The sequence below is a fragment of the Treponema sp. OMZ 788 genome, assembly GCF_024181245.1.
Lineage (GTDB): Bacteria > Spirochaetota > Spirochaetia > Treponematales > Treponemataceae > Treponema_B.
Genome location: NZ_CP051199.1, coordinates 1845485 through 2076170, shown reverse-complemented (window position 1 = coordinate 2076170; position 230686 = coordinate 1845485). Strand labels below are relative to the sequence as shown.

At 38.5% G+C, this 230686-nt stretch carries 210 protein-coding genes, 3 tRNA genes and 16 pseudogenes (1 of these 229 only partly in view); 121 read left to right on the top strand and 108 right to left on the bottom strand.

The window, feature by feature from the left end; translation table 11 throughout:
- The 18 genes from E4O00_RS10235 to E4O00_RS10150 form a co-directional block, all read right to left on the bottom strand.
- Positions 1 to 3, bottom strand: partial view of a class I SAM-dependent methyltransferase gene (locus E4O00_RS10235; RefSeq protein ID WP_253677269.1) — the 5' end (the start) only. 621 nt of this gene lie to the left of the window's left edge; 3 of the gene's 624 nt are visible here — the first part of the coding sequence; the start codon lies at positions 1 to 3; its stop codon lies off the left edge, out of view.
- A gap of 5 nt (positions 4 to 8) precedes the next feature.
- The gene (locus E4O00_RS10230) at positions 9 to 1154 is read right to left on the bottom strand and encodes an immunity 26/phosphotriesterase HocA family protein (protein ID WP_253677268.1); all 1146 of its coding nucleotides are present in this window, start codon (positions 1152 to 1154) and stop codon (positions 9 to 11) included.
- A 67-nt stretch (positions 1155 to 1221) separates the two neighbouring features.
- The gene (locus E4O00_RS10225) at positions 1222 to 2490 is read right to left on the bottom strand and encodes a hypothetical protein (RefSeq protein WP_253677267.1); all 1269 of its coding nucleotides are present in this window, start codon (positions 2488 to 2490) and stop codon (positions 1222 to 1224) included.
- A 241-nt stretch (positions 2491 to 2731) separates the two neighbouring features.
- Complete coding sequence (locus tag E4O00_RS10220) at positions 2732 to 3463, bottom strand: ABC transporter ATP-binding protein (protein WP_253677266.1); 732 nt, start codon at positions 3461 to 3463, stop codon at positions 2732 to 2734.
- Between the two features lie 19 nt (positions 3464 to 3482).
- Positions 3483 to 3794 (bottom strand): DUF1648 domain-containing protein, encoded by a 312-nt coding sequence (locus E4O00_RS10215; RefSeq protein WP_253677265.1) that lies wholly within the window; start codon positions 3792 to 3794, stop codon positions 3483 to 3485.
- Between the two features lie 120 nt (positions 3795 to 3914).
- Positions 3915 to 4490 carry an SdpI family protein gene (locus tag E4O00_RS10210; RefSeq protein ID WP_253677264.1) on the bottom strand — a complete coding sequence of 192 codons (576 nt, stop codon included), beginning with the start codon at positions 4488 to 4490 and terminating at the stop codon, positions 3915 to 3917.
- On the bottom strand, positions 4483 to 4758 hold the full coding sequence (locus E4O00_RS10205) for an autorepressor SdpR family transcription factor (protein ID WP_253677263.1): 276 nt from the start codon (positions 4756 to 4758) through the stop codon (positions 4483 to 4485). Before E4O00_RS10205 ends, E4O00_RS10210 begins: the two co-directional genes overlap by 8 nt.
- A gap of 154 nt (positions 4759 to 4912) precedes the next feature.
- Positions 4913 to 6427: a DUF3375 family protein gene (locus E4O00_RS10200; protein WP_253677262.1), complete on the bottom strand. Its 1515-nt coding sequence runs from the start codon at positions 6425 to 6427 to the stop codon at positions 4913 to 4915.
- A complete protein-coding gene (locus E4O00_RS10195) occupies positions 6424 to 7557 on the bottom strand; it encodes a Wadjet anti-phage system protein JetD domain-containing protein (RefSeq protein WP_253677261.1) in 1134 nt (377 codons plus the stop codon). The genes E4O00_RS10200 and E4O00_RS10195 overlap by 4 nt, the downstream gene beginning before the upstream one ends.
- Positions 7499 to 9514, bottom strand: a complete 2016-nt coding sequence (locus E4O00_RS10190) for a hypothetical protein (protein WP_253677260.1) — start codon at positions 9512 to 9514, stop codon at positions 7499 to 7501. Before E4O00_RS10190 ends, E4O00_RS10195 begins: the two co-directional genes overlap by 59 nt.
- On the bottom strand, positions 9492 to 10271 hold the full coding sequence (locus E4O00_RS10185; RefSeq protein ID WP_253677259.1) for a hypothetical protein: 780 nt from the start codon (positions 10269 to 10271) through the stop codon (positions 9492 to 9494). The genes E4O00_RS10190 and E4O00_RS10185 overlap by 23 nt, the downstream gene beginning before the upstream one ends.
- Positions 10235 to 10594: an ATP-binding protein gene (locus E4O00_RS10180; protein ID WP_253677258.1), complete on the bottom strand. Its 360-nt coding sequence runs from the start codon at positions 10592 to 10594 to the stop codon at positions 10235 to 10237. Before E4O00_RS10180 ends, E4O00_RS10185 begins: the two co-directional genes overlap by 37 nt.
- A complete protein-coding gene (locus E4O00_RS10175) occupies positions 10591 to 10977 on the bottom strand; it encodes a DUF4194 domain-containing protein (protein WP_253677257.1) in 387 nt (128 codons plus the stop codon). Before E4O00_RS10175 ends, E4O00_RS10180 begins: the two co-directional genes overlap by 4 nt.
- Before the next feature lie 35 nt (positions 10978 to 11012).
- Positions 11013 to 11159, bottom strand: a complete 147-nt coding sequence (locus E4O00_RS10170) for a hypothetical protein (RefSeq protein WP_253677256.1) — start codon at positions 11157 to 11159, stop codon at positions 11013 to 11015.
- A gap of 85 nt (positions 11160 to 11244) precedes the next feature.
- The gene (locus E4O00_RS10165) at positions 11245 to 13083 is read right to left on the bottom strand and encodes a methyl-accepting chemotaxis protein (protein ID WP_253677255.1); all 1839 of its coding nucleotides are present in this window, start codon (positions 13081 to 13083) and stop codon (positions 11245 to 11247) included.
- A gap of 134 nt (positions 13084 to 13217) precedes the next feature.
- A complete protein-coding gene (locus tag E4O00_RS10160) occupies positions 13218 to 13622 on the bottom strand; it encodes an MATE family efflux transporter (RefSeq protein WP_253677254.1) in 405 nt (134 codons plus the stop codon).
- Between the two features lie 33 nt (positions 13623 to 13655).
- Positions 13656 to 14231, bottom strand: a complete 576-nt coding sequence (locus E4O00_RS10155) for an MATE family efflux transporter (RefSeq protein ID WP_253677253.1) — start codon at positions 14229 to 14231, stop codon at positions 13656 to 13658.
- On the bottom strand, positions 14137 to 14607 hold the full coding sequence (locus E4O00_RS10150) for an MATE family efflux transporter (RefSeq protein ID WP_253677252.1): 471 nt from the start codon (positions 14605 to 14607) through the stop codon (positions 14137 to 14139). Before E4O00_RS10150 ends, E4O00_RS10155 begins: the two co-directional genes overlap by 95 nt.
- Before the next feature lie 168 nt (positions 14608 to 14775).
- On the opposite strand from E4O00_RS10150, the gene E4O00_RS10145 reads away from it, so the two are divergent.
- The 4 genes from E4O00_RS10145 to E4O00_RS10130 all read left to right on the top strand — a co-directional run bounded on the left by E4O00_RS10145 (position 14776) and on the right by E4O00_RS10130 (position 19028).
- Complete coding sequence (locus tag E4O00_RS10145) at positions 14776 to 15741, top strand: helix-turn-helix transcriptional regulator (protein ID WP_253677251.1); 966 nt, start codon at positions 14776 to 14778, stop codon at positions 15739 to 15741.
- Positions 15742 to 15843: 102 nt separating this feature from the next.
- Positions 15844 to 17457 carry an ATP-binding cassette domain-containing protein gene (locus E4O00_RS10140; protein ID WP_371922692.1) on the top strand — a complete coding sequence of 538 codons (1614 nt, stop codon included), beginning with the start codon at positions 15844 to 15846 and terminating at the stop codon, positions 17455 to 17457.
- The gene (locus tag E4O00_RS10135) at positions 17441 to 18802 is read left to right on the top strand and encodes an ABC transporter transmembrane domain-containing protein (protein ID WP_253677249.1); all 1362 of its coding nucleotides are present in this window, start codon (positions 17441 to 17443) and stop codon (positions 18800 to 18802) included. Before E4O00_RS10140 ends, E4O00_RS10135 begins: the two co-directional genes overlap by 17 nt.
- Positions 18777 to 19028 (top strand): hypothetical protein, encoded by a 252-nt coding sequence (locus tag E4O00_RS10130; protein ID WP_253677248.1) that lies wholly within the window; start codon positions 18777 to 18779, stop codon positions 19026 to 19028. Before E4O00_RS10135 ends, E4O00_RS10130 begins: the two co-directional genes overlap by 26 nt.
- Positions 19029 to 19058: 30 nt before the next feature.
- On the opposite strand, the gene E4O00_RS10125 is transcribed toward E4O00_RS10130, so the two are convergent.
- From E4O00_RS10125 to E4O00_RS10110, 4 genes are all read right to left on the bottom strand, one after another.
- On the bottom strand, positions 19059 to 19427 hold the full coding sequence (locus tag E4O00_RS10125; protein WP_253677247.1) for a TIGR02328 family protein: 369 nt from the start codon (positions 19425 to 19427) through the stop codon (positions 19059 to 19061).
- Between the two features lie 14 nt (positions 19428 to 19441).
- Positions 19442 to 19930: a YbgA family protein gene (locus E4O00_RS10120; RefSeq protein ID WP_253677246.1), complete on the bottom strand. Its 489-nt coding sequence runs from the start codon at positions 19928 to 19930 to the stop codon at positions 19442 to 19444.
- 267 nt (positions 19931 to 20197) lie between these two features.
- Positions 20198 to 20770, bottom strand: coding sequence for a nitroreductase family protein (locus E4O00_RS10115; protein ID WP_253677245.1), 573 nt, complete (start codon positions 20768 to 20770; stop codon positions 20198 to 20200).
- A gap of 9 nt (positions 20771 to 20779) precedes the next feature.
- Complete coding sequence (locus tag E4O00_RS10110) at positions 20780 to 21607, bottom strand: pirin family protein (RefSeq protein WP_253677244.1); 828 nt, start codon at positions 21605 to 21607, stop codon at positions 20780 to 20782.
- Positions 21608 to 21864: 257 nt separating this feature from the next.
- Here E4O00_RS10110 and E4O00_RS10105 point away from each other — a divergent pair, with 257 nt between their 5' ends.
- Positions 21865 to 22179, top strand: coding sequence for a hypothetical protein (locus E4O00_RS10105; protein ID WP_253677243.1), 315 nt, complete (start codon positions 21865 to 21867; stop codon positions 22177 to 22179).
- 66 nt (positions 22180 to 22245) lie between these two features.
- Here E4O00_RS10105 and E4O00_RS10100 read toward each other — a convergent pair whose 3' ends face one another.
- Together E4O00_RS10100 and E4O00_RS10095 are read right to left on the bottom strand one after the other, a co-directional pair.
- On the bottom strand, positions 22246 to 22815 hold the full coding sequence (locus E4O00_RS10100) for a flavin reductase family protein (protein WP_253677242.1): 570 nt from the start codon (positions 22813 to 22815) through the stop codon (positions 22246 to 22248).
- A gap of 142 nt (positions 22816 to 22957) precedes the next feature.
- Positions 22958 to 23305 (bottom strand): winged helix-turn-helix transcriptional regulator, encoded by a 348-nt coding sequence (locus E4O00_RS10095; RefSeq protein WP_253677241.1) that lies wholly within the window; start codon positions 23303 to 23305, stop codon positions 22958 to 22960.
- A gap of 142 nt (positions 23306 to 23447) precedes the next feature.
- Here E4O00_RS10095 and E4O00_RS10090 point away from each other — a divergent pair, with 142 nt between their 5' ends.
- Positions 23448 to 24332, top strand: coding sequence for a radical SAM protein (locus E4O00_RS10090; protein ID WP_253677240.1), 885 nt, complete (start codon positions 23448 to 23450; stop codon positions 24330 to 24332).
- A 73-nt stretch (positions 24333 to 24405) separates the two neighbouring features.
- On the opposite strand, the gene E4O00_RS10085 is transcribed toward E4O00_RS10090, so the two are convergent.
- From E4O00_RS10085 to E4O00_RS10045, 9 genes are all read right to left on the bottom strand, one after another.
- Entirely contained in the window at positions 24406 to 26127 is a 1722-nt protein-coding gene (locus tag E4O00_RS10085) for an ABC transporter ATP-binding protein (RefSeq protein WP_253677239.1), read from the bottom strand.
- 328 nt (positions 26128 to 26455) lie between these two features.
- A complete protein-coding gene (locus E4O00_RS10080) occupies positions 26456 to 28192 on the bottom strand; it encodes an ABC transporter ATP-binding protein (protein WP_253677238.1) in 1737 nt (578 codons plus the stop codon).
- Between the two features lie 118 nt (positions 28193 to 28310).
- The gene (locus E4O00_RS10075) at positions 28311 to 30200 is read right to left on the bottom strand and encodes an ABC transporter ATP-binding protein (RefSeq protein ID WP_253677237.1); all 1890 of its coding nucleotides are present in this window, start codon (positions 30198 to 30200) and stop codon (positions 28311 to 28313) included.
- A gap of 39 nt (positions 30201 to 30239) precedes the next feature.
- Complete coding sequence (locus E4O00_RS10070; RefSeq protein WP_253677236.1) at positions 30240 to 30821, bottom strand: MptD family putative ECF transporter S component; 582 nt, start codon at positions 30819 to 30821, stop codon at positions 30240 to 30242.
- Positions 30822 to 30838: 17 nt separating this feature from the next.
- A complete protein-coding gene (locus E4O00_RS10065; protein WP_253677235.1) occupies positions 30839 to 32578 on the bottom strand; it encodes an ABC transporter ATP-binding protein in 1740 nt (579 codons plus the stop codon).
- Positions 32579 to 32636: 58 nt separating this feature from the next.
- The gene (locus E4O00_RS10060; RefSeq protein WP_253677234.1) at positions 32637 to 34202 is read right to left on the bottom strand and encodes an ABC transporter ATP-binding protein; all 1566 of its coding nucleotides are present in this window, start codon (positions 34200 to 34202) and stop codon (positions 32637 to 32639) included.
- A 90-nt stretch (positions 34203 to 34292) separates the two neighbouring features.
- Entirely contained in the window at positions 34293 to 34907 is a 615-nt protein-coding gene (locus E4O00_RS10055; RefSeq protein ID WP_253677233.1) for an energy-coupling factor transporter transmembrane component T family protein, read from the bottom strand.
- An 89-nt stretch (positions 34908 to 34996) separates the two neighbouring features.
- A complete protein-coding gene (locus tag E4O00_RS10050) occupies positions 34997 to 35578 on the bottom strand; it encodes an MptD family putative ECF transporter S component (RefSeq protein ID WP_253677232.1) in 582 nt (193 codons plus the stop codon).
- An 18-nt stretch (positions 35579 to 35596) separates the two neighbouring features.
- The gene (locus E4O00_RS10045; RefSeq protein WP_253677231.1) at positions 35597 to 36241 is read right to left on the bottom strand and encodes a TetR/AcrR family transcriptional regulator; all 645 of its coding nucleotides are present in this window, start codon (positions 36239 to 36241) and stop codon (positions 35597 to 35599) included.
- A gap of 254 nt (positions 36242 to 36495) precedes the next feature.
- Here E4O00_RS10045 and fabZ point away from each other — a divergent pair, with 254 nt between their 5' ends.
- Positions 36496 to 36927: a 3-hydroxyacyl-ACP dehydratase FabZ gene (gene fabZ, locus E4O00_RS10040; RefSeq protein ID WP_253677230.1), complete on the top strand. Its 432-nt coding sequence runs from the start codon at positions 36496 to 36498 to the stop codon at positions 36925 to 36927.
- A gap of 3 nt (positions 36928 to 36930) precedes the next feature.
- Here fabZ and E4O00_RS10035 read toward each other — a convergent pair whose 3' ends face one another.
- Complete coding sequence (locus E4O00_RS10035) at positions 36931 to 37632, bottom strand: CAP domain-containing protein (protein ID WP_253677229.1); 702 nt, start codon at positions 37630 to 37632, stop codon at positions 36931 to 36933.
- Between the two features lie 107 nt (positions 37633 to 37739).
- Between E4O00_RS10035 and E4O00_RS10030 the strand changes: the two genes are divergently transcribed.
- The 6 genes from E4O00_RS10030 (at position 37740) to E4O00_RS10005 (ending at position 44637) form a co-directional block, all read left to right on the top strand.
- Entirely contained in the window at positions 37740 to 39368 is a 1629-nt protein-coding gene (locus E4O00_RS10030; protein ID WP_253677228.1) for a UDP-N-acetylmuramoyl-L-alanyl-D-glutamate--2,6-diaminopimelate ligase, read from the top strand.
- A gap of 91 nt (positions 39369 to 39459) precedes the next feature.
- On the top strand, positions 39460 to 41046 hold the full coding sequence (gene lysS / locus E4O00_RS10025) for a lysine--tRNA ligase (RefSeq protein ID WP_253677227.1): 1587 nt from the start codon (positions 39460 to 39462) through the stop codon (positions 41044 to 41046).
- A 47-nt stretch (positions 41047 to 41093) separates the two neighbouring features.
- Entirely contained in the window at positions 41094 to 42164 is a 1071-nt protein-coding gene (locus E4O00_RS10020) for a DUF2804 domain-containing protein (RefSeq protein WP_253677226.1), read from the top strand.
- Positions 42161 to 42856 carry a YgjP family zinc-dependent metalloprotease gene (locus E4O00_RS10015; RefSeq protein WP_253677225.1) on the top strand — a complete coding sequence of 232 codons (696 nt, stop codon included), beginning with the start codon at positions 42161 to 42163 and terminating at the stop codon, positions 42854 to 42856. The genes E4O00_RS10020 and E4O00_RS10015 overlap by 4 nt, the downstream gene beginning before the upstream one ends.
- Positions 42857 to 43079: 223 nt before the next feature.
- Complete coding sequence (locus E4O00_RS10010; protein WP_253677224.1) at positions 43080 to 43976, top strand: YitT family protein; 897 nt, start codon at positions 43080 to 43082, stop codon at positions 43974 to 43976.
- 16 nt (positions 43977 to 43992) lie between these two features.
- Complete coding sequence (locus tag E4O00_RS10005; protein ID WP_253677223.1) at positions 43993 to 44637, top strand: hypothetical protein; 645 nt, start codon at positions 43993 to 43995, stop codon at positions 44635 to 44637.
- Positions 44638 to 44641: 4 nt separating this feature from the next.
- On the opposite strand, the pseudogene E4O00_RS10000 reads toward E4O00_RS10005, so the two are convergent.
- Positions 44642 to 45737: pseudogene (locus E4O00_RS10000) on the bottom strand (SAM-dependent methyltransferase).
- A 115-nt stretch (positions 45738 to 45852) separates the two neighbouring features.
- On the opposite strand from E4O00_RS10000, the gene E4O00_RS09995 reads away from it, so the two are divergent.
- Complete coding sequence (locus E4O00_RS09995; protein ID WP_253677222.1) at positions 45853 to 48666, top strand: DUF3160 domain-containing protein; 2814 nt, start codon at positions 45853 to 45855, stop codon at positions 48664 to 48666.
- A gap of 36 nt (positions 48667 to 48702) precedes the next feature.
- Positions 48703 to 49575 carry an AmmeMemoRadiSam system protein B gene (gene amrB, locus E4O00_RS09990; protein WP_253677221.1) on the top strand — a complete coding sequence of 291 codons (873 nt, stop codon included), beginning with the start codon at positions 48703 to 48705 and terminating at the stop codon, positions 49573 to 49575.
- Between the two features lie 13 nt (positions 49576 to 49588).
- On the opposite strand, the gene E4O00_RS09985 is transcribed toward amrB, so the two are convergent.
- The 13 genes and pseudogenes from E4O00_RS09985 to E4O00_RS09920 form a co-directional block, all read right to left on the bottom strand.
- Positions 49589 to 50101, bottom strand: a complete 513-nt coding sequence (locus tag E4O00_RS09985) for a hypothetical protein (RefSeq protein WP_253677220.1) — start codon at positions 50099 to 50101, stop codon at positions 49589 to 49591.
- A gap of 4 nt (positions 50102 to 50105) precedes the next feature.
- Entirely contained in the window at positions 50106 to 51047 is a 942-nt protein-coding gene (locus tag E4O00_RS09980; RefSeq protein ID WP_253677219.1) for an NYN domain-containing protein, read from the bottom strand.
- Positions 51048 to 51059: 12 nt separating this feature from the next.
- Positions 51060 to 52475, bottom strand: a complete 1416-nt coding sequence (pyk, locus tag E4O00_RS09975; RefSeq protein WP_253677218.1) for a pyruvate kinase — start codon at positions 52473 to 52475, stop codon at positions 51060 to 51062.
- Between the two features lie 80 nt (positions 52476 to 52555).
- Entirely contained in the window at positions 52556 to 53188 is a 633-nt protein-coding gene (gene nth, locus E4O00_RS09970; protein ID WP_253677217.1) for an endonuclease III, read from the bottom strand.
- A gap of 23 nt (positions 53189 to 53211) precedes the next feature.
- Positions 53212 to 53880: an alpha/beta hydrolase gene (locus E4O00_RS09965; RefSeq protein WP_253677216.1), complete on the bottom strand. Its 669-nt coding sequence runs from the start codon at positions 53878 to 53880 to the stop codon at positions 53212 to 53214.
- Positions 53861 to 54364, bottom strand: coding sequence for a hypothetical protein (locus E4O00_RS09960; RefSeq protein WP_253677215.1), 504 nt, complete (start codon positions 54362 to 54364; stop codon positions 53861 to 53863). Before E4O00_RS09960 ends, E4O00_RS09965 begins: the two co-directional genes overlap by 20 nt.
- Before the next feature lie 19 nt (positions 54365 to 54383).
- Complete coding sequence (locus tag E4O00_RS09955; protein WP_253677214.1) at positions 54384 to 55424, bottom strand: MFS transporter; 1041 nt, start codon at positions 55422 to 55424, stop codon at positions 54384 to 54386.
- Positions 55425 to 55618: 194 nt separating this feature from the next.
- Entirely contained in the window at positions 55619 to 56038 is a 420-nt protein-coding gene (locus tag E4O00_RS09950) for a PIN domain-containing protein (protein WP_253677213.1), read from the bottom strand.
- Entirely contained in the window at positions 56031 to 56255 is a 225-nt protein-coding gene (locus E4O00_RS09945) for a DUF6364 family protein (RefSeq protein ID WP_253677212.1), read from the bottom strand. The genes E4O00_RS09950 and E4O00_RS09945 overlap by 8 nt, the downstream gene beginning before the upstream one ends.
- Before the next feature lie 79 nt (positions 56256 to 56334).
- Entirely contained in the window at positions 56335 to 57201 is an 867-nt protein-coding gene (locus tag E4O00_RS09940) for an SPL family radical SAM protein (RefSeq protein WP_253677211.1), read from the bottom strand.
- Between the two features lie 6 nt (positions 57202 to 57207).
- Complete coding sequence (locus E4O00_RS09935) at positions 57208 to 58809, bottom strand: ATP-binding protein (RefSeq protein ID WP_253679719.1); 1602 nt, start codon at positions 58807 to 58809, stop codon at positions 57208 to 57210.
- Positions 58810 to 58980: 171 nt separating this feature from the next.
- A pseudogene (locus tag E4O00_RS09925) lies at positions 58981 to 61452 on the bottom strand (polynucleotide kinase-phosphatase); the annotation flags it as partial.
- Positions 61442 to 62845, bottom strand: a complete 1404-nt coding sequence (locus E4O00_RS09920) for a 3' terminal RNA ribose 2'-O-methyltransferase Hen1 (protein WP_253677210.1) — start codon at positions 62843 to 62845, stop codon at positions 61442 to 61444. The pseudogene E4O00_RS09925 and the gene E4O00_RS09920, both read right to left, overlap by 11 nt.
- Positions 62846 to 62990: 145 nt before the next feature.
- On the opposite strand from E4O00_RS09920, the gene E4O00_RS09915 reads away from it, so the two are divergent.
- The 4 genes and pseudogenes from E4O00_RS09915 (at position 62991) to E4O00_RS09895 (ending at position 67218) form a co-directional block, all read left to right on the top strand.
- Positions 62991 to 63683, top strand: coding sequence for a TPM domain-containing protein (locus E4O00_RS09915; RefSeq protein WP_253677209.1), 693 nt, complete (start codon positions 62991 to 62993; stop codon positions 63681 to 63683).
- Positions 63684 to 63800: 117 nt separating this feature from the next.
- Positions 63801 to 63873: transfer RNA gene (locus tag E4O00_RS09910), tRNA-Lys, on the top strand.
- 120 nt (positions 63874 to 63993) lie between these two features.
- Positions 63994 to 65527, top strand: a pseudogene (locus E4O00_RS09905) (peptidyl-prolyl cis-trans isomerase).
- Between the two features lie 2 nt (positions 65528 to 65529).
- Entirely contained in the window at positions 65530 to 67218 is a 1689-nt protein-coding gene (locus E4O00_RS09895) for a motility associated factor glycosyltransferase family protein (protein WP_253677206.1), read from the top strand.
- A gap of 27 nt (positions 67219 to 67245) precedes the next feature.
- Here E4O00_RS09895 and E4O00_RS09890 read toward each other — a convergent pair whose 3' ends face one another.
- Positions 67246 to 69069, bottom strand: coding sequence for an ABC transporter ATP-binding protein (locus tag E4O00_RS09890; protein WP_253677205.1), 1824 nt, complete (start codon positions 69067 to 69069; stop codon positions 67246 to 67248).
- Positions 69056 to 70879: an ABC transporter ATP-binding protein gene (locus E4O00_RS09885; protein WP_253677204.1), complete on the bottom strand. Its 1824-nt coding sequence runs from the start codon at positions 70877 to 70879 to the stop codon at positions 69056 to 69058. The genes E4O00_RS09890 and E4O00_RS09885 overlap by 14 nt, the downstream gene beginning before the upstream one ends.
- 125 nt (positions 70880 to 71004) lie before the next feature.
- On the opposite strand from E4O00_RS09885, the pseudogene E4O00_RS09880 reads away from it, so the two are divergent.
- Together E4O00_RS09880 and radA are read left to right on the top strand one after the other, a co-directional pair.
- Positions 71005 to 72607, top strand: a pseudogene (locus tag E4O00_RS09880) (ATP-binding protein).
- A 54-nt stretch (positions 72608 to 72661) separates the two neighbouring features.
- Positions 72662 to 74047: a DNA repair protein RadA gene (gene radA / locus E4O00_RS09875; RefSeq protein WP_253677203.1), complete on the top strand. Its 1386-nt coding sequence runs from the start codon at positions 72662 to 72664 to the stop codon at positions 74045 to 74047.
- 19 nt (positions 74048 to 74066) lie between these two features.
- Here the strand turns inward: radA and E4O00_RS09870 are convergent, their stop codons facing one another.
- The gene (locus E4O00_RS09870; RefSeq protein ID WP_253677202.1) at positions 74067 to 74432 is read right to left on the bottom strand and encodes a type II toxin-antitoxin system HicB family antitoxin; all 366 of its coding nucleotides are present in this window, start codon (positions 74430 to 74432) and stop codon (positions 74067 to 74069) included.
- 360 nt (positions 74433 to 74792) lie between these two features.
- Between E4O00_RS09870 and E4O00_RS09865 the strand changes: the two genes are divergently transcribed.
- From E4O00_RS09865 to E4O00_RS09825, 9 genes and pseudogenes are all read left to right on the top strand, one after another.
- On the top strand, positions 74793 to 75053 hold the full coding sequence (locus E4O00_RS09865) for a type II toxin-antitoxin system RelB/DinJ family antitoxin (protein WP_044901942.1): 261 nt from the start codon (positions 74793 to 74795) through the stop codon (positions 75051 to 75053).
- The gene (locus E4O00_RS09860) at positions 75050 to 75310 is read left to right on the top strand and encodes a Txe/YoeB family addiction module toxin (protein WP_253677201.1); all 261 of its coding nucleotides are present in this window, start codon (positions 75050 to 75052) and stop codon (positions 75308 to 75310) included. Before E4O00_RS09865 ends, E4O00_RS09860 begins: the two co-directional genes overlap by 4 nt.
- Before the next feature lie 577 nt (positions 75311 to 75887).
- The gene (locus tag E4O00_RS09855) at positions 75888 to 76754 is read left to right on the top strand and encodes an Rpn family recombination-promoting nuclease/putative transposase (protein WP_253677200.1); all 867 of its coding nucleotides are present in this window, start codon (positions 75888 to 75890) and stop codon (positions 76752 to 76754) included.
- A 373-nt stretch (positions 76755 to 77127) separates the two neighbouring features.
- Complete coding sequence (locus E4O00_RS09850) at positions 77128 to 78828, top strand: leucine-rich repeat domain-containing protein (RefSeq protein WP_253677199.1); 1701 nt, start codon at positions 77128 to 77130, stop codon at positions 78826 to 78828.
- Positions 78829 to 79084: 256 nt separating this feature from the next.
- Positions 79085 to 79795, top strand: coding sequence for a DUF4469 domain-containing protein (locus E4O00_RS09845; protein WP_371922730.1), 711 nt, complete (start codon positions 79085 to 79087; stop codon positions 79793 to 79795).
- A gap of 81 nt (positions 79796 to 79876) precedes the next feature.
- Positions 79877 to 80944 (top strand): formylglycine-generating enzyme family protein, encoded by a 1068-nt coding sequence (locus tag E4O00_RS09840; RefSeq protein ID WP_253677197.1) that lies wholly within the window; start codon positions 79877 to 79879, stop codon positions 80942 to 80944.
- A gap of 208 nt (positions 80945 to 81152) precedes the next feature.
- Positions 81153 to 82314: pseudogene (locus E4O00_RS09835) on the top strand (formylglycine-generating enzyme family protein).
- A gap of 43 nt (positions 82315 to 82357) precedes the next feature.
- The gene (locus E4O00_RS09830; RefSeq protein ID WP_253677196.1) at positions 82358 to 83542 is read left to right on the top strand and encodes a formylglycine-generating enzyme family protein; all 1185 of its coding nucleotides are present in this window, start codon (positions 82358 to 82360) and stop codon (positions 83540 to 83542) included.
- Between the two features lie 378 nt (positions 83543 to 83920).
- Entirely contained in the window at positions 83921 to 84598 is a 678-nt protein-coding gene (locus E4O00_RS09825) for a metallophosphoesterase family protein (protein ID WP_253677195.1), read from the top strand.
- A gap of 40 nt (positions 84599 to 84638) precedes the next feature.
- Here E4O00_RS09825 and rsmG read toward each other — a convergent pair.
- The 17 genes and pseudogenes from rsmG to E4O00_RS09740 form a co-directional block, all read right to left on the bottom strand.
- Positions 84639 to 85353, bottom strand: a pseudogene (gene rsmG / locus E4O00_RS09820) (16S rRNA (guanine(527)-N(7))-methyltransferase RsmG).
- A gap of 18 nt (positions 85354 to 85371) precedes the next feature.
- A complete protein-coding gene (locus E4O00_RS09815) occupies positions 85372 to 86745 on the bottom strand; it encodes an aldehyde dehydrogenase (RefSeq protein ID WP_253677193.1) in 1374 nt (457 codons plus the stop codon).
- A gap of 128 nt (positions 86746 to 86873) precedes the next feature.
- Positions 86874 to 87632, bottom strand: a complete 759-nt coding sequence (locus E4O00_RS09810) for a hypothetical protein (RefSeq protein WP_253677192.1) — start codon at positions 87630 to 87632, stop codon at positions 86874 to 86876.
- Positions 87622 to 90177, bottom strand: coding sequence for a DEAD/DEAH box helicase family protein (locus E4O00_RS09805; RefSeq protein ID WP_253677191.1), 2556 nt, complete (start codon positions 90175 to 90177; stop codon positions 87622 to 87624). Before E4O00_RS09805 ends, E4O00_RS09810 begins: the two co-directional genes overlap by 11 nt.
- A 4-nt stretch (positions 90178 to 90181) precedes the next feature.
- Complete coding sequence (locus tag E4O00_RS09800) at positions 90182 to 92101, bottom strand: site-specific DNA-methyltransferase (RefSeq protein ID WP_253677190.1); 1920 nt, start codon at positions 92099 to 92101, stop codon at positions 90182 to 90184.
- 100 nt (positions 92102 to 92201) lie between these two features.
- A complete protein-coding gene (locus E4O00_RS09795; RefSeq protein ID WP_253677189.1) occupies positions 92202 to 92657 on the bottom strand; it encodes a leucine-rich repeat domain-containing protein in 456 nt (151 codons plus the stop codon).
- 8 nt (positions 92658 to 92665) lie between these two features.
- The gene (locus E4O00_RS09790) at positions 92666 to 93241 is read right to left on the bottom strand and encodes a leucine-rich repeat domain-containing protein (protein ID WP_253677188.1); all 576 of its coding nucleotides are present in this window, start codon (positions 93239 to 93241) and stop codon (positions 92666 to 92668) included.
- 18 nt (positions 93242 to 93259) lie between these two features.
- Positions 93260 to 94399: a hypothetical protein gene (locus E4O00_RS09785; protein ID WP_253677187.1), complete on the bottom strand. Its 1140-nt coding sequence runs from the start codon at positions 94397 to 94399 to the stop codon at positions 93260 to 93262.
- A gap of 202 nt (positions 94400 to 94601) precedes the next feature.
- Positions 94602 to 95594, bottom strand: coding sequence for a radical SAM protein (locus E4O00_RS09780; RefSeq protein ID WP_253677186.1), 993 nt, complete (start codon positions 95592 to 95594; stop codon positions 94602 to 94604).
- Positions 95595 to 95628: 34 nt separating this feature from the next.
- The gene (locus tag E4O00_RS09775) at positions 95629 to 96078 is read right to left on the bottom strand and encodes a hypothetical protein (protein WP_253677185.1); all 450 of its coding nucleotides are present in this window, start codon (positions 96076 to 96078) and stop codon (positions 95629 to 95631) included.
- A 25-nt stretch (positions 96079 to 96103) separates the two neighbouring features.
- The gene (tsaD, locus tag E4O00_RS09770) at positions 96104 to 97120 is read right to left on the bottom strand and encodes a tRNA (adenosine(37)-N6)-threonylcarbamoyltransferase complex transferase subunit TsaD (protein ID WP_253677184.1); all 1017 of its coding nucleotides are present in this window, start codon (positions 97118 to 97120) and stop codon (positions 96104 to 96106) included.
- 30 nt (positions 97121 to 97150) lie between these two features.
- On the bottom strand, positions 97151 to 98377 hold the full coding sequence (locus E4O00_RS09765; protein ID WP_253677183.1) for a divergent polysaccharide deacetylase family protein: 1227 nt from the start codon (positions 98375 to 98377) through the stop codon (positions 97151 to 97153).
- Positions 98378 to 98466: 89 nt separating this feature from the next.
- Positions 98467 to 99381 carry an Rpn family recombination-promoting nuclease/putative transposase gene (locus E4O00_RS09760; protein ID WP_253677182.1) on the bottom strand — a complete coding sequence of 305 codons (915 nt, stop codon included), beginning with the start codon at positions 99379 to 99381 and terminating at the stop codon, positions 98467 to 98469.
- Between the two features lie 116 nt (positions 99382 to 99497).
- Positions 99498 to 100598, bottom strand: coding sequence for an ISAs1 family transposase (locus E4O00_RS09755; protein WP_253677181.1), 1101 nt, complete (start codon positions 100596 to 100598; stop codon positions 99498 to 99500).
- An 82-nt stretch (positions 100599 to 100680) separates the two neighbouring features.
- Positions 100681 to 102306 carry a response regulator gene (locus E4O00_RS09750; RefSeq protein ID WP_253677180.1) on the bottom strand — a complete coding sequence of 542 codons (1626 nt, stop codon included), beginning with the start codon at positions 102304 to 102306 and terminating at the stop codon, positions 100681 to 100683.
- Positions 102251 to 102712, bottom strand: coding sequence for a hypothetical protein (locus E4O00_RS09745; RefSeq protein ID WP_253677179.1), 462 nt, complete (start codon positions 102710 to 102712; stop codon positions 102251 to 102253). Before E4O00_RS09745 ends, E4O00_RS09750 begins: the two co-directional genes overlap by 56 nt.
- Positions 102699 to 103913 (bottom strand): response regulator, encoded by a 1215-nt coding sequence (locus E4O00_RS09740; RefSeq protein ID WP_253677178.1) that lies wholly within the window; start codon positions 103911 to 103913, stop codon positions 102699 to 102701. The genes E4O00_RS09745 and E4O00_RS09740 overlap by 14 nt, the downstream gene beginning before the upstream one ends.
- 75 nt (positions 103914 to 103988) lie before the next feature.
- Between E4O00_RS09740 and E4O00_RS09735 the strand changes: the two genes are divergently transcribed.
- From E4O00_RS09735 to priA, 9 genes are all read left to right on the top strand, one after another.
- Entirely contained in the window at positions 103989 to 104408 is a 420-nt protein-coding gene (locus E4O00_RS09735) for a DJ-1/PfpI family protein (RefSeq protein WP_253677177.1), read from the top strand.
- Positions 104296 to 104544, top strand: a complete 249-nt coding sequence (locus E4O00_RS09730; protein WP_253679717.1) for a DJ-1/PfpI family protein — start codon at positions 104296 to 104298, stop codon at positions 104542 to 104544. Before E4O00_RS09735 ends, E4O00_RS09730 begins: the two co-directional genes overlap by 113 nt.
- Positions 104544 to 105305 (top strand): class I SAM-dependent methyltransferase, encoded by a 762-nt coding sequence (locus E4O00_RS09725; protein ID WP_253677176.1) that lies wholly within the window; start codon positions 104544 to 104546, stop codon positions 105303 to 105305. The genes E4O00_RS09730 and E4O00_RS09725 overlap by 1 nt, the downstream gene beginning before the upstream one ends.
- Before the next feature lie 92 nt (positions 105306 to 105397).
- A complete protein-coding gene (locus E4O00_RS09720) occupies positions 105398 to 106168 on the top strand; it encodes an oxygen-binding di-iron domain-containing protein (protein WP_253677175.1) in 771 nt (256 codons plus the stop codon).
- Positions 106169 to 106182: 14 nt separating this feature from the next.
- The gene (locus tag E4O00_RS09715) at positions 106183 to 107046 is read left to right on the top strand and encodes a methyl-accepting chemotaxis protein (protein WP_253677174.1); all 864 of its coding nucleotides are present in this window, start codon (positions 106183 to 106185) and stop codon (positions 107044 to 107046) included.
- A 3-nt stretch (positions 107047 to 107049) separates the two neighbouring features.
- Positions 107050 to 107628 (top strand): hypothetical protein, encoded by a 579-nt coding sequence (locus E4O00_RS09710; protein WP_253677173.1) that lies wholly within the window; start codon positions 107050 to 107052, stop codon positions 107626 to 107628.
- A complete protein-coding gene (locus tag E4O00_RS09705) occupies positions 107570 to 107971 on the top strand; it encodes a hypothetical protein (RefSeq protein WP_253677172.1) in 402 nt (133 codons plus the stop codon). Before E4O00_RS09710 ends, E4O00_RS09705 begins: the two co-directional genes overlap by 59 nt.
- Positions 107972 to 107980: 9 nt before the next feature.
- The gene (locus tag E4O00_RS09700) at positions 107981 to 108796 is read left to right on the top strand and encodes a uracil-DNA glycosylase (RefSeq protein ID WP_253677171.1); all 816 of its coding nucleotides are present in this window, start codon (positions 107981 to 107983) and stop codon (positions 108794 to 108796) included.
- Between the two features lie 9 nt (positions 108797 to 108805).
- On the top strand, positions 108806 to 110809 hold the full coding sequence (priA, locus tag E4O00_RS09695) for a replication restart helicase PriA (RefSeq protein ID WP_253677170.1): 2004 nt from the start codon (positions 108806 to 108808) through the stop codon (positions 110807 to 110809).
- 129 nt (positions 110810 to 110938) lie between these two features.
- On the opposite strand, the gene E4O00_RS09690 is transcribed toward priA, so the two are convergent.
- The 3 genes from E4O00_RS09690 to E4O00_RS09680 all read right to left on the bottom strand — a co-directional run bounded on the left by E4O00_RS09690 (position 110939) and on the right by E4O00_RS09680 (position 114755).
- Complete coding sequence (locus E4O00_RS09690) at positions 110939 to 111292, bottom strand: hypothetical protein (protein WP_253677169.1); 354 nt, start codon at positions 111290 to 111292, stop codon at positions 110939 to 110941.
- A gap of 123 nt (positions 111293 to 111415) precedes the next feature.
- The gene (locus E4O00_RS09685; protein WP_253677168.1) at positions 111416 to 113740 is read right to left on the bottom strand and encodes a leucine-rich repeat domain-containing protein; all 2325 of its coding nucleotides are present in this window, start codon (positions 113738 to 113740) and stop codon (positions 111416 to 111418) included.
- A 307-nt stretch (positions 113741 to 114047) separates the two neighbouring features.
- A complete protein-coding gene (locus E4O00_RS09680) occupies positions 114048 to 114755 on the bottom strand; it encodes a DNA-binding domain-containing protein (protein ID WP_253677167.1) in 708 nt (235 codons plus the stop codon).
- A 426-nt stretch (positions 114756 to 115181) separates the two neighbouring features.
- Between E4O00_RS09680 and E4O00_RS09675 the strand changes: the two genes are divergently transcribed.
- The 4 genes and pseudogenes from E4O00_RS09675 (at position 115182) to prmC (ending at position 119228) form a co-directional block, all read left to right on the top strand.
- The gene (locus tag E4O00_RS09675; protein WP_253677166.1) at positions 115182 to 115388 is read left to right on the top strand and encodes a hypothetical protein; all 207 of its coding nucleotides are present in this window, start codon (positions 115182 to 115184) and stop codon (positions 115386 to 115388) included.
- Between the two features lie 51 nt (positions 115389 to 115439).
- Positions 115440 to 117080 (top strand): ATP-binding protein, encoded by a 1641-nt coding sequence (locus E4O00_RS09670; RefSeq protein ID WP_253677165.1) that lies wholly within the window; start codon positions 115440 to 115442, stop codon positions 117078 to 117080.
- A 50-nt stretch (positions 117081 to 117130) separates the two neighbouring features.
- Positions 117131 to 118217: pseudogene (gene prfA, locus E4O00_RS09665) on the top strand (peptide chain release factor 1).
- A gap of 6 nt (positions 118218 to 118223) precedes the next feature.
- Positions 118224 to 119228, top strand: coding sequence for a peptide chain release factor N(5)-glutamine methyltransferase (prmC, locus tag E4O00_RS09660; RefSeq protein ID WP_253677164.1), 1005 nt, complete (start codon positions 118224 to 118226; stop codon positions 119226 to 119228).
- 54 nt (positions 119229 to 119282) lie between these two features.
- Here the strand turns inward: prmC and E4O00_RS09655 are convergent, their stop codons facing one another.
- Positions 119283 to 121400: a methyl-accepting chemotaxis protein gene (locus E4O00_RS09655; protein WP_253677163.1), complete on the bottom strand. Its 2118-nt coding sequence runs from the start codon at positions 121398 to 121400 to the stop codon at positions 119283 to 119285.
- 318 nt (positions 121401 to 121718) lie between these two features.
- Here E4O00_RS09655 and htpG point away from each other — a divergent pair.
- Together htpG and E4O00_RS09645 are read left to right on the top strand one after the other, a co-directional pair.
- Positions 121719 to 123642, top strand: a pseudogene (htpG, locus tag E4O00_RS09650) (molecular chaperone HtpG).
- 92 nt (positions 123643 to 123734) lie between these two features.
- Positions 123735 to 124124: an Hpt domain-containing protein gene (locus E4O00_RS09645; RefSeq protein ID WP_253677162.1), complete on the top strand. Its 390-nt coding sequence runs from the start codon at positions 123735 to 123737 to the stop codon at positions 124122 to 124124.
- Between the two features lie 48 nt (positions 124125 to 124172).
- On the opposite strand, the gene E4O00_RS09640 is transcribed toward E4O00_RS09645, so the two are convergent.
- The 7 genes and pseudogenes from E4O00_RS09640 to E4O00_RS09610 all read right to left on the bottom strand — a co-directional run.
- Complete coding sequence (locus E4O00_RS09640; RefSeq protein WP_253677161.1) at positions 124173 to 124562, bottom strand: hypothetical protein; 390 nt, start codon at positions 124560 to 124562, stop codon at positions 124173 to 124175.
- 192 nt (positions 124563 to 124754) lie between these two features.
- Positions 124755 to 126641, bottom strand: a complete 1887-nt coding sequence (uvrC, locus tag E4O00_RS09635; protein WP_253677160.1) for an excinuclease ABC subunit UvrC — start codon at positions 126639 to 126641, stop codon at positions 124755 to 124757.
- A 3-nt stretch (positions 126642 to 126644) separates the two neighbouring features.
- Entirely contained in the window at positions 126645 to 127991 is a 1347-nt protein-coding gene (gene selA, locus E4O00_RS09630; protein ID WP_253677159.1) for an L-seryl-tRNA(Sec) selenium transferase, read from the bottom strand.
- 67 nt (positions 127992 to 128058) lie between these two features.
- Positions 128059 to 128484 (bottom strand): annotated as a pseudogene (locus E4O00_RS09625) (Rpn family recombination-promoting nuclease/putative transposase); the annotation flags it as partial.
- Between the two features lie 49 nt (positions 128485 to 128533).
- Entirely contained in the window at positions 128534 to 129409 is an 876-nt protein-coding gene (locus tag E4O00_RS09620; RefSeq protein WP_253677158.1) for an IS3 family transposase, read from the bottom strand.
- A 26-nt stretch (positions 129410 to 129435) separates the two neighbouring features.
- Complete coding sequence (locus E4O00_RS09615) at positions 129436 to 129714, bottom strand: transposase (RefSeq protein ID WP_210121237.1); 279 nt, start codon at positions 129712 to 129714, stop codon at positions 129436 to 129438.
- 276 nt (positions 129715 to 129990) lie between these two features.
- Positions 129991 to 130137, bottom strand: a pseudogene (locus tag E4O00_RS09610) (PD-(D/E)XK nuclease family transposase); the annotation flags it as partial.
- A gap of 233 nt (positions 130138 to 130370) precedes the next feature.
- Here E4O00_RS09610 and arcC point away from each other — a divergent pair.
- Both arcC and E4O00_RS09600 read left to right on the top strand, forming a co-directional pair.
- Positions 130371 to 131300, top strand: a complete 930-nt coding sequence (arcC, locus tag E4O00_RS09605; RefSeq protein WP_253677157.1) for a carbamate kinase — start codon at positions 130371 to 130373, stop codon at positions 131298 to 131300.
- Positions 131300 to 132692 (top strand): annotated as a pseudogene (locus tag E4O00_RS09600) (MATE family efflux transporter). Before arcC ends, E4O00_RS09600 begins: the two are co-directional and overlap by 1 nt.
- Before the next feature lie 72 nt (positions 132693 to 132764).
- On the opposite strand, the gene rpsU reads toward E4O00_RS09600, so the two are convergent.
- Positions 132765 to 132974 (bottom strand): 30S ribosomal protein S21, encoded by a 210-nt coding sequence (rpsU, locus tag E4O00_RS09595; RefSeq protein WP_002673965.1) that lies wholly within the window; start codon positions 132972 to 132974, stop codon positions 132765 to 132767.
- A 316-nt stretch (positions 132975 to 133290) separates the two neighbouring features.
- On the opposite strand from rpsU, the gene E4O00_RS09590 reads away from it, so the two are divergent.
- The 7 genes and pseudogenes from E4O00_RS09590 to E4O00_RS09560 all read left to right on the top strand — a co-directional run bounded on the left by E4O00_RS09590 (position 133291) and on the right by E4O00_RS09560 (position 138581).
- The gene (locus E4O00_RS09590; protein WP_253677155.1) at positions 133291 to 134367 is read left to right on the top strand and encodes a DMT family transporter; all 1077 of its coding nucleotides are present in this window, start codon (positions 133291 to 133293) and stop codon (positions 134365 to 134367) included.
- 64 nt (positions 134368 to 134431) lie between these two features.
- Positions 134432 to 135602 (top strand): annotated as a pseudogene (gene metK, locus E4O00_RS09585) (methionine adenosyltransferase).
- Positions 135599 to 136036, top strand: a complete 438-nt coding sequence (locus E4O00_RS09580; protein ID WP_253677154.1) for a hexokinase family protein — start codon at positions 135599 to 135601, stop codon at positions 136034 to 136036. Before metK ends, E4O00_RS09580 begins: the two are co-directional and overlap by 4 nt.
- 107 nt (positions 136037 to 136143) lie before the next feature.
- Positions 136144 to 136914 (top strand): hexokinase family protein, encoded by a 771-nt coding sequence (locus tag E4O00_RS09575; RefSeq protein ID WP_253677153.1) that lies wholly within the window; start codon positions 136144 to 136146, stop codon positions 136912 to 136914.
- Between the two features lie 124 nt (positions 136915 to 137038).
- Positions 137039 to 138088: a YedE family putative selenium transporter gene (yedE, locus tag E4O00_RS09570; protein WP_253677152.1), complete on the top strand. Its 1050-nt coding sequence runs from the start codon at positions 137039 to 137041 to the stop codon at positions 138086 to 138088.
- Positions 138089 to 138111: 23 nt separating this feature from the next.
- Positions 138112 to 138321 carry a sulfurtransferase TusA family protein gene (locus E4O00_RS09565; RefSeq protein WP_253677151.1) on the top strand — a complete coding sequence of 70 codons (210 nt, stop codon included), beginning with the start codon at positions 138112 to 138114 and terminating at the stop codon, positions 138319 to 138321.
- Complete coding sequence (locus tag E4O00_RS09560; protein WP_253677150.1) at positions 138321 to 138581, top strand: putative Se/S carrier protein; 261 nt, start codon at positions 138321 to 138323, stop codon at positions 138579 to 138581. The genes E4O00_RS09565 and E4O00_RS09560 overlap by 1 nt, the downstream gene beginning before the upstream one ends.
- 82 nt (positions 138582 to 138663) lie before the next feature.
- Here the strand turns inward: E4O00_RS09560 and E4O00_RS09555 are convergent, their stop codons facing one another.
- Complete coding sequence (locus E4O00_RS09555; protein WP_253677149.1) at positions 138664 to 139296, bottom strand: FMN-binding protein; 633 nt, start codon at positions 139294 to 139296, stop codon at positions 138664 to 138666.
- Positions 139297 to 139420: 124 nt separating this feature from the next.
- On the opposite strand from E4O00_RS09555, the gene selD reads away from it, so the two are divergent.
- Positions 139421 to 140485 carry a selenide, water dikinase SelD gene (selD, locus tag E4O00_RS09550; protein ID WP_253677148.1) on the top strand — a complete coding sequence of 355 codons (1065 nt, stop codon included), beginning with the start codon at positions 139421 to 139423 and terminating at the stop codon, positions 140483 to 140485.
- Here the strand turns inward: selD and E4O00_RS09545 are convergent.
- The 8 genes and pseudogenes from E4O00_RS09545 to E4O00_RS09500 form a co-directional block, all read right to left on the bottom strand.
- A complete protein-coding gene (locus tag E4O00_RS09545; protein ID WP_253677147.1) occupies positions 140482 to 141651 on the bottom strand; it encodes an aminotransferase class V-fold PLP-dependent enzyme in 1170 nt (389 codons plus the stop codon). The genes selD and E4O00_RS09545 overlap by 4 nt on opposite strands.
- 136 nt (positions 141652 to 141787) lie before the next feature.
- A pseudogene (locus E4O00_RS14310) lies at positions 141788 to 143546 on the bottom strand (ABC transporter ATP-binding protein).
- Positions 143546 to 145258, bottom strand: coding sequence for an ABC transporter ATP-binding protein (locus tag E4O00_RS09525; protein WP_253677145.1), 1713 nt, complete (start codon positions 145256 to 145258; stop codon positions 143546 to 143548). Before E4O00_RS09525 ends, E4O00_RS14310 begins: the two are co-directional and overlap by 1 nt.
- Entirely contained in the window at positions 145230 to 145853 is a 624-nt protein-coding gene (locus E4O00_RS09520) for a TetR/AcrR family transcriptional regulator (RefSeq protein ID WP_253677144.1), read from the bottom strand. Before E4O00_RS09520 ends, E4O00_RS09525 begins: the two co-directional genes overlap by 29 nt.
- Positions 145854 to 146103: 250 nt before the next feature.
- The gene (locus E4O00_RS09515) at positions 146104 to 146328 is read right to left on the bottom strand and encodes a DUF1648 domain-containing protein (RefSeq protein ID WP_253677143.1); all 225 of its coding nucleotides are present in this window, start codon (positions 146326 to 146328) and stop codon (positions 146104 to 146106) included.
- An 18-nt stretch (positions 146329 to 146346) separates the two neighbouring features.
- Positions 146347 to 147906, bottom strand: coding sequence for a hypothetical protein (locus tag E4O00_RS09510; protein ID WP_253677142.1), 1560 nt, complete (start codon positions 147904 to 147906; stop codon positions 146347 to 146349).
- Positions 147906 to 148463, bottom strand: coding sequence for an ABC transporter ATP-binding protein (locus E4O00_RS09505; protein WP_253679713.1), 558 nt, complete (start codon positions 148461 to 148463; stop codon positions 147906 to 147908). The genes E4O00_RS09510 and E4O00_RS09505 overlap by 1 nt, the downstream gene beginning before the upstream one ends.
- A gap of 137 nt (positions 148464 to 148600) precedes the next feature.
- The gene (locus tag E4O00_RS09500) at positions 148601 to 149218 is read right to left on the bottom strand and encodes a TetR/AcrR family transcriptional regulator (RefSeq protein ID WP_253677141.1); all 618 of its coding nucleotides are present in this window, start codon (positions 149216 to 149218) and stop codon (positions 148601 to 148603) included.
- Between the two features lie 366 nt (positions 149219 to 149584).
- On the opposite strand from E4O00_RS09500, the gene E4O00_RS09495 reads away from it, so the two are divergent.
- The 12 genes from E4O00_RS09495 to E4O00_RS09440 all read left to right on the top strand — a co-directional run bounded on the left by E4O00_RS09495 (position 149585) and on the right by E4O00_RS09440 (position 159786).
- Entirely contained in the window at positions 149585 to 150346 is a 762-nt protein-coding gene (locus tag E4O00_RS09495; protein ID WP_253677140.1) for a type I restriction endonuclease, read from the top strand.
- 321 nt (positions 150347 to 150667) lie between these two features.
- A complete protein-coding gene (locus E4O00_RS09490) occupies positions 150668 to 152617 on the top strand; it encodes an Eco57I restriction-modification methylase domain-containing protein (protein WP_253677139.1) in 1950 nt (649 codons plus the stop codon).
- Positions 152618 to 152624: 7 nt separating this feature from the next.
- Entirely contained in the window at positions 152625 to 153452 is an 828-nt protein-coding gene (locus E4O00_RS09485) for an ABC-three component system protein (RefSeq protein WP_253677138.1), read from the top strand.
- Positions 153436 to 153663 (top strand): ABC-three component system middle component 7, encoded by a 228-nt coding sequence (locus E4O00_RS09480; RefSeq protein WP_253677137.1) that lies wholly within the window; start codon positions 153436 to 153438, stop codon positions 153661 to 153663. The genes E4O00_RS09485 and E4O00_RS09480 overlap by 17 nt, the downstream gene beginning before the upstream one ends.
- The gene (locus E4O00_RS09475; protein WP_253677136.1) at positions 153653 to 153934 is read left to right on the top strand and encodes a hypothetical protein; all 282 of its coding nucleotides are present in this window, start codon (positions 153653 to 153655) and stop codon (positions 153932 to 153934) included. The genes E4O00_RS09480 and E4O00_RS09475 overlap by 11 nt, the downstream gene beginning before the upstream one ends.
- Before the next feature lie 34 nt (positions 153935 to 153968).
- Entirely contained in the window at positions 153969 to 155291 is a 1323-nt protein-coding gene (locus E4O00_RS09470; RefSeq protein WP_253677135.1) for a DUF2326 domain-containing protein, read from the top strand.
- Positions 155292 to 155485: 194 nt separating this feature from the next.
- On the top strand, positions 155486 to 156736 hold the full coding sequence (locus tag E4O00_RS09465; protein WP_253677134.1) for a DUF4917 family protein: 1251 nt from the start codon (positions 155486 to 155488) through the stop codon (positions 156734 to 156736).
- An 86-nt stretch (positions 156737 to 156822) separates the two neighbouring features.
- Complete coding sequence (locus E4O00_RS09460) at positions 156823 to 157182, top strand: winged helix-turn-helix transcriptional regulator (RefSeq protein WP_253677133.1); 360 nt, start codon at positions 156823 to 156825, stop codon at positions 157180 to 157182.
- 98 nt (positions 157183 to 157280) lie between these two features.
- Complete coding sequence (locus tag E4O00_RS09455; protein ID WP_253677132.1) at positions 157281 to 157961, top strand: C39 family peptidase; 681 nt, start codon at positions 157281 to 157283, stop codon at positions 157959 to 157961.
- A 388-nt stretch (positions 157962 to 158349) separates the two neighbouring features.
- Positions 158350 to 158754, top strand: coding sequence for a GNAT family N-acetyltransferase (locus tag E4O00_RS09450; RefSeq protein WP_253677131.1), 405 nt, complete (start codon positions 158350 to 158352; stop codon positions 158752 to 158754).
- Positions 158755 to 158803: 49 nt separating this feature from the next.
- Positions 158804 to 159124 (top strand): TfoX/Sxy family protein, encoded by a 321-nt coding sequence (locus E4O00_RS09445; protein ID WP_253677130.1) that lies wholly within the window; start codon positions 158804 to 158806, stop codon positions 159122 to 159124.
- A 29-nt stretch (positions 159125 to 159153) separates the two neighbouring features.
- Positions 159154 to 159786 (top strand): flavodoxin family protein, encoded by a 633-nt coding sequence (locus E4O00_RS09440; protein ID WP_253677129.1) that lies wholly within the window; start codon positions 159154 to 159156, stop codon positions 159784 to 159786.
- Between the two features lie 124 nt (positions 159787 to 159910).
- Here the strand turns inward: E4O00_RS09440 and E4O00_RS09435 are convergent, their stop codons facing one another.
- The 5 genes from E4O00_RS09435 to E4O00_RS09415 are packed head-to-tail and all read right to left on the bottom strand — an operon-like array spanning position 159911 to position 164983.
- Complete coding sequence (locus E4O00_RS09435; protein ID WP_253677128.1) at positions 159911 to 160834, bottom strand: ABC transporter permease; 924 nt, start codon at positions 160832 to 160834, stop codon at positions 159911 to 159913.
- Positions 160818 to 161585 (bottom strand): ABC transporter permease, encoded by a 768-nt coding sequence (locus tag E4O00_RS09430; protein WP_253677127.1) that lies wholly within the window; start codon positions 161583 to 161585, stop codon positions 160818 to 160820. The genes E4O00_RS09435 and E4O00_RS09430 overlap by 17 nt, the downstream gene beginning before the upstream one ends.
- Positions 161578 to 162294, bottom strand: coding sequence for an ABC transporter ATP-binding protein (locus E4O00_RS09425; protein WP_253677126.1), 717 nt, complete (start codon positions 162292 to 162294; stop codon positions 161578 to 161580). The genes E4O00_RS09430 and E4O00_RS09425 overlap by 8 nt, the downstream gene beginning before the upstream one ends.
- A gap of 19 nt (positions 162295 to 162313) precedes the next feature.
- Positions 162314 to 162802, bottom strand: coding sequence for an MptD family putative ECF transporter S component (locus E4O00_RS09420; protein WP_253677125.1), 489 nt, complete (start codon positions 162800 to 162802; stop codon positions 162314 to 162316).
- A gap of 54 nt (positions 162803 to 162856) precedes the next feature.
- Positions 162857 to 164983 carry an ATP-binding cassette domain-containing protein gene (locus E4O00_RS09415; RefSeq protein ID WP_253677124.1) on the bottom strand — a complete coding sequence of 709 codons (2127 nt, stop codon included), beginning with the start codon at positions 164981 to 164983 and terminating at the stop codon, positions 162857 to 162859.
- A 173-nt stretch (positions 164984 to 165156) separates the two neighbouring features.
- On the opposite strand from E4O00_RS09415, the gene E4O00_RS09410 reads away from it, so the two are divergent.
- Together E4O00_RS09410 and E4O00_RS09405 are read left to right on the top strand one after the other, a co-directional pair.
- Positions 165157 to 165528 (top strand): TetR/AcrR family transcriptional regulator, encoded by a 372-nt coding sequence (locus E4O00_RS09410; protein WP_253677123.1) that lies wholly within the window; start codon positions 165157 to 165159, stop codon positions 165526 to 165528.
- Between the two features lie 37 nt (positions 165529 to 165565).
- Entirely contained in the window at positions 165566 to 165733 is a 168-nt protein-coding gene (locus E4O00_RS09405) for a hypothetical protein (RefSeq protein ID WP_253677122.1), read from the top strand.
- A gap of 13 nt (positions 165734 to 165746) precedes the next feature.
- On the opposite strand, the gene queA is transcribed toward E4O00_RS09405, so the two are convergent.
- Complete coding sequence (queA, locus tag E4O00_RS09400; protein ID WP_253677121.1) at positions 165747 to 166790, bottom strand: tRNA preQ1(34) S-adenosylmethionine ribosyltransferase-isomerase QueA; 1044 nt, start codon at positions 166788 to 166790, stop codon at positions 165747 to 165749.
- A 36-nt stretch (positions 166791 to 166826) separates the two neighbouring features.
- Positions 166827 to 167729, bottom strand: coding sequence for an ankyrin repeat domain-containing protein (locus E4O00_RS09395; protein ID WP_253677120.1), 903 nt, complete (start codon positions 167727 to 167729; stop codon positions 166827 to 166829).
- Between the two features lie 88 nt (positions 167730 to 167817).
- On the opposite strand from E4O00_RS09395, the gene amrA reads away from it, so the two are divergent.
- Positions 167818 to 169224 (top strand): AmmeMemoRadiSam system protein A, encoded by a 1407-nt coding sequence (gene amrA, locus E4O00_RS09390; RefSeq protein ID WP_253677119.1) that lies wholly within the window; start codon positions 167818 to 167820, stop codon positions 169222 to 169224.
- A gap of 9 nt (positions 169225 to 169233) precedes the next feature.
- Here the strand turns inward: amrA and E4O00_RS09385 are convergent, their stop codons facing one another.
- Positions 169234 to 170844 (bottom strand): ATP-binding protein, encoded by a 1611-nt coding sequence (locus E4O00_RS09385; RefSeq protein WP_253679711.1) that lies wholly within the window; start codon positions 170842 to 170844, stop codon positions 169234 to 169236.
- Positions 170845 to 171014: 170 nt separating this feature from the next.
- Between E4O00_RS09385 and E4O00_RS09380 the strand changes: the two genes are divergently transcribed.
- From E4O00_RS09380 to E4O00_RS09355, 6 genes are all read left to right on the top strand, one after another.
- Complete coding sequence (locus tag E4O00_RS09380) at positions 171015 to 171437, top strand: hypothetical protein (RefSeq protein WP_371922729.1); 423 nt, start codon at positions 171015 to 171017, stop codon at positions 171435 to 171437.
- Between the two features lie 33 nt (positions 171438 to 171470).
- Complete coding sequence (locus E4O00_RS09375) at positions 171471 to 172019, top strand: shikimate kinase (RefSeq protein ID WP_253677117.1); 549 nt, start codon at positions 171471 to 171473, stop codon at positions 172017 to 172019.
- Positions 172020 to 172069: 50 nt separating this feature from the next.
- Positions 172070 to 173566 carry an NAD(P)-dependent malic enzyme gene (locus tag E4O00_RS09370; RefSeq protein ID WP_253677116.1) on the top strand — a complete coding sequence of 499 codons (1497 nt, stop codon included), beginning with the start codon at positions 172070 to 172072 and terminating at the stop codon, positions 173564 to 173566.
- A 156-nt stretch (positions 173567 to 173722) separates the two neighbouring features.
- A complete protein-coding gene (locus E4O00_RS09365; RefSeq protein WP_253677115.1) occupies positions 173723 to 174814 on the top strand; it encodes a M42 family metallopeptidase in 1092 nt (363 codons plus the stop codon).
- 8 nt (positions 174815 to 174822) lie between these two features.
- Positions 174823 to 176118, top strand: a complete 1296-nt coding sequence (locus tag E4O00_RS09360; RefSeq protein WP_253677114.1) for a potassium channel family protein — start codon at positions 174823 to 174825, stop codon at positions 176116 to 176118.
- Positions 176108 to 176632, top strand: a complete 525-nt coding sequence (locus E4O00_RS09355) for a cyclic nucleotide-binding domain-containing protein (RefSeq protein WP_253677113.1) — start codon at positions 176108 to 176110, stop codon at positions 176630 to 176632. The genes E4O00_RS09360 and E4O00_RS09355 overlap by 11 nt, the downstream gene beginning before the upstream one ends.
- Before the next feature lie 2 nt (positions 176633 to 176634).
- Here the strand turns inward: E4O00_RS09355 and E4O00_RS09350 are convergent, their stop codons facing one another.
- Positions 176635 to 177399 carry an Rpn family recombination-promoting nuclease/putative transposase gene (locus E4O00_RS09350; RefSeq protein WP_253677112.1) on the bottom strand — a complete coding sequence of 255 codons (765 nt, stop codon included), beginning with the start codon at positions 177397 to 177399 and terminating at the stop codon, positions 176635 to 176637.
- A gap of 306 nt (positions 177400 to 177705) precedes the next feature.
- On the opposite strand from E4O00_RS09350, the gene E4O00_RS09345 reads away from it, so the two are divergent.
- Genes E4O00_RS09345 through E4O00_RS09330 form a run of 4 tightly spaced genes read left to right on the top strand, consistent with a single transcriptional unit; the run spans position 177706 to position 180853 of the window.
- The gene (locus tag E4O00_RS09345; protein ID WP_253677111.1) at positions 177706 to 178314 is read left to right on the top strand and encodes a hypothetical protein; all 609 of its coding nucleotides are present in this window, start codon (positions 177706 to 177708) and stop codon (positions 178312 to 178314) included.
- Positions 178315 to 178329: 15 nt separating this feature from the next.
- The gene (locus tag E4O00_RS09340) at positions 178330 to 178512 is read left to right on the top strand and encodes a hypothetical protein (RefSeq protein WP_253677110.1); all 183 of its coding nucleotides are present in this window, start codon (positions 178330 to 178332) and stop codon (positions 178510 to 178512) included.
- Between the two features lie 12 nt (positions 178513 to 178524).
- Positions 178525 to 180018 (top strand): hypothetical protein, encoded by a 1494-nt coding sequence (locus E4O00_RS09335; protein WP_253677109.1) that lies wholly within the window; start codon positions 178525 to 178527, stop codon positions 180016 to 180018.
- Positions 180011 to 180853 (top strand): polysaccharide deacetylase family protein, encoded by an 843-nt coding sequence (locus E4O00_RS09330; protein WP_253677108.1) that lies wholly within the window; start codon positions 180011 to 180013, stop codon positions 180851 to 180853. Before E4O00_RS09335 ends, E4O00_RS09330 begins: the two co-directional genes overlap by 8 nt.
- Before the next feature lie 79 nt (positions 180854 to 180932).
- On the opposite strand, the gene E4O00_RS09325 is transcribed toward E4O00_RS09330, so the two are convergent.
- The gene (locus E4O00_RS09325) at positions 180933 to 181634 is read right to left on the bottom strand and encodes a LysM peptidoglycan-binding domain-containing protein (RefSeq protein ID WP_253677107.1); all 702 of its coding nucleotides are present in this window, start codon (positions 181632 to 181634) and stop codon (positions 180933 to 180935) included.
- Complete coding sequence (locus E4O00_RS09320; RefSeq protein WP_253677106.1) at positions 181634 to 182707, bottom strand: hypothetical protein; 1074 nt, start codon at positions 182705 to 182707, stop codon at positions 181634 to 181636. Before E4O00_RS09320 ends, E4O00_RS09325 begins: the two co-directional genes overlap by 1 nt.
- Positions 182708 to 182843: 136 nt before the next feature.
- Between E4O00_RS09320 and E4O00_RS09315 the strand changes: the two genes are divergently transcribed.
- The 16 genes and pseudogenes from E4O00_RS09315 to rpoC all read left to right on the top strand — a co-directional run bounded on the left by E4O00_RS09315 (position 182844) and on the right by rpoC (position 200030).
- Positions 182844 to 185003, top strand: coding sequence for a peptidase domain-containing ABC transporter (locus E4O00_RS09315; protein WP_253677102.1), 2160 nt, complete (start codon positions 182844 to 182846; stop codon positions 185001 to 185003).
- Positions 185000 to 186139, top strand: coding sequence for an HlyD family secretion protein (locus tag E4O00_RS09310; protein ID WP_253677101.1), 1140 nt, complete (start codon positions 185000 to 185002; stop codon positions 186137 to 186139). Before E4O00_RS09315 ends, E4O00_RS09310 begins: the two co-directional genes overlap by 4 nt.
- Positions 186136 to 186270 (top strand): hypothetical protein, encoded by a 135-nt coding sequence (locus E4O00_RS14000; protein ID WP_256483886.1) that lies wholly within the window; start codon positions 186136 to 186138, stop codon positions 186268 to 186270. Before E4O00_RS09310 ends, E4O00_RS14000 begins: the two co-directional genes overlap by 4 nt.
- Before the next feature lie 4 nt (positions 186271 to 186274).
- Complete coding sequence (locus E4O00_RS09305) at positions 186275 to 187546, top strand: TolC family protein (RefSeq protein ID WP_253677100.1); 1272 nt, start codon at positions 186275 to 186277, stop codon at positions 187544 to 187546.
- A gap of 116 nt (positions 187547 to 187662) precedes the next feature.
- Entirely contained in the window at positions 187663 to 188517 is an 855-nt protein-coding gene (locus E4O00_RS09300) for an Rpn family recombination-promoting nuclease/putative transposase (protein WP_253677098.1), read from the top strand.
- Between the two features lie 129 nt (positions 188518 to 188646).
- Positions 188647 to 188719 (top strand) — tRNA-Thr (locus tag E4O00_RS09295).
- A 41-nt stretch (positions 188720 to 188760) separates the two neighbouring features.
- Positions 188761 to 188931 (top strand): 50S ribosomal protein L33, encoded by a 171-nt coding sequence (gene rpmG / locus E4O00_RS09290; RefSeq protein ID WP_253677097.1) that lies wholly within the window; start codon positions 188761 to 188763, stop codon positions 188929 to 188931.
- Positions 188932 to 188974: 43 nt separating this feature from the next.
- Positions 188975 to 189047: transfer RNA gene (locus tag E4O00_RS09285), tRNA-Trp, on the top strand.
- 23 nt (positions 189048 to 189070) lie between these two features.
- Positions 189071 to 189250, top strand: a complete 180-nt coding sequence (secE, locus tag E4O00_RS09280) for a preprotein translocase subunit SecE (protein WP_002667596.1) — start codon at positions 189071 to 189073, stop codon at positions 189248 to 189250.
- Positions 189251 to 189253: 3 nt separating this feature from the next.
- Positions 189254 to 189811, top strand: a complete 558-nt coding sequence (gene nusG, locus E4O00_RS09275; RefSeq protein WP_253677096.1) for a transcription termination/antitermination protein NusG — start codon at positions 189254 to 189256, stop codon at positions 189809 to 189811.
- Positions 189812 to 189900: 89 nt separating this feature from the next.
- Positions 189901 to 190332 (top strand): 50S ribosomal protein L11, encoded by a 432-nt coding sequence (rplK, locus tag E4O00_RS09270; RefSeq protein WP_253677095.1) that lies wholly within the window; start codon positions 189901 to 189903, stop codon positions 190330 to 190332.
- Position 190333: 1 nt separating this feature from the next.
- Positions 190334 to 191014: a 50S ribosomal protein L1 gene (gene rplA, locus E4O00_RS09265; protein ID WP_253677094.1), complete on the top strand. Its 681-nt coding sequence runs from the start codon at positions 190334 to 190336 to the stop codon at positions 191012 to 191014.
- Between the two features lie 2 nt (positions 191015 to 191016).
- Positions 191017 to 191575, top strand: a pseudogene (rplJ, locus tag E4O00_RS09260) (50S ribosomal protein L10).
- Between the two features lie 113 nt (positions 191576 to 191688).
- The gene (gene rplL, locus E4O00_RS09255; RefSeq protein WP_253677093.1) at positions 191689 to 192078 is read left to right on the top strand and encodes a 50S ribosomal protein L7/L12; all 390 of its coding nucleotides are present in this window, start codon (positions 191689 to 191691) and stop codon (positions 192076 to 192078) included.
- 148 nt (positions 192079 to 192226) lie between these two features.
- The gene (rpoB, locus tag E4O00_RS09250; RefSeq protein WP_253677092.1) at positions 192227 to 195730 is read left to right on the top strand and encodes a DNA-directed RNA polymerase subunit beta; all 3504 of its coding nucleotides are present in this window, start codon (positions 192227 to 192229) and stop codon (positions 195728 to 195730) included.
- A gap of 25 nt (positions 195731 to 195755) precedes the next feature.
- On the top strand, positions 195756 to 200030 hold the full coding sequence (gene rpoC, locus E4O00_RS09245; RefSeq protein WP_253677089.1) for a DNA-directed RNA polymerase subunit beta': 4275 nt from the start codon (positions 195756 to 195758) through the stop codon (positions 200028 to 200030).
- 304 nt (positions 200031 to 200334) lie between these two features.
- Here the strand turns inward: rpoC and E4O00_RS09240 are convergent, their stop codons facing one another.
- Positions 200335 to 201111 carry an Rpn family recombination-promoting nuclease/putative transposase gene (locus tag E4O00_RS09240; protein ID WP_253677088.1) on the bottom strand — a complete coding sequence of 259 codons (777 nt, stop codon included), beginning with the start codon at positions 201109 to 201111 and terminating at the stop codon, positions 200335 to 200337.
- 158 nt (positions 201112 to 201269) lie between these two features.
- Between E4O00_RS09240 and E4O00_RS09235 the strand changes: the two are divergent.
- From E4O00_RS09235 to E4O00_RS09225, 3 genes and pseudogenes are all read left to right on the top strand, one after another.
- Positions 201270 to 201481: pseudogene (locus tag E4O00_RS09235) on the top strand (PD-(D/E)XK nuclease family transposase); the annotation flags it as partial.
- Positions 201482 to 201502: 21 nt separating this feature from the next.
- Entirely contained in the window at positions 201503 to 201970 is a 468-nt protein-coding gene (locus E4O00_RS09230; RefSeq protein ID WP_253677087.1) for a GNAT family N-acetyltransferase, read from the top strand.
- Between the two features lie 82 nt (positions 201971 to 202052).
- Positions 202053 to 204500: a glycogen/starch/alpha-glucan phosphorylase gene (locus tag E4O00_RS09225; RefSeq protein WP_253677086.1), complete on the top strand. Its 2448-nt coding sequence runs from the start codon at positions 202053 to 202055 to the stop codon at positions 204498 to 204500.
- An 84-nt stretch (positions 204501 to 204584) separates the two neighbouring features.
- Here the strand turns inward: E4O00_RS09225 and E4O00_RS09220 are convergent, their stop codons facing one another.
- Positions 204585 to 204872, bottom strand: a complete 288-nt coding sequence (locus E4O00_RS09220) for a membrane dipeptidase (protein WP_253677085.1) — start codon at positions 204870 to 204872, stop codon at positions 204585 to 204587.
- Entirely contained in the window at positions 204838 to 205371 is a 534-nt protein-coding gene (locus tag E4O00_RS09215) for a DUF5058 family protein (RefSeq protein WP_253677084.1), read from the bottom strand. The genes E4O00_RS09220 and E4O00_RS09215 overlap by 35 nt, the downstream gene beginning before the upstream one ends.
- A 125-nt stretch (positions 205372 to 205496) precedes the next feature.
- Between E4O00_RS09215 and E4O00_RS09210 the strand changes: the two genes are divergently transcribed.
- From E4O00_RS09210 to E4O00_RS09175, 8 genes are all read left to right on the top strand, one after another.
- Entirely contained in the window at positions 205497 to 206684 is a 1188-nt protein-coding gene (locus E4O00_RS09210) for a MalY/PatB family protein (protein WP_253677083.1), read from the top strand.
- Positions 206685 to 206691: 7 nt separating this feature from the next.
- Positions 206692 to 207900 (top strand): DUF401 family protein, encoded by a 1209-nt coding sequence (locus E4O00_RS09205; protein ID WP_253677081.1) that lies wholly within the window; start codon positions 206692 to 206694, stop codon positions 207898 to 207900.
- 86 nt (positions 207901 to 207986) lie between these two features.
- A complete protein-coding gene (locus E4O00_RS09200; protein WP_253677080.1) occupies positions 207987 to 208562 on the top strand; it encodes a DUF308 domain-containing protein in 576 nt (191 codons plus the stop codon).
- A complete protein-coding gene (locus E4O00_RS09195; protein WP_253679709.1) occupies positions 208535 to 210145 on the top strand; it encodes an ATP-binding protein in 1611 nt (536 codons plus the stop codon). The genes E4O00_RS09200 and E4O00_RS09195 overlap by 28 nt, the downstream gene beginning before the upstream one ends.
- A gap of 122 nt (positions 210146 to 210267) precedes the next feature.
- Positions 210268 to 210438 carry a hypothetical protein gene (locus E4O00_RS09190; RefSeq protein WP_253677078.1) on the top strand — a complete coding sequence of 57 codons (171 nt, stop codon included), beginning with the start codon at positions 210268 to 210270 and terminating at the stop codon, positions 210436 to 210438.
- 110 nt (positions 210439 to 210548) lie between these two features.
- Positions 210549 to 212000, top strand: coding sequence for an amidophosphoribosyltransferase (gene purF / locus E4O00_RS09185; RefSeq protein ID WP_253677077.1), 1452 nt, complete (start codon positions 210549 to 210551; stop codon positions 211998 to 212000).
- A gap of 110 nt (positions 212001 to 212110) precedes the next feature.
- Entirely contained in the window at positions 212111 to 212359 is a 249-nt protein-coding gene (locus E4O00_RS09180; protein ID WP_253677076.1) for a hypothetical protein, read from the top strand.
- Between the two features lie 7 nt (positions 212360 to 212366).
- A complete protein-coding gene (locus E4O00_RS09175) occupies positions 212367 to 212918 on the top strand; it encodes a hypothetical protein (RefSeq protein ID WP_253677074.1) in 552 nt (183 codons plus the stop codon).
- A 228-nt stretch (positions 212919 to 213146) separates the two neighbouring features.
- On the opposite strand, the gene E4O00_RS09170 is transcribed toward E4O00_RS09175, so the two are convergent.
- Positions 213147 to 213335, bottom strand: coding sequence for a hypothetical protein (locus E4O00_RS09170; RefSeq protein WP_253677073.1), 189 nt, complete (start codon positions 213333 to 213335; stop codon positions 213147 to 213149).
- Between the two features lie 57 nt (positions 213336 to 213392).
- On the opposite strand from E4O00_RS09170, the gene E4O00_RS09165 reads away from it, so the two are divergent.
- The 4 genes and pseudogenes from E4O00_RS09165 to E4O00_RS09145 all read left to right on the top strand — a co-directional run bounded on the left by E4O00_RS09165 (position 213393) and on the right by E4O00_RS09145 (position 218283).
- Positions 213393 to 214859, top strand: a complete 1467-nt coding sequence (locus tag E4O00_RS09165; RefSeq protein ID WP_253677072.1) for a TldD/PmbA family protein — start codon at positions 213393 to 213395, stop codon at positions 214857 to 214859.
- Positions 214856 to 216190: a TldD/PmbA family protein gene (locus tag E4O00_RS09160; RefSeq protein WP_253677071.1), complete on the top strand. Its 1335-nt coding sequence runs from the start codon at positions 214856 to 214858 to the stop codon at positions 216188 to 216190. The genes E4O00_RS09165 and E4O00_RS09160 overlap by 4 nt, the downstream gene beginning before the upstream one ends.
- A 9-nt stretch (positions 216191 to 216199) precedes the next feature.
- Positions 216200 to 217592 (top strand): annotated as a pseudogene (gene rpoN / locus E4O00_RS14305) (RNA polymerase factor sigma-54).
- A 49-nt stretch (positions 217593 to 217641) separates the two neighbouring features.
- The gene (locus tag E4O00_RS09145) at positions 217642 to 218283 is read left to right on the top strand and encodes an MBL fold metallo-hydrolase (RefSeq protein ID WP_253677068.1); all 642 of its coding nucleotides are present in this window, start codon (positions 217642 to 217644) and stop codon (positions 218281 to 218283) included.
- Between the two features lie 36 nt (positions 218284 to 218319).
- Here E4O00_RS09145 and amrS read toward each other — a convergent pair whose 3' ends face one another.
- The 3 genes from amrS to E4O00_RS09130 all read right to left on the bottom strand — a co-directional run bounded on the left by amrS (position 218320) and on the right by E4O00_RS09130 (position 222163).
- Positions 218320 to 219207, bottom strand: a complete 888-nt coding sequence (gene amrS, locus E4O00_RS09140; RefSeq protein ID WP_253677067.1) for an AmmeMemoRadiSam system radical SAM enzyme — start codon at positions 219205 to 219207, stop codon at positions 218320 to 218322.
- A gap of 15 nt (positions 219208 to 219222) precedes the next feature.
- Positions 219223 to 220278: an L-threonine 3-dehydrogenase gene (locus tag E4O00_RS09135; RefSeq protein WP_253677066.1), complete on the bottom strand. Its 1056-nt coding sequence runs from the start codon at positions 220276 to 220278 to the stop codon at positions 219223 to 219225.
- Between the two features lie 151 nt (positions 220279 to 220429).
- On the bottom strand, positions 220430 to 222163 hold the full coding sequence (locus E4O00_RS09130; protein WP_253677065.1) for a hypothetical protein: 1734 nt from the start codon (positions 222161 to 222163) through the stop codon (positions 220430 to 220432).
- Between the two features lie 221 nt (positions 222164 to 222384).
- Here E4O00_RS09130 and rpmH point away from each other — a divergent pair, with 221 nt between their 5' ends.
- The 10 genes from rpmH (at position 222385) to cbiB (ending at position 229830) form a co-directional block, all read left to right on the top strand.
- Positions 222385 to 222540, top strand: a complete 156-nt coding sequence (gene rpmH, locus E4O00_RS09125; RefSeq protein WP_044979600.1) for a 50S ribosomal protein L34 — start codon at positions 222385 to 222387, stop codon at positions 222538 to 222540.
- A gap of 11 nt (positions 222541 to 222551) precedes the next feature.
- Complete coding sequence (gene rnpA / locus E4O00_RS09120) at positions 222552 to 222908, top strand: ribonuclease P protein component (protein ID WP_253677064.1); 357 nt, start codon at positions 222552 to 222554, stop codon at positions 222906 to 222908.
- Positions 222905 to 223126, top strand: coding sequence for a membrane protein insertion efficiency factor YidD (gene yidD, locus E4O00_RS09115; RefSeq protein WP_253677063.1), 222 nt, complete (start codon positions 222905 to 222907; stop codon positions 223124 to 223126). The genes rnpA and yidD overlap by 4 nt, the downstream gene beginning before the upstream one ends.
- Positions 223127 to 223166: 40 nt before the next feature.
- On the top strand, positions 223167 to 224918 hold the full coding sequence (yidC, locus tag E4O00_RS09110) for a membrane protein insertase YidC (protein WP_253677062.1): 1752 nt from the start codon (positions 223167 to 223169) through the stop codon (positions 224916 to 224918).
- A 24-nt stretch (positions 224919 to 224942) separates the two neighbouring features.
- Positions 224943 to 225653, top strand: a complete 711-nt coding sequence (jag, locus tag E4O00_RS09105; protein WP_253677061.1) for an RNA-binding cell elongation regulator Jag/EloR — start codon at positions 224943 to 224945, stop codon at positions 225651 to 225653.
- 56 nt (positions 225654 to 225709) lie between these two features.
- Positions 225710 to 226558 (top strand): DUF6675 family protein, encoded by an 849-nt coding sequence (locus E4O00_RS09100; RefSeq protein ID WP_253677060.1) that lies wholly within the window; start codon positions 225710 to 225712, stop codon positions 226556 to 226558.
- 5 nt (positions 226559 to 226563) lie between these two features.
- Entirely contained in the window at positions 226564 to 227649 is a 1086-nt protein-coding gene (locus E4O00_RS09095; RefSeq protein ID WP_253677059.1) for a peptidylprolyl isomerase, read from the top strand.
- A gap of 10 nt (positions 227650 to 227659) precedes the next feature.
- Positions 227660 to 228460, top strand: coding sequence for a hypothetical protein (locus tag E4O00_RS09090; protein ID WP_253677058.1), 801 nt, complete (start codon positions 227660 to 227662; stop codon positions 228458 to 228460).
- A complete protein-coding gene (locus E4O00_RS09085) occupies positions 228441 to 228677 on the top strand; it encodes an SH3 domain-containing protein (protein WP_253677057.1) in 237 nt (78 codons plus the stop codon). Before E4O00_RS09090 ends, E4O00_RS09085 begins: the two co-directional genes overlap by 20 nt.
- A 79-nt stretch (positions 228678 to 228756) precedes the next feature.
- Positions 228757 to 229830 (top strand): adenosylcobinamide-phosphate synthase CbiB, encoded by a 1074-nt coding sequence (gene cbiB / locus E4O00_RS09080; protein WP_253677056.1) that lies wholly within the window; start codon positions 228757 to 228759, stop codon positions 229828 to 229830.
- Here cbiB and E4O00_RS09075 read toward each other — a convergent pair.
- Positions 229789 to 230391 (bottom strand): ATP-dependent Clp protease proteolytic subunit, encoded by a 603-nt coding sequence (locus E4O00_RS09075; protein ID WP_253677055.1) that lies wholly within the window; start codon positions 230389 to 230391, stop codon positions 229789 to 229791. The genes cbiB and E4O00_RS09075 overlap by 42 nt on opposite strands.
- Positions 230392 to 230686 lie beyond the last annotated feature (295 nt).

Here is a 230686-nt window from a genome sequence, read left to right as displayed (position 1 = left end):
CATAGCTTTTACTTTTCCTTTGCGAGCTTTAAGTTTCCCTCATAGTCCAGATCGCCGTCCATACCGAAAGCTTTGAAAATTGAATTCTTATCTTTTTTGTTGGCGGGATTATTTAGGCCGCCGCCGGTTGCAGGATAAAGGGGGGCGTTTGATTTTGCTTTTATACATTCTTCCAATTTTTCTATGTTTAAAGAAAAGCCTATTGATTCTGCCCGGTAATTTTTATGATACCATTCTTCGTCTTTGTATAGAGCGTATTCTTTTAAAGACATTTCTTTATATATCAAGCCGTATTGGAGATAGGCAATATCCTTGTCTTGATGATTTATACTCTTGCTTGTCGATATTGGAGCGTCATTTAAGTCTTGGTAAGTAACTTTTTTGTTTCCGATAATTTTGTATTCGCCGTAATAGATATTGTTATCCATGATGGGCTGTGCGGGGAGGGAAGGGCATTGTTCCAATTCGTCAAGATTGATGTTTATGCCGGTGCTGATTTTATGGTAGACCTTTACAATTAAAGCGGTTCCCATGAGGTTGTTAAGACCGTAGTTTTTATTCTTTTTAAATTCCGGATTTTTTCTTAACTTAACAATATCGATTAAAATTTTTCCGAAACCGTATTGCCGTCTTCCTATTTTAAAAGCAAAGATATCTCCTTCTTTATATTTTTGGTTAGCTCTTTTTTCGTTTTTAAAATTTTCCAAATCGGTTAAATCTTCTTTTGATGTTTCCTTTATCCATTTTTCAATCCAAGAATTGAGAGCCGAAGCCTTGCTTTCTTTTAAGTTTTCCGAATAGTAGGTTTTTTGTGTGGTGTAGTTTCCGATAAGCACATGTCCGCTTCCGAATGAAAAATACACTCCGATTCCTTTAAATGATTGAGTTGCCGTAAAGTTTAATTTTTTCGGTTTTCCTTTTGCCGTCTTGGGAAGCACAATGGTTCTGTTTTCTCCCGTTTCAACATCAAGCTCGTTTTCTTTATAGTAAAAAGCTTCTCCCTCATAGTCCGATGCGGAAATTTCTTTTTTGATAGTATCTCCGTCAAAATAATATAGGCTGCCTTTTATATCCATTACTTCCCAGTGAGCCTCAATCGGATTTAGACCCAGATACTTTCTTTGTTCGTTGGTTAAGATAAATTTTTTAGACATGCTTAATTCCTTTTAATAATTGTACCTTTTTTTATACTATTAGGCAAGGGTGAGGTTAATCTAATTTTCAGTATTTTTGAATAAGATATATTGTTTTTATGCTTTTTTTATATAAATAAATTCCGACAATGGCGAAACTTAGACATATTGGAATTATTATATAAATAAAATTTAAATTTATAATAAAAAATAATGAAGTTGATATTATAATAGTGATTATAGCAATTATATGCGTGATAATAGATGCCGTACTATGCTTTATAACGCTTATCTCATCATTCCAATTTAGATTTAAATATTTGATGTTAAAAAAAATTCCTACAGTCGAAATAAAAAAGGAATAAAAAACAGGTACAAAGACTGTTAATAAAATTTGTAAAAAACCGCTCCGTATATTCGGTAAAATGGCAATCATTGCAAAAAGATATCCTATTAAATGAATACTCATATTGACTGCTATTTTACTATTTAAAATTTGGGATATGCCGATTGGAGCTGTTTGTAGTATCCATAAATTTTTTCCTTCCAAAGATATTGATGAAGATGTGGTACAGCTCATAAGAAAAAATGCCCCTATCACCGATGAACCGTAGTGTGTAAGAATATGTTCAAGACCTCTAATACCGAGTAATATTTCAATCTTGTTAAATCCCAATATCATGCAACCGACAGATAAGACACATAAAGATATAATACCTAATCCGCAATTTAATACACGAATAGGCGAAGTAATAAAACGGTTAAACTCTTTTAAATATAAACTAAAAAATGGTGTTCTTAAAATAGATTTTGTTTTTTTATTTTTAAAGCTTTGAGTGTTTAGTTTTTGATGAATTTTATTATAGTTTTTACCTATAAAAAATATATATACAATGGTTACAATAATTGTAAGACTTATAAATTGTAAAATCTTTAGGTAAATATTTTGATCTATATAAAATAATTTGGATAACGGAAATATTTTATATAATTGTGTTTGAAGTAAATTGTCTAATAAAATGGAATCTAAATCGCGATTAAATGATACGGTTATAAAATATCCTGTCATCAATAAATAAAAAAACAAAATCGATATTTGATTTTTTCTTTTAAAAAATACACTGCAATATTCTATAATAATACTTAATATGGAAGCTATACACATAGGTATCATCGGGAGGGCGAAGCCTGACAGTAAAAATATTATTCCGGCAGAGACACTGATAATTTTTTTTAAAATTAAAAGAATGACTGCCGGAAATATACAGCTGCAACTGATAATAAGATTTAAAAAATATAGTATTAAAAATTTACTTAGAACTACTTCTTTTTCTCTAATCGGTAAAGATGCTAACATATTAAAATCTTTATTATAAAAAAACATTGAGTTACTTTTTAGCACAGTCATCATAAAAATAAAAAAACTTGATATTGCTGCCGAATAGGATAGGGTAAAAGAATGCAGCCCTAATTTCATTATTGAATTTATCGAAATAATATTATATAGGCATAACAAAAAAAATATTACGATAAATCCTAATAAATGATAGTTGTTTTTTTCCGAATTTGTAAAAATTGAGTACCGAAATACGGAATTTTTAAAAAGTATTATTATATTTTTCATTTTTAATAATATCCATAAAATATTCTTCTAATGAATCGGTCTTGCTCAAAACAGTGTTTATATTTCCTTGCACAATTAACCTGCCCTTATTTATTATTCCTATCTTGCTACATAGTTTTTCTGCAACTTCTAAAACATGTGTAGAGAAGAATATTGCATTCCCGTTTTCTACTAATATTTTCATTTCTTTTTTTAAAAGATAACAAGCTTTTGGATCCAAGCCTACAAAGGGTTCATCCATTATTAATAATTTTGGTGAATGGATAAGGGCTGCAATAATTACAATTTTTTGTTTCATTCCGTGAGAATATGAAGATATTGTATTATCTAAAAATGAGCTCATTTCAAATATTTCACTGAATGATTTTGTTTTTTGTATCCGCTCATTTATAGATACTCTATACAAATCTGCTATAAAATTGATATATTGCCGCCCTGTAAGATATTCATATATATCGGGATTATCGGGTATATATGCGATATTTTTTTTAAATTCTACAGGATTATCTTTTATGGAAATTCCATTAACATATATTTCTCCTGTAAAATCATGAATTCCTACAATGGATTTAATTGTTGATGTTTTCCCGGAGCCGTTTGTCCCTATAAAACCATAAATATCGCCTTGAGAAACTTTTAAGTTTATATTATTTACTGCAATGCGGTTTTTATGATAGATTTTTGTTAAATTCTTAATTTCCAACATAGTTATTCTTTTAATTTAATTATAAAATTGCCAAGAAAATAACTAGGAAACTGATTATAATAGCAGATACCGGTATGATATAGTACTTCCATACATTTCCCTTTTGATTTTGAAATTTTATAAACCCGATAAGATTGATAAGAAGATATGCAAACGGTGCTCCGAATGTCAGATATACCTTTTCGATGGTGCCGTTTACATTTCCTGCTGAATCCCAGTGTACGGGAACCGTTTCCGGGAGTTTGTTTCCAAAGGCCATAAAAATAGCCGTTGCAGCTAAACATAATAAGCTTCCGATAATCAAATGCTTTTTGTTGGATAAATTACTCATACAATCTCCTTTCTTTATTCGTGCGGAGGGTTTAATACCCCCGACGCTCTGCGTCGTAACAAAGGGTATTAAAGCCGACTGCAACCACCTTATGAGAACAACATACCCCGATGCTCTGCATCAGGGTTGTTGATTTAAAAGTACTAGTGAATATATTAATGGAATAACATACAATAGGGAAAAGTACATTATTAGATATTCCCATCTTGCAGATACTCCAAAACTCAACAAAAGAATTCCTGTGACTATCCATAAAAATCCGGCAAGGCGATGGGTTTTATACCATAACACGGGTTTATCCAATAACCAAAAAAATTTTAAACCGACAAATCTGCTTGGTTTTGTTTTAGGCAAATAGTTTCCGATTATGATGATAATCATTGAGGCTAAGATATGAATATATTTTTCAATGCCGGAAGTGTTTGAATCTTTAAATATATATTTGCCGCTTTGAGCGATTGCAAATAATAGAGGAGTGCTTAAAACAATTGGAAGATAGAGCTTTTTAGGCAGTTTATTATTATTCGATAATTTATTTACTGCAATTTCCATTACAATGCTGAAAATAATTACTAATATAGGCAGTATATATAAATCATAATTTTTTATATTTTCATTTCCAATATTTATTATATAATAAATACTTGGAGAAAAACTTAGTAATGTAATAATCATATATAATATTTTTTTAGGCATTTTTCTTATCTCCTTTAAATTGTGACAGCCACATAATTGCTTCTTCAAAAATCGATATATTGATGTCGTAGTAAATAAAATTTTTATATTTTCTTTCAGTTACCAAATCAGCTTTTTTTAACAAGGATAGATGATATGAGATGGTGGAATTTGATAATTCATATTTATCGGCAATTTCACCTGCCGTAAGCGATTTTTCTTTTAAAGAAATCAAAATGTCTCTTCTTACAGGGTCTGCCAATGCTTTGAATGTACTTTCAAAACTCATCCTTGTTATACCTCTCAATCTATTTCGATTTTTATCTAAATAGATTATAATATGTGCAGGATGAAAAGTCAATAGCTATTTTGATTTTTTTCAAAATAGTTTTTAGAAATTTCCTTTAGTTAATGAGGTTTTTGCAGCATCAATGATATTAGTATTACCCAAACACAATCTTGGGCAGGGTTAGCAAAACCGTCTTATCGTTAAAGGTGTAGGATATTTGTTCGGATGTGTTTTCCAATATAAGCGCTTCCGGTTTGAGTTTGGAGGTAAGGGCAAAGTAGGCGGCAACTTCGGATAAACCTTTTTGAATGGGGAATTTTTCGGTCAGCTCTGCAAGAGAAAATTGAGTTCTTCCGTGTAAAAATTCGTTACGGAAGTTTGAGATATTTTTTTTAAGAAGATTTTCATCAACATAAAACTGATTGAATATTCCGCTTTGCCTCAAAAGTTCTGCCGATTCTTGTTCGGTAAAACTTGTAATAGGCTCAAAACTTTGCACTTGTTCGGGAAATTTTAAAGTGCGAGCTTGAGGAAAATATAAAAAGGGTTTTGTCTCAATTTGAAGAGGTTCGCTTAATTCAAAATCGCTGTCTGCCAACTCAAAGGCCTTTGTCTTTATAAATGAAATTAATTCTGTGAGAAGTTTGTGTTCTTGTCTTCCTTGAGAAAGAAGAACCCGATTTAACCGGTGCGTAAGGGAGCGGTTTGTATCTATTATTTTTCCGCCTGCTTCGTGAAGATATTGCTTTAAGTGAAAAAGAAAACCGTCTTCCCATTCTATGCCTTGATTTCTCACCTGTTCGATTATGTTTTCTGTCAAGCTGTTGATTTCATTTTTACCTGCATCGGCTGCGAGGAAGTCCCAAAAAGAATCAAAGCTTTGTCCCTGAGGTGTTTCTTTCATTTCCAAATATGCATCTAAGGCATAGCCGAGAACAGCTCCCTTTGTTTCACTTACAGATTGTTTTTTGTAAACATCCGAAAGAATTGATTTAAAATTTTCTTCGACTTGGCGGAAGTCCGATAAAAGTTCTCTTGAAGCTCTTGAAATTTCATGGAGGCGTTCAACCATTTGAACAGGCGTGTATATTTCGGCCTTACCGGTTTTTTTAATTCGGTTTATGCGGTCTTGTAATTCTTTTTTCTTTTTTTCCAAGTCGGCAATTTGAGAGGCCGGGTCATGGGTTGTGTTTTCAGAAAGCTCACGCAATTTAGATAAGATATCTTTAAAGCGTGATTCCGTTCCGATAAAGGTTCTTGAATCCATATTATCAAGCCATGTAAAAAGACGCTCGACTCCTGCACTTAATTCTATAATCAATTCTTGATTTTCGTTATAATATTTTCTGATAAATCCTATTTTTTCGGAGCACCATTTATTGGCTAAAAAATGAGAGCGGCTTTCGATGGTTTGCATTGCAAGCCGAAATTCTCCGATATCGGATTCTTCCGAATCAAAGTCATAATTAGTATTTGAGAATTCTTGGTCCCTCAAAAAATCTGCGAGCAGGGTTTCAAAGCGGTCAGCTGAAATTGTTTGAATATGCTTTTCTCTAAAAATCTTATATAAGAAGGAAATAGTAAGAGCTGCATTTTTTGTTCTTAAAAGTCTTAAGCCTGAATCTTCCGAAAGCATGGCCGATATATAAGCACTATCCGAACTTTTCATTTTTCCTCCTCATTTGCCTTGTTAAAAATTTCTTCCATACGGCTTTTGATAAAGGCATGAGATATTTTTTCTTGTTCAAGCCTTCCGGTTCTTTCTCGCAAAAACTTAAAAAGTATTAATTCCTCTTCATTAAGATTAAGGTCTTCAATTTTTGAGTGAGAATTTTCTCCCCTTACTGCAAAGATCGAAAAAGTTTCATAAGTTTTTTTATCCATGCAAAATGATTTTACATTTGGAAAAATGCCGCGTACATTTGAAAGTATTTCAAAGCCGTGTTCATCCATATCTCCGAAATAGTATAATTTTTTTTCGTTTAATGCTTTATTTTCTTTTAAGTTTACGGCAGCAAAACCTGAACCGAAAATGCAAAGAGCTTTGCTAAAAGGCGGAAGTGTAAGATAGACCATTAAATTTTCAACAATAAAAATATATTCTACGGAATTAAAATTTATTTTTGCAAAGGCACCTAAAGGAATTTGAGCTTCATAGCTTGTAATTTCTTCGTTTAGAATTTTTAAATTTATGTCTTTATCGAGGCAGCGGAATCTTATGAAGGGTTCGGGTGTGCAAACTCCCCACCTTTTATATATATCTGCATTTGAGTTTATCTTATCCTTATTTTTATTTAGGACTGTATAAACCGAAAAAATCAATGAAGTGTTTTGTTCTATAAATTTTGTGTGTACCGATAGAGGAATTTCTCTTAGATACAAATTACAATTAGGATTATTTAAAAACCAGATTGCACAACGAAAAATGTTTTGCCAATAATCGGCTTCAACCTCGGTAATAAGATTACGCAGATGTTTATTTAGCCAATCGTTTTGAATATCCTCGGCATTTAAATTTGAAAATTGTTTTTTAACAATGGAAAGATGCTTTTTAAAATTTTCAGTTTCTTTTTCTTTTCCTATAAAACTTATAAAATCAATTTCAGTTTCAAAATATATTTTTTCTATAATTGTCTGCATTCCTTGTTTATGAGTTTTAAGGGTTTTTGTTTCTACGGTATAGCCTATTCCCTTAGCATTCTTTGAGCCCTTATAAAGCTTTTCCGCTTCAAGTTTTCTCTCATCGAAGGCATCTTTTACGGAGCCCTTTGCAGACGGAATGAGCAGAGGAATCTTCATAGTATTGTTTTTGAGTATTATCGTTTTGGTAATATTCTATTGCCGCAAATATAAACCATTGGCGGACATCAAGAATTTTTTTCCGCCTTTGATCGTTCTCTTTTAAATATGAAATCAATGTTTTTATTTTTTTAAAATTCTCGAATTCGGAATCAGCTTCTTTATTAAATACGGAAGCGGAGTCGGGGATGGCGGCTAATAAGAGGCCTTGAAATTCTTTTATTTGAATATCATTTGTAAAACGGTGTTCCAGTTTTATATAGGTCGGAGGATTTTTACTGTAAGGGATTATCTTTAAACTTTTGTTAAGTTCTCCGATACCTTCAATAATTTGTTGTGTTCCTCCGTCTAAACGTGCTTTAAAGTCTGTAATATCTTGTTTTACGCTATCGTTAAATTTTCGTTTGAATTTTTTTAAGCAGGCAGGTAAATCATCATGGTTTAACCTTTCATAAAAGGCCTTAAAGTCGGGAAGGGCTGTCACTTCCGCTTGCAAATCCCGTACATCCGCACTCCATGAAGGAAACTTTATTTTTATTTCATCCTTAGCATTTGTAAGGGCCGACATCTTTTCGCGCAATCTTCTTTCCGTATTTTTTAAACTTTGTTCCGATTTTTCCGTTTCTTTTTCAAGGGTAGATGAAAAATTTTCTTTTGCCGTGTCGAGGATATCTAAGTTTTCAAACCCCTTGTTGATTTTAAAATATTTTTCAAAATTTAAAACCAAGGTTTCTATTTCTTCATTGTCTTTATTCGAATAGTGTTCGTTAAATTGAATTTGCATCCTTTCTTGTTTTAAGTTTATATCTGCAAGCTGCTGTTCCAGTCTTCCCTTTTCCTGTGTAAACGTGGAAAGTTCAGTCTCCTTTGACTGCCTTTCCTCTTTTAAAAGTTTGAGCCTTTCTTCAAGCTGATTGAGTTCCTTATCATCTTTTAATAGTTTAGCTTTTTCTTCATGGCTTGCATTAAGGGCTGCAGCATATTTTTGAACATCGATCTCATCCCAAATAGTAAGCTTAAATAAATTTTCCAAGATGATAAGCTTGTTCTTTATTTCGTCTTGTTTTATTTTATATTTATTTAATTTTTCGGTATTTTTTTCAATTTCGGTTTTAAGTTTATCCAATCTAAAGGAAAGTTCTCTTCGTTTTTGGATATTGTCCCAGCTTAAGACAAATGATTGAGTCCCGGAACGCTGAGGCCTGTCGTCTTTTTCATGCCTTATCTTTGCCTTAATTAAACCAGCTGAAGTGACAGCCTTAGCCGCATGATTAAATTCTTGCATATCATCGGTGCATATATAATCAAAGTTATCGGTTACATAGCTTTCGATCCAATCGGAAAGTTCATGCTTTCTGTTTATTTCAAGTTTGGAAATAAGGGAATTGCTTTGCAGTCTAAAATTTTTAAGCTGAGGTTTTTTATCCGTCTTTAAATAAACCAGTCTTCCTTTTAAATTATTTTTTGCGGCATAGGTATTTACCTTTGAATAAAGATTTTCCGGCACTAAAAGGCAGAGAGCAAAATGATGGAGGAGTTTTTCTATTGCCCCTTCCCAATGGGATTCGCTTTTTAATACTTGTAAAAGTTCTCCTGCAAAGGTAAGTTCCCGTTGGGAACAATTAATGCCTTCACAAATTTCATCCCGTATTCTGATATTTTGAGAGGGAATATTTGTATTCCGCTTGCTCAAAGATTCAAGTTCTTCGGTAAGTTCCGTAAGTTCATTTTTCGTGTCTTTGTTTAAAACATTAAGCTCAAGAATAGAATTAAATAAGATATTTTCTTTTTTTGTAAGTTCTTTTTTTAATTCCGGTAAAAGTTTTAAGTTTTCATTAAACTTTTTTTCCGTTTGGGGAGTTTCCAAAGAAAGAACTTCGGCGCAAAGCTCATAGTCCCATATTTTTTCTCTGCGTATTTTTAATTCACGTTCGTTAATATCTATTTTGTGTTCCACTGATGTAAGGCGTATCGAAGTAGAATTTTTTTGAATTGCCGATTTTACGGAGTCGAGATCGAAGTCTATCTTTTTTATTTCTTCTCCTATTAAAGTTGTCTTGTTTTCGATTATCAGTCTTTCTTGGTTTAAATCTATAATTTTTTTTTTCGATTAAGGCAAGAGCTGTTTTTAAGTACCAAAGTTGTAAGCTGTTTTTAATTTCTTTTAATTCTAAATCCTTCTTTTCGCAAAGTTCAAAGGTTTTGCCCGCTTCCAAAACTTCTTTTAAAAGCCGTATCTGTTCTTGTGCTTTTTCAATCTCGTTATAAATTTGTGAAAGCTCTTCATAATGTTTTACCAATCCTTCAAATTCGGCTTCGGTGTTTTTTCCCTCGAACATATGTGTCCGTATAAACTCGTTTAAGTTTCCTACTCCTTTTAAACCGACCGTTTGCGAAAAAAGATAGAGTGCCCTGTCGGAGCGTAAACCTGCAAGCTGCGAGAAAGCTTCGGAATAAGAAGAAAAATTATCACCGTAAAAAGCCGTATTGAATTTTTCGGCCATGATTTTTTTCCATTTACTGTGGGGTGTAAGGTCTACAACTTCTTTTTGAATATCTTCAATAGAAAGCCTTTTTCTTGTTATAGAATAAACCCTTTGCAAGGTACCTGCCTGAGAAAAAAATCTCATCTGCATGAGGGTTACAGGTCCCTGATCGTCTCCCAGAACAAAGCAGCCTAAAAGAATGGAAAAACACTTATCCTTTGAACGCAAGTTTTTGCCGTACTCGAAATAAATTCTTCATCCCTCTTGCTTCCGTAAGTACCGAGCACGTAGCTTGCCTCATCTCTTTCTTTTTTGCTTTCGGCTCCGGCAGATTGATTATAAAATCTCCGGCGGGGCGGAACAATGAGCGACAAAAAAGCATCGACTAAGGTGGTTTTTCCTGAGCCGTTTAAACCTGTAAGAAGGGAAGATTTTTTTCTGCATCTCATTGTGTAGATATTTGAATCTAAGATGCCCCAGTTATACACTTGAAAAAAATCCAAATAAAAGCCGCTTTTATTCTCTTCACTCATCAATTCAAATTGCATCATTTTTCTTCCCTATTATAATTTTCAAGCCGCTTTTTAAATTCGGATAAGAATTCGGTTGTGATTTTTGCCCTAAGAATTCTGCGTACTTCAAATTTTCTATCGATTAAATCGTCGCCGATTCTTCCGTTTTGGTCTTGATGCAGTTCTTTTAAAAAGCCTAAGTCTACTGCCTGATTCAAATATTTGGTAAATTCGTTATAGAGTTTTGTTTGATCGGTTTTTTCTTTAAAATAAACCGAGAGCATACTGCGGATTTCGCTTTCAGGTAAAACCAAAATAGAAGAATCGTTTTGAGAAATATCGAATTGTTCTAGGGCTTCCCGCAATAAAACACAGAGGAGGGACATTTCAAAGCTAAGTGGATAGCGGCGTATCAGCCTCACCGATTCTGGTGCACCTTCTTCGTCTTCTTTTTGTTCTAAAAAGGCATAGCCTTCGGCGGGTTAAAAGATGCAATTTTCCCTTGGTATTGAATCAAGAGTCTCCAAGAATCGGAGTCTCCTTCATTTTCATACAAGGGGCCTTGTAGAAGCTTTATACAGGGTGCCGCCCAAACCGCCGTCATTCCTACCTCCATAAAAAGTTTTTATATTATAGAAGATTTTTAAGAGATAGTTAAGTAGGCTGTTGGGCAGCAATTAACTTAAGTTTTATAAAGCCAGCTTTTCCAGATATGAAAATATTTTTGAAACGGCTTGTTTATTTTCCTCGGTCATGTTCATGGCTCTTTCTATTTCGCTTGAGATTAGGTCAGATTTTTGATTTATTTCGTTCATATTGCTGCTTATGCTTTTTGAAATGTCTACAAGTCTGCTCATTTCTTTTCCGGCTTCAGTATTTCCTATGACCATTTCTTCGGAGCCGCTTCTTACCTCAGAAGTGATTTGCATAATATTTTTTATAGCCTCAAGTATTTGCGAGCTTCCAAGATCTTGTTCATTCATGGCGTTCATGATTTCGTTGTTTCTATTGTTTACGAGATTTAGGATACGCATGACTTCAGTAAACTGTGTTTCACCCATCAAAGAGGATTTAGTAACCTCTTCTATTTGATTTTTTAATTCCATCAAAACTGTTGTTATAACCTTACCCTGAGTTCCGGACTCTTCTGCCAGTTTTCGTATTTCATCGGCAACAACGGCAAAGCCCTTTCCTGCTTCTCCCGCATGAGCGGCTTCAATGGCGGCATTCATCGCGAGCAGGTTTGTTTGACTTGCTATGTTTTGTATAACTGAAGTAGTTTCTAAAAGACCTTCCGATTTTTCACTTAAAGATTTTACAAATTCATTTGTTTCGGAAATTGATTTTCTTCCCTTTTCGGCTGCGATATTTAATTCTTCCATAGAGCCTAAATTGTTTTTTAGAACAGATGTGATGGACTTGATGTTTGCCGTCATTTCTTCGATGGCGGAAACAGATTCAGTTACAGCCGAAGATTGGCTTATGATATTTCTGTCAAGCTGTTCAAGATTTCTTGCAATTTGCTCCAATGTTGATTGTGTTTGCAAAACTCCCGATGATTGATTTTGGATACTGTCATTTATCGAAGAAATATTTCCCGTAATTTGATCTACAACATTTGAGGTTGTCATCATGTTTGACAAGAGTGTATGTGCTATGTCTTGAGATTTTTGGCCTGAGCTTTTTACATCATTAAAAAATTTTTTGTTAAAGTCCAAAAGTATATTAAAATCTTTTATTAAAAATGCCGCCTCATCTCTTGAGTCTGCTATAAGAAAATCTTGATTATATTTTCCTAAAGATAAATTCTTTATGGCATCTTGAAGACGTGAAATTTTATTTTTTGTAGAGATAGTAACCGTAACTATGTTAATTACTGAAAGCACCAATCCATAAGTAAAAATCGGCAGAACCTTTGTTAAAAGCTGGCTATAAATATTGCTTTCGCTTGTCCTCACTAACGGTGCTATTGTTAAACACGCTATCGATAAAATCGTTAAAATACTGACAATGGCAATTCTTCTCGTCATTGACATTTCCACATGCTGTTCATCTAAGGGTAAAAATGATGCCCATTTTTCCAGCTCTCTGGTCATAAAAGTGCTGAAAAATGTACTCATCAGAAACATGTTGCCCATCGTGATGCTCATATACGAAAGAAAAATTCTGGGTTGAGCTATTAGACCCGATTCTAATGATGTAAAAAAAGGCCCTAAAAGAACTATAGTAAGAGGAATGATAAAGGCTATCTTTGTGTAGAGAGAAAGGCTTTTTTGTGCTTTCTTTGTATCCTCTTTCCAGTTGATTATATTAGGCATTAAAAACTTCCATTTGATAATGGGATTAAAAGTTGAAGTTATCATTATAACTGCAAAAGCCTTTGTGCTTAGGATGTTCATTATGTTTCCTGAACTGCCTACAATACGGTTTGTTAAAATAGCGGATAAGATCCATCCCAAATTGGTTAATAAGTCAAATACCAGTATTTTTTTGGGCGGATTATAAATATCCATATCCATGTTTTTCATTGCATACTCCTTCTATATTTAAGACATTGATTATTACTGTATGGGTGCAAAAGGCAAAATTTGATTAGTTAAGAACAAACTCGATACAGTAAACATACCGGATTTAAGATATAAATAAATTTAAGTGAAATAGGTTACTTGTTAATAGGTTTTTCTTCATTTTTTTGCCATTTAGTTACTCCGGCTCTTAAAAGGCGGAATTCTCTTAGCAGCAATATAAAAATGGGAATTACGCTCACTATTTCGATTAGAAGTGTGCCGTAATAAATGCCCGAAACGCCTGCAAATATAGGAAGAATCAGCATGACGGGAAGATAAAATATGATCTGCTGCAAAATTCCCAATATTGCACTGATCTTTCCTTTGTTTACTGCAGGAAAAAAGGCGAGGGCAAAAAACACTAAGGGTATGACCGGCAGGAGGGCCATATAAATTCTAAAATATGAAATATTTTGAGTGCTTATACCGGTTGTTTTCATCATCAATGAAATTGCGGCTTGCGGAAAAGTCAGCATTAAAATCCAGAATGGAGCTATCAAAACAAGAGCTGCAAATACAAATTTTTTAAAGGCTTAAATAAGACGCTCTATCTTATCTGCTCCGAAGTTTATTCCTATTATGGGGGAGAGAGCAAACATAAAGCCTCCTAGCGGTTGCAATAGGAAAGAAAAAATACGTGTAACAATTCCATAGAATGCAATGTCTTCTTGTGATCCGTAGTGGTTTAATACATTTAAAACTAAAAGCATCTGAACTGTTCCCATAAACTGCATTATAAAACCTGCCAGCCCCATCGAAATAATCTTAGATATAATTTCTCCTTCAATTCTGATTGTAAATGCTGAAGCAGGATAATCAGTATTTTTCTTTGCAAAATAAACGGCTCCGATAACGGCCTGAACTGCCATGCCTATATTTGTTCCGGCGGCTGCTCCCTTTACGCCGAAATTAAATACAACCATTAATATGTAGTTTGCACATCCGTTTACAATTAAACTTATTCCCATAATTGCGGCAGCCGTTTTCATCTTGCCTTCCGATCGGATAAGGTTATTAAGAGCAATGGCGTATATCCAAATCGGTGTGCCCCATAAAAGTGTGCGGTAATATTCTCCGCCGTATATTAAGGCCTTGTCTCTTCCTCCCATTAAAAAAAAGAGTTTGTTCCGAAAATAGAAAACCTAAGGACATTACAATCACGCTGAGTATAAGCACTAAAAAATTGACATTACCTAAAATCTTTTTTTGAACCTTTATATCTTCCGCACCTATTGCAATACTTAAAAGAGTTCCGGCTCCTGATCCTACGAGAATTCCTAAACCTATTATTGTTATAATTGGAGGCATTGCGACCGAGATGCCTGCAAGACTTCCATCTTCGGCAAAATGACCTACGAAGATTCCGTCAAGCACATTGTTTGCTCCCAGTAAAATCATTGCAATAATTGCAGGCCATGCAAGATCGAAGATAACCTTCCACAAGTTTTCGTTCAATATAAATTCTTTTTGTTTTTCGTTTTCCATCAGTGTAAAATCCTTGCCTCGTATAATGCGTAATTTATCGCTATGTGTCAATAGGTTTTTGTTTATATTGGAATTATTGTTTGAATATTTTTTGTATTTTCAATGTAATTTTCTTTATTTTGGAATGTTTATAATAGTAAATGGAATGTTTTTATTTTGAGGAAAGATATGCGCAGTTTGGAAGAACATTGGAATGATTTGGAAAGGTTAGGCTTTACCCGTGCGGAGGATAGGGGAACTATAAGATATGAGGTGCCGCCTAAGTTGGGGAAGGGGGCGGTTACAATCTTAGGAGATTTTGATCGAGCCTTGGTATCGATTGCAGATTTGGAATTTTTTGAATCCATAACCTTATTAGAGAATGTAAACGAAAAAACCGTTTCTATCGGTCAGTTTTATGAAGGTGAGCTGGACATATATGAAAAAGATAGCTCCGAACTGTTGCCCTGCGAACACGGTCTTAATGCCTTTGTGAATAATGCTTATTTTTCGGGCTTTAAGCGTTTTAGTGCAGGTGTCCGCTTGGTAAATGTCGGCTTTGTTTTTAGGCAGTTATTTTTTGATGAGATGGAAGATAAAATCGGCTGCAAGCTGCCTGAAGATTTTTGGGAAACTTCCGCAAAGATTTTAAACCCCGGAGTGCTTTATGTTCCTCAAATTACCGAGATTTGTAATCAGGTAAAAGATTGCCGATTAGAAGGCATTGCTCTTAATATGTTTATTCGGGCAAAATGTCTTGAAGTCTTTTCAATTTTATTTGATTATGTTTATGCGAATAAAAAAAGTTCTGCCATTTATCTTTCCGATTCAGATATTAAGGTCCTAGACGAAGTTCGACGCGTTTTGGCTCTTGAAATAATTTCTCCGCCTTCGATAAAAGAGTTATCAAAACGCTTCGGTATAAATCAGCAAAAGCTGATGTTGGGCTTTAAAGAGCGTTACAATATGACGGTGTATTCTTATGTAAAAAGGCTCAAAATGGAAAAAGCCTTGCAGCTTTTGCAGGATAAAAATCTTTTGATTGGAGATATTGCCCGTCTTTCCGGCTATAAGGGAGAGGGGCATTTTCAACAAGTTTTTCGAGAAATTTACGGTCTTACACCTCATAAGATGCGAAAAGAATTATTTAAATAAAATCATTTTATTTTTTCTATTCATAATTCATTCTTGACAATAATTATCCAAAGTACTATAATCTTAAATGTTAGCTAATGTTTACAGTGAAAGGGGGAGTAATTGTTCAGGTTTATATTCAAACAAAAAAAATATTTTGTGCTTTTTTTTGCCTTAGGCGGAATTAATTTGTTATGTACAATGAAGCTTCAAATATGGAATGGCCGGCTTCTTGATACGGCCTTAGGAAAAACTTCCTACTCTATGTCTACCCTAATGCTATTGTCATTATGGGCAATGATTTTTGCAGCTTTGTTTGCCTATTTTTATGATCTTGTAAAATCAAAACTTGTAATTGTTGCTGAGGCTGATTTACGAAAAACTTATTTTGATGCCCTTCTTAAAAAAAATATGGGAGAGTATATCAACATACCTGAAGGAAAAATAAGTGCAGATTATACCGATAAGATAGATGCCGTAAGCAGAGAGTATTTTTATGTGTGGACTGCTTTAACCGATAATGTTTTGATTTTTTCTGTAACGATAATAACACTTTTAACAATAAATATACAGACTGCTTTTGTTACTGTTGTCTTATTAATGATTCCTCTTATGGTTCCGACGGTTTTAAAAAATATTTTGGCCAAAGTTTCAAAGGAAAGGATGGAAGCGGTTGAAAAACATTTTTCGGCTGTAAGGACATGGTTAAAAGGAATTGATATTATAAAAGTTTTTTCTTGCGAGCAGTATATAATTTTCAGATATGATAAAGTAAACGAGTTTTTAAGAAAAAAACAAATGGATGCCGTAAAGGTAAGCTGCTTTGAAACGGCTTTGAGTTTTTTTGTATCTGCTATAGTTAATTTGCTTATGACAGCTTATTGTGCATACTATGTTTACAAGAATGTTTTTTCTATCGGAGAGCTTTATACCATAATGAGCTTAGTAGCAATGATGTCGCGGCCCATGTATTGGACTGCAAATTTATTAAAAACTTTCTTTTCTTCCCGTCCTGTGCGTGATGCAATGGTTGAATTTATAGATGCTAAAACTGAAATAGGGGAGGATGAAGTATTAAAAGATTTTACTGTTGATGCTAAGGGACTATCGTTTTCGTATAATGAAAAAAAGATTTTAAACAATACGAATTTTACATTTAAACAAAACGAAAAAATATTGATCTTAGGTGAATCGGGTTCAGGAAAATCTACTATAATGCGTCTACTTTTAGGAATGCACGCTCCCGATTCCGGTTCAATTACGATAGGCGGAACCGCTCCCCAAAAAATAAAAAATATTTCCGATGTGGTTTCCATTCAGCAGCAAGAAGCTTATATCTTTAAAATGAACCTTTTAGATAATTTATTTTTGGATAAGGAAATTACTGAAGAAAAAGTTAAGGATGTTCTTAACTCCGTAGGTTTAAATAAGTACACCGAAGATAAGTATTTAAAAGAAACCGTCATAGGTGAAACCTACGGTTTTTCGGGCGGAGAAAAAAAGCGTATAAGCATTGCAAGAGCCGTTTTGCATAAACGCCCGATTATGATATTCGATGAGCCTCTTGCAAATATCGATAACGAAAATATTGAGCGGGTAAAAAATTTAATTTTTTCTATAAAGGATTCTACAGTAATAATTATTTCGCACATTGCGGATACCGAAACAAAAAAACTGTTTGATCGAATTTATAAATTCGATACAAATGAAAGGAGCTTATATGAAGAAGCTGTCTAATCTTGAAAAATTATTTATATTTCTTGCTCTTCTATTTTTAGTCTTTTCGGCTGCAGCCGTTACGGTTTTTTCATGGCTAGGCGGAAAGATAGCCGATGCCGCCGTAAGTAAGGATATTCAAAAAGTTATTGTTTTTATTTCCGTATATTTTGTTGCAATACTGGTAAGAGCCGGAGGACACGGACTTTATTCTTATTTTTTCGGAAGATTTAAAACAAGCCGCTTAAAGTTTCTCAGGCAAGGTCTTTTTCATTCTTGGGTAAGAGCCGAGTACGAAGAATTTTATAATATTGATGAAGGAAAAAAACTTTCATACTACCAACAACAGCTTCCTTCCCTCAACGGACTATATTATCAGTCCTTCTACGGAATGGGTCAGATTCTTATGGAAACTATTTTTGCTTCCGGCTTTCTTTTATATATTAATTTAAAATTAGCCCTTGTAAGTTTATTTTTTGTTTTAATAACCTCTCTTATTCCGCAACTATTTAAAAAGATTTTGGATAAAAAACAATCCGAGTCCATAAGCATTTTAAACGGACACATGGGGGAATTTTCGGATTGGTTAAAAGGTTTTGAAGTAATAAAAAATTACGGCAGTGAAGGACGTTTTCAAAATCTCTTAAATAAGTCGGTAGAAAGATTAGCAAAAAAACAATTTTCCGTTTCAGCCGTAAGTATCCTATCCCGAAATCTTTCTTCTCTTGCCTCTCAATTAAGTATAATTACCGTTGTTTTTTACGGTGTTTATCTTATTTATAAAAACGAATTAAGCATTGCCGAATTTATGATGGCTAACGGTTTGATTGTACAGCTGAAATCTCAAGTTTATTATATTTCGATGTATGTTAATCACTTTATTATGAGCAAGGTTATATTCGACGGTTATAAGAGTTTGGTGGTTAAAGAATCGGAAGAAAAAAAGATTGAAGCCGAGGTTTCGTCAAGCAATATATCTTTTGATGATGTAAGCTATGCTTATAGTGAATTGCCTGTTTTGCAAAATGTCAATAAAAAATTTACCGATAACGGAATACATATTATCTATGGAGAAAGCGGAAGCGGAAAGTCCACTGCAATGAAAATTCTTTTAGGTCTATTAAAACCCAAAAAAGGAAATGTTTTACTCGATGAAAAAAATATTTATTCCATCAAGAATAGGTCCGATATTATTTCGTTTTTAGCTCAAGAGGCTGTTTTCTTTGACGATAGTTTAAAAAACAATTTAACCTTAGGTGAAGATATTGCAGAAGAAAAAATCTTTACCTTGATGGAAAAATTAGGTTTAGAAAAAATTTGCAAATGCCGAATCTTTGAACATGGACTTTACGCACATCGAAAATAAATTTTCAGGCGGAGAATTAAAGCGTCTAAGTTTTGTGCGTACCCTATTGCGCGATACGCCTGTAGTAATTTTTGATGAGCCCTTTGCAAATATCGATGCTCAAAACATAGGAAGGGTAGAAGATCTTATTTTAGGTTTAAGGGATAAGAAAGTTTTTATTGTAACTCATCAGCTTAATGACAGAATTAAAGAAAAATCCGTTTCTCTTTGGAAGATAGGCAGATAATTGTAATAATCTTATAAAAATCAAAGTTTTTTAGAAATCTAGTATAATACTTTTCCCAAGTAAATTGTTAATGCATTCTTCCATATATGCCTGATTGTGTTCTTTGTAAATAGGATGTGTTTTTTTTATTTTTTTTAAATCCTCATACGGAATACATTTTTTGCCGCGATAATTTTTATCTAACCATTCTTCAGAAACCTTATACCCTCTTTTATGCATTTCGTTCATGATAAGTTCATGGTACTGAAAGAGTTTGTACGGCGAGTATAAAAATACATAATCCACTACCGAATGCTTTTTACCCCAGCCGTTTCCGCGTAATGCACAGCACTCTCTGTGCTGCCCGAGAAGCTGCTGAGCCGGAAGTTTTGCTATAAGGTCTTCATGCCATAACCGCATTGTTTTCCTCCGTTTTATTCGTGCGGAGGGTTTAATACCCCGACGCTCTGCGTCGTAACAAAGGTATTAAAGCCGACTGCAACCACCTTATGAGAACAACATACCCCGATGCTTTGCGTCGGGGTATGTTGATTAAAGATAGTGGAAGCTTCCAAATATTTGTTAGGATATTTTTTTAACAATGTTGAAAGATAGCTTAACACCTCATTTTGATCTATTTTATTTTCCTTATAGCGGGACATTAGATAAAAAAAATGTGTTTTTTCATCTTCGTCTGCACTGTTTTTAAAATAGCCCCATATATGCTGTAATGTATTTATTATTTCGCTTTTATTTTCATCAAGTTTAAGGGCATTATCAATTAACAGTTTAAGCTCATCCGGATTTGCCGTATCCTTTTTTAAATACTCCCGTATTTCTTTATATATTTTTTGAGACTTACTTAAAACCAGATATTTGTTTTCAGCCCATAACTTTTGAGCCGCTTTTTTTTGTGTATTCATATATATCCTAAAAAAAGATTTTATTACTTTTTTATTGTGCCTTATTTATGTTTCCTTTGCAATTATTTAATTGTATATTAGTTTGATAAAATGAAATTTATTAATCAGGCAATATTTTTTTTTAACATCACATATTCATTCGTTCTATATTCTTCTTTTTATTTCCATCTTGGGATAAATACTATAAAAAAAGACATTAGAACACCTTGTAAAAAATTACTGATGATTTTTTTGCAAGGTGTTCATGAGTATAAAGATAAGATTATGCTATTCTATAATCGTTACTCTGTCATCAATATTTTCTTTTTCTTTCGGGTCGGGCTCGCTGCCGATACCGCCGAAGGGCATTTGAGCAATCAGCACATATTCCTGCGGAATGGAAAAAAGCGATTTTACCTTTTCATCAATAACAGGATTGTAGTGCTGCAGTGAAGCTCCAATGCCTGCTTCCCGTAAGGCTGTCCAAACGGCGAGCTGAAGCATTCCGTTTGCCTGATTTGCCCATACGGGGAAATTGGCGGCGTAAGAAGCGAATTTTTCTTGCAGAGCCTTTACGGTTTTTTCGTCATAAAAGAACAGAACCGTACCTGCTCCCGCCTTAAAAGAATCGATTTTTTCACGCGGAACTTTGCCGCCGAATACCTCGTATATCGAATCCCACAATAAATCATGCTTTTCGCCGAATACTGTAACTACCCGTGCACTTTTCATATTAAAGGCATCAGGCACCAATTCTACCGCTTTTTTTATTAAAGCACCGGCTTCTGCGGCAGACACCGGCAGGTTTTTATTAATGTTGTAATAAGACCTGCGTTTTTCTAAAGATTGTATAATTCCCATATCCTTCTCCTATTTATCAATAAATGTTCCGTTATGCAAATCACTAAAAGCCTTTTGCAATTCTTCTTTTGTATTCATTACGATGGGTCCTCCCCATGCAATGGATTCGTTTAAGGTTTTTGAGCCGACAAACAAAACTTTTGCCGTATCTGTTCCTGCCTTTATCGTAACGGAGTTTCCTTCAGTCAGTTTTACTGCCGTTTTTTCTTTTACGGTCTGACCGCTTATAACCGCATCCGAAAGGAGGGTAAACAGCATAACCGAATCGTCATGTTCCGTTTCGATTGTTATTTCGGCACCTGCATTGAGTGTAATGTCGTAATAGTTAAGCGGAAGATACTTGCTTTTAAAGCCTGTGTGTTCTTTATATGAGCCTGCAAGCAAGCGTATATAACCTCCGTCAAAAGGTATTTCCTTAATTTCCGTATTTTTTATGCTGCGGTATTCCGGCGGTACCATTTTTTTAGCCGCAGGCAAATTGAGCCAAAGCTGAACACCGAGGAGACGATCGCTTGCAGGCAGCTTTTCTTCATGAAGAATTCCTTTTCCGGCTGTCATCCATTGTACTTCGCCGTCGCCTACCGTGTCTTCAAAACCAAGGCTGTCCTTGTGCTGCATTTTTCCCTTGTACACATAGCTGATTGTTTCAATTCCTCTATGAGGGTGCATTGGGAAACCTGCCGTGTAATCATCTGGATTGGTGCTGTCAAAAGAATCAAGCATTAAGATGGGATCAAAATCGCTTGTTGTTCCGTGCCCCAACACCCGTACAAGATGAACTCCTGCTCCGTCTTGTGTAGGGAAGCCTGTAACTGCTGTTTTTATTTTTCTTTCCATAGGTTTTTCCTTTTCCTTGAGATATAAAATACATAATACATAGCATTTAGTCAAATTTAATTATGTATTTTAAAAATAAATTTTATATGTTTTCTTCGTCTTTTTTTGTTTGAACTTTAAAACTTGCATATGTACCATAACTCCCGTTTTTATATTTTTACCGGATATATAATAATCCCTGAACTTAAAAAAAACGCTAAAAAATGATAGAATATAAACCGTAAAAAAGGCGGGCAAATCTTTTTTGGAGGTGGGCTATGAATACGGGCGTTGATTTTTGGAAGAATTACATGGATAGGCGGTTCGGAAATGAGCTGATATCCGAATGGAATAAAAATGTAAAAGTTGAATATGCGAGAAAAAACTTTACCGGGAAAGTATTTCTCGGAGGAGCCGGTATGGGCGGCCCCTTAGCTTATGCTTGCGATGCAAGATATAATCTCGCCGATGGATTAATATGCTGGTGTCTATGGGATTTTTCCGGTCCGCATTTTCCCTTAAAAAAGAAAACATACCGGAAATGGGCAAAAGAGGTAGATGCTTTTATAAAAGAAATAGAGCCTGGCAGTTAAGAATCAATTAGTATTTGATAAAGTTATTTCTTTATTTGAATCGCCTCGCGGCAATGCCCTAAGCATTTACGGCATTAACGTTTTTCCCGTTTTCCATGCTTGACCGACTTTTTCGCCTATTGCATAATAACCGTACTGAAATTGATCGAACACAAAGGCGTTTAGTTTTGCAGGGTTTATTTTGCCGTTTTCGTCGAGTACTTTTTCATCGGCTATGACGTTGACTATTTCTCCTACAACGCGGAAGCCGAAGCGGTCATTCTGGATAGCAGCTGCCGTACATTCAAGCGTCAACGGAAATTCTTCTACGATGGGAGCATCCACACGGCTGCTTTTTACCGCATGCAATCCCGAGCGTTCAAATTTATCGTGCATGGTATTTGCACTCGCAATTCCGAAAAAATCCGCCGCTTCAATATGCGGAATATCCGCCACGCTGAGTGTAAAGGCCTTCCTGTTTTTAATATTGGCTGAAGTTTTATGCGATTCGTCAAGGTTTAATGCGACCATGTTATTATCGCAGATTCCGCCCCAGGCCATATTCATAACATCGACAGAGCCGTCTTCATTGTATGTTGCAACCATCAACACCGGCATCGGAAACACAAAGGGATGTACTCCTAAATCTTTTTTCATATCTACCTCTCTTCTGTTCTAAATGATTTTATACATACTATCACTTTTTTGTTATTTATTCAGCTGCCCCGCTTTTTTGTATTTTCGGAATTCGCATAGCCTTGCAGTAACCTTGCTTTCGGCCAGGCTCCGGAAAAATATGCTATCGGCACCTTGCTGCCATCCTTTCATGATTCTCCTCCCCCCATTTTTGCATGGACTTTAAGACCTTCATAAAACTTTTCCCCATCTCGGTTAGAGAATATTCTACACGCGGCGGGATTTCTTTATAATCATGCCGTAAAAGAAAACCGTCGGCTTCAAGTTCGCGTAATTGCTTAGTCAAAGAAGACTCGTTAATTTCGCCTATCTTGCGGCGTAATTGTCCGAAACGATTAATCTTTTCAATTCCGATATAGTAGAGAATTTCAATCTTCCACTTTCCGCCCAGCATTTTTTGAATTGCCGAAACCGTTTCACATCTTTTTATAGCTTCTGCCGTTTTTTTCATACTATGATAATTTTATTATAAAAACTATATAAAAACAAGTACGCTAAAAAATAATAGTACTTGTTTTATCATGGCGCATACTTTATATTAGAATTACTTCGCAATTTTGATAAATTTTAAATATGTTTTTATGGAGGAAGTTATGCATTTTACGGGAACTATTTGGAGGCCGCCTTATGAGGCTTCATCGTCTTTATTACAGGTTACAGCCGGCTGCACACATCATAAGTGCAAGTTTTGTTCTCTTTATTCGGATCTGCCCTTTAAATTCCGCCTTTCACCCGACTATGAAATAGAAGCGGATTTAAAGGAGTTGAGTATTTACTATCCGCAAGGAAAGCGGATGTTTTTAACCGGTGCAAATCCTTTTGCCCTGCCGACGGAAAAATTAAAAGCGCTTGCCGAAAAAATTCATAGGTATCTGCCCATGATTAAAACGATAGGCTGTTTTTCGCGGGTAACGGATATAGCCCCGAAAAGTTTGGATGAGCTTAGAGAGCTTAAAAAATTAGGTTATGATGAAATTATTATCGGTACCGAAACCGGAGACGATGAAACTCTCTTATTTATGCGCAAGGGCTACAAAGCTCAAGATATAGTTTATGAATTGAACAAATTAGATGCGGCAGGAATACGCTATCATATTTCATATTTGAACGGGCTTTCGGGCGAAGGAAACGGAAGACGGGCTGCCCTAAATACTTCTGCAATTTATAACCGAATAAATCCGATCAGTATAAGCATCGTTGCTCTTACCGTATTCCCCGAATCGGAACTGTATACCGAAATACAAAAAGGGCTTTTTATCGAAACTTCTGAAATAGAAAAATTAAAAGAACAAAAAATCTTAATCGAAAATCTAAATATTGAAACCATGATTTATGCGGACACTGTTTCAAATACGGCTCCTATCTCCGGCAAACTTCCTCAAGACAAGGATAAGATGCTGAAGCATTTACAGAATGCGATAGATACTATTGATGAAAAAATGTTGAAGCATTACAGGAACGGGATATTGCATTTATGATGAGGTTTGACAAGATTCAATTAGGAATGGAGAAATAAAGTCTTTTGCTTTAAGTTCTCCACTCCTGGTTATTTTAATACACCCACTTTTCCGTAGCGGTAGATTTATCGATCATGTTTCTGTACAATTCAGAGCTTTGTAAAAGTTCCGAGTGTTTGCCTTCAGCTTCGATTTTGCCTTCATTCATTACGATAATCTTGTCGGCGTTTTCAACCGATTTTAATCTATGTGAAATGATTATGACGGTTTTATCTTTAATTAGTTTTTTTAGACTCTCTTGAATTTTCATCTCGTTTTCGACATCGAGCGAAGCACTGATTTCATCCAAAATAATTATCGGGGCATTTTTTAAAAAGGCACGGGCTATTGAAAGACGCTGGCGTTCTCCGCCTGAAAGACGGCTGCCGTTTTCTCCGACAAAGGTATTCCAGCTTTCCGGCAAGGCTTCAATAAAGTCCGTACAGTTTGCAAGGCGGGCTGCTTCCTTTACTTCTTCGTCGCTTGCATTTTTATTCCCGACGCGGATGTTTTCCATAATCGATGTGTTAAATAAACCGACATCTTGGAATACAATCGAAATTTTTTCGAAAAGACTGTCGGTGTCGATTTTTGCAATGTCTTTTCCGTCGATAAGAATTTGTCCCTTGTTGTAATCGTATAGGCGGGAAGCTAAACGGAGTACTGTTGTTTTACCGCAGCCGGACGGGCCGACAAGGGCTGTAACTTGATTTTGTTCTGCTGTAAAAGAAATGCCGTCAATAATTTTTTGTCCGTCGTTATAAGAAAATTCAACATCCTTAAATTCGATACCGTATTTTTGTAAGTTTGCAGGAGACCCTTCTTGAACTTCTGTTTCTCTAAGCTCATTGATGCGTTTAACTCGTGAATCAATGTACATTATTTCTGCAAGGTTTGCTTCAACAGCTGCAACTGCATCAACAATACGAGCGGCTGCAATAATATAACCTATAAAGTAAAGAAGAGGAGCTGTACCGGCCAAGTACATTTTTAATCCGAAGAAGACTGTTACGCCTATAGAAAATTTCAATGCGGCCATGGCGATATTAAGCGGAATTGCTTGATGTGCCTCGACGGAAAGATGAAGTCTTTCGGCTTCATCAACATTGCGGTTTAGTTTTTCTGCAACTGTATCTGTGCGGCCGTAGCTTTTAATTTCTTGCTGAAGCTCAATTGCTTCTTGAAAAAATTCGGAACGCTGTCTTTGCTTGTGAAAGTCCCGTGTGGTTTCTCGTATTTGAATCTTTTTTGATAAAACAAGTAAAATAAAACTAATGATAATGGGAATAAAGACGCAAAGTCCTAATGCTGGATGAGCCGCTATCATCATTATTCCTACAATTACAAGGTAAATAACAAGGCCTATAGTTTGAGGAATGGCATGACTTATTGCATGTTCTATTACCGCAACATCGGCCATAACAGTTTGAGATAAATCCGATATGTCATGTTTGGAAAAATATGCAAGAGGTAAGGCTCTAAGTCTGTTTGCAATTTCGACTCTTAATTCTTTGCATTCTTTAAATGTGACGGTATAAAGAGTATTGTAATTTATACGTAAAAAAATATGCATTACAACAGCAATTGCTGCTATAAACCCTGCATAAAACCAAGCACCTTTTAATGAGCCTTCAAAGTATCCTTGTAAAAAAAACATAGTTAAAAATACGGGCAAGATATATACAATATTTGAAATAACTGACCATATCGATGCCGTAACCAAATCCCGAGCTCCTTGCTCGGTAACTGCAAATAATTTTTGTAATCTTTTTATCATTCTTAATCTCCAATTTTAGGGGGAGAGAACACCCCGTTCAGAGCAGGGTTTTCTCTCCCCCTATAACCCCCTCTCTTTCCCGCGCTGCCAAAGGGAGTGCCCTTTGGAAACCCCAACCTAGTTTTTAGTTTAGCTGCGGAAAAGCTTTGAGAAAACATTGTGAGTTGAATAGCTAAGGCGCGTTTCCTTGATGCTGTTCAACGTCCGATTTAATAATTGCAAAGGTACATTTGTACTTTGTTTAATTTTTAATTCATAATTATGAGTTAAGTTAATGTACGTCGAGGACTGTTTTTTGTTAAGCGACAACGCAGATGCCCGCATATTTTCAAAAGCGCCATTCGTTTGCCTTAGAATACAACTTCTGAAGCTGACAATATTTTCCGTCTTTTGTCATAAGCTCCTTGTCGCTGCCGCGTTCTATTATGTTTCCGTCTTCAACAACCAAGACCTCATCTACGTTTTTAATTGAACTTAAACGGTGAGCAATCATGATAACCGTTTTATTTTTCATAAGATTGGAAAAGGCTTGCTGAATTTCGTATTCATTTTCGGGATCGGCTGCGGCCGAGGCCTCGTCCAATATGATTATATCGGCATTTTTTAAAATAGCTCTTGCGATTGCAACCCGCTGAACTTCTCCGCCCGATAAATGAACGCCTTTTGAGCCGATTAAAGTATGTTCTCTATCTTTAAACTTATCCAATATGTCATCACATCGGGCAAGAGTCAAGGCCTTCATTACTTCTTCATCGCTTGCATTTTTATTTCCCATTTTAACATTTTCAAAAATGCTTGTCTTAAAAAGTTTAGAAGTTTGGAATACAAAGGCAATATTTTTCATCAGTGCATTTTTGGAATATGAAGCGATATTTTTTCCGCCGATTAAAATTTCTCCCTCATTGATTTTATAAAAACCCGAAATAAGTTTTGCAATTGTAGATTTTCCTCCGCCGGAAGAGCCGACAAGAGCATAGGTTTTATTCGGTTCAAGTTTAAAGCTGACATTGTTTAAAATCTTTTCTTCATTGTAACCGAATGAAACGTTTTTAAATTCGATGCCGAAGTTATCGAATTTTTCTTCGGTTCCGTGCTGAATGTTATCTTTACTCATTTCGGTAAAAAGATTTTCCAATTTATCTACGACGCTTTTAGCTTGAAAATTATACATACCGACATACATAACACGCATAAATGAACTAAATAAAATTCCTGTAAAGCAAATATAAAATATAATTTTTGTAATAATTATACTTCCGTCGGCACCATTATTCATATAATAAATTGCAACCGGTATTGTAAAAGTTGCAAATAAATTGAACAGTACTTGAAACATTACATAGGGTCTTCTACAGCTGAGCGTATATTTGTATGCTAAATCGGAATACTCTGTGATTGCTGTGTAAAACGCTTTAAATGATTCTACTGTGCTTTTAAAAATTTTTATAACCTGCATACCGCGAACATACTCAACCGCTTCGCCGTTCATTTTTTCCAAGGCTGCCTGATACTTTTGCATAAAATGCCTGTCGCCCATCATAAACATCATCTGCACAGCTCCGATAACGGCAATAATCAATAGCAAGATGCCGAGTTTTATATCCACCATAAAAATGATGATGAACATCAAAATCGGAGTAAGAAAGGCTGCAACATTGTCGGGAATAAGGTGAGCGACAATCATGTGAGTTTCTTGTGCATTGTCGTCAATGATTTTTCTGATTTTTCCTGAATTGTTCATATCAAAAAAAGCGAAGGATGCATTCATCAAGTGTTTGATTGCCGCTTTACGCAAATTCGATTCTAGCCGAAAGCCCAGCACGTGAGAAGCCCACAAGGAAGAAAAATATACAAGGCTGTATCCGAGCATAAGTGCAACAATGACAGTTGCATAAAACGAACCGTCCGTAACGCTTTTTGTTACTAAAAGCGCATACAAGAACTTCCATAAGTACCAAAATGCTCCCATTTGGCAAGCAACGCCCAAAGCGGAGCAAACAATGGAAATATACACACAGTGTATTTTTTCAGGCGTGTATTTAAACAATCTTTTGTATGTGTCCATAGACACCTCCTATAAATAATTTGTATTACTTAACGGATAATGTGTATTTGAGAATGTAATTACCCATTACCGAGACTTGTACAGTATAAGCGGGCAAGTTAAATTCCTAATTCACAAGTTAAGCATTTGCCGCCAGTTTCCAGCTGATACCCGATTGAAAGTTGTTCCACATTTTGGTATACGAGCCGCCCTTTGCCAAAAGCTCCGCATGGGTGCCGGTTTCTTCAATTTTACCGTTGTTGATAACGCAGATTTTGTCTGCATTCACAATAGAAGAAAGACGATGGGCAATCATAATGACGGTTTTGTTTTTAAGCAGCTGACTGAAGGTCTTTTTGATTTTATACTCGTTTTCCGCATCGGCAAAACTAGTAGCCTCGTCCAGCACGACAATGGGAGCGTCCTGTAAAAGGGAGCGGGCAACGGCAAGCCGCTGAGCTTCTCCGCCTGACAGGTAAGTTCCTTTGGTGCCGTACACGGTGTCTATACCGTTCGGAAGTTTTTCGATAATGTCCATGCACTCGGCTTTTTCGAGCACAGCAAGCACTTCTTCGCGCGTTGCGTCTTTTTTGCCGTAGCGGATATTTTCAAAAATACTTTCGTTAAAAAGTTTATTTTCTTGAAACACAAAGCTGATAAGGTGCATAAGGTCATCCGTTTTGATATCCTTAATGTTCACGCCGCCGATGCTAATTTCCCCCGAATCGAGCTCCCAAAAGCGTCCGAGCAAATTGACGAGGGTTGTCTTTCCTCCGCCCGAAGGCCCTACAAGGGCGGTAAGCGTATGTTCCGAAAGATTAAGCGATACACCGTCGATAGCTTTTTTAAAAGACCGGGCAGCTTTTTCTTCCGTATTCTCACCATTTGTGCTTTGCGCCGTGCTTTCGGCATTTTCTTTATAAGAGAACACAACATCTTTAAACTCAATGCCGAATGTCTGCGGCATAACGGATTTTTCAGGCTCCGGAGCGGCTTTTTCATTTAAAATAGCTTCGATACGGTTTAAGGCATCACCGCCTTGCATATTCAAACTGGAGCCGTACACGATTTTTATCATCATATTAAATAAAACAGGCGAAAGAGAAAGATAAAAAATAAAACCGTACAAAAACTTTGCATAAGGCTCGCCATCTCCTGCCGTTCCGGCAAAGATAAATGCGGCGGGAACCAAAAAGATAAAGCCCGCTTTTAATAGAGCAAGAAAAACTGCAAAGCCGTTTTCCCAAGCAACGGTATACTTTAAAACATTATCACGGTAGTTTATAATCGAACTGTAAAAATCCTTAAAGCGGTGTACCGATTGATTAAAAGTTTTAATAACCGAAATACCGCGGATATATTCCGTACCGGCACTGTTCATTTTTTCAAGTGAGTTTTCATAACTTTCCATAAATCCCATTTTTTTGCCCTTTGCCATCATCACACCTTGAAGAACAAAGGCGATAACAAGTGTCAAAAATGAAATAAGGCCGAACCGCCAATCAAAAAAGAAAAGTAAAAACAAAACGGCAATCGGACTAACTATATTTTGTACGACATCGGGCAGCATGTGTGCAATAAGACCTTCAAGCGAATGGACATTTTTTTCAAATACCTTTCGCACAGAACCGCTTGCATGTGATGTGTGCCAGCCGACCGGAAGGCGGGCAAATGTTTCCGCCAAGCGCATATTCATATTCCCCATTAAATTGAATGCGGTAATATGCGAACATATAAGAGCACCGAAGTACAAAAGGAAACCTGCTGCAGCGGAAATAAGAGCCGCCGCTCCGTAAAAAATCATCCGGTTTATATCGATCGGCACACCCGACATATAAGCTGAAATAATATCGCGCATAACATAAAACACAACTGCATACGGAATAAGCAGTGCAACCGTACTCAAGCTCGATAAAAAAAGCGACACATAGATAAAGGGTTTATGCTTCCCCGCATAAGAGAGAATGCGGCTTACAACCCCAGCCTGTTTTTCCTTTTTAGCCTTCTTTTTTTCTTCATTTTTATTCATTATGTACATCCTCTAAAATAATTTTTAATTCTTAATTACTTAAACCAACCCTGTTTTTTCAAAGTGTTTCTTTAAGAACTTTTTACCCAAAAGCCCGCCGAGTAATCCGCCTGCAAAAGAGGTCGCGTAGAGAATCGGCATAATCCAGATAGGCAATCCCGTTAATTCAGCGGCATAGGCGGTTCCCATCATTTTTTCGGTGAGAGCAAAATATTGCTCTTTTAAAATAAAAATTTGCCAAAAGCCTCCGCACAATGCTAACGACATAACAGCATAGCTTACTATGTTTCCCTTTGCGGTATTATAACCGAGCACCTTACGTACAATTTCCGCAATGGCGGCAACTATAAGCGAATGGATTGCAACGACCGGAGTGTGTCCCATCAGCGTCATCAAACAGCCAGGAATAGCGACGAAAATAAAAAGTGCAAAAGGCTTTTGCACCTTGGCAAGTAAAAACAGTACTGAGATTCCCAACATTACACTGACGGCAAAAGGAACCGCTAAAAAAGTCAGCACCAAAAAACCAAGGGGAGTTCCAATTATAGTCAACCCAACAAAATAAATAACGGAAAAAATGGCGATATTTATCAAATCCTTTAAAACCAATTTGTTGTTCATAACAACCTCCTTAAAAATTAAACACTCCAGCTTTCGCTTTCTTTCTGCAGCTTATACATCACCGGATACGATGATCTTCCCTTTATCAACTCTTCGTGAGTACCTATTTCTTCTATTCTACCGTCTTTGAGAACGACGATCTTGTCGGCGTTTTCTATTGTTCTTAAACGGTGAGCGATGACGATGACGGTTTTATTTTTGACCAGCTTGCTCAATGCTTCTTGAATAAGCGTTTCGTTTTCGGGGTCAAGGGCTGCCGTTGCTTCATCGAGCAAAATAATAGGCGCATCTTTTAAAAGTGCACGGGCAATGGAAAGCCGCTGCCGCTCGCCGCCTGAAAGGGTATAACCGTTTTCGCCGATAAGCGTATCGTAGCCTTCGGGCAGTTTTTCGATAAAATCATGGCAGCGTGCAGCTTTTGCGGCTGCAAGCACTTGTTCCTTGGTTGCATCCTTATTGCCGACAAGGATATTGTTGTAGACTGTGTCATTAAAAAGCACTACATCTTGAAAGACGATTGAAAAAGCGGTCAAAAGGGTTTCAGGGTCTACGGTAGAAACATCCGTGCCGCCCACACTCACCATGCCGGAAGCAGCATCCCAAAAGCGGGCTGCAAGACGGGTAATTGTTGACTTGCCGCAGCCTGAATGTCCGACGAGGGCAGTGATTTCCCCCTGCTTGGCAGTAAAGCTGATATTGCTTACCGTATCGCGGCTTGCATTATCATTGTATGAAAACGAAACATTGTCATATTGAATATCGTAGCCCTTGGGGTTAAAAGTTTCGCTTCCTTTCTGCTTGGGGTAGTTTATGATTTCCATTTGGCGTTCGACTGCCGTGCGTGCGTGGAAAAACTCGCCGAGCAGCATAAAAACGGCGGTAAGGGGTTCAAAAATTCTTCCGGCAATCAGTAAAAAGACGAGGTAAGTAAAAAGCGGGAGACTTCCTTGTGCATATAAAACCGCTCCGACTGCAATAACCAACGGAAATCCAAAGCGGATAATTATGATGGAACCTATCATAGTCGAGCCGACAAATAATTCGGCTTTAACCGCTTCCTTTGTGCTGTGTGCAATATCGTCTTTTACCTTTTGTACATAGCTTTCTTTTTTGTCGGAGGATTTAAGTACCTTGATATTGTCGAGCATTTGCTGAATGGAATTATAAACGCCGAGCAGTACTGTGTTAATTCTAACTGCATAACGGCGGGCTTGTTTGCGTGATGAGTATACAAGCAAAAATCCGAAAACGGAACAACTGAAAAGAGCAATCGTCATTCGCCAATCAAAAAGAGCAAGCATTGCCGCCGATACAATAATTGAAATTGACGCCCCGAACAATTCGGATGCCGTGTGGCTTAGTGCATGTTCCATTGTAGCAACATCGTTTAAAAGCGTTGCCGTCAAATCCGATAAGTCTTTTTTTCCGAAATACGAGAGGGGCAGCTTCCTGATACTTTCTGCAAGGGAAATACGCACATTAGCCGATTCGTCATAACAGCTTGTATAGGTTTTGCGGTACTTGAGTTTTTCAATTAAAAAAAGCACAATAATGATCAGTACACAAATCCCTAGATAAATCCACGGATTAAAAGCTGCAAGGGAACCGCCTTGAATGGGCTTTAAAAGTTCCTGCAGTGCATAAAATGAAAGTCCCAACGGAACAATCAAAAACAAATTCCCGAAGGTAGTAACAGCTACTGCCTTGTTTAGATCCCGCGCTCCCTTGTCTGACAGCGCAAAATAATTCTTTAACATTATGCCTCCTATAACTGATTCATAATTTTTAATTCATAATTAGGAATTGAATTAACTCCTAATTAAGTACTCCATCTTTCAAATAATTAAAGACCTCTTCGGCTTTTTCTTTTGTAAATTCCGAATGAGAAATCACAGCTCCTTTTTCCATTAAAATTATTTCATCGGTAACAAGACTTAAAAATTCAAAGTCGTGACTGATAATTAAAATAAGTGTTTCGGGCGAGCGTATCGAGTTAATTAGTTTTGCAGTTTCTTTCATGTGAAAGTAGTCCATACCCGAAGTCGGTTCATCCATTATGATGATTCGCGAGTTTGAACTGACGGCAGCTCCGATTGAAACTCTTTGTTTTTGTCCTCCCGATAAACTTAATGGATGCTTATCTTTTAATTCCGTTAAATTCATCGACTTTAAAATTGTTTCAACACTCGGAGTGCGGTTTTCCGTATTTTCGATTGCGGCGTTTTGTTCTCGTTTAATCGTTTTGTTTTTTCCTAAAGCTATTTCATCTTCAACGCTTTCGGTAAAAAGCTGATAACCTACATCCTGCAATACCATGTACGAAAGAGCAAGCCTCTGTTTTGCCGTTATTTTTTTTTCATTCAGCAAAACGGAATCTTTTTTTGCCTTGAGTAAACCTGTAAGACATTTAGCAAAAGTGCTTTTACCTTGCCCGTTTTTTCCGGTAAGGGCTATCACCTTGCCGAATCCCATTTTTAAGTTTTTCACACGGAGAAAATCATCTTTTTCTTTTTTAAAACGGTAGCATAAATTTTCTACGGTCATAAAGTTTGATGATTGTGACTGTATATCATCCGAATCTTCTAAACGATTAAAAACATTTTTATCCATCATTATGGGGCGAAGTAATAGTTCTTTTCTATTTTGTTCCGAAAGAGAAATGAATTCTTTTTGCGAAAATTCTTTTTCAATTTTGCCTTCTTTTATTAAAAAAGCCCTATCTATAAGGTTTTTTAAAAAATACAGACGGTGTTCACTTATGATTAAAGTTTTTCCCGATTTTTTTAAAAGGTTAAGAACTTCAGTTATTTTTTCTATATAGTATAAATCCAAATTGGAAGTAGGTTCATCCAGAACAATAATATCCGTATCGGCAGCGAGGGCAGATGCTATAGCGATCATCTGCTTTTCTCCGCCGGAGAGATTAAAAATATTCCGATCGAGAAGATGTTTGATATTTAAAAATTCCGAAATAAATGTCAGCCTTTCATGCATATCCTCAAAAGGTGTTCCCATATTTTCAAGGAAGAAAAGAATTTCGGAAGTAGTATCCAAATTAAAAAACTGAGATTTCGGATTTTGAAAAACGGTAGAAACTTTTTTTGAAATCTCGTAAATAGGTTTTCCCTGTATCGGTTCTCCTGAAACTTCAAGGGAACCTAAAAGTTTTCCTTCGTAATAGTTTGGAATTAAACCGTTTATTGTACGCAGTAAACTGGTTTTTCCGCAGCCGGAAATTCCTGTAAGCAGAATGCATTCTCCCTTTTTGACCGAAATTGAAATATCATTTATGGCAGATAAATTTTTCGTGTTTGATTGATCCGTATTTTCCGAAGAATGATAATTAAAACAAAGGTTTTGAAGATTGACGGCTGTTTCCATTATGCATGTATCCTTGTTAGGGCTGCAGCGATAAACACTGCGATGATATAAATAAAAATCACAACATCGGCGCCTGTAAAACGGGAAGTCTTATAGCGGATTTTTTTTAGAAGGAGCATCTACTCCCTTTGTATGTCCTGCTGCAGCAAGTTCATCTCCGATTCTTGAAGCGGATGATAGAAGGGGAACCATCACATATTCAAGCGTTAAAAAAGGTTTAGTGATTACGTTTACCGCGTTAAGTCCGATGCCGCGCATCTTCATTGCATTTTTAATATTTCCATATTCTTCTTTTAATGTAGGAAAAAAACGGAACATAACCGCTACGGTTATGACTATTGAGTAAGGCAGTTTTAATTTTTCGAGGGCATTCATTAAAAGTCCTACAGGAGTTGAGGCAATGAGATAATTTCCTGCGACAATAGGCATCATAAAACGGCGTACCATAAAACCGACCGGCAATACGACGGTTGTAACACCGGGAAGATTTTGAGGTAAATAGGTAAGGGCTGCAAGAAATAAAAAAACTGCCATCAATTTTATTGCAGACTTAACTTGCCCGTTCATCAAGAATAAAAAGGCCAAAAGGGCAGCGCTTAAAATTTCTAAATATATAGGAACAAGAATTGTTATCGAGGCTCCCATTGCCAAAACCAAAAATATTTTTGTCCGCGGATCAAGAATTAAGAGTGCATCTTTTTTCATCAAAATCTCCCCTAGGTTAATTCTTAATTGTGAATGCGTAATTAGGAATTGGGTTAATTCATCATTACGCATTACTAATTCCTACTTAACTACACCAAGCCTGCCTTTTCAAAGTGTTTCTTTAAAACCTTTTTACCCAAAAGTCCTCCGAGTATTCCGCCTAAAAATGCGGTAACATAGAGCATGGGCATAATCCACCAAGGAAGACTTGTTAATTCTCTTGCATAGTCCGTTCCCATCATTTTTTCGGTGAGGGCAAAGTATTGATCTTTTAAAAGGAAGATTTGCCAAAACGCACCGCAGAGCCACAGCGACATTATAGAATATCCTACGATGCTTCCCTTTGCTGTGTTATAGCCGAGTACCTTTCGTACGATTTCTGCAAGGACTGCAACGATTAAACTGTGGATTGCAACTACAGGTGTGTGTCCCATAAGAGTCATAAGACAGCCGGGAATTGCTGCAAAGATAAAAAGTCCTAAAGACTTTTGCACCTTTGCGAGCAAGAACATTACTGCAATTCCTAAAATTAAGCTTACTGTAAAAGGGAAAGCCAAATAGGTTATAACCAAAAAACCTAAGGGCATACCAATCACAAAAAGTCCGACAAAATAAATAACGGAAAAAATACCGATATTTATAAGATCCTTTAAAGCTAACCTGTTGTTCATCAACAACCTCCTAAAAAATTATGAATTAACTTTTTCCATCCAATAATATTTCCATCCGGCACAGTGATAGGTATTAAAATCCAGTACATACTCTATAGCTTCTTTTTTTGTTAAGTCATGATAGAATATTTCTTTTAAATTATCAAAATGCGAAGAAGCCATGACATGAATAAAAAATTTTATTCTTTTGGTAATTTTTACTCCGTCATATTCTAACCATCGTATGGTTTCTTTTTCCATTAGTTCAATCGCCTTGTCAAATATATCTTCATAAGAACTTCCCTTTGCACAGCAAATAAGAAGCTTCATCTCATCCCGGTGTTCGAAGAAAAAGTCGATCATGTATAAAAAACGCTTGCGTGAATTTTCAACAATCACGGAAAGGTCGCTTGTCTTCATATTATATTTGCTTTCTGAAGGAGAGGTATCTTTTTTTAAGGTTTTTATCATCTCATCAAAAACTTCTCCAACAAGGGTTTTGAAAATAGCGTCTTTGTTTTTGAATAGGTTATAAATTGCTCCTGTTGTAAGACCTGCTTTGTTGGCAATAGAACGGACTCCGGTTCCCATAAAACCCTTTTCAAGAAATTCTTCCTTGGCTGCGTTTAAAATTTTTGCAGCCGTATTGAGGTCGTCCTTATCTGCTAAAATTTTTTCTTTCATAAATCCGTATAATGATAACACTGATATTTTTTAATAACACTGTTATTAAAAATCTAAAAATAAAAACAGTCATCGCAGCAAAGAATGTGCGATGCTGTAATCAATGGGTAACATTATACAAAAAATAAAAAATTAGTCAACTATTGATAACTTTTTTTTAGATAAATATTTATAAAATATGTCCTCCTTGTTTAATTATTTTATTTTGTGTAAAATTGAGTAATTATATACTTATAGAAGATAAGGAGAAATTTATGAGTCTTACAAAAGATATAGAAAGTTTGATTCCTCACCGAAAGCCTTTTTTGTTTGTGGATGAGATTATATCTGCCGATGAAAACGGCAGCGTGAGCGAGCATGTTTTTACTCAAGAAGAATTCTTTTTTAAGGGACACTTTCCCGAATATCCTGTAGTGCCCGGAGTTATCCTTGTCGAAACAATGGCTCAGGCCGGAGGAGCAGCTTTGAGTTTTCAAAAGATTTTTGAAGAAGGCTCTTTATTCTTTTTGGCTACCGTCGATAAGGTTAAATTCCGCTCTCAGGTTAGGCCGGGGGACAAGGTGAGAATGGAAGTTACAAACTTACGCGTATCGCCCCGAATGATTAAGCAGGCTGGTAAGGCCTATGTAGGCGATACCCTTGCCGCCGAAGCCGAATGGATGTGCCTTGTCGGCAAGGAGGCTTAAGGCCTATTTTGAAACATAGCCCCCTGCAAAGTCCATAACACTTACGGCACCGTAGGGGGCCTTACCAGTATCATTATAACCGATACCTACCTTTTTAAATTCTTTCTTGAGGATATTTATGCGGTGCCCTCGATCGGGAACTCCGTCATCGATTAAAAGCTGTGCTACAATTTCTTTTCCTGTTTTAGGGCCGTATGCACAGTTTTCTCCGGCCGTTATAAGCCATTTACCGTAACGGTTCATTCGGTCAAAGGGAGAAGATCCATCGCTTCCGTAATGACCGATTTTTCCTGTTTTAGCTTGGTCATCGGCAAGCCATTGGGCTGCAAGACTTAAGCCCTTTTCAAGCTCTAAATTTCCCATAGGCTTTGTCTTCATTAAAACATTTATACATTCTTTTAAAGGTGTTGTTCCCTCATTTGTTAATATAGGAATTTCTGCGGGAACCTTGTAAAGTTTTCCATCAAAGAGTTTAAGCCGAGGTTTAAGCTCCTCTTCTGCATATCTTTGAGGATTGCTTCTCACCCTGTTAAGCTCCATTAAAATTTCATTTATAATCGGCAGCTCATTTTTTTCGCTTGTAGAAATTCCTGAGGCGGGAGCTTGCTGCACATTATTTTCTTTAAGTTGAGAAAAAAGGCTTTCACAAGAACCTAATAAAATTATGGCGGTAAAAAGCCATATGATACATAGTTTATTTTTCATAATCTTAACTCCATAGAACTTAATTCTTAAATGGGATTGTAACATGGATTTTGCCTTCATATCAATATGACTTGATAATTTTAGTCTTATCAATTATACTTTTTATTATGGAATACACAAAATCGATTGCGGAATGCATCAGGACTGTTGAAGTTGTAAATTGTTTTGGAAACGATAAGTCTCTTATAAATTCTACCGAATATGATTCACGGAAGATTCGGCCTTGCGGAATTGATGATAAAACGCATCTTAAAAAAGGAGCCGCCTTTTTTGCTCTTCCGGGTATTCATACCGACGGAAAAAAATTTATAAATTCTGCAATCGAAAGCGGAGCTGTTTGTGTTTTTTATGAAGGAGATTTAGAAGCCTCATATACTGAAGATAAAACGATTGCTGCAGTCATAGAGCAAAACAAAGATGTGTGTTTTGTGCAGGTGAAGGATGTTCGCAAGGTCATGTCCAAGGTCTCTGCCTTTCTTTATGATGAGCCTTCAAAGGCCTTAGGAGTAATCGGGGTTACCGGAACCGAGGGAAAGAGCAGTACGGTTTCTTTTATTTTTCAGCTTTTAAACCTCTGCGGAAAAAAAGCCGGCTTTTTCTCTACGGTAGAATACTCCATAGACGGAAAGATAATTCCTAACCCTGAACACCAGACCACTCCGGAATCGAACATTGTCCAGCTGCGTCTTGCACAAATGAGGGACTCAGGCTGCGGCTATGCTGTGGTAGAGTCTTCCTCACACGGCCTTTCCCCGAGAACGGCCCGTCTTGAAGATGTGATCTTTGATGCAGGTGTTTTTATGAATGTAACTCAGGAGCACTTGGAATTCCACGGAACTATCGAGCAGTACCGCTATGACAAGGCTAATCTTTTTAGAGCCTTGGATAAAAATGAGGGGAAGGGTATGCCGATATTCGGGGTAGTAAACTATGAAGACCCTTCAGCTCCTTATTTTATGGAAGCAACCAAAAAAAATGTCTATCCCTTCAGCACCGAGCCTAAAGACCTAAAAAAGATAGAAGAATATGAAGGTCTTTTTGCAAAGAATATTGAAGAGTCTTCAAACGGAATTAAATTTACCCTTTGCGATTTTTCTTCTAAAAAAGAATACAGGAGCGAGCTAAAACTTGCAGGCATCTTTAACGTAAAAAATATTTTGGCTTCGGTCTTGGCCGTTCAAAAAATTACCGCTATCGATATCGAAGCCATAATCGAAAAACTCGCTCTTGTAAAACCCGTAAAGGGCAGGATGATGCTCATAGATGAGGGTCAGGATTTTGAAGTGCTCATAGACTATGCTCACACCCCTTCTTCTTTTATGACAATTTTTCCTTCTATAAAAAGCCGTATAGAAAAATCCGGCGGAAAGGTCATAAGCCTTTTCGGTTCCGGCGGAGAGCGTGATGTAAAGAAAAGACCGGAGCAGGGCAGGATAGCGGCTCTTTATTCCGACATCGTAATCCTTGCAGATGAAGACCCTCGCGGAGAAGATTCCGTTGAGCTTTTGGAAATGATAGCCGCAGGCTGTCCCGAAAAAAAACGGAACGAAGAACTCTTTATCATCCCCGACCGCCCCTCAGCCATCAAAAAAGCCTTCAGCCTTGCCGGCAAAAACGACGCAGTCCTCCTTTTAGGGAAAGGACATGAAAACTCCATCATCTTTAAGGATAGAACCATGCCCTACGATGAAGAAACAACGGCAAGAGAATTGTTAAAAGAAATGCTTGGAAAATAAGAGTCTATTTTTTACAAGGATTGACAGCCTCTCTTTTTTTGGATAGAATATGCTGTTTTTGTCTATTTTAAGTGCTTTTAAGGAAGAAATTATGTCAAACGAAAAGAAATTATTACACTGGGCAGATCAGACTGCCGAAAAAATCATAAGAGAGAGGGGAGACCTCGATGTTTACACTTGTGCATCAGGTATTACGCCTTCCGGAACAGTTCATGTAGGAAACTTCCGCGAAATTATTTCCGTAGATTTGGTTGTGCGAGCCTTACGCTCCCGCGGAAAAAATGTGCGCTTTATTTATTCTTGGGATGATTATGATGTATTCCGCAAGGTTCCTTTAAATATGCCTAAGCCTGAGGTTTTGGAAAAATACCTCCGCTATCCGATTACGATGGTTCCCGACACCTTTGAGCGGGACGAAAACTACGCCCGCCACCACGAGCATGATGTAGAAGCCGTATTGCCGAGAGTCGGTATTCACCCCGAATACCTTTATCAAGCCGAGCGCTATCAAAGGGGGATGTATGCTGCCGGTATGAAAAAAGCCTTGGATAATAGGGAGGAACTTAAAGAAATTTTAAATACATATCGTGACGAGTCTCATAAGATTACCGAAGAGTACTGGCCCGTTTCGGTTTTTTGTACGGTCTGCAACAAGGACACTACAAAGATAGAGTCCTGGGATAATGACTGGACCTTACGCTATTCGTGCGAGTGCGGACATTGCGAAGACTTGGATTTACGCAGGGCAAAATCCGCAAAGCTGGGCTGGAGGGTTGACTGGCCTATGCGCTGGGCCTTTGAAAAAACAGTCTTCGAGCCTGCCGGAAAGGATCATCACTCTCAAGGCGGCTCCTTTGATACGGCGAGCTTAGTTTCCACCCGCATTTATAACTGGCCTGCCCCTGTAAGTTTCCGCTATGACTTTATCGGGTTAAAGGGAGTGCCCGGAAAGATGGCTTCTTCTAAGGGAAAGGTTGTAAGCCTTGCCGAGGTACTCGAAGTTTACCAGCCCGAAGTTGCCCGTTATCTTTTTGCAGGCACAAGACCCAACACCGAATTCGTTATCAGCTTTGATCTTGATGTAATTAAGATTTATGAAGACTATGACAAGACCGAGCGTATTGCATGGAAGGCCGAACAGGCTAAAAACGATGAGACCTTCGAAAAAGAATATAGAATCTATGAACTTTCGCAAATAGACGGAATGCCTGAGTGTATTTCTTATCAAATTCCTTTTAGACACTTGTGCAATCTCTTGCAGATAAATTCCGGAGATATTGAAGCCGTAATAAAGGCTCTTCCCGATGTAAAGCCCGGCCAGCTTGACCGGCTGAAGACAAGAGCCGAATGTGCATGGAACTGGATTACAGACGGAGGTGCTCCCGAAGAGTTTAAGTTTGCTCTAAGGACTGACGGCTCAAAGGCTGATTTGAACGAGGCCGAAACTAAGGCTATTAAAACGATAAGGGATTCCCTCTTACCGAAAATGGATGAGATGGACGAAAAGACCTTTTCGACAGCCCTCTATGATGCTGCAAAAGAATGCGGCTTAGAACCCAAGCAAATGTTTGTCGCCTGCTATCAAGCCCTCGTTTCAAAAGATCAGGGCCCTCGCCTTGCAGGCTTTATGAAAACCATTGGAAAAGAAAGACTGGAGAATATTTTAAAAAATTATTAAGGCAAAAAGGCTTTTATTTTTTTGCAAATTGTGCTAACATTCTTCTTATGGCTAATGATAACTTGTACACACGCAAGATAGAACCTGCACCCGACAAGCCTGTCCAAAACGGAAAATCGAATTTCGGAACCTTTTCAGGCTGCTTTAAAAAATTCGACATAAAAGGGCTTTATCGGGTGTTCGGTAATTTGCCCCTCCCTAGGATAATTTCCAACGGAAGAATTTCGGGAACGATGAGGTTTTTGTTTTGCGATGATGAGGTAATAGGAGAAATGACCTTTTTTTCGTGCTATGTTTTCTCCTTTATGGAAACAACCTTTTGGCTTCGTAAAACTCAGCAAAAATATGCCTACCGGCAATACCTGCCGGGCGGCTTTATTCATATTCCTAAGCACATAAGATACAGCGTTACCGCCTGCCGTAAGCCCTATAGATATGCCCGCATCTTTTCCCGTTTATCTCATGGCAAGCTCCATGCAGATTTTGACTTTTTAGCCCGTGATGCCCGTCCATCCTGCGAGGGCCGCATCGATTTGGATATTCGGGATAAGGAGGCCTTGGATTTTTCCTGCGTAATTCCCAACTATGTAAGCCGCCGCTGTATGGCCATGTACATGCAGACAGGCACGGTAAAGGGCTGGATAAGTTTGGGCTATAACGAAGATATTCAGTTAAAAAAAGAAACAGCCGTCGGGGTCTTTGATGTGCGTAAGTCCTACACAGGTTTTAGGTCAAAGCGCACTCTTTTAAACGGGCTCGGTAAATTTGAAGGCAAATCCTTGGTCTTTTATCTTGCAAATTCGATAGCTGCTGACAGCAATAAATACAACGACAATATGATGCTCTATGACGGTAAGCGTACTCCTCTTCCTCCCGTTAAAATTACCCGTCCCTTCGGTATCATGGGAAAATGGATAATACAGGATACCGAAAGCATGGTAGACCTTGTATTTTTTCCCGTTTCAAAAAACTACAAGCGGGTAAATGCCGCCGTTTTTAGGACCGAGTACAGCACCGTTTACGGTCATTTTGAAGGAACTCTTTTGACGGCCGACGGAGAAGAGCTAAAACTAAAATCCTTTCCCGGCATCGCCAAAAAATACAATCTTAGAATATGATGATTAAAATAGAAGGGGTAGAAATCGAATGGGCAGAATCCAAGGGACGGAAACTCAGGCTTACCGTATCGCCCAAAACGGCCATCCCCTGTATTCATGTTCCGAAAAACTATCCTCAAAGTAAGGCTCTTGAGTTCATAAAAGAAAACATCGCATGGATTAAAAAACATCAGGCACGAATTGAGGAAAAGATTTTTAAGAAGAATGTAAAGGCCTCATTGAAGGACGGCTCCACGGTGAGTTTATGGGGGGCCGATTATAAGATCAAAATACTAAGGGCTAAAAAAAATGCAGGCGTTGCGGTCGATGACGATTTTATCTATTTAAAAGAGCCTCCCGGAGCCGATCCCAAAAAACGCCCTTCAATCTTAAACCGCCTTTATAAAAAGGAGCTTGAGCTCTATGTCGAAGAAATCCTCCCCCTTTGGGAGGCCAAGATAAAAGAATCCGCCTCCGAGATAAAATACAGGGATATGAAAAGCAAGTGGGGCTCATGCAATTCTTATACGGGCATAATCACCTTAAACACAAAACTCGCCGCCCTCCCTTGCGAATGTGCCGAGATGGTGCTGGTACACGAGTTTGTTCATTTTAAGGAAAGGCTTCATAACGGCCGCTTTAAGCGGTACATGACCAAATACCTCCCCGATTGGAAGGAGAGGGTAAAGATGTTGAATTCGGAAGAGTATTAGAGAGGGAGCCCCAAACAAGGCTTGGGGAAATGTTGAAAGGAGAAGATCTCTTCTTGCTTAGTGATTTGAATTTAAGTATTTGCCAATCAATTGAGTTTATGGCAGCCGGTAACTCAAAATCGGATCTGTTGATTTTTTTAAGAAAAAGATGTAATATTGCCTTAAGTTTATAAATTCGTATCTGTTCTGTATAATAAAATTTCTATATTTGGAGAATTGTATTATGAGTAAAATATTACCTGCCAAACATCTTTCTACAAGATTTGTTATCGGAGCCTTGCTTGATACTTTTTGGGTTACTGTTGGAAGTATACTTGCAGCAGTTGCCTTACAGTTTTTTCTTATTCCCGGAACAATTGCACCGGGAGGGGTGAGCGGTTTGTCGGTTGCCATCGAGAAGTTGACCGGTATAAGGGTATACATATCGAATTTGGTTATAAACGTTCCCTTATTTATCTTTGGAGCAAAACTCTTAGGAAAAAAATCGGCTGTTTTTACCCTTCTTTCTATTTTGGTTCTTTCGGGTGTTTTGGCTGTTTTGCCTCAAGATTTTGTGTTTACCAATGACCTTTTTTTGCAGGCAACCTTCGGAGGAATTCTTTTAGGTGTAGGTTTGGGGCTTGTGTTTAAGCGCGGAGCTACCACAGGCGGAACCGACCTTGCCGGAGCTATTGTAAATAAGCATTTTCCCGGGCTAAGTATTGCAAAGGGAATGGCCATAGCAGACTTTGTAATAGTAATCTTTGCAGGTGTTGTAGATAATAACCCGAATACTTCGCTTTATTCTTTAATCGCTCTTTTCTTTTGTACAAAGATAGCAGATATGATTCTTGACGGCTTCGGTTACTTTAAAGGCTTTTTCATCGTCAGTTCAAGGCCTGAAGAAATCGGAGATGCTCTTATGAGTAAGCTTGAAAGAGGGGTTACCCTCCTTCGTGGGGAGGGTATGTATTCAAAGCAGGATCGGCCTGTTCTGCTCTGTGTTGTAAGCCGAGCTCAATTTGTAAGAGCAAAAGAAATAATAACCGAAATCGACGAACGAGCTTTTATTATGGTTTGCGATATGCAGGAAGTTTACGGTCTCGGCTTTAAGCAAAAAAATAAAGTAAGCATTTTTTGATGGTATAGGTGTGCATATGGATTCAGGAATTTTTATTACGGATAATAGATTAAAGTTTTCACAAGAGCTTGCAAATAAACTTAGAGATAAGGGCTTAAAGGTTTGTTTGAGTTCGGAATATAAAGAAGATAATAAAGAAAGCGGTGTTACTACAGAAATAGAATGGAACCGATCTTCCCTTTTTTCTCTTCAGGCTATTCCTCTAAAATTAAAAAATATAAATATTGCGGCTGATACATCAATTTTGATTTTTGATGCTCCTGCTTATTCCAAAATATATTCGGGGACTGATGCTCTTTCAATAGACAGAACCATCAGCGATCTTATTTCTGCAAATGCGGCTCTTTCTTTGGTTTTAAAAAATTACTACATTAAAAAAGCCCAAGGCCGCGTAATTTTTGTGCACCGTGATGCAGATGTCCCTTGCGGTAATCCTAATGTTTCGGCAGCATCAGCAGCCTTTGCCCGTATTGCAGAAGAAACGGTTGACTCTGTAAGACAGGCTGATCTTCCCGGGGTGCAAACTCTTTTGGTAAAATTGGAAGGCTTTGAAGATGAGGTATTTGCAGATTGGATATGTAATCAGCTGGATTCGCCTGTTCTTTCCCGAAGTCCCGGCCGATGGGTAAAAGCCGGACAACGAGGTTTCTTCGGTAAATAAGTATTTAGCACATAAAGGGGGCTTTTAGCCAGGTGAGTTCGTGTTTGTTTGCCGTAAGATGAACTACCTTTGAGTTCGGAATTGCCGCAAATTTTTTTACGGTTTCGTTATCCGGCTCTCCCTGCATCTTTATCGTGCATATAAACTTTTCGCAAAGGCCTGATTCAATCCATTTTATAATCCATTCATAAAGTCTCGGAGGATAGCAGATTACATCCGAGCAAAGCCAATCTATTCTTCCTATTTCTTCAGGTTTTAAAGTGAAGGCATCATGCTTTATAAATTCTATATTTTTCTTTGCCATTAAATCCGGCCGCAAGGGGCTTCTGTCGATAGCGATGATTTTGCAGCCCAAACTGTCCAGCACCCAGCTCCAGCCTCCCGGGCAGGCTCCTGCATCGAGGCAGATGGAAGAAGCTCCCGGCAGGGAATTCTTTTTTTCGAAAAACTCTGAGTGCAGGGATAGATCGTTTTCTGAAAGCTCTGCGGACATGGATTCTTGTTTTTTGATAAATCCGTTTTTTTCTTGATATCGTTTTAAGTAAAAATTTAAGAGGGTTAAGGCTTCCCGCATTTTTAAGTATGCCCGGCTCGGCGGATTTATCTTGTCCTCCTTAAAGAAAATTTCTCCGCGGGGGAAGGGACTTGAAGTTTTGGCCGAAGCGAAAATTTGATTTTCATTTAAGAGTGTCCATATTCCCATTTCGGCCGCCGGAACATCATAGGGAAAGTCCCTCTCTTTCTTGCTTATAAATGGAAGCTTTTTTTCGATTAGTTCTGCCCGTCTAAAACAGTTAAAAGGAACAAAGGCCCAGTTTCTTTGGATTGAACGCAAAATATCGGCAGCCTCGCTTATGCTCGAAAACTCTGCTATAAAGGGTTCTTCCATACAAAGTCGCTTCCAAAAAAATATCTTTAGGAAAATTTTCTCTATAAACTATGTTACCATAGGCAGCTGCATCTTTGGGAAGATTTGTAATTTCCATAGGAGACTCGCCATGCGGAATCCCTAATTCATCAAGAAGGTGATTTTCAAATTGAGGAACGGTGAGCCAGGCTCTGCCTTTTAATAATTTTATACGCGGGTCATCTTTTAGCATAATTTTTATATTCTCTTAAAAATAATATTTTCTGTTTTTTCCCTTAGCTTGTCAATCGGGTATTTTTATGATATTATTACCATTATCTAATATAGTTTTATGGAGGTATTTTAAAATGTTTGAATTTAAAAAGAAAGGCCTAGGCCTTATTTTTATGTCTGTATTGTTTATTTGTGTTCTATCTTTTTTTTCTTGCAATGCAAAAGAAAGAAATGAACAGCCTGCCGATAAGGCTGATACTGCCGAGCCTAAGGCTGAGGTTGTTGCCGAAGTATCGGAGCCTGAAAAAACTGAGGAAAGTTCGGCTTCAAAAAAAAGCATAGAAACAATAATTTACAACAATCTTTTGAATTCGGAATTTGAAAAAAAAACGAATGCACCTAAGGCTCATCAAAAATATTTACACGATAAACTTGTTTTTAAAGATTTCCCTTTTAGTGAGGTGAAACAAGGAAAGACAGCTGTTGTCGGAAGCGATGTTTGTTTGTTCTATCCTAATGCAGAATTAAAATCTGAAGAAGATTTAGAAAAGCTGCCTAAGGGAATACCTATTCCATTTGGTACGGTTTTAAACATTGAAGAAGATTTTATAAAATTACCGCCTAAGGATGAAAATGACGAATTCGATTTCGGTGTTTTTAGCTTTCAAGAAAATCAAAATTATTTTTACCGCACAATTTGGAATGGTGAAAAAGGTCTTGTCTTTGGAGCCGATCTTACAGGTCTGGATAATGATTTGAAAAAAAATCAAATGATGTCCATGCGTTATTTAACAAATGGTGCTCCTAAAGAATTTTACCCGGTATTCGGTTATGATTTTTTAAGCAAAGATCATCAGGCTCTCTTGGAAAGGGATAGGTTAATTTTTGAAAAAGTTAAGCCGGATGAATATTATATGAATATTATGTCCGGAGATGATATGATTGCCTTGTATGGAAATCATTACGGTTATCATTATGATTCATATGGAGATAATTATAACGGAACTCTTCTCATGGAAGACGGCACTACGCTTTTTATTACAACCGATTTAATGGCCCATGCAAAGCATCTTCTTTTTGACAGAACCTTACAAAGTATTGAAGAGAAGTTTTTTGTTCCAAGACTCCTTGAACTTGTAACAGCCTTTGAAGCCGGTTTAAATAATGTAAATCAAAAAGGCTTTCCTACAGCAAGACCTGAAACCTTAGAAAAGGCTAAACTTTATTTTCAAGTTGCCCGTGCCCTCTTGGAGCTGGCACCCGAATCTGTAACCGAAAAAAATGAATACGGCTCTAATGAGGTCGTTTATAAAGAACCCGATAGAAATGAAGTTCTTGCAAAATATCCTAAAACGGTAAGTGAAGAAATAAATCTTATCGATGAGGCTCAAGGCCCTTCAGTTTCTCCTCTTTTTACATTTGAGGATGAAGTTTTCACAAAAGAAGATTATTCTCAATATAAGCCGAGAGGGCACTACACAAAAAACGGCATCTTGTCCGCTTATTTTAGGGCTATGATGTGGTTCGGCCGCACCCATTTTCTAATTGCCGATAAGGGGCCTGAAGTTTTAGCACAAGACGGAACGGCCGCTTCAGATGCGGATGCATTGACCTTGCACATGGAGCCCATAGCTCTTTTGATTACCGAGCTTGTAAAAAACGATGAAGAGCTTTATAAAAAATGGGCAGCTCTTTTTGATCCTATAACCGATTTAATCGGTTTATCCGATGACCTTTCTTTTAAAGAGGTTTTACCTCTTTGGAAACACTATAATGTAAAAGACTTTGAAAAATGGGCAAGCGATAAAAACAACTTACTCGCATTTATGAAGTCGGCTCACGAAAAACTAAGACCTCCTGCAATAGCTGGCTCCTCCGCCTTCTACACAGCTGCCGAAGGAACCGATGAAGAAAGAAGGCCTCCCATGGGTTGGAGGCTTTTCGGGCAGAGGTTTATCTTTGATTCTTATGTTCACGGTTTGGTAAGCTCTCCTAGAATGTACGGACGCACCCATGTTAAGGGGCTCGATATTATGAAGGCTATGGGCTCAAAGTCTGCCGATGTATTGCTGCAAAAAGATTACTCCGATTTTCACGATTTAAAAACGGTTCTTGATAAGATTGAAAAAGAAGCCGTATCTTCTCCCGACGAAATATTGGGAAAGACCTATTACGGTAAAACCTTAAAAGAGATAGCCTTGCAGGCCCGCTTTGAACAAGGCTCCGGTTTTTATTTTACCGAAAGCCCCGCATGGAGTGTGAAGTCCTTATTGTCGGCTCACGGAACATGGGCCGAGCTAAGGCATGATACTATTCTATATACAAAGCAAGCTTTTGCAGGGCTTGGAGGCGGCCCCGGTGCCGATCTTACCTATAGGATAAAAAAGGTTCCCTATCCTGTGCATTATATAGAACCCAACTTGGCATTTTGGGAAAACGCAGCTTCTTCTGTGGATGTGCTCATAAATGCATTAAAACCTTATAATCTTATAGATGAAAAGAATTTGCAAAAGCTTGAAATGTTTAAAAAAACGGCCTTGCATGCAGCCGATATTGTTAAGCTTGAAATTGCAGATAAGCCCGTTTCTGAAGCAGACTTAAAATGGATAACAGTTATGCCGGCCTTCTTGGCCCGTATTCTTATGCCTTCGATAAATGCATATGTTGAGCCTGAGCAGCTTCGTATGGCCTTGGTTGCCGATGTTTTTACAAATGCGGAAGCAGGCTTTGTCCTTGAAACGGCCGTCGGTATTCCCTACAGAATTTATGTTCCCTTAAATGATGCTCAAGGCGGAAAGCGGATAGCTGTCGGTTATTGTTTTAACTATTACGAGTTTGAACAAGACATTGCCAACCGCCTTACAAACGAAGAGTGGAAGAAAAGGGTCTATGCCGATGAAGACATGGAAGACTTAAAACCTTTTTGGGCTCAAAATATTTCTTTTTAAAAGAACCGTCTTTGATGGATTTTTATTTTAGCTGATATGAAATTTATAAGAATCTTGTTTCTTATTTGTTTTTGTCTGACGGCCTGCGGTAAAAGCGGCGGGCCTGAAGACTCCAAAAAAATTTTCGAAACATGGAGCTCTGATGGGGACCGGCCTCCCAAGACAAGGTTTATCCCAAAGGAGGCTTCCTTGCCCGCGGGAGCCAAGCCTTGGGGCGGTACGGTAAGCCATCATCTTTTAACCGATGCCTTAATCAACGATTGGTTTACCGAACTTGCCGATGCAAGAAAAATAAAAACTTTTTATATTTTAAGTCCATCCCATTGGGGGCTGTCCTTATATGATTTTTCTTTGACTCAAGGATCGTGGAATACTGAAGACGGGCTTGTTCATTCCGACAAGGAAAGGAGCGAAAAACTTGCCGGGCTTTTTAATGTTCCGTTTGATGATGAGGTTTTTGTTTATGAGCACGGCGTTTCAACATTAATTCCCTACATAAAAAAATACTTTCCTGAAGCTAAGGTTGTTGCCGTAGCCTATCACGGAGAGCCTCCGGTAAATATGAACCTTGCAGTTAAACTTTATGATACAATCAAAAAAGTTTTTTCCGCCAAGGATGAGGATTCGTTTCTTTTGATTTCTTCCGATTTTTCGCATAAATCAGATATAGAAAAAACTGCCGAAAAAGATGCCAAGTCCCGTTATTTTTTGACAAGCCTAAAACCATCGGCTTGGACGCTCGCCATCTGCGATAACAGGCCGGCAATGTATTTGCTTTCAAAATTATTTACTGAAAAGACCCGGTGTACAATTCAGAGGGGAACCGATGCCTATAAGCTAAGCGATGAGACAGACTCTAAAGATATAACAAGTTACTTTTTTACATACTTTTGGGAAAAAGAAGATTAGGATTTTAAACTTTTTATTCTTTAAGAGACAAAATATCGGCAGCAACTGCGTTAAAAAAGTCTTCAGCTTTTTTATGGTGTTGCCGTCTTATTACATCTTGTACTTCGGCTATTTCTTCAAGCTGTCTTTGAAGCAGCTTTGTTTTATCATTGTCGATAACAATTGTTTTTCCGTCAAGCAATATCATCTTAACTTCGGTAAATGTGCCGAAGCGGGCAGGCCTTTTAAATGTTTCAATTTCGATGCTGTGGATTGCCGAAAAATTTATAATCTTTGTTTTCGGAAAAAAGAATATTCCCGCTTTTTGAACGGCTTGTTCCTTTGTGATATTGAAGTACCACGAATTTTCAAATAGACCTGCCGCTAAAAATAGGCTTCCAAAAATAAGGGCGATTATTGAATACTCTCCTTCTTTCATGGAAGATATGTTCAAATAAAAAATCGCCCCGCCGACTGCAAGAGCCGACATTCGTATCCATAATTTTAATGCTGCAAATTTTACTATCCTGTCTTTTTCGTTTTCCATAAACTTAACCTATGATTTCTATTTCGGCTGCTTTACCGTTTCTATCGGCGGAGTCGCCGCCCTTGGGATTAGGCATTTTGAAAACTCTGAATTTTACAGGCGTGCCTTCTTTGATTAATTTATCCCTGCATTTTTTATCGATATTTGTAAACGAAAAGAAAAAATCTCCGTTTTCATTTTCGATAATTCCGTAGCGGTTCATCAGCCTCTTTATTTTTCCCTTTACCTTTGGTGTTTCATTTTTGCGGCTTATTGCTTTTATCCAATAATTGGGAGGTATTCTGTCATCAGAGCTTAACTCAAAATCATCGGATAGAGCATCTATTATTTCTCTCAAAGTGTTGTGGCTGTAAGAGCGGGGATCGAATTCGGGCATAAAGTTTCGGATTGAATTTCCTAAGTCTGAAAGGCTTACCCATCCCTCTTCGGTCATGCGGGAATTTCTATAGGCATGGCAGATAAGGTCTTCGAGGGACTTAAATTTTTTACCGCTTTTTGAGTCCTCTTCATATTCTTCAGTTTCATCAAAGTTTTCAAGGTATTTAAATTCGTTGCAGGCATTTACCCAAAGAGGTTTTGCATTTGATCTACCCACTCCTAAAACATAGAGTCCATATTCTCTTAATTTTAGGGCAAGGCTGTAGTAATCCGAATCGGTAGAAACTATGCAGACAGCATTTATTCCTTGATTTGTGTTTGCAAGTTCTATTGCATCCATTATGATTGTGTTGTCGGTTGCATTGGGACCGTTTCTAAATTGCTGAACAGGACGGATGGGTACTTTTTCAAGCCAAGGTTTCCATCCGTTCATGTTTGGGGTAGTCCAGTCGCCGTAAAGTCTTTTTATTAAAACCTCTCCTTCCTTTGATACTTCGGAAATTATCGAGTCAAGGTAGGAAGGAGCTATGTTGTCTCCGTCAATTAAAATAGCATATTTTTTTTCCATTTTATAATTACCTTATTCTATTATTTCTACTTTTAAGAGGTTTGTTGATCCGGCTTTGCCAATCGGGATACCGGCAGTAAGAATTGCTATATCCCCTTTTTTTACATGTCCGGTTTTTTTTGCAATTTGGGAACAAACATCAAACATGTTGTCGGTAGATTTTATAGGATCGGCTAAAACAGGATATACATCCCAGTCGAGAGCGAGCTTCCGCATAACCTGAGGTGATTCGGTGATTGCAATGATCGGTACCTTGGGTTTAAATTTTGAAAGAGCCCTAGGCGTTATTCCCGACGCGGATGCCGTTATGATTGCATTTGCATCAAGGGCCAGGGCAGTTGAGCAGGTGGCTCTTGCAATGGCATTTGTAATTGTTGTTTCATGAAGAGAAACATTTTCAAGAAAGAGTTTTTCGTAATCTAATGTTTCTTCTATAGATTTGGCGATTGAAGTCATCATGCTTACGGTTTCGACAGGGTATTCTCCGGCTGCCGTTTCTCCGGAGAGCATTACGGCTGATGTTCCGTCTAAGATTGCGTTTGCGACATCTGTAACTTCAGCACGAGTCGGACGCAGATTGTGGGTCATAGATTCAAGCATCTGAGTTGCTGTGATAACCGGTTTTCCTGCAAGGTTAGCTTTTTTTATTAACCTCTTTTGAAGGTGCGGAATTTTTTCGGGTTCGATTTCTACTCCGAGGTCTCCTCTTGCAACCATGATTCCGTCTGCTGCTTCAAGGATTTCATCTATGTTATCCAAGCCTTCTTGATTTTCGATTTTTGCGATAATCCCTATTTTGCTGTTATGCTCTTCTAAAAGTTTTCTTATCTGTATAATATCATCTGCTCTCTGTGTAAATGAAGCCGCTATAAAATCTACATCATTTTGAACTCCGAATTCGATATCGGAAATATCCTTTTCACTCATGTAAGGAAGATTGACTCTCAACCCAGGAATGTTCACACCCTTGCGGCTTGTTAGTGTTCCCGAATTTACGGCAACACATTCTATATCGGTATCATTCAAGATATCTATAACCTGTAATTCCAACATTCCGTCGTTGATAAGGATTCGGCTTTTGGGTTTAACTTCAGCTGCAATATTTTTGTAAGAAATACTGCATATCTGATTTGTCCCTATTACATCTCTTGTGGTAATGATAAATTCTTGACCCTGTACAATTTCGGCCGGCTTTTCAAAAACTCCTAATCGAATTTCCGGTCCCTTTGTATCTAATAAGATTGCAACGGGAATTTTTAGTTCATCCCTTATTTTTTTTATTCGGTCTATTTTTACTTTATGTTCTTCATGAGTTCCATGTGAGAAATTAAGACGGCAGACATTTAAGCCGGCCTTAAACATTTCGGTCAAGACCCTTTCCGAATCGGAAGCAGGGCCGATTGTGCATACTATCTTTGTCTTTTTCATAGTATTCCTCCAAAAATCATCTTGATATGATAACATAAATTACAAAAAAATTCAAATGCCTAGGATAAAGCCGATTGAGTTTATAAATTTTTCATGCAGATATCCGATAAAAAGCAGGTTTCACATTCCGGTTTTCTGGCCTTGCAGATATATCTGCCGTGTAGGAGAATCCAGTGGTGAGCATTGAGCAAATATTTTTTTGGAGTAACTTTAAGCAGGTCTTCTTCAACTTGAATGGGCGTTTTTCCCGATGAAAGACCTATGCGCGGAGCTGTGCGGAGGATGTGAGTATCCACTGCGATTGCAGGTTTTCCGAAGCCCATGTTTAAAACCACATTTGCGGTTTTGCGGCCTACACCTGGAAGTTTTATAAGTTCTTCCATAGTATCGGGGACTTTTCCTGCATACTCGTTTTGGATTATGCGGCTTAATTCAAAAATGCGCTTTGCCTTTGTCGGGTATAAATTTATTGTTTTTATGTACTCGCGAATTCCTTCTTCGCCCAGCTCTATCATTTTTTGAGGCGTGTCGGCTGCTTTAAACAAAGGGCCTGTTGCCTTGTTTACGCCGACATCGGTAGCCTGAGCCGATAGAACCACCGCTACCAAAAGAGTGAAAATATTTGCAGAGTGTAATTCGCCTTTAGGGTTAGGGTTATTCTTTTTTAGGCGGCGGTATACTTCTTCGATTTTGTCCTTATCCAATAAATTCATCTTGAATCCTTATATAGAATTTACTATGAGTTAAAACTTTTAAGCCAGCAAAGGATGGTATCAAGGGCAAGCTTTGTGTCTCCGCATTGACAGTGATCCGAGGCCTCTTCTTCCTTTGTAAAAAGGCGAAGAGAAACGGAGCGAGCATTTACAAGAGAATCGATTTCAGGCTTGTATAAACGCCAATCGATAAAGTGATCGGTCTTTCCGTGCAAGATTAAAATGTCTTGAGTTATTTTATCGGCAATATTAAGGATCTGAAAATTATTTAAGTTTTTTAAATAATGATAGGGGCTCGGCATCGAATAAGCATGCATACCATGTTTAAAAACCCACTCCATCATAGGATCTTTTTTCATTTTTTGTCTTGCAATAAAATTGACTATATGCTTACAGCCTAACTTCAATAAAAAAATGAGGAGGGTTTTTAAAACACATGGAAGGTGGTAGAGGGCTACCGACATAAAATTCGGAAATACCGACCATGCTATAATTTTCTTTATTCTTTTTTCAAAGGCGGCAGCACGTGGGGCCAACATTCCTCCTAAGGATACTCCTATAATTATTACATCGTTCAAGTTGAAGGCATCTAAGATTGCAGAAACAGGTTCTTCCCATTTATAGGTGAATCCCATTTTTTGTACACGCAGCACGCCTCCCTGTCCGGGACCTTCAAAAAGAAAAAACCTCATAGCCGTTTTCGGAAAGGTACAGAATAGGAAAAAGGAATTCTTCCATATAGCTGTCATTTCCTCCATGGAGCAATATGGTTCCCAATTTTTCACCCTTTGCTTGAACATGCAGCACAGGAAGATTTATGTTTTTATACGGAACGGATAGTTTTTCTACAATTCCTTCATCGAAATATTTTTGATAGTGCTTATAAAAAAGATCTACTGCAAGACTGTAATATTTTAGTTTGTTCGGATTATCATCGCTCATAAAGAATTCGCTCATGCGGTAATAAGCAATGCTTTCCTCAGTTCTTCCCTCATTTAAGGCCTTGTCGCCTAAGTCTATTAGAACATTCTGCCAGTCTTCACAAGTTTTAATCGATGATGAAACCTTTTTAACTTCTTCTAAATTCCCTCCGTCCCAATTAATTAAACGGTTTAGCTGAAAGTTGAAATTCTTTTCATCATTTAACTCATACATTCCCTTTTTAAAATTAGTCATAAACTCCTCCAATTTCCAATCATACTTTTCTTTTTACCGGCCTTAGCTTAGGCGAACCTGAAAACTTGCAGCCCATGATAAAAAGAATCGGAACCAAAATTAAAAATACGGGCACTACCGCAATAAAGGCAACGAATAAATCGTATTTATCGCCTACTATTCCCATTATAAAACTTGCAGTGCTGTAGCCGGGCACGCCGAAACATGATAAAAAAATCATAAGAGCTGTCGCATCTACCGGAAGGATGGCTGCGGCAAAGGATTGAATTGTCGGCCAAAGGCATGCAAGGCAAAGCCCCATACAAAATAAAAAAGCAGCCAAACCGAAAAGAGAGCTTACAAAAATAAATAAGAGGCTGACTATAAATGATGCAATTGAAGAAACTATTATCGCTTTTTGGATAGAAACTTTTTCTAATACTCTGCTGTTTAAGGATCTTCCGATAAACATTCCGAGGGCAAAGCTCGCTGTTACAATTCCTGCATAAAAGGCAGAGGCCTTTAGATAAAGCTGAATTAAAGTAGCCGACCAAAAAGCAAAGGCTCCTTCGGCTCCTCCTGCAAAGAAGAGGGCAAGGCCGAAAAACCAAAAAGAGGGCAGGGAAAATATTTCTTTAAAGGCTGCCTTACTTCCGTCCGAAGGCGGAAGTTTTATTTTTTTTGATGAAGGATAGGAAAGGCAAATTAAGAGAGCAAAGATAGATAGGCCTATATAAATGTATCTCCAGTTGACTCCTATTGAAAGTATGTAGCCGAAGCCTATCAAGCCGGAACAAGTTCCCAAGGGCCAGAAGGCGTGCATCATATTCATCTTGGCTCCCGTATCGTTCGGGTATAAATCGTTTACTATGGGAGTCAGCAGGGCTTCCATATTTGCAACTCCCAAGCCCATGCAAAGGGCGCTTAAAAGAGCCGTAACAAAGTTGATGCTTTTTGAAAAGAAAAAAAGCCCTGCGGTTAATATCAAAAGAGATACTCTTAGTACCTTTATCTTACCGAATTTTGCGGCAAAGATGGGGCTTATAAAAAGAATTATCATCTGCTCGATAGCACAAAGCATTCCGAATAAGCCCGCTTGTGTCAGCGAAAAAATTTAAGTCTCTTTTAATATTTACAAGGCATATCGAGATTGCAATAGAAGAAAGAGAATAAACCAAAAAACTAAGACCTGAAACATTGAAGGTTCTTTTTCGTAAATCTTTCATAAGGAATTAAGATTATGATAGTGCTTTTTATAGGAATAGTCAAGGGTAGCTATATTTCCTCTTGGAATGGATTTATAAGTGAAATGTCTTGATATTTTTGTCCTGAATTTAAATCTTCGGATATAATCAATTTACAATTAGCTTTTTCAGCAGCAGCAATAATTAATGAATCCCAAAAGGATATCTGTGATTCTATACTTATCTTTATAGCATTTTCTGTTAATTGTAAATCACTTGCTATAATTTCCATATTTTTAAAATTCTGGACTATAGTTTTTATAAGATTTTTGTCTATGCTTAATTTTTTAGTTGCAGCAACGTAGAATTCATTTATTACCTGCGCAGATATTACCGGTTTGTTTTCATAAATTACCTTTCTTAATATATTGCGTGCTTTATTCATTTTATCATTATCTCGATTGTCAAGTGCGTAAACAAGTATATTTGTATCAATAAATATTTTATTCACGATATAACTCATCCCTTGTCCATTGTTTTTTTTCTGTAGAAATAGAAACTTTATCCATTAAAGAAAATGTATCATCCAGCCATTTGTGTTTTTGAGAGTGAATTGTTTGTTCAAGCAATTTACGAATTAGGCTATTGAAAGAAATATTTTGATTTTTAGCATATTCCTGTCCGGCTGTTAATATATCTTCATCAAGGCTTAATGTTATATTTTTCATTGTAATCCTCCTTAGATAATTATATATAATTTTTCCAAAAAAAACAAGATTCGATGTGATTTTATCAACAATAAACTTATCAAAAAAATTCCAATTGCGTTTGCTGTTTATCTTCAAACTTGTTTAAATATGAAAAAATCTTATCGGGATTATGTTCGATGCCGTTTTCTTTGCAGAGTTTAAAAAATAAATTCATAAGGCTTGCATTATGAGGACTCATTACCGAGTAGTTTTCCCCGTATAGGCTTATATATTTTTGTTTTAGACCCGGAAAATGCCGGTCAAGTTTTTTATAAAAGAATTCCCTATTACCCTTTCTTAGAGTGAGCCCCATCCCGAATGAAATTATTCCTAAGACCTTAGCTTCAATACAATACCTCAAAATGCCTTCTATGTTTTCCGGATTATCGTTTATAAATGGAAGAATGGGAGTAAGCCAAACCACAGCCGGAATTCCTTCTTCATTCAGCTTTTTTAATACATTAAATCTTTCGCTTGTTACGGCAACATTGGGTTCCAGTATTTTACACAAGTTGTCATCATAAGTTGTCAGTGTCATTTGAACAACGCATTTTGTTTTTTTGTTTATTGCTTTTAGAAGATCCAAGTCTCGAAGTATGAGGGAAGATTTTGTTATCAAGGTAAAGCCGAAACCGTATTTGTAAATTGTTTCGATAATTTTTCTTGTAAGACCTAGTTCTTTTTCAAGAGGCAGATAGGGATCTGTCATTGAGCCCATTCCGATCATACACTTTTTTCTTTTTTTTCGTAAGGCTTCTTCCAAAAGTTCTACTGCATTTTCTTTGACTTCGATATCTTCAAAGTCATGAGCCATTTGATAGCATTCACTTCTTGAATCGCAGTAAATGCAGCCGTGAGAGCAGCCCCGATAAATATTCATTCCGTTTTTTGGAGATAGAATTCCTTTTGCTTTTACAAAATGCATGCGATATTATAATTCCTCAATCTTCCAATCCTGAATAGTCCTTTTTTTTTCATCAAAATTTGTACCTACGATGATGATTTTTTTACCGCTGCCCGAATATTTACCGGCATAGTTTTTATCTTTGATTTGTTTTATAGCGTCTTCAGCCGTTCCGGTTGAGATGAGTTTAAATTCAAATATATAAACCTTATCTTTTAATTCAACAATACAGTCGGCTCTCCCTGTTGCACAATGTACTTCCGTGTGTACAAATTGGTTCATAAGTGCGAACACAAGATAAACCGCTGTTTGATAGTTTTGCTCGCGCAAGGTAAGATCTTTTTCTGTGAAATTATCGTATGGAATTCCGGATATTATGCCCTTCATCTTTTGCATAAGACCATCCACATCTCCGGCCTCGATTTGCTCATAGAATTCCCAAATTGAAAGTCCTGTTTTGTCGGTCCGTATCGGGGTGTAAGCGGGAAGCAAATTATCTAAAAAACCGTACCTTACCTCATCGTTAGGAAAACCTAAACGGTAAAGTCTCGAAAAATCGTTATAATCTTTAATTGTCAAATAGCCCGATTGAAAAAGAATCGGCAGCGGATTAATTGCATCTGCCCTGTAAGTCTCTAAGCCGGCTTCGTTCATTTTTACATTACCGTCAAGGTCGGGAATATTATAATGAGCTCTTTTTAAATAGTTGACTAAGAAGGTCGGAGTACCTGTTGCGAACCAATAGTCTCGCATCCTTCCGGCGGCAAAAACATTTAACAAGCTAAAAGGATTGTACATATTTTTTCCAATCTCGGAAAATTTATAACCGTCATATCTTTGCTTTAGCTTTGTAAGAACGTCTTCATAGCTTATGTCATTTTTTTCTGCAAGAGATCTAATTTCAGGTTTAAAGTCTTCTTCAAGTTCTTCTTGTGAGATACCGCAGAGAGCAGAATAGTCCGGCAACAGGCTCAAATCTCTAAGATTATTTAAATCGCTGAATATGCTAACCTTACTGAATTTTGTACCTCCCGTTAAAAATACAAAGCGTAGATATTGGTCTGCACTTTTAATCACTCCAAAAAAACTTTTTAAAATTGTGCGGTAGATTTCGTTTAGGCGCTCATCCTTCCACATAGTTTGCAGAAGAGGCTTGTCATACTCGTCAATGAGAATAACTGTTTGCTTGCCGGTTTTTTCACAGGCTGTCCTTATCAAATTTTGAAAACGGTCAGGAAGATCAAGACCTATGCTGCCGTATATTTTTTCATATTCTTGTAAAAAAGAATTAAGCCTATTTAAAAGACCTTCATTTGTATCGTAAACTCCTATGTTAAAATCCAAATAGAGCACAGGATATTCCTGCCAGATTTCTCTTTTGTCTTTTTCGCTCTCTTCAAGTTTTTCTATAGCTAAACCCTTAAATAGTTCTTTTTGACCAAGGAAGTAGGCTTTTAATGTGGAAAGAAGTAGGCTTTTCCCGAAACGGCGCGGACGGCTTAAAAAGTATGGAACAGGATTTTTAATCATATTCCATATATATTCGGTTTTATCGACATAAAAAAAGCCGTTTGTTATAAGTTTTTCAAAGCTTTGAATGCCTATGGGCATCTTTCTAATATTGCTCATATTTATTAGTATAACAGAAAAATAAAATATTGGCAATCTTATAATTACAACCGCGGATCGACAGCTTCGCTTTCGATGGCAAGAACTGCAAATGCACTTTCGTGAACTCGTCTTAATGGTTCTTTTTTTTACAAAGCGTTCAAGAGCTTCTATGCCGAGGGCAAATTCCTGTAAGGCCAGTGCCCTTTTTTTTGCCAAACCTCTTTTCTTTAAGCGGCCTAAATTTTCTTTTTCGCAATATTCCGGGCCGTAAATAATACGCAAATATTCTTTACCTCGGCATTTAACGGCGGGCTGAACGAGGCCGTGCTTTTCTGCATAGAAAACAAAATCGAAGGGCTTTATCACCATTCCTTCTCCGCCTGCCTGCGTAAGAGACAGCCACCAATTTACCGCATCTTTTATTTCATCTTCATTTTCTACATTAACTATTTTATAGGGTGTAATTTTAAAAAACGTTTTATCGGCAAGACAGATTTCCTTTATGTTTTCCATGTGCCATTCGTGATTTTTATCGGTGTGCACAAAGCCTTCCGTTGCCAAAATATGGAAGGGAGCGAGTTTATAATCATCTATGCTTTTTACTTCCCAACAATAATTGCGGTAAGAGTCAATAAATTTTTCAACCGCAATTTTCTTCTGAGTAAAGGCGGCCGATAAATTTTCTGCTCCTTCAACTCCGCGTATTTTTGTAAGAGTTAAAATTTTTTCCGCTTCCGAAAGAGCATTTATTGCAGAGGAACCTGTTGCCGCATATTGATCATGGATAAGACTTTGAGCCTTTACAGACCACGGCATGAGTTCCGCATCGAGGCAGACCCAATCGGTGCTGTGCTTTTCCCAAAAGTTTGAAAGCGTTAAGGCTCTTTGAACCTTTGTCAAAAATTCTTTTTCTATTTTTGAATCGTTAAAAAAGTTTCTTCCTGTTCGGGTATAACAAATACCGAAGCCTTCATTTGTAATTCCGAATCTTTTTTCCGCAGTTTGAATGTCCTTGCAAATAATAAGCACGGCCCTTGAGCCCATGTGCTTTTCTTCCAAGATAATTTTTTTTACTCCGCGGCTTTTGTAATAATCGATAGCTTCGATAGGGTGCTCCAAAAAATTTTCAAGGCTGCTTGTTTCAGATGGCGACATTGTGGGCGGAAGATAGATGAGCCATTTGGGATTTACGGCAAAACGGCTGACCGCTTCGAGGGCTGCAATGGACTGCTCCTCGCGGATTAGGATATTGTTTTTTAAGCGGGTTTGAATAATTCGTCTTCCTGTTACGTCTTCAATATCGAGGAGGTCATCGTTTTCATGCTGCAATGAAAACGGAATATTATTTTGATTTTCATCCTTATTCTCTTCAAGTCCAAGAGGTTTTACAGGTTCTGCATAAACTTTTTTTGCCTTAACCGATACAAGCTCCTCTTCGGGATAACGTAATGCAGTCAAGGCTCCTCCGAAAACACAGCCGGTATCTATGTCAATCGTGTTATTAAGCCATTCCGCAGCCGGCACAGGTGTGTGCCCGTAAACTACCTTTGCCCTGCCGCGGTATTCCGAAGCCCAATTATATCTTACAGGTAAACCGAACTCGTCCGTTTCGCCGGTTGTTTCTCCATATAAACAAAAAGAGCGAACGGCTCCCGATCCTCGGCCGTGCATTTCTTCTTTAAGCCCTGCGTGAGCGACGACAAGTTTTCCGGAATCCAAAACATAGTGACTTACAAGGCCGTATAAAAATTCTTTTAGATCGTTTTTAAATTCTTCGGATTCTGTTTCAAGCTGTTGAAGGGTTTCGGCAAGTCCGTGTTTTTCTTGAACTGTCTTTCCGTTTAGTTTTTTGTGAAGCTTCATATCATGGTTGCCGGGAACACAGAGGGCGGAACCGTTCCGCACCATGCTCATAACAAGTTTTAAAACTTTAGGTGAAGCCGGGCCCCTGTCTACGAGGTCTCCTAAAAAAACGGCCATGCGGTTTTCTGGATGGCTTACCTGCAAGCCGTAATTTTTTCCGTCATCGGCTGCCGAATCTATTTTGTAATTTAGTTTTTGCAAAAGTTCCACAAGCTCGTCATAACAGCCGTGCACATCGCCGATAATATCGAAAGGGCCGTGCATATCGGTTTTATCGTTATAAAGTTTTTCGCGGACAATTTCGGTAACGGAATTTACTTCTTCTTCAGATCGTAAAATATAAAGTTTTTTAAAACCTTCTTTTTTTAAATTCTTTAACGAATGTTTTAAGTCCTGCATCTGCCGTCTCAAAACTCTGGTAGAAATATTTCTGTCCGTTCTTGCTTCGTTTCTTTTTTCGCAAAGCTCTTGAGGTAAATCAAAAACAATTGCAACAGGAAGAATGTGAAAGGAGCGGGCTATGTTGAGAAGTTTTTTTCTTGCTTCTTGCTGAATATTTGTTGCATCTGCTACCGTGAGTAATCCGTTTTGCAGCCGCTTTGAAAGAATAAAGTTAAAAACTTCAAAGGCCTCGTTTGTTGCCGATTGATTATTTTCATCGTTTGAAACTATACCGCGGCAAACATCGGAAGAAATAATTTCGTATTTTTCAAAATGCTTTTTTGCAAAGCTGCTTTTACCGGAGCCCGAAACTCCGACGAGTAAAACCAATGAGGTCTTTGGTATATTAATCTGCATATTTAAATACCGCCATCTGCGACGGAGCTCCTATATTTTTTTCTTCTTCGCCTACCGGAAAAAATTCGACCGAATAATTATTTTCATCGGCAACTCTCTTTGCCCATGCTTCAAATTCTTTGCGGGTCCATTCAAAACGGTGATCCGTATGGCGCATTTTTCCGTTTGCTAAATTTTCGTATTGCACGTTGTACTCGCTATTCGGCGTTGTAAGAACAACCGTATTGGGTTGTGCAAATTTAAAGACAGCTTTTTCAAAAGCAGGCAATCTGTTTTCATCGAGGTGTTCTATTACTTCAACAACAGCGGCAGCATCAAAGCCCGAAAATCTTTTATCCCTATACATCAATGAGCTTTGAAATAAATTAAGTCTTTCTTTTTGTTTTGGCGGCATATCCTCCCAATGGAGCCTTTCCTTACATTTTGTCAATTCGGAATATGAAACATCCATACCGGCAATTTTTTCAAATTGTTTTTCTTTTAAAAGAAGGCGTATCAGTTTGCCGTCTCCGCAGCCTAGATCGATTACGCTTGCCGCTCCGCTCTCTTTTAATTTTTCGGCAACGGCATTCAGTCTTTGATCGTGGAGCCTTTCCTTTTTTTCTTTTTGAAGAGGAGAATCGGATTCTTCTTCGGTTTCGAATTGTACTGCATCTTCTTCAGCCAATGTATCAAAGGCAGAACGCACAAGGGATCTTATGTTTATCAAATAGCGTGAAACTACTAAATCTTTAGAAGGATGATTTTCAAGCCAGCCCCTTCCTTTTTGCAATAATTTATCGACCTCATCCTGCGTAATAAAATAATGCTTTTCGTTATCCAATACGGGAATTAAAACATAAAGATGAGAAAGCAAATCTTTAAGAGGTAATTTATTTTTTAATGTGAGTGTAAAATATTTTCCGTATCCCCATTCGGTAAATTTTGTATCGAGAATATGACGCTCGGCTTCGACACTGTAGCCAAGAGGTTCAAAAATGTTTTTAATCAAAAGCTCTCCGCCTCGCGGAGCGGGAAGAACTGAAATCTTTACAGTCAATGAAAGAGCTTCATCAACATATTCGGTATGCTCCTTGCAGTTTCCGTTTAGGGCACTTGAAAAGACCTTTGCAATTGCGGAGCTCATAAATGATGAAGCAACATAGGGGCGGTCGTTTACATATTGACCAAGTAAAAAATCCTTGCCAGTAAAATTTTTTGCATTGCGTACCATGCCGACAGGATCTATTTCCAAAAGCAGGGCTGCAGTAGTTTTTTCTTCCGAGTATTCGGGATAAAAAACATGAGCCTTTCCTACGGATAGTTCAGCTGTTTGTAATTTATCGGGATGCTTGTGCAGCAAAAAACTTAAAATATTCGAGTTACTTCCTTCAGCACTTATCGTTAAAAGCATTTATTTTTCCTTATTATACCATTTCTAAACAACCGGTATTTTAGCATATCGCAGATAATTTCGCAAGTAATTGAAGAAGATGCTGGGATAATTACGTATTGTGATTTTTATTTAAAAATGATAGAATAAACCTCGGAGATAACTTATGAAAAACAATCGAATATTAAATAAAATACACATGAAGAATGAAGATCTTGATTTGATTAAAAATGCCGTTGCAGAAGCAGAAAAAAATACAAACGGCGAAATTGCCTTGGCCGTTATTCCTCAAAGCGATTCTTATTCCTTTGTGGAAATGTTTGCAGCACTATGCCTCGCCTTTGTTTCTTTCTTTGTTCTTCTTTATTTTGGTGACGGCATTTGGCATCTCATTCAAACAAAATTATGGTATCCTTCGCCTAAGACTCTTACTGCCGTAATCGGCTTTAGCGTTTGGATCATCATGCTGCTTTTCTTTTTGCTGATAAATATTCCGGCCATTGACAGATTAATAATTCCGAGGCGTATAAAAGAAGCAAGGGTGTACGCTAGGGCTTTAAGGCATTTTGTAGAATGCGGAATTTATAAGACGGCCGAAAGAACCGGAGTTTTGATTTTTGTTTCCATCCTTGAAAGAAAGGTTTTTATTATTACAGATTCCGGGATTGCAGAAAAAGTAGAGCAAGGTACATGGAACGGTATTTGCAAAACGATAACCGAAGGTTTAAAATTGAAGAATACTGCAAAAAGCCTTTGTGCTGCCGTGGAAGAATGCGGGAATATTCTTTCAAAACATTTTCCTAAAACGGAAGGCAATCCTAATGAATATCCTGACGGCCTTGTCATTTTGGAGGGTTAAATGTGTATTTAGATTGATTTTTACTTAAAAATTCCAAAAAATATGCTTTTTTACCTGATTTAGTATTGACATTTATTTTAACCTATGATATTATAGCCCCTGTTGCAAGTGCAAAATGGGCTATTAGCTCAGTAGGTAGAGCAACGCCCTTTTAAGGCGTGGGTCTCAGGTTCGAATCCTGAATAGCTCATAACGGAATCGGTTTATATCGGTTCCGTTTTTTTTTGCCCCAAGCCTATGTATTGACAAAGGGGCTGTATAAGTGGTAGTATTTCATTTTAAGTCTAAATTTACATTTTTAGAGGTTTATATGGCTAGTTCAAAAAAAGTTGCTGCTTCCATTGGGGGCGTTATAGTTTTTGTTTTGGGTGTAATCGCCTTTGTTGTGGCTCCAATGGTAACAGACCGTGCTTCACAAGGATTTACTGTGGTCGGAAAATGGGGTAATGTGAGAATCGATAACGGTCCTTCATCTCCGTTTATTGACCAATATCACTTTTTGGCTAATTATGTCGAAAGACAAAAGATTGAGCCGGAAGATACTCAAATGAGAGAATTTTTCTGGCAGCAAGTTTCATACTTGGCATTTAGGGCTGCGGTTGTGCAGGTTGCCATGGAAGATGAGGTTAAAAATGCCGGATACCGTGTTCCTCAATTTAGAGTGAACAAAGATTTGATAAACTACTATTTGGATGAAAACGGAGTTTATTCCGAAACCAGATATCAGCAAACTCCCGAAACTACAAGGGTTTCATATAGAAAAGAAATTGAAAAATACATTACCGATAACAGGTACATCGAAGACCTATTCGGAAACGGAATAGAATATGGACTAAAAACTTCTTCGAAGGAATCAGATTTTATCGTCGATATGGCCAAGAAAGAACGAAGCTTTAAGTATGTCGTTTTTAATTTGAGCCTTTATCCTTCTTCCGAAATCGTAAAATACGGAAAAGAGCACAGTGATCTTTTTACAAGCTATGACTTATCTTTATTAAGTTATCCCACTGAAGAAGAAGCAAAGAAGATGCTTGTTTCTCTTAAAAACGGAGATGTTACTTTTGAAGATGCCGTTATTTTAAATGCAACAAAAACTTTGACTGATGATAACGGAAAAATTACTTCAAGCTATCGTACCGATATAAATAAATATTTTCCCGATAACGAACATCTTAAAGCTGTTTTAGCTTTGAAGCCTTCAGATTTAAGCCCTGTTGTTTCTATGCAAAACGGCATGTTCGGAATTGTAAGGTGTAACGCAGAGCCTTCTCTTCCCGATTTTGAAAGTGAGTCTCTTATTTCAAATATTCGAAATTACATGAATCGAAATGAAAAGGGAATGCTCGAAGATTATGTGCTCCAAACTGCAAATAAATTTGCGGAAAATGCAAAAGCTTTAGGGCTTGAAAAAGCTGCTGAAGATTTTAAAGAAACAACCTTAACGGTTGAGACTTCAAATCTTTTTGGAATCAATTACGGAAACGCAAGCTCCCTTCCGCCTCTTCCGGCTCAGGGTGTTTTTGCAGCCCTTTCAAAAAACGAAGCCTTTTTTAAAAAGGCCTTTGCTTTAAAGAGCGGAGAAATTTCCGAGCCTATTCTTGCCGGTTCTGAGGTTGCCGTTTTAACTCTTGCAGAAGAAAAAAGAAATTGACAGCTACACAATGGATCGTACTAAAACGGATTACCAAAATCAGGCAGGAGCTTGGTTCCCCTATTATCACATAGCAGCTATTATGAGTATGCAGGGAATGAATTATCCTCTTCCGATTGCTCATAAAACCTTTATGGATTATATTTTTACCAATGCTAAATTCCAAGATAATTTTGGGAACCTATTTAAATAATAATGATTACAAATAATGAAAAACCTGAGCTCATTCCGATTGACTCAGGTTTTTCGGTTTTATACAAGGGTAAGTTCTTATATTCAAAACGCTCACCGCAAAAAAATATTCTACAATTAATATCTTCTATTGTAATTCAAAGCGAAACATTGGTGCTTTGTGTATCGCCTGTTTTAGGATACGGGCTAAAAGAACTTTTAGAAAAACTTCCACACAATTCTTTTCTTCTCGGTTTAGAAGCCGATGAAGAGTTGATGAATCTTTCAACATCACAGATCGATAAAACTATTTTAGAAGATACTAGATTTTTGTATTTAAGAACAGAATCGATAAATATTTTATTAAGCCGACTTGAGAATTTTATTAAAGGAAAAAAAATCAGGCGTGTTGTGAAGATTGATTTTTCCGGCGGTGCTGCTTTAAATCAAGCCTTTTATTCCCAAGCCTTCGATTTTATCTCTCAATATATTTCGCAAACCTGGATTAACCGATTAACATTAATTCAATTCGGCAGAAATTATGCACGCAACTTTTTTAAAAACTATTATTCGATTGCAAAGCAAAATTCTTGTTTCGGCTCTTTAATCGAAAAATCTGTTAAAAGGCCGATTATTGTAATAGGTGCCGGACCTTCTTTAGATTCTTCTGTCAATTTTATAAAAGAAAATCGGGATAGACTTTTTGTTCTTGCAGTAGATGCAGCGGTTTCAGGACTTTATCCTGAAATAAGGCCCGATGCTGTTGTTTTGCTTGAATCCCAATATTGGATTCAAAAAGCCTTTATCGGCATTGCAGATTTGGGTATTCCCGTTATTGCAGATTTAACGGCAAATCCTTCTTTGCTTGCAAAGTTAAACGGAGATAAGATATTTTTCTTTACCGACTACACTGTTCAGGATTCTCTTGCTGCCTCCTTTTTTTCAAACTTAGATGAAAAAGTAGGTCTACCCTTAAGGCTTGAAGCCATGGGTTCTGTCGGACTTGCAGCCTTAGCCGTTGCCGAAATGTTGGGTTTTGACGGTCTTCCGATTTTTCACACGGGTTTGGACTTTTCGTGGGGCAGAGGATTCAGTCATTCAAAGCTGAGTTATCAAGTTAAAAATTTATTTTCTAATCTTTATAAAATAAAAAGTCCTTATCAGGGCGAATCTTTATTTCCCGAAAGGCTTAGTTTTGAAAGCGGCAAGGACGGATGTCTTGCCTTTACTTCTCCCAATTTAAAAAATTATGCCGAACTTTATAAAAAACTTTTTGCTTCTAAAGAAAATTTTTTTGATGTAGGGCAATCAGGTTTAGAAATAAATTCAAATAAAATAAGCCTTGATACGGCAAAAAAAATCATAGATGATTTTTATTCGAATTATGAAAAATCTTTTTCGATAAAAAACAATATGGATAAAATAAATTTTATTGCCTTTGATTATAAACATAAAGAAAAAGCAATCAAAGATTTTTTAACTTGCGAAAAAGAAAAACTTTTTAAATTAAAAAATATTTTTACGGGGAAGCTGAGTTCTTCCGATGAAGAAATAAAAGAACTTCTTTTGTCTATGCCATATCTATATCTTCATTTTCCTGATTATAATTCCTTATCCGACACAATCTTGGATAAACATTTTTTATCCCGCGTACGAATTGAGATAGAATATTTTTTAAAGATACATCTGATAAATGAAAATTTTATCTGTTAAATAAAAAACCTACAGCTTTATTGGAATTTATACCGTATGAGGTTCTTCCTCTTGATAGTGCTTTGCCTGTGCGTTCCAAAGCTCGTAGTATTTTCCCCGTGTATCTGAAACCAATTCATCATGATTTCCGTATTGGACAAGATTACCTTCATCCATAACTGCGATTTGGTCACAGAATTTACATGAAGAAAGCCGGTGCGAAATATAGATGGCAGTATTTTTTGAGGTTATAGTATCAAAATGAGAATAAATTTCAGCTTCCGAAATAGGGTCGAGGGCTGCCGTCGGTTCATCTAAGATAAAAATCTTTCCTCCGTGATAGATTGCACGGGCCATTGCAATTTTTTGAGCTTCGCCTCCTGAAGCCTCAATACCTCCTGTTTCAAAGTTTTGGTAAAGGTAGGCTTCGCTTCCGTGCTTTTTATAAAAATCTTCCATACCTGTTTTTGAAAGGGAATCGGAAACTTTTTCTTTATCGTATGTGCTTGAAGCTGCTACATTTTCTCCTAATTTAAGTGATAATAATTTAAAATCCTGAAAGACTATCGAGAAAATATCTATGTACTCATCATAGTCATAGTCTTTTATGTTTACACCGTTTAAAAGTATTTCGCCTTCAGTCGGCTCGTAAAGTCTTACAAGTAATTTGATGAGGGTTGTTTTTCCTGAGCCGTTTTTACCGACCATTGCAAGTTTTTGATTCGCATCTATTTTTAGGTTTATATTTTTAAGAGCATATTTGTCTTGATCGGGATATTTAAAACTTAAATCTTTTAATTCAAATATAAAAGGTCCATCTTTTTTTACCGAAAGAGTTCCCGAATACTTTTTTTCGTCTATGCCGAGGAAGTTTAATAGTTTTTCGCGAGACTTATCTGAAGGAACAAGGGTGGTTAATCCGTCAACAGCTTCATATATTTGTGCCGAAAAAATATTTATCGCTCCTATGTAAAAAAATACTTCGCTTACTGCAATGGAACCATAAATAGCTTTTAAACCTACAAACAAAAAGATTAAAAGTAAAAGAGAGCCTTCGAGGAGCTTGCTTGCTCCGATAGTGCGCGAAAAAAACTTTGCCATAAAATCATGAGAACTTTTTTGCATTGCAAGATAGGTTTTTGTATACTTTTCGGCTAAGTCCTTATCGTATAATCTGATATCTTTTCCTGTTCTATAATCATAAATTAAATTCATATAGGTTTTTAGATAGCGGGAATTTTTTTTGACTTCACCCGAAATATGCGCTCCGAATTTTTCATATATATATTTTGATAGATAAAAAGAAATTATGTTAAAGGCTATCAAGAGAATTAAAAATGACCAATTGATAAATGCTGCGGAAAGCCCCATGAAACCTTGGGAGTTAAAAAGATCTATAAAAAAATATAAGGCAGTACCTGCTCCTATAAAACCTCCTACACAGGTTCCCGTTTTTCTCATAAAATCACTATTAGAAAAAACTATAAAACGTTCAAATTGCTTAATTGCATTTAACTCGTTTTGAAATCCGTTTTGTTCCGTAAGTTCAAAATTTAATCTTAAAACTTTAAGAGCTTTTTCCATAGTATGCTTTTTAGAAAAACATTTTAAGTGGTACATAAACCGTTTTTCCAAAACTCCTGCAATTATCGACAAAAGCATAAATACGGTTAAAAGAATAATAGTTGATTTTAAAACCTCAGTTATTGGTTTCTGTGCGATTACCGCATCAATTATTATCTTGGATAAATAAAGGAGACATAAGGGTCTTACGGCTTCTATAATATAAAAAAAGATATTACTCCACATTGAACCTCTTTCTATTTTTTCAAAATAAGAAAACATTCTAAAAAATCTTTTAAGCCTCTTCATTTTCTTCTCCTTTATTTCGATAGTACTTACTTTGCACATCATACATTTTTTTGTATGTCTTGTCTTGATTCATAAGTTCATTGTGCGTACCTTCTTCTATTATTTTTCCATGTTCGAGCAAAATAATTCTGCCGCAAAATTTTGTAGATGCCAATCTGTGCGAAATAAAAATAGAAGTTTTTTCTTTACTCATCTTGTCGTATTCTTCATATATTTTACTTTCTGCAACCGGATCCAAGGCAGCCGTCGGTTCGTCCAATATATTTATTTTTGCATTTTTATAGAGAGCTCTCGCAAGAAGCATTCTTTGATTTTGTCCTCCCGATAAATCGATAGCCTCATCATTACTTTCCTTTACTAAAACAGTTTCGAATCCCTTGGGGAGATTTGAAACCATTTCGTTTAAGCCGCTTAAAGTAACTGCATTTTTTAATTTCTCTTTGTCTATACTTTCCGTTCCTGCAACATTGGCTGCAAAACTTTCAGGAAAAATATTTATATCCTGAAATACGGGGGAAAATAAATTATAGTATTCCTGCTTTTTAAAATCGGAACTCTTTTTCCCGTCAATTAAAATATTTCCCTCTGTCGGTTCTAAAAGCCCCATTAAAAGATGCATGAGAGTTGTTTTTCCCGCTCCGTTGATTCCGACCAGAGCTAACTTTTCTCCCGGATTAATTTTTAAATTAAAGTCTTTAAAAATCCATGAAGCATTTTCAGAATACCTAAAGGAAAGATTTTGGAATTCGATCGATGGCTTTTCGGCAGTATCGTTTGCTGTCAAGTCTCCTTCTTTTTTTTCTTCAGGAGTATTTAAAAAAATTCTTATTTGGCTTAATTCGCTGTTAAATATGATTAAGTTGCTTATTTGAAGAACAACAGCATCCATCCATTTTGAAAATTCCATGACCAAGCCGATAAGAAAAACAAATTGAGAAACGGCAATGGTTCCTGCATTTAATTGGTAAATTAAGTAAATGTATGCAAAAATATCTCTTATAAAAATCATTAAGGCATTTAAGATTTTTCCTCCTGCCTGCACATTGGATTCTGCTTTTAAAAATTCTTTTACCCGCCTGTGATAGTGCTCAAAATTTTCAATCAGCCAATCTTTCATTTTATAAAGGCGTATGTCTTTTGCAAAGCGTCTATCTTCAGCGGTTGTAAGAATGTATCCTTCTTTTTTTTCGTCATCGCCGCGTTCTTCCATATTTTTTTGAGTATATTTTCCTATGTATATTCCATACAATAAATTTACGGTCCCTGAAGCCAAAACTATAAATAGAAGAATTAAGTCGATGCTTATGATGCCTGAACTAAAAAAAACAGCTCCGGCAATTGCGGTTAAAAGAAAAGATAGGTTGAGACCAAAAAAATGAAATGGTCCGCCTGAGCTTCCGGTCATAACTATGTTTTTTACCTTGGTTATCTTTGTCTGCATTTCGGGAGAAATTAGGGTTTGGTAATTAAGCTCAAAGATTTTTCTATTTACAGGTACCGAATAAATATAGAATAAGGGACGGGAACCTAGGGCCATCAGCTTTGTTTCAAGAACTTGTAAAATAACTTTACAGGCAGTTATTAAAAGTCCTGCCGTCAATATGGAAACTAAAACTTCTTTAGGTGCTTCTCCGGTTTCAATACCCAATATAATGGCTTTCGGAATAAGGATGGTTTGGTAAATCATAAAAATGCGGATAGGTATAGAGATAAGTATAAAGACAATGCCTGCCGGGAAGGTTTTTAACCAGATACCCAAATAATAGAAGATGTTATTTATAAGGTTTAATTTTTTTACGTTTTTTTCCATACTGCCCCCGTTTACTATTATCTTTTAAATAAGTTAACTCATTCTAACACTATTGAATAAATCAGTCAAGGGTTTTGAATTTTCTTTATGTTGTAAATTTCTTTTTTTTCTGATATAATTTATCTATGAGTACGATACGAAAGATGCCCATAGGCGTTCAAAGTTTTGAAGATTTACGTTTAAAAGATTTTATCTATATCGATAAAACCGAATTTATTTGGAAGCTGGTTGACAGCAGTAAAGTTCACTTTTTAAGCCGTCCGCGCCGCTTTGGGAAGAGCCTTTTGCTTTCAACTTTAAAGGCTTATTTTCTCGGTCAAAAAGAGCTTTTTAAGGGTTTAGCGATTGAGAAACTGGAAGAGGCCGAAAAAGACAAAAGAGAAGTTTGGCAGAAATATCCCTTATTCTACTTGGACTTTAACGCCGAAAGCTATATGGATATCAAAAGCCTTGAAACCATTTTAAACACTCATCTTTCTTTATGGGAAAAAGAATATGGAACCGAAACTGCGGAGACCTCCTTTTCAAGCCGTTTTGCCGGTCTTATCCGCCGAGCCTACGAAAAAACAGGTAAACAGGTAGTTGTGTTAATCGATGAATACGATAAACCCTTGCTTCAAACCATGTGGAAGGATGAAGCCCTAAACGAAACCTACCGTACAATCCTTAAAGGCTTTTTCGGAGTTATCAAAAGTGCAGATCAGTATCTCCGTTTTGCTTTTTTTAACGGGAGTTACAAAATTCAGTAAGGTCAGCATATTCAGCGATTTAAACAATTTGAGGGATTTAAGCCTATTGTCCGATTATTCGGCAATCTGCGGTATTTCGCAAGAAGAACTTGAAGCCGGGTTTGAACCTGAAATTAAATCTCTTGCAGAAAAAAATGACATAAACTATGAAGAAGCTCTTACAAATTTAAAGCAAAGATATGACGGTTACCTTTTTGCAAGAAAAGGAAAGCCAATGTATAATCCATTTAGTCTTATCAGTGTTTTTGCTTCCGGAGAATTTTCAAGCTATTGGTTTGCAACAGGTACTCCTACTTTCTTGGTTGAATATTTAAAAAAAGCTTATTACAATATTCCCGACCTTGATGGAAACGTAAAAATGAATGAAGCCGGTTTGGAATCTTATAGAGCTGATGCCGTAAACCCGTTACCAATCTTGTTTCAATCGGGCTATCTTACGATTAAAGATTATGATAAGGAATTTGAACTTTACCGCTTAGGCTTCCCCAATGATGAGGTGCGCTACGGCTTTTTACATAATTTACTTCCTGCCTATACTTCGATCACTTACGATAAGACAGGTTTTTCCATTATGGAATTTACCAAGGCTGTAAGAGAAGGGAATGTAGATTTATTTATGGAAAAGATGAAGGGCATAATATCGGGAATTCCCTACGATAACTTAACCGAAAAAAATTTAGCCCTGCGTGAGCAAAACTATCAGACCGCTGTCTATCTTATATTCGCTTTGATGAATCAGTTTGTACACACGGAAGTATATTGTGCAACCGGAAGGGCTGATTGTATTGTAGAATTAAAAGACAAGGTTTATATCTTTGAGTTTAAACTTACCTCAAATGCAAACGCCGAAGACGCTCTTAAACAAATCAAAGAAAAAAATTATGCCGATCAGTATTCCGGAAGCGGTAAACAAATTATTCTTATCGGTGCAAGTTTTGATGAAGAAAAAAGAACTATCAAAGATTGGAGGATAGTATGAGCCAAAATTGTAATCATAAATGTGAAGACTGTAATTTAACAAATAGGAAACTTTATGGCAAAAAAGAAAACAGGAAACCTTGCACACCGCTGTTCTAATTGCGGTTATACTCAAGCTAAATGGCTTGGCCGCTGCCCGGAATGCGGCGAGTGGAATACCTTTGAAGAGGTTACAATCAATGAAAATTATTCCGCAGCCGAAAGGAACCTCGCAGAAAAATTTGTAAAGGAAGCTCACTCAGTTCCTCTCGATGCTATTGAGGCTAATGATGCAGTCCGCCTTTCGACAGGGATTGCGGAATTTGACAGGGTGCTTGGAGGAGGAGCCGTAAAGCGTTCTGCAATTTTGATCGGAGGAGAGCCGGGCATAGGAAAATCGACCCTCCTTTTACAGGCGGCATCAGCCGCTTCTTCGGGTTCGGTAAAAAAAGTGCTCTATGTTTCGGGAGAAGAGTCGGGCGGTCAGATCCGTTCCAGAGCCGACAGGCTGAATCTTCCTTTAAAAAATATTGAACTTTTATGTACCTGTAGACTTGAAGATGCGGAGAGGGTATTAAATAAGGTTAATCCTGTTTTTGTAATAATCGATTCAATTCAAACCATGTATTCCGCAGATGCCGGAGCTGTTCCCGGTACGGTCAATCAGCTAAAGCTATGCGCTCACGAGCTTGTGTCTTGGGTTAAGGAGAGAGACAGCGTTTTGTTTTTAACTGCCCATGTAACCAAGGACGGAAACATAGCGGGCCCCAAGGTGCTTGAACACTTAGTCGATACCGTTATTTCTTTTGAAAGAACTGAAGACGATGTACGCTTTTTGCGTGCATTAAAAAACCGTTTCGGTTCAGTAGATGAGCTTGGAATTTTCTCGATGGATGAAAGCGGGTTAAAAGCCATAGATGACCCTTCCTCTCTATTTATTACAAACAGGTCGGGTCCTCTCCCGGCGGGCTCTGCGGCTGTTCCGGTCTGCGAGGGGAGCCGTGTTTTTATGGTAGAAATACAGGCCCTTACGGTTCCTGCCAAGGGTGCGGTTACAAGAGTTTTTTCCGACAAAATAGATTCCGCCCGAGTAAGCCGTATCGCTGCCGTTTTGGAAAAAAGAATAGGCCTGCAATTTTCGGATCAAGATATTTACGTAAATGTTGCAGGCGGCATAAGGCTTAAAGAACCTGCCGCCGACCTCGCCATAGCCTTGGCTCTTTATTCCGCGAGAGCGAATATTCCTGCACAAAAAGAAGGGGCTTATATAGGCGAGCTCAGCCTCGCAGGAGAAATCCGAAGCGTGAAAAAATTAAAGCAAAGAATCAAAACCGCCCAAAGCATGGGCTTTACAAAGGTAGTGTCGCCGCCTCCTTCCGATTCCGAGACAGGAGATATAAATACCTCACAGCTTTTTAAGGCAGAAGATTTAAGCTCGGCAATAAAGAAGGTTTTTGGGTAAATTTGTGCGTGAGCAGAATTTATCTTAATCTTGTTTCTTTAGATTTTTTTGAAAGTAAATAAATACAATATTGATTTATACTCATCCCCTCTTTTTTTGAGTTTTCACAAAGAGTTTTATGTAAAGTTTTAGACATTCTCAATTCCAGTTGAGTGGATGATGTATCCATATCTTCAGGTTCGTTAATTTTTATTCCTTCTTCAATAGCCGCAGAAATCCATGCTCTTTTGGCATCTTCGGAATTTAATACTGTTTCTGCAATAGTTGATCCACAGGTTACACATCCGGGAAGTTCAGGGTAAGAAGCGGCAAACCCTTTTTCATTGGTATCAGGAATTATTTCCAGTTTGTAAGGTAATTTCATGTATTCTTCTAAAGTTTTCATTCTGTTTTCTCCTGTGTTTTATTCAGCTGCTCTGATTCGATTATCTCTTTTACCATCTTAACATAGACTACTTTTATTCGTGCGGAGGGTTTAATACCCCGACGCTTGCGTCGTAACGAAGGGTATTAAAGCCGACTGCAACCTCCTTATGAGAACAACATACCCCGACGCAAGCGTCGGGGTTGTTGATTGGTTCATGATTTGGTATTGTAATTGGGTTGATCTATAATTATATATGCTTGTATATTTGATGTCAATATAAAATTTTACATTGACAGAGGAAATGCAATGACATGTCGAATCGAAAAAGTTGACATTGCCAATATATTTATTTATAATATACAAAAAGGAGTTACTACTATGGCACAGACAAACATAAATATCCGCATAGATGAGGACTTAAAAAACCAGTTTGAAGCTTTTTGTTCCGATATTGGAATGACAATGACAACAGCATTTTGCGTGTTTGCAAAAGCGGCGGTTAGGAAACAAAAAATACCGTTTGAAATATCAACAGATCCATTCTACAGTGAAAGTAACATGGCTCACTTACGCCGCGGAATTGAAGCTCTGAACGCCGGAAAATGGGTAGAACATGAGCTTATCGAGGCGGGCGAATGAAAAAAATATGGTTTGATGAAGCTTGGGAAGATTATGTGTATTGGCAAACACAAGATAAGAAAACAATAAAGCGTATCAACATGCTGGTTAAAGATATTGAACGTAGAAACTTTGACGGTATAGGAAAACCGGAACCCCTAAAAGGCGAGTTGAGCGGGTTTTGGAGCCGTCGTATTGATGAAGTGAACAGGCTTGTGTACCGTGTAAGCAAAAATACTCTAGAAATTCTATCCTGCCATGGACATTACGAGGATTAATCGAAATGAGGTTATATATAAATACAAAAAAATATCTATAGATGAATTTGTTTACCGAATTAAAAGGCTTGTCCCATTTGGGGACAGCCGACAGTTCATTCGGCCCTTGTGTTATCGGTTATTTTAAATTGGTTTTGAACCATTCAAACGGTTGATAGTTGTGTGGAAACATGCTATAATGTACAGTAATGATAGACAAAGGCCCCGCCGGCAGTTACAATCATTCTCACAAAAAAATTACAAAAAGTTTTGCAAAAGTGCTTGACATAAAGCATCGTATCGGGCAAAATTCACAGCGTCGCAGTAAAGACCAATTACTCAAATCATGCCCAAAGACAGCCCGTCAGTAAAATACCGACTTTCTGTCTTTGGCCTTTTTTTATATTACACCTGTTAATAAAACCGCAACGGGCGCAGAGAACGCAAAGGATTATAAAAGAATGTCTTACAAAACTTCTCTTAAAACACCTTTGCGAACTTGTGCCGAAGCTCAATGTTTGGCGTGCGGTTAAATAAAAAATACTCTCTTACAAAATTGTTGTAAGTGTGGTATAATACAATAAGTGAGGAAACCGCTATGAGTACTTCAAACAGAAAATACAAAGACTCGGTGTTCGTAGATTTATTCAGTGAGGATGAAAAAGCGAAAGAAAATTTCTTATCTCTTTACAACGCTTTGCACGGTACACACCTTCCGCTTTCGTCTCCGGTTGAAAATATAAGACTTGAAAACGTTATGTACATGAACATAATCAATGATGTTTCCTGCCTTGTAGACGGTAAAATCATAGTGTTGGCAGAACATCAATCAACAATAAACGAAAATATGCCTTTGCGTTTTTTAGAATATATAGCAAGGCTTTATGAAAAACTGCAAGCACCGACAGACAGGTATTTAAGAAAGCTGTCAAAAATACCCACGCCCGAGTTTTACGTTTTCTATAATGGCACAGAAGACTACCCGGAAACTACAGTTCTAAAGTTATCTGATGCCTTTATCACAAAACCTGAACAAGTGCCGCTGGAATTGATGGTACAAGTGTTCAATATCAACACAGATAAGGCAAACAAAGTCTTAGCAGCTTGCAAACCGCTTGAAGAATACAGCCTCTTTGTAGAAGAGGTAAGAAGGCAAACACAACTTGATCCTGAAAACGGCTTTACCAATGCGGTAAAGATATGCATAGAAAAAGGAATCTTAAAAGAATATTTACAGAGAAAATCACGGGAGGTAATCAATATGCTAGTAGCCGAATACGATTATGATACGGATATTGCAGTACAGAGAGAAGAAAGCCTAAGAATTGGCATACAACAAGGCTTTTCCGATGGCTCATACCAAAAAGCTCTTGAAACGGCAAAGCTGATGAAAGGTATGAATTATCCGATCAATGATATTTGTACAATATCAGGGCTTTCCGTTGAAGAAATAAAAGCTCTATAAGAGTCAGCCTTTTTGCAAATAGGCGGAGTAGATTCAAAAAAAACACGAAGCCCGCAAAGTAAAACCATGCTATACCGTACACTTAATAACAGAGAAGCTCACCCATCCATAGCAGTTACAAACAATTCTCAACCTGAACCGTTATCGTAAAAGTGAAGTAAAACACTTAAACCCTCACAAGGACAGGATCTTCCATTTTTCAGCAGGTAACCAAAGTTCTTTTTTGGTAACCTTGGTTCTTTTTACCCGTACAAGCTCTTTTTTATGGATAATATACTAAAATTGTACTATTATGATGGACAATTATTAATTGGGTAATTGGACAATTCGATTAAAATTGAAAAACAAACAACTTTTTATGGAGGTTTTCAAAATGAAAACAAACAACTCAAAAACTAAGACAAAAGCCTTTTTGGGAGCCGCTTTTATGCTGCTCATCGCACTTATCTTTACAGCCTGCCCGCAAAAGGTAAAACCTAAGGCAGAGGAACCGCCGGCACCGCCTAAACACGCCATCACCTTCAGCGTGGAAGGATCGAACGGCACGCTCAAGGCAAAGGCTGACGGCGTAGCTGAAACCAACACTAGCCCAATTAGCGTGGAAGAAGGCAAAACCGTAACCTTCACGGCAACAGCTAACGACGGCTACAGGGTGAAAAGCTGGACACTCGACGGCAAGCCCATCACCGAAGCTGGCACAAACACGGAGTACAAACTCAAGGTGAGCAAGCCTGCAACAGTCAAAGTGAGCTTTGAAGCAATACCGCCAACTAAGTACACTGTAACGCTCAATAAGACTGAAGGAGGCAAAGTAACAGCCTCGCCTGAAATCCCTGCCGACAAACTAATGCCTAAAGACACTGTAATCACTTTCACAGCAAAAGCTGACGACGGCTACAAAGTTGACAAGTGGAAGGTAACGCCTGCCGAAGCACTACAAGCAGGCACAGGAGCTGACGGAAGCGAGACGGCAAAGGTTAAAATCACAGCCGACACAACGGTAAGCGTGAGCTTTATTAAAAAAACCTACGCCATCACTTTTAGCGTGGAAGGCACAGGCGGCACGCTTGAAGCAAAAGTTGACGGAAAAGAAATCAGCTCAGGCGACATGGTGGAACACGGCAAGGAGGTAGAATTCACACCTAAAGAGGAGAAAGGCTATAGGGTGAAAAAATGGACGCTTGACGGCGAGAACATAGGTGGCATGGCGTATTTCACGCTCGGAGTAAGCCAAGCTGCAACAGTTACCCTGAGCTTTGAGCTAAGACCTGTCGAAGGTGGAGCTGTGCTCATCTTGAGCCCCGACAAGCTCACCATCGAAGTCAGGGCAGTAACGGCGGACAACTCTGCCATAACGGTGGAAGGTTGCGAGGAGACAACACTCAAAAGCAATAAGGAAACAACACTGAACGCAACAGGCACAACCGTCATTCTCAAAGGCAACATCACCGAGCTTAGCTGCTCTGACAATAAGCTCACCAGCCTAAACGTGCAAGGTTGCACTGCTTTGCAAGAGCTTTACTGCTCCTACAATCAGCTCACCGAGCTTAACGTGCAGGGCTTAACCGCATTGCAAAAGCTGTGGTGCTCAGGTAATCAGCTAACTGAGCTTAACGTGCAAGGCTTGACCGCATTGCAAAAGCTTTCCTGTGGAGGCAATAAGCTCACTGAGCTTAACGTACAAGGTTTAACCGCATTGCAAAAGCTTTCCTGTGGAGACAATAAGCTCACTGAGCTTAACGTACAAGGTTTAACCGCTTTGCAAGAGCTGTGGTTCCCTGGCAATCAGCTCACTGAGCTCAACGTGCAAGGCTTAACCGCTTTGAAAAATCTGTGGTGCTTCGTCAACCAGTTTAACGCCCAAGCAATGACGGAGTTATTAAACGCATTGCCAGCTCGTGAGGAAAGCGATAATGCAATGGCTATTCTTTACTTTGAAGGGACAGGCTTCACCGAAGGCAATCACAAAGACTTCACCCAGCCCGCCGAACTGAAAACCGCCTTTGACGGTGCAAAGAAGAAAAACTGGAAGCTACAGAAAATGAATGCAAGCGGAAGCCCTGAAGACATTTAAGATTACACCCCCAGCCCACACCCCCCAGCAACCGTTGGGGGTCTCGGGGGCAAGCCCCCGAGCAGCGTTGCGGAAAGGTGGGGGTTTGTAAGGGGAGAGAGGGAAACTTTGCTTTGATCAAAGTGTCCCTCTCCCCCTTACATAAAACAATATCAACCTTGCAATTTATTGCAAATAAAAAGAATAGGGTCTTAGGGGCAACGCCCCTAAAATTAAGGAGTTATCTATGCCAACTAAAAAGAAATTTGTTTGGGAGGTGTATCTTAGACCGAACACCTTGACCAAGGACAACGACAGAGACTGCATAGCGGATGTTCATGCACACGCTGCTACGCAGAAAAATGAGGACATTGCGGAAATAATTACCAAAGAACGCTCGGAATTCCGCAAGGAAACAATTATCAACATTCTCAACATGAGGGATAAGGCTGTAAAGGACATTATCCAAGAAGGTTTGAGTTTTATGGACGGTCTTGTACAAATCAGCCCGCGTGTATCGGGTGTATGGGAGACGGAAAATTCTTCTTACGATGAAAAAGTACATAAACGCACCGTAGACCTTGTGCCGACAACCGACTTGCGTACCGCTCTTGATGCAATCGGCGTAAAGGTACTCGGAGCAAAAGAAGAAACTGCCCGCATTACCGAAATAACCGATACTGCAACAGGCTTAAAAGACGGCTCTCTCACAATCGGCGATGATATTATAATCGAGGGAAGCAAAATCAAGGTAGACGAAACCGATCCGGCTCAAGGTGTATTTTTTAAAGCCGCAGACGGCACCGAATACAAGACTAACCGCCGGCTTTCGGTTAATAACCCTAGCCAAATCATAGCCCGCGTGCCTAAAGAAGTACCGGAAGGAAAGGTAGAAGTAATAGTGCGGACTAAATTCAGCACCGGCAATAAAACTCTTTTGCAAATACGCGAAATAGTATACGGCTATCCTTGCAAGGCAAAGGCATAGGAAGTTTTAGGAAAGGCATTTTCCCCGCTAAGGGAACGGGCTATTCCCCGTACAGGGAAGCCCTCTTTCCCCGAGCGGGGAATGACCGGTTTACTGTACGGTGAAGAATTAATGGATTTTTCCTTTATAAACAGCATATCATTTTTTAGGAGAAAATATATGATAAAATTAAATTTGAACAAGAGCTCAGCCGCTTCAAGCGGCAGGCTCTGTGCACTGAAAAGAGCCGCGGCGCTCATCACAGCCGCACTTATTGCAGTACTTATGTTTACCGGCTGTCCCAACAGCGCGGGCGGTTCGGGCGGCGGAACAACACCGCCCGCACCGTCTGCCGACAAAACCTACACGGTAGGCGGGGTAAGCTTTACGATGAAAGACATCGCCGCCGTAACGAACGGAACCGTAGGGCACACCGATAACACCGACAACAATGCACCGCACACGGTAAGCCTGACTGCCTACCGGATAGGAGAGACCGAAGTAACGCAGGAGCTATGGCATGCAGTGATGGGGAATAATCCGAGTAATTTTAGCGGCAGCCCTGAAGGCAGTGAAGTGCAGGGGAAGCGGCCGGTAGAGAATGTAAACTGGTATCAGTGTATAGCATTTTGCAATAAGTTGAGTAAGGCGTGCAATCTTGATCCGTGTTACACGGTTACCGGTGTAAACTTCGATACATTGAATTTTAGTGCCATACCGACATCGGATGACAGTGATTGGAATAACGCCGTATTGGACATGAGTAAAAACGGCTTCCGCTTACCGACGGAGGCGGAATGGGAATGGGCTGCCAAGGGCGGCACAAACGACAAATGGGCAGGAACGAATGAGGAAGCACAGCTCGTAAACTATGCGTGGTATGATGCAAACAGCGGTAACAAAACACACCAAGTAAAGCTGAAATCGGCGAACGGCTACGGGTTATACGACATGAGCGGGAACGTATGGGAATGGTGCTGGGACTGGAGCGATAGCTTATCCTATCCGCTGCCGCCTGATTATGAGGGTGCTGCGTCCGGTGATGACCGTGTCCTTCGCGGCGGCGGCTGGGACATTGTTGCGGGTTACGCTGCTCGTGCGTTTCGGGTCAGCGGCAGCCCCGACAAACGCGGCAACAGTGTTGGCTTGCGGCTGGTCTCGCGTCCCTAACAATCGGACATCCGTGTACGGGATTGATAAAGGATTTTATAGGGTGATAAACAGTCAGCGGCACAGCGGGAGCTGCACCCGCAAAAGAATCTGCACAAGTGAGGGCGCGTGCGCCCGAACGCGGAAGCCCTTTTGCGGGACAGATACCGCCTGTAGCCGCTGGCAGGTTTTCTCCCCCTAAAAATGTATTGTATTAAGGAGGTCTTATATGACACACTTACACAAAAGAGGAGCCGCGGCGCTCATCACAGCCGCAACTTTAACACTGGCACTGCTGTTTACCGGCTGTCCTAATAGCGCGGGCGGTTCGGGCTCAGGCAGTTCCGGCGGAGGCGGAACACCGCCCGCGCCGCCCGATGTAGGTTCTTTTGAAGACACAGGCGACGGCTTTATAAAAATAACCCCTCCTGCAAAAGGCATTGTAGGCGTTGACCCTGACTACACCTTACCCGGAAATGAAGATTATTGGAAAGGCGTATTCCCTGTCGGCCGCAAAGTAAAATTAAGCCCCTACAAGCTAGGCAAGACGGAGGTAACATACAAACTTTGGAAAGAAGTCTACGACGAGGCGGTAAAACCTGAACATGGGTATGTATTTGCCAATGCGGGGCAAAAAGGCAGTTCCGGAACCGGAAGTGAAGATGAGCCTGTAACGACTATAAGCTGGCGGGACTGCATAGTGTGGTGTAATGCGTATACTCAAATAAAGCTGGGCTCCGATGAGCAATGTGTATACCGTAAAAGCGATGATCATAATGTTGTATTAAAAAACGCAACAGCGAAAGAAGGGGAAGACTTTATTTGCGATAAAGCCTATGCCGATATGAGTAAAAAAGGCTTTAGACTTCCGACTGAAGCTGAGTGGGAATATGCGGCCCGCTGGCAGGGAAGCGATAAAACAAATGCGGTGCAATACGGCGATGTATGGCTGACCAAATTAAACAGTGCAAGCGGAGCGAAAAAAGCCCATAGGCTTTTCAGGACTTGCTTTACCCGCAGGAGAAACTTGGGAAACTTTACGGGATGAACTTACAAGAGTTGCCGTGTATGATGAATGGTGGAACGGAACCCGTTGGGTAAATCAAACCCCTGCTACAACTAAGACGGCTGCGGTAAAAAGTAAAGTTCCGAATGCTCTTGGCTTATATGACATGTCAGGAAATGTGTGGGAGTGGTGTTTTGACTGGTATGGTAATATAACATCCGGTGACGTTACCGATCCTCAAGGTGCGGCGTTGGGTCCTGGCCGTATTCATCGCGGCGGCAGCTGGAGCAATGTCGCGAAGGACTGCGTCGTCGGTTTACGGGGCGACTACGGTACTGTCAGCCGGGGCGACAATCTTGGCTTCCGCTTGGCTTGCCGGCCTTGAGTTCACGCATATAAACAGTATATCATTTTTTAGGAGAAAATATATGATAAAATTAAATTTGAACAAGAGCTCAGCCGCTTCAAGCGGCAGGCTCTGTGCACTGAAAAGAGCCGCGGCACTCATCATAGCCGCAATATTGGCACTGGTCTTTACAGGCTGCCCGAACAATGCAGGCGGAAGCGGTTCGGGCAGTGCCACACCGCCTGCCCCGCCCGATGTAGGTTCTTTTGAAGATACAGGCGACGGCTTTATAAAAATAATCCCGCCTGCAAACGGTATTGCAGGCGTTGCCCCTGACTACGCCTTACACGGAAGTGAAGATTGGTGGAAAGGCGTATTTATTGACGGCCGTAAGGTAAAATTAAGCCCCTACAAGCTGGGCAATACAGAGGTAACCTATAAACTGTGGAAAGATGTTTACGATTGGGCGGTAAAAGCTGAAAACGGATACAAGTTTGCCAATGCAGGGCAAAAAGGCAGTAATGGAACCGGAAATGACGAAGAGCAACCTGTAACTGAAGTAAGTTGGCGGGACTGTATTGTGTGGTGTAATGCGTATACGGAAAAAGAAAAAGGAATAGGCGAATGCGTCTACCGCAAAAAGGACAATCATACGGTTGTATTAAAAGATGCGACGGCAACAGCTGATTGTGATGCCGCCTATGCCGATATGAGTAAAAAAGGCTTTAGACTTCCGACTGAAGCTGAGTGGGAATATGCGGCCCGTTGGCAGGGAAGCAATACTGAAAATGCGGCACAATACGGCGATGTATGGCTGACCAAATTGAACAGTGCAAGCGGAGCGAAAAAGCCCATAGGCTTTTCAGGTTTTGCTTTACCCGCAGGAGAAACTTGGGAAACTTTACGAGATGAACTTACAAGAGTTGCCGTGTATGGTAAATGGTGGAACGGAACCGATTGGTACGATAAAACCCCTGCTACAACTAAGACGGCTGCGGTAAAAAGTAAAGATCCGAATGCTCTTGGCTTATATGATATGTCGGGAAATGTTATGGAATGGTGTTTTGACTGGTATGGCAGCATAGGAGCAGGAGAGGTTATCGACCCTCAAGGTGCCGCGTCGGGTACTGACCGCGTCCTTCGTGGCGGCGGTTGGTTCGACTACGCGAACTACTGCACTGTAGGCGGGCGGGACGGCAGCAGTCCTGGCAGCAGTCCTGACTTCAGGTACAACAATCTTGGCTTCCGCCTGGCTTGGTGCCCTTGAGTTCACACATTTGTGCGTAGGCGGGTAAGCAGTGGAGGGCGCAGCGTAAGCCGCCCGTAACGGCGCACCTGCCAAAGCACAAATGCGTAGATGCGGTGCAGTAAATTTTTGAAAAGAAGAGTGACCTGTACTGTGTCAGCCGCTTTAGCGGCTCGAAAATTTTTTGGCTAAAAACGGTATGGACCTTATAAGGTGCCGCGTCAGCTGGATAGCATCCTAAACCCTACTTATCTCTCCCATATACCATTTCCCCAAAATAATGTATAATTGGTCTAGCCTAAAAATCTAATTCGATTTTTAGGCTAGACCGTCGAGTTTTTCATAAGTCTTAAAGACTTATAAAAAACATCGCAAACAAATTTAGGAGGGTTTATACTTATGAAATTATTGATTATTTCGGATGGACATGGGGATCTTGAAAAACTAAAAAAAATAAAACCTGTTGCCGATGGGGTTGATGCCCTTATTTTTGGAGGGGACTTTGCTGCTTTTAAAAAGATTGAAACGGGGGCTCCTTTTTTAAATAAGCTTTTAAAGATTCATAAAAATATTTTTGCCGTGTTGGGGAATTGCGATGAACCTGAGTTTGAAAAAAAATTAAAAGATGCCGGTGTTTCGATTACGGGCGAGGTAAAAAATTTTGAAGGGCTTATCTTTGCAGGTTCCGGGGGCGGAAGTAAATTTACAGGAATGACTCCTTACGAAAGAACCGATGAAGAGCTTGTAAAAGATTTAACCGATGCCTTTGAAAAGGCAAAGATTTCTGAGGCCGATAATTTGGTTTTGGTTTGTCATAATCCTCCGCATGGGGCAAAAGTGGATAAGGTGGCTCCCATGGTGCATGTGGGTTCAAAGGGGATTACGGCTTTAATCGAAAAGCATAAACCTCTTTTGGTTGTGTCGGGCCATATTCACGAGTCCTTTGCAGCCGATAAAATCGGAGAAACCGTTTTAGTAAATCCCGGTGCCTTGATGGAAGGCCGTTATGCTCTTGCCGAAATTACAAAGAAAGGAAAAGGCTTTGAGGTCTCGGTAGAATTAAAAAGCTTGGATTAATTAAAGAATTTTAGATTAATGAAAAGCCTTAAACTTAAACTTAAGCTTTTTCTATTATGAGGAGACGGCGCTCCCTGTTCAAAAAAAGGAACATGGAGATCTTCTATTTTATAGTTTAGATTTTCTTTTTTGATAAGTTCCGTTTCTTCATTGATTTTTTCTTCCGTGGCCTTGTATAAAAACAATTTACCCTTAGGCCTTGCAAGAGAAAGCAGGGTATTTAGAATGTGCTTATCCAAGGTGCGGAAGGCCCTGCATGTTACAATATCGAATTTGGCCTGCGGAGCTTTTTCGGCTTCGCTTTCGATAATCTCGGTATTCTTTAATTGGAGAACAGCTTTGACGTTTTCTAAAAAGGTGCAGCGCTTTTGCATCCTTTCAATTAAATTGAAATTTACGCATTGAAGCCTCAATGTTTTAAAAAGAATTGCAAGCGGAATGCCTGGAAAGCCGGCTCCCGTTCCTGCATCGGCTATGTAAAATTCTTTTTGCAAAACCGGGGCTTGACCATCGTGCATAATTTCATCATAAAAAAAACGCCAAGCCGATAGGGAATCCAAAATATGGGAGACAATCAATTCCTTGTCATCCTTGACCTTTACCAAATTAAATGAGGCATTAAACATTTTAAGCTCCCTCATGTAAAGGATTAAAAGTTCATGTAATTCGTTAAGAGAGGCTTCGCCTAAGTTCGGCAGGTTTGAGTCTTTTAAGTTTAATTCTTTTAAGCCGTTTAATAAAAGTTTATCTTCCATATCTTAAAACCTCCGGCTCTACATCATCCTGTCGATTATGTTTAATTTTTTTTCCGAATATGGATGGTAGCGGAGCTTAATGTCGATGAGGTTGGATTTTTTTAAGATGCTTTTTGCATTGCTGAAAATCTTAAAACTTTCATCGCCGTGATATTTTCCCATGCCGCTAAAGCCGACTCCTCCGAAGGGAAGATGATCGCTTGCGAGGTGGACGATAGTATCGTTTATGCAGCCGCCTCCGAAGGAAACCTCATTGAGGAATTTTTTTTCGATATTTAAATCGGTTGTAAAAAGATAAGAGGCCAAGGGCTTTTCGCGGGACTTAATCAGTTTAATCGCTTCATCCATTGTCTTAAAACTTATCACGGGAAGGATGGGACCGAAAATTTCTTCCTGCATTATTTTGGAATCGAAGGTGATATTATCCAAAACCGTGGGCTCAATAAATTTTCTCTTTTTTTCTCCCGTGCCGCCGATTATTATTTTTTCTCCCTCAATCAAGCCCATAAGGCGGTCAAAATGTTTTTCGTTTACGATGTGGGGAAGGTGCATATCCAAATAGGTTTCCGTGGGAAAGAATTCTTTTAAGGCCGCTTTTAACTCTTCGATAAATTTTTCTTTTACCTCATCTTGAATTAAAAGATAATCGGGAGCTACGCAGGTTTGCCCGGCGTTAAGATATTTTCCGAAGGCTATGCGGCGGGCTGCAACCTTTAGGTTTGCCGATTTTTCGACCACGCAGGGAGACTTTCCGCCGAGCTCCAAGGTTATGGGTGTTACATATTTGGAGGCCGCTTCCATGACGAGCTTACCGACTGTTGTTCCGCCTGTAAAAAAGATGTAGTCAAAACGCTGCTCCAAGAGCTTTGAGTTTTCTTCCCGTCCTCCTGTAATTACCGATATGTACTCCGGCGGAAAATTTTCGGAAATAATTTTTTTTATTACATCAGAGGTTGCAGGCGAATAGTTTGAAGGTTTTACAACGGCACAGTTTCCTGCAGCAACGGCACCTACCAATGGTGCTAGGGTTAAGTTTAACGGATAGTTCCAAGGCGACATGATGAGGACGGTGCCGAAGGGCTCATACATTATCCTGCTTGAGCTTTTAAAATGCGCAATCGAAGTCGGAACCCGTTTAGGCTTCATCCATTTTTTTAAGTGTTTGATTGCAAATTTAAGTTCTCCCCGCACGATGGCAAATTCAGAAAAGAAGCCTTCCATCGTAGTTTTATGTAAATCGGAATAAAGGGCATTTAAAAGTTCTTTTTTATTTTTGTCCAAGACTTCTTGCAGCTTTAATAATTGGGAAAGTCTAAACTCATAGCTTTTTGTTTGATTTGTCTCAAAAAAGTTTCTGCAATTTTTTACGATTGTTTCTATTTCGTTATTCATGTATACGCTCTAACTCCTTTTGTTTAGAATTATACATAGAACTTAAATAAAATTCAAGGTTTCGTTTTTACACATTTACCGGGCAACGGAATGCTTGGTAATCCATTGTGTTAATGAAAGTTATATATTTACTTTTTCTGTATTTCAATGTAAGAGAAAATATCAAAATCTTCATCTGCGGATAGCCGGAATAGAAACTCCGCATTATTTTTTACATAATGTTTTATTTTTTCCAATTGTTCATCTTTTAGAGAAAAAGGAATCCCTTCTGAGAGTACTTTCGGTTCTGTTCTGCTTATGGTTATGGGGATACAAAACTTTGACGGCATTCTCTTATCGTCTGTGTTTGCTTGAAAACGAAAAAAAGGAAGCCCTTTCTTTTTCCAGACTCTGTTTTCATCGACAAAAATATTTACCGGTAAATTGGTAATTCGTTTAGATAGAAATGTTCCTTCTTTTATAATTGCATAGTTCTCTCTTAAATTATCTTTTATGTTGGAGTATAACGGAAACTGATACTGTCTTTCGTATACAAAGCGTGTATGCAGTGGAGAAAGAGAGAATTCTTTTATGAGTTTAAGCTTGATAGTTAAGCTGAGCCGATTTCCGAAATATATAATCGACTTATTATTTGCCGTATCGAAAACAAGCTCTCCTATCTGAATAGGTATGTCATCTTTATCATCAAAATGAAAGATAGTTTTTATTTCTTCCCAATAGTCTGTTGCCTGCTTGGTAGAAAAAATCCACTTCCAATACTGTTTTCCCTCATGCAGATTTTCTTTATATGTATGGATAATCTTTGCACTGCAGGAATTAAGGCAATAAAAGCCGATTGAGGGGGAGAACTCGGCGGTGTTTTTTAGAAACCAGGGGTTATTTTGCAAGAACCTCTCCTAATGATTTACGGAATTCATTTTCATTATCATAGTTATAGAAAGGAACTGCTGTTATTAAATAAGTATCCGTGCTTATTTTGATAGTTTTATTTTCCTTTCTAATTTCATATAAAAAATCTTCTTTCCATTTGTCGTACTGCAATAAATGGTTTCCTTTAGGTTCAATAAAAACTTGAAATGTCATCTGCCCTTTTCCTCGTTGTTTACAGAACAATAAAAAGTCAGGCTCAAATGCCCGTCCCTGTTTATCAAAAATTTTTACTGCTCTTTCATTTCTTATGAGATAGATATTTTCAAATTTTTTATTTAAATCTTCAAAACGTCGAGCAAACATCTCTACAAATTTTTTTTCTTCAGTTGTTCCATAATTTGCATTATAGGCATACCAAGGTTCATGGGCTACTAAGGCTTCTTGTCCGTCCGCACGTTCACTGTCTTTATAAACTCTTATTTCTTTATCTTTGAACACAGTACAAATTGGTTCGTGAACATAGTTAGAACCTTCATACTCTGTAGAATTATTTTTAATTTCTATTTCTATGTTTTGCAAAAGACCTGTAATGGCTTGTAAGTAATCAAAATGGTCTATCTCGTTAAGCCGTTTAGCTGTTCCGCTAAAAGTAATTTCCAATCCAGCAAGATAGTCTTTACTATCAATAAAAGCAGAAAGAGAGTTAATATTAGGAAAGCAACCTGATAGTCTATCAAAGTAAAAAAATGGATTTTGGCTTAATGCAAAACGGATAATGTGTTTGGGAATATCACTTAGTTTAACATCTTTACTCTTTAGAGATTTTATTTCAGTATTCGTATTTTCCTCAGAGTCTGCAAAGGCAGAAACTATTTTACCGTCTCCCGATGATAAAGTATATCGGTAGTTTTTTGTTTTTACTCCTAAATCCGCAAATGATTTTATATTTTTATAATCTTTTTCAGTTTTTTTATTAAAGAACACATAACCTGTTTGGTAAAAATCTGTTTTTTTGAAATCCAATTTTAAAGTTAATTGTTTGGTGATAAGATATTCATCATCTTCATAAATGCCTGATTCTATTAGAGCTTTTTTTAACTCAGAAATATAGCGGCTGTCTTCTTTGGTGTGATAATACAGCTCTTCCAAAATTTTAAAGTCATTTGAAATATCATCATCGAATTTGCGCTTATATTTATCTTGCCCCTTTTCTAATACAAATGGATAATATCTGGCACCGCGGCCGATTAGTTGAGCTTCCGATATAGTCGTTTTACCCGGTTTACCGGCTTTAGCATCTCGGCCTTCATATAGACGAACAATGTCGAATAAATTTAAAACATCCCAACCTTCTTTTAGTTTTTCAACGGCAAAAATAGCACGTATAGGATTATCATCGTCCTCCAAGCTATTAAGTAAAATTTGATTTTTTTCGGTTTCTTTATCATTATTTGCACTTAAACAATTTTCATACCTAAAATTAAGTTTAGTCCTCCGTATAATTTCAGTGGTAGAGATTCCTTGAGACTCAAAAAATTTAAATGCTTTTTGAATAATCGGTACAGTTGATGTTTTTTTTACTTTTTCCACCATTATAGGTGAAAGATTATCTATCAGTAGGTGGAATTTTTCTTTGTTTTGTTCCGATTCCTTGATTGTGTTTTTTGCTTTAAAAAATATTACAGGTTTTAAATTGATATTATTTGAGGCTGCCAGTTCCTGACGATATAAATTTAAAATTAAAGCTTGAATAATTCTTTCTTTTTCATCATATAAAGAACGAATAAGATTTATTTCTTTGGAGTACTTGTCTTTACGGAATTCTGCAAGATCATATTTAAAGATGACTTTATTGCGGTATTTTTCAACAATCTCTTTAGTTTCATAGTCTGCCGTAGCAGTAAACTCAAGAAGAATATTTTCAAAATTAGATTCGTGAATTTTTTTTACCGTATCTTCCCAACTGTCGAAAAGATAGCCTTGTTTTGTCCCAGCGTTATTATGATGAGCTTCATCACCTATTAATACAAGTTTTATTTCTTTAAAATCTCCATAACTTATTCCATTTTCTTTTGCGTTGTTTAAATCAGAGTGTAGCTGCTGTATGGTTGTAAATTTTATATTAATGTTTTGATTGTCTGTTTCATCAAAACTATTTACTTCTTTAATAAAAATTTCTTTTCCGTCTATAAAGATTTTATTTTTAAATAAATATTTTGAAGAATGACGATTGAGAAAATTATCTTTTGTTTTTAAGATAATATTAGTACTGTTGACAAAAAATAAAAAATTGCGATAGCCTTTTTGATAAACATACAATATTAATCCTGCCATTATCATAGTTTTACCGCTGCCCGTTGCCATGTTATAAAGAATGTGATACGGTTTTTTCGGCTTTTCGTCCAGATTGTTATTATCCAAATAAATATACCGCTTAAAGGCTTCTATTTGATACGGTCTTTGCTTTAATTTTAAATTGTCATCAATGCATTTCGGTATATCAATTTGTGCTAAGGTGTTCTTTGCAAAAGGATTATCAAAAATTTCATATAAAAATTCCATTTACTTACTCCTTAATTCGGTAAAATTTTTCGGTTACATTTTTTTCGTCTTTGGAGCATTTAAAGTCTGCATCGTTGAGCGAAGAAAGATTTACATAGAGTTGATTTTTATCTAATATTTCGCACAAATGCTGTTTTTGTTCTGCAAGGCTTAATTCTTTAAATTCTTTCAAATGTTCTTCTTGCTTTTTTATATCTACATTGTAGTTTAAAAAACTTTTTTCTTTCATATCTTCCCAAATATGTAAAAGTGTTTTTGTGTCTTTTGCTGCCTCTATTTTTTCAATAAAAGCTTGATTGTATTTTTTAAGTTCGAGATAGACGAAGTCTCCATTTTTATTTTGTTCAATAACTTTTTGTATGCGTTTAGAAGTAATATTTTCAATATAATCCATTTGTTCACATAAAATGAATTGTCTGTTCCCTCCATCTTTTTTATTAAGCTCCAAAACAGCGTGTCCTGTTGTGCCGCTTCCTGCACAAAAATCTAAAATAATAGCATTTTTATCACTTTCTACAACTGCATGTATACAATCATAAACACTCCACAATGATTTTGGATATGAAAATGGATTATTAGGTACAAGTGAATTTAATAATTGCTTTCCATATATATTAGCATCATATTTAGGATCAATCCATACTGTTTTATATTGACCAAAATTTTTTCCTAATTCGATATCCCACTGGCCATTTTTCTTTCTTGCTCTAAGTAAATTTTTTATTTCATCTACAGATTGTCTTGCATAACGCCATTTCCTTTCAATATTGCTATTATCTATTGGATAAATATAAATTTTGCCATCTTTGATAATTTCCCTTTTATCGGGATGAAAGTCATCTTTACATACTTCACCAAATTCAATTATTTTTGAAGTATTTGGATCAACAATAATTGGATAGAAACAATTTTTTGCGTCACATCTCAAGCTTTCACTTCCCCAATTTCTTAGATTATCAAAATCTCTTTCATTTTCTTCAATAATTCTATTTCCGATTAATTTCTTACCATCTGGAATAACAAAACAGGCATATTCATGTGTATATGAGAAATTTGTCCCTTGAACACCTCGTGGATTATGAACAATTGTAATGCAATGAATTTCATAAGTTTTGAAGATTTCTTTAAGCATTATACCCAAAAAAAGTTGTTCATTTTTATCAATAGTTACAATTAATACACCATCTTTGCTTAATAATTCTTTTGCAGCACTTAACCTGTTATGCATAAAAGTTAGCCATGTAGAATGCTTAAAGGCATTGTTGTATTTGAATGTATCTCCATTAGTCCCTGTATTATAAGGAGGATCAATATAAATTAATTTTACTTTTCCGGTAAATTCTTTTTCTAAAGTATGCAAAGCTAAAAGGTTATTTCCCTTTATAATCAAATTGTCGGTTATTGTTCCATTTTCATTTCTGTTAAATTTATCAAAAGGTCTTTCTCCGTTTTTGTCTATCCTCTTGGCATTGGTTAAGACCTTGGGTTCCAAGAGCTGAGTAATTTCATCTTGTGCTAAAACTTCATTAAAAAATATTTCTTCCCTTTTGTCTTCTTCTCGGCTTTGTCCGCCCTCCAATATGCAGTCCTTGTAGGGCCACACTAGGGCAACCTCATTCCTTTGATTTAAAAATTTTCCGTCTATAGTCAACCCAATTTTTTGTTTATATTTGGTATAGCTGTCATTAAGATAATTTTTTTGCTCTAAAAACTGTATAAATAAATTTTGATTAAAAATTAATGTATCTTTTACCTTTTTAAAAAATTTCTCTTTTAACTCTTTATTATCTATTAGCAATTCAATAAGTTCTTCATCAAAATTTTGTGCACTATGCAGTACCACCCACTTTTTTAACTTTCCATCATCTGAAACAAAATTCGGTTCTTTTTTTAATGTTTCTTCAAGTGTTTTGTACAATTTCATATCTTCTCTCCCCCAACAATATATTAAGTTTTATTTGAATATATATTTTATATCATAATATATGCTTTATTTCAATAGTCTCGTGTAATTAGTAAAAATTTTATCTCCATTCATCTTCATACCTTGCATCAGGATCAACCATTATGTGTTTCTCTTCTGTTCCTTCTTGTATTAGTTGTAATTTTATCTCTTCATTTTTTACGGTAAAGCGGGCTTGTTTGTCAAAACGTTTTTTTTCATCATCACTATCAAAATAGTATTCATCCTCATTATCTACTAATTCTTCCAGTCTGTACATAAGAAGTTTTACTTCACTTAAGTTATTGCACCCTGAAAATGCTTTAAAGCCGAGTCCTGTGATGCCGGAAGGGATGGTGATTTTTTTTATTGAGGAACATCCTGCAAAGGTATAATGACCTATTTCAGTTCTACAATTTTTATCGAAGGTAATATTTTGTAAACTTGTGCAGTTTTTAAATGCAGCAAACTTTATCTTCTGTATGTTTGAATGGATGTGTATAGAAGAAAGACTTTTACAATTTTCAAAGGTTTGCATTCCTATTTCTATAAGATGCTCAGGTAATGTAATGTAATGTAAGTAAGATCCGTGCAATTATAAAAAAGGTCATTACTCAAACTAAGTATACTTCTGGGTATGGTTATTTTTACCAATTTTCTACAATCGTAAAAAGCCCCGTTTTCAATTTCTATAATACTGTTCGGCAGATTGATTTCTTTTAAAGATGTACATTCTTCAAAAGCCCTCCATTCAATAGTATGTACGCCTTGTGGTATAAAAATATTCTCCAAGTTTGTGCAATGTTTAAAAATACATCGGCTTATGACTTTTAAATTTTTTGGAAGATGTATTGATTTTAGGCTGGAACAATTGCAGAACGCTTCTTGTCTTATTTCGGTAACTGTATCGGGAATGTAAATATATTTTAAGTTTCGGCAATTTGCAAAAGCTTCTTCGCTGATAGTTTTTAAACCTTCCGGTAAATATATTTTTTCAACATTAATTTTATTTTTTAAATATGCCCTTTCGATTTTATCTATATTTTTAGTAATTTTAATCTCGGTACGGTCTGCAAGAATATCGGCATTGGTATCTATTAAATCTTTTATTATTTTATCCATTATGTTCTTCCTCATACCTTACTCGCAATATTTCATATCCCAAAACCTTTTACCCTTATCATCTATTTTTAAAAATGGAACAAGAATAGACAAGAGTTCGTATCCGTCTTCCATTTTGAGAGTGAATATAGGTTTTGAATCTTCGGTACTTATTATCTGTATGGTTTTTGAGTCTTTGGAAGGTACATATAGTGCAACCGAAATGCCTGCTTTACGGACTGCTGCAGATAGTGATTGCATGTTTTCCCGGCCATTTATTGCATGATCTAAGAAAATATAAAATCCGGAATAAGTTATTTGCTCGGGATTTTCATCTTCGGTTAAAAATTGAAATGTAAGAGACTTATATTCGCTATTCCATTCTTCCGTCAATTCATCAAGATGTTTTTTCATTACGGCGGTTTGCTGTGCAGTACATAAAAAAAGTACTCCGCTGTTTTTTATAAGTCTTCGGCATCGGCTTTTTGTTTTGCCTGTTTTATACCTATCTTCTTCAGGCGGAATATATTCAGCGTAGTCTTTTTTACGGTGCTCGTGACTTTCGTTGTTTATATAGATAACGGGTGCACTTTCCATGAGTTCCGTATATGATTTTCGAGGAATACGCATTCCTGCACCGCGAAGATATTTATACTGACCGCTTTGTAAAAAAATTGCTTTAGGAACGGAGATTGAAACAATATTTTTTGCACTCCCTAAAAGCCAAAAAATCATTTCAAAGATAGTATTTAGTCCGTATTTTTCAAAAGCCTTTGATTCGGGATATAGGGTTATAATGCTGTGCTGTGTTTGAGATTTGTAAACCGTTATCTTGTTTCCGTCTTTATAGAGTAGAGTATCGGTTCCCATCAGGCTTGCAAAAAAATGTGCATTTTCAAAACTGATGTCATACTGCCAACAATATTCTTCATAAGACTTTTTATTTCCATAAGCGTCAAGATAAGAGAGAGTAATTATATTACAATTTTCAAATATTTTTCTTGTTTCGATGGAAATAGCTCCTTCTTCATAAGCTGCTTTTTTATAGGTAATAATCTTTTTTTCAAAAGATTCATCATCAATGAGAAAAATGGCCTGCCCGACAGTGTTGTCTGCTAAGGCATGAAAGGCATTGTTTTTTCCGTCATAGGCATTGTAAAGATTATCCTTCTTAGTCATTTTTTACTCATTAAAAGAATTCTACCAACTTATAATATAAGAACTTTTTTTGAGTTTTTAAAAATTGAAGAAGGAAAGTTGAAGAATTTATTTATCTGCAGTTTGCCTCACCTGATGATTATCGTTGAAGTGCACTAAAATATTTTTTTAATGTTTTCATAACTTTAGTATCGGCTATTTTTTTCATGCGTAAGTCATGATTTTATTCATGCTTCCAATGCCACAGGGGTTTTGAAAGTTCCGACGAAAAGGTTTGTACCCGGTTAAAATCGGGGAGCCAGTCATCGGAGGCGACAAGCTCTTGATAAAAGCCCTCATCTATTTTTAGCTTTAAAAGAAGCTCCTTTAAGTCCTCGTCTTCTTCCGGGCTTAACATTCTGTTTTCAAAGAGGGAATAACTTTTGATTCCGCTGATCCTTTTAACCGGAGTGTATTGGGTCATCACCGAGATGAGTGCCCTGCCCCGTAAGTTTTTTGCAAACCATCTTAAGACTGCCCTTGAGTCCGCCATTCGGGAGGGGAGGGCAAGGTGACGGACTATTACGCCCGAATATAGTTTTCCGAAAGGGTATTTTTTTTCATCTTCCGTTTCAATTTTTAAGGGGGAGATTTCTGCCATCTTTAAGATTGCCCTTGTTGCCGTTTCGGGATAATCGGGTGCATAAAAAATTTGAGAAGAAACTTGCGGGTTCAACGTTTTTAAGTCGGGGAGCCAGCCGTCAACGCAGTCCGAAAGGAGGCTTACAGCTTCTTCGGTTTCATAGGCGGAAGAATTCCAGACTACAGGAATTTTTAAGCCCCGCATTTTTGCTTCTTTTAAGCCGATGGCTATTGCAGGGATTGCGTGGCTTCCCGTAACGATGTTTATGTTTTCGGCGCCCTCTTTTTCAAGTAGAAAACACAAGGAGACAAATTCTTCAAGGCTTACGGCCCTTCCCATGCCTTCTTGGGATATCTGATAGTTTTGGCAAAAGGAACATCGGAGGTTGCAGCCCGTAACAAAGATTGTCCCTGAGCCTCCGGCTCCCGTGATAGGCGGCTCTTCCCCGAAGTGGAGGCCTGCCCATGCAAGGCGAAGCTCCCTTGTTTCGCGGCAAAAGCCCTTTTCGCCCCTGTTGCGGTTTACCTTGCAATTTTTAGGGCAGAGAGTGCATGAGTCATATTCTTTAAAATCAAAATCTTCAAACGAAAGCATTTTTTAAAATTAGTTTTAAGGGCGGCGCAAAGGTTTATATTTTTTTGCGTTCGACAATTACCGTCATTATCGAATTTAAAAGATCCATGTCTAAACTTTCAGCCTCGGAAGAAATAATTAAATTTATTTGCTCCCAATCTTCTTGCGGAAAGTCCATGTCCTTTTCAAAATTGCCTGCAATAAGAGAAAATATTTTATAGAACCATTCAACTGCTTCTTCTTTTTTTTGCCTTCCTTCAGAATATTCCGAAAGCCAATAGTCTGCAAAATCGTTTGCCAAGGCTTTAGCCTGCTTATCGTAAAGAGACACTGCCTTACAAAAGATTTCGGTAAGACGGCTGTCAAACTCGGCTCCGTCCTTATCTTGTTTTTCGGCAAGTCGGCTTGCTTCATATTTTTCGGCAAGCCTTATTCCATCCGAATAAAATTTTTCCATTGTATCCATAATCTTTTCCTTATAATCCAAGTCTGCGATGTTTTTCATAAGTATTGAAATACTTATGACTCACCTAGTGACGGCCTTTTTTACTGAAGCCTTCGACTCTGGCAGAGGCTTCGACGGTAAAGGGCGTTCTGTCGCCGCGTTTTAGGTAATGATAGCCTAGGCCTGCAATCATCGCTGCGTTATCCGTGCAAAATTTAAGAGAAGGGAAGATGCATTTTAATTCCTTGTGCTCTGCAAGTTTTTCCCTCAACAAAGAATTGGCTGCAACGCCTCCGCCTGCGACTATAGTTTTTAAGCCCGTATCTATCGAGGCATCCAAGAGCGGCCTGAGCAAAATCTTCACTGCCCTTGTTTGAAAGGCCGCCGCTATATTCTCAGGAGTTTTTTCAAAATCCTTATTCCAAAATTGGTCTATCTGGTTTATGACGGCGGTTTTTAAACCCGAATAGGAAACATCGTACTTGTGTCCTTCTTTGTGAATTATGGGCATGGGAAAGTTTGCCGCCTTGGGATTTCCGGTTTTGGCGAGCTTGTCGATTACGGCTCCTCCCGGGTAGCCCAAATTATAAAACTTGGCAACCTTGTCAAAGGCCTCTCCCGGCGCATCGTCAATTGTGGTGCCCAGAACTTCGATGTCGTCAAAATTATTTACCTTGCAGATAATCGAGTGTCCGCCCGAAACTAAAAGCCCCAGATAAGGATAGGGTATATCGTGTTCCAGATGGCTTGCATAAAGGTGACCCAGCATGTGGTTTACGGCGATAAAGGGCTTACCCGAAGACCACGCAAGGGTCTTTGCAAAGGTAAGTCCGACTAAAAGAGAGCCCATAAGGCCCGGCCTTCCCGTGGCGGCGATTCCGTCTATTTGGTCAAGGCTCAAATCGGCTTCGGCGAGGGCCTGTTTTACAATCGGCAAGATCCACTCGGTATGTTTTCGGCTTGCTATTTCGGGAACGACACCGTTATACATTTTGTGAAACGGAATCTGTGTAGCCACGATATTGCTTAAAATCTTATTTCCGTCTTCGACGACTGCCGCCGCAGTTTCATCGCAAGAACTTTCTATTCCTAATATTTTCATTGTATCATTTCTCCCATAATAAAGGGTTATCTAGTTTTTTGACTTTGAAATTGTAGAAAACTTATACCCTTCCCGAGTTAAATCGGAGTACATTTCTTTTAGAAGGATTGCAAGATCTACAGTAACCACATGGCCTATCATAATTGCTTCTCCTTTTTGTGAAGCAATCTCCAAGCCGTCTATAATCCGTTTTTTCATATAGGCCTTGTCCCGCTTATTGTCAAGAAAGACTGCCCTTTCCCAAATATTCATGTTCAGTTTTTTTGCAGTCCGCGGAACCACGCTTTTTGAACTGGTGCGGGAATCCAAAAAGTAGATGTTTTTTTCTTTGCACAATTCAAGGACTGCTTCCATAGCGGTTTCATCCGATGTGATAAGGGAGCCCTCGTGATTATTCATTCCGGCTATGGGGCCTATTTCTTCCACATTGGAAGCTACAATAGTTTTTATCTCTTCACGGCTCATCCCGGGCTTGACGGCTCCGGGGCCGGGATCGATGTTCGGGTTTAAGGCCTGCATGGGCTGATGAAGGATGAGCTCCTTTCCGGCCGCTCTTATTCTTCTTGCCGCTTCCTTTGAGTTGGGCAGCTTAGGCAAAACTGCGATGGTGCATGGGAAGGGCAAATTCAAAAAATGCTGTAACTGCTCCAAGTTGTGCCCCGCATCGTCAAACACAAAGATGAGTTTTCCCTTTGAAGGAAGCTCAGGTAAGTCCTGAATAGGATAGGCCGCGGCATCCTCTTCCTTCTCTTGAGGTTTGGGCTTTTCCGTGATTGGAGGATTTTCAGGCTTTTTAGGCCGATCTATCGGAGCCTGTTTTTCGTCTTTCCTAGGCTGATTTTTTGCTGCTTCTTTTTCTGCTGCTTTAGGCTGATTTTTTTCAGCTTCTTTTTCTGCTTCTTTCGGTTTATCCTTTACAGGAGGTTTTTCTGCTGCCTTAGGTTTATCCTTTACAGTAGCTTTTTCTGTTGCTTTAGGTTTATCCGGTGCGGACAGTTTTGCCGCTTCTTTAGGCTTATCGGAAATTTTAGCTCCTTGTTCTTTTACCTCTTCCTTGGCAATTTGAGTCTTCCCTGCTACATCCTTATTTTTTATAGAAGGAATTACAAACAAAAATACGGCAAGCATTATCACGCAGACAGCCAAAAAACCTGCCGCAACTGCGGTATAGTTAATTTTCGACTTTTTTCTTCTTTTTCTTCCTGATTTTTTTGCCGGTTTAGTTGTTTTTTCTGTCTTTGTACTCTTTTTTGCCATAGGTATAGAAGATAAGCATTAAGAAGTCTTTTGTCAATCGGGGAGAATTTCATCTGTCTGCTCCGCCTATTTTCAAAAAGGCTGATGCTCTATAGAGTGTTTATTTCTTCAATATTTAACCCTGTAGCTTTTGTGATAGCTTCTACGGCAAATCCCATTTCTTTTAAGTTTTTTGCCGTTTCAAGTTTTGTTTGATACGAGCCTTGTTCAATACCTCGTTCAATACCTTGTTCAATACCTCGTTCAATACCTCGTTCAATACCTTCAGCAAATGCGATTTCTCTTTCTTCGGCTCGCTGCACGGCTATATCGGTCTCATAATCATATTCGGCGAGTAGCATGTTTATTACCTCCTTAGTTTTGCGGTTTAAATAATCACGCAAAATATTGTTTTGTATACACTCCTCAATGGCTTTTTGAAAGCCGTTTTGAGAATCTGTTTTTTTCCATCTCCTTACTGTTTCTACAAATACGGTGTATTCCTGCATAGTTTTGCAGTTTTCCAGTACAGGATGCCTATTGTTCCGGTTTATGTTTATTACCTTAACGGTCAGCTCAAGATTAGTTTCTGTTGTCTTTTCTATGAAAGCATCCGAGAGCTTCAATGTTTTATCGGAAGGATAAGTTTCCTCGCCATTGTAAAATACATAGAATTCGGGTGTCGGAATATTAAGTAGTTTTCGGCTGTATTTTTCTTTTGATTCAAACAGAGTTTCATACAGACGGCTGATGTATTCAAGGCAGCGTAAAGGCATATTGGGATTAATCGTAGATTGGTGCTCCGCCAGAACTATAATTTTGTTATCTACAAGGTAGGACACATCATTATAGAATGTCATATATAAGACCTGATCAAGCCTGATGTTGTTCAGCTGTTCTGTACTTTTCAGTGCAGTATTATGCAAAGCATTATATAGCGATAAAAAATTTTCTTTTGCCTTTTCGTCTTCACTGAAAAGGTCAACAAATACCGAGTCTTTATATTTTCTGTTTGCCGTACTCATAACTATTTCCTCTACTTAAGTTTATTATAGCATAGATTATAGGATTTTAAAAGGGGCGGAAAGCTGAATGAGGGGAAGTGCGAACGGCGAATGCCCACGGCTTACGCATGAATTCCTTAGCTAAATAAAACATTAAACCTAAATGAATCATCAAAAGTACAAAGCATTTTCTTCCTTTTCAGAGTTTTACCGTTTTGATACATTTTCATTCGATTAAAGCAAATCCTCCTTAAAATTGCTATGTTTTCAGCAGTATTTTTTTCTCGAATTTGACATTCATCGTCTCTAAATATTACATCCAGCGACCAGTGTAAGGTGTTTTCTATTGTCCAATGTGTTCTTACAGCTGTTACAAACTCATTTATATCCTCTATACTGCTAATAAAGTAACGCTTTTCACTGTATTGTTTGCCTTTGCACCTTACAGTGCTTTTGACCATTCCAAAACTCTTTAAATTTGCCCATTTATTCTTATCTGCAAACCAGTTTATATTAGAAGAAAGAAAGTATTCTCTTTTTTCTTCTCTGCCATGCCCTATATCCAAGGTTTCAAATCTTAAAAGTGTGTTTTGAAAGTCTTTATCTTCTATAGAAAAATAATCTTTTACATCATTATACGCTGCCGGTTGATTTTCTTTTAGAGCCAATACATAATCACATTTTTTCTTTGTGATTTCTTTTGCTATTTCTTTTTGACAACCCATGGCATCTATAGTAATTATCGAGCTTTTTAGTTTTAAAAGGTTAAGGAGTTCAGGAATTGCTGTGATTTCATTCGATTTTTCAGCACATTTTATTTGTCCTAGTACAACTCCCGCTTCGTGAGCAAATGCACTTACTAAATGAATGCCCTTGCTTTGTTCACTTGCACTTCCACGTAATGTTTTTCCATCAATGTGAATGTATGAACCTGCTGGAATATTAAGGGATTGTTCAATCCACGAGATAAAAAGGCTTTGAAATTGTTTGGGATTAATCATCGCAAGGACTCTTCCTATGGTGTCGTGCGAAGGAACGCCATTTTCTAACAAGAGTCCTACCTCATTTTTTAGCCAATCCTTTTTTACTTCGGCAAATTCCCCTATTTCAAATACAGTTTGAACTCCGCTACAAACAGCACACAGTGCTATTACCAATATTTCACTGATTAGATGTTTTACTTTGCCAGACTGACGATTATCATTAAGTTCGTTAAAATATTCTTTTAATGTTTTCATACTTTAAATATCGGCTATTTTTTTTCGTGCGTAAGCCGTGGCGAATGCCGAATTGATCTTCGTCATTCGTACTTTGAACTTCTTATTTTTTATAATGCTTTTTTACCATTTCAAAAAGTTGTTTTTTGTTAAAGGGTTTTTTGATTATATCGTTTAAGCCCATGGATTTGCACATTTGCCGTTCATTATCTTGGGAGCCTGCTGTACATGCAATAATAGGTTTCGAATACCCCTTATTCCGCAAAATCTGTGTGGCCTCATATCCGTTGATACCCGGCATCTGTATATCCATAAATATAAGATGGAAGTCTTCGCTTGAGGCAACGGCTATAGCTTCTTCTCCGTCATTTGCGGTACTTACAATACAGTTAGCTTTTTCCAGAATAAGCTTTAATAATTTTTGGTTTACTGCATGATCATCGACAACCAGAATCTTGCAGCCGAAAAAGTTGTTTTCATCGGCAGGATGAGGATGTTCGGATTGTTGGCTCGGGTCTCCGGATTCAACAGGCTCCAATTCCGAAATATCGTCATTTTCTGAAGAGACTGCAAATTTTCTATATAGGTCATTAATCAGGTGAAATACTATGCGTGATTTTAAGGGCTTATAAAGATAGCCGTCGAACCATTCCAAAAGTTTCATCTTGGCATCCCGTCCAAGACTGCCTTCAGGAATCATCAAAAAAAGTTTTGAGCCTGAAAGATTAGTGTCATTGTGAATTTCGGCTCCCAGCCTCCATCCGTCCATCTTAGGCATAACCATATCTATAAAAACTACATGGAACGGATTTTTATGCTCGGCGGCAGTTTTCATAACTTCTATTGCCTGCTCTCCGGAGCTTACCAAGGCTATATCTTGAAAACCGAATTTAAAAAGCATTCTCTTTAAAATCGATCTTGTTTGCATATTATCATCGACTATTAAAAATCTTGTTCGTTTATCCAACAAGGTACTTTCATGAGGAGCTTTTTTCTTTGAAGGAACTAAAGGAATCTTAAACCAAAAAACTGAACCCTTAGGAATATTATCTTTTATGCCTATTTGGCCTTTCATCATAGTTACAATATTTTTAGAAATTGCAAGGCCCAGACCTGTTCCCCCATATTTTCTGTTTGTTGCTGCATTCGCCTGATAAAATGAATTGAATATTTTTTCTTTTTGTTCATTGTTGACTCCTATTCCGGTATCTGCAACTTCAAAAAGAATGAAGAAATGTTTACCCGCATAAGGATCATCAGTATTATTTTCAAAAATCACTTTTACCGAAACCGAAACATAGCCCTTTTCGGTAAACTTAACGGCATTTTTTACAAAGTTTAAAAGAACCTGCTGCAGCCTTGCCGGATCTCCGTATATAAAGTCCGGAATCTTATCGCTTATATCTACAACAATTTCAAGTCCTTTTTTGTGGGCTTCCATCGAAATTAAATCTACAGTTTGTTCAACAGAGTCAGTCAGATTAAAAACCGTTCTCTCTATTGTCATATTTCCGCTTTCGAGTTTTGAAAAATCCAAAACATCGTTTACAAGCGTGAGCAGAACTTCGGCACTAAAGTTTACCTGACGCGTATATTCACTCTGCTCTTCATCAAGATTTGTTTCATTGATGAGCTCCATCATTCCTATGATAGTTTGAATAGGAGTTCTGATTTCATGGCTTACATTGGCCAAAAAAAAGACTTCGCATACTGTTTGCTTTTTCGGCATCTTGTCTTGCAATTATCAAAAATTGTTCTTTTAGTTTTTGTTTGGTAATGTCATCAATGGTTACAAAAAAATTTTTATCGTCATGCTGTGTAAAGCTGAATTTTAAAGTTGTCTTATCGGAAAGACTTGAGGGTTTATCAAATTTGGCTTCAAAAGCCGTTGTTTTTGGATCGCTTTTTAAAAATGCAGAAAGTCTGATATAGTCTTCTTCAGATAGAACCGTTTTTAAATAATTCTGCAATTGTACTTTTGTGTTTTTGACCAAGTAGTCAGGTAAAAGTTTTTCCGCCTCGGGACTCCAAAACAGAGGAATATAATCGGGAGAAAAAATTATATAAGCTATATTCGATTCTATTAAGTATTTTCCCAGTTTAAAATTGGAAATACTTTTATTAAAGAGATGCACCTAAAACTTCCTCCATCTTGCGCAAAACTATTTCTTTTTTGATGGGCTTTAGTATGTATCTTTTTGCACCCTTTTCCAGAGCCTTGATAACCGTATCCCTCTGTGTAACAGAAGATAAAATAACAAAGGGTGTTGTAATGCCTTTCTTTTTTGCTCCGTTTAAAACATCAATACCGCTCATTCCCGGCATAATCATATCGAGGAAGACAACATCATAAACATCATTTTTTACCTTGTTTAAAAAATCTTCTCCGTTTTCAAAAAGGTCTACCTCTGCATTTAAACCGGAAAAAATAGCTGCCATCATTTTTCTTATAACCAAATCGTCATCTACTACGGCAATGGAAAGGCTTTCTGCAGTGTCCAGCTTAAACCGTGTTACCAGGTGGCCTGCACTTTCGTTTTTTTCATTGTCGGTATTTAACATTGTTTTTGTCACAGCCATCTTGTCGGCCGTTCCCTGCAGAAGTCCTGAAAGAGCTTGTCCCAAGTTTTCTACGACCTCTATCATTTTGTAGTCCGGATTATGAGTAAAAAAATCTCTTACAAATTGATTAAGAGTTAGGACTTTTAGATTTTTATGTGAGACCACTTTTACAGCCAAGATATTGTCTATCAAGTATTCCAAATTGGCTGTATCTGCATATGTTAAGTTTAAATCCGTCAATATGATTAAAATTTTAGCTTCGGCAAGTTTATAAGCTTCTATCAATTCTATTATTCTAAATTGTAAAAGCTCAATCTTATCCCTGTTAAGACCTTGAGCCAATTCTATAAATATAACATCTTCGTTTACTCTTGTTTCGAGAATACATGGAGTTGGATCCATCGGGAATGTTGTACCTAAAATCAATCCTATAGAAGATAATAGCTCATCAACTCGTACAGGTTTGGAAAGCACTTTTTTGACCCCGTATGAGGCCAATAAGGCTATGTCTACTTTGGCGATTTTTCTTCCCAACACTATTGAAGGAATAGGCGAAAATGTAGGGGTCTTTTGTTTTTCGGCAAAAAAGTTAAATAAGGCATCTCTGCTGAAACTGTAGTCGATTATTATAAGCATGACAGGCTGCTGCTTCATAATATTCAGGGCTTCTATAACTGTTTCAGCATATATGACATAAATGCCGACTTCTTGTAATTTTTTTGTGATATAATAGCGTAAAGTAGGGGCTATCCCTATCAATAAAACTTGTTTCATGGTATTATTATATCATATTAAAATAATATTATCTAGTTGTTTAGAACTTGGTAGCCTTGTAAATTGGAGGAATGAATGAAAAAAGCGTTTTTGTTTTTAGCAAACGGATTTGAAGATGTTGAAGCCCTTACACCCATAGATTATTTAAGAAGGGCAGGGATCGATTTGATTACTGTCGGTGTTGAAGGAAAAACGGCAGTCTCATCTCATAATGTTCCTATAATCTGCGATATTGTATTGGAAGAAGCCTTACAGATGGAGAGCGGCTTGATTGCCGTCATCCTCCCAGGAGGTCTTCCTAACAGCAGTACATTGGCCGGTGCGGAGGCTGTTGAAGACCTTGCAAAAAAAGACCCTTGCAAGCGGAGGAATTGTTGCTGCTATCTGTGCGGCTCCTGCCCTAGCTCTGGGTTCTTGGGGCCTTTTAGACGGAAAAAACTATACCTGTTACCCCGGAATGGGACAGGATTTGAAGACAAAACCCAAGGCAGATGAGCGTGTTATCAGGGACGGAAACATAATCACGGCCTGTGCAGCCGGAGCTGCGGAGGAATTTGCCTTTGCAATTGTTGAAGCTATTTGCGGAAAAACCGCATTAAATAAACTTAAAACTGAGGTGGTTGCACGATAATGGGAAAACTTGCAGATTGGTTTGAAAACGAAACTTTTTGGGCTGAATACGCCCCGATTATGTTCGATACGCAGAGGTGGGCAGAAGCTCCTACCGTTGCGGAGTCTATTTTAAGGATCATCGGCGTTCCTGTGGATAATGCAGGGATTTCTATCTTAGATGCAGGCTGCGGCCCCGGAAGAATAGCCATCGAGCTTGCAATACGTAAGGCCAAGGTTACCGGTATCGACCTCATCCGCCCCTTTTTAAATGCCGCAATGGATTCCGCTCAAGATGAAGGAGTCGATATAGAGCTTATTCAGGGTGACTTGCGTAAATTTGTGCGTCCTGAAGGCTTTGATGCGGCTATCAGCATGTACACGAGTTTCGGCTATTGCAGCACAATAGAAGAAGATATGCAAATTTTAAAAAACATAGCCCAATCCATAAAACCTAACGGCTGGTTTATTCTCGAAATGACGGGAAGAGAAATAGCCGTGCGCGATTTTACCGAGGGAGAATGGTTTGAAAGGGGCGGGTTCACGGTCTTAACCGAGTACTCCGTTGAAGGTGCTTGGGAAGGTTTACGCTCCCGCTGGATTCTTTATGATGAGCAGGGCAGAAAGGCAGATCACACCTATGTTCAGCGCCTCTATTCCGCAGTGGAATTAAAAAGGCTGATGCTTGCAAGCGGCTTTTCTTCCGTAGAAATATACGGCGACTTCGATTTTTCGCCATATAACGAAAAAGCCCGCACAATGGTTTTGATAGCAAGAAAATAACTTTTTTCTTTTAAAAAAATACTTGTATATCCTGTAGATTATTGGTATACTTTAATTTTAAAGGGTAATTTTAGAAATATTAGGAGTTTTAAATGAGTGAAAATAACAGCATTGACGGCATCGTTTTATATGAAGATGCAGATCATAAATTTATATGGCTGGGCTCTGAAAGTAAACAAAGAAAGGGTGCAGTACAGACAATGCAGTATCTTATAATAGATAGGGGACGGGGCGTTCTCCTTGATCCGGGCGGAGTCCATCTTTTTTCGAGGGTTGTTACCGCAGTAAGCCGCTTTATTTCCGTGGATAAAATAGATACCATTTTCTTTTCACATCAAGACCCTGACGTTTCTTCGGGTATAGCTCTTTGGCTCGGTATTACAAAGGCTAAGATCTATATTTCTTCTCTATGGATTAGATTTATGCCTCACTTCGGCATTGTAGATATTTCGAGGATGGTTCCGATACCCGACAAGGGAATGAATATTTCTCTTCCCTCAGGATCAAACATGAAGTGTATTCCTTCACACTTTATGCACTCTCCGGGGCAGTTCGGCCTATATGACGAGCGTTCCCGAATTCTTTTTACCGGCGATATTGGAGCTGCCGTATTCGATGAGGACAACGAAACGACCTTTGTTGAAAACTTTGAAAAGCACCTGCCCTTAATCGAGCCCTTCCATGTCAGGTACATGGCTTCAAATAAGATTGTTTCCAAGTGGGCAGAAACCGTACGCCGCTTAAATCCTGTAATGATTGCTCCGCAGCATGGAGCAATCTATAAGGAAGAGCAAGTAGACAATTTTTTAAACTGGATATCTAACTTAAAATGCGGCTCGGATTATCTTGAGCAATTATTTTAACTTAGGGGCTGTTTATGATTGAAGATAAAAATGCAGTTGATAATTTTTCCGACTTAATAGATAAGATAGTTGTACACTATAATAAGGGTGCAGTTCTCGGATTTGTAACTTCCCATTCCTTTGATATTATAGATGAGGCAATGGGAAATTTGCAGGAGAAGTTTGAGACTATTTTATCTTTATTTGAAGAGATCCAAAAGGAAAGCAGTTTTTCGGCAGAAAACACGAACAAGGTAGACCTAATGCTTGCTAAGGTTGTCGAAAAGCGTGCTGAGATTCAGCAGGAAATTCACCAAAGAGTTGACGAGATTGAAACAACGGCTCAGACTGCACAAACAGCCGCATCGGCCTTTGAGGTTTTAAAGGAAAGAACAACCGAAGTGGAAGATATGCTTTCAGGCATCAAGGATGTGTCGGTAAGAACAGGTATCCTGGCCATAAATGCTTCAATCGAGGCTGCCCGTGCTGGAAGTGTAGGAAACGGTTTTAGAATCATCGCCAATGAGGTGCGCTCCCTTGCTACCCAAACGGGGGATTTTGCAAAAAAAATTGAGGTCAAGCTTGAAGAGCTGAATAAATCGGTAGAAGAAATAAATAACAGCATGACAGGCTTTATCGAGCTTTTTTCACGGTTCCAAAAGGCTTTTAAAGATGTATTGGATAACTTTGACGAAAACTCAGGCACCCTCACTTCGGCAGGTTCTTTTTTGGCGGAAATCAATGCTTCAACCCGTGAACAGGATGCCACCATAAGGGAAGGCTTTGCTTCTCTTAAAGCAATAGACGGGTTGGTTAGGGACACGGTAACGATACTCGATGTTATGCAGACAACCCACGATCATCTTGGCACCTTGCTTCAGCAAAAGGATAGGTCTTAATTTATGAAAAAAAGAACTTCATTTTTAATTTGGTTTTTTATTTTGATTATATTGGGAGGAACTGCCTTTTTTTTCGGATGGATGCAGTTTTCCGTTCCTGCCGGCTCTTACGGTGTGATGCTTTCAAAGTCGGGAGGCTATCACGATAAGCTCGTGATACCGGGCGAATTTATGTGGAGATGGGAAAGATTAGTTCCCACTAATTCGAAGATTCTTACCTTTAATTTAAGCCCTATTGAGGTTGAATATAAGAGTGATGGGCAGCTTCCTTCAGCTGATAAATTTTCGGTAGTGATGGAGCAAAAGCATGATTTTACTTGGAAATTAGGCATAAGGGTTTCGGCTTCCGTAAGGCCTGAAAGTCTTATTCCTCTTGTAAAAAATGCTTCGATAAAAACTCAAAGCGGATTGGATGACTTTGTTGAAAACAAGGTAAGGGAAGGAGCAGAAAAAGCTGCAAATCAATTTATAGAGTTTTTTTTGTCGAATCCTGCTGAGTATGAAAAGGTAAAATTCCAATACGGTGCATTTAGCGAAAAGATTCAAGCTTCTCTTAAAAAAAGACCTTGGGGGCGAAATTGAAATTATTTCCGCAGAGCTTTCTTCCGATTTTGTAATCCCGGATCTTAAGCTCTATACCGTAATAAGAGATGCCTATGCCGAGTATGAAAGGCAGCAGACCAAGGCCTTTACCGACATGATGATTCAAGAAGGTAAAAGTGCCGCCGCTTTGAAATTCAGAATGAACGATATGAAAGAGTGGGGCGAGCTTTTAAAGCAATATCCCCAGCTTATCGACTTTTTGGCTGTAGCAAGAAGCGATGCGAGCGAGACCCTCAAAGCCTTGCGGGAGCTTAAAGCCAAGATGAGCGGTGCTCAAGTCGCCGGTGATCAAGCAGGCGGTACTCAAGGCGGCGGGCAATAGTTTTTATCGATGAAAGCCGAAGAAAAAAAAATACTATACACATTTTTCCGCACAGCTTCGGAATGTCTATCGGGCTTTAAAACCGGTGAAGAGTATCCCGATTTTAGAGATGACTCTATCGATGACTCTGTTTCGGTAAATCCGGAGTCGGGCAGCCCCGCTATCGCCGATACATTTCTCTCCGATACGGACAGACCGGATGCTTTAAAAAATCCCTTGCCCGATTCAGAAAGCGGCTTTGAAAGTCTTGAAAAGGTCTATGCACAGATTGCTTCCTGTAAGGCCTGCCGTCTATGCGAGAGGAGGCATAATACTGTCGCAGGGGAGGGGCCGCGGGAGTTCTCCAATGCTGAAGGTAAGATAGATGTAATGGTCATAGGCGAGGGGCCGGGAGCTGATGAGGATGCTCAAGGCCGTCCCTTTGTCGGCAAGGCAGGGCAGCTCTTGGACAAGATGCTTGCCGCCATCGAGCTTTACCGCACCCATAATTGCTATATCACAAACGTCGTAAAATGCAGGCCGCCCAATAACCGCGATCCCTTACCCGACGAAACGGCCGCATGCAGAAATTATTTAAATGCTCAAATTGCCCTGATAAGACCCAAGGCTATTCTTGTGGTCGGACGGGTGGCTCTTCAAAACCTCTTGGAAACTCAAGAAGGTATAGGCAAGATGCACGGCAAGTTTTTTGAATACCAAAAAATTCCCCTCATGGCTACCTATCACCCAAGCGCCCTCTTGCGTGATGTCAATTTAAAACGGCCTGCATGGGAGGACTTAAAATTATTCCGTGCCCGCCTCAACGAATTGCTTGAGAAAAACTAGGCGGCACCTATGGCAAAATGGCTGACCCTCGCCTTTAACCTTCCTCTATATCAAAACTTTACCTATAAAAACATAGAAGAAACAAGCGAAAGCCTTGTTGGGAAAAGGGCCTCCGTTCAGCTCGGTTCACGAAATTTGATAGGCTTTATAATAGAAGAATCGGATGCCTTTCCTAAGGAGAGTCCTGTGGGAGAGGATAAGATAAAGCCGATTAAACGCGTTGTCGATAAGGAAAAGATTTTCGGGCAGGCAGAGATAGAACTAGCCTCGTGGATTTCGCACTTTTATATTTGCAGCTTCGGCGAAGCCCTCTCTGCAATCCTCCCCTCAGGCAAAAGGGAAGTTTCTTTTGAAAATTTAAAATGGGGCAGCAAGCTTGAAGATAAGACCTTTACCCTCTCCGATGAGCAAAAAACCGCTGTTGAAAAAATCGTAAACTCAAACAAGAAAGAATTGTTTTATTTATACGGCTTAACCGGTTCGGGGAAGACGGAAGTTTTTTTAAGGGCGGCCGAAAAGATAATAGCGGAAGGAAAGGCCGTCATCTACCTTGTTCCCGAAATAGGGCTTACCCATCAGGTTATAAGTGCTGCCGTAAAACGCTTCGGTACTCAGGCTGCAGTTTTGCACTCAGGCCTTACGGGAAGCGAAAGGCTCAACCAGTGGATGAGGATAAAGCGCGGGGAAGCTCTTATGATTGTCGGGGCGAGAAGCGCCGTCTTTGCTCCTGCCGAAAAAATAGGTCTTATAATAATCGATGAGGAGCATGATGCTTCTTATAAGTCGGGGTCGGTGCCGCGCTACCACGCCCGCCAGACGGCTATGTACTTGGCCTCCAAACACAACTGCCCCGTGGTGATGGGCTCTGCAACTCCCTCGCTTGAAGCGTGGAACATGATTCAAAACAAAAAAATTACCCTTCTTTCCCTTTCAAAAAGACTTGCAGGCGGAAGCCTCCCTCAAATCGAAATAGAAAATATTTCCGGGCTTAAGGGGGCTTTGAGCGAAAGGCTTATAAGCGAAATACGCAAAACCAAAAACGAGGGAAAACAAACCATCCTCTTTTTAAACAGGCGGGGCTTTTCCCATATTTTCAGGTGCCGATCCTGCGGCTATGAGATGCTTTGCAAAAACTGTTCCGTACCGATGACCTTTCATAAAGCCGAAAACGTAATGAAGTGCCATTATTGCGGAATGCAGGCAATGCCTCCGTCCCTTTGCCCTGAGTGTAATTCCCTCGACATAGGCTATGCAGGGGTCGGTACCGAATTTATCGAAGAAGAAGTTTCCCGGGCCTTCCCCGACTGCACGGTTGCGAGGGTGGACACGGATACGGTTTCCAAAAAAAACAGCCTTGAAAACCGTTTAAAGGATTTTAAGGAAGGAAGAATAGACATCCTCCTCGGCACGCAGATGATAGCAAAGGGCTTGAATTTTCCGAAAGTGAGACTTGTCGGAATTATCCTTGCAGACACAGGGCTTCAAATGCCCGACTTTAGAGCCGCCGAAAGGAGCTTTGCCCTCATCACTCAGGCCGCCGGAAGAGCAGGGCGTTTCAGCGAGGACGGCCTCGTTATTATTCAAACCTTAAAGCCTAATCATCCTTCGATTGTTTGTGCAAAAAACCACGAGTACGAAAAATTTTACGAGTATGAACTCGGCCAAAGAAAACTCTTGGATTTTCCGCCCTTTAAACGCCTCATCCGCTTGGTCTTTAGAAGCAAGGACTTAAAAAAAGCCGAGCTCGCCGCAGAAGGCGCCGTAAACATTCTAAAATACATTCTCTCCTCACAAAATAAAAATCCCGACAGCCTCACCCAAGACGAGGCTGAAATAATGGGCCCCTCCGAATGTGTCCTATCGATGATAGCAGGGAACCACCGCCAGCAGGTTCTGCTCCGCTCTTCAAATTTCCCCCTAATCCAAAACGCCGCCTCCCGCTTTGTAAAAGAATATAAACCGATGACAGGCATCTACATCGAGGTTGACACAGATCCATTGAATCTTATGTGAGGTTTAAGGAATTTCGGATATGCACTGTATGAGCGATGATTATCTTGTAGAAGAATTACTAAGCGAAGAATAGATTTGTTTATCGGGCGGTTATTATTGATGTTAGTGTTATGTCTTGGAACCGGCTTTCTATTCTATATTAAGGACTTCTTTGTATTCTTTCATCTTCGAAGGATGATAAGTAAAATAAGCACCATCTGTACGATTTTCTGTTACTATTTTCCTAAATTCTTCTTTAACAGAGCCGGGTTTGTTGTAAGAGGATATACCATTTTTGGTGCGCAATTCGGCAACGATTTTTGTGTATTCTGTTTCAAGTTCATAGAACAATTCCAGGTTTCTGCATATTTCTTTGCTGGTTTTTGTAATATCTCGTTCGTTTCTACTTTTTTTTGCAATATGAAGAGAAGTTGCCGAACCGATTAAAGCCGCTGCAATTGAAATAATGCCGCTGATTAAAGTGATAATTATTGATGTATCCATGTTTTTCTCCTTGTATTTTTTACCACAGCGGACGGCTGTGGGTTCATGCTCGATAGTTTTGTATAAGCAAAACTATTAAGATGAAAAATGTACAAGTATGTACATTTTTCATCGAAATGATTCTTATTTTTTCTTCCAGAATTTATCGCTATAACCGCCTTTATCGGTTTTTTCGCGTAAATACTTAGCCGCCATTGCAGGATTTTTCAATTTGTCTTCATCTATGGTGTTATGTATGTCTTTAAAACTCCAATTGTTGTACACAGCCCAGCCGGTTTTATCTGCAAAGACTGCACTTTGTAAGGCCGTACATTCTCTAAAAGCATTATTATCTATTTGGGTAAGGCTTTCAGGTAGATTTACGGTTTTTAATTTTGTACATCCGGAAAAAGCCTTTTTTCGTATTTTAGTAAGCTCTTTACAAGCAGAAAAGTCGGCTCCTTCAAGTTGTGTGCAGGATTGAAATACTCCGTCATCATTATCGTATGTCATTTCCATGGTTTTAAGTTTTGCAGGGAATACTATAGTTCCTTTCAAGCCTGTACATCCATAAAAAGCCTCAATTTTTATTTCAGTGAGGTCTGCCGGCAGATTTATGCTTTTTAAGAGCTTACATCCGGAAAAAGCTCCTTTACCTATTGTAGTAACCGTGCCAAGAATATTTACTTCAGTTAAACCGCTTGCTGCAAGAACAAGGGTTTTCCCGTCTTTTGTGTATACTACATTTCCTTCAGCTTTATATTTCTTATTGGCAGGATCTACAGTAAGATTTGTTAAGTTTTCACAGCCGTAAAAAGGATTACCATCTATTTCGGTAAGGCTTTCAGGTAGATTTACGGTTTTTAATTTTGGACATTCGGAAAAAGCCTTTTCGTATATTTTAGTAAGCTCTTTACAAGCAGAAAAGTCGGCTCCTTCAAGTTGTGTGCAGGATCCAAAAGCGCTATACCCTATTTCGGTAAGTTTTGTAGGTAAATTTATGTCGGTTAATTTATCACAACATTCAAAAGCTTTTTGAGCTATGGTAGTAAGATTTGCAGGTAACTTTATACTTGTTAAACTTTTACACCTTGCAAAAGTTCTAAGACCTATTTGGGTAAGTTTTGTGCAGTTGGAGAAATCCGCATTCGTTAAATTTGTACAACCGTCGAAAGTGCTATAACCTATTTGGGTAAGGTTTGTGCAGCCGGAGAAATCCACATCCGTTAAATTTTTACAATTTTCGAAAGTGCTATAACCTATTTGGGTAAGGTTTGTGCAGCCGGAGAAATCCACATCCGTTAAGCCTTCGCAGTATGAAAAAGCTTGTTTTTCTATTTCTGTAGTGCTATCCGGGATTATTATCTTGCCCTTAGGTCGGTTGCCTTTATAACCTTTAATCTTAGTACCTTCAATATTAAATTTAGCATAATTGGTTACGGCATATACGGTAAAGTGCTTATTTATCGGTTCCTCACCTCCAAGTTTTGTTCCGGCTTCGCCTCCGAGTCTCCATTCGTAAACCTCATAATCGCCGCCCTGCCATTCGGGTTTTAAGTTTACCTTAGCTTTTACTTGTGCTGCTATAGCATTCCATGTTTGGATTGGGCTAAGAGTTGCTTTAAAAGTATTGTCGGTTATTTCGGTTCGCTCATCGCCTTTTATGGTAACAATATATCCGTCAACCCAAGAGGCGGTGTAGGTTTCGGCAGGTGAAGAAACGGGAAAGGTTTCGGGTAAAGGAGGAGTCCATTTTTCCAAAACATTGCCGGTTTTTCCCAAGTTTTCAAGCTTTACCTTTGCCCCGTACTTGCCTGTTAGGAGTTTTGTACCGCCCTCTCCGTTTTCAAGCGGTGTATCTGAGCTTCCTCCGTTCAAATTAAGTTTAAGGGTTATAATGTTTCTGTCATATTCAATTTTTACTACGGTAGAGCTGTCGGCTTTTATCTTTTGTTGAGTAATAGCTTTTGCCGTAAAGCCTTTGTACGTTTTGGCTGCCGCAGCCGTGTCTTCGCCTGCCTTGCCGGGTTTTTCTTCGGTTTCTTTTAAGGTGTACCCGTTATCTTCGGCATTTTGCAGCCGGTGTTCTACCGTGTAAGTTATGCCTTTTATTTTTGAAAGAGCAAAGACGGTTTTGTTTCCGTTAAAGGCGTAATCGTCTTTTAAGTCCTCTCCGTCTTTATTGCCGAGCTTAAAGCCTTTTGCCTCGTAACCGTCCTTATAGCTTAGTTTTTTTACGGCTTCTGTCTTTACACTGCTCCATTTGCTACCCTTTGCAACTTCAAAAGTTTTAGGTTCTTTTACGGTTACGTTTTCATCTCCTTCTACGGTGATGGTAACCGTTTGCGGTTTAGGGGTGTCCTTAGGCTTGTGAGGACAAGCCGTAAGCAATAACGATGCGGCAAGTACCGTAACTGCCGCCCAAGCTGCAAAGAACCTTGTTCTTCGCTTTGTGTTTGCATTTTTCATGTCAAACCTCCTTAAAAATTATGTTAATTTAACCGCAAAGCCCGCAAAGCGTTGAGCTTCGCCCAACTCCGCAAAGAAATTTGAGGGAGTTGTTGCAAGATATTCGTCAGCCGGCACGGATGCCGGTGGTTTAATTCTCGCGAGTTTTTTGCGAAGCAAAAACACTCGAAGTCCAAAAAGGACTGAGGACGTATCTTTTTGAGCGGTCATTATGCTGACAGACCGTCTGTCATTACCTTGACAGAGTGTCCGTCATTACGTTGACAGACAGACCGTCATTATGCTGACGGGGTGTCCGTCATTACCGTCAGATTATTGCCTTTAAGGTTTTGTGATAGTAACCTTTCCTCAGTGTTTTCGTTGTCGTTTTACCGTTACTGTCCAGCTTCGTCCTTACCTCGAGGGTAAAGTCTCCCGGAGGGACTGCAGGGTCAAGGATGACGATGAGCCGGGCGGGTTTGTTTTCGACTACAGCGGCACAGCGGATGGCGTTTGTGCCTGTTACGGCGAATACGCCCTGTTCTTCGTCTTTGGGGTCAAACTTTAAGCGGCTTCCGATTATCTCCATTACCGAGCCTATTTTGACGGTGTCGGTTGTGCCGTTAAGTTTGTCGCAGACCGCCGTAATGTAGGGATCGGTACTTGCAGTTTCGGTTTTTTCTGCCTTTGTTTTGGTCAAGGCTTCTTTTAAGGCAAGTCCTGAGCTTATGTTTAAGTTTAGGCTGTGCCTTTTGGCGTCGAAGCTGTCGTCCGCCCCGTCAAAAACACCCGAAATGCTGAAACTCGTGTTGATGAGGGGCGTGTTTAAGGAGCCTCCTTCTTCCACGATGTAGGTACACTCTTGGGTGTAAAGCTGCATAATTGCCGCAAGGTCGGTGCGGGTTACGGTGGTGCCGCGCTTTACCATACGGTCTACAATGTCCTCAAGGGTGAATACGCGGCTGTCGGTAACCTGAGCCATGTAATCATCCGGTTTTGCCGTGAGTAGGTTCTCACGCAAACAATACTTTAGCATAGTTTCCTCCTAAAATTTTTTTATATTTAACCGCTAAGCTCGCAAAGCGTTGAGCTTACGCTCAACTTCGCAAAGAAATTTGAGGGAGTTGTTGCAAGATATTCGTCAGCCGGCACGGATGCCGGTGGTTTAATTCTTGCGAGTTTTTTGCGAAGCAAAAACACTCGCCGCTCAAAAATATACAGGACGTATCTTTTTGAGCATTCCTTTGCGTTCTTGGCGATCTTTGCGGTTTTATTAAACGGTGTAATACAAAAAAAGCCCGAGTACAGAGAGGCTTGTTTTGAACGACCTTCTGTGCTTGGGCTTGGGTTTAGTAGTTTATATTTAATTTTATTTGGGTATAGACATTTTCTTTTCGGACACGGATGTCCGTGGTTGTCGTCTTGCGATGTTTTGCCTTTAGGCAAAACTCGAAGCCCACAAATGTATACGGAGGTACATTTGTGGGCGAGGCTGCGAGGCTGCGAGGCTGCGAGGCTGCGAGGCTGCGAGGCTGCGAATTTTGCCGAATCCGGCTTTTTCTGTCAAGTGCTTTTTATTACTTTTTTTGTAAATCCGACAAGTTTTTCTGTTTCCTCTATTCAACATGGCAACAGTATACAAGATTGGAGACAAAATTGCAAGGGTTAAGTTTTTTTGGTTTTTATTGTCAACTTTGTATTTTTCTGTTATACTATATTTATGAATACACGAAAAATGCCTATCGGCGTTCAAAGTTTTGAAGTTATAAGAAAAGAAAATTTTGTCTATGTAGACAAAACGGAGCTTATTTGGAAATTAATAAATGCAAGCCGTGTCCATTTTTTAAGCCGGCCGCGACGCTTCGGGAAAAGTCTCCTTCTTTCCACATTAAAGGCCTACTTCCTCGGTCAAAAAGAGCTCTTTAAGGGCTTGGCCATCGAAAAGCTGGAAGAGAGCGAAAAGGAAAAAAGAGAAATCTGGCAGAAGTATCCCGTGTTCTACTTGGACTTTAATCTTTCAAAATACGAAACAAGGGAGGACTTGGAAGAGCTTTTAAATGTAAACCTTTCTTTATGGGAAAAAGAATATGGAACCGAAAAGGCCGAGTCCTCTTTTTCAAGCCGCTTTGCAGGCCTTATCCGCCGAGCCTATGAAAAAACAAGTAAGCAGGCCGTTGTGTTAATCGACGAGTATGATAAGCCCCTCCTTCAAACAATGTGGAAGGATGAGGCCTTAAACGAAGCCTACCGCACAATACTTAAAGGCTTTTACGGCGTTATTAAAAGTTCCGATCAATATGTCCGCTTTGCCTTTTTAACGGGAGTTACAAAGTTCAGTAAGGTCAGTATATTCAGCGATTTAAACAATTTGCGGGATTTAAGTCTCTTGTCCGATTATTCTGCAATCTGCGGCATTTCCCAAGAAGAACTTGAAGCAGGCTTCTGCCCTGAAATTGAATCCCTTGCAGAAAATAATGAGTTGAGCTATGAGGAAACTCTTACAAAATTAAAACAAAGATATGACGGCTACCTTTTTGCAAGAAAGGGAAAAGGTATGTATAATCCCTTTAGCCTTTTAAATGTTTTTGCTTCCCGCGAATTTTCAAGTTATTGGTTTGCAACGGGAACTCCGACCTTTTTGGTTGAGTACTTAAAAAAAGCCTATTACAATATTCCCGACCTTGACGGAAACGTAAAAATGAACGAGGCCGGTTTAGAAACTTATAGGGCCGAGACCTTAAATCCCTTACCCATACTCTTCCAATCGGGATATTTGACCATTAAAGACTATAATGATTTTTCTCGTCTTTACCGTTTAGGTTTTCCGAATGACGAGGTTCGCTACGGATTCTTGGATAATTTACTGCCTGCCTATACCCCTATAAGAACCGACAAAACGGGACTTTCGATTTGGGAATTCTACGAGCAAATTGAGGCGGGAGATGTAGACGGTTTTATGCAAAAGATGAAGGGGATAATTTCAGGTATTCCCTATGATAACTTAACCGAAAAAGATTTAGCCTTGCGTGAGCAAAACTATCAGACTGCCGTTTATCTTGTCTTCGCTCTTATGAACCAATTTGTGCATACTGAAGTTCATTGCTCGACAGGAAGAGCCGACTGTATTGTAGAATTAAAGGACAAGGTTTATATCTTTGAGTTTAAGCTCTCTTCAACCGGACAGGCTGAAGATTCTGCAATAAAAAATGCTGCGGCAAAAGATGCCGTCAACCAAATCAAAGAGAAAAACTATGCCGGCAAGTATTCAGGAAGCGGTAAACAGATAATAGCCGTGGGTTCAAGTTTTGATGAAGAAAAAAGAACAATCAAGGATTGGGTAATCGATCATTCGTATAACTAGTATACATTTTCCTTAAAAAGTGTTATACTCGCCCCTTATAAGGAATTTTTATGAAAGAACGATTGGATAATTTAAGGAATAGACTTGTTGAGGTCGAAAAAGAAGTTGAAGATCCCAACCTAATTAAGGATGTTGCAAAATATAAAGAAACCATGAGGGAGCATTCCTATCTTTCAAAGTTGATGGAAGAATACGATAACTATCTTTCTATCGAAAAACAGATAGACGATTCCAAGCTCCTCATTCAAGAAGAAAGCGATCCCGAACTCAAAGAGATGGCGAGGGAAGAGCTCCACTCTCTTGAAGCCGCCTTTGAAAAAAGCGAGGCCGATTTAAAAATGCTTTTAATTCCGCCCGATCCTCTGGAAGAAAAAAAATATTATCATGGAAATCAGGGGCGGTACAGGAGGTGATGAGGCCGCCCTCTTTGCGGCCGATCTTTTTAGAATGTACACCCACTATGCCGAAATGAAAAACTGGAAGTACGAGATTTTGTCCTTAAACGAAACCGAGCTCGGCGGCTACAAGGAAATTACCTTTTCCATTTCGGGAAAGTATGTTTACGGAAGCCTCCGCTACGAGTCGGGCGTTCACCGCGTTCAGCGTGTTCCCGAAACCGAGGGTTCAGGCCGCATTCACACAAGTGCCGTAACCGTTGCGGTTTTGCCCGAAGCCGAAGAAACCGAAATCGAAATCAATCAAGAAGATTTGCGTATCGACGTTATGCGTGCAGGCGGCCCGGGCGGTCAGTGCGTTAATACCACAGATTCCGCAGTCCGCATTACCCACATACCCACCGGCTTAGTGGTTATTTGTCAGGACGAAAAAAGCCAGATTAAAAATAAGGCGAAGGCCATGCGCGTTTTGCGAAGCCGTCTTTATGATTTGGAAGAAAGTAAAAAGCAGGCAGAACGGGCTCAAAACAGAAAAAGTCAGGTCGGCTCAGGTGACCGCTCCGAGCGCATCCGCACCTATAACTTTCCGCAAAACCGCGTAACCGACCACCGCATCAACCTAACCCTTTACAAATTGGATGCGGTTATGCAGGGAACTCTCGACGAGCTCATCGATGCCCTTTGTATCGCCGCCCGCGAAGAAATGATGAAGGCCGCCGATCATCACTTGGAGCATAAATAATTTTTAATGCTTTTTTTTACGGTAAGGGAAGCTCGTCTTTTTGCAGCTGATTCCTTTCTTTCGTCTCACCTTTTAACAAGAAACGGATACGGAAGGAATGCTGCCCTCTTTGATGCCGATATTTTAATAGCCCATGTCCTAAAAAAAGAACGCTCTTGGATCTTGTCTCATTCCGATTTAGATTTTTTGCCCTACAAAAAAGACTTTGAAGACCTCGTAAAAAGAAGAAGTGCAGGGCTTCCAATAGCCTATTTAATCGGAAAAAAAGATTTTTTTGCAAGGAGCTTTTACGTAAATGAAGATGTGCTAATCCCCAAGCCCGATACCGAAACCTTGGTAGAGCTTGCCCTAAACTTTGCGAAGGAAAGATTTGAAAAAAATGAATCCCTCTTTGTTTTGGATATTTGCACGGGCTCAGGCTGTATAGGAATCTCCCTTGCGGCGGAGCTTTACGAAAGTATTTTAAATAAACCGCCGGATGAAAAGGCTCTTGTCTTAAATAAACCGCAAGGGGCGCAAAGCACTCACGAAGTGCAAAACTATTTTGATGAGAATTTTTTTTTGGTGCTTGCGGATATTTCGGAAGGGGCTTTAGAGGTTTGTAAAAAGAATATGGCTTCTCTTTTGCCTGCCGCTCTTTATAAAAAAGCTCTTGCAGTAAAAGCCGACCTCCGTCTTAGCTTTCCCCCTGTTTCCGGTTCAAAACGAAGCTGTGATTTGATAACTGCCAATCCGCCCTATGTTCCGTCAAAACTTACCGAAAGCCTTTTAGAGGACGGCCGCTCGGAGCCCCGCCTTGCTCTTGACGGAGGTGAAGACGGTCTCGCCCTGATTCCGCCCCTGGCTCAAAACTCTTATTCGTTCTTAAATGTAAACGGCAAACTCTTTGTTGAAGTAGGAGAGTACCACGCCTCCCAGGCTGCCGAGATTTTTAAGAGTACCGGTTTTTCTCAAATTAAAATCCATAAAGACCTCGCAGGAAGCGACCGAGTGATAGAGTGCACAAAGTGAAAAAAGATAGTCCTCATCGGTGCTGTATTCGCAGACTGCATCGACGAGGAAACATCATATACCTGGGAAATATTTATTTTTTTGAGTGATTTCGTGTACCTCATGAACAGCCTTATTTATTTCAAGTGTTCCGGCAGACATTTCGTTCATACTGTTAGCGATACTGTCCGACATAGCCGAGAGGGTGTTCATCTCATTGGAAACCAGAGAGCTTCCTTTTAACATTTCCTGAGAAACATTTCTGATTTTATGAGTTATATCGTCAATGGTATTTATGGTAGTCAGTATTTGTTGATTCCCCTCGTTTTGTTCATCCATAGCGTTCATTATAATATGTTCTTGTTGTTTTGTTTTTTCTACAAGATCGAATATATTATCGAAATGTTTTTCTATTGTAAGAGCCGAAGCATTAACTTGCTCTATTTTTTCTTTTAAGTCTTTAAGCATTGCATTTATTTTCTTTCCTTGACCGCCGGATTGTTCGGCAAGTTTTCTGATTTCTCCTGCAACGACTGCAAATCCTTTTCCGGCTTCTCCTGCATGAGCAGCCTCGATTCCCGCATTCATTGAAAGCAGATTTGTTTGTGCAGAAATATTTTGGATGATTGCACTTGTTTCCAAAAGAATATCGGAACTTGAATCTACAGCCTTGCTAAGCTCTACAGTTTCGGTAATTAGTGCCTTGCCGTTTTCCGTTGCAAGTTTAAGCTCTTCAAGAGTTTTAAGGTTCTCTTCGACTATACCGGATACCTTTTTTATATTTTCAACCATTTGCTTAATTGATTCGGCTGAAACATCTACCGTAGAAGTTTGAATATCTATCGAGTTATCAAGATTTTCAATCGTTCTCATCATTGATTGTAGTGAAGAACCTATCTCTATAACGCTTCCTGTATGCGTCATCATCTGCTTTTTTATGTGTGAGATATTTTCACTTATTTGGTATATTGCACTCGCAGTTTCATTCATGTTTACAGCCAATTCGTTTCCTACTTCCTGCATATTTTCCGTATCACATGTAACCGATTTTACGGAATTTGCAATTTTTTCTATTGTTAAATTAAAGTAATGAGACAGGGATGTTATTTCGTCATTTCCTTTGATTGGAAGACTTGCCGTTAGGTCTCCGTCACCTTCAGAAATATTTTTGAGTATCCTCGCAGTGTTTTTAATCGGCCGATTTATAAATTTATTTATAAATATAACAAGCATTATAATAAATACAATCAGGATGATTATAGAAATAAGCAGAGTTCTTATAAAAAATGTTTTTGTCGCAGTGATAATATTTTCTATACTGTAAGCAAATTTAATATATCCTATCAGATTACCTGAAAAATCCTTAAGGCCGTAATAAGCCGTTGCATCATTGTTTGATGTTTTTATAAAAAAATCATTTTTGAGTTTTGCGATAATTTCTTCAGGATTTTCCGTTATATCTTTTTCAAAATTTGAACCCATTATCTTATAATCGCCTTTCAATGTTTTTGCATAAACACTTATGTTCAATCCGTTCCTTGAAACCTTATCGGAACAAGTCTCTGCAAACTTTTTAATGAATTCTTGATTGACGGCTCCTCCGTATTCTACCGTACCTAAATGTTTACCTGCTTCATTTGCTAACGGAAAAATTACGCGGAAGCCTAGATCGCTTACTCCGGTTTCCAGTCCCGATATTATTTTTTTCTCCGCATTTGCCTGCACTACGGTTTTTCGAAAAGAAGAAATATCGTCGCCGAATTTTTCAGGTTTTTGAAGTCTTAAGAAGGAAACACTTTCAGGTGTATGGAAGTGAAGCTGTTTTGCATTATACTTTTCTTTTAATTTTTTATAGATTGGATCCATAATTTTTAAAAGAGCTTCACGGTCTCTTTTTTCGAAGGCTTCAAGGACTGATTTGTTTGTTGATACTCCGTCAAGCACGGCATTTCCTGTAAGGGCATAACTGTTTATTGCATCCTTAAACGCCAAGTATTTAATGTCGGCAATTGATTCAATTTGAGTTTTGGAAAATCTTTCTAAGCTTCGCCAATCCTTGTAGGTTAAGGCCGTGTACTGTAACAAAAGTAATGCAAAAACACTTATCAATAACTTCATTTTGATTGAAAATTTCCGTTTTTCCGAATAGGGGGTGTTTTTATTTATTCTTTCCCTTGAATCATTATTTTTCATTTTATTCTCCTTCATATAAACCCTTTTGAGGGGCTATATTTATAAAATATTATATTTAAGGCTCAAAGGCAGGCAGTACTTAATCTGTAAAATGTACAATTTATCCGAAGGTTACCGTATTTTACGATAAATATAGAAAAAAATATCTATTCCTTTTTATCGATATTTTGTCTTATGTGCTTAGAACATTCCCTCCTCTTGCCTTTTTACCGATAATTTATTATCCTTAAATATAAAGATTATATCTATATTAATACTAAATTTTTTAATACCCCTTTGAGCTCTTTGCGTGCTCTGCGGTTTATTTTGGAGGTTGTTATGGCACAGTACAAGTTTGAAACTGAAGTGAACCAGCTTTTGTCGCTCATCATTCATTCGCTTTATTCAAACAAGGAAATCTTTTTGAGGGAGCTTGTCTCCAACTCTTCGGATGCGTTGGATAAGTTAAAGTATTTGACCCTTTCCGATGAGGCTTATAAGCAGATTAAATTCGAGCCCAGAATCGATATCTGTTTTGACGATACGGCTAATACGCTCACTTTGCGGGATACCGGCTTGGGTATGAACGAGGAAGATCTAAAAAATAATTTGGGAACGATTGCAAGGTCCGGAACAAAGGCTTTTTTAGATCAGCTTGCCGCAGCCGATAAAAAAGATTCCAACCTTATCGGTCAGTTCGGTGTAGGTTTTTATTCGGCCTTTATGGCTGCCTCTACTATCGACGTTATTTCCAAAAAGGCCGGAGAAAACGATGTTTGGAAATGGACTTCGGACGGAAAGGGATCCTACGACTTGGAAAAGGTTGACGATACTGCCTTCCCCATAATAGACGATGTGCCCGAAGGAGCAAACGGAACCTGCGTTATCCTTCACCTAAACAATGAGGACTCGGAGTATGCTACCCGATGGCGTATTGAAGAAATAATTAAAACCTATTCCGATCACATTGCCTTCCCAATCTATCTTCATTTTACTGAAAAACAATATGACGATAAGGGAAAGGTAAAATCCGAAGCCTTTAAAACGGAGCAGATAAACGATGCGGGAGCCCTTTGGCAAAAACCTAAGTCGGAATTAAAAGAAGAGGATTATTTTAACTTTTATAAATCCCTTTCGCACGACTCCCAAGAGCCCCTCCTCTATGTTCACACAAAGGCGGAAGGAACTCAAGAATATACAACCCTCTTTTATATTCCGTCGAAGGCTCCTTTTGATATGTTCCATGCGGACTATAAGCCGGGAGTTAAGCTCTTTGTAAAGAGGGTCTTTATTACCGATGACGAAAAAGAACTTCTCCCAACATACCTCCGCTTTGTACGCGGTGTTATCGACAGCGAGGACTTGCCCTTAAATGTAAGCCGCGAAATCTTACAGCAAAACAGAATTCTTTCAAGCATTAAAAATGCTTCGGTAAAAAAAACTTTTAGGAGAATTTAAAAAGCTCGCCGAAAACGACAAGGAAAAATACAATAAATTCATAGCCGAATTTAACCGTCCTTTGAAGGAAGGCTTGTACGGCGACTATGAGCACAGGGAAGAACTCGCCGACCTCGTCCGCTTTAAAACAACTTCTCCCGATGTAAAAGAAGATGAGTGGACAAGTTTTGCCGATTATGTTTCGAGAATGAAGGCCGATCAAAAGGCTATCTACTATATTACCGGCGAAGATGAAAAGACCTTGCGCCAATCTCCTCATCTTGAAGTTTACAAACAAAAAGGATTTGAAGTTTTAATCATGCCCGATGAGGTTGACGATATAATTATTCCTTCATTGGGAAAATACAAGGAATGGGAATTGAAGGCTGCAAACAGAGCCGGTTCCGATAAGGAGCTTAGCACCGAAGAAGAAACCAAAGAAGCAGAAAAAAAAGAAAAAGACTTTAAGCCCGTTCTCGAAAAGATTAAGGAAGTCTTGGGCGACAAGGTAAAAGAGGTTCGCTTTTCAAAACGCCTTTCCGATTCTCCTTCATGTATAGTTGTGGATGAAAGCGATCCCAGCCTCCAGATGGAAAGAATGATGAGGGCTATGGGACAGTTTAACACAAGCGCCGTTAAGCCGATATTGGAGGTAAATGCGGATCATCCCTTGGTTCAAAAATTAAAGGATTCGGAGGACAAGGAATTTGTAGATGATATGTCCAACCTGCTTTTGGAACAAGCCCTCTTAGTCGAAAGCGGAGAGCTAAAAGCCCCGGTCGACTTTGTAAAGAGGCTTAACAGGCTGATGACAAACTTAAAATAGATTTTGAAATGACTTAAGGCCTTGTAATGGATTCTTCGGTTCATCGTCTTTGCAAGGCCTTAGCTTTAATTTTATTTCTTTAGGGAGAATATATGTATTTAGACAGAGCGGCTGCGATGGAGCTGGTAGACGGCGATATGGAAATATACATGAGTTTACTTGAAACATTTGTTGAAGCCTATGAAAAAGATGAAGCAGAGATAGAGCGGTTAAAAACTCTTTTTGACTCGAATGCTGAGGCCGTTTTAAGTGATGATACTTTGCGTGAAAATGTACGGAAAACGGCTCATAAGATGAAGGGCAGCTCTTATACGGTCGGAGCAAACATCCTAGGTGATTCTGCAAAAAACATAGAAAAATTTTTGGTTGAACCTTCAAACATCAAAACACCCGCAAATGTCGAATTGCTCAACGGCTTTCTTGCGAAGTTTAAAGAAAAATATGTTAACACCTTAAAAGAAATGAAAAAGGTTATTGGGTAAATAGTTGAGAGCCCGCATTTAATCAATTTACATCATTGTTTGATAAAATTACAGTTTTTCTATTTCGGATTCGGAAAGACCTGTTATCTTCTTAATTAAAGATATATCCAGTTTTTCCATTTTCATAAGTCTAGCTGTTTCGCGTTTAGTGTTATAAGTCCCTTCCGAAAACCCCTTATCTCTGGCATCCATCTCAAATGTTGACATCAATCTATACTCTTGTCTGGCTTGTTCGTTATTTTTAATTGTTTGTATCATTTCTTCTATCCTCCTTGTAAATTCACTTTTTGCCTTACCTGTTTTAATATATTCTAAAAAATCCTTTAATTCTTCGTCCTGAGTGCCGTCAAAGGCCTCCGCATTTATTATAATCTTTGAAAGGGGAAGGTACAACCCCCCGTTCAGAGCGGTGGTTTTTCCCTTCCCCTTTGACCCCATCCCTTTTCCGCGCACTGCTTAGGGGCTAGGCCCCTAAGAACCCCGCATTGTTACAAATTTTTTAGTTGAGATGTAAACATAATTTTTGGAATGGAGGACTGGGGGATCAAATTTAGAACAGTTTTAAAAATTCAGCCACGGATGCCGGTGGTTCCCTGCTTGGAGAGTTTTGCTGCAAGCAAAACTCTTAGATTAAAAATGTACAGGATGTACATTTTTTACCGCTTCCAATACTTCTTCTGCCTGTTTTAAAGAAATCTTTACGGCTTCTGAAAGAGCTTGTGCTGTTACCGTTTTTAATGTTTCCATATTGCCGAAAGCTTTTAACAAAGCATGGGCTCTTTTTTTTCCGATGTTGGGGAGATTTTCAAATTCGGTTTTAAGTTTGTTTGCTCTGCGGAGCTTATTGTTTCTCGTGTTCGAAAAGCGGTGGGCCTCATCCCGGATTCTTTGGAGAAGGCGGAGGGCATCGCTTCTTCTCGGGAGGATTAGGGGCTCTGAATTATGCGGAAAGTAAACTTCTTCGTTTTTTTCGGCGAGGCCGACAACCGGAATATTAAGGTCCAGGGCTTTTATTATTTTGCTTGCAGCATTTACCTGTCCCAAGCCTCCGTCTATCAGGATTAGGTCGGGAAGGTCGGCTCCCTCGTTTACAAGGCGGGTGTATCGGCGGGCTATTACCTCCCTCATCGAAGCATAGTCATCGATTACGCCGTCGGTGTTTTTCAGCCTGAATATCCTGTAATTCTTTTTATCGGGATTTCCTTCTTTAAAAGAAATAAGAGCAGCAATCGTAAAGGTTCCGCCGAGGTGGGCAATGTCGAATCCCTCGATACGCTGGGGAAGGCAGGGGAGGTTAAGCCTTTTTTGTAAGTCCTCAACTGCCGCAAAATCTCCTTGTTCTCTTAGACGGCGCAGGGCATCTTCTTTTGCATTAAAGCGTGCCATCTTCAAGGCGGCCTTGTGGTGTTTAATCTCAGCCTGAGAAAGATCGGGCGGCTCTTTGGCTGTGTATTCGCTTGTTTTGTCTGCCGCTTCTTCGATTTCCTCTAAGGGAATAATGCTTATCCTTGTCTTTGCGTGCAGCTCCTCGTTAAGCCATTTTTCGATGAGGGCGTTTCCGTCGGCGGCTTGAGGAATAAAGATTTTAGGCGGAACCTCGTTTGCCGAAACGTAATAAGCCGATACAAACTCGGATAGTATTTCGCCTTCTTCTTTTAAGCTGTGCGAGCGGTAAAGATCCCGCCCGACGAGGCGGCCGTTTCTCATCTTTAAAACCGCTATGCTGATCATGGTTCCTTCAAAGGCCCAGGCAATATAATCGCGGCTTTCAGGGTCCATGTCCTGAACTATGTTTTGACCTCGGAGAGCATAGACTGCCTGTATTCCGTCACGGAGGCGGGCTGCCTTTTCAAACTCTTTTTTTTCTGCGGCCTCTTTCATTTTTTCTTTTAAGGCTAAAACCACGGTTTCTACATCTCCGTCTAAAAGGAGGCATATTTCTTCTATTTCTTTTCCGTATTCTTCTGCGCTTATCTTTCCGCAGCATGGAGCCTTGCATCTTCCGATATGAAAATAAAGGCAGGGCGTATCCCGCTTTTTTAACCGCTTGCATTGACGCAAGGTGTAATTATGCTTTATCAGGGTCAAGAACATATCTACTGCCGAAACATTGGGGAAGGGCCCGAAATATTTTGAGCCGTCATTTTTAATGTTCCGCGTGCGGTAAAGCTTCGGGAATTCTTCATTGGTTAATTTTAAGACGGGATAGGTTTTTCCGTCTTTAAGATTTATATTGTACCTCGGCTTGTGTTTTTTGATGAGGGTGTTTTCCAAGAGGAGGGCCTCATACTCGTTTTCGGTTTGAATGTACTCGATTGAATCGGCTCGCGAAACGAGGATGCGGGTTTTAATATCTCTGTTCGATGTAAAATAAGAACTCAGGCGGTTTTTAAGCGATTTTGCCTTTCCGACATAGATGACCGTCCCGGCCTTATCCTTCCAAAGATAAACCCCGCTCGTTTTCGGAGCCGAGAGAGCAACCGTATGAAGTTTTTCGCGAATCGTAATTTCCGTCATTACTTACAAACACTTGTTCAAAGATTCTATTACATATTCATCATCTTTTTCTTCGATACTTGCAGGATGAATATAAAAAGAGTCTTCTTCGATAAAGCCTATTATCGGAATCGGCATTTCGCGTAAACTCGTTTTGATTTTTTCGCAAGGCGTTTTAGTGTTTAGCTTTACTGCCCAAGAACTGAAGCCCGTGTCCGGGGTGCTTCCTCCTCCGAGGGAAAAGTTTTTTTGAACCAATTCGCCCGCTCCGCTTTTTATGCCTGCAATGATTTTTTCGGCACGCTTCTTTATTTTCTTTTGGTCGAAAAGGAGGGCTCGCTGAGCAGCCGACTCTCCTCCGTTTAAATAGAGGATGAGGCTTTCCTGCATTAGGCTTGCGACAGCCCGTCCTACGCGGTAGGTGCGCATGAGCTGATTTTTAGCTACGGTTTGAACGAGTTCCTTTTTGCCGACAATCCAGCCTGCCTGGGGGCCTCCCAAAATCTTGTCTCCCGAAAAGCAAACAAGATCTGCTCCTTCTTTTATGATAGAAGAAACTGTCGGCTCTTCGGGAACATTTAAGGCAAGGTTTCCGGAGCCCTGATCCACTGCAAGGATTATATTTTGGGGAAGAATGCTTTTGATTTCGGAAACGGAGGGCTGTTCCGTAAATCCTCGTATCTTGTAGTTTGAGGTGTGAACCCAGAGCACCATAGCCGTGTTTTCGTTTATTGCTTTTTGAATGTCTTTAAGGCTTGTGATATTTGTCGTGCCGACCTCAACGAGTTTACAGCCTGCCATCTCCAAGATTTCCGGAATGCGGAAGCCGCCTCCTATTTGAACCTGCTGACCGCGGGAAACTATAACTTCCTTTCCGCCTGCGAGGGCTTTCAACATTAAAAAAACCGCCGCCGCATTGTTGTTCAATATGAGGGCATCTTCGGCTCCGGTCAAAAGGCTCATGCAGCTGTTTAAAAACTCGAACCTCTTTCCGCGGTTGCCGTCGCGTAAATCCATTTCAATAGAAGAATAACCCGAGGCGGTTTCCTTTGCCCTTTCCCAAACCGTTTGAGGGAGAGGAGAGCGGCCGAGGTTTGTATGAAGGATGATTCCCGTTGCGTTTATGACGGGTGTGATTTTTGTGCGGATTATGGGCCTGCACAGCTTGTTTATCTCTTCGGCACAAGCCTCAAGTGAGGGCACCTCGCCTCCGGCCCTTGCCTTTTTGCGTATGTTTTCCAAATATTCTGAGGCCGTTTTTACGACAAAGGGCCTTCCGATAAGAGCTGCCGTGTTTTTTAATATATCTTCATTTAAAAGTTTTTCGACTTGCGGAATCCTTGCAAGCGGATTTGAATTTTCTTTTGCCATGGGTGAAGTATAGAATAGAAAGCCTCTCTTGTCAAGGAAGGGGGCGCCTTTTCAAAAAGGCTGATTCTTATAATGCTTTTACTTCTTCAATGCTTAAACCTGTAGCTTGGGCAATATTTTCGATAGAAAAATTCATTGCAAGCAAATTTTTTGCCGTTTCAAGAGCTTTTTGGTACAGTCCTTGCTCAAGACCTTCTTGATAGCCCGCATGCTTCCAAGAAGCTTTGTCATGTTCGTATTTCATTCGGTTTTCATAAAGCCATCTTTCTTTCGGATTCATTTCCATTAGTTCTATTGTTGCATTTGCCTTTCTCATCATAGCTGATTCTTGGGCTAACATGATACGTACCTCCCTATCATCGGTTTCTTTATTTTCTTCTTGCTCTTTAACCTTGGCTAAATTTAAAAAGTGGATTTCAAGCTCATCGGAAAGTCTATCATTTAAGTGTTTCTCTACCACATTGTATTCGCTGTGAATAAGATTGTTTAAATCAATGAAAAAGTCAATAATAGTGCATACCCTAAATTCCCTAAAATATAGTTTAAGCTGCCGGTTTTGATAAACCGGTTTCAAACAGTTCCCGATAAATCGCAGGAGGATAACCTTTCGGATTCATTGTGGTAATCCTTCGTCGGTTGTAGTAGACAATAAACCTCCAGACGATTTTCTTTACTTCTTCCCTTTTCAATTTTGTTGTATCTATGCGGTATAGCTTCTCCTTCTTGAGTGTCGCAAAAAAGGATTCCATTCTCGCATTATCATAACATTTTCCCACACCGCTCATGCTTTGAATTGCATGACGGCGAGCCAACTCAAGTTTGTACGCCTCACTCGTGTATTGAGAGCCGGCATCACTGTGATGTATGAGCCCATCAGCCGGCTTTCTTAATTCATATGCCTCCTTTAGAGCTTTTATACAAAGCTCTTTTTTCATGTTGTCGTCCATCGCTACTGCGATTATCTCTCCTGCAAAGCAGTCCATCATCGGTGCAATATACAGCTTTCCATCTTTGCACGGAACCTGCGTTATATCGGTCAGCCATTTCTTGTTAGGAGCGTCTGCGCTAAAGTCCCCTTTAAGAAGATTTTCAGGCCTTTGCGCCTTTCTGTCGGCTTTGGTAAGTCCATCAGGGCTTCTTCTGCTCTTATGAAGCAGATTCCCCTTCCTCATCGCTCTGATTATAGTCGAGCGAGAAACTTTTATGCCTCGCTGCTCAAGTGCTAATCGCATTCTCTGTATTCCATAATTATCGTTTTCAGGATCTTGTGAAAGAATCTTGTGTATTTCGACCAGAAGAAGTTGCCAGCGTTTCATCTTTGTACGGTTCCGTTTCCACTTGTAAAAACCCGTTTCGCTCACCTTTAGGGTTCTACACAGCTTTACAATTGACCACATTTTCTCTTTTGCATTTTCCAAAATGTAGCTGAATAACCCTTGCGTACTTACTTCTTCCGGTCTACGACGAAAAAACCGAGAGCGTCCTTGAGTATTTCGTTTGCTTTTTTCAGCTCCTGTATTTCTCGCTGCATGGCAAGCTCTCTCTCGTTTAACGGTGTTTTGTCCGATGCGATTCTCTCTTCCTTCGCCTTTCGGCTTCTCACCTTCCTCCACTCTGCAATCGTGTAATAACTGAGTCCCAGCTGTTCGGCTGCCTTTTTCACTCCTATCTCATCTGACAATAGCAGTGCCTGTTCCTTAAATTCTTTATTGTACTTGACCATATCTTCCCTTCCTTTATTTTTCGGGTTTTTAGGTCTGCACTTTTATGATAACGGTTCACAAAGCCTTCACCCACTATGTTTATTGTAAATCATTAGGGGAGGAAAGACAACCCGACAGAACAGGTTTTCTTTCCTCCCCTATAACCCCTCCTATCTTTTCCGTCTGCCAAAGGGAGTTCCCTTTGGAAACCCCTTCTTATTTTTGATATATAAAAGTATATATCCTTTGATATAATAACATTTGATTAAAAATTTTTCAATATTTAATAATGCTTACAGAAGTTCTAAGCCGGCGATGGTCACAGGCTGAATGTCTAAAATACATTCCAGTAAGTCCTGTAGCACATCCTTGTTTTCCTCCACTCCGAAGACTCTTTTAAATGCGTAGTCGTTACGAAGGGTGATTTTAAATAATTGTCTCATTATAAACTCCTTAAAAAAATCTCCCCTTTCATAATTATTATAAGGATAGTTTTAAATGGATAGTAAAATTTGAAAATAAATTAGGAAATGGTGTATACTTAATTTGTATTAACTGATTTTAAAAGGGTACAGCTTTTATTGTCGCAGCTCTCACCATGCTGTTGAAACAATCAAAAAAATCCTATATAATCGGCGGATTGAAGGAAATAATTCTATTTTAAGGAGAGAATTCTATGCCGAAAAAGATTGTTATTGCCTTGGGCGGCAATGCATTGGGAAATAATTTGGAAGAACAAAGAAAGGCCGTTAAGATTACGGCAAAGGCCATTGCCGACTTGGCTGAAGAAGGTCATCAGGTTATCGTTTCTCACGGAAACGGGCCTCAGGTCGGAATGATTCATTTGGCTATGTCCGAATACCACAAAATCGATCCTAAAACTTCGGAACCGGAACTTGCTGTTTCCGTTGCCATGAGCCAAGGCTATATCGGGAACGATTTGGAAGCCGCTTTAAGGGAAGAGCTTTTAAACCGCGGCATCAATAAGCCTGTTGCGACCCTAATAACTCAGGTTCTTGTAGATCCTTCAGACCCTGCCTTTGCAAAGCCGACAAAGCCCATAGGCAGTTTTATGAGCAAAGAAGAAGCCGATGTTTTAATAGCTAAGGGCGAAAATGTTGTAGAAGATGCAGGCCGAGGTTACAGGCGCGTTGTGGCTTCTCCCAAGCCGGTAGATATTGCAGAAATCGAAAGCATCAGGGCTCTTTGCGATGCAGGCCAGATTGTTATTACCTGCGGAGGCGGAGGTATTCCTGTAGTAAAAAAAGGAAATGCTCTTTGCGGAGTTCCTGCCGTTATCGACAAGGACTTTGCAAGTGCTAAGCTCGCTCAGCTTTTAAATGCGGACTGCCTTATCATCTTGACCGCTGTAGAAAAGGTTGCAATCAACTTTAACAAGCCCGATCAAAAATGGCTTTCAGAAATTTCTGTTGAAGAAGCAAAGAAATACATTGAAGAAGGACACTTTGCCCCCGGCTCCATGCTGCCTAAGGTTCAGGCAGCTATTCAATTTGCCGAATCGAACAAAAAAGGCTATGCCCTTATTACCCTCTTGGAAAAAGCAAAGGATGCAATCGACGGTAAATCCGGAACGATAATCAAATAGTGTTTACAAATTTAAGACATAAGTATTTCGGCCCCTTTTCTTTTTATAAAGCGGCAGTAAAATTAGCTGTACCTGTAATGGTACAGCTTTTTATTCAATCTCTGGTTTCTCTTATAGATAATTTTATGGTGGCAGACCTTGGCGACCTAAAGATGAGCGGGGTAAATGTTGCCAATCAAATTATCTTCGTATATATAACCGGCCTCAATATTCTTTGCAGTGCAGGCGGAATGTTTATGTCGCAGTACAACGGCACAAAGGATGAAGAAGGAATGCAGCAAGCCTACCGCTTTAAGCAGATATCGGGCCTTATCTTCGCTCTTGCTCTTCTTGCCGTATGTCTCACAATCCCTGACCTTGTGTTAGGTCTTTTGGTAAGCGGCAATGCTGCAAAAAAAGAAATAGTCGAACAAGCCGTAATTTACAGCGATGTCATCCTCTTATCCTTTATTCCTACAGCCTTTTCGATAGGAATAGCATCTTCTTTCCGCGAGACGGGGAATGTAAAGGTGCCCATGTATATATCCCTTGTTTCGACCCTTATAAACACCCTCGGAAACTATATGCTCATATACGGAAATCTTGGAGCACCCAGGCTTGAGGTTGCAGGTGCTGCCTATGCGACGGTTATCGCCCGCTCGGCCGAACTTATAATCTTTGTGCTTTATGCCAAAAAAATTAAGCCTCTTTTCTATGTAAAGATAAAGGAGATGCTTAAAATAAAGCTTCATCTTTTCCATGAGATTTTTAAAAAGTCGGCCCTCATCTTTTTTGCCGATATGTCTTGGGTCATGAGCGAGATAGTGGCAACTGCCGTTTATAACAGCAGGGGAGGCCCTGAGGTTGTAGCCGGTATGTCTGCGGGCTGGACAATCGCCAACCTCTTCTTTTTGATTTTTCCCGCGATAGGCACTTCGGTGGGCGTTATAATAGGCGGTACCCTCGGACGGAATAATTTGGAAGAGGCAAGAGAGCAGGCGCGCTGGATTAAAAGCGGAGCTATCGCAATCGGGCTTGGAACAGCCGTTTTGGAGCTTTTTTCGATTATGCTGGTTCCGATTGTGTTTAGAAGTTTAAGCCCTGCATCCCATGAGGTTACAAGGCTTCTTATAATCTTTATCGCTCTTTATATGCCTGTGTGGACTCTTCAAAACACCCAATATGCTATAGCCCGATCCGGAGGCGATGCCGTCATGGGAGTCTGGGTTGATACTACGGTAAATTTATTTTTATTTATGCCCTGTATGCTTTTATTGTATTATCTTACGGATTGGTCTTCACCCGTGATGTATGCAATCGCAAAAATCACCAGCATAATGAAGGCCGTCTTTGCCGAAATCCAGCTAAAAAAAAGAACGCTGGGTGAAAAATTTGACAAGAATTGAAAAATAAGGTTTGACAAAAAACTATTTGACATAAAAAAAGAGCTTACGGTTTAAGATAAAACCGCAAGCTCTTTTTGCATTAATAGCTCTTTGAATCGCGTGAGCGTCTTGTTTTTTTCATAAGTTTTCGGCGGAGGGCCTTATTCTTTCTGTTTAAAACAGTGGAAGGTTTTTCGTAGAATTCCTTCTTTTTCCATTCGCGGATAATACCTTCTTTTTCGACTTGACGCTTAAATCTTTTGAGAGCTTTTTCAAGATGCTCTGAATCGTCAATTGTTACATATGCCATTTCTCTTTTCACCCCCTCCGGCTTTAGGATTCAAGGCTGATTATATAGAAATTATAAAAAGATGTCAATAGTATTATCAGGGCAAACGCATCATAGTTTTATCTTCGCAAAAAACATAGGCTGTTCAACCCGCCTTTCGCCGCTATGCGGCTGCAAGAGGGGTATTCACAGCCTATTTTTTTGCTATTTTATTTACCCTCATGATGCGTTTGCCCTTTTTTGAAAAATATGCGAAATTTTGTTCAAAATTTCGCAAAGTAAAGAAGGCAACCGCTTCAGAAACATTACGGAGCGGTTGCCCTGATAGGATTATCTTTTGCCGGTTTTCCATCGGCTTGTCTTTTTTTTTGTTTTCGTATATAATGAAAGTCTAGCATATAATACACCTTTTCAAAAAGGAAAGCTCGTTCCGGAACTTTTTGAGGCATTTTGCATTTGCCGTTTTACTGACGATGCAAAGGAATTTATTTTGACTAATACCAAGATTAATGTTTTATCGCGTTTAGCCCTTTTGATTGTTGCAATAGTATGGGGAAGCTCCCTCGTTGTTGTAAGCGAAACTACCGATTTTTTTAAGCCCAATTTTTTGTTAGGTTTAAGGTTTTCTATTGCCTGCTTTTTGCTTTGTTTTGTTTTTTACAAAAAATTAAAACTTATCGACAGGGACTATCTTATAAAAGGAGGAATTGTCGGTTTCTTCCTTTTTATAGCTTATTCAAGCCAAACATTCGGAGTTACAACCGCAGGCGGTCTTCCGGGTAGAAGTGCCTTTCTTTCTGCTTCATACTGCGTAATCGTTCCGTTTTTGGGCTGGATTGTAAACAAGGTCAGGCCGGACAGGTACAATGCTTCTGCGGCTGTTTTGTGTATCTTGGGAATAGCTTTTGTTTCTTTTAAGGACTTGGTTCTTTCTTCTTCTGTAGGAATTACCCTCGGCGACTTTTATGCTCTTTTAAGCGGTCTTCTTTTTGCAAGTCACATTGTCAGTATTACACGCTTGAGTAAAAATAAGGATCCGATTTTGATGACCATTATACAATTCGGAGCGGCAGCAATCCTTTCATGGCTTGTTACCCTTCTTTTTGAAGATAACAGCTCTATAGTGTGGTCTTATTCGTCGATAGGCTCGGTGCTCTATCTTTCAGCCATTTGTACAGGGCTTGCCCTTCTTTTGCAAAACATAGGACAGAAGCATACGGATGCTTCAAGTGCCGCCATTATTTTAGGGCTTGAATCCATCTTCGGCATAATTTTTTCGGTTATATTTAAGGGAGAGAGTCTGGATATTTATTCCGTTTTAGGATTTATTTTGATATTTATAGCAATAATAATTTCGGAAACAAAGCTTTCATTTTTAAAAAAGGCTAAAATTGAAGTAGAGATTGTTTCATAACTTGAAAAAGCTTTAAATTTTGTGTTATAATATACTTCCAAATTTATTAAACTGAGAGGTCTATATGAAAAACAATATTAGTTATTTTACATCAGAGTCGGTAAGCGAGGGGCATCCCGACAAGCTCTGCGATCAAATTTCGGATGCGGTTTTAGATGCTTGTTTAAAAGACGACCCTGAAAGTCATGTGGCCTGTGAAACCTATGCCTCTACTGCATTAGTGCTTGTAGGCGGAGAAATAACTACCAATACTTATGTAGATATTCAAGAGATTGCACGCACAATAGCTGAAGAAATCGGCTATACCAATACGGATTTCGGTTTGGACTGCCATTCTATGGCCGTTATGAATATGATTCACTCACAATCTCCCGACATTTCTCAGGGTGTAGACGGCACCGGCCTTGATGAATACAAGGGCCAGCAGGGTGCCGGCGATCAGGGTATGATGTTCGGCTTTGCCTGTAAGGAAACTCCTGAGCTTATGCCTGCTCCAATTATGTTTTCTCACTCGGTATTGAAATATGCTGCAAAGCTCAGAAAGGAAAAGGTTATTCCTTGGCTCAGACCCGATTCAAAGACTCAAATTACGGTAAAATATGAGGGTTTTAAGCCTATCAAGATAGATACTGTTGTGCTTTCTCATCAGCACTATCCGGATGTTCAATATGACGAATTAAAACATACTCTGATAAATCAGGTTATTAAGCCTGTTTTGGAGCCGACCGGTCTTTTGGCCGATGATACCAAGTACTTTATAAATCCTACAGGCCGCTTTGTTATAGGAGGGCCCTTCGGCGACACAGGCCTTACCGGACGAAAGATAATCGTAGATACCTACGGCGGAATGGGCAGGCATGGAGGAGGAGCTTTCTCAGGTAAGGATCCGTCAAAGGTTGACCGCTCGGCTGCCTACATGGCCAGATACATTGCAAAAAATGTGGTAGCTGCCGATCTTGCACGCCGCTGCGAAGTTCAGTTAGCTTATGCAATAGGTGTTCCCTTCCCGGTTGCCGTCAGAGTAGATACCTTTGGTACGGGCGAGGTTCCTGAAGAAAAAATAGAGAAGGCAATCAAAGAAGTTTTTGATATGACTCCGGCAGGCATTATAAAGACCTTGGATCTAAAACGCCCTATCTATAAGGAAACGGCAGCCTATGGTCATTTCGGCCGCCCCGAATTCTCGTGGGAAAAAAACTGACAAGGCAGAAGCCTTAAAAAAGGCAATTAAATGAAAGTAATTGACGATTTTTTTAAAAGAAATAACTTTGATTATAAAATCGATATTGAATATGCATCTTCAATCCTTTTGGAAGATATGAAAAAAGGATTGGAGAGCAATTTTGAAACTGCCTCTTCCATGGACATGATTCCCTTATGGAAAAATCTTCCCGACAGTATTCCAAAGGATAAAAAGGTTATTATAATAGATGCAGGAGGAACTAATTTTAGAGCAGGACTGGTATATTTTGATAAAAAAGGCGTACCTGAGATTATTTCTTTTTTTAAACATCCCATGCCGGCAATTGACAGGGAAATGACTAATGAGGAATTTTTTGACAGTATTGCAGAATACTTAGAGCCTCTAAGGGATGAGGCTGAAGTAATTTCTTTTTGCTTTTCCTATGCCGTAAAAATTTTTTCCCGACGGAGGCGGCCAGGCTATTAAACTTTCCAAAGAAATAAAATTGCCCCATATCGCTGATTGCAAAATAAACGAAGGACTCTTGCAGGCTCTTTCGAGGAAAAAATTGGACAAGGGTAAAGAAAGTTATAATGGTAAACGATACGGCTGCAGTTCTTCAATCGGGAATATTTTCAGAAACCAATGAGCAGAGATTCGATTCCCATGTAGGGATTGTTTTAGGAACAGGCCTAAATTCTGCATATATCGAGTATGATAAAATTGAAAAACTAAAGGATACCGAATTTTATAATAAACCTCAAATAATCGTATGCGAGTCGGGAAAGAGTAATAAGATTCCGCAAAGTAAATTCGATAAAAACCTCTCTGAAAATTCCAATTTAAAGAACGAGTATTTTTTGGAGAGAATGTGTTCAGGCCGTTATCTTGGAGAGCTTTGCTCCATCGCTTTAAGGGCAGGTGCCGCCGAAGGTATTTTTTCGCCGCGTGCCAACAAGATGCTTTTAAATTCTCGTAATTTTTCAAGCGAGGAAATTTCATTATTTTTAAGAGAGCAAAATCACAAAAAAAATATCTTTTCCGATATAATCGATTCCGGGGCGGTTTCGGCTGACTATGTTAAAATCTATTTTATATGTAAATGCGTTTTTGAGAGGGCTGCAAGGCTTTCGGCTGCCGTAATTGGCGCTGCCTGTATAAAGACGGGAAAGGGTAAATCGCCGGATAGGCCTATCTGTGTAAGTGCCGACGGCTCGATGTTTTTAAAAGGCTTTTTGATTAAAGAAAGAATTTTTAAGAGTTTACACACCTGTTTAACCGAAAAAAAGGGCATTTACTTTGTTCTTAAAACAAATGATGATGCTGTAACCTTGGGTACGGCTCTTGCAGCTTTTTTAAATTAAATAATAAATTATAATTTTTTTTAATATATTGACATTTTATTTTCTTTTTGTTAGACTCTCCCCCGATAGATTTTTGATTTGAAAATTCTATTTTTCAACTTAATTAAATTTAAAAGGAGAGTTTATGAAAAAACATCTCATGGTAATTGTAACGGGAGCTGTTATAGGTATTGCTGCTCTTGTATTGGTAAGGTTCGGAAACCCTGGGAATATGGGTTTTTGTATTGCTTGTTTTTTGCGTGACATTGCCGGAGCATTGAAATTGCACAATGCCGGTGTTGTTCAGTACATGAGGCCTGAGGTAATAGGTCTTGTTATCGGTGCCTTTGTGCTGGCTGTTGCAAAAAAAGAATTTAAGCCTAGAGGCGGTTCTGCTGCCTTTACACGATTTACCCTCGGTTTCTTTGTTATGATCGGAGCCTTGGTATTTTTGGGCTGCCCCTTGAGAATGTTTTTACGCTTGGGTGCGGGAGATTTAAATGCGATTTTCGGTTTAATCGGTTTTGTTGTAGGAATCGTAATCGGTATCTTCTTCTTGAACAAGAATTTCTCGCTTAACAGGGCTTATAATCAGTCAAAGCAGGAAGGTGTAATTCCCATAATCTTTATGATCGTTTTCTTTATTCTTTTGGTTGCCTTCCCCTCAGTTCTTGCTTTCAGCGAAAAAGGCCCCGGCTCTATGAAGGCTCCGATCTTCTTGGCCTTGGCTATCGGTCTTGTTGTAGGCGGTCTTGCTCAAAGAAGCAGAATGTGTACGGCAGGCGGTATCCGCGATGCAATTATGCTTAAAGATTTCCACCTCTTGTGGGGAAGCATTACTGTTGTTGTTACTGTGTTGATCGGCTCATTTATCTTAGGCAAATTCAACCTAGGTTTTGCAGGTCAGCCTGTTGCTCATACAGACGGCTTGTGGAATGCCCTCGGAATGGTTTTGGTAGGCTGGGCAAGCGTTCTCTTAGGCGGATGCCCCTTAAGACAGCTCATCTTGACTGGTGAAGGAAACAGCGATTCCGCAGTTACGGTTGTAGGCCTTATAGCCGGTGCTGCCTTTGCACATAACTTCGGCCTTGCTTCTTCTCCCAAAGGACCGACAAGTGCCGGTATGATAGCTGTTGTTGTAGGTTTGATTCTTACAGCCTTTGTAAGTATCTATTATTCTTTGAAGAATAAATAAGTTTTTAATTATAAGGAAAAATTATGTCTGATATTATTGTAGATGCTCGAGGACTTGCTTGTCCTGAGCCGGTTGTTTTAACTAAAAAAGCTCTTGCTGCAAATTCTGCATTTGTTGTATTGGTTGATAACGAAACATCAAAAGAAAATATAAAACGCTTTTGCGATAATTCGAAGGCTCAAACAAAGATTGAACCTACTGATGACGGCTGGAAAATAGCCGTGTCAAAATAATGAAAGAGTATTTAATTACCTTTCATACGCATTACGATTCTCTTGTCTGCATGAGGGCTGTCAACAAAACTGATAGTGCTGCGTCAGGAGAATTGACTGCAAAATTGATTCCCGTGCCGCGCTCGGTAAGTTCAAGCTGCGGCACTGCATTAAAATTAATTTTTAAAGAAGGTGCTTCCTTTGATAAAGATTATTTTAGTCAATTTGATTACGACTCTTTTTATTTTTTAGGTGAAGACGGTAAGTACGTTGAAGTGTGATAGTGCGATTAAACTTGGCAGTATTATGAGTCATCAGTTTCGGAGAAGCTCATCAATACTGCCTTTTCTTTTTAGTATTGTTTTACTTTGTTTTTAATGCATCTAATTTGTGTTTTAATTCTTCGAGGGCGTTTTCTATTTCCTGATAAGTTTCTAAACTTTCAAGAAGATCTTTTCCTTCAGTAATGATTTTTTCCAGCTTTTTTTGTTCAGCCTTTTTGTAGTTTTCGGGATTTTTATATGTTTCAAGCTCTTTTATTGAAGCGTCCAGCGTTAAGGCATGAAGAACCGCCATTTTTACAGCCAGAGAAGATGCTGATGCTCCTCCGACAACATCGGGGCCTGCTTTTCCGGGAATACCTACGTTTATTTTTTTTACATCATTTAAGGTTTTGTTCTTATATTTATCAAAACCTTTGTCTGCTAAAAACTTTTTCCAATAGATTTTGTTTGTTCCTGCGCTTCCGCTAATATCCGCTTCTATTGATGCATCGGTATTTTTTTCGTCATCGCTTATTTTTATTATTTTGCCCTTAGTATCGACTTCCACATCTATGCATACGGAATATCCGTATTCAAAATTAGGGCCGGCTGAGGGCGAGCCTTTTACCTTTGCTGTACCGTAAAGTATTAGATTCGGTTCTGAGGCAAAAGCAAATACCAAAAGAGCTGCTGCAAATAATACGATAGCTCTTACCTTTTTACTCATCTTCATAATTTCCTCCTGAATGAGATTCTGTTGGTGGGAGTATACAGTTATAAAATTAAATTTGCAATACCCCTTTTTTATCTTGACCATAATTTAAAATTATGTAATACTACTTCTCGGAGGCGTGAAGATGAGCTGTTCATTTATTAATGAAAATTTCGATTTATTAAAAGCTGCAAAGAATCCCGGCTGAGGTGCAAAACTGAGTGCGGGTGCACTCGATAAACTTTTAAAACATTTTTCCGTAAGGAATGACGATAATTTACTCGTAGGCTTTAATACTTCCGATGATGCCGCCGTATATAAGATAAATGACGAAACGGCTCTTATTTCTACCATAGATTTTTTTCCGCCTGTTTCGGGTGATCCCTATATGTTCGGACAAATTGCCGCCGCAAATTCTTTAAGCGATATTTACGCGATGGGCGGTGAGCCCAAGCTGGCACTAAATCTTTTTTGTATAACCAAGGATATGCCTGAGGACATGATAAAAGAAATTTTACGCGGCGGCTTCGATAAGGTTTATGAGGCCGGGGCCATTGTCTGCGGCGGGCATACCATCTATGACGATTCGCCTAAATACGGTTTGGCTGTAAACGGCTTCGTTCATCCTAAAAAGATTTTGGAAAATTCGACGGCAAAGGAAGGCGATGTTTTAATTTTAACAAAGCCGATAGGAACGGGTGTATTGCTTACGGCTTCAAAGGCCGATATGTCGCCGCCCGAGGAGCTTGACCGCTGTTATAAGATTATGGCTTTTTTAAATGCTAAGGCCCGCGATATCATGGTAAAATATAGGATAAACGCCTGTACCGATATTACAGGCTTCGGCCTACTCGGTCATCTTTACGAGATGGGGAAGGGGAGCGGTATGAGCATTGAGGTGGATTACAAATCCATTCCCATTTATGAGTCTGTTATTGAAAGTGCCCAAATGGGATTTTTACCTGCCGGCGTTTATACCAATAGAACCTTTGTCGGAGACAATGTTGCCTTTGAAAATGTCCCCCTTGCCTACCAAGACCTGATGTTCGATCCTCAAACTTCGGGCGGGCTTTTAATTTCGGTAGACAAGGAAGATGCCGCGGCTCTTTACGATGAGCTGTCACGAGCTATGGCAGACACTCCTTGCGGAAAGCCTGCCATCATAGGTCTTGTGACCAAGCGTGATGATAAAATCCTTAGAGTGAGTTAGTGCTTTAAGGTAAGCAGCTCCTTAATTGCATTTACTGTGTTTTCTATTTCCTCTTCGATTGTAAAAGGCCCTGTAGAAAACCTTACTGTTCCTTGCGGAAATGTTCCTATTGACTTATGGGCCGAGGGAGAGCAGTGTAGGCCGCATCGGGTAAGGATGCCGTATTTTTCTTCCAGGATGGAGCCGGCTTCAGCATTGTCCATAAATTCCGAAAAGTCTATGGAAACTATTCCGACCCTGTTTTCAGGAGACGCTCCGCCTGCAATTTTTATTGGAAGGTCTTTTATTCCGTCCAAAAATAGTTTTAGTAATTTTTCTTCCCGGGTGTGGATGTTGTTTATGCCCAAGGAATGAAGCCATTTTAGGCTGTGGTAAAGTCCAGCAATTCCGATTATGTTTTGAGTGCCTGCCTCGAATCTGTCAGGCATAAAAGAAGGCGTTACTTCTGAATCGGAAGCACTGCCTGTTCCTCCCGTGATAAGAGGTTCAACTCTTTTTGCAAATTCTTTATCGAATAGGATGCCGCCTGTTCCCTGAGGTCCGAGTAAGCCCTTGTGCCCCGTAAAACAAAAAGCCGCCGGTTTTATTTTTTCTAAATCGACAGGAAAGTGGCCTGCACTTTGGGCTCCGTCTATTACCAGCGGAATATTGTGCTTTTTTAGGATTGCGGCGATTTCTTCTATCGGCTGAATAAAACCTGTTACATTTGAAGCATGAGAAAAAACGGCAAGGCGTGTTTCGGGCCTTATCATAGATTCGATTAGGGATGTGTCTACAAAGGCTCCTCCGTTTTTTAAAACCGCAGGAACACGGTCAATCTTAACGCCCGATTTTTCCATTTGAACCAAGGGGCGCATTACGGCATTATGCTCGAAGGAGCTTGTTAAAACTCTGTCACCAGATTGCAGAAATCCCTTAATAATATAGTTTAAACTTGCTGTAACTCCCGAGGTAAAAATAACATGGGTAGCCGGCTTAAAATTAAAGAGCTTACATAAAAGTTCCCTTGTGTCGATAACGGCTAGGCCTGCTTCTTCCGTTTCGGTGTAGGTGCTGCGGTTGATGTTTCCCGTTCCCATATTAACAGCCATTGCAAGAGCTTGATCAAGGCCGGGAGCCTTAGGAAAAGCTCCGGCCGCATTGTCTAAAAAAATACGCTTCTTCATGGAGGCTATTCTAGCGTAAATAGTTTTTTAAGTCAATTGAAAGGGAATGTCAATTCAGAAGCGGCACGGATGCCGCCGGTTCTTAACAGAATCGAGTTTACGAAGTAAACTCGTTGTCCAAGAATTGACAAGGATGTCAATTCTTGGACAGCTTCCATCCCGCGGATTCGTTTTTGGCGGTGATGAGGTTTTTGTAAAGACCGCCTTGAGCCATAAGCTCTTCATGAGTTCCGCTTTGTTCGATTGTGCCGTCGTGGAGTACCAAAATTTTATCGGCATTGCGGATGGTTTTTAGGCGGTGTGCAATCATGATGATGGTTTTGTTTGCGGTCAGGGCTTCGATGGCAAGGCGCAGCTTGTCTTCATTTTCCGGATCTATGTTGGCAGTTGCTTCATCAAAAATAATTATGGGAGCGTCCTTTAAGATAGCTCTGGCGATTGAAAGCCTCTGCTTTTCTCCGCCGGATAAGGAAGCTCCTCCTTCGCCTATACGGGTGTCATAGCCTTTAGGCAGGGCTTCGATAAACTCATGACACATTGCCTTCTTTGCAGCTTCGATAACTTCTTCTCGGCTTGCTTCAGGTTTTCCGAATTTGATGTTGTTTTCGATTGTGTCTTCAAAAAGATAAACATTTTGAAATACCATACTGATTTTGCTCATCAAATCTTCTAAGCTTAAATCTTTGATATTAACTCCGCCGATAGAAATACTGCCGCCTTGTACATCCCAAAAGCGTGCAATCAAATTGCATAGAGTAGTTTTGCCTGAACCTGAGGGACCGACAACGGCGGTAATTTCTTTCTCATTCATCTTGCATGAAACATTGTTAAGAATATTTTTTTCGTCATACCTGAATGACACATTTTTAAATTCGATTTCGGTTTTTGAATTGCCGAAAGCGGATGCGGTTGTTTGAGTTTTTTCTCCCTCCTGTATTTCGGGCATTGTTTCAAGATAGTTTAAACTGTCAATAGCGTTTTCGGTAATTCTTAAAATTGCCATCAAACTGCCGGCTCCTTTTAATCCTTCAAAGATTATAAAACTTGCAATCATCGACATAATTGCATCGGGTAAAAGCATGGCTCCTTTTAAATAAAGCTTAAAAGAAAAATAAACCATCAGGCTGATTGCGGCTCCTATAATGATGCGCTGAGCTGCAATGTAGGGAGTCATTGTTTTTTCAAGACCCATCGTAATGCGGCAGTTGTCGTCAAAGGCCTTGTGAAGTTCCTTGTTATTTTCTCCTGCAAGATTGTAGGATTTTATAACAGACATTCCCTGTACGGTTGTAAGCACCTGCTTTGTTAAGTCCTGTTGCGCTTCATGGATTTGGTGGGCATTTTTACGCGAGCGTTTTTCCATACAGGCGGTAACGATAAAAAAGCCTGTCATTCCGGCTATGGCAATTAAGCCTATTTTTACGTTAAAAAAGAAAAGGCTCAATACAAAAATACTTGTGTTCAGTAGACCGCCGAGCATTAAAACCAAAAGAAGAGGAACCTGTGCCTCGATAAGGCTTAAAGTGGTGGTACTGAGTGTGGTGAGTTTTCCTAAACTGAAGTCGGAGAAAAAATCCCATCGGAACTTTTTTTAGCTTTTCGCCGATTTCGATTCTTTTGTCGGCGGCCATAAAATAACCTGCATGGGTTTGTTGTAACTGTGAAATATATTTGGTAATCATCTTTCCTGCAAGACTTACAAGCAGAATACCGAGGCTTACTGCAATGTCTTTTGATCCGATTGTTTTATCGAAGATCTTTACCAACACATAATAAATTGCCGCAAATTGTAATGCGTTAAAAACTGCATTCATAAAACCTGAAATAATCGATTTTCTTATATTTGCCCGCTCCTTTTGAGCAAAGCGGATAATCTTTTTAAAAACACTAATCATTATTCTTCTCCCTTAAGAGCTGCTTCCCACATGCTGCGGTAAAGAGCCGATTTTTCCAAAAGTTCGGTGTGAGTGCCTGTACTTTCTACGCTGCCGTTTTCGATTACAACGATGTTGTCTGCATTGACGACGGTTCTTAATCGATGGGCAACTACAATGAGGGTTTTGCCTTGTACCAAGGTGCCGATAGCTTTTTGCATGAGGCTCTCGTTTTCGGTGTCCATATATGCCGTCGCTTCATCGAGGATAACAATCGGGGCGTTTTTTAACATAGCACGGGCGATAGAAATGCGCTGTTTTTCTCCGCCTGAAAGACGGCTTCCGCCTTGACCGCTTATCGTATCGTAACCGTGTTCAAGGTTCCGTATAAATTCATCACAACCCGATTTTTTTGCAATGCTTTCAATTTCTTCATCGCTTGCATCGGGTTTTCCTATTCTGATGTTTTCTCGTATGGACATATCGAATAAATAATTATCCTGCGATACATAGGAAATAATTTCGGAAAGCTGCTCAAGCGGAATATCTTTTATGTCCGTACCGCCGATGCTGAGCCTGCCTGCCGTTGTATCCCAAAAGCCTGCAATGAGTCTTATGATGGTTGACTTTCCCGAACCCGAAGGGCCGACGATGGCGGTAATTTGTTTTTCTTTTAATAAAAGATTTAAGCTGTTCAATATTTTTTTGCCGTCCTTGTATGAAAACTCCACATTTTTAAATTCTATATTATAATTTGGAATCTCTGCCCTCGTCTCTGCATGAACTAATTCTTTTGACTCCAAGATTCCGTTTATTTCTCCTGTAATGGTGTTTATGCGTGCAAGGTCATCCAAAGCATTTGTTGCCGCAATGATGTTTTCGATTGTACCGAATGAAAGGATAATTATCGTGATAAGGTGAATCGGCGTAATTGAATTGTTTAAATAAAATAAAACGCCGAAGGGCAAAATTGTTAAGAGCATCATAGGGCAGATAGTTCGGTATGCCGAAACGCCGACCATACACTGCTTCATCCACTTATAATAAAATGAAGCATTGTTGTAGACTGCATCGCTGTATTTTTTGTATGACTTTTCATTTTGATTGAAGGTTTTTATAACTTCGATACCGTTGATGTATTCGACTACGGCACTGTTCATTCCCTGATTTATTTTTACCGATTCGGCATAATTTGTTCCGTATGATTTCATTGTGGTTTTCATAAACATCATGCCGATAACAAGAGGCACAAAAGAAAGAAGCCCCAGTCTCCAATCCAAAATAAACATATATACCAAAAGAATTATGGGGCCTGCAATGTTTGCCGTCATTTCGGGAACAATGTGAGCCAATGTTGTTTCCATTGAATCGACTTGTTCGACAAGAATATTTTTAAGCTTTCCCGATGAGATGTCGAGAATGTCTCCTAACGGCATCTTAAACATCTTATCAGCAATGTCTTTTCGTATCTCTTTCAATGCCGAAAATGTTGCTCTGTGCGATATTGATGTAGAAATTGCCGCAAAGATTTCTTTTAACGTAAAGCAGATCAAAATAATTCCTGCTGCCTTTGTGTAAAACTGCATATCTCTATTGCCTCCGATAAGAGCGGCAGCTGCTCCCGCCAAAGTGATGTATGTAATAAGTCCCATAGCGACTTCTAGCAAGGCGCAGAATATGGAAGCTGCATACATACCCTTGTTTTTACTGATGTATTTTTTTATCAGGTTCATTGTGTTTCTCCTCCAGTTCACTGAAATAATGACGAATTATGTTTCTAAAAAAATCTTTGTTTTTGAGAAAAACTTTACCCACCGATAGGACTTCGCATGATACTATGACGGCATTTAGAAAAGCTATACCCGTTTCACTTGTTAAGGGTATGAGTTTATCTAAGTTGTGTTCTTGTAAAAATGAGCGTAATTCCTTTGTCGAATTTTTTATAAGTTCATCGCGTAATTTTTGAAGTTTTTTATTTTTTTCCGCTTCCATTAAAAACATGGCATATAAGGATTTGTACTCGTTGGGGTCAAGCATTTTCATAACGGCAATTTCGATTGCAAGGTCTTCGACAGAAATTCCCTCATGCTTGCGCATAAAGTCTTCGGAAAGATAGGAGCGGTATTCGTTGCCGTCAAGCATAAGGTCATAGAGCATTTCTGCCGTGCTTTTGTAGTGCCGGTAAACCCCGCCCTTACTCATACCCGTTGCAGCGATAACGTCTTCCATTGTGGTACTGTCGAAGCCTTTTTTTAAAAATACCTTTTTTGCCGCCTCCCTGATTTCCTTTTTGCGGACATCAGCCGGAAGCCTTTCTTTTGCACACATACATTCTCCCAAACACCCCGCCTTGCCGGCAGATTATAGCGACGCTACCGTCGCTAATATAAAGATAACATAATTTAAAGTTAGTGTCAACCGAATTTAACAAAGAAAAGTGAAAAATTTGGGGGAGGGGGCTTCCTTGAAATTGAACGAATGAAGCACGTTTCAACGAACAGATTGCCGCATTTGTTTTTATGTATGATGCTAAAAAGGCTTGATAAAAGGATTGCAACCAATTTGTAAATATGGATGCTTACTCACTTAGCTTTCTGGTTTTTCTTCCTCGTACAAATTTCCGGTATGCAGAGTAAGGAACGACTGTGGCAAATAAAAGATAAAATTTATTCACATACATATCAGGGATTCCTTTTGCATTGAAATGAACAGGAATTTTCTCCGGGAGAAATAAGCAAATAATAAATATTACAACCATCATTACCACCAACACCAAGACATCTTTTAACAGTCCATCTTTCATACAATTTCTCTCCTTGAACTAAATAAAATTTGATTTACCGATTTTTATATAAACTCCACTTGCAATAACAAGTAAAGTAACCGATATTATTTGAAAAACAGGCGTTATAGGAAGATTTAAAAACCAATGAAGAAGAATTGGTATAACTAATGCAGCCATTCCAATAATTGCAGACACAATAACAGGCATACTCTGTTTTACTACCATCATCTCGCTTTCCCATTCATAGTTAGGATATTTTTTATTCAAAGAAATTCCTATCACTGTTATAAAAACGGAATAGCATATAGGAACAATTATTAGGTTAATCATTTGAATTGGGTTCATGTCGAGTTTCAGTGTAAATACAAATATGGAAATCATGTATCCGATTAAATGAAGCGTAAAATTTACCGCAATCTTAGAATTCAAAATCGTTTTTATTGAAATAGGAGAGCTTTGCAAAATCCAAATATTTTTACCTTCTAAGGATATGGAAAACGCTGCCGGACAACTAAGTAAAAACATTGAAGCAATACACATCGGAGCAAAATTTGAGAGATATTCATTAACATTTTCGATTCCCGAATATTCCCCTATTTGTTGTAAAGAATTAAAAAGAAGAAATATACTAAAAACACATAAAAGTATTACACCAAGACCTGCATTCAACACTGCCATATATGAGTTTAGAAACCGTCCCATTTCTTTTTTATATAGGGCAAAAAATACTGATTTTCTACTATTAGAATTTTTGTTGTCGGAATATCTTGTTGTTGTTTTAGCAAGAGTATTAAGCAATCCATACTTCAATGAAACCATTTTGGCAAATATATAAAAAAATACTATCGAGAGAACAATAAATAACCCTACTCCAATGTGCATTGGAAATTTATAGTATTCCATAAATAACTTAGATAGCGGGTACAGTCCGGTAATTTGCTTAGAAAGCATAATCCCAATGCTATTTTCATTACCTGATTTCATAGCCGACACTGCAATATATCCAATGATTCCTATCATCGCAAATGAAAAGATTAATGTAATAACATTTTTTCTCTTAAAGAAAGATGAAGCAACAACAATAATGATTCCCATACATGCTGCTATACACATCGGTATCAACGGAACAAAAATTATGGAAGTAAAATACAATATAATCTGTAATGCATTTAAACTTCCGTTTAACACCCAAACAATTCCTCCCGGAAGCATAAACATCAATCCTATTAAAAAATTCAATAAATACATAAACATAAACTTGCTGCTTATAATATCCGAACTTTTTACAGGCAACGACAAAAGATTTTCCATATCACGACTGCCAAATAAAATCCCATTCGAATAAAATATTGTCAAAAATAATATTGCAAAGCTTGATACCGACACCATATATGCTGGTATCAATTCCTGCTGTCCCACTTGTACCAATGTTTTGGCTGTTATGATATTATAAACAAAGAAAAATATGGCAAGAGTTATTATTCCAAAACTTGCAATAACAATTGAATTTTGTTTTTTATTTCCCGGCTCTTTCATTTCGTTGATCGGAAAGAAATTTATCAATTGTGCTTTAATTAGTATCCAAATTTTGCTCACTATCCTGCACCTCCATGAAAAAAAGTCTCCAAAGATTTATTCCCTTTGACTTCTTCTGTATTTCCGCTCGCTATTAACTTTCCGGTTTTTATAATTGCAATTTTGTTACATAATTTTTCTGCAACATCCAATACATGTGTTGAAAAGAAAATAGCTCCTCCATCTGATACGCATTCGTGCATTATTTTCTTTAGTAGAAAAGTTGCTTTCGGATCAAGTCCAACAAAAGGTTCATCTAAAATTAGTAACTTTGGAGAATGCACCAGTGCAGAAATAATCGCCGTTCTTTGCTTCATGCCATGTGAATATGAAGATATCATCCCCGAAAGATGTTTCGTCATTTCAAATAAATCGCCGTATCTCTGAATTCTTTCTCTGCGTATCTCAGTAGAAACTTCAAATAAATCCGCAATAAAATTGATGTACTGAAATCCCGTCAGATGTTCATATAAATCCGGATTATCCGGAATGTATGCCATCATTTTTTTACAAATAACAGGCTCCTCTTTAATGGAATGCCCGTCAATCGTTATACTTCCATTCTCAAAATCATGAATCCCAACTACCGCTTTTATCGTTGTAGTTTTTCCGTCTCCATTGACAATTTGTCAGTTGCTCTTTAAAATAAAACCGATAACTTATGTAGCCGCAGCTATCGGCATATTATTCTCCTTGCAAACATTTTATTCTTTTTTTAATTACTAAAGAGCTTTTTCGTATTTAAGTTCTGTTCAAGCATTATCTTAAATGCGTTTAAGTAGTCATTAACAGGTTCTTTCTTTAGATATCTTATACTTATGTTATTTGAAACAAAAACATAAGCTGTCATAAGAAATTCTGCTGTTTCCAACGGATATTTTACAAAAAAAACTTTTTCCGTTATTCCTTGATTTATAATCTTTTCAAAATATATTGTCAGTTTTTCAACAAGCTTATGGGATAACTTATCTATCATATATTGATTTTCTTTAAGGTCAACTGTTTTTTGTAATACTGTACCCTCTGCCGAAATATTTTCCGAAGATATAATTGTGACATCTATAAATGCTCTGATTTTCTCTATTGCAGTTTTGTTCTTATCATAAGCAATACTATAAATGTCTTTCAATAGTTTATCTGAATATTGTTCTACAAGACAATATAAGATATCCTCTTTATTCTTAAAGTGATAATATAACAACCCTCTTGATATATTTACTTTATCGACTATATCCTGAGTTGTTGTGTTAGTATATCCTTTCTCCATAAAAAGCAGCATTGCCGCATTCATAATCTCGGCACGCCGTATTTCAGGTTCTTTTACATCTCTCATACTATTCATCCCAACACTTAGAATATCACGTAACTGACAATTTGTCAATGGTAATTTTAAAAATTGTGAAGATTTTTTTATAATTAAAAGTTCTAAAATCGTAAAGCTTTCTACAGATGTTTTACATAATGCAGGCTTGCGTTCCCTAATGCTTGAAAGTCGTCGGCAATTGGGAGTTTCGTGCGGCCGAGTTCTCAAACTGAAAGAAGGCCTCATTACGGAAGATTGTTGGCTTGGGTAAGGTTCCTTGCTTATATCATTTGCCTCATTCAAACTTTATTTTGCTAAAGATTTATTTGTTACCCTCTGATTTTTTTATAGGAATTTGGTATAATCAAATGTAATTATGCTTTTACGGAGTTACTCATGAATATTTTAGATGAACATATAATCGGTCTTACAAAATTAACTGATCTGTTTGAACAAAATAAAAAACAGTATAATGCAGCGGCTTATGATGAAGCAAATACCCGCACTGATTTTATAGATAAGTTTTTTGAGCTTTTGGGCTGGGATATAAGTAATACACAAGGTTATTCCGAGCAGTATCGCGAGCTTGTGCGTGAAGACAAGGTAACAATCGAAGGTAAAGTTAAGGCTCCCGATTATGCGTTTAGAATAGGCGGAGTGAGAAAGTTTTTTGTAGAAGCGAAAAAACCGAGTGTAAATATCAAAGATGACCTTGAGCCTGCTTTTCAGGTAAGGCGGTACGGCTATACGGCAAAGCTGCCCCTGTGTATTCTCACCGACTTTGAAGAATTTGCCGTGTACGATACACGCATAAAACCTTCGCCTTCCGATAAACCGAGTACGGCCCGTATTTTTTATTGCACCTTTGATGAATATCAAAAGAATTTCGATTTTATTTTTAACACCTTTTCAAAAGAAGCGATTTTAAAAGGCAGCTTTGATTCGTACATTCAAGAGAATAAAAATAAAAAAGGCACGAGCGAAGTTGACAAAGAATTATTGAAGCTGATTGAAAGCTGGCGGACGGACATTGCAAAGAATATTGCCTTACGCAATCCTTCTTTAAGCATTTACCATTTAAATGTTGCCGTACAAAAAATTATCGACCGTATTATTTTCTTGCGGATTGCGGAAGATAAGGAAATGGAAGAATATTGAATTCTTAAAAAAATAACCGAAAGCGGGGCAGTATATCAAAAACTTCAAGCAGTTTTTGATAAGGCAAATGCAAAGTACAATTCCGGTCTTTTTCAACCGCATGATTGGCTTCGGAATCTGACGATTGACGATGCGGTTCTTTCTTCCATTATAAACGGGCTGTATTACCCTGAATGTCCTTATGAGTTTTCTATTTTACCCGTAGAAATTCTCGGCAATATTTACGAGCAGTTTTTAGGAAAGACCATTAAATTCCGCAATGTAAAAGGCGGACACACCGCACTTATCGAAGAAAAGCCTGAGGTAAAAAAGGCAGGCGGCGTGTACTATACGCCTCAATACATTGTCCGCTACATTGTTGATAATACAATCGGTATAAAGATAAGGGGAAAAACTCCCGAAGATATTGCAAAGCTGAAAGTTGTAGACCCTGCCTGCGGTTCAGGCTCGTTTCTTGTTGAAGCCTATCAAGCCTTGCTGAACTATCATTTGGACTATTATTCAAATGAAAAGGAGCGGAAGACGGCTCTAAAAAACGGTTATATTTATGAAGCGGGGAAAAATGTATATAAGCTCACCATTGAAGAAAAACAGAGGATGTTGCTTAACAGTATTTACGGAGTTGATATAGACGGTCAGGCTGTGGAAGTTACCAAACTCTCGCTTTACTTAAAACTTTTGGAAAATGAAGGCAGCGAAACACAGGGACAACTTTTTAAGTTTTCGGATCTGACACTATTGCCCTCACTCGATTCAAACATCAAATGCGGCAACAGCCTCGTCGGTTCCGACTATTATAACGAAAAAGATTTAAGCCTTTTTGATGATGAAGCCATGCGGAAAATCAACACCTTTGACTGGGACAAGGAATTCCCCGAAGTCTTTGCCCAAGGCGGCTTTGACTGTGTGATAGGGAATCCGCCGTATGTACGGATTCAAACATTAAATGAAACAAACAGCGATTTAGTTCAATTCTATAATTCAAAGTATATAGATATTGTAAGCGGAAGTTATGATTTGTATATTTTATTTATCTATAAAGGATTTTCTTTATTACGGAAAAACGGACTACTGGGTTTCATTCAACCGCATAAATTTTTTCAAGCAGAAACAGGAGAAAAAATTCGTACATTATTGCATACCGAGCAAGCTATATCTCAAATAGTAGATTTTACAACAAATCAAATATTTGAAAATGCAACAACCTATACCTGTTTACTGTTTTTAGAAAAGTCAAAGAAAGAAACCTTTTTATACAAACGTTTTGAATTAAATGAAGATTTTACAACGTTGGATACTCTTCATTTTGAAACAATACCTTATTCGGCGTTAGATAATTCTTGCTGGTTGTTCCATAGCGGAGTAAAAGACATTTTACTAAAAAAAATCGGAAATCAGTCTTGGAATTTTAAAGATATTACTTCAAAAATATTTAAAGGTTCATCTACCGGAAATGATAAAATCTTTCTCTTTGATCTTATTGAAGAACAAGAAAATGTTTTTATTGTAAAGTCGGCTCTTTCTTCTGAAAATGTAGTAATAGAAAAAGGAATTATGCGGAAATTCCTTTATGGAGAAGATGTTCGGCGTTATGAAAATCCTACAAGTAAAAAATGGTTATTATTCCCTTACGAAAAAGTAAATGAAAGGTATTGCTTGTTAGATGTAAAGAAGTTAAAAGCCTGTTTCCCATTGGCATACGCCTATCTCAATGAGCATAAAACTACTTTGTTGGCTCGAAAATTACCACTTACAAATAATGATTTTTATAAGTATTCCGCTGCACGAAGTCTAAATGATTATGAACAGCCCAAAATCTTAATACCCGATATGCTTGTGCAAAATAGGATAGCGTATGATACAAAAAGAGAATTCTTTACGGGTCCTGCAATACATTGTCCGGTTTTTAATCAGCAAGCAAGCAATGTTGATATTAAACTATATCTTACTATATTGAACAGCAAACTTTTTTGGTTTTTTATATCCAATACCAGCACCGCATTACGGGGTAACGCCTATCGGCTGACACCGGAATATTTGGTAAAATTCTCTTTTCCTCAATTAGACAATACACAACCGCTTTGTATACAGCTCATCACTCTTGCCGACCAAATGCTTGAAACACAAGGCAGACTGCATCAAGCCTTATCTGATGAGGATAAAAAGCTCTTGGAGCAGCGGGCGGAGATTATTGACAAGGAGATTGATAAAGCGGTATATCAATTATATGGGCTGACGGAAGAAGAGATTAAAATTGTGGAGGAGAGGTAGGAGCGAGATGGAAAATATGCTAATTGAGAACAATATAGATAATTGCCCTGATTATTGTATAGCAAGGAAAAAACCATCTAATGCAGATGAAAGACTTCATTTGGTTGAAGTTAATGGGGTCTGTCCTGTATGTGGAAACTCCTTACTAAAAACTTCAGGTAAAAAAACTAAATTATGTGAAATTGCACATATTTATCCTCATAGTCCAACTACTGAAGAATTGAAAATTTTAAAAGGTGTACAAGTTTTTGGTGAGAATTCGGAATCATTTCAAAATAAAATAGCTTTATGCTTTAATTGCCATAAAGGATATGATTTTCGTAAAACTAAAGAAGAATACAATAAATTATTAAATGTAAAACGTAATTTGTATACATCGCTATTAATCAAAAGTAATTTGTCTGAGGTTACATTATTATCATGCTTATATGATGATATTGAAAAAATTTTGGATGAGATTTCAAAATGGGATCCAGTATCAGATGAAAATATTGAATTAAAAATGAAGCCTATAGAAGTTAAAAATAAATTTTTGGCATCAGAAACATTATTAAAGAATAAAGTAAGAAACTATGTTATAGATTATTTTCATTTTATTAAAAATTATACTAAAAACTTGACTGATTCACATTCATTTAATTTTGACACATTAGCAACTAATATTAAATTAGCTTATAAAGCTGCATCTAAATCATCTAAACCAAGAGACGAAATATTTGATTTTTTAACAAGTTGGTTAGTAAATAAGACTCAGAACAAAAATAAAATTGCCTGTGAAATTATAATTTCATTCTTTGTACAAAACTGTGAGGTTTTCGATGAAGTTACCGAATAAACTTTTTACAACATATGAAAGTTGTATAGGAGCTTTTCCTATTATTTTAAAAATCATTAAAGAGAATCCTGTTACTATATTTATTCTCTATGAGAAAACACAATATCATTTTCCTTCTGTAACAGATTTTATAGATACTTTAGATTCATTGTTTTATTTAGGAAAAATTGAATTCAATAAAGATACAAAGGAGCTAACTTATGTTGACTAATATTATTTGTGAAAAATTTAATGAGACTAATAAAAAAATTACTTTTCATTCAGGTCTAAATGTAGTTCTCGGAGATGATAATGGTACTAACTCCATAGGTAAATCCACATTTTTGATGATAATTGATTTTGTATTTGGAGGCAGCGATTATATAAAAAAATGCCCTGAAGTTGAAAGAAATATAGGATTCCATGAAATTACATTTACTTTTACATTCGATAAAAAAAATTATATATTTAGCCGTTCAACAAAAAAATTCAAATTTTGTTAAAAAATATGACAATAACAATATTCTTATAGAAGAGATGCCTCTTAAACAATTTCATGATTTCTTAAAAGAAAAATATATGGATAGTTCTAATGATATATCTTTCAGAGAAACTATTTCGCCATTTTTTAGGATATATCAACGAAATAATTCTGATGAACATAATCCTTTTAGATGGGCTAAGGAAGAAAGTGAAGAAAAATGTATTATCCGTTTGATAAAACTTTATGGTTTATACACATCAATACAAATTTATCATGATTTGGTTAAAAAAAATACCGAAAGATTAACGACATATAGAAATGCACAGAAGAGAGAATTTATTCCTAAAATTAATGCGAAAACATATAAACAAAATGAAAAAACGGTCAAAGCCGATGAAAATGCACTTGAAAACATTGCAACAGGTTTATATAAAAATGTGGTAGAACTTGAAAATTTGGAAGTAACAGAAACTATTCGTTTAAAAAACACTCTTGCTGCGTTACGTTCAAAACTTACAAAATATAAAAATAGATTTAAATATTTAAATGATATACAGGCTGAAAATAAACCGCCTTTTTTGAATGATCAAGCTTTTTATACTTCTCTTAAAGAATTTTTCCCTAATGCAAATGTAAGAAAACTTTCAGAAGTTGATGAATTTCATAACAGTTTATTTAACATCTTAAATAAAGAAGTGAATCAGGAAAGTGAAAATCTAAATATTTTAATTAAAGAATGTGAAAATCAAATTAATGATTTATCGAAAGAATTGGAAACCTATCCGAATGAGAAAGCAATATCAAAAACTATATTAAAAAACATTGAAAATATTATAGGTCATAAACAACAATTAACATTAGAAAATAACAGTTATGATACTCTTAAAGCCTTAGAAAAGGACAAAAAGGATAGTATTAAAAAATTAGATAATATAATAGGAGATATATTACTCCAAATACAGAATAAAATAAATACCGAGGTATCTCAATTAAATACTTTTTTATATTCTGCAGATAAACGATCTCCTTCTCTGTCGCTATCAAGAAAAAGTTATAAATATACTACATTTAATGATAGCGGTACTGGTACTAATTATAAAAACCTAATTCTTCTTGATATTTGCTTATTAAAACAAACATTTTTACCAGCTCTGATACACGATTCATTATTATTTAAAAATATTGCTGATGAGCCAATAGAAAATATATTTAAGTTATATGCAGGGTTCAATAAGCAAATATTTATTGCTTTTGATAAATTAAATACCTATCCTGCAAATGTGCAGAAAGTTATCAAAGACAACTTTATTTTGCAGCTAGGCGATAATGAAAAGGCTTTATTTGGTTTTACATGGAACAATAAAGAAAATGGATAAATTATTTCCTCATATTCGTCTCCCTTGCCGATCAAATGCTTGAAGCACAAGGCAGGCTGCAGTAAGCCGTATCCGATGAGGATAAAAAGCTTTTTGAACAGCGGGCAGCTATTCTTGATAAGCAGATTGACAAGGCGGTATATAAGTTGTACGGGTTGACGGAAGAAGAGATTGAGATTGTGGAGGGGAGGTAGATGAAAGATAAGATAAATAAAAACGAATTGATTACATACGAAGATTTATTAATAGAATTGGAAACCACAAAACCCAATAATCATTTATTGCTGGGAAATGGATTTAATTTGTCGTTAGGAATAAAGACAAGTTACAAGAGTATATTTGAACAAATGAAAATAAATAATAGTGATTATGAAAATATTGCTATCGATAATTTTGATCTTGAAGAATTCATAGGAGTGTGTAAATCAAAAATTGACAAAATTGATAATATAAATTATCAATTTATGTGTCAGTTTTTTCATAATAAAATTAAACTTGATTTTATGAAAGCTGTAACTCAACTTGTTAGTCGGGAAGAAAAAAATATATTTCAAGAGAAAAACGAAAAAATATATTTATTATTAAAACAGTTCGATAATTTTTTTACTTTAAATTATGATCCTTTTTTATATCAATTATTGATGACATATAAAAGGGAAGATATTGAAGATCAACAATCAATTGCATTTTCCAATACATTTCCGTTTATAAAAGATTTAATGAAAAATAAAGATAAAGAACTTTTTGATATAATACAACAAGCTTATGATACTGGTACATTGACCATAGATATTCCTAATGAAACTTCAAAATCAAAAGAGTTAAATCATCTAACAAAAGCTAAATTTACACAAGAAATAAATACTTTGCTTGAGTCTAAGTATAGTAAAGAGCAAATAAAAATGTGTGTTGATAAACTATGGAAATACAAAGCAGCAGAGAAAAAGAAGTTTATAGATAAAATTGATGATGGATTTGGATTATTTGGTAATGAATTGCTTTATCAGAATCCACAAGCTCAAAACTTGTATTTCTTACATGGAGCTTTTCATATTTATAAGAAAGGTCAGTCTGTTTATAAAATAACGCAACAAAGTGAAAAGGCTTTATATCAACGTATAGAAGAAATTGTTGAAAATGCAGAAGAAAATATTTTATGTATATTTAGTGATAAAAATAAAGAAAAAGAAATTCAAGATGAAGCATATTTTATTAATGGCTTAAACAAACTTGAATGTTTGGAAGGAGTTTTAGTCATTTTAGGATGTGCCCTATCTGATAATGATGCACATATTTTTACACAAATACAAAAAAGTAAGATCGCTAAAGTTTACATAGCATCCTTTAAAGATGCTGTTGATAAAAATATGAAGAAAGCAAAAAAATGGTTTCCGGAAAAAGAAATTATTTTTTTTGATATTGAGACAATTACCTATAATAAATAGGAGCTTCCCCCCTTCCCCTCAACCAACTCTTTAACCGCATTTACGGAAGCGGATATAAAAAAATAAAAGACTCGGCAAATGCCTCTGTGTATGCATACAGTACACCGGAGGATGGGGCGGCGAGGGTTATCAGGTACACGCCTTTTTACGGTGCGGAGGTTTCCACAATTCAAAAAATACCGGGCGGCAAATGGAAGATTGAAATTCTCTACTATACCGGAATTGAAAAAATTAACCGTTTCGGTCAATTACGCCGTAAGATTGGAGAGATTAACGAATCTTTATTAACTAAACAGCTGCGGGAGCTTGAAGCGGACGGTTTTCTTTTACGGCATGACTATAAAGAAATTCCCACTCGGGTAGAATATTCTTTAACCGAGATGGGGAAAAGTTTTATGAAGGTCTTAAAAGTCATGCAAAAGTGGGGAGAGGAAAATCTTCATTGAAAAGGTTTAGCCTTCTAGAAACTATCCAAAATACAGGAAAAATGATATAATCAGATGGACGAGAAATTGACAAATTAGAATTTGCGGAGGCTAAAGGGGTGCAAAAAAATAATAGAAAAATAGCGTTGATTGCTATCTTGTTATTTATTATCATTCCGGTTTTTATTGTCGGAATCGCTTTTACAGTGTTGGCAGTAAAAACAAATAGAATAAAAGATGACTATTCTGTTGCTATAAATAATGAAAAGTATCAGACTCAGGTTTTAGTTGATGGCATCGAGCTTATACATCAGGATGTTTCTTGCGGGTATGCTGTAATTGAAATGTTTTCTGCATGGAACGGCGGAAAACTTACGGAAGAAGATATTTATAAAAAATATGGAAAAGTCGTAACTTCCACAGGGAAAGCTTTTTGTGATGAGTTTAACCGTCAGTTCCCCGAATTTCAGACAACAATGTACAAATACCTTACCAATAGCGAGTTGATTGACAAAGTATATGACTCTTTAGCAGATGGTGTTCCTGTCCCATTTGAATGGGCAGCAAAATATGATGACGAATGGACATTGCATTATTCGCTGGTAGTTGGAATGGACATAAGAAATGACAGCGTTATAATTGCAAATCCATACGGATATATTGAAACAATTTCCTTAAATGAATTTGTAAATAGGACAAGTTTTAATTCATTTGAAAACATGCCTTTGTTTTATAACTTCGGATTTGCATTTGGTATTTTTGAAAAGAACACAGTTTTTATTCCGACAAGGATACAATAACTCCCGATTTGCCCAACTAACACAATAAGGAACAGTGTCGACTCTATTTGTGGAGATAATCAGAATAGGCAAGTCTTAAGGTGATAGGGAAAAATAGTTGAAAAAATGAGGGAAGAAATTACCCCTGACTATTGCCGATAATGAGTATCTACAGGTTTTCATTTTCGTTCGAACATATCTTTATCATTATGACCGGTTTTACGGAAATTGTAGTCATATATACCGGATTTTACTACATATACTACAGCTTGACTAACTGACCAAATACAGGAAAAGTGATATAATGGAAAAACATCAATTTGGATAAATTAAAAGTTGTTGGAGAAAATAATAATGATTTTTAGAAAAATTGATAAATCAAACTATTGGGACTGTATGGCATTGACCATTGACCATTGATGATAGTCAAGAGGGCTTTGTTGCGGATAACAAACAGTCATTAGTTGAAGCAGCTTATGAAGATGGGCTTTACACTTTAGGAATCTACCATGAAGATATAATGGTGGGTTTTATTTTGTATGACTATGATGAAACTTTTCCCGGATGGTCTATGAGCCGGTTTATGATAGGGAAGCAATTTCAAGGTAAAGGTTACGGCAAACAGGCTGTAGTAGCGTTTTTTGATTATTTTAAGAAAAAACACAATGCTGATAAACTGTATATAAGCGTATCTTTGGAAAACACTGTTGCATCTAAAATGTATACCTCTATCGGTTTCAGGGAAATCAAAGAAATAGAGTACACATTTTGTGATAAGCATTTTAGAGAAATGCAAATGGTAAAGGAGCTATAACGTCCAGTTTATTGGGATAGGGAAATTAGAAGTTGTGGAGGTGCAAGGTATGGCTTCAAGTAAAGAATATTTGGATTTTATTTTAGAACAACTATCTGAGTTGGAAGAAATAACATATAAAGCAATGATGGGTGAATATATTGTTTATTATCGCGGGAGAATTATTGGTGGAATTTATGATGATAGGTTTTTAGTGAAGCCTGTTAAGTCTGCAATAGCATATATGCCAAATGCAAAGTATGAGTTACCATATGATGGAGCAAAGGAAATGTTATTGGTAGATGATGTTGACAACAAAGAATTTTTAACCGGCTTATTCAATTCAATGTATGATGAGTTACCTGCACCAAAACCGAAGAAAAAGAAATAATCAAATTAGAATTTGTGGAGGTAGTGACTATGAAGACTATTATTTTAAATGCAAGCCCAAGAAAAAATTGGAATACAGCACAGCTTTTGAAATCCGCAGCCAAGGGAGCAGAGTCGGCTGGTGCAGAAGTAGAATATATTGATCTGTATGATTTGAATTTTACAGGATGTAGAAGTTGTATGCTCTGTAAAAGGAAAGATGTCGAGCGGTGCCATTGCTATTGGAAAGATGAACTTTCGCCTATAATTGACAAAGTCTTTTCAGCAGATGCACTTTTTATTGGTACTCCGATTTATTTTGGAAGACCGACAAGTCAGTATTTTGCCTTTATGGAAAGATTACTTTTTTCTATGCTTTCATACGATGATTACAATAATTACTTTAAAGGAAAAGTGAATGTTGGGATGTTTGTTACAATGAATGCAACACAGGAATTTTACGATAAAATGTACAAAAAAGAATTCGAACATTATATGGATGAATTTAAAAGATTAAACGGAGATGTTGTTTTGTATCCGTGTTACAATACTCTCCAGGTATCTGACTATTCAAAATTCAATATGAGTAGTTTTGATGAAAACGTAAAAAAGAAAACGCACGATGAATTATTTCCTATGGATTTGCAAAATGCATATAATCTTGGATCCAAATTAAGTCGATAACTTCCAGTTTGTCGAAGAAAAAAATTAAATAAAATCACTAAAAGGAAGTACAAGCAAACAGCCGATACTTCCTTTTTTTATGTCCGAATTAAGGAGCAAGAGACAAAGATAGAAAGAAATCCTATCATTTCCCCTTTTCAATCAACCTTATTCCAATTAAACCCAGTATAAGAGAAATTGACAGCATAATAACGATAGGTACTGTTTCAAGTTTTCCGCTTGTTATTGAATGCTGCATATAATACAAGGGCGAAAGATGAGCTATCGTCTTCATCCACTGCGGCATATATTCAATCGGAAATAAAATACCTGAACAAATTCCAAGCGGAAAAATAATCCCCGAAGATATTCCCCATATAAGTCCTTCATTTTTAATCACTCCTGCAACAAAAATATATATTCCCGTTGAAATAAAAAGTGCAACGGTGAATATAATTGCCAAATCAACTATGTTAGACTTTCCGAAATCATAGTTTGCAAATTTATAAAACGTTAAAATTGCAAGTGTTGCAATCTCATATACAAACATAATTGCAAAACTTTTTCCCAGAATATAGGTGCTTAATTTTGTCTTGGAATTTTTTACCCTTAATAGGATTCCATTTCCTTTTTCTTGGATCAAAACGGTCGCCAACAAACCTGCTGCTGTCAGTAATTTAAACAGCATCGTTCCGATTGAATAGTTTATGCTGGGTCCTTCCGTAAAGACTTCAGCATTTTTATCCGTATTTTCTATTAAAGGTATTAACGGATTGTTTTCTATACTGCTGTAGTATTTTTCAACTTCTCCATGACGATTCGTCCGTATCACCAGCGTTCCTTGCGATAGTCCTAAAAAATAGTCTTTTTCTCTTTCTTCTATCTTCATCATTTTTATATTTGTTACATTCGGAGCTTTTTCTCCGATATATGCAACTGTCGGGACATTTGAATATGCCAAAGTTATACTTACAAGCAATATCATAAATATAGGCATAATTATCATTGAAACAATGAAGCCTTTTGTATTTCGTAAAACTTTGAAAGTAAAATTAAATGACTGTACCATTTTTCATTCTCCTTTCTATAAAAGCAATACATAATCCTGCAAATCCGAGAATGAAAGCAATCCAAATAAACAGCTCCCTTCCCATATTTACATTTATCAAATTTTTGTAAATTAACTTGTTAGCCAACGTCAACGGAGATATATACATCAAAACATTCATACATTTTGTATTTGACAATACGGAAGTTAAACTCAAAGCTCCTCCGAAAAATCCCATAAACATAACTATCATTAAAATCGTATTGGAAAGCATTGCTCTATTTTGAACGATTAAGCCTATCAGAATTCCGAAAAGCATACTGACTGTCGGCATACTCAAAAGAATTAAAATGGACTTGAAAGGTGTTTGCATATCAAAAATTAGAGCAAATAACATTAAATTGAAAACAATCATCACTACCGAGAATCCATAGTGAGCAAAAAATTTAACCGAAATAAATTTTCGCTTATCTACAATCCTATCCCAAATATGAAGCCTTCTTTCCTCAAATACACTCAGTCCGATTAAAATTGCTGCCATTAAAAGCATAAAGTTCAATTCACTCACGGCAAATTGTATTTTTGCATCTAAAATCTGTCCGCTATATAGAACGATTTCTTTCGCAACGTTTATCTTGTGAGTAAACTCGGTACGCTGCAATAAATAATTTTTTGTTCCTTCACTCATAATGAATGTAATGATAAAAGGCAGTATCATTACAATGTAATAAACGGGATTTTTAACTATTCCCTTTATCTCTTTTTTAAGCATATTCACCGCCCCTTAAAACTTGCATAAACAAATCCGAAAGATTGGATTTTTCGCGGCTTACTTCCGACATTTTATCGATAAGCGCCTTTGTATCTCCTTCAAGAATTAATGTTCCTTTATCCAAAAATATTATTTTATTACATAAAAATTCAACTTCGTCCAAATAATGTGAAGTATAAATGATATTTAAACCTTCATTTTTCAGTTCTTTAAGATATTCCAATATTTCTTGCCTTGAAATCGGATCAATTCCGACACAAACCTCATCACAAATCAACAGCTTTGGATTGTGAACTAAGGCTGTTATAAGATTTAATTTTCTTTTCATCCCTCCGGATAAATCCTTTGCCATCGTAGAAATTTTTTCTTTTAAACCGGCTTTTTCGATTAATTCCAGACTTCTCTCTTTAGCATATTTTTTATCCATTTTGTAAGTTGAGGCAAAAAAGAGCAAATTATCCAACACGGAAAGCTCAGGATATATCGCAAGTTCCTGCGGAACATATCCAATCTCCCAAATACTCAAATCTGCAAATTTCAAATCTCCTTGAAATGAAATGTTTTTTGTAATACAGTTAATCAATGTACTCTTTCCCGCTCCGTTGATTCCAAGTATTCCATAAGCATTTTCATTTTCAAAGCTATAAGAAAAATCCGTAAGCGCAAGAAATTTTTTATACCGCTTTGTTACCTGTTTTAATTCAATCATAACGTTCTCCTTTTGAAATTTAAAAATGTTTTTTGAAAAAACGTTTTGCAATATTGCTGCCGATAAAAGAAACAATGATAATAGCTGCTGCAATGCCGATCATAAATGGTATTGTTTTTAAATTTTGCATTTTAACAGCGTAATCTTCACCATACATTTGTTTTACCATTTCAAATTGTTGTTGCCTTGTAATGAAGTACGGAATTATTGTTCCTCCTACATAATGCGCAAGGATAGCCGCCGTAAAAGAAAGGCTTAATCCTTTAAATCTGTCCTTAACCTTAGACAATATATATTCGCCGATCAATCCGGCAATGGTCATCATTGCGATGTAATACGGCATAATTCCGCCTAATCCCCATATTACACAATAAATTAAAATTGCCCATTTCTTTTGAATTTTAGCACCGGTCAAAATAAACGGCAAAGCCATAAATAAACTTTGCGCAATCGGTGAAATCAAGATTGTGTAAGGCGTAAATAAAAAAGGAAGCGGAATTAAATACATAAAACTGATCCCTAATACCGAAAAAAGCCGCTGTTAATACTAAATCTTTAATTGTTAATTTGTTATCCATTTTATTTCTCCTATAAATAAAAATGTGTAAATCGCTATATATGTAATCGATAATATATAATCCGTTAGTTTGAACTTGTCCTGTGTCAATATTGTTCTTTTTTTGTTAATAATCATACCCTTTGTTTCAATTCCGCAAGATAAGTTTTCAGCACTTCTTATCAGACTAAAAACAATCGGCACGATAATAAAATTCCAAACAGCAACAGGACTTCTGTTTTTAATCAACTTTCTGGTTTTCAAACTCATATAGGCAATCGATGAGTCATATCTCATCATCGGAAATAATCGAAGCAAAGATATAACCGGTATCAATATGTAATCAGTCAGTTTTATTTTTTCTAAAGATTCGATAATAGTTATAAGTTTTGTATTTGCCGTTATATTTTTTAGCGCATATGCGCATATTGTTCCTCTCATAAGAAAAATTTCGATAAATACTTGATAATATAATGGGCAAAACATTTTTACTTTAGCCAATAGAAAATAAAAAATAACCATTTTTACTAACAGCATATAGTTTTTGTTAAGAAAAATGATAATTCCTGTTAGCAACATTAAATAAACAGAACTTTGTTCTACCGGATAAAAAAATACCGCATTGGCAATCGTAAAAAATACAATGAGATTAACAACAGGATTAATTTTTGAAGCTGTATTATTTTCTTTAGTAATAAAAACATTTTCTTCTATCTTTTTTTTATTTAAAATTTGAGAAATCATCTGCTTGAAATCATTTTGAGTATCAAGTTTTTTATGCTCAATAATTTTTCCTTGTTCTAAAAGAATGTACTCATCGGCAACTTCCGATAATAGTTCCAAGTCGTGAGAAATGAGAAAGATAAATCTTCCTTCTTCTCTCATTTTTTTAATTAATTTGCATATAAGTTTCATTCGTTTAAAATCCAAACCGCTTGTCGGCTCATCTAAAACGATAATCTTATTATTGCTGATGTATGCTAAAAGAACCGCTAATCTTAAAACCTGTCCGCCCGACAGTTTAGACGGGTGTTTGTTTTCAAAATCACTCATATCAACCAATTCAAGAAGCGATTTTATTTCAAAATCCGTGAGCTGATTATTTTGAAGCAGTATTTCTTCTTTGACCGATCCGGTAACCATTTGATGATAGCTTTCCTGCATACAAAAATAAGACATATTTATTCTGTCTTTGGTTGAAAGAATCTTATCATTCAAGGTAAAAACGGATTTTTTAGATTGTATTAAACCTGCAATTAATTTACCCAATGTCGTTTTACCGGAGCCGTTTTTACCTACAATTGCCGTTACCATAGATGAGTTGATAGATACATGTACATTTTTTAAAATTATATTATTTTTAATACGATAATTCAGGTTTGAAATATTCAGGTTATCTTTTTTTATGCCCGGATTTGCTTGTACCGATCTTAAAAAACTGATGTTGTGATTTCTTATCTCGTACTTTTCATCATCGATTAACCGTCCGTCTTGCATTACATATACCGCATCGCAGATATCTTTTAGATACCCAACCCTATGTTCTGCAATAACTATTGTTACATTATTTTTTTTAAGCTCATTAATATGTCTTTTCAAGTTAGTTATTTCGTTTATATCTAAATTCGCCGTGGGCTCATCCATAACAATTATCTTTGGTGTTTTTATTAAACTGCTTAAAATACTTAAAGTTTGAGCTTCTCCGCTTGAAATATTTAAAATATTTTTATGCAATAATAATTGGGTATATTTTTCTTTGCATTCTTTCAATTTAGCTCCTATTTCTTCTTTGCCTTTTCCAATACATTTTGCGGAATAGGTGCATTCTTCCTCCGCATTTGAAAATAAAAAACCGCTTTTAGGATTTTGCAGTATGCTGGCTGTATAGGCTGAGTTAAAAGCTGCAAAACTGTTGTTGTAATCATAAAAGCGTGTTTTAAAAGTTCCTAAAGCACTTCCTTGAAATACGCTTGGACAAAGTCCATTGATTATTCTTAACAATGTTGTTTTTCCGCAGCCGCTCAAGCCGGTAATAATAACACATTCACCTTCATTTATCTTCAAATTTATATTCGTCAAAGATGATTTTTCTTCTCCATCATAGGTAAAATAAAAATTCTCAAACAGTATCATTTTTTTTGCATCCTATTTTCCAATGAATATTTTTAATAGTAAATTCATTGAAAGTGAATATAGCACATGTTAAATAATTTGTCAATGAATACTTACAATTTTATATTCATTGATTGATTTTTTTTTAAATAATTGCTATAATAGACACTGCAAAAAGTTTTTATAGGGGAAAAATGCCTGCTAATTTTACAAAAGAAGAACGGGAAATTTTAATACAAAAATTTTATGAACAAGGATATGTTTTACTTAAAACTCATGGATACAAAAAATTAAAAGTTTCCGATATTGCCGCAGCCATTGGTATCGGAACCGGAACGTTTTATAATTTTTTTAAAAGTAAGGATGAATTTATCATTTGGCTCATCAAAAAAAGAAAAGAGGAAGCTTTTAACCGGTTTTTATCGCTGGCGGAAAAATTCCCGAAAGGCATACCCTTTGAAGCTATGGAACAATATTTGATTGATACTATTTCGCATTTCAATCTTTACCGATTACTTTCACAAGCCGAGTATAATAAGCTGCAAAAAAAAATACGGCTTACTTGATAATAGGAATGAACAAACAAAGAAAAACGGAAAATTTATGATGGAAAAACTTGCGACTTCAAAAACGCTTGAAGACTTTCTTTTGTTTGCGGACGCATTTACAATAATCGTTATCGGCACTTCCGATTTGACTAAATTAAATCCGAAAGTTACCGATGAGGTAACTAAAAAGTTAATACACGCCGCTTGCAAGATGTTGTATTAGTTCCTAATCATCCCTACAAAATCAGCATCGCATCCCCATACGAAAAGAATTTATATCTTTCTTCGACGGCGTGGCGGTAGGCATTAAAAATATTTTCCTTTCCGGCGAGGGCTGAGACTAGCATTACAAGGCTCGATTCGGGGGTGTGAAAATTCGTAAAGAGCTTGTCTATCAGCTTAAACTTATAAGAGGGGTAAATAAAAATATCCGTAGCCTGATGCCCTCTTTTTAATTCGTTTCTTTTTTCATCCCATGCGGATTCGAGGGTTCGCACGCTGGTCGTTCCGACGGCTATGATGGGCCGCCCTTCCTTTTTTGCTTTTTCAACGGCTTGTGCTGCTTCTTCCGAAATAAAAAAATGCTCGGTGTGCATCTTATGGTCTTCTATTCTTTCTGCTCTGACCGGAAGAAAGGTGCCGAGTCCCACATGAAGCGTTACATATTCAATCTCGATTCCTTTATCTCGTATTTTTGAAAGTACTTCTTTGGTAAAGTGAAGGCCGGCAGTGGGCGCTGCAATCGAGCCGTATATTTCGGCATAGACGGTTTGGTAGCGGCCGGCATCTTCTTCGGTGTCCTTTCGGTGAATGTAGGGGGGAAGCGGCATGTGGCCGTATTTATCGAGCCATTCATCATCGATGATCCTGTTAAATTTCATGCAGCGGAATTCGCTTTCGAGAGGTATCTCGGACTCGATGATTTCGGCCTCGGTTCCGTCTTCAAACAAAAAGGTTTTTCCGGGCTTTTGACGTTTTGCTTTTTTTGCCATTACCTGCCAAAGAGAACCGTCCGAGCCCCTCATGGGATTAATCATTAAAAATTCGCACACTGCGTTTGTTTTGCTTTTTGCATAAATGCGGGCACGGCGCACCTTCGAATTATTAAAAATCATCAGGGCATTTTTGGGGAGAAGATCCGGCAGTTCAGTAAAAAGGCGGTCTTCAAGTCTTCCGCTTTGTTTGTCTAAAATTAAAAGCCTGTCTCCTCCTCTTTTTTCTGAAGGAGATTGAGCTATAAGCTCTTCGGGTAAGTCAAAGTTAAATTCTTTTGTAAGCATACTCTTCCATTCAAGGTAAATTTTTAAAGTATTTTTTTAATTTGTTTGTTCGCCGAACAAGGATAAAATTGCTTTATTCCCGAAAAGTTTTGCATATCCCAAGGCGGACATACCTAGGCCGTCTTTTATATTATAATCGGCTCCGTGTTTTACAAGCATTTCAACAATATCTGCTTCATGACGGCCTACCGAAAGAATCAAGGCTGTTTGTCCGTCCTTGCTTTGAATATTGGTGTCTGCTTTTTTTTCGAGGAGAATCTTTACCGCCTCGCCGTATCCGACTTGAGCTGCATCCATCAAGGCTGAGTAGTTTCTGTCTTCCGCACAAAGGTTGACAGCAGCACCTTTTTCGAGGAGGAGCTCAAGCGTTTCTAAACACTTATTTCTTACGGCAAGGGATAGAACCGGTGTTCCCAGGGAATCCTTTTGCGAGGGGTCAAAACCTGCATCTATAAAAAGGCTGACGACTTCCTTTTCGTTGTTTTTAACGGCGCGCACATAATTCGGAATAAAAAGAGAGTAACCGCTTTCCAATAATTTTGTACGGGCCTGCTCTTTGAGCAGGTTTTCGTTAAATCGTTTTTTTTCTACCTCGAAGTAGGCATCAAAAGACTTAACCGTAAGCATTACAAATGAACGCAAAAAGTTTTTAGGCAGTTCAAGTTTCTCGTTTTCTTCCAGTACAAGAACCGGAAGGTTTAAACCTGTAGCATAGCCCGAAAAAAACATAAAGCCCAAATAGGCAGCCGGATTTTTACTGTAAATAAAGAGAACATGGGTAATGTTTTTCATAATATGGCGCGGCGTGTTTAAGTTTTCATCTTTCCATATCTCATCTTCATTGTATAAGGTTACATCGCATTCGTGGGATATGATTATATTTTTGATGGCCATCGCTGCGTCTTTTTTCTTTTCATCATAGAAAATAGCAACATTCATAAATCTGATTATATCTTCTTATCAAAAAAAAGTAAATAGAAGGGATTTTATTCTGGTATAATTTTAAAAACTATATTATAATGATTTTATGAGTAAAAAAGAACTTTGTTTAAAAGATACTAATTTAAAGGCTGCATATATTGCCCCTCATCCTCCGATTATAATCCCCGATATTGGAAGGGGCGAGGAGAAAAAAATAGCTTCAACTTCTAAGGCTCTTAAAACCATATCGGAAGAAATAAGTCAAATAGAACCCGAAGCTATTATAATCATTACACCCCATTCAAAAATGCACCGCGGGGCTGTTACCATTAATACTGCCAAGATTATTGAAGGAAGCATGAGGCAATTCGGCTGCCCTGACCTAAACCTTTCGGCAAATAACAACACTGACATAGTCAAAAATATAATCAAAAAATGTAAAAAAACGGGTTTTCCTTATGCCGCAGTAGATATGAGCCTTGATCACGGCTCCTTTGTTCCTCTTTATTTTATAGCTTCCGAACTCTCAAACTTTTCTCTTGTTCATATAAATTACGGAATCATGTTGAGTGCAATGCTCGAAGAATTCGGCTCGATCCTTTCCGAAGTTATAGAGGAAAAAAAATGCAAATCTGTTTTTATTGCAAGCGGAGATCTTTCCCACCGGCTTCTTTCTACAGGGCCTTACGGTTTTGCTCCTGAAGGACCTAAATTCGATAAGGAGTTTGTAAGAATTATAGAAAAGGGCTGTCTTTCCGAATTTGCCGAAATCTCCCCTGTTTTAGCTGAAAGAGCCGGAGAGTGCGGCTTAAATTCTTTCTTGGTATTGTCAGGCCTTTTATCCTGCTATGAATACTCTCAAGAACTGCTTTCTTATGAGGGACCCTTCGGTGTCGGATATGGTGTAGCCCGGTTTAAGGTTGAATCTATAAGGCAGGAAGAAGATGATGAAGAATCTGAAGAAGTTTTTAACGGAAAAAAGAAATTTATCTTGCCTGATTCTCAAACTAAGGACCCATATATAAAGCTTGCAAGAAAGAGTATTACCTACTATTTAAAATATAATAAATTTTTAAAGTGTAAAAATGCAGACGGCATTCAGTCAGGCAAGGCCGGAGTTTTTGTATGCTTAAAAAAAGAAGGAACGCTTCGCGGATGTATAGGTACGATACTTCCTACCAAAAGCAGTGTAAGTGAAGAGACAATTAAAAATGCCGTATCGGCCGCCTTAAATGATCCGCGTTTTCCGCCTGTCGATTTATCCGAAATGAACGATATTATCTGCTCTGTGGATATTCTTTCAGAACCGGAAGAAATAAAATCCGTTTCGGATTTGGATGTAAAGCGTTTCGGCGTGATAGTTTCATCAGGTTCCCGCACCGGGCTTCTTTTACCAAACCTTGAAGGCATCGATTCCGTGGGTATGCAGGTCGCTATTGCTCTTCAAAAGGGCGGTATAAGTCCCGAAGAACCTTATACTATGTACCGCTTTGAAGTTATAAGGCATGAGTAAGAAGAGGTTTTAAATTTCTTCCTTAATCCATTCCCCGACTGTTTTTTCTTCAGGATCAAAACTGACACCTATAAGCACTATCTGCTTATTATCAGCCTTGAACCTTTCGGCATAGTTTTTCTCTTTTATTTGATTTAAAGCGGTTTTTGCATCTTCTTTTAGTTTAAACTCGAAGATATAAATTGCCGTGCCGGTTTTTACAACACAATCAGTTCTCCCCTTTGATGAAGGTATTTCCACCTCGACAAATTGTCCCATCAGGGCAAAGACAAGATAAATACAGATCTGATAGTTATACTCCCTTAAAGCAAGGTTTTCGTTACTGTCTTTTTTTACATTGCTATATGGAAGACTTGCCATTATCGACTTTAACCTCTGCATAAAATCTTCTACCCGTCCTGCAATAATATCCCTATAAAATTGCGCTATACAAAAAGGCCCTTCTGCATATACTACATTGCAATAGCTTGGAAAAAGATTATATAAAAATCCGTAGCGTACTTCGTCGTTCGGGAAGCCTAATTTATAAAGCCGTACCAATTTATCATAGCTCTTTATTGTTAGGTAGCCTGCTTGAAACAAGATAGGTATTACCGAGCCTGATTCTGCCCTGTAGTCGGATAGACCTGACGCATCCATTTCTACATTTCCGTCAAGGTCGGGAATATTGTATGAATAGTTTTTTAAATAGTTTACCAAGAAGGTGGGAGTTCCGGTTTCAAACCAGTAATTACCCAGTTCTTTTTTTGCAAAGGCATTCAGCAAACTAAAGGGATTATATACATTTATACTGTTTTGATTAAAAAGATAGCCGTCGTATCTTTGCTTTAGCATTAGTAAGATATCTTCATAGCTGCAAGCTTCTCTTTCCTGTAGAATTTTAATTTCAGGTTGAAAGGTTTTTTCAAGTTCTTCTTGAGTAATCCCGCAAATACAGCCGAAGTCTTCTTCCATGCTTATATCACGGAGATTGTTTAAATCGCTGAAAATACTTACCTTGCTGAATTTTGTAACTCCGGTTAAAAATGCAAAACGGATATATTGGTCGGAACTCTTTAATACGGAATAAAAAGCCTTTAACACGGCTCTGTATTCTTCATTCAATTTTTCATTTACACTCATTGTTTGGAGGAGGGGTTTATCGTATTCATCCACCAAGACGACAACCTGTTTGCCGATTTTTTCGTAAGCCCTTTTTAAAAGGCCTTCAAACCGTTTAGCAAAATTATCCTCTTCCTCGGCTGTTCCGTATCGTTTTTCCAACTCCGATAAAAAAACATTGAAATTAGTATTTAAAGCCTCAATATCACTATACTTCCCGACATTAAAATCTAAATGAAAAACGGGGTATTCCTGCCAGATTTCCCTTTTTTCTTTTTCGGCTTCTTCCAATTTCTCGATAGCTAAACCCTTGAATAATTCTTTTTGCCCTAAAAAGTATGCCTCTAGTGTTGAAATAAGGAGGCTCTTACCGAAGCGGCGCGGTCTGCTTAAAAAATAAACTTTGCTGGAATTTGCAAGCCTGAAAATATATTCAGTTTTATCTGCATAGAGAAACTCTTTTTCGCGTAAATCTTTAAAACTTTGTAAGCCTATAGGCAGCTTTCTACTAAAATCCATCATAACTAATAGTCTAGCATAAGCAGGATAGCTTGTCAATTATTTATGTTTTATCATTCTTGGCCGTTGAAATAAGGTTCCTCTTCTATTGAATCGAATGTGCTTATAGTTTATACTTGCAGAATAGAACGAATGAGGAGCAAAAAATCAAAACTCAAAAATTTAAATTATTGATACTTTTTTTCTGTACCTTGTTTTTTATTTTTTCGTGTAAGAGCCGCCGAATTGCCGAGTCCTTGGAAACGCCTAAGGTTTTAATCGAAGAGAAGTTAGAAGATCCATTTTTGGGTGTTTATGTTATGGACCTTCCTTCATCCCGAAGCGGAATTACAAGTTATGCTGTGGAATTTAAGGCCGATCAAACTGCAAGGATTTTGCTTTTTAAAGAAGGAAGAACGGAGCCTGAAATTTCTTATGGCAAGTGGCTTATAGCAAAGGACGGAATTATTATTTTGTATTTTGAACAAAGTGTCCCGAGCGAATTTTTTATAAAAAATGCGGACGGCTCTCTTTCATTTTTAAACGCTCAAAGAAAGCCGTATTCAGACAAAATGGGCGAGCTTCTTATTTTACGCAAAATTAAAAAGGATTAACTTAAACCAATTTATTTCAAAGGAAATATTTTAATGATTATATTTTTAATCGGAATGAGCCGGGCAGGAAAAACCGAAACAGGAAAGATTTTAGCAAAAAAATTAAAAGCCTCCTTTATAGATACAGACGCGTTTATGGAAGAGTTTTACGGTAAAACGGTGAGAGAACTTTATAAAACTCATGGAGAAAAAAAATTCCGAGTAAAAGAATTAGAATGCTTTAACAAAATAATCGAAAAATTTCCGTCCTTCACCAATGAGAAAAATACCGTTGTCAGCACCGGCGGCGGCTATGCTGAAAACGAGGCCCTTATTAAAAAGTTAAAAAAATTTTCCCCAATAATTTTAATCGACACGGATCCTGCCGAAATTTTTTATAGAATAAAAACTACTGCACAAAAAGAAGGTTTTTATCCTGCATTTTTGGGAGAAAATATTAAAGATGAAAAAGATGCCGAACTTCGTTTTTTTTCGATATACGAAAGGCGTATCAAAATCTACAAGTCTCTTGCTTCATTTTCCATAAATCCGCAAAGTCTCTCTCCTGAAAAAGCAGCTGACGCAATAATTTCATCTTTGTAAATAAAATTTACGGCTTGATAAAATTCGGTTCTTATGCTATCATTTATGGTATGAAAAGCATTAATAAGGAGTTGAACTCCATTACTGAATTATTCCCATCCGATTTTACGGATGATGAAAAGGCTCTCGCTAAGACGCATTTTTTAAAAAAGCTGTCCATTTTAACACACAGTTTTTACGGAGGAAAGCTCCAGACTGTCCCCAAGTGCGGTCTATACGGGTTTAACTGGTTTAACGTTTGGTATACGCCCGGCGTTTCCGCAATTTCTACCTCAATTCGCGATGATAATGAAACATCCTTTGCTCTTTCCAACAAAGGTAATTTGGTTGCTGTTGTAAGCAACTCTACGCGAGTTTTAGGCGACGGCGACTGCACTCCCCCCGGAGGATTGGGAGTTATGGAAGGCAAGTGTATGCTTATGAAGTACTTAGGCGGCGTTGACGCTTATCCTCTGTGTATCGATTCTATCGTAAGAGTTGACGAAGAAGAAAAAAGAGGCGTAAAAGCCGGAAAGCATGATCCCGACAAGATTATCGATTTTGTCAGAATGCTTGAACCTTCAGTAGGTGCCGTAAACCTCGAAGATATTCAGCAGCCTGACTGCTTTAAGGTTTTGGATACATTGAGAGAGGTTTGCGAAATTCCTGTATGGCATGATGATGCTCAGGGAGCTGCATGTATTACCCTCGCAGGTCTTTTGAACGCCATAAAACTTGCAGGTAAAAAAATGGAAGACTGCAAGATTGTTCTTTTGGGAGCAGGAGCTTCAAATACGACCATAGCCCGCCTTATCTTGGCTGACGGCGGAAAGCCTGAAAACATGATAATCTGCGATTCAAGAGGCGGTTTACACTCAGGCCGAAAAGACATAGAGGAAGATAAACGCTACTACCGAAAGTGGGAGCTCTGTTTACAGACCAACCCCAAAAAGATAGACAGCTTTGATGAGGCTATGAAAGGAGCCGATGTTTTAATAGCCCTTTCTACTCCCGGGCCCAACACCGTAACAAAGGAACAGGTTGCTTCGATGAACGAAAAGGCCATCGTATTCACTTGTGCAAACCCAATCCCCGAAATCTGGCCGCATGAAGCCAAGGCCGCAGGTGCCTTTATCGTAGGAACAGGACGAGGAGACTTCCCGAACCAGATCAACAACTCAGTTTGTTTCCCCGGTATCTTAAAGGGCGCCCTCTTGGTAAGAGCCAAAAAGATTTCCGACGGAATGGCAATCCGCTGTTCTCACTCTATTGCAGACTACTCCGAAAAGAAGGGAATCAGCCCTGACAATATCGTAGTTACAATGCAGGATGAAGATGTCTTCGCTGTTGAAGCTGCCGATGTTGCAATGCAGGCTATCAAAGAAGGTTTGGCTCGCGTAAATATGACTTGGGAAGAAGCTTATGAAAGAGCAAAAAAAGACATTCAAGAAAGCCGCTCCTTAACCAATATGTTGATGGAAAAGGATTATATCAAAGAACCCCCGCAGGAGTTCTACGAAAAAGCCTTAGAATATGCCGTTGAGCAGATTAAAAAGAACAGAAAATAAATCTTTTTAAAAATCTTCTTGGATTTTAAAAAAGACTCTGTACAAGACCGGCCGGATCTTAAAAAGACTCTGGCCGGTTTTTTTATTTTACCTCACCTTGACATATCGCCCCATCTATAATATTCTATAAGTCTTAAGATATAGAGGAGCTTTATCATGGAAAAAAATAAGATTAACGAACTTAAAACTTCAATTTCAAATGCTGCCGACAAGGTTATGGATGAGATTATTACTATATGCAATATACCCAGTCCCACGGGCTACACCTGCGAAGCCGCCGACTATGTTATGAAAAGACTTTCAGGTCTCGGCTTTAAGCCTTGGCTTACAAACAAGGGCGCTGTTGTCTGTGAGCTGGATAAAAATGCGGAACCTAATACAGGCAAAAAAGGAGATAAGGCTCTTTTACTTTCAGCCCACATCGATACGCTGGGGCTTTTTGTGCGCCACATTAAATCTTCAGGCCGATTACGTACCTCTCTTGACGGAGGCTTTCCGTACAATTATGTGGAGCAGTCCAATGTAACCGTTATCACAAGAGAAGGGAAAAAATACGAGGGAACCATGCGCCTTACCGAGCCCGCCGTTCACGCTTCCCGCGAAATAAATGAACTAAAAAGAGATGACGCAAACATGGAGCTCGTTCTCGATGAAATCGTAAAATCCCGTGAAGATGTCGAAAAGCTCGGCATAATGGCCGGCGATGTTGTAGCCATCGAATCCCTTGCCCGAAAGGCCGGGAACGGTTTTTTAAAGAGCCGCCATTTGGACGACAAGGCAAGCTGCGGAATGTTAATCTATCTTGCGGAGCAAGTTGCAAAGGGTGAACTAAAACTCAAACGCAAGACCTATATTATGTTTACCAACTATGAAGAGATAGGACACGGAGCTTCTGCAGGACACCCCGAAGGCATAAGCGATATGCTTGCAGTCGATATGGGAGTTGTAGGAAGCGATCTTGATACCGACGAATATGCAGTTTCGATCTGTGCAAAGGATTCTTCCGGGCCCTATAACTACGAGTTTACAAGCGAGCTTATCAAAATAGCTAAGGAGATGGAGCTTAACTTTGCCGTAGATATTTATCCTTTTTACGGCTCTGATGCCTCCGCTGCTCTAAGTGCAGGCTACGATTACCGCCACGCCCTAATCGGTACCGGTGTTGCAGCCTCTCACGGCTATGAAAGAATCCACAAGCAAGGCCTTGAAAACACTCTTCTTCTATTGATAGGTTATATCGCGGAGTAACTCATCCAATGAAGGCAAAGAAAAAATCGGGAAAAGCAGATATAGAATTTTCTCAGCCAAAAAAAACACCCTTGCTTGTCAGGTTTATGCTGTGGATTAAGCATATTCCTGCAAGCGATATATTTAGAATACTGGCAGGGTTTGCTTTTATATTTCTTGTGCTGGTTGTGATTATCTTTGTTTCGGAAGCAAACAGCAATTCAAGGATTAACAATTTTTTCGATGCCTTTTGGTATTCTCTTGTAACTATCACAACTGTCGGTTACGGAGACATTACGCCGTCCACCCTCTTGGGCCGCTTGGCAGGTATCATTCTTCTTCTTTTCGGGGTTGTTGCCTTTGCGGGGGTGAGCGGAAAAATTGCATCAGTTTTTTTTGACAGACAGGTAAAAAAAGATAGGGGGCTTATTAGATTGGAAAAGATAAAAAATCATTTTTTAATTTGCGGCTGGAAGCCTAACTTTGACAGGATTCTTTTAGGGATTATTTCGGCAAACCCCGACATTCCCATAGACCATATTGTGCTTATAAACAATGCAAGCCCCGAAAACATGGATATAATCAAAACCGATAAACGCTTTAAGGGGCTTATCTACCTTTTCGGAGATTATACCGACGAGGCTACCTTGCTCCGCGCAAATGTAAAATATGCAGAGCGCGCCCTTATTCTTTCAGACTATTCGCAGAATTCTTCCCCCATGGAAATCGATTCGCGCACGGTGCTTGCGGTTCTCACGATAGGAAGTCTTAATTCCCGTATTTATACGGCAGCCGAGCTTATCGATTCAAAATTCCGTCAGCACCTTTCCCTTGCTCACTGCGATGAAATTATTTTAAGTACCGATTACGAAAGGAGCATCTTGGTTTCGGCTTCAAGCGGTACCGGTTTAAGCCACGTGTTGAGAGAACTAATCACGGAAAAGTCGGGGGAGGGGCTTATCATAAACGATATTCCTTTTGAGTTTATAGGCAAGACCTACCGCGAATACCGCCGCAGTCTTTCAGGCGGACGTGTTCTAATAGGTCTTTTGGAAAATACGGGGAACTTTTACAGCCGCCGGAAAGAAGCCCTGCACGAGGCTCAAAAAAATCCCAATATTCAGCAAATCGTAAACAACCTAAAAAAGATAAAGAGGCTTAAAAGCAACGAGCCTATTTTAACTCCGCCCGATGAGTATATAATAAAACCCAATTCCCGCGGTATCTTCGTTTCGGGAAGAAAGCGTACCGACTTTACCCTTGACGGAACTGCTCTCGATGACTCCCAAATCTTAAATGAAGAAGGAGGAGCCGATGACAGATAAAGAAATCATGGAAAAGAAAGATGAAATCTTAGCCCTTATATCGAGGCTGGAAATATTTGCCGATCTTGCAGGTGATAAAAATAAGATATTTTTAGAAAAGCTTTTTTCTTTTTTAAGTGTAAAGAATTTCCGTGAGGGTGAAATTATACTCGATAAAAACGAGGCAGGAAGAAGCCTTTATATTTTGATAAATGGAGAGGTGCAAATGCTCCGCACAACTCTTGAAGGCTCGCCCTTTGCCTTAAGCAATCTAAAGGCTGAAGAAAATGTCTGCTTCGGAAAAGCCGCCTTACTCGGAGAAGATTTCCACGGTTCTTCCGTAAAGGCTTTAAGCGATTGCTCTGTCTTGGAGTTAAGGTCCCAAGATTTTTTAAGCCTCTGCGAAGAAATGCCTGCCCAAGGCTCCAAGGTTATTTACCGTATCGCCCGCCGATTGGCAAAGGCTCTCCAAGAAGCCACCAAGGATTCCCTCACCCTCTATCAAGCCTTGCTCGATGAAGTCGGAATGCCGTAGGGCTAAAGTGCCTCTATTTCGGATTCGGAAAGCCCTGTAACTTGCATAATTTTCTGTGTTGAATCCCCTAATTGCTTTAATATTTTAGCTGTTTGTTTTATTCCTTCAGAAAAACCCTTATCCCTGGCATCCATCTCAAAAGTGGACATTAATCTATATTCTTGTCTGGCTTGTTCATTATTTTTTATTGTGTGTATCATTTCTTCTATCCTCCTTGTAAATTGATTTTTTGCCTTACCTGTTTTAAGATATTCTAAAAATTCTTTTAAATCTTCATTTTTTGTGTTCTTGAAGGCTTCCGCGTTTATTATAATCTTTTTCGTACCTTCTTGTAAAGATAAGCTTTTATCTTCAAGGCAAATATTTTCAAAGGTATAAACAGGTATATTCTTGCCTATAGCATCAAAGGTGCAGATAAAAATTATAAAGCTATCATTTAAATTGTTATAAGAATTCCCCTTATCCAAAAAAGAAATATCCAGGGCAGCTTGGTAAAATCTCATTCTTTTGGGGATGTTCCTTTCATTGCTGACCTGCATTTCCACATTGTAAAATTTACCGTTTTCTGTTTGTACCAAAACATCAAACCTTAAAGACTTTGCTTGTTGGTAGGTTTTAATATTATGTTGCACAGAAATATAATTAATTCTGCCGATAGTATCGGATAGTGTTATTTCGATAAGCTTTTTACAAAAATGCGGGTTTTGCATAACCTTACAAAACATAAAATCATCCTGCAATGTTAGATCTTCAAATTTTTTAACCATTTGTTTTCTCCATTATATTTATATGAATTATTAAAAAAAAAAGTAATTTAGGAAAAGTTTTTTGTAATCGATGCAGTTAAAAAATCTTTGTGCCCCTTGCGGTTTCTTTAATATCATTCACCCTTTCATCCTTTCTGTGCGAAATTTTAAGCAAAATTTCGCACATTTTTCAAAGCAGGGCAAACGCATCATTTGGGTAAACAAAACAGCCTATGTTTTTTGCGACGATAAATCTCTGATGCGTTTGCCCTGTGCCTCCGCATTTCCTCCCTTTTCAAAGCCTTAAAAATGATGTATAATATACGCATGGCTAATAACAAGCAAGATACTGAGCGGGAGCTTTTTGCTGTCGTCGATTATATTTTAAACAGGGCTAATGAACGGGAAATAGATGTTATTTCTGCTGCCTTGGAACGAAAAAAGCATGAAGCCTCGGCGGCAAGCCCTCTTTCAGCTATCAATCCGGAAAACATGGCAAAACAAATGTCGGAATCCATTAATAAGTCGATTCAGGCAAGTCTTGAGGGTGTGCGTCATACCTTCCGAGATTTTGCGGCCGATATGCTTTTAAAAGAAGCTCCCGAACTTTCCGAAGATCAGATGAAGGCTCTTATCGACTCTTGGATTCCCGAACAAGGCTCCTATGACGGTTCAATAAAAAGCCTTGCAAAAAACGGAAAGATTGACGGTCTTCCTGCCGATGTATTATATGGAATGATTTTGCAGTTTGTTTCTTACAGCATAGGCGAAATGAGTGCAAAAGAAAACGATGAGCTAAAAACTACAATGGGAAACTGGACCGAAAAATACTGGAGCCGTTTTCCTATGAGAGTTAAACAAGAGATAAAAAGTTTTATTAACGGAGAAATCACATCAGGTGAATTCAAGAAAAATATAACTGCTCTGATTTTTTAAAAGGGAGTGCTTACAGTGAATAAAACGGCTGCCGATGAAGGTTACGAGGCTATAGATGAGGTTTTCGGTAAAATGGGCGAAATGCAAAAAAAAATTGCCATAAAAAAAATAGCCGAGATGGAAGAATCTTTGGAAAAACTCGAAGAAGAATTGACCGATATAATTAACACCCATTCAAATATATTGACTGAAAATTAATGGAGCTTTTGTATGAAAGAACAATTAAAATTTGTTTTATCTGTTTGTTTTATTTTTTTTAGTTTATTAAGTCTGCACTCCGAGCTTTATTTTGAATCTGCCGACATAAATGCCGAAGGCGATATTTTATTTGATGTTAAAACAAATGCTTATGACGGGTATTCATATAAAACTCTTTTTAAATATTCTAATGAGAACAATAAAATAGAGCAGCTTACATTTTTCCCGGAAAAATTACAGCTTTTGGGAAGCAATAAATTTTTACAAATTTCAAACCGCTTCGGAATTATAAGACTTGATTTAGATTACGGTGCTGTTGCTTCTCATTCGGATTTTGAGCCTCTTTCTGTATCTAATTCTTCCAAGATAGGAGCTCTTAACAATATAAAGTCAAGTCCTGACGGAAGATGGCTTGCTTTGGTAGAGCCTGAAACTCTTGTTTACGGAAGACTCGTATTGGTTGATACCAATACCGGCCGCAGATATACATTGAGCAGCAAAACTGTTCGAAATGAACTTCCTGTTTCTTGGTCACCAGATTCAAAGATTATTTTGTATGAAGACAATTCGGTAATTTATTTTGCGAGGACTGAGTGGTTTTCTGCATCTTCTTTTCCCGATAAAAATTTTAGAAGGCTTTCTGACGGAAAAATCAAAAATTTAAAATGGATTTCATCTTCGGAATTTGTTTTTTTGTCGGGTAATGTTCTTTATCGGGTTTCTGCTACGGAGCTTTTTACAAAGGCCTTTTACGGTCCATTATTTTCTGTAGGACAGCTTGCTGCAAAGATACCTTCCGATTTTGCTCCGGCCTTTGATTCTATTTTTATTGCACCTGACGGCAAGACCGCCGTTTTTGTTAAGGGCAAAAGAAATATTTACTACATAAAATTGAACGGAGACGATTATGTCAATGTTCACTCCTCCGATTCAATTCCATATTTATTGCTGCCGGGAAATACGGCTGAAGTTTATGTACATTGGAAAGATAATTATCCTATCGTGTTTGCAGAAAGTCTTGCAGGCGGTGCGAAAGTTTTAAGAGCATGGCAAGTACTGCCTTTTTCTTCAAGTTTTGAAAAAATTTCAATGACAGAAAAAAGTTCATTTATTGCAGCCTCTCCTAATTTTGAAATTGCAGCTTTTAAAGAAGATGAGGGACTTGTTTTTTATGATACATCAAGTAAAGCGGAAAATGGAATTTTGTCATGGAAAAAGCTGAATGTTTTTTCCGATGAGAAAATTATCTCGGCTGTTTGGAAAAATAGTTTTACTGTTTTTTTGGGCGGAGAAAATTATATTTATGAATATAATATTAAAGGCAATGCCTCAGGCTTAAATAAAAAAAAGATTTCCGTTTCGTCGATGCAGGATTATAGCTGGTCTGATTCGGGCAAGGAAATTTTAATCTCTGCAAAGATCGGTAACGATACTGACGGCTTGGAAACCTTGCAGTATGTCTCAAAACTAAAATGGAGCCTTTCTTCAAAAAAAAATCATGCATAAAAAAAACGCAAATCTTTCTGATAGAATTTACATAGATTCAAATTCCGGCTATTTTGCAAATATGATATACATTCGCCGCCTGAAAGATTTTATAACGCGTCCTCTGTTGGAGGATGGCAGTTTTTTAAAAGAAAAAACTCAAAAAAAGATTTCTGCAGAAAGCGGTAATTCTTCTTCGGTTTTTTCGCATGGAAGCCGAAACGGGAAAAAACGGGTTTCCCTGGTTTTTGATGCCGTGGATGATATGGACGGAATTGGGAGCATTCTTTACACTTTAAAAAATAATAATATAAGTTCGACTTTTTTTATAAATGGAGAAGCGATGAGGCAAAATCCGAATGCCGTAAAAGAGATTGTAAACAGCGGACACCAATGCGGCTCCCTTTTCTTTACAACATGGAATTTAAATGATACATCTTACAGGATAGATGATAATTTTATAAAGCAGGGATTGGCACGAAATGAGGATAATTTTTATTCTCTTACAGGGGCTGAGCTTTCTCTTATCTGGCATACACCGCATTATATTTCTTCTTCTCTTATTATAAATGCAGGAAAAAATGCCGGATATATTTTTATTTCTCCTGATGTTCGAGTTGCCGATTGGCTTAGTTCTGACGACAAATTTACGGTTCCTTCGCTTTATAAGTCTTCTGCCGACTTGATTGAAGATATAGCCGATGCGGTTCAGACGGGCTCGATAATTCCTGTACGAATCGGCCGCACTCTTTCAAACAGAGGCGATTATCTTTATTATAATTTGCAGCTTTTGATCGATGTTTTAACCGAAATGGGATATGAGATTACCGATGTAAAAACATTGATGGGTTCTTGATGAGCTTTTAATAATAAAGCCTCCAAATATCTAAAAAGATTTTGGAGGCTTTTTAAATTATTCTAATCCTTTCTAATTTTTATTTAAAGTGTTTATATGTTTTTGAAGGATCGTATAGACCGGATCTTTTTTCGCCCTTAATGCTGGGGACGGTTAAAATTATGCCGGGCTCAACCCAGTTCGGATCTTTTGCATCAGGGAGCTTATCCTTGTTGGCTTCATAGAGTTTTCGCCACATAAAGGGGTTTCCGTAGATTTCCTTCTTGGCTGCAATGTTCCATAAGCAATCTCGCTCTCCCCGCCATGTTCTAACTCTGTATTGAGCAGGAAGTTCGGCAAGACCTGTGTTGTTTTTTCCCTTGACTACAGAAAGAGCATCCATTACCCTTTGTGCACATACGGCTGCTACATCATAGTTTTCGTTATCGAAGGCTACGCCGCCCGCATGCAGGGCTTCTTCGGCAGTTTTATAGGCATCCGGATATTTTTCTTCTGCTCCGTTTGCCTTAGCCCAAGTGAATCTTGTGCGTGCCTTGTTCATTTCCTGCTCGGCTTCGGTTTTAGCGAGCATCCTTTGAATAAATTCGGCAGATTGCTGTGCATAGCTTTCTGCAAGTTTTGAGTATTCTATGGCAGCTTCATAATCGCCCTCATCATAGGCCTTTGCAGCAAGTTCCGTATAGGCCCTACTTTTTCTTTGATATTCGTTGTCATCGTAGGATAGGGCAGCAAGAGGTATTAATATCGACAAAAATATTAAAATAGAGATAAGTTTTTTCATTATCGGCCTCCTCCTATGCTGTTTGTTTGGCTGTTTCCCGTATTTGCAGGCTCATCACCCTTGGTGTTTATGTTTTCGACAGGTGCTCCCGTCTGCGGAGTAGACAGGTTTTGTAAATTAAGCTCGCCTTCGCTGAAGCCTTCTCCTGCTTCGGTCAATGGGGCTTCCTTATCAGCTTCTAAGGCAAGGTCAGAACTTTCCTGCTGTCTCATTGCAGCTTCAGCCATTGCTTTTTCGGCCTCAGCCCTTCTTAAAGAAACTTCTTCGTATAGTTTTGCAAAGAGTTTTGCCGCTTCATTGTAAGACTTATAGGCTTCCTTATAATCCGATCTGTCTGCAGATACTTTTCCTTGATTGTAGGTTCTAACTGCCTTATTGTAGTCCTCTTTTCTGCTTCTTGCAGCTTTGATGGAATCACAGTCTTCTTTGTATTCCTTTGCAGTATCCTTAGCTGTTTTGGTAAATTCAAGGTATCCCTTAGCTGCAACCTTTTTATGAAGTTTTAAAGCATCTTCCGAAGATTCTTTTGCCATCTTATGATCCAATCGGTAATGATCTATCGTGTTGATTGAAAATCTTTCCGCTTCAACATAGTCTGTAGGTGAATACCGTCCAAAGTTATAGTTTTCAATCTCGTTTCGTAAAGCCGATATATTCATTAAATTTGAAAGGGTCTCATATCTGATGACGGCTTCATTATACTTTGCGATTGCTGCCTTATAGTTGCCCGCTTGTGCGTCAGAATCGGCTTTTTGTCTTAAGGCTTCCGAAACTTGAAAAAGTTCAGAATAGGACTTATCGGCACCAAGTTCTACAGCCTTTTTTCTGGCCTTACTGACCTTTCCGTTAGGTCCTTGAAAAAGTTTAAGCTCGGCAAGGAGAGGATCAGGTTTTGGTGCTTCAGGCTTAACAACATCAGCCTTAGGCTCCTCCGGCTTTACCTCAGGGGCTTTTACCTCTTCAACCTTAGGTTCCGGCGGAATATCTTTTGCTTTTTGATTTGATGTACATGATGCAAAAAAAATCGGCAAAATGACTGACATCAAAATAAGCAATTTATAATTTTTCTTCATTAAATACCTCCTAATTTGATATTAATTAATGATACTCTTTTTTGCCTCTTTTTTCAAGCTATAATTTTTTTGTCTTGTATTTTAAAAATTGCTATTGATTACAAAAAAAAACTATAAGAATTATAGAGAGGTCAATATGAAAAATATAATTTTACAAAGCAATCGTGAAGATTGCGGAGCTGCATGTATTGCAAATATATGCAGACATTATGGGAAGCCGATCGATATAGGCAAGATAAGAAAGCTGCTTAAAAGCGGTTCGGGCGGAAGTTCCGGCGTCGGTATTATTAATGCTGCAGAAACCCTAGGTTTTTCATGCCGCGGGGCGGTTTCGGAATCAAAGGAAATTCCTAAAAACATACCCATGCCCTTTATAGCCCATGTGATAAGGGATGGCGATAATCACTACATTGTCGTTAAAAAATCGGATTCAAACTATGTTTATTTGCAGGATCCTTCCGAAGGGTATCAAAAAATAAGTCTTGAGGCTTTTCAGCAGACTTGGTCCGGAGTGTTTTTTATACTCTTGCCTCATCCCGATTTTTCTGACAAGGGTTCTTCCTCAAAGGGCTTAATCAGATTTTTACCTATTTTAAAATCTCACAAAAAAATATCTGCTGAAATTTTAGCCGCAAGCGTTATCCTGTCTTTTTTGGGAATTATTAGTGCGTTTTATTTTAGGTTTTTAATTGATGAGGTGCTTAGTTCCAACTTGCGGGAATCTCTTACCGGTTTTTCGATCGGGTTTTTGGGCGTAATTGTTTTTAGAAGTCTTTTGGGTTTGGCGAGAAATCAGCTTTTAATGAGCATGAGCTATAAGATTGATACTGTTTTGGTTTATAGGTATTTTGAGCATATTCTTCATTTGCCGATGCGGTTTTTTGCGGGAAAAAAGACCGGCGAGCTGGTTGCAAGGATGAACGATACGGTTACGATAAGGCAGGTTATTTCAGCTACGGCTTTGACTGTTGTTTTAGATTCCCTGATGCTTATTTTTGGTGCAATATTTTTAATCTCGCTTGGATCCAATTTGCTTGTTGCAGCCCTTGTTCCTGTGCTTGTAAGCTCTGTTTTGGTATGGTTTTATGCGAGGCCTTATCAAAGAATGATAAGAGCCAGGGCTTCCGCCGAAGCCGAAAAACATTCATGCATCGTTGAAAGTCTGAACGGTATAGCTACAATCAAGGCCTTGGGTGCCGAATCTAAAGCTCTCGAAAGAGGCGAGTTTAAAATCGTTAATGCCGTCAGAAAAGGAATCCGGCTTTCATCCTTTTCCAATTATCAAAACAGCCTCCAAAACTTTATCGGACGATGCGGAACATTGGCTATTTATTGGCTTGGCAGTTTGAACATATTGAACGGCTCAATGTCCTTAGGGCAGCTTATTTCATTTGTAATTCTTTCAGGTTATTTTTTGGATCCTCTTTCAAGACTTTTGACTCTTCAGCCCCAGCTTCAAGAGGCCTATGTTGCAGCCGAAAGACTTGCCGAAATATTTGACGAAAAAACTGAAGATGACTTAGATACCGGAAAAATAGAGCCGGATTTTCTTGCAGGTAAAATCGATATAAAAAATTTATCATTCGGCTACGATCCTTATTCAAAAAATTTGAAGAACATAAATTTAAGTATCAATCCGGGAGAAAGGGTGGCCTTTGTCGGTGCTTCAGGTTCCGGCAAGACAACGCTTGCAAAGCTTTTGATGAAATTTTACTCTGCACAAGAAGGGGATATTTTTATAGATGATATAAACCTAAAGGACTTAAAAAACGATTCTTACCGCAAAAACATAGGTTACGTACCGCAAGACATTCTTTTGTTTTCAGGCACGATAGCTGAAAACATAAACTGGAGCTCGGGGAACAGCGATTACAGGCGGATGATAACCGCAGCCGAGGCTGCCGGTGCTGCTTCATTTATTGGAGCCCTTCCCGATAGGTACAATTCTCTTGTAGGCGAGCAAGGCACAACCCTTTCGGGAGGAGAAAGGCAGCGTATAGCTATCGCCAGAATTCTTTTACATAATCCTTCCATTCTGATTTTGGATGAGGCAACATCGGCCTTGGACGGAATTTCGGAAGCGGAGGTGTTGGGCTCCTTAAAAGAAATTAGTGCAGGCCGTACTTCGATAATCATAGCACACAGATTAAGCTCCATCAAAGACTGCGATAAAATTTTCGTATTCGATAAGGGTGAAATCGCTGAGGCCGGAACTCACGCAGACTTGCTCGAAAAAGACGGTGTTTATTCAAGATTATGGGAAACTCAAAACAATGTAGAGGAGGTTGTAGCATGAAATCGATCTTACGCGTTGAAGATTTAACATATACGGGTGAAGTGCTTCAGGAGCAAAAAACCGGAATTTTCAGTTCAGTAATTTCGATTATTTGCCTGCTTGCTCTTTGTACCGCCGCTTGGCTTTTTTTAGGAAAAAAGGAAGAAGTCGTAAGGGCTGCCGGAATGGTGCGTCCCATTGAAAATCTTTCCTTTGTAAAAACTTTTACGGCAGGAAAAATACAAAACATCAATTTTACCTCAGGCCGGCATATTGAAAAAGGAGACCTGCTTTTAAGCATTGACGATACGGTACTCCAAAAGGAAAGGCAAAGCCTTGAGTCTCTTATGCTTAAAACCGAACAGAAAATTCAAGATGCCGATTTCTGTATTAAAAGTGCCGAAAAAGACCTAATGCTCGTTCCCCTTGAAAGGGAAATTGCTTATAAACGTATGGAAAATTATTTTTCGGGAAAAACCAATTTGGAAAAAACTCTGGAGCTAAACTCAAAGATTTTTGAAGAAGAAAAAGCTCTTCCCTATTTTAGCTTGGCAAATCAAAAGCTTGAGCTTCTCAGCTTAAATGTTGAAAAAAGCAAAAGGGATTTGGAGCAGTATAAAAATTCTTTTTTCCATTCGCTTTTGAGCGAAAAAGAAGCATTGGAATTCCAAAAAGAAAATTTAATCAATTCTCTTTTTAAAATAGAAGAAAGTTTAAAACTCTTCAGCATCTATGCTCCGATTTCGGGAGAAATAGAAGAAATTGCATCTCTTAACTGCGGAGATAATGTTTTCAGCGGTCAAGAAATATTAAAAATTGTGCCTTCTTCAAGCGAACACATTAGGGTTGTTTTACGGCTGCCTTCATCAAAGGCCGGATTGGTAAAAGAAGACATGAAGGTCAGGCTAAAATTCCCGGCCTTTCCTCACCACGAATTCGGAAGCCTTGAGGGACTTGTTGAAACAATTTTGCCCGATGTTTTCTTGGGAGCAAAAACTGCCGAGTATGCCGTTTTTGTAAAATTGGATGGAAACACATTGCCCGATAAAAAAGGCATTTCCCATTTTCTAAAAGTAGGACTTGATGCAGATGCATCAATCATCACAGAAACAGGTTCTATCCTGTCCTTTATATTAAAAAGGTTGGAGTTAAAATGAAAAAGTTTTTATTAAGTATAATCTTCGGATGTGTTTTATTTTCTGCTTATGCCGAATTAAACAACGAAACCGGAATCAAGGAATTTTTTGACAGGGTAAATCCCCTTATCCAAAAAAAATCTGCAATATAAAAAAATGGAATTGGGTTTTAAATTTAATGAAAGACTTCTTTTTTCGGAATTTTCAACTTGGATGCCTTTTCCATATATCGATCTAAATACTTCCGTATCGGGCACTAAGCTCGATCAGCTATATAGCGGACTTGATATAGGGGCATCCTTAGGAATTGCTCAAAGGCTTCCCCTCGGAATGAATCTTAGCCTTACAGGTAAACAATCATTAGGTATCTTTTTTGATGACAAGCCTGAATATTCCTATAAATTTAATACCTCTGCCGGATTAAGTGTTCCGCTCTGGTTTATGGCTCCTTCAGCCTTGCCTGATTTTCTAAAACAAGAATTCGGCCTTTACCCGAAAAAAAAGCAGCTTTCCTTGCTTGAAAGAGACAAGGGGAAAAAAGCCTTGATTATTAAAATGCTTGCCGCCATCGGCTCCGAAAAAATTCTAAAGAAAAGGATAGAGCTATTAAAAAATGTTCAAAAATGGAACACCGAAGAAAAATCAAAAAATGAAATTCTATTTTCTCAAGGAAAACTGTCTGTTTTGGAATTTTCCGAAAAGAATAAAAGGATTAAGCAAGAAGAAATTTTGCTTTTTCAAACAGAGCAAAGTTATCAAGCTCTTATGAACGAAATCGGAAATATGGGTCTATCTTTTAGTGACTTAAGCGAGGATATAAATTCTTGGCTTGGCTTTTTTGAAAAATTTGCTTCTTATCTTCAAAAAGAAGGCTCTGCCGGGGATGAGTCAGGTCTTTTACGCCATGAAGTTGAGTGGATGCAGTCTGTTCAAAAGTTTAACAGCAGCATTCCAAGGTTGTTTCTATCATTCGGTGCCGATATTATTCCGTCTAAAGAAAATTATCCGTCTTTTCCGGCAGCTTTTATGGGCTACTGGAAGGATAATCCTACTCTCAAATGGTCTGTGTCTATGAATGTAAAAATCAACCTGTCCCCTTTGCATGATGATTTTAGGATGAATAAAAACTTCAAAATGTTAAAAGAAATAAAGTCTCTGGATAAGACTTTTTTAAGGCAAAGTATTGAAGAAGAAAAAAATAATGGATTAAAAAATATAGAAAAAACCTTGTTTGCCTCCGAAATGTCAAAATCAGCCCTTGAAATTCAAAAAAAGTACTTTACCCTCGCCGAAGAGCTTTATAAGCAGGGAAAAAGCAGCATCCACGATTTATTTGCGGCACAAAACTTATTGGAAGAAGCCGAAATCAATTATTATGCCGAAAGGCTGACCTATGTTTTGAATGTTTTGCAGGTTTATAACTTTTAGAAAATTAGTTTTGGCTTTCTTAATTACGGTTTAAAATGGTTTAAGGTGCAGTAAAATCTTTAAAAGGATTGGACTTGCACCTTTTGGCCGCCGGCAAGAAGACCATGGAGATCGATATGAATCAACTATTCAAAATAACCCTCCGTAATGACTATGCCTTTAAGCGTATTTTCGGTTCGGAAGAAAACAAGGATGTTCTACAAGATTTTTTGGAATGTATTTTAGACATTTCTCCTAAAAATATCGAAGGCTTGGAACTTCTGGATAAGGAGTTTCATAAAGAGCTTTTAAGTGAAAAGTTAGGTATCTTGGATATCAAACTAAGATTAAAAACCGGAACCTTTATTGATATTGAAATTCAAAATGTGCGGCATCGTGACTTTGCTGAGAGAACTTTGTATTATTGGTCCAGGATGTACAATTCAGGTATAAAAAAAGGCCAAGACTATACAATTCTTCCAAAATGTATTACAATAAACTTGATAGGTAAAGGCTTTAATAAAAATAAGCGTTTGCATAACAAGTATCTTGTTTTGGAAGAAAAAACAAAAGAGCCCTTAGCTTCAAAACTTGAGATTCATATATTAAACCTTGAAAGAGCACGGATCTTGAAAGAAGATAAATTTAATGATAATAAAACGAAACGCTTATTAAACTGGTTAAAATTTATTGAAACTGATGATCCGGAGGTGAGAAAAATGTTGGCAGAAACTTCTAAAGTAATGGCACAAGCAAATGATAAAATTATAATAATGGAAATGAGCCATAAAGAAAAATGGCTATATGAGTCCCGCATGAAATACGAGCACGACAGAGCTTCCTGTATAAATGAAGGATATCAACAAGGGCTTGATAAGGGGTCTTACCAAGCTAAACTTGAGACTGCCAGGCTGATGAAATTGAAAGAATTCGATATAAACTTAATTCAAGAAATATCAGGCCTTCCCATTGAAGAAATAGAAAAACTATAAGTATGAAATTAACTTTAATTTGAAACTTTATAATATCTCTTACAATTTTTAGCTAAAATTATATCATCAAGCTATTGACAAAAAATAGTCTATTTGCTAGAATGCACGAACCTATTTTATGGGTATTTTGCTCCTGTAGCTCAGTCGGCAGAGCACAACCATGGTAAGGTTGGGGTCAGCAGTTCAATTCTGCTCGGGAGCTTTTCGGAAACGATAACCTAGAATTTTGCGGAGGGTAAAGAAATGGCTAAGAAAACAGCTGTAGAGCTCATAGCTCTTCAATGCAGCGAATGCAAAAGAAAGAATTATACTACATCTAAGAACAGAAAAAATATTCAGGGTAAGCTTGAATTGATGAAGTATTGTTCTTTTGATCACAAGCATACCTTGCATAAGGAAGCAAAGATAAAGTAGTCGAATAAGTCCGTTTCTATAAGTAACGGACTTAAATTCAATTAGGTCAGTAGCTCCAATGGTAGAGCGTCGGTCTCCAAAACCGAATGTTGAGGGTTCGAGTCCTTCCTGGCCTGTAATTTTAAAAAACGAGGTTTTTATGGCTAAAATTGGAACTTTTTGGAAAGAATGTATAGGAGAGCTTAGAAAAGTTGTCTGGCCTACAGCTTCTGAAGTAGGATCTTCGGTAAAAGTAGTGCTGATTTCTACCCTTATTGTAGCTGTTTTTCTCGGCGGTCTTGATGCCTTCTTTATAGCTTGTGTAGGTTGGATTTTTTAAGTAATGGCTAAGGCTTGGTACATTCTTCATACCTATTCGGGTTATGAGAATAAGATTGAAAGAACTATACGTACTCTTATAGAAAAAGGAATTATTTCTGCAGAATTCGTTACCGATATAAAAATACCTGAAGAACTTGTAATTGAAAACAAGGGCGGAAAAAAACGCAATGTTAAACGAAAGTTTCTTCCCGGCTATATGCTTATAGAAATGAATCTTCCCGATTTCGGCTGGAAGAATGTTTGTTCCGAAATCCGCAAAATTCAAGGTGTTACGGGTTTCTTGGGAACCGCAGGAAATGAAAAACCTCAGCCTATTTCTTCCGAAGAAGCAAAGGAAATATTGCAAAAAACGGGAGAAATTAAAGGCGATAAGAATATCCGCGTTATTCAAAATTTCAGTGAAGGACAGTATGTCAAAATCATCGAAGGCGCTTTTGCCTCGTTTACAGGCGTTATCGATGAAGTTATGGCAGATAAAAATAAGTTAAGGGTTATGGTAGCGATTTTCGGCCGTACTACACCGGTTGAAGTCGAAATGTCTCAAGCCGAAATCATTTAAATTTTAAACAAGGTGCAGTGTTTATATCTGCACTTTAATTGTATATTACGGGAGGAGGGAAACCTCCGTTTGTACCGGAAGGAGAGAAGATGGCAAAGAAAAAGGTTGTGACACAGATTAAACTTCAGTGTCCCGCAGGAAAAGCAACTCCTGCGCCGCCTGTAGGCCCGGCTCTAGGTCCGCACGGTGTAAGTGCACCCCAGTTTGTACAGCAATTCAATGACCGTACAAAGTCCATGGAGCCCGGTTTGGTTGTACCCGTTGTTATTACGGTTTATGCCGATAAGAGTTTTACTTTTATCCTCAAAACACCGCCCGCATCGGTTTTAATCAAAAAAGCCTGCAAGATTGAAAAAGGTTCTGCCGCATCGGTTACCGCAAAAGTTGGAAAACTTTCAAAGGCCGCATTGGAAGAAATCGCAAAAACAAAGATGCCCGACATCAATGCAAACGACATTGAAGCTGCAAAGAAAATTATTGCAGGAACTGCACGAAGTATGGGTGTAGAGGTGGAGCGCTAGTATGAAACACGGAAAAAATTACAAAAATGCACTTGCAAAGTATGATTCTGCAGCATCCTATGAGCTTCCCAAAGCTGTTGACATTGTCAAAGAGCTTAAATATGCCAAATTCGATGAAACAGTCGAAGTTCATGTAAGTTTGACCCTTGGTAAGGGACAGAGCGTTAGAGATACCCTTGTTCTCCCTCATCAGTTTAAGGGCGAAAAAAAGGTTTTGGTTTTTTGTACGGATGACAGAGTAAAAGAAGCTCTCGATGCAGGAGCAGCTTATGCCGGTTCTACCGAATACATTGAAAAGGTAAAGGGAGGTTGGCTCGATTTCGATATCGCAGTTGCTACCCCCGATATGATGAAGGATGTAGGACGCTTGGGTATGGTGCTCGGCCGCAGAGGCTTAATGCCTAACCCCAAGACAGGAACAGTTACTACGGATATTACAAGTGCTATCAATGAGCTTAAAAAAGGCCGTGTAGAATTCCGAGCCGATAAGGGCGGAGTTGTTCATCTTCCTGTTGGAAAGGTTTCTATGGATTCTTCCAAGATTGCAGAAAACGTACAGGCTCTTATTAACGAAACAATGAGGAAAAAGCCTGCTGATGCAAAGGGCGACTATATCAGATCCGTATCTATTAGTTCGACAATGGGCCCCGGTGTTTGGGTTGATTATAAGGTAGGAGAGTAAAAATGGCATTAAGAACAAAAAATCCGAATCGCCAAAAAACAGAAGCGATTGAAAACATCAAAAACGATGTAAAGGCCTCCTCCTCTTTTATTTTTTACCGAGTACAGAGGCTTAAAGGTTGAGCAAATCACTGAACTCCGCAAAAAGCTCAGAGAAAATGCTTGCTCATACAAGGTTGTACGCAATAACTTTGCACGCATTGCATTTGAAGATGCAAACATTAAGGATGTAGATTCTTGGTTAACCGGACCTACAGCCTTGGCTATGGTTGCAGAAGATGCAAATATGGCTGCAAAAACCTTGTTTGAATATGCAAAAGATGCTCCCGCCCTTGTAATTAAGGGTGCTGTAGTTGACGGAGAAGTTTACGATGCTAAACAAATCGAGGCATTCTCAAAACTTCCCGGCAAAAAAGATCTTATTGCAATGTTTATGTCTACAGTCAATGCTACAACTTCCAAGTTTGTACGCACCTTACAGGCGATTGTGGATAAGGGCGGTGCAGAAGCCGGAGCTCCTGCTTCGGAAGAAAAACCGGCCGAACAGCCCGCTGAGGCTTAAAACCGGCTTTCGGATATTTCCGAAAAATATAAGCAGTCAGGCTTCAAAAGCTGACCCCCTGTCTGCTTAATGTGCTAAAAGCACAAAAATCTAAATTTTAAGGAGAAGATAATATGGCAGCATTAACAAACGAACAAATTATTGAAGCAATCGGCGAAAAAACGATTCTCGAACTTTCCGAGCTTATCAAAGCTATGGAAGAAAAATTCGGTGTAACAGCCGCTGCTCCCGTTGCAGTAGTTGCAGGCGGAGCTGCCGGAGGTGCAGCCGCTGAGGAAGAGAAGACAGAATTCACTGTTACTCTTAAAGGCCTTGCAGATCCCGGTAAAAAGATCGGTGTTATTAAGGAAGTTCGAAACGTTATTCCCGGTCTCGGCTTGAAAGAAGCTAAAGAGCTTGTTGAAGGAGCTCCGAAAGTCCTTAAAGAAGATGTTTCTAAAGAAGAAGCAGCTAAAATTAAGGAAGCTATTACAGCAGCCGGCGGTGAAGTTGAAATTGCTTAATGAGCAAAATACCGGCTTTACGCCGGAAATTGTCATGCTTCTTTTAAAAAGAAGCATGACAGCATAAAAGATATGTTTTCTCTAAGACTTCCTGTATGAAATTTCAGGAAGTCTTTTTGTGATTAAATATAAACTTGGGAGGTAAGGGATGTTTGCAAGAGGCCAAAAAATAGATCGAAGATATTACGGTAAGGATGTTCCGAATTTTATGGAGCTTCCAAACCTCATCGATATTCAGATTCAATCTTACAATAAATTTTTAAATAAAGAAAAAAAGACAGATGAGGCCGAGATTGAGGGCTTAGAATCGGTATTCCATACAACTTTTCCTATTGAAAGTATAAATGAAGACATGGCTTTGCAATATCTATCCTATTCTCTCGACTATGATAGTATTAAATTCTCTGAAATTGAATGCAAACAAAAGGGACTTACTTATTCTGTCCCCTTAAAAGCCGAAATAGACCTATTCTTTAAGGAAACTAAAGAAATTCGCCGCAAAAATATTTACATGGGCGATATTCCTCTAATGACAGAAAGAGGAACATTCATTATAAACGGAGCTGAACGCGTTGTTGTTTCACAGATTCACCGTTCTCCGGGTGTTATCTTTTCGCATGAAAAGGGTGTTTACTCAAGCCGCATTATTCCCTATCGCGGAACATGGCTCGAATTCGAAATAGATCAGAAAAAAGAGCTTATTTATGCAAAGCTTGACAGCAAAAAGAGAATTTTAGGTACGATTTTTTTACGGGCTCTCGGATATGACACAAGAGAAAAAATTATCGACCTTTTCTATAAGACAAAAACTGCAAAAATCTCCTCAGACAGGGCCGAATACGAAGAATTAATCGGTCAGGTTTTGGCAAGGGATGTCTTTGTAAAGGGGGAAGACGGCGAAATGCGTAAAATGCACCAAGCCGGAGAAAAAATTCACCCGCACAATATAGACGATTTAATTCAAAACGAAGTTAAAAATATTACCATAATAGACTTTAAGGCTGATGACTCTTTGGATTCTCAAATTATTATCAACTGCTTTGAAAGAGAAGAAATAAAGTACACTCCGGATCCTGCAGTAAATGATGAACCCACTGTTGAAGATGCCTTAAACGCAGTCTACAGCGTTATACGCCCCGGCGATCCTATAACCTATGAAAGCGCAAAAGAAGACCTTCACAATATGTTCTTCACGGCACGCAGGTACGATATAGGCAAGGTCGGCCGGTATAAGCTAAATAAAAAATTTGACTATACCGATGATGTGCAGGGTACAACCTTAATTGAAGAAGATATATTCAACACAATGAAGATCTTGATTAAGGTTTATATCGGTAAAGAAAATATCGACGATATAGATCACTTAGGCAACAGACGAATCCGCTCAGTCGGCGAAATTATGACCGATGTTCTTAAAAAAGCCTTCTCCAGAATGGAGAGAATTGCCCGCGACAGGATGAGCTCCAAGGAAATGGATACAATTAAGCCTCAGGACTTAATTTCCATTAAACCCATCGTTGCTGCAATCAAAGAATTCTTCGGTGCAAGCCAGTTGTCTCAGTTTATGGATCAGGTAAACCCCCTGGCTGAGCTTACTCATAAACGCCGTCTAAACGCTCTAGGCCCCGGCGGCCTTTCACGCGATAGGGCAGGTTTTGAGGTTCGCGAAGTTCACTATACCCACTATGGAAGAATGTGTCCGATCGAGACCCCTGAAGGTCCTAACATCGGTCTTATTGTTTCCATGGCGAACTATGCCCGCGTAAACGAATACGGCTTTTTGGAAGCTCCCTATGTAAAGGTTGAAAACGGTGTCGCTACCCGCGAAATCGAGTACTTGTCCGCTATGGATGAAGACAAGTATTTTATCGGTCAGGTTTCTTCCGCTATAAGTAAGGACGGAAAGATCAATACGGATCAGGTTTCATGCCGTAGGCTTGGAGATTATACTTCAAGAAGTCCGAAAGATATTCAGTACATGGATGTTTCGCCCAAACAGATTATATCCGTTTCGGCTTCTCTAATTCCCTTCCTTGAACACGATGATGCTAACCGTGCCCTCATGGGTTCAAACATGCAGCGTCAGGCAGTTCCCCTGGTTTTCCCCGAACCTCCGCGTGTCGGAACCGGTATGGAAAAAAAGTGTGCCTATGATTCGGGCGTTTTGATCAAGGCAAAGAGGGCAGGAAAGGTTGAGTATGTTTCTTCCGATACGATTATCATAGCCCCCGAAAAGGGAAAAAATAAGGAAGATAAGGACGAGTACACCTTATTAAAATATCAAAGAACAAACCAGGAAACCTGCTACCATCAGCGCCCCATCGTCAATGTGGGGGACACGGTTAAAGAAGGTCAGCCCATCGCCGACGGTCCTGCAACCTATAACGGAGAATTGGCCCTAGGCCGAAACATTCTTGTAGGCTTCGTACCTTGGAACGGTTATAACTATGAAGACGCTATCTTAATTTCACGCAGGGTCGTAAAAGAAGATATGTTTACTTCTATCCATATTAAGGAGCTTTCAACCGATGTCCGCGAAACAAAGCTCGGTGCCGAAAAGATGACCTGCGATATTCCTAACAAGTCCGAAAAGAGCTTGGATGACCTCGACAGCGAAGGTATTATCCGTATAGGTTCTAAGGTAAAGCCCGGCGACATCCTTGTCGGTAAGGTTACTCCTAAGAGCGAAAGCGATACGACCCCTGAGTTTAAGCTCCTTAACTCCATCTTCGGTGAAAAGGCTAAGGAAGTCAGGGATACATCCTTGCGTGTTCCCCATGGAACCGAAGGTACGGTTATAGATGTTCAGCGTTTAAAGAGGGATCAGGGAGATGACTTGAGCCCCGGCGTAGATGAGGTTGTAAAGGTCTTAATCGCCACAAAGCGAAAACTCCGCGAGGGAGACAAGATGGCAGGCCGCCACGGAAACAAGGGCCTTGTAGCCAGAATTCTCCCCGAAGAAGATATGCCCTACATGGAAGACGGAACTCCGCTCGATATCTGTCTAAACCCGCTCGGTGTTCCCTCACGAATGAACATCGGCCAGATTCTTGAGTCCGAACTTGGCTTGGCCGGTTTAAAGTTGAACGAGTGGTATGAGTCTCCTGTTTTTGAGTCACCCAGCATGGAGCAGATTGAAGCCAAGCTTAAAGAAGCCGGCTATCCGGCGAGCTCCAAGGTAAAACTCCGCGACGGTTTAACAGGACGGCTCTTTGAAAACGAGGTCTTTGTCGGCGTTATCTACTTCTTAAAGCTGGCCCACCTTGTAGACGATAAGATGCACGCCCGATCCACAGGTCCTTATTCTCTAGTTACCCAGCAGCCCTTGGGCGGTAAGGCTCAATTCGGCGGTCAGCGCTTGGGAGAAATGGAAGTTTGGGCCCTCGAAGCCTATGGTGCAGCCAATACCCTGCAGGAACTTATTACAATCAAGTCCGACGATATGCACGGACGATCCAAGATATACGAATCCATCGTTAAGGGCGAGCCTTCAAGCTCCGCCGGTATCCCCGAATCCTTTAACGTATTGGTTCAAGAATTAAGAGGTTTAGCTCTCGACTTTACAATCTATGATGCAAAGGGTCAGCAGATTCCTTTGACCGAAAGGGATGAAGAGCTAATCAAACGCGAAAAAACAAGTACTAACTTTTAATGGAAGTTAAGGAGAGGGAAAGATTATGAGAGATATACAAGATTTTGACAGCTTGATGATAAGGCTTGCTTCACCCGACACTATCAGGGCTTGGTCCTACGGAGAAGTAAAAAAGCCTGAAACAATCAATTACCGAACCTTGCGCCCGGAGAGGGACGGTTTATTTTGCGAAAGAATATTCGGAACCACAAAGGAATGGGAGTGTTTTTGCGGAAAGTTTAAGTCTATCCGCTATAAGGGCGTTATCTGCGACCGCTGCGGCGTTGAAGTTACTCACTTTAAGGTCCGCCGTGAGCGCATGGGCCACATAGAACTGGCAGCCCCCGTTTCTCACATTTGGTATTACAGATCCGTTCCCAGCCGAATGGGGCTCCTCCTCAACTTACAGGTTGCAGCCCTAAGGTCGGTTTTATACTACGAAAAATACATCGTTATCGATGCAAACGATACCGACTTGGAACCCATGCAGCTTTTAACCGAGGATGAGTATAGGGATGCTCACGAGCGTTACGGAGCAGCCTTTACGGCAGGTATGGGTGCTGGGGCTATTAAGACCCTTCTTCAAAACATAAATTTGGATGAACTTGCGGCTCAACTTCGTGCTAAGATGATTGAAAAGGGTGCAAAAAGCGACCAACGCCTTTTGCGCCGAATCGAAATCGTCGAAAATTTTAGAGCTTCAGGTAACAAACCCGAATGGATGATTTTGGACGTTATTCCGGTTATTCCGCCTGATTTGCGCCCCATGGTACAGCTTGACGGAGGCCGCTTTGCAACCTCAGACCTCAACGACTTATACAGAAGGGTAATCCACAGAAACAGCCGTTTGAGTAAGCTCATGGAGTTAAAGGCTCCCGATATCATTATCAGAAACGAGAAGAGGATGCTTCAAGAAGCCGTTGATGCCCTCTTCGATAACTCAAAACGCAAAAAGGCTATTAAGGGAGCTTCAAACCGTCCCTTAAAATCCATTTCGGATCTTTTAAAGGGAAAGCAGGGCAGATTCCGCCAAAACCTCTTAGGTAAGCGTGTCGACTACTCAGGCCGATCCGTTATCGTTGTAGGACCCGAACTTAAGCTCTGGCAGTGCGGTCTCCCAACCAAGATGGCCTTGGAGCTCTTTAAGCCCTTTATAATGAAAAAACTCGTTCAAAAGGAAGTTGTTTCCAATATTAAAAAGGCTAAACTCCTTGTAGAACAGGAAGCCGCCGAGGTTTTTGCAGTTCTTGATGAGGTTGTAAGCGAGCACCCTGTTCTTTTAAACCGTGCTCCGACCCTCCACCGTTTGGGTATTCAAGCCTTTGAGCCTGTTTTGGTAGAAGGAAAAGCTATCCGCCTTCATCCTCTTGTATGTAAGGCCTTTAATGCCGACTTTGACGGCGACCAGATGGCTATCCACGTTCCGCTCACTCAGGCTGCCCAGATGGAGTGCTGGACTCTGATGCTCTCGGCCCGAAACCTCCTCGACCCTGCAAACGGAAAAACAATAGTTTTCCCGACACAGGACATGGTTTTAGGTCTTTACTATCTTACAAAGGAAAGGGCCCTGCCTGAAGGCAAAAAAGAGAGACGATATTCTTCCGTTGCAGAAGTTTTGATGGCTGCAGAAGGCCATGCAGTAGGCTGGCAGGAACCAGTTTTAATCGACTACGAAACTTCGCCCGGAAAGGTTGAAATGGTAAGAACCACTCCGGGAAGAATTCTCTTTAACGAAGAAATGCCTGAAGGCGTTCCGTTTACAAACGATGCATTAAACGATAAAAAAATACGAAAACTTATAGAAGAAGTCTTTAAGGATAAGGGCCCTTGGCTTGCCGTAAAGCTTTTGGACAAGCTCAAGGCTGTAGGTTATAAGTATGCTACCTATTTCGGTGCAACATTGAGTATGGAAGACATGATTATTCCGCCTGAAAAGGCCGGAATGCTTGAGAAGGCCAACAAGGAAGTTTTGGAAATCTACAACCAATACAAGGGCGGCCACATTACTCAGGAAGAACGCTACAACCGTGTAGTTGACGTTTGGCAGAAGACAAACTCCAACCTTAAAGAGATCCTTATGAACCGCCTTCAAGAAGACAAGGGCGGATTTAACACCATCCACATGATGGCTACATCAGGTGCCCGAGGTAATAAGGATCAGATAAACCAGCTGGCAGGTATGCGGGGTCTTATGTCCAAGCCTACAGGCGACATCATCGAGCTTCCGATTAGATCAAACTTTAAAGAAGGCCTAAACGTTATGGAATTCTTTATTTCGACCAACGGTGCCCGAAAAGGTTTGACCGATACGGCTCTTAAAACCTCCGACGCAGGTTATTTGACAAGGCGTCTTGTAGATATTGCTCAAAACGTAGTCGTAAACGAAGAAGATTGCGGTACCATTAACGGAATCGAATATGCCGCAATCAAGCGCGGGGACGAAATCCGCGAGTCCTTGAGCGAGCGTATTGCAGGTAAATACACATTGGAAAGGGTTATTCACCCCATTACGGGAGAGCTCCTTATCGATGTAAACGAGTATATCACCGATGAAACCGCTAAGAAGATAGAGGAAGCCGGTGTTGAAACCGTTAAGCTCCGCACCGTTTTGACCTGCGAATCCAAGTACGGTGTTTGCGTTAAGTGCTACGGCCGAGACCTTGCCCGAAACCGAATTGTCCGAATAGGGGAAGCTGTAGGTATTATCGCTGCTCAGTCCATCGGTCAGCCCGGTACCCAGCTTACGATGCGTACATTCCACGAAGGAGGTACGGCTTCCAAAAATGTTGAAGAGAATAGAATCGTATTTAACGACTATTCTATCATCGTTCGAGGCATAAAGGGTTCTTATGTAAATCTTAAAAACGGACATTTCCTCTTTACAAGAAAGGGCGAGTTTACTTTCAGCAGGGTATTGAACGAATATGCTCTTAAAAAAGGTGAAATCCCGCTTGTAAGTACGGGTACCAGAGTTGTAAAAGGAAATCCTCTTTATACATTAAAGAACGGAAAGGAAGTTCTTTCCGAAAATATAGCAATTGCAGAAGTCAGAGATAATATTATCTATTTGGTCGGGCAAGAGCAGACAGTAGAGATAAGAAACGGCTCCGAGGTTGTGGTAAAAGAAAATGATGTAATAAAAGCCGGTGAAACGGTAGGTACCTTTGACCCCTTTGCCGATCCTATCTTGGCAGAATACGACGGCTTTGTCCGCTTTGAAGATATTTTGCCAGGTACAACCTTAAAAGAGGAAGCCGATGAAGAAACAGGCGTTGTCGAAAAACGAATAAGCGATGCTCATTTCGATAAGATGCAGCCCCGTATCTTTATCTCCGATGAATCGGGTAACCCCGTAGGTGAGGACTCTTACTTCCTCCCCGGAGGAGCCCAGCTCTTGGTTGAAGAAGGTCAGGAGATTAAGGCCGGTGCAATTTTGGCAAAGATCGCAAAAGAGTCGGTAAAGACAAAGGATATTACGGGAGGTCTTCCGCGAGTTTCAGAACTCCTCGAAGCCCGCCGTCCTAAGTCGCCTGCCGTTCTTGCAGCTATTGCAGGTGTTGTTACGATTAAGAAGGGCTTACTAAAGGGTAAGAGAACTATTATAGTCCGTGACGAGTACGGCCATGATGTAAAGCACCTTGTTCCTATCGGAAAACGGATGCTTGTCCGTGACGGCGATACCGTAAAAGCCGGTGAACCCTTGTGTGACGGCAGCTTTGATCCGCACGATATTTTAAATATCCTGGGTGAAAATGCACTTCAAAACTACTTGATGAAGGAAATTAAGGATGTTTATGATGCTCAGGGTGTTACCATTAACGATAAGCATGTGGGTATAATCGTCCGTCAGATGCTCCGAAAGGTAAAGATTGTTTCGGTTGGAGATACCAAGTTTATTTTTGACCAGCAGATAGATAAGTACCGATTCCATGAGGAAAATAAGAGGGTTAAGGAAGAAGGCGGTCAGCCTGCCGTTGCCCGTCCCATGTTCCAAGGAATTACAAAGGCAGCCCTAAATATCGATTCCTTTATTTCGGCTGCTTCGTTCCAAGAGACCACAAAGGTTCTTACAAATGCGGCTATCGCAGGTTCGTCCGATGAACTTCGCGGCTTAAAGGAAAACGTAATTATCGGTCACCTTATCCCTGCAGGAACAGGTATGAAGCAGTATCGAGATATTAAGCTTTTCGATAAAAATAAGAGCGATTTGGATATTCAGATGAACGAAATCCTTGAACGCCGAAGGCTTGAAGCCGAAGCAGCACAAGCTCTCGAAGAAAAAGAGCTTATCGAAGAAGAAAACTTTTTGGATGACATCTAAAATCTAGGGGGAGAGACAACCCTGTTTAGAGCAGGGTTTTCACCTCGAAACTTCGTTGGGTGTACTCCCCCTATGACCCCCTCTCTTTCTCGCGCTGCCAAAGGGCTCGCTGCCCTTTGGAATCTCGCAAATTACCATAGGTTTTGGATTACTCTTTAGTTGAGATGTAAACAAAAAGATTTGGCAATATCTCTTACAATTTGTATTGCCTTTAATCAATTTGCCGTATTGTTTGACATAAGGGGGGCTTTTTGATAAATTAAAAAACGCATTTACATAATTTTTTGGACAAGGTCTATTAAAACTACAGTTTTTCTATTTCGGATTCGGAAAGGCCTGTAACTTGTATAATTTTCTGTGTTGAATCTCCTAATTGTTTTAATATTTTAGCTGTTTCGCGTTTATTGTTATAAGTTCCTTCCGAAAAGCCTTTATCCCTGGCATCCATCTCAAAGGTTGACATCAATCTGTATTCTTGTCTTGCTTGTTCGTTGTTTTTTATTGTCTGTATCATTTTTTCTATCCTCCTTGTGAATTCGCTTTTTACCTTACCGGTTTTAAGGTATTCTAAAAAATATTTTAATTCTTTGTCCTGAGTGCCGCCAAATGCCTCTGCGTTTATTATAACCTTTTTCGTTCCGTCTTGTAAAGATATGTTTTTATTTTCAAGACAGGTGTTTTCAAATGTGTAAACCGGTCTGTTATTACCGAGAGCATCAAAGGTGCAGATAAAAATTATAAAGCTGTCATTTAAATTATTATAGGAATTCCCCTTATCCAAAAACGAAATGTCCATAGCTGCCTGATAAAATCTCATTCTTTTGGGAATATTCCTTTCATTGCTTACTTGCATCTCTACATCATAAAATTTGCTGTTTTCTGTTTGTACCAAAACATCAAATCTTACAGACTTTGCCTGTTCATAGGTGCTAATACTATGCTGCACCGAAACATACGCAATTTTGCCTATCGTATCAGATAGTATTATTTCGATAAGTTTTTTACATAGCATAGGATCTTGCATAACCTTACAAAACATAAAATCATCTTGCAATGTTAGGTCTTCAAATCTTTTAACCATTTTTTTCTCCAATTAATTTTTTTATATTTCTCCTCTCCTTATATTTATAGTTATTGTTTGAAAAAAATAGTAAAGTTAGAAGAAGATTTTATAATCGATAAAATTTTGCTATTAACTTCAAACAATCTCTATAATAATTACGAAAAATGAGTTTGTTCAAAAAAACTATCTTCTATTGGGCTAAAATGTACACGGAAAACTTAAAAACAGGTGAAGTGTATACAAAACTGCCTAAATGTATTACAATAAACATAGTGGGTGAAGGTTTGGTTTAAATACGCTTTTACATAGTTTATACAATGTAGCCGAAAAACACCTAAATGATAAGCTTTCTGATGAGCTTGAAATCCTTTTTCTAGATTTAGCAAAGTAAAAATAGAAGGAGCAAACTATGAATTTAAGTTTTAGATTATCAAAAGAGGCCGAGAAGATTGCATTAATGAATAAGGATGTACATGAACTTCATTATAGATTGTATCCTGAGTATTTTAAGCCCTTTTCTTATGATTCAACGGTAGAATTTTTAAAAAAGCAGTTACAAGAGGATAATTGGTTTTGCTGTATTGTTTCTTGCGATGGAAAGGATGCCGGTTATGCCTTATTTTATATTCGGGATTATCAGGAAAATCCTGTTAGGAAGGCTTATAGGGGAATACATATCGATCAAATCGGCATAGATCCCGAATATAGGCGGAAAGGCCTCGGGAAGGCACTTATGGCAGAAATCGAAAAAATTGCCGTTCAAGAAGGAGCTTCACAAATTGAGTTGACTCATTGGGAATTCAACGAGGAAGCAAAGTTTTTCTATAAAAATATCGGTTTTGACACTTGCCTAAGATTTGTAGTTAAAAAACTGTAAAGTACTCAATTAATAAAAGGCTTGATTTTATTAAAAAAAAGACATACAATAAATATTGGATGGAATAAGAGGAGGTAAAAGTTTGGTTATTTCAAAAGAAGATGTAAAGGATTCCGTAATACGGCGCTTAAAAAGGAATTTCAGTAAGAGTCTTGATAAGGCTACCCGCCGTGAAATTTATGATGCCGTAGCCAGTACGGTTATGGAACTTGTTCAATCCAACTGGATTAAAACCATGAATGCTCAAGAGAAAACCGGAGTAAGAAGGATGTATTACCTTTCGGCCGAGTTTTTGATGGGGCGGGCCCTAATCAATAATATAAACAATATGGGTATCCGAAAAACTATTGAAGAGATTGTAGATGAAATATCCGAACCTCTTTCGATAATCGAGGATGAAGAGCCCGATGCCGGTTTGGGAAACGGGGGCTTGGGAAGGCTTGCGGCCTGTTTTTTGGATTCGCTTGCAACCCTTGACTATCCCGGACACGGTTACGGTATCCGCTATAAGTACGGAATGTTTGAGCAAAAAATCGAAAACGGCTATCAGGTTGAATATCCTGACCGTTGGCTTTTTGCCCGAGACCCTTGGGAGGTTCGCCGCTCCGATTTGAGCGTAAAGGTTTACTTTGGGGGGACTCCTTCTTCCCGAACATCCGAAAGCGGAAAACTTTACTATGATCTAAACGGAGCAGAAGAAATTATTGCAACCCCCTATGATATGCCTATAGTCGGTTACGGCACTAAGACTGTAAACACTCTCAGACTTTGGGAAGCATCTTCAGATAACGGATTTGATCTTCCTCTTTTTAACAGCATGGAATATAACAGGGCTTTTCAAAAACAGATTGATGCCGAGAGCATCTCATGTATTTTGTATCCAAACGATTCAGGCCCGCCCGGAATGAACTTGCGCTTAAAGCAGCAATACTTTTTTACTTCAGCCAGCTTGCAGGATATTATCCGCTCGTTTATACATAGAGAAGGTACGGACTTTACCAAGCTGCCTGACTATGTCGTAATCCAGCTAAACGATACTCACCCTGTTGTGGGCATTCCTGAGCTTATGCGCATTTTGATGGACGATTATCATCTTGAATGGGATGCCGCCTGGGATATTACAAAGAGAGTTTTTGCTTATACTAATCATACGATTTTAGCCGAGGCCTTGGAAAAATGGCCGATAGAAGTTTTTCAAAAGCTCTTGCCGCGAATTTATCAAATAGTCGAAGAAATAAACAGACGCTTTTTAGCAAAGCTCTACGAAAAATATCCCGGTGATTGGAAAAAGCATAACAATATGGCAATTATGGCCGACGGAAAAATTCACATGGCACGTCTTGCTATAGTTGGAGCTTTTTCGGTAAATGGGGTTGCCGCTCTTCACACGGAAATTTTAAAGAAAAAAGAGCTTGCCGATTTTTATGACCTATATCCTCACAAGTTTAACAATAAAACTAATGGAGTTACTCAAAGGCGATGGCTTTTAACGGCCAATCCTCTTCTTTCCGGCTTTATTACAAAGTACATAGGCGACGGCTGGATAACCAATCTGGATGAATTGAAAAAACTTGAAGCCTTTATAGATGATGAAGAATTCTTAGAAGGTTTTATCGAGGTGAAGCGTAAAAATAAGATAAGACTTGCAGAATACCTCGAAAAAAATCAAGGAATTTTTATCAATCCCGATTCTATCTATGATGTGCAAATCAAAAGGCTCCATGAATACAAAAGGCAGCTTTTGAATATTCTCCATATAATGACTATTTATAATAGAATTATAAATGATCCTTCTTATGATCCGATTCCTAGGACCTTTATCTTCGGAGCAAAGGCGGCGGCGTCCTATAGGCGTGCCAAGGAAATAATCAAACTCATAAACACAGTCGCAGACAGAATAAATAACGACCACAGAGTTGCCGGTAAATTGCGGGTTGTCTTTGTCGAAAACTACCGCGTTTCCGCTGCAGAAGTAATCTTCCCTGCCGCCGATATTTCGGAGCAAATTTCTACTGCCGGAAAAGAAGCATCCGGTACGGGAAATATGAAATTTATGATTAACGGGGCGGTAACGATCGGCACCCTTGACGGAGCCAATATCGAAATTGTCGAGGAAGCCGGAGCCGAAAATGAATTTATCTTCGGACTTAAGGCTGAAGAAATATTGAAGATGGATAAGGAAAACTCCTATAATCCCCGTGAGTATCTTGCAGCTAATCCCGAGCTTGAAAAGGCCGTAAATCAGCTTATTGACGGAACTTACACACTGCCCGGAGAGCAAACATTTAGAGGCCTTTATGATTCTCTCATTTATGGGGTTGAAGGGCAGCGGCCCGATACTTATTATATTCTTGCAGATTTTAAAAGCTACCAAAGAGCTCACGAGCAGATTATAAGCGATTATTATCACCGCCATGCTTGGGCAAAAAAATGTATCTTGAACATAGCCCGATCCGGAAAATTCAGTTCGGATAGGACTATTCAAAATTATGTTGATGAAATTTGGAAACTGGAAAAAATAGATGTTTAAAATATAAAATGTTTTTAATAAAGAAGCGTCCGTTTAAAATAAACGGACGCTTTTAATTTTTTTAAATGAATTTAATGTATAGCTCTATTTAAGAACATCTTTTAAAAATCTTTCAGCATTTTTATATGCCATTTTTTCGATTTCATCTTCCGTCCAACCGTCTTTTTTTAGAGCATCAAAAAGAAGATAATACTTATCGCAACTGTTTATTTCCAGATTGCCGAAAACTCCGTCAAAGTCTGAACCAAGTGCGAGAACTTCTATTCCGCCTACATTTTTTTGATGGTTTAGATGCTTAACCATTAAGCTTACTGTACTGTCCTTGCAGGTTATATCTTCATTTAAAAATTCCGGTACTAAATTGAGCCCCATGATTCCGCCCTTTTTTCTTTGATTTTTCTGCATACATTGAAAGCAAGATGGTTATGCCGCCTGTTATAAACATTACAATGGCCTCAACTTTTCCTTTGCGTGCGTTATCGATAGCAAAATAACCTATAAGCGCTATCGATGCGATAAAGCCGACTATTTTTGCAAAACTTCCTTCAATGCTTTTATTTTTGATCAAAGAGCGTTCCATTGGTTTTAGGCTGAAAAAACAGTTGATAAAATAAGGTGCACTTCCGAGAATCATTGCATAGAGAACTAAAATGAAAACACCGGTCGTTATATTAGCACTTGTAAGTTCAATGCCCAAAACATCTGCTGCAATTCCGGCTAACATTAATTCATAACTTGCAGAGCCGATAACTCCAATGCGCATAAATGCTGCTCCTGATCCCAGCATAGCCATAATTGTCAATGTTGCTATCATTACAGAAAAACCGGGCCCGATAATCGAAAAAATTCCGGTTCTTATCGATATCTTCACCTCTTCATTCGTGAGCAGCTGATGTTTTTTATTAAAGCTTAAGGCTTTTTTTAAAACTATTCTTGTAAAAATAAATTATTTACTGTATACTATTGATTAGACCCTTAACTATTAGGAGATGAATTATGTATGATTTTGTAAATACTTTATCACGAAAAAAAATTGGAGCTGCCAAATGGGAGCTTATGTATGAATGGAACCCCAATGTTTCTGAAGGGGTAATACCTCTTTCGGTTGCCGATATGGAATTTAAAAATCCGCCGGAAATAATTGAAGGCCTAAAAGAATACCTCGATAGGCTGATTTTAGGCTATTCAATACGGTATGCAGATTATGACAATGCAGTAATAAATTGGCTTAAGCGTAAGCATAATTATAATGTAAGTCCCGAAATGATTATGCAGACACCCGGCGTTGTAAATGCTTTTTTTGCTGCCGTAAATACCTTTACGGAAAAAGGAGACGGAGTAATCGTTATGCGCCCTGTGTATTATCCTTTTTCCATGGCAATTGAGATGAATGAGCGGGAGCTTGTAAATTGTCCTCTTTTATGTGATAAGGATAACTATTACACAATCGATTACGATAAATTTGAAAGCCTTGCAAAGCAGCCGAAAAATAAACTTTTGATTTTTTGTTCTCCTCATAATCCTGTCGGACGTGTATGGAAAAAAGAAGAATTAAAAAGACTGGCTGAAATAGCCTTGGAGAATAATGTAATTGTTTTTTCCGATGAGATATGGAACGATATTGTAATGCCCGGCTATAAACATACTCTTATGGCAAGTATTTCAAAAGAGATAGGTGCAAATACCATCACGGCAACGGCTCCTTCAAAGACCTTTAATGTCGCAGGCCTTGCTGCATCAAATATAATTGTAGAAAATGAAAATATTAGAAGCAAATATTATGAAACCCTTCAAAAGATGAGGTCTTCAAGTGTGAATGCTCTCGGGCTTAAAGCTTGCGAAATAGCTTATACCCGGTGCGATAAATGGCTTGATGAGCTTCTGATTGTTCTTGATACCAATCAAAAGCTGGTTAAAAATTATTTTGATTCCAACTTTCCAATGCTTAAAAGCAGGTACATTGAAGGTACCTATCTTCAATGGATTGATTTTAGGGCTCTTGGAATGGATAATAAAGCTTTGGAAGATTTTATGCATAATGAAGCGCAATTTTTTACTGACGAAGGTTATATTTTCGGCTCTGAAGGGGACGGCTTCGAAAGAATCAATGTAGCTTGTCCTACTAAAATTTTAGAACAGCATTTGGAAATGCTTGGTGCTGCATTAAAGAAAAAAGGATTCTAGATATTGTATGGAATTAATTTATTTAGCGGTAATATTTTCGGCTATTGTATTGGGCTTGACTTTTAAACGGCCTCTTTATCAAGCAATACTCATTGCTGTGGTTTTAGCCGTGATTTTATATAAAATTCCTTTTTTGGAATTTATAAACATGGCAAGAAGTGCTTCTTTAAATTCTCAAACAATATATCTTTTGCTTGCTTTTTATATCATTACATACTTACAGCGTATGATGGAAGACAAGGAAATGCTTATGCTTGCTGAAATATCGCTTGAACAAATGTTTCATTCCAAACGTGTAAATGCTATGGCAGCTCCCTTCATAATAGGGTTGCTGCCCTCTCCCGGAGCGGTGCTTATTGCCGCTCCGATAGTGGATGCCGCCGCGGATGATAATCTTAATGCTAATGAAAAAACTTTTGTGACCAGCTATTATAGGCATATATCGGAATTGTTTATGCCTACCTATGCAGCCATACTTTTAGCCTTAAAACTTACCGGGGTGGATATGACTGCATTTGTTGTAAGTATGCTGCCGATGGTTTTTGTTCTTTTTTTACTGGGCTTTGTATTTTATGTAAAAAAAATACCCAAGAATAAGACCGCAGAGAACGAACAAAATAAAAAAGATTCCGTCTATTCGTTTTTTAAGGCTCTGTGGCCTATCGGTCTTACAACTATCTTAATTCTTGTTTTAAAAATTCAAGTTTTTTATGCTGTTTTGCCTGCAATATTCTTAATGATGTTTATTCACAAATTTACATTATCCCAATTAAAAAAATTTGCAGTTAAAGCTTTTGAAGCAAAAATGCTTCTTACAGTAATCGTTGTTATGATTTTTAAAGCGGTATTGGAATATAGTCATGTTATTGAAACTTTACCCGAAGTTTTTGGAATTCTCCCTATTCCTATTACTGCTGTTTTTTCAATAATAATTTTTCTGGGAACAATAGTTGCAGGCAGTCAGGCCATGATAGCCATGATGCTGCCTTTAGCTTTTTCGGCCATACCCGGTGCAGGTCTTGGAGAACTTGTTTTGTTTATGAGTATATGCTATATCGCAATGCAGGTATCGCCCACTCATATATGTTTGGCAATCATAACAGAATATTATAAAACTTCATTTTTATCGTTGGTTGTAAAGACTCTGCCTATCGTGCTTTCTTTTATAATTATTGCCTCTCTCTATAGTTATATTTTGATTCGATATATATTTTAGTATTATCATTGTTTGAAATTTTAATGTATTATTGTGCTTGAAAAAAAATTAAAAAGATATTATCATTAAAGGTATCTGGAGTATATATGTCTGAAAAAAAATTATCTTATTCTATGATCTTTTTGGCTATTGCCGTAATGTCTACGATTTTAGGCCTTGTATGTATTCTTAACCCTGACAGCATAACGAGAATTCTTGTTACCCTTGTCGGTGTTTCGTTAATTGCTTACGGTCTTATCGAAATTTATCAGTTTTTTTCGATCAAGATGAATTCTTTTTTGGTTTTGGGAATAATTCTTATAGGCTTGGGCCTTTTTTGTCTAATAAATCCGGATGCTGTTCTCGGTCTTATCGGACTCGTTCTCGGCCTCTTTTTGATTTGCTTAGGAGCAGTTGAAGTTAAAAAATCCTTTGATCTAAAAAAATCAGGTGTAAGGGTATGGTGGCTTTGGCTGATTTTTGCAGGTATTGTTTGCTTAATAGGATTATCGGGGCTTTTTAATCCTGCAAGCATTTCAGGCCTATTTGCAAGTTTGATAGGTTTCGGATTTTTGGTAAACGGATTAAGCAGCATTTGGCTCTTTTTGATTTTTAAAGAAAAGGGGATAGTTTTCTTTAGAGGTAAGGTATGGATATGGATTTTAGCCGTAAACTTCCTATAGGTGTACAAAGTTTTAAGGTATTGCGTGATGATAATTATCTCTATGTTGATAAGACCGAATATGTTTATAAATTAGCCTCTACAGGACGTGTTTATTTTTTAAGCCGTCCTCGGCGGTTTGGAAAAAGCCTTTTTCTTTCTACTCTTCAAGCCTACTTTTTGGGACAAAAAGAACTGTTTAAGGGCCTCGCAATCGAAAAGCTTGAAGAAACCGAAAAGGGTAAAAGGGAAATCTGGCAGGAGTATCCGGTACTTTATTTGGATTTTAATCTTGCAAAGTATGAAACAAGGGAGGACCTTGAAAGTGTTCTAAATAATCATCTTTGCAGGTGGGAAGAAGTTTACGGCAGCTCTAATTCGGAAAACACTCTTTCGGAACGTTTTTTCGGTGTTATATGTCGTGCATATAAAAAAACGGGAAAACAGACCGTTATTTTGATTGACGAGTACGATAAACCCCTTCTTCAAACTATGTGGAAAGACGATGCTCTAAACGAAATTTATAAGACAATATTAAAGGGTTTTTTCGGCATTATCAAAACAGCCGACCAATATATACGCCTTGCATTTTTAACGGGTGTGACAAAATTCAGCAAGGTCAGCATATTCAGCGATCTAAACAACTTAAACGATATTAGTTTAGTCCCTCAATTTTCAGGCATCTGCGGAATAACTCATACAGAGCTGCTAAAAACATTTGAACCCGAAATAAGGAAGTTAGCCGAAGCAAATGAGCTAAGCTATGAGGACTGTATCAAAACCTTACAGCAAAAATATGACGGTTATTGCTTTTCGCCCGAAACTGAAAGACTGTATAATCCTTTCAGCTTACTTAATGTATTTTTCGGAAATCAATTTGAATATTATTGGTTTGCTACCGGAACGCCCACATTTTTGGTAAACTCTTTAAAACGGAGCGATTATCACATTCCCAATCTTGACGGCAATGTGGAGATGACCTCGGCAGGTCTATCCGATTACAGGGCCGAAGCGGGCTCGGAAATACCCGTATTGTTTCAAGCAGGTTATTTAACGATAAAGGGCTATGATAAGCACTTGCAGCTTTACAGGTTGGGCTTCCCGAATGACGAGGTCAGATACGGCTTTTTGTATAATCTTTTCCCGAACTATTGTAACATAGTGTACGCGGAAGGGCCGTTTTGCATAGCCCAATTTTATCGGGACATAATTGCTGGCAGGGTAGAAGAGTTTATGCAAAGGCTAAAGTCGATAATGGCAAGCCTTCCATACGACAATATCAAAAAGGATAGCGGTGAAAGTATAGCTTTGAGGGAGCATAATTTTCAGGTCTGCGTATACTTGGTCTTTGCTCTTTTAGGACAGTTTATCGAGCTTGAAACTCCCGTTTCCAATGGAAGAACGGATGCCGTAATAAAAACTGACTCAAGCATTTACATCTTTGAGTTTAAGCTAAAAGAAGGTGCCGCTGCCGCCTTAAAACAAATCAAAGAAAAAAACTATGCCGAAAGATTCAAGGCAGAAAACAAAAAAATCGTGCTAATCGGTGTCAGCTTTGATGCGGAAGAAAAGACCGTCGGGGAGTGGATTATTGAAGAGATTTAAGCCTTAGCTCAGGATAAAAATTTTACGCAAATTTATATTCTTTCTATCTATTGACATAAAATCCGTTTTTTTTTATACTTATTTGGTTGATAAATCTATATATATTTTGCTAGGAGGCAGATATGGCTGGTGCAAGTAAAAACTCACGAACTGCTGCTGCAACTCAAAAATTTAATTGTCCTTGCGGCGGAGAAATTGTATTGAAAACAATGGTCGATAACGGTAAGATTAAAAATATTGCAGAATGCCCGAAATGTAAACGCGTTGAAAGAAGGCCGAAAGACTTTCATTAATCTGACTGTTTTAAACTGTTTTTTAACGAGGGTAAAGAGGGAGACTTTTTCTTTGCAATGAGAGGTCTCCCTTTGTCGTTTTTTGCTAAATTTAGGGAGAATAGGGAAAAATGAGCGGAGAAAATATTTTTAAATCGAGTTTAGGTGAAGAATGCGGAATTGCGGCTGTCTGGGATTCAAAATCCTTTAGGACCGAAAACCCCGAAAGACTGGATGATGCTGCCCGCTCGGTTTTTTATGCTCTTTTTTCTCTTCAGCACAGAGGGCAAGAGGCTGCCGGTATGGCTGTTTCAAACGGAAAGCACATCCGCGTGTTTAAAAAACCGGGCCTTGTTTCCAACATTTTTACCGAAAACGACATATCGAACCTTCAAGGCTATGCGGCTATAGGCCACACCCGCTATTCGACTACAGGTTCTTCTTCTTTGGGAAATATTCAGCCCTTTTATATCGAAACCATGCATGGGCCCATAGCCCTTGCTCATAACGGAAACCTTGTAAACGCTCCGTATTTGCGACAAAAACTTTTGGAGAGGGGGGTGGGGCTTTCTTCTACCTCGGATACCGAAGTTATGATTATGATGCTTGCCGCTGCCAAGGGAGATTCTTGGACGGAACGCATAGCCTCATGTATGCGGGAATGGGAAGGAGCTTTTTCTATTGCCGTTTTGACGGTTGAAGGCATTTACATTGCGAGAGACCCTTGGGGCTTTCGCCCTCTTTGTGTCGGCTGTATTCAAGACGGAGTATCGGTTGCCGCAAGCGAGTCTTGTGCTCTTTTAACCTTAGGCTGTAAGGACTGGAAAGAGGTAAAGGCCGGCGAAATTTTAAAGTTGGTCGATAACGGAGCGGAGTTGTGTATGCAGCTTCCCCCTAAGGATCCTCTTTCTCCATGTATCTTTGAATATGTCTACTTTGCCCGCCCCGACTCGGTTTGGAACAAGGCCTCGGTTCATATGTCAAGGGTAAATTTCGGCAAGGAGCTTGCAAAAAACTCCCCCGTCGAGGCCGACATAGTTATAGCCATTCCCGACTCATCGCGGTCGGCAGCCATAGGCTATTCCCAAGAATCGGGCATTCCCTATGATGAGGGTTTTTCAAAAAACCGCTACATAGGACGCACCTTTATTCAGCCTACCCAAAAATTGCGAGACCAAGGCGTTGCGATGAAATTCAATATTCTTTCCGAGGCTGTCGAAGGAAAACGCATCATAGTGGTTGACGACAGCATCGTCCGCGGAAGCACCATGGGGCCCTTAATCAAGATGCTGCGGAGTGCCGGTGCCAAAGAAGTACATATCAGAATAGCTTCTCCGCCGGTGCGTTACTCCTGTTTTATGGGAGTAGACATGGGAGATCCCGAAAACCTAATCGCCCACAAAAAATCTGTTGAAGAAATCAGAGAGCACATCGGAGCCGATTCCTTAGTTTACCTATCCCAAGAAAGTATGCTTAAAGCTATGAAGGATGCCGGAGCAAACACCCATTTTTGCTGCGCCTGCTTTGACGGTAAGTACCCCGTCGATGTCAGCGGTGCCGCCGACAAAAATAGCTTTGAGTAGGAGACTTTACCAAAAATATGGCGATAAATCCATTTCTTGGAATTTTAATATTTATATATTTTATATCGGGTGCGATAATGAGGTTTTATTTGCAAATAAAAGGAGGCCGGTTGATCTCGAAAAAATTGGACTGTCTGGAAACCTTAGGTATCGATAAAATTTTATTGTTCATACCCGAATTTGTTCCTCTGTCGGTATTACAGCCTGTATATGATGGGCTTTCAATTTTTGATACCGAAAAATATGAATTGGAAGATTATATAAAACTGTTAAAAATATACCGCGGAACATATTTTATACCGTGTTTTGTAGGCGGCAGTATTACTTTGCTATATACTTTCATAAGAGCATTTTCGTAGAGGGATTATGAATTACGAAAAAATTAATGCGAAAGCTTGTCTTATTGCCTCCGTTTTCCTTGGAATAGTTTATTTGTTGATTTTTTATTTTTTTCCTTCCGCAAAAGAAAGTATGAAATATAAGAATATTGATTTTTCGGAATTAGCTCATGCCTTGAAAATTCTTTATTTAGGTTTATTCGGTTTGGGTGTTTCTTTTTATAAGTTTGATTTTAAATTTTTAAGAACAAAGATTGCAAATATGCCTTCTAAACTCATAAAATTTTTATTGGCAGCTTTTAAAATATTGCTTTATATAACTTTATTTCTTTTATCAAAAACATATATTTCTGTCCTTGATCCTAAACCTAAATTTATTTTTTTTGTAATTCATGTTTTGTTTTTAATTGCGGGGATTGTGATAAATATCATCACGGAAACTGTTTTTGAATTCCATTCAGATCATTACAATCATCCATATTTGCAATTAGTCTTGGGAAAACTCATTTTTATATTATGTGTTTTACCTATTTATGTGGATTTTCTTGGCTGTGTTTATTTGTTGTTATCTTTAGTTTAGTGAAGTATGAATTTGGTAAAGGTGTTAAAATGAAAAAACATATACTGTCCTATCGTCATCCCATGAGAGATTAAAAATAAAGGTTGAATTTTGCTATAGCTTTTACATTGTTACAGCTTCTCGATTTCTAATTCGGAGAGCCTCTTTCAATTCCAATCATCAGGCTTTCTTCTCTTTGTACTGCGATATCCGTATCATAATCATATTCAGCTATTAACATATTGATTCTTATAAAGCCTCTACTTCTTCAATACTTAAGCCTGTAGCTTTTGCGATAGCTTCTACGGTAAAGCCCATTTCAGCTAGGTTTTTTGCCGTTTGAAGAGCTTTTTGGTAAGAGCCTCTTTCTTCTTTTAAAAGCCATAGACCGAATTGAACTTCGGCACTCGAACTTCGCACTTTACTCTTTTTTTTCAATTGCAAAATCTTAAGGTTTTTGATATAATATCTATTAGTAATTATTTAGGGGGAAATATGATTTATACATCAGAAAGCCTGCTTGAAGCTGCAAAAAATGCCGTTCCTAAGGCTGATCTTGTAACTTTACGCATTCACCGCACAAGGGGAACTTCCTTTGCGGCCCAGGATGGAGCTTTTGAGTCTTCCGGCTATTCGGCCGATCAAGGTTTTATGGTTGAAGTCTTATATAATGGGCACATTGCCTATGGGGCAACCCAAAATATGACTCCTCAGGGAGCTGCCGAAGCGGCCCGTCAAGCCTTTAATGCCGCTCAAACCGCTTCAGCCTTTAAAATTGCCGATTTTGATAAAAATGTCAGGCCCGATACGGAATTAAAATACGAAACCCTTCGTGGTAAAAAGACCCGCCCTTCCAAAACCGAAATTTTCGACTATCTTTTTGAAATATGCAATATTTTAAAAGTATCGGATGAGGTTATAGATACCCACGCCTATGTAGAATTGGAAGAAGAGCAGATCGAGCTTTTAAGCTCCGAGGGAGCAAATATCTTACAGGATTTTTATAGGATAGGTTCCGGCTTGGGAGCTGCCGCCCGCCGCGGAGACATAATTCAAAGACGGTCTTATAACGGATACGGTGCCCGCACCTTTCAGGGAGGCTACGAATTTTTAAACTTTGCCAAGTCTAAGGCGGAGGCCAAAAGGGTAGGGAATGAGGTAATAGAGCTTTTGGGAGCAGAACCCTGTCCTTCCGACAGGCGCACCCTCGTCCTTATGCCCGATCAAATGCTTTTGCAGATTCACGAAAGTGTCGGCCATCCCTTGGAAATTGACCGCATCTTGGGTGATGAAAGAAACTTTGCGGGCGGCAGTTTTATAAGGCCTGAAGACATCGGCAGCTTTCAGTACGGCTCAAAACTTATGAATATCTGCTATGATCCCACAATTCCGTATCAGCTTGCAACCTTTGCTGCCGACCAGACAGGGGCTCAGGCAAAGAAGACCTTTATCATCAAGGACGGAATCTTAGTCTGCGCCTTGGGAAGCATCGAAAGTGCAGGCCGCCTCTATGCAGGTAAAACCGTTCAGCCTGATAAGATGGTTGCAAACCAAAGAGCAACCTCGTGGAACAGGCCGCCTATCGACAGGATGGCAAACCTCAACCTTGAGCCGGGAACAAGCAGCTTTGATCAAATAATTTCTTCTATCGAAAAAGGAATTATTATGACCTCAAACCGCTCATGGTCGATAGACGATTACCGCAATAAATTTCAATTCGGCTGCGAATACGGCCAATTAATCGAAAACGGAAAAATCACCAAAACCGTGCGCGACCCGAACTACCGCGGGGTATCTCAAAACTTTTGGAGAAACCTCTGTGCAGTAGGCGACAAATCCACCTTCCATGTATACGGAACGCCCAACTGCGGTAAGGGAGAACCCAATCAGGTTATTCATGTCGGACATGCAAGTCCCGTTTGTGCATTTTCTGATGTAGAAGTTTTTGGAGGCGGAAAATGAAAATTAGTTTTAAAGAATATTTTGAATCGATTGCCGATTTTATGCTTTCGGAATTGCTTGAGGGAGAAAAAATTTCGATTTCCTTTTCGGGCGAAAAGACCTACTTTATGCGCTTTAGCAAGGCTAAGGTACGCCAAAACGGAACCGTAGATCAGGGCTATTTTTATTGTACCTTTTGGAAAAAGAACCGCACCCACAATTTCAGTTTCGGTATTCAGATGAATATGGAAAAGGATAAGAGGATGGCGGCCGATGCTCTTCAAGAGGCTAGGGATGCCATAATGCTCCTGCCCGAAGACAAATACCAGTCCATTCCCGAAGCTTCTCAAACCTCATCTGCGATATATACAGGGAAGCTCTTGCCCGAAGACAAGATACCGGAGATTATCTTATCCCCTGTTAAAGACCTCGACTTTGCAGGCCTTTATTCTCAAGGGATTATTTGCGAGGGTGTTATTACCTCGGCCGGAGCGACTCACTGGTTTCAAACCGAAACCTTTGTCTTGGATTATTCGGTATGGCTCGAAAACGGACGCGGTATAAAATCTCTTTATTCGGGAACGGAATGGAGCGATGAGCAGTACCTTTCAAAGATTGAGCAAGCCCGAAAAGGCTTGGAAATCTTGCACACTCCGCAAAAAAAATTAGCCCCCGGAAAATACAAGGCTTTTATAAGTGCCGATGCCCTTATAGACGTGACGGACTTTTTCTCGTGGAATGGTTTTAGTGAAAGGAGTATGCAGCAGGGCTCAAGCGCCTATCTTGCCTTAAAAGAGGGAAGAGAGCATTTTTCGGATAAGTTTAATTTGACTCAGGATTTTTCTCTCGGACTTGAACCTGCCTTTAACTCGAACGGAGAACTAGCTCCCGAAAAATTAAGCATCATCGAAAAAGGTAAGCTTAAAAATACCTTGGTCAGTTTAAGAACCGAAACCCAATACGGTGTAAAATCCAACGGTGCCCCTTTAAGTGAGAGTATGCGATCGATCGTTATCGGAACCGGAGATTTAAACGAAGCGGATGCCGTAAAAGAGCTGGGTACGGGAATTTATATCTCCAACTTTAACTATCTAAACTGGAGCGATACCTCTTCGGCCCGAGTTACGGGAATGACCCGCTTTGCCTGTCTTTGGGTTGAGGACGGAAAAATCGTTGCACCCATTGCCGACATGAGATGGGATGAATCCTTGTACAATATGTTCGGGGAAAACCTCTTAGCCGTAACAAAGGAAAGCCGCATCTTTGCAAATACAAGTACCTACGGCAGCAGAAGCACAGGAGGGGCTTCCCTTCCCGGCATCTTGGTAAAGGATTTTAACTGTACGCTCTAAGGTAAAAAAATGTTATTAAAGCAAAGGCAGCAGCAGATTCTATCTCAAAAAATGGTGATGAGCCAGCAGATGTTAAATGCTGTTGCCCTGCTTAATCTATCGAGCGAAGAGCTTCAAGAAGAGGTAATAAAGGAAGTAAAACGGAATCCCGCCCTTATTTTTAAGACCTCTTCGCGAGTGAGTGCCGCATCTGCGGAAGAAGGGGATAAGCATCAAAGTTTTTTGGAAAGCATCGAAGATGATTCCCATAAAACTTTGCAGGCTCATCTCATCGAACAGGCCGGAGAATCGATAACGGATGAGTATGTCTTAGATGCGGCAATGCTCATAATTCAAAATTTGGATCAAAACGGTTTTTATTGGGTTCCTCTTGAAGAGCTCTTCGCCGAACTCCTTACCGAAAAAAAAATAAGGCATGCAGAAATAAAAAAAGCTCTTAATATTGTAAGGCGGCTTGAACCAATCGGCTGTGCCTGTACCGGTGTTAAAGAATCTCTTATTGTGCAGGCCGGAATCTTTTGCGAGTCTCCCAAAACTCACGAAATCCTTGACATTTATAAAAACATACATTCCCTTTGTGTAAAGATAATAAAAGAACATTACGAAGTTCTTTCCTTTGTTTCCGACCTAAAACTCTTTGTAAAAAAACTTGCTCAAAAAAAAAATCATTATAGATTTTGAAACTGCGGAAGAACTTGCAGAATTGATAAGGTCCTTAAACCCTAAGCCCGGCCTTGCTTATTCCCGCGGAGCGGACGGCGAAAAATTTATTACGCCCATAGCCGAGATAAAAAGAGAAGGGGACGAATTTAAGATTATAATCAATGACGAAGAAATTCCCGCCCTTGAAATTTCGCCCGAATATGAAAGGATAAAAAATTCAGGCTCAAAGGAGGAGAAAAAAGAAGCAGCAGACTTTTTAAACAAGGCTTCTCTTTTTATGGGTGTTCTTGCCTACCGCAATCAGACCATACTCAAGGTTTTAACTGCCTTGGTCAATTTTCAAGAAGCCTTTTTTTTAGGCCGCCCGTGTAAGCCTTCTTCTGAAGAGGAGAGCGAAAAGATGCAGCCCGGCTACTTAAAGCCCTTAAAACAAATCGACATTGCAGAAATTGTGGGCCTAAGTCCTTCTACCGTTTCGAGAGTTTCAAACCAAAAATATATCAGATGCGAATGGGGGCTTTTTGAAATTAAAGACCTCTTTTCGCCTGAAGTAAGCGGCGGTCTTTCAAAAGACTATGTAGAAAAGGCCATAAGGGAAATCATCGAATCCGATACCGAAAAAAAAACCGATGCCCGCATTTCTCAAATTTTAAAAGAACGAGGAATTGACATTGCAGTAAGAACAGTAAATAAGTACCGCAAAGAAATAGGCCTTCCTTCATCTTATCACCGCAAGTGATAACAGCACCGCAATTGACATTTTTCTCGAATTGCCGTATAAAAAAGATATGGAAATTACGGAGATCTATACCGGCCCGCTTTTTGTAAAGACCTGGGCTCTTCCCTTAGACAAAAAAACAGTTCTCCTCGTTGATCCGGGCGGCACGGATGAGGAATTGATGGATTACCTAAAAAGTAAAAATGCCGAAAGACTCGAAATAATGCTAACCCACGGACATTTTGACCACGTGGGCGGCGTACCCGAACTTATGCAAAAATATCCGGGTTCTTCTTTATGGATTCACAGTGAGGATGCAGGCTATTTGGGGCAAAACGGAAAGGAAAAACACATTGCTTGTTTTAGCCAAATCCGTGCCGAAAGATATATAAAGGCTTTAAAATACGATTTTCCCGAGCCGACAGGCTTTTTAAAAGACGGAGATCTTGTAAACGGTTTTAAGGTTTTACACACTCCCGGGCATACCGAAGGTTCGGTTTGTTTTTGGAATGAAGAAGAAAAGGTGCTCTTTTCGGGCGATACCCTTTTTTACCGCTCCCACGGAAGAACAGACCTTTTAGGCGGGGACGATCAAAAAATAAAGGCTTCACTGAAATTCCTTTTAAGCCTTCCGGATGACACAACCGTTTATCCCGGCCACAGCTCCAATACCTCGATAGGGGCTGAAAGGGTCTGGATAGAAAAGATTTAGAAGGACTTGCAAGCTGCCGTTTTTTTTAGATGCTCCTTAAATGTTCCCCGGATAAACATATTTTAAATTTCTTTGAGCTATCTTACACAGGTGCCTGATTGTTTCGGGTCTTGTGGGCCTTTTATCCTTCATCTTGTAGGCAGGGTAGAAGGCCGAAATATGTAAGGGGATATCCGGTCTTATTTTTGAAAGCATTTGGGAGAGGGCATCCATTTCATCATCCCCGCTGTTAAAGCCTTCGATAACCAAGCAGGTAACTTCTACATGAACTTTTGAGGCCGCATTTCGGATCGTTTTTATTACGGGTTCTATTTTTCCCTTGCAGATTTCGCTGTAAAATTGAGGGGAAAAAGATTTTAAGTCGATATTCATTGCATCAATCATCGGGAGGATTCCGTTTAAGGGGTCTTCTTCGATAAAGCCGTTTGTTACGAGGACGGTTTTTAAGTCTTTTTCTTTTGCAATCGGAAGCACATCCTTAACATACTCATACCAAATGGTAGGCTCGTTATAAGTAAAAGCTATGCCTATGGAGGGAGTTTTTAAAACGGCCCTAATCAGCTCTTCGGGGCTGACCGTATCTGTGTTTTTTTCTGTTTTTTCTTCAGCCGGAACAGAATGAACAAGGGAATGGTTTTGGCAAAATCGACAGTCAAAATTGCAGCCGAAGGTTCCTACCGAGAAGATGTAGGAAGAAGGGTAAAAACGGTATAAGGGTTTTTTTTCGATGGGGTCGAGGGCGGCTCCCAAAACCTTGCCGTAGTTTAATGCATAGAGTTTTCCGTCTATGTTTTTGCGGCTAAGGCATCGGGAAAGCTGTCCCTCTTTTATAAGACATCTATGAGGGCATAAAAGGCAGCGTATTTTATCGTCTTCATTTTTTAAAACCGAAGTTTCAGTTTTCCAAAATTCCGCTTCTTTCATAGCCCTCTTAAAAACTTACTTCTTTTTTGCAGTTGTTTTGGCGGCCGGTTTTTTAGCGACCGGAGCCTTAGCGCTGCTTACCTTTACCGGAGAAGTTTTTGCTTCCGGAAGCTCGATGCCGAGTTTTTCGCTCAATTTTTCGAGCATATCCTTTGTCATGCTTTCGAGGTTGTACTTTGGCTTCCATCCCCATTCTTTTTTGGCGCAAGAATCATCGAGGGAGTTAGGCCAAGAATTTGCTATAGCCTGGCGTACAGGATCTACATCATAGCTCATCTTAAATTTGGGAATATGCTTTTTGATTTCGGCAGCGATTGTTTCGGGAGCAAAGCTCATAGCTGTGATATTAAAGGCATTTCTGTGTTTTAATTTTTTAGGATCGGCTTCAAGAAGTTTAAAGATGGCGTTTAGGGCATCGGGCATATACATCATGTCCATAAGGGTTCCTTTTTTGATAAAGGAAGTATAGGCTCCATTCTTTAAGGCTTCATAATAGATATGAACTGCATAGTCGGTGGTTCCTCCGCCCGGAAGGGCTTCATAGGAGATAAGACCGGGGAAGCGTACGCCCCTTGTATCTACTCCGAATTTTTGATGGTAATAATCGCACAAGAGTTCTCCTGCAACCTTTGTAACGCCGTACATTGAGGTCGGTCTTTGAATTGTATCCTGCGGAGTTTTATCGGCAGGGGTTGAGGGGCCGAAGGCTGCTATTGAGCTTGGTACAAAGAGGGAGTATTTTTCTTCTCTTGCGAGTTCCAACATATTGTGTAAGCCTGTAAGGTTTATCTGATAAGCTAATTGGGGATTTTTTTCTGCTACGGCTGAAAGGAGGGCTGCAAGGTGGATTATCGTGTTGACCTTATATTTTTTGCAAACCTCAAGAGTTTTTTTGCCGTCAAGGACATCGAGCTTTTCGAAAGGGCCGCTTTCGATAACCTTGGGTACATCTTTTTTTTCGATGTCTGAAGCAATAACATTGTCGTTTCCGTACTCGTTTCTTAAAAACATAACCAATTCACTTCCGATCTGTCCGAGTGAACCGGTAACCAAAATTTTTCTTTTAGTCATATTTTCTCCTTTTTTGCAGTAATTATTTTGCTGTCAAAAATTGTTTTTAATTGTACCATATTTTTATTTTATGTGCTAGATGTCAAAAAGCCTGCTTTTAAGAAAAACTTAAAAGCAGGCTTTAAGTAAGTTAGGCTAATACTTATTTTGCCTATCGCCAGATAAGCAATGAGTTGCCTTCAAACTTTAGTCTTGAGGAAGCAGAGCCTCCTTCCGTAACTGTTACCTTAATAGTACCATCTTTGTTGTCGGTGATTGTTGCAGTAATTGGTTCGCCGGATCCGCCTTGAGGACGGCCGTTAAAGGTATAGTTTGTACCGCTTCCTGTGATTGAGCCGTTATAATCTTTATGATTATAACTTCCTCCCTGTTTTTCTTGGATTGATAAGAACGCTCCGATAGTTCCATCGGGAATTTTATGGGCGCTCAAATTGGAAATCCATGTATTTTCGGAGGATGAAGATTCCGGATTATAGCTCCAATTTTCTTCATTTTCATACCAAGGTTTTGAAGGATTGTAAACTACCTTTGTTTCAAAGCGCAAATTTCCTTCCGAGTTTTTTACTATAGAGTAAGTATAGGTACAAGGTTCTTTGGCTTCTTTTATCTCTTGAGCGTAATTTTGTTGGTATAATTTTTTAACTTCAGCCAATATATCTTCTATTGAGGAATCTTCAGGTAAGCCGTAATCCATAGCATGGCCTTTTTTCTCTTTTGTAAGTACGGCTTTTATTTTCTCTGTTTGTTCTTGAGCGGAAAGATCTATAAATTGTTCATAGGTCATAGTAAATAAAAACGGGCGTTTTTTTAGAGCATTTTCAAAAAACTCTTGTTCATTGTATCCTGATACATCTTTATCAAAAATGTTTTTAAAAACTTCTTTTAGTTCTGCGATACTTATAGTGGTTTTACTTAAAAGAAAATCAATGTCTTTCAACTTATTTTTTATAACAGTAATATTCATGTCTGTTATAAAACTATAGTATTCTTCAATGGTAAACCATTTATTGCCTTCCGGTGAATATAGAGATACCACTCTTGTAGTAATTTTTTTGTTTTCATCATCTAATGTATATGAGTACAGGGTACCTCGTAAAAGCTTATTCTCCCGGAATTCCTTTATAGTTATACTGTTTTGTGCAAACTCATAAACTTGTTTATCGTTCGAACCACCTTTAATTTCAATCTTTACAACAGGCAAAACTGTAACTTCAAATGCTTTTATTTTTCCGCTTGCGGTTGCTGTCAGTTTTACCTTACGCTCTACAATATCAAATGCAATTACTGCTTTTTGACCTGTTCCTGTGTTTTCCACTTTTATGATTTTTTCGTTTTCGGTTGACCAAGTAATTGGTGTGTTTTCTGTATTTTTTAAGTTGTTAGGCAAATCAAAATCATCGCTTACGGTCGTAGGAATTGTTAAAGTTGCAAGATAGTCTTCTTCTGTTGGGTTTTCACCGTCTTTAAATACCTTTACAGTAAAATCTCTTGATTTTGAAGTACCGTTCTTGGTTAGGGTAATCGTAATTTTTACCTCTGTAGTTGTTTCAGGTAATTTTTCAATATTTAACTTGTCAGGTGATTGATATTCTATAAGCTCAGCATTACTTGAAGTTACCGCTGCTCCTGAGGGTAGGTCTGAAATTGTGATGATTTCAGAGGCCGAGGTTATAACTGTCTTATCTAAGCCTATTTTTCCTAAAAGTGCCGTCAATTCGACTCCCTCTGTATTTATAGAAGGAGGAGTTGTTATTTCGCTTGAGCCTCCGCCCGAACCGGTATTACCTGAGGGAGCTGACCCCGTGGGACAGCCTGTAACTAAAAATACTGCACTTAAAACTAATATTAAAAGTGCCGCCAGTGAAACAAAATTTTTGTGTTTCATAAAAACTCCTTTTTCTGCATTTTGCAGAATTTTTCAAAATATGAAAATTTTCTTCCATTATACCCCCCCCCGAAAAAGTCAATACACTTTTCGTTTTTAAGGTAAGATTTTACACTCTTGACTTTTATGTGCTTAATTGATATAATCGCCAATCCGTAACGGAATTTATCTTGAAATCTTTGAGTGGGAGCCCCCATTCTACAATATAAGGAGTCTAGTTTATGAAACGGACATATCAACCAAGTAAAACAAAACGGGTTCGACGCTTCGGATTCCGTGCACTTATGAAAACAAAGGGCGGAAGGGCTATTTTAAGCCGCCGCAGAGCTAAGGGCAGACGCAAGCTTTCAGCTTCCGACGAAAAAAAACCATTCTAATTTTCTCTTGAGTGAGTGATTTTACATTTTCCGGAGAAGAACGGTTAAGAGATCGATCATGTATTAAGGCCGTATTTAAAAAAGGCCTTAAACTGAGCTTAAAGGGAGTGAGTTTGTTCATCCTGCCTAATGGATTGCAGTACAATCGATTTTTATGTACTTTTCGACGAGGTTTCGGTTCCGCAGTTATGCGGAACAGGTCTCGGAGAATATCGAAAGAAGCTTATAGGCATATAAAAAATCGGTTAAAACCGGGAAACGATTTTATCTTACTGGTTTTTTCGGATAAGGACTCTTACTCTCTCCGTTTAGAACAACTTACCGCACTCTTTTCAGAAGCAAAAATGTATAATAATGAGGCTTTATGAGAAAACTTTTAGTAAGGTTTTTGTGTGCTTGTATAATCTTTTATCAAAAGGCTATTTCTCCTCATTTTCCGCCTAGCTGTAGGTATGAACCTACCTGTTCTCAGTATGCTATTGAAAGTATAAAAAAATACGGCCCTTTTAAGGGAACTGGTATGGCCGTACTTAGGATTTTGAGATGTAATCCTTTTTTTAAGGGAGGATACGATCCCGTTCCATAAGATGATTAACCCACTGTGGTTATAATTTAGGAGTTAAAAATTGAAAAAAAATACCGTATTGGCTGTTGTTCTATCCATGCTTGTTCTTGGAGGCTGGATGTATATCCAGGAAAAATATTTTCCTACCGAGCTTAATGTTTCCCAAAATGCTGTTTCCGGGGAGCAGGTACAAAATCAGGCTGCGGCCGTCCCCTCTCAGCCGTCATCAAATCAAATGTCAGGTTTGATGTTTGAGACTGTCGAAAATTCAACAGTTCCTTCCCGCGAGGAAACCTATATCTTAGAAACCGATATTATCAGAGCCGTTTTTACAAACAAGGGCGGCGATATTATTTCGTATAAATTAAAAGAACATGCTTCTGCAGGAAGCGATGAACGCGTCGAAATGATAGATAATGTTACCGAAAAAAATAGGGCTCTTTCTCTTTCTTTCGGCGGGCCTGATGCACAGGCTATTGATCTTCTTTTTAATGTAAAAGAAGAAAGCCTTGCAGACGGAAGAAAACAAATCGGCTTTTACCGAGACATAAAGATAAAAAATGCGGACGGTTCCGAATCCGTGTTTACCCTAGCAAAGCGTTACACATTTATTCCCGGCGATTATATGTTTACCCTTGAAGTTACTATCGACGGAAAAGACGGTATGAAGGGCTTGGCCTTTGGCGATACTGCTTATACTTTAAGGAGTGCTCCCCAGATAGGCCCTGAATGGGATAAGGTAAACGACAAGTATGAATATAGGGCTCTTTCTTATTTTGCAAACGAAAAGAAAAGAGAGGATAGAGGTATCACCGACGGAAAAACAAAGTCGGTAAACGATTTGGCCTCATGGGTTAGCGTTTCGGGCAAGTATTTTTCGTTTATCGTTATCCCTAAAGATCCGATTCAAAAGATGTTCTTTTCAGGTATAAAACAAGACGGTGCAAAACTGCACAATTCCCAGTTTTTTATTTCAAGACAACCGATTGCAGGAAATGCGGCTTATGATCAATACAGGGTCTATATAGGTCCCAGTTCCGAAAAAATATTGAATTCTTATAATTCGCCGGCTGCAAATAATTACGGTTATGAGAATTTAAGGATCGACGGGCTTGCGGCTTCAACAGGTTTTTTAGCTCCGCTGGAAAGAGTTTTAAAATTCATTATGGAAATTTTTTATAAAATTATTCCGAACTGGGGTGTCGCCCTTCTTTTGCTTACTCTTTTTATGCGTATTATCTTTTTCCCCCTTACCAAAAAGAGTTCGGAAGCTACCAAGCGTATGCAGGAACTTCAGCCTCAGATTAACGAGATTCAGCAAAAGTATAAGAATAATCCTCAAAAGCTCAATGCAGAAATGGTTAAGTTTTACAGGGAAGCAGGTTATAATCCGGCATCCGGCTGTCTTCCTCTTCTTATTCAGCTGCCTTTCTTGTTTGCTATGTTCGGACTATTTAATAACTATTTCGAATTCCGAGGGGCAAGTTTTATTCCCGGCTGGATACCCGATCTTTCTTTGGGAGACAGCGTTTTAAAATTCGGGTTTACCATTCCGATTTTAAATTGGACGGATTTGAGGCTATTGCCCATCATTTATACAGGTTCTCAGCTTTTGCATAGCAAGCTGACTCAAACACCGGGGCAGTCGCAGCAAAATGCTTCTATGAAAATGATGCTTTATTTTATGCCTTTGTTCTTTTTCTTTATTTTTTATAATGCTCCGTCGGGGCTCTTATTGTTCTGGACTTTTTCCAACATTTTGATGCTTTTACAGCAGATTATAATCAATAAGTCTATGAAACATAAAGAATAATTATTTTAGTACTAGGAGATAACTATGGTATATGAATTCGAAGGAAAGACAGAGCGTGAGGCTATTGATATTGCGGTAGCCAAGCTAGGTCTGGAAAAAGATCAGTTTGATGTTGAAATTTTGGAAATTCAAAAAAATTCTTTGTTTAAGAAAGGTCATGCAAAAATCCGGGTGCATGTTGATGAATCTTTAAGAGCTAATATGAGGAATAATTCCGAAAATTCCGATGCAGAACAAAATCTTGAAGAAGAAAAAGATACAAGAACTGCTGAGGATATTTCTGAAGGAGCAGAAAAAACAAGGCTCTTTATTCAGACCCTCATTGAAAAAATTGGTTACGGTTGTTCTGTTTCTTTAGTTATATGCGATAAAAAACATTTTTCTTATAGGATTAATTCTAAAGATGCTGCAATGCTTATAGGAAAAAAGGGTAAAAATCTTGACTCAATACAGCTTTTGGCAAATGTTTATGCAGGAGTTATAGGCCATGCCTATGCAAGAGTTTCGGTAGATTGTGAAAGCTATAGGATGAGGAGGGAAGAGCTTCTTATCCGAATGGCCTATGATGTGGCAGATAAGGTACGCATGACAAAGAAGTCGCAACTTTTGGAGCCTCTTAATCCTTATGAGCGCAGAATTATTCACACAACCCTAAATGCTGTCAATGACATTGAAACCAAAAGCGAGGGAAGTGGTTTATATAAACAGGTTCGCGTGTTCTACAAAGGTATATAAGTATAACAGGCGGACTACTTGCCTATAGAGGTAATAATGAATATTAGGAGATTTTTATGAAAAAAATTAAAGCTCTATTCATGTTTTTTGCAGTCTGCCTGTTTCCAATCTTTTCGGATAATAGCTCGGATACAGATAGTATAGAAAAAAAGCTCTCAGAGATTCTTGAGCCGAAAATAGCCTCCGAGCTTGTTCAAAAAAAAGAAATAATAAAGCTGAAATATGGGGCTTCAAATATGGAACCCGAAATGCAGCCTGTTTCGGCTCTTTCGGAAAAAATGTCCCATTTATTGTCAAAAAATAAGCCTGCTTTTTCCGGGGAGTTTTTGTCTTTGTATAAAAAAAATGGGCCGAATACTCCTGATGTTTCCAAGATATTGCGTCACATATCGGGTCTTGAGGGTATTGAGTATTTTTCAAATACTAGGCAGGAGATGAGAACTCTGTACTTGACTTCCCATGCTGTAAAAGAGGTTAAAACCTCGGATGGTGTTGTTTATGAGCGTATTGATGATCCCTTAAATGAAGAATTTGATGGTTTGGAAGTTTTTGCTCGGCATATCGATCACACATTTGGAGATAACATATATAAGTATCGTTATTTTAAAAATAATAGTGATGTAGGTATGGTATGCACAAATAAGCAAAAGATTATATACTCAGATTTTAAACTTATTTCTCTTCCTGCTGAAGATATGATAGTATCTATGACTGTTTACGATCTTGATGATTATATTTTAATCTATAGCTCAATGCAGGCAAAATTTCCTATAATTCCTTTTGTAGGAAACAAAATAAAAAGATCTTTTTCTGCCAGACTGACAGCTATTTATACTTGGTTTATAAGTGAATATAAACTTGCCGAACAAGATCTTGACTATTATTTAAAAAGAAAAAAGGAATAATTGAAATGAAAAAATTTTTAATAATAATAATTGCAATTTTGTTTATGATTTTGGTTGCAGGGACGGCTGCGGCTATTATAATAACAAATTCTAACTCAGATAAAGGAGATAAAAAAATGAGTAGTTCAGATTTAAAGAATGTACAAGCTCTAAAAGAAGACGGCCTATATGCCGTTATAGATACGGATAAGGGCATGATTGTACTAAAGCTTTTTTATAAAGAAACGCCCTTAACTGTTTGTAACTTTGTAGGCCTTGCTGAAGGTTTTCTTGATGCTGCAAAGGGCAAGCCTTTTTATGACGGACTTACCTTTCACAGGGTAATAGCAGATTTTATGATTCAGGGCGGCGATCCTACCGGAACAGGTTCAGGCGGTCCCGGTTATAGATTCCCCGATGAAATTGTTGAAACCTTAAAACATGACGGCCCCGGGATTTTGTCCATGGCTAATGCAGGTCCCGGTACTAACGGTTCCCAGTTTTTTATTACCCATGTTGAAACTCCTTGGCTTGACGGTAAGCACACCGTTTTCGGAAAAGTAGTTGAAGGCCAAAATGTCGTAGATGCAATTCAACAAGGCGACAAGATGAAAACGATCAAAATTGTAAGAACAGGCGATGAAGCAAAATCGTTTAAAGCTGATCAAGAAGCCTTTTATAAGTACCTCGCCGCAACTAAGGAAAGCGAAAAACGCAAAGCAGAGGCTCTTGCAAAAAAAATGGAAGATTTGATTAAAACAAAATATCCTCCTGCAAAGTTGGATGACGACGGGGTATATTCCTTTGTTATAAAACAAGGTAAGGGAGATACCCCAAAGCAAGGACAAACTTTAACAATGAAATATAAGGGTTCCCTTTTAGAAAATGGAAAGGTCTTTGATGATTCCGATATGCACAAGCCGTTAGATTTCCCTGTAGGAACAGGCCGTCTTATTCCCGGTTTTGATTCTCAAGCCGGCAAAATGACCTTGGGAGAAAAAAGGATTATAATTATTCCTCCGCATCTTGCCTATGGTGAAGCCGGTGCAGGCGGAGTTATACCTCCCAATGCCTATTTGGTTTTTGAACTTGAATTATTGAATATAAAATAAGGAGTTATTTATGAGAGTAAATTTTATTAAAAAAGCTGTTTTATTATTGTGTGTTTCATTACTTGTTTTTGTGTCTTGTGCAAAAGAAAATGTAAGTGAAAAGTCCAGTTCTGTAAAAACCGAAAAAACAGATGATGTATCAAAAGAATCTTCCAAAAAAGCTGAGGAAGATGTAAAAGTAGAAGGCGTTATCTATGTTCATCGTGCAGGGCTTTATATCGAGACTGAGGACGGTAAAATGAAATGGACGGCAGAAGCTTCATTGGGCGATAAAGCCTTATACCTAGGAGAAAAAAAAGAAGCTCAAAGAACTGATGGACAAAAGCGTGTATTCTTTCATATTTCTTTAAAAGATAAAGAATATTGGATTCAAGACTACTGTTATGAGCCGAATACAGTGACGGCCTTTATTTCTTCTACGGATACGGTCCTATACAAATCGGATTCTTTAACGGCAGTCACCGATGAAATCATACCTCAATATTTTATTGTTGCTGTTTATAAAGATAGCCTAAACACTAAATTCGTAAAAATTGCAGCATATTGTCCTGAGTTGATAACATCCTGGGTAGTGAAGGAAAAGTATTTAAAACGGGAAACTGTTGAGCTTGAAACGCCGAGTGTCGATGCTATGGTTCTTGCACAAATTGCAATGGAAACTCAAAGTGAAACAAGCAGAGCCGAACTTTTTCAAAATGCTATCGAAATGAATTCCAGATATAGTGATGATATAGCAATTTTACAAAATCTTGCTCAAGTGATGGATTCTGAGGCTGCTTTTTTAAAGAAGCTTGAGGCCGAAAAAAGTTGACAAAAAATTTACAGCAAAACAAGATATTGATCTTTTAAGTATTCCTACTGTAGACGGAGATGTAAGGATATTGGCATCTGTAAAGGCCGATACCATTCTTTCTGCTGCAAAGAAGGTTGTCATTGCTGAAAGTGACGGCTCTCAATCCGAATGGTACTATGTACAGCACAAGCAAAAAAAAGGTTGGATTCAGGCATCATACCTTCAAGAAAAATAATTTGTTTTTGTTTAACGAAAACCGTCTTGGCTTTAAAAAGGCAGGACGGTTTTGTTTTAGATTAGTGCCCTAAGTTAAAATGAATTTTAATTTTTTTAATCTTTCCGATTTTATTTTTTCACGCCTTAATTTTTTTGTTCTATTTTTTGCAATCATTCTTGATTTTATCTTGGGCGACCCTTATTCTTTTCCTCATCCTGTAAAATTTATTGGAAGCTTGATAAAAAAAGAAGAAGCTCTTGCCCGCTTTTGTTTTAAGTCCCGAAGAGGTCTAAAGTTTGCAGGACTTTTAATTGCTTTTTTCAATATTGGTTTTACTTTTTGTCTTGTATTTTTCTTTTTAAAATTATTATATCCTTACAAGGTTTTATACCTTATTTTTGCCGTGTGGATCAGCTATACCTGCCTTGCAGCCAGATGCCTTCAAGAAGAGTCTATAAAAGTTTTTAAGGCCCTGCGGATTAGTCTTGAAAAAGGCAGAAGACAAATTGCAAATATTGTAGGCAGGGATACGGAGTCTTTGGACGAAAAGGGTGTTAGCCGTGCCTGTGTTGAAACCATTGCCGAGAATACAAGCGACGGTGTTATAGCCCCATTGTTTTTTATGATGCTTTTAGGTCCGGCAGGAGGAATCGCCTATAAGGCTGTAAATACCATGGATTCTATGCTCGGTTATAAAAATGAAAAATATGCCGACTTAGGTTTTTTTCCGGCAAAGATTGACGACCTTGTAAACTATCTTCCGGCCCGACTTTCGGCCTTGCTCATTCTTGCAGGTTCTTTTTTTTGTAAACTGCGAGAGCAGGGGCAAGACGGCTCACAAAAGAAAGCTTCAAGCAAAATAATGTCAAAACTAGCTGTAATAAAAACGGGTTTTAAGATTTGGCGGCGGGATTCCAGAAAGCACTCAAGCCCTAATTCCGCTCATCCTGAAAGTGCTGCTGCAGGGCTTTTAGGTTTGAGGCTAGGCGGCCCGAATTATTACGGCGGAGTTCTTGTCGATAAACCCTTTATCGGGGATGAGTTTTTTGAAATTGAAGATGAGGATATAAAAAGATGCATACAGTTAATGTATGCATCCGAGCTTCTTCTGTTTGGGTTTTATTCGCTATTATTTTTCAGGGATATCTTTTCGATTTTTAGCTATTTTTGAAATAAGACCGTATTCTACAGATTCTTCGGCATTTAGCCAACAATCCCTGTCGGTATCCTTTGCAACCTTTTTTTCATCAGTGCCTGTTTCTTCTGCAATGAGCTTGTTTATTTTGACTCTCATCTTTTCAAGTTCTTTAGCGTGTATTTCAATTTCGGTTGCAACGCCTTTTATGCCGGATAGGGGCTGATGGATGAGGTAGTGGCTGTTAGGCATACCGAAACGGCGTTCTTTGCTTGCTGCAAGAAGTATGATAGAGGCGGCACTGGCAACGAGGCCCATGCCTATTGTGTATACCGGAGCCTTGATAAATCTTATCATATCGAAGATTGCAAAGCCTGCATCGGCATCTCCTCCGGGGGAATCGATATAAATGTATATAGGCTTTGTTGCAGAAAGGGATTCCATGAGCAAAAGCTGGCGTACAATTTTTTCGGAAAGCTCCTTATTTATTTCTCCTGCTAAAATTATCTGGCGTGTATTAAGAAATTTTTGAATCAAAGCATCTTCATCGTTTGTTTTATTTTTTTTGTTTTCGCTTGTTTCATTTATAAAGTTCATGTAAGCTCCTAAAATTTTTTCGTTTACAAAAACTAATATACAAAAAATTTAAACTATTGTACAGGGGGGGACTTTACCGATTTTTGCCGGTTTTTCAATAAAATTATTATTTACTTTTGTTATAATTATTATTAACATAAATTATTGACAATTTTGAATTTAATTCTTGACAAATTAATATATGTATGATAAATTTTATAAATCAGCCGTTTTTGTGTGCGTGTCATTTTTTCCCTTCAATTTAATGGCTAATACTTTTATTTTTAGGAAAGTTGTTTTTATGAAAAACTTAAGC

Coding starts and splice junctions, on each gene's coding strand:
- E4O00_RS09995 (WP_253677222.1), top strand. CDS start 45,853: ATGTTTGAATTTAAAAAGAAAGGCCTAGGCCTTATTTTTATGTCTGTA.
- E4O00_RS09960 (WP_253677215.1), bottom strand. CDS start 54,364: ATGACTAATTTTAAAAAGGGAATGTATGAGTTAAATGATGAAAAGAAT.
- E4O00_RS09655 (WP_253677163.1), bottom strand. CDS start 121,400: ATGAAAAATAATGATTCAAGGGAAAGAATAAATAAAAACACCCCCTAT.
- E4O00_RS09710 (WP_253677173.1), top strand. CDS start 107,050: ATGAAAAAAAGAACTTCATTTTTAATTTGGTTTTTTATTTTGATTATA.
- E4O00_RS09350 (WP_253677112.1), bottom strand. CDS start 177,399: ATGGTTAAAAAATTTGAAGATCTAACATTGCAGGATGATTTTATGTTT.
- E4O00_RS09800 (WP_253677190.1), bottom strand. CDS start 92,101: ATGAAATTGTACAAAACACTTGAAGAAACATTAAAAAAAGAACCGAAT.
- E4O00_RS10035 (WP_253677229.1), bottom strand. CDS start 37,632: ATGAAAAATAAACTATGTATCATATGGCTTTTTACCGCCATAATTTTA.
- E4O00_RS09205 (WP_253677081.1), top strand. CDS start 206,692: ATGGAATTAATTTATTTAGCGGTAATATTTTCGGCTATTGTATTGGGC.
- E4O00_RS09345 (WP_253677111.1), top strand. CDS start 177,706: ATGGCTAATAACAAGCAAGATACTGAGCGGGAGCTTTTTGCTGTCGTC.
- E4O00_RS10220 (WP_253677266.1), bottom strand. CDS start 3,463: ATGTTGGAAATTAAGAATTTAACAAAAATCTATCATAAAAACCGCATT.
- E4O00_RS10225 (WP_253677267.1), bottom strand. CDS start 2,490: ATGTTAGCATCTTTACCGATTAGAGAAAAAGAAGTAGTTCTAAGTAAA.
- E4O00_RS09230 (WP_253677087.1), top strand. CDS start 201,503: ATGAATTTAAGTTTTAGATTATCAAAAGAGGCCGAGAAGATTGCATTA.
- E4O00_RS10135 (WP_253677249.1), top strand. CDS start 17,441: ATGAAGAAGCTGTCTAATCTTGAAAAATTATTTATATTTCTTGCTCTT.
- E4O00_RS09440 (WP_253677129.1), top strand. CDS start 159,154: ATGAAGACTATTATTTTAAATGCAAGCCCAAGAAAAAATTGGAATACA.
- E4O00_RS09420 (WP_253677125.1), bottom strand. CDS start 162,802: ATGTATTTAATTCCGCTTCCTTTTTTATTTACGCCTTACACAATCTTG.
- E4O00_RS09815 (WP_253677193.1), bottom strand. CDS start 86,745: ATGAATAACGAAATAGAAACAATCGTAAAAAATTGCAGAAACTTTTTT.
- E4O00_RS09545 (WP_253677147.1), bottom strand. CDS start 141,651: ATGAAGAAGCGTATTTTTTTAGACAATGCGGCCGGAGCTTTTCCTAAG.
- E4O00_RS09615 (WP_210121237.1), bottom strand. CDS start 129,714: ATGGTCAAGTACAATAAAGAATTTAAGGAACAGGCACTGCTATTGTCA.
- E4O00_RS10070 (WP_253677236.1), bottom strand. CDS start 30,821: ATGAACAACAAATTGGTTTTAAAGGATTTGATAAATATCGCCATTTTT.
- rplL (WP_253677093.1), top strand. CDS start 191,689: ATGGCAGCATTAACAAACGAACAAATTATTGAAGCAATCGGCGAAAAA.
- E4O00_RS09685 (WP_253677168.1), bottom strand. CDS start 113,740: ATGAAAAATGCAAACACAAAGCGAAGAACAAGGTTCTTTGCAGCTTGG.
- jag (WP_253677061.1), top strand. CDS start 224,943: ATGGTATATGAATTCGAAGGAAAGACAGAGCGTGAGGCTATTGATATT.
- E4O00_RS09480 (WP_253677137.1), top strand. CDS start 153,436: ATGAAGTTACCGAATAAACTTTTTACAACATATGAAAGTTGTATAGGA.
- E4O00_RS10180 (WP_253677258.1), bottom strand. CDS start 10,594: ATGATGCAATTTGAATTGATGAGTGAAGAGAATAAAAGCGGCTTTTAT.
- E4O00_RS09785 (WP_253677187.1), bottom strand. CDS start 94,399: ATGACTAAGAAGGATAATCTTTACAATGCCTATGACGGAAAAAACAAT.
- E4O00_RS09095 (WP_253677059.1), top strand. CDS start 226,564: ATGAAAAAATTTTTAATAATAATAATTGCAATTTTGTTTATGATTTTG.
- E4O00_RS09325 (WP_253677107.1), bottom strand. CDS start 181,634: ATGAAAAAACTTATCTCTATTTTAATATTTTTGTCGATATTAATACCT.
- E4O00_RS09895 (WP_253677206.1), top strand. CDS start 65,530: ATGATTACAAATAATGAAAAACCTGAGCTCATTCCGATTGACTCAGGT.
- E4O00_RS09515 (WP_253677143.1), bottom strand. CDS start 146,328: ATGAAAGATGGACTGTTAAAAGATGTCTTGGTGTTGGTGGTAATGATG.
- E4O00_RS09565 (WP_253677151.1), top strand. CDS start 138,112: ATGTCTGATATTATTGTAGATGCTCGAGGACTTGCTTGTCCTGAGCCG.
- E4O00_RS09200 (WP_253677080.1), top strand. CDS start 207,987: ATGTCTGAAAAAAAATTATCTTATTCTATGATCTTTTTGGCTATTGCC.
- rpoC (WP_253677089.1), top strand. CDS start 195,756: ATGAGAGATATACAAGATTTTGACAGCTTGATGATAAGGCTTGCTTCA.
- E4O00_RS09750 (WP_253677180.1), bottom strand. CDS start 102,306: ATGCCGAAAAAGCAAACAGTATGCGAAGTCTTTTTTTTGGCCAATGTA.
- E4O00_RS10045 (WP_253677231.1), bottom strand. CDS start 36,241: ATGAAAGAAAAAATTTTAGCAGATAAGGACGACCTCAATACGGCTGCA.
- radA (WP_253677203.1), top strand. CDS start 72,662: ATGGCAAAAAAGAAAACAGGAAACCTTGCACACCGCTGTTCTAATTGC.
- rplK (WP_253677095.1), top strand. CDS start 189,901: ATGGCAAAGAAAAAGGTTGTGACACAGATTAAACTTCAGTGTCCCGCA.
- E4O00_RS09525 (WP_253677145.1), bottom strand. CDS start 145,258: ATGAACCTGATAAAAAAATACATCAGTAAAAACAAGGGTATGTATGCA.
- E4O00_RS10205 (WP_253677263.1), bottom strand. CDS start 4,758: ATGAGTTTTGAAAGTACATTCAAAGCATTGGCAGACCCTGTAAGAAGA.
- amrA (WP_253677119.1), top strand. CDS start 167,818: ATGAGTAAAAAAGAACTTTGTTTAAAAGATACTAATTTAAAGGCTGCA.
- E4O00_RS09100 (WP_253677060.1), top strand. CDS start 225,710: ATGAAAAAAATTAAAGCTCTATTCATGTTTTTTGCAGTCTGCCTGTTT.
- E4O00_RS09850 (WP_253677199.1), top strand. CDS start 77,128: ATGAAAACAAACAACTCAAAAACTAAGACAAAAGCCTTTTTGGGAGCC.
- E4O00_RS09520 (WP_253677144.1), bottom strand. CDS start 145,853: ATGTGTGCAAAAGAAAGGCTTCCGGCTGATGTCCGCAAAAAGGAAATC.
- E4O00_RS10155 (WP_253677253.1), bottom strand. CDS start 14,231: ATGGGAGGAAGAGACAAGGCCTTAATATACGGCGGAGAATATTACCGC.
- E4O00_RS09240 (WP_253677088.1), bottom strand. CDS start 201,111: ATGGTTAAAAGATTTGAAGACCTAACATTGCAAGATGATTTTATGTTT.
- rpmG (WP_253677097.1), top strand. CDS start 188,761: ATGGCTAAGAAAACAGCTGTAGAGCTCATAGCTCTTCAATGCAGCGAA.
- E4O00_RS09775 (WP_253677185.1), bottom strand. CDS start 96,078: ATGAAAAACATCGCAGACTTGGATTATAAGGAAAAGATTATGGATACA.
- E4O00_RS10085 (WP_253677239.1), bottom strand. CDS start 26,127: ATGATAAAAAGATTACAAAAATTATTTGCAGTTACCGAGCAAGGAGCT.
- E4O00_RS09090 (WP_253677058.1), top strand. CDS start 227,660: ATGAGAGTAAATTTTATTAAAAAAGCTGTTTTATTATTGTGTGTTTCA.
- E4O00_RS09385 (WP_253679711.1), bottom strand. CDS start 170,844: ATGGATTTTAGTAGAAAGCTGCCTATAGGCTTACAAAGTTTTAAAGAT.
- E4O00_RS09915 (WP_253677209.1), top strand. CDS start 62,991: ATGAAAAACAATCGAATATTAAATAAAATACACATGAAGAATGAAGAT.
- E4O00_RS10230 (WP_253677268.1), bottom strand. CDS start 1,154: ATGTCTAAAAAATTTATCTTAACCAACGAACAAAGAAAGTATCTGGGT.
- pyk (WP_253677218.1), bottom strand. CDS start 52,475: ATGAAAAAGACAAAGATAGTATGCACAATCGGCCCTGCTTCCGATTCG.
- E4O00_RS09485 (WP_253677138.1), top strand. CDS start 152,625: ATGGAAAATATGCTAATTGAGAACAATATAGATAATTGCCCTGATTAT.
- E4O00_RS10110 (WP_253677244.1), bottom strand. CDS start 21,607: ATGGAAAGAAAAATAAAAACAGCAGTTACAGGCTTCCCTACACAAGAC.
- E4O00_RS10120 (WP_253677246.1), bottom strand. CDS start 19,930: ATGAATACACAAAAAAAAGCGGCTCAAAAGTTATGGGCTGAAAACAAA.
- arcC (WP_253677157.1), top strand. CDS start 130,371: ATGCCGAAAAAGATTGTTATTGCCTTGGGCGGCAATGCATTGGGAAAT.
- E4O00_RS09555 (WP_253677149.1), bottom strand. CDS start 139,296: ATGAAGATGAGTAAAAAGGTAAGAGCTATCGTATTATTTGCAGCAGCT.
- E4O00_RS09865 (WP_044901942.1), top strand. CDS start 74,793: ATGGCACAGACAAACATAAATATCCGCATAGATGAGGACTTAAAAAAC.
- priA (WP_253677170.1), top strand. CDS start 108,806: ATGGCAAAATGGCTGACCCTCGCCTTTAACCTTCCTCTATATCAAAAC.
- E4O00_RS10100 (WP_253677242.1), bottom strand. CDS start 22,815: ATGAAAAAAGATTTAGGAGTACATCCCTTTGTGTTTCCGATGCCGGTG.
- E4O00_RS09355 (WP_253677113.1), top strand. CDS start 176,108: ATGACAGATAAAGAAATCATGGAAAAGAAAGATGAAATCTTAGCCCTT.
- E4O00_RS09330 (WP_253677108.1), top strand. CDS start 180,011: ATGCATAAAAAAAACGCAAATCTTTCTGATAGAATTTACATAGATTCA.
- E4O00_RS10060 (WP_253677234.1), bottom strand. CDS start 34,202: ATGGAAACAGCCGTCAATCTTCAAAACCTTTGTTTTAATTATCATTCT.
- uvrC (WP_253677160.1), bottom strand. CDS start 126,641: ATGACGGAAATTACGATTCGCGAAAAACTTCATACGGTTGCTCTCTCG.
- E4O00_RS09370 (WP_253677116.1), top strand. CDS start 172,070: ATGAAAAGCATTAATAAGGAGTTGAACTCCATTACTGAATTATTCCCA.
- E4O00_RS09305 (WP_253677100.1), top strand. CDS start 186,275: ATGGAATTGGGTTTTAAATTTAATGAAAGACTTCTTTTTTCGGAATTT.
- E4O00_RS09760 (WP_253677182.1), bottom strand. CDS start 99,381: ATGAGTACGGCAAACAGAAAATATAAAGACTCGGTATTTGTTGACCTT.
- E4O00_RS09640 (WP_253677161.1), bottom strand. CDS start 124,562: ATGGGGTCAAAGGGGAAGGGAAAAACCACCGCTCTGAACGGGGGGTTG.
- E4O00_RS10010 (WP_253677224.1), top strand. CDS start 43,080: ATGAGTAAAATATTACCTGCCAAACATCTTTCTACAAGATTTGTTATC.
- E4O00_RS09755 (WP_253677181.1), bottom strand. CDS start 100,598: ATGAAAACATTAAAAGAATATTTTAACGAACTTAATGATAATCGTCAG.
- E4O00_RS09300 (WP_253677098.1), top strand. CDS start 187,663: ATGAATCAACTATTCAAAATAACCCTCCGTAATGACTATGCCTTTAAG.
- E4O00_RS10195 (WP_253677261.1), bottom strand. CDS start 7,557: ATGAAGATTCCTCTGCTCATTCCGTCTGCAAAGGGCTCCGTAAAAGAT.
- E4O00_RS09740 (WP_253677178.1), bottom strand. CDS start 103,913: ATGAAACAAGTTTTATTGATAGGGATAGCCCCTACTTTACGCTATTAT.
- queA (WP_253677121.1), bottom strand. CDS start 166,790: ATGCTTACAAAAGAATTTAACTTTGACTTACCCGAAGAGCTTATAGCT.
- E4O00_RS10030 (WP_253677228.1), top strand. CDS start 37,740: ATGGAATACACAAAATCGATTGCGGAATGCATCAGGACTGTTGAAGTT.
- E4O00_RS09840 (WP_253677197.1), top strand. CDS start 79,877: ATGACCGGTTTACTGTACGGTGAAGAATTAATGGATTTTTCCTTTATA.
- E4O00_RS09680 (WP_253677167.1), bottom strand. CDS start 114,755: ATGCTAAAGTATTGTTTGCGTGAGAACCTACTCACGGCAAAACCGGAT.
- E4O00_RS09765 (WP_253677183.1), bottom strand. CDS start 98,377: ATGGCAAAAAAGAGTACAAAGACAGAAAAAACAACTAAACCGGCAAAA.
- E4O00_RS10125 (WP_253677247.1), bottom strand. CDS start 19,427: ATGCGGTTATGGCATGAAGACCTTATAGCAAAACTTCCGGCTCAGCAG.
- E4O00_RS09135 (WP_253677066.1), bottom strand. CDS start 220,278: ATGACTAAAAGAAAAATTTTGGTTACCGGTTCACTCGGACAGATCGGA.
- E4O00_RS09310 (WP_253677101.1), top strand. CDS start 185,000: ATGAAATCGATCTTACGCGTTGAAGATTTAACATATACGGGTGAAGTG.
- E4O00_RS09825 (WP_253677195.1), top strand. CDS start 83,921: ATGAAATTATTGATTATTTCGGATGGACATGGGGATCTTGAAAAACTA.
- E4O00_RS09985 (WP_253677220.1), bottom strand. CDS start 50,101: ATGGAAAACGAAAAAGACAGGATAGTAAAATTTGCAGCATTAAAATTA.
- E4O00_RS09430 (WP_253677127.1), bottom strand. CDS start 161,585: ATGCTTAAAAAAGAGATAAAGGGAATAGTTAAAAATCCCGTTTATTAC.
- E4O00_RS09405 (WP_253677122.1), top strand. CDS start 165,566: ATGATGGAAAAACTTGCGACTTCAAAAACGCTTGAAGACTTTCTTTTG.
- E4O00_RS09855 (WP_253677200.1), top strand. CDS start 75,888: ATGAGTACTTCAAACAGAAAATACAAAGACTCGGTGTTCGTAGATTTA.
- E4O00_RS09315 (WP_253677102.1), top strand. CDS start 182,844: ATGAAAAATATAATTTTACAAAGCAATCGTGAAGATTGCGGAGCTGCA.
- E4O00_RS09670 (WP_253677165.1), top strand. CDS start 115,440: ATGAATACACGAAAAATGCCTATCGGCGTTCAAAGTTTTGAAGTTATA.
- E4O00_RS09495 (WP_253677140.1), top strand. CDS start 149,585: ATGAATATTTTAGATGAACATATAATCGGTCTTACAAAATTAACTGAT.
- E4O00_RS10075 (WP_253677237.1), bottom strand. CDS start 30,200: ATGAATAAAAATGAAGAAAAAAAGAAGGCTAAAAAGGAAAAACAGGCT.
- E4O00_RS09885 (WP_253677204.1), bottom strand. CDS start 70,879: ATGGAAAAAAACGTAAAAAAATTAAACCTTATAAATAACATCTTCTAT.
- E4O00_RS09375 (WP_253677117.1), top strand. CDS start 171,471: ATGATTATATTTTTAATCGGAATGAGCCGGGCAGGAAAAACCGAAACA.
- E4O00_RS09130 (WP_253677065.1), bottom strand. CDS start 222,163: ATGAAACACAAAAATTTTGTTTCACTGGCGGCACTTTTAATATTAGTT.
- tsaD (WP_253677184.1), bottom strand. CDS start 97,120: ATGAAAATATTAGGAATAGAAAGTTCTTGCGATGAAACTGCGGCGGCA.
- prmC (WP_253677164.1), top strand. CDS start 118,224: ATGCTTTTTTTTACGGTAAGGGAAGCTCGTCTTTTTGCAGCTGATTCC.
- rpmH (WP_044979600.1), top strand. CDS start 222,385: ATGAAACGGACATATCAACCAAGTAAAACAAAACGGGTTCGACGCTTC.
- fabZ (WP_253677230.1), top strand. CDS start 36,496: ATGAGTCTTACAAAAGATATAGAAAGTTTGATTCCTCACCGAAAGCCT.
- E4O00_RS09145 (WP_253677068.1), top strand. CDS start 217,642: ATGGAAATTACGGAGATCTATACCGGCCCGCTTTTTGTAAAGACCTGG.
- E4O00_RS09360 (WP_253677114.1), top strand. CDS start 174,823: ATGAAGGCAAAGAAAAAATCGGGAAAAGCAGATATAGAATTTTCTCAG.
- E4O00_RS10145 (WP_253677251.1), top strand. CDS start 14,776: ATGCGCAGTTTGGAAGAACATTGGAATGATTTGGAAAGGTTAGGCTTT.
- E4O00_RS09165 (WP_253677072.1), top strand. CDS start 213,393: ATGATTTATACATCAGAAAGCCTGCTTGAAGCTGCAAAAAATGCCGTT.
- E4O00_RS09965 (WP_253677216.1), bottom strand. CDS start 53,880: ATGAGGTTTTTTCTTTTTGAAGGTCCCGGACAGGGAGGCGTGCTGCGT.
- E4O00_RS10210 (WP_253677264.1), bottom strand. CDS start 4,490: ATGCCTAAAAAAATATTATATATGATTATTACATTACTAAGTTTTTCT.
- yidD (WP_253677063.1), top strand. CDS start 222,905: ATGAGAAAACTTTTAGTAAGGTTTTTGTGTGCTTGTATAATCTTTTAT.
- E4O00_RS09395 (WP_253677120.1), bottom strand. CDS start 167,729: ATGAATGTTGCTATTTTCTATGATGAAAAGAAAAAAGACGCAGCGATG.
- E4O00_RS10065 (WP_253677235.1), bottom strand. CDS start 32,578: ATGTTAAAGAATTATTTTGCGCTGTCAGACAAGGGAGCGCGGGATCTA.
- E4O00_RS10020 (WP_253677226.1), top strand. CDS start 41,094: ATGGCTAATGATAACTTGTACACACGCAAGATAGAACCTGCACCCGAC.
- E4O00_RS09320 (WP_253677106.1), bottom strand. CDS start 182,707: ATGAAGAAAAATTATAAATTGCTTATTTTGATGTCAGTCATTTTGCCG.
- E4O00_RS09220 (WP_253677085.1), bottom strand. CDS start 204,872: ATGGGGCTCAATTTAGTACCGGAATTTTTAAATGAAGATATAACCTGC.
- E4O00_RS09795 (WP_253677189.1), bottom strand. CDS start 92,657: ATGCAAACCTTTGAAAATTGTAAAAGTCTTTCTTCTATACACATCCAT.
- E4O00_RS09410 (WP_253677123.1), top strand. CDS start 165,157: ATGCCTGCTAATTTTACAAAAGAAGAACGGGAAATTTTAATACAAAAA.
- E4O00_RS10150 (WP_253677252.1), bottom strand. CDS start 14,607: ATGGAAAACGAAAAACAAAAAGAATTTATATTGAACGAAAACTTGTGG.
- E4O00_RS09435 (WP_253677128.1), bottom strand. CDS start 160,834: ATGGTACAGTCATTTAATTTTACTTTCAAAGTTTTACGAAATACAAAA.
- E4O00_RS10165 (WP_253677255.1), bottom strand. CDS start 13,083: ATGAAAAACATGGATATGGATATTTATAATCCGCCCAAAAAAATACTG.
- E4O00_RS10095 (WP_253677241.1), bottom strand. CDS start 23,305: ATGAAAAAAACGGCAGAAGCTATAAAAAGATGTGAAACGGTTTCGGCA.
- E4O00_RS10005 (WP_253677223.1), top strand. CDS start 43,993: ATGGATTCAGGAATTTTTATTACGGATAATAGATTAAAGTTTTCACAA.
- E4O00_RS09415 (WP_253677124.1), bottom strand. CDS start 164,983: ATGATACTGTTTGAGAATTTTTATTTTACCTATGATGGAGAAGAAAAA.
- E4O00_RS09955 (WP_253677214.1), bottom strand. CDS start 55,424: ATGCTTTGTGCTATCGAGCAGATGATAATTCTTTTTATAAGCCCCATC.
- E4O00_RS09365 (WP_253677115.1), top strand. CDS start 173,723: ATGGAAAAAAATAAGATTAACGAACTTAAAACTTCAATTTCAAATGCT.
- E4O00_RS09210 (WP_253677083.1), top strand. CDS start 205,497: ATGTATGATTTTGTAAATACTTTATCACGAAAAAAAATTGGAGCTGCC.
- E4O00_RS09860 (WP_253677201.1), top strand. CDS start 75,050: ATGAAAAAAATATGGTTTGATGAAGCTTGGGAAGATTATGTGTATTGG.
- E4O00_RS10015 (WP_253677225.1), top strand. CDS start 42,161: ATGATGATTAAAATAGAAGGGGTAGAAATCGAATGGGCAGAATCCAAG.
- E4O00_RS10105 (WP_253677243.1), top strand. CDS start 21,865: ATGAATACGGGCGTTGATTTTTGGAAGAATTACATGGATAGGCGGTTC.
- E4O00_RS09425 (WP_253677126.1), bottom strand. CDS start 162,294: ATGATTGAATTAAAACAGGTAACAAAGCGGTATAAAAAATTTCTTGCG.
- E4O00_RS09465 (WP_253677134.1), top strand. CDS start 155,486: ATGAAAGATAAGATAAATAAAAACGAATTGATTACATACGAAGATTTA.
- rpsU (WP_002673965.1), bottom strand. CDS start 132,974: ATGGCATATGTAACAATTGACGATTCAGAGCATCTTGAAAAAGCTCTC.
- E4O00_RS10170 (WP_253677256.1), bottom strand. CDS start 11,159: ATGACGGCGGTTTGGGCGGCACCCTGTATAAAGCTTCTACAAGGCCCC.
- E4O00_RS09195 (WP_253679709.1), top strand. CDS start 208,535: ATGGATTTTAGCCGTAAACTTCCTATAGGTGTACAAAGTTTTAAGGTA.
- E4O00_RS09500 (WP_253677141.1), bottom strand. CDS start 149,218: ATGAGAGATGTAAAAGAACCTGAAATACGGCGTGCCGAGATTATGAAT.
- E4O00_RS10115 (WP_253677245.1), bottom strand. CDS start 20,770: ATGGGAATTATACAATCTTTAGAAAAACGCAGGTCTTATTACAACATT.
- E4O00_RS09190 (WP_253677078.1), top strand. CDS start 210,268: ATGGCTGGTGCAAGTAAAAACTCACGAACTGCTGCTGCAACTCAAAAA.
- E4O00_RS10055 (WP_253677233.1), bottom strand. CDS start 34,907: ATGAAAAAAGATGCACTCTTAATTCTTGATCCGCGGACAAAAATATTT.
- E4O00_RS09700 (WP_253677171.1), top strand. CDS start 107,981: ATGAAAGCCGAAGAAAAAAAAATACTATACACATTTTTCCGCACAGCT.
- secE (WP_002667596.1), top strand. CDS start 189,071: ATGGCTAAAATTGGAACTTTTTGGAAAGAATGTATAGGAGAGCTTAGA.
- E4O00_RS10215 (WP_253677265.1), bottom strand. CDS start 3,794: ATGAGTAATTTATCCAACAAAAAGCATTTGATTATCGGAAGCTTATTA.
- E4O00_RS10200 (WP_253677262.1), bottom strand. CDS start 6,427: ATGAAAAGTTCGGATAGTGCTTATATATCGGCCATGCTTTCGGAAGAT.
- E4O00_RS10050 (WP_253677232.1), bottom strand. CDS start 35,578: ATGAACAACAGGTTAGCTTTAAAGGATCTTATAAATATCGGTATTTTT.
- E4O00_RS14000 (WP_256483886.1), top strand. CDS start 186,136: ATGAAAAAGTTTTTATTAAGTATAATCTTCGGATGTGTTTTATTTTCT.
- rplA (WP_253677094.1), top strand. CDS start 190,334: ATGAAACACGGAAAAAATTACAAAAATGCACTTGCAAAGTATGATTCT.
- E4O00_RS09870 (WP_253677202.1), bottom strand. CDS start 74,432: ATGAAAACTTTAGAAGAATACATGAAATTACCTTACAAACTGGAAATA.
- nth (WP_253677217.1), bottom strand. CDS start 53,188: ATGAATTTATTGGATAAGGACAAAATCGAAGAAGTATACCGCCGCCTA.
- yedE (WP_253677152.1), top strand. CDS start 137,039: ATGAAAAAACATCTCATGGTAATTGTAACGGGAGCTGTTATAGGTATT.
- E4O00_RS09720 (WP_253677175.1), top strand. CDS start 105,398: ATGAGTGAAAATAACAGCATTGACGGCATCGTTTTATATGAAGATGCA.
- amrB (WP_253677221.1), top strand. CDS start 48,703: ATGAAATTTATAAGAATCTTGTTTCTTATTTGTTTTTGTCTGACGGCC.
- E4O00_RS09830 (WP_253677196.1), top strand. CDS start 82,358: ATGATAAAATTAAATTTGAACAAGAGCTCAGCCGCTTCAAGCGGCAGG.
- E4O00_RS09575 (WP_253677153.1), top strand. CDS start 136,144: ATGGTAAACGATACGGCTGCAGTTCTTCAATCGGGAATATTTTCAGAA.
- E4O00_RS09945 (WP_253677212.1), bottom strand. CDS start 56,255: ATGAAAAATATAACATTAAGCCTTGATGAAGATATATTAACAGCCGGA.
- rpoB (WP_253677092.1), top strand. CDS start 192,227: ATGTTTGCAAGAGGCCAAAAAATAGATCGAAGATATTACGGTAAGGAT.
- E4O00_RS09475 (WP_253677136.1), top strand. CDS start 153,653: ATGTTGACTAATATTATTTGTGAAAAATTTAATGAGACTAATAAAAAA.
- amrS (WP_253677067.1), bottom strand. CDS start 219,207: ATGAAAGAAGCGGAATTTTGGAAAACTGAAACTTCGGTTTTAAAAAAT.
- E4O00_RS09075 (WP_253677055.1), bottom strand. CDS start 230,391: ATGAACTTTATAAATGAAACAAGCGAAAACAAAAAAAATAAAACAAAC.
- E4O00_RS10130 (WP_253677248.1), top strand. CDS start 18,777: ATGGACTTTACGCACATCGAAAATAAATTTTCAGGCGGAGAATTAAAG.
- nusG (WP_253677096.1), top strand. CDS start 189,254: ATGGCTAAGGCTTGGTACATTCTTCATACCTATTCGGGTTATGAGAAT.
- selA (WP_253677159.1), bottom strand. CDS start 127,991: ATGGCAAAAGAAAATTCAAATCCGCTTGCAAGGATTCCGCAAGTCGAA.
- E4O00_RS09715 (WP_253677174.1), top strand. CDS start 106,183: ATGATTGAAGATAAAAATGCAGTTGATAATTTTTCCGACTTAATAGAT.
- E4O00_RS09890 (WP_253677205.1), bottom strand. CDS start 69,069: ATGAAGAGGCTTAAAAGATTTTTTAGAATGTTTTCTTATTTTGAAAAA.
- E4O00_RS09175 (WP_253677074.1), top strand. CDS start 212,367: ATGAATTACGAAAAAATTAATGCGAAAGCTTGTCTTATTGCCTCCGTT.
- E4O00_RS09940 (WP_253677211.1), bottom strand. CDS start 57,201: ATGCATTTTGTAAAAGCAAAAGGAATTCTATCTCCAAAAAACGGAATG.
- E4O00_RS09935 (WP_253679719.1), bottom strand. CDS start 58,809: ATGAGCAATATTAGAAAGATGCCCATAGGCATTCAAAGCTTTGAAAAA.
- E4O00_RS10080 (WP_253677238.1), bottom strand. CDS start 28,192: ATGGACACATACAAAAGATTGTTTAAATACACGCCTGAAAAAATACAC.
- E4O00_RS10090 (WP_253677240.1), top strand. CDS start 23,448: ATGCATTTTACGGGAACTATTTGGAGGCCGCCTTATGAGGCTTCATCG.
- E4O00_RS09160 (WP_253677071.1), top strand. CDS start 214,856: ATGAAAATTAGTTTTAAAGAATATTTTGAATCGATTGCCGATTTTATG.
- E4O00_RS09790 (WP_253677188.1), bottom strand. CDS start 93,241: ATGGATAAAATAATAAAAGATTTAATAGATACCAATGCCGATATTCTT.
- E4O00_RS09725 (WP_253677176.1), top strand. CDS start 104,544: ATGGGAAAACTTGCAGATTGGTTTGAAAACGAAACTTTTTGGGCTGAA.
- E4O00_RS09470 (WP_253677135.1), top strand. CDS start 153,969: ATGCCTCTTAAACAATTTCATGATTTCTTAAAAGAAAAATATATGGAT.
- E4O00_RS09690 (WP_253677169.1), bottom strand. CDS start 111,292: ATGGATACATCAATAATTATCACTTTAATCAGCGGCATTATTTCAATT.
- E4O00_RS09335 (WP_253677109.1), top strand. CDS start 178,525: ATGAAAGAACAATTAAAATTTGTTTTATCTGTTTGTTTTATTTTTTTT.
- E4O00_RS09780 (WP_253677186.1), bottom strand. CDS start 95,594: ATGCTTTCGTTTGAAGATTTTGATTTTAAAGAATATGACTCATGCACT.
- E4O00_RS09805 (WP_253677191.1), bottom strand. CDS start 90,177: ATGGAATTTTTATATGAAATTTTTGATAATCCTTTTGCAAAGAACACC.
- E4O00_RS09980 (WP_253677219.1), bottom strand. CDS start 51,047: ATGGAAAAAAAATATGCTATTTTAATTGACGGAGACAACATAGCTCCT.
- E4O00_RS09920 (WP_253677210.1), bottom strand. CDS start 62,845: ATGCTTTTAACGATAAGTGCTGAAGGAAGTAACTCGAATATTTTAAGT.
- E4O00_RS09580 (WP_253677154.1), top strand. CDS start 135,599: ATGAAAGTAATTGACGATTTTTTTAAAAGAAATAACTTTGATTATAAA.
- cbiB (WP_253677056.1), top strand. CDS start 228,757: ATGAATTTTAATTTTTTTAATCTTTCCGATTTTATTTTTTCACGCCTT.
- E4O00_RS09675 (WP_253677166.1), top strand. CDS start 115,182: ATGTATACGGAGGTACATTTGTGGGCGAGGCTGCGAGGCTGCGAGGCT.
- lysS (WP_253677227.1), top strand. CDS start 39,460: ATGTCAAACGAAAAGAAATTATTACACTGGGCAGATCAGACTGCCGAA.
- E4O00_RS09445 (WP_253677130.1), top strand. CDS start 158,804: ATGGCTTCAAGTAAAGAATATTTGGATTTTATTTTAGAACAACTATCT.
- E4O00_RS09560 (WP_253677150.1), top strand. CDS start 138,321: ATGAAAGAGTATTTAATTACCTTTCATACGCATTACGATTCTCTTGTC.
- E4O00_RS09645 (WP_253677162.1), top strand. CDS start 123,735: ATGTATTTAGACAGAGCGGCTGCGATGGAGCTGGTAGACGGCGATATG.
- purF (WP_253677077.1), top strand. CDS start 210,549: ATGAGCGGAGAAAATATTTTTAAATCGAGTTTAGGTGAAGAATGCGGA.
- E4O00_RS09735 (WP_253677177.1), top strand. CDS start 103,989: ATGAAAAAAGCGTTTTTGTTTTTAGCAAACGGATTTGAAGATGTTGAA.